Genomic DNA, 219,376 nt, shown 5'->3' with positions numbered 1-219,376 from the left:
TCCGAGGACGACTGGAACCGGGCCCAGGACGCCGCGACGGGAGCGATCGAAGCGGCCTACGGCGAGTACGTCGAGACGCTCGAGGGGCTGGGGGCAAACCCGAAACCGGTCTGTTGAGATCACCGGTTAGACGGTCACGTTCTCCTCTCATCCAATATATAGGCCACTACAGCGAAGAATAGTCAAAAACTCGAGAGGCGTTCCCGTCCTGCACTTTTAGGCTTGCCTAACTCGAGAGCTCACGACGGAGTATATAAATGGAGGGATACAGTTAAGGGGCCGTCGGACGATGTGGATGTTAGCAATGGCCATTGATCCGCAGTTCCACGAGAATCGAGAGAAAGTCGGCGAGGAGAACGGCGTCGCCGTCTGGGGGCCAGTCGACGAACCCGAGGAACTCGGGATCCACGGTACCCACGTCGCCGTCGACTACGACATCTGCATCGCGGACGGGGCCTGCCTCGAGGACTGTCCCGTCGACGTCTTCACCTGGGTCGACACGCCGGGTCACCCCGAGAGCGATCAAAAGGCCGAACCGACGAAGGAGGCCCAGTGCATCGACTGCATGCTCTGTGTCGACGTCTGTCCGGTAGATGCAATCGACGTAGACGCGGGTCGCACGGCTTGAGAAGGGGCGCGAACGGTTTTTCACTCCGCCCGGTCGACGTTGACCCGTTCTTTCAGCGTCTCGAGCCCGTCTGCCTCGGCGAGCTCCTGCAACCGCTCCCGGAAGTGCTCCTCACAGAGGCCGACTCTGAGCCCGTCGGACTCGGCGGCGAAAGCGGCTTCCTGGTCGCAGTAGTGGCAGTTCATACGGCGTAGTATGGCACCAGTTGCATTGAACCCTCCGTTCTCGTCCGACGGGACCACTCCGAAGTCCACCGACACGACGACGCGCCCAACCCAAATGCGTAAGATGACACCCCTGATACAGGTCGGTAATGCAGGGTGCCCTCCGTGCTGGTCTCGTGATTCTCCCGGTCGTCCTCCTCGCTGGCTGCAGCGCGTTCGGCTCGAGTGTCGAAGAACCCGACCGGGAGCCATACGGTGTCGACGAACCGGTGGATCCGGAGGCTTCAGAACCGGACGAACTGCTTCCGGGATTGACGGCGGAGGGCGTGGCGGATCCACACGGACTGGCCGCGAGCCACGAGAAAACGCTATCCGAACGCAGTTTCAGGATCAACCAGACCGGCAGGTGGTACCACCCAAACGGTTCGGTCGTTCGAGAGTATCGGTTAAACGCGACTGCCGACGCTGACGGGTCGATGCTCGGCCACGAGTACGTCGACCCTCTCCACGAGGATTCCGTGATCAGACAGGATCTCTGGCGGGAGAACGAAACCTACGTCCGTGCCCAACTGATGAACGGATCGGTCGCATACGACCGGTCTGCTACCGTTCCGTGGCGACTGAGAGGATCGGGAACGATTCGATCGGGTCTCGAGTCGATGGAGAACGTCTCGGTTTCCCGCGCAACTATCGAGGACGACACGTACTACGTCCTCGAGTCGACGGATCCGGACGAGCGCACTTACGACACGGAGAACGTCTCGATGCGGATGGTCGTCCACGAAGCGGGCTACGTGCGGGACTACCGCCTCGAGTACGAGGTCGAGCGCGAGGAGACGCTCACCGTCGTCACCGACCTGTCGACCGGTCGCGTCGGTGATCCGGACGTGAGCGTCGCTGCTCCGGAGTGGGTGGACGACGCGAGAGAGGCGACTCGAGACGAGTTAGACGAACCGTCCGAAAACGAGACCGGGCGGTAAGTGACCAGCGGCTCAGACGCTCTCGACGGGTGTCGGTAACTCCAGGGCCTCGTACTCCGCCTGCGACAACCCGGCGATGCCCAGTTCCGTCTCGTGGGCGTCCGTCCCCCCGGTCGCGAGCAGGTCGTAGCGCTCGATGGTTCGCTCGACCGGCTCGAGGTCGACCTCGCGACCGTAGGGGTAGGTCAGCTCGACGGCGTCGAGGTCGGCCGCCAGCGCGAGTGCGGATTCGGGATCGGGGTATCGCAGGGGATGAGCCAGCGAGACGATCGAACAGGCCTCGATGAGGATCTCGCGTCCCTCCGAGAACGACGTGACGTCCCGCGGTACGTAACACGGCCCGTCGTTCCCGATGAGGTGGTCGAACGCCCCCCTGTAGTCGTAACCCGAATCGGGGTGGCTTGCGATGGCTCGAGCAACGTGTGGTCGGCCGAAGCCGGTGTCCACCTCGAGACCGAGGTCGATCCTCAGTCGCTCCTCGACCTTTTTGACGATCTTCCGCCCGCGTTCGCGCCGATCTCGCTGAATGCGTTCGGTTTCGGCGACCAGGGCGTCGGTTCGCTCGACGCCGTAGCCGAGCAGGTCGACGCGCTGGCCGCCCTCGGTTTCGACGCGGAGTTCGATTCCCTGGACGAGCGTGACGCCGTCGCGGTCGACGACCGGCTGGTCGAACGGCTGGAGGCGGTCGTGGTCGGTGATGGCGACGACAGCGACGTCGGCGCGGTGAGCGGCCGCGGGGACGTCGGCGAGCTCGAGGCTGCCGTCCGAGCGCGTCGTGTGAACGTGAAGGTCGGCGTAGGGCATAGTGGGTGCTGACGGGCCGACGTTAAAGCGGTTGTCAGTTCCTCTGGGACGGGTCGAGCGCTCGTCTCGAGGGCCACCGACGAGCACGTCGATTGGATACCTTTACTATATCTTCTATACCAATGGCTAATTCCTCCCTCGAGCAAGAGATGGGCCGATCAACGGCTACACTCTAGGGTCATTAATGAATCAAAGGAATACGACCCTCCTGGGGGATGTTTATGGACAATGTTTATAATTATTGTTCAGGTTGGTCTGGGTGTAATGTTCCGTAACCGAACCGGCGAGTTCATCGACGCCCACGAATACCCCGCGACGACGGAGGAACTGATCGAAGCCTACGGCGACCGGGATCTCGAACTCCCGAACGGGTCCGAGCAACTCGGCGACGTACTCGGCCGCCTCGAGGGCGAGACGTTCGAGTCCGCCGACGACGCCCAGTTGGCGGTCTACTCCGCGGTGAGCGACAAGGCGGTCGGTCGCGTGGGTTACTCCGACCGGGATCCGACGCCGCTCGGCAGTCCGTACGCGCCCGTGCCGATGTCGTTCTAGTCGCCGTTCGAACCCGTCGTTTTTTGCGGATTAGAAGATCGATCGTTACCGAGAATCAGCCTCGCTCGAGAACCAGACTCGTTCGAACATCAGTCCGTACTCGTACAGAGTCAATCGACGAACGAAATCGCGTCCTCGAGGTCGAGCGGTACCGACCCCTTTTGATACCCTTCGACGCGCCCGTCGGGGCGAGCGCGGTAGACCACCGCGGGCCGATGGCGAACGTCCGGCTGTTCGCCCCGGACGGCCGCCCAGGCGTCGTCGGGGAAACTCGAGCAGTCCACGAAGAGCGTCGCGCCGCCACCGTGATTTGCTAGCTGGCCGCTGGTCTTCGTTTCCGCGGTGTCCCTGACGGCAGCGACGGGGCCCGCGGCGGCGCGGTTGGCTGGGGGCTGGGGACGGGTGACCTCGACCAGCACGTTCGTGCCGGTCGCGGTGTCCTCGGCTCGATAGTCGAGCGAGTGGCCCGTCGTCACTTCAATCTCTGGCGTAATCTCGTAGCCGGCGTCGACGAGAATCTTCGCCGCGATGAACTCCGCCATCGCCGCGCTCATGCGAACCTGGTCGACGTGTGGGCTCGTGCCGAGTTTGCCCGCCATCACGTCGCGGTAGGGGTCGAGCGCGCCGGTCTCGAGGATTTCTTCGATGAAGCGTGTCGCTTCTCGCCGGCCTGCGTCCGGGAAGCCTGCGGCGTGTTCGCGGAAGAACGCTCGCGTCGACTTGCGGCCGTCTTTGGACATGAAGACCGGGAGGAAGAACCACGAGAGGTAGGGGTAGTCGGCCAGCCAGGGTTCGCGCTCGTGGAGCGTCGCGAGGAGTTCCCGCTGGGCCCACCGGGCGACCTGGTAGGGGACGTCTTCCCAGGCGAACTTGTCCGTTCGCCACAGCGAGGACGGGGTCTCGGTGTTGCCCATCCAGTAGGCGTCGTCGTCCGAGCGAGCGAAGAGGGCGACGTCGCCGTTGGCCATCTCGAATCGGTGGGTGTTCCACGAACCGCCGATCGCGTACCACGGACCGGCGTCTCGAGCCCCGATATTACCGTTCAGCGGGTTGAAAATCTCCTGTCTGACGCGCTGGTCGGACCAGCGCTGGGGCGAGTATCGAAAGCGAAGCGGCCGTGCCACGAGCGATCCTACGGACCGAACCGGCATACGTCTTCCTTTCTTTCGAAGTGGTGCTGTGAACGACCGTTACATTCATATGGCGATCGTTCCTACAATGAGTGTACTTGCCATGTCAATGGGTGCCTATGACGAAGACGAACACGAGCGACGCGAACGCCAGGTGTCCCGGGTTGACACCGACTTCGACGACGAACGAACGATCCACGAGGGAACGATCGAGTACGACTCCGGCGACTCCGCCGACGCGCTACTCGATAAGTTCCGCGAGATAAAGTCGAACTGAGGGCTGCGGCCCATTTTCGACGTTACCGCCCCTCGAGAGCCGTCTGTAGCGACCGCTACTCCTCGCTCGAGTCGGGCCAGCCCGGCGTCTCGGGAGCGCCGCGAGCGACTTCGACGGCCTCGCCCTGGGACGGGTCGGCCGACGTTTCCGACGCGCGCCGTTCCCACTCGCGGATAGCCGCTCCCGCCCAGGAGTCGGCCTCCAGAACCCGCTCGTACGCTTGGTCGTAATGGTTGTCGGAAATTGCGAGCGTCCCGGGCGCGGAGGCGGCAGCGACGGCGACGAAGGCCGCCCGATCCTCGGTCGTGAGGTCGTCCGACACGAGGCGCTCGAGGCGCCCCTCGAGGGCGTCGGGATCGGGGTGGACGAACAGCTTCTGGCCGATCGCCTGGGGGCCGAGGAGCAGGCCGTCGGTGGCTTCGACGTCGACGGTGACGCCCTCCTCGTCCCGGCTCGTCCGTTCGTCGTCGCTCGATTCCTCGAACCGTATTCGCTCGCCGCCGATCGCCTCTTCGACGCGTTCGCACTCGGTCTGCTGCTCGAGAGCGACGTTGTGAGCGGGGTACTCCGCGCACTCGCTCGGGTACAGGTCGTCGCCGTGGATGCGACACTGGAGGGTTTCGGGGTCGAGAAACGTACAGGTCGGGAGCCAGTCGGCGTCCTCGCGACCGAAGGGAGCGACCGGCTTCGGGGGCTTCCTGAGTCCGACGAAGAAGGCCGGGCGGCCGGCGATGGCGGCGACGTCGTAGCCATCGATCGAGACGGACTCGTCGACCGCGTCGGCCTCCCACAGTCGGGGGATTAGTACGTCCCCGAACTCGGCCTCGAGGAACGCCCGGACCTCGTCGCGGGTGAGCGGCACGAGGTTGTAGACGTCGTCGATCGCGTTTCGACGGCGAATCGGGGTGCCATCTGTCCGCGTTTCCGTTCCCGCCTCCGTCTCCGTTTCCTCCGCAGTCCCCTCGTCTGGAACGACGCCCAGGCCACGTCGCTCGTGCTCGATGGCGTCTCGCTGATCGGACTCGAGCAACGGTCGCCAGTCGATGCAACAGCCAGCACAGCCCTGGCAGTACACCTGCATGTCGTGTGGTTGGCGGCCCAGGACTATCAATCGCCCACCGAAAAATTGGAAAACTGAAGAACCGGAAATCGGAAAACGGAAACCCGCTACTGGGGCTGCGACCCCGGATAGTCGTGGCCCACGACGAGCGCGAGCACGTTGAACGCGACGAGCGCGAAGAAGATGCCGAGTCGGGTCGTCGAGTTGAGGCCAGTGAGAAACACTGGCAGGTAGACGAACGGCAGGAGTGTGCCGACCCAGAACCCGACGGTCGTCACGGTCTCTCCGAGGTACATGGTCACGGTGTCTCCTGTGTAGTGGGGAGTGCGGTCACTGTCGCGTCGGTGGCTCGACGGGCGCGGGGTCCGTCGAACGAACCAGCGCGAGCAGGCGGTACGGTACGGCTCGAGTGAGGGGGATTCATGGCTGAGGCGGGAGCGACAGTTCGAAGTGTTAACGACGAGCCCTATTGTTATCGACCGGTTAACGGCCGTCCTCCGTGGATTTCTCTCAGCAACCGGGCGTTTCGATTCCGTTCGTCGACCGATACCGACGCTCACGAGAACTGATCTGTACGGGTGGCTTACTCGAACGAGGACCACGTACTCGAGCGTAGGGATTGCCTTCTCCGGGGGATCGGCGGGGTTTCGTTTGAGCCGGTTTAGTTCGATCCGGTTCGATTTGAACGACTTCAGAACGACTTCAGAACGGACCCCGATCCGGCTCGGGTCGCTCCCCGAGGGTCAACTCGACGGTTCGCTCCTCGCCGTCGCGCATCACCGCAATCGAGACCGTATCGCCGGGGTCGGTCTCGAGGGCGAGGTACGTCGAGAGCGCGTGATTGTCCGGGATCGGTTCGCCGTCGATCTCCCGGATTACGTCGCCGCCAACCGGAATCCCGTTCTCGATCTCGCTCGGTTCCAGGACGTCGTCTGCGGGCCCGCCGTCCGGCGTCTCGACCACCAGGACCCCCTGGGCGCGCTCGAGGTCGTTGGCCTCGGCGAGCGTGGGATCGACCGGGACGAGACGAATCCCCATGTGAGAGTGGCGGAACTCGCCCTGATCGACGAGCGCTGGGACCACGCGACGCGAGAGCGCCGCGGAGATGGCGAAGCCGATGTTGTCGCCCTGGGTGGCGTGGACGACGCCGACGACTGCGCCGTTCATGTCTACGAGCGGGCCACCGCTGTTGCCGGGGTTGACTGCCGCGTCGGTCTGGACGACATTTGGGTAGGAGAAGTCGTGCCAGCCGGGGGAGACGGCCCGGTTGACGCCGCTGACGATCCCCTGGGACATCGAGCCGTCGAGGCGAACCGGGTTGCCGATGGCGAGCACCTCCTGGCCGACGACGGGCCGCTCCTCGGCGAACGAGAGCGGCGTCGTCGACTCGGGAACCTCCTCGAGTTCGACGACAGCCAGGTCGCTGTAGAAGTCGGTGCCGATCACCTCACCGCTCGCCCAGCGGCCGTCGGCGTACTGGACGTCGACGTCGACGTCCGTGCTGCTGAAGACGACGTGGTCGTTGGTCACGAGGTAGCCGTCGCCGTACAGGAACCCCGATCCCTCACCTTGCGTCGGGATCTGGCTCCCGTCCTGACCGTTCTCCGCCACGCGGACGAGCGTCACGGCATCGCCCGTGGCCTCGTACACCTCGGTGTACGCCGAGCCGTCGGCCCGGTCTTCCTGGTCGACGTCGATCGTCGTGTTGTCCTGGTCGAACGGCACCGCGCTCGAGGACGAGCCGGGTTCGGCACAGCCCGCGACGGCGGCGAACGCGCCGGTGGCGGCCATCGAGAGGACGCGGCGACGGCTCGGTCGTGGGTCGGTCATACAGGAGAGACGGGCCAGAGGCGTGTAAAAGTCATCGCCTATCAGTGAACTGGCTTTCCGCAGGTTGTCGGATTTTGCTCTCTCCATTCGCGGCCCACGGCTTCGCCGCGACTCGAGTGCGGACGGGAAGGGAAAGCGTGTTACCCCCGGCCTCCCCATACCGGGACATGACGCTCACGGAAGACGCCCGGGCGCTCCTCGCGTCGGGACCGGTCTGTGACGCCTGCCTGGGCAGGCCCGTCGCCGACCGGAGTTTCGGGCTGGCCAACGCCGAACGGGGGCGGGCGCTGCGGACGACGGTCGCACTGGCCGACGACGAAGATTTCGAGCCAGTCGATCCGCTCGACTGCTGGGTCTGTGAGGGGTACTGCGGGACGTTCGACGCCGTCGCCGACACCGTCGTCGCAGCCCTCGAGGGAATCGACTTCGACACCTACCAGGTGGGGACGCGCGTCCCGCCGCTGGTCGAGGAGAACGACCGCTTGCTCCGCGAGGACGCCGGCTTCGACCTCGACGCTGGCGAACCGCTGAAACGGGAGTTCAACCGCGAGGTCGGCCGCCGGGTCGGCGCTCGGACCGGCGCCGCGTTCGAGGTCGAGCGTCCCGACGTGCTGGCGGTGATCGATCTCGAGGCGTTCGATCCGTTCGAGGTGCTCGAGGCCGTGAAGGAGAGCGAGAGCGAGGCTGTGAACGAGAGTGAAAGCGCGAGCGAGGGCGACGCGAGCGTACCCGTGACGAGCCACACCGTCGACCTGCAGGTCAACCCCGCGTTCGTCTACGGCCGCTACCGCAAACTCGAGCGCGACATCCCCCAGACGGAGTGGCCCTGCCGGGAGTGCGGCGGCGACGGCGTCCAGCTGGGCGACGAGGGCGAGGAGCCCTGCGAGTACTGCGGCGGCTCGGGCTACCTCTACGACGAGAGCGTCGAGCAGTTCGTCCGTCCCCACGTCGTCAAGGCGATGGACGGCGAGTCCGGCACCTTCCACGGCGCCGGCCGGGAGGATGTCGACGCGCTGATGCTCGGGACGGGCCGGCCGTTCGTCCTCGAGGTGAAACGCCCGCGAATTCGGTCGCCCGACCCGGCGGCCCTCGAAGCGGTGATCAACGAGGCCGCCGACGGGTCGGTGGAGGTCGAGGGACTGCGACTCGCCACCTACGAGATGGTCGAGCGCGTCAAGGAACACGACGCGAGCAAGCGCTACCGGGCGCAGGTCGCGTTTGAGGACCCCGTCGATCAGGCGACGTTCGACGCGGCCCTCGAGGCGCTCGACGGGGCGACACTCGAGCAGTACACGCCCGAACGGGTCGACCACCGGCGGGCGAGCCTCACCCGCGAGCGAACCGTCCACGCCATCGAGGGCGACCTGATCGAGCCGACCAGCGCCGAGGTGTCGGTCCACGGGGAGGGCGGCCTCTACATCAAGGAACTCATCAGCGGCGACAACGGCCGGACGGAACCGAGCCTGGCGGGGCTGCTCGAGGTGGGCGCCGAGGTGACGGCCCTGGACGTGATCGCCGTCGAGGGCGAGGACGAACCGTTCGAGCGCGACGAATACTTCCGCGAGCCGTCGTCGGCCTGAGGTCGTTCGCTTTCGTCGTGAGGTCGATCTCCCGCGTCGATTCGACGGACGAACGCGATCAGTGACGGGGGTCGGGAGAACTGTTCGAGGCAACCAGACGACGGTAAAAATGCGACGGAGGGACACAGTTATCTGGCCGCTCTGGTAACGGTCTGGCATATGAGCGATGCCACCGTGACGCCGTCGACTGCGCGGGTGAGTCGATGCGCGTCGTAGCCAAGTTCGGCGGGACGAGCCTCGGCAGCGGCGACCGGATCAACCGCGCGGCCGACTCCATCGCCGCCGCCGTCGCCGACGGCCACGAGATCGCCGTCGTCGCCAGCGCCATGGGCTCGACCACCGACGACCTGCTCGAGGAGATCACCTTCGAGGCCGACGACGCCGACCGCGCCCAGATCGTCAGCATGGGCGAGCGAACCTCCGTCCGGATGCTCAAGGCGGCCCTCTCCGCCCGCGGGGTCGACGCCGCCTTCTACGAACCCGGGAGCGAGGGCTGGCCCGTCATCACCGACGAGTTCGGCGAGGTCGACGTCGAGGAGACCAGGCGCCGCGCAGCCGCCCTCTCGGCGGAACTCGGGGACACCGTGCCGGTCATCACGGGCTTCCTCGCGGAGGGGCCAGACGGTTCCGTGACGACCCTCGGCCGCGGCGGGTCGGACACGACCGCAGTCATGCTCGGCAACTACATGGACGCCGACGAGGTCGTCATCGTGACCGACGTCGAGGGCGTCATGACCGGCGACCCGCGGGTCGTCGAGGGCGCCCGCAACGTCGGCGAAATATCCGTCGACGAACTTCGTAACCTCTCGTTCCGCGGCGCGGAGGTCGTCGCCCCCTCTGCACTTTCGTACAAGCACGGGCAACTCGGCGTCCGCGTCGTCCATTACCAGCACGGCGACCTGCTGGCGGGCGGGACCAACATCGAGGGCCAGTTCCAGAGCCTCGTGGACATGCGCGAGGAACCCCTGGCCTGTCTCACGGTCGCCGGTCGCGCTATTCGGAACAAACCGGGCGTCTTCCAGTCGCTGTCGGCCGCCCTCGGGGAGAGCGACATCAACATCGACGCCGTCGCCAGCGGCCTCGACTCGGTGACCTTCTACGTCGACGAAGAAGCCTCCGAGCGCGCCGAGAACATCCTCCACCGCGAGGTCATCGCCCGGAACGAACTCTCGAGCGTCACCGTGGACGCCCCGCTCGCCGTCGTCCGCGTCACCGGCGGCGAACTCCCGAACCAGCCGGGGGTCATCCAGGGCATCGTCGGCCCGCTTGCGGACGCCCGCATCAACGTCCACGACCTCATCACGTCGGCGACCAGCGTCGCCATCTTCGTCGACTGGGACGACCGGGAGGAGACGCTCGAGATTACGCAGGATCTGTTCTGACGGCGTCACCGAACCGGTAGCGATCGATATCGACGCCGACCGAACCCGGCCGTGTCGGAGGTGCGTTACGCGGGGTTGGGCGTGCCATAGGCGAGACGCGTTTGGTGGAGCGACGGTGACCGTCCGGACTGACCGACAGTTCGATCGATCGCCGATACGATTTACAATCTGCACTGCTGTGCTAACAATCAGCATGGCCAGCGAACGTGACGCCTCGACGATTCGGCGCCGGACGCTGCTCGCGTCCGCCGCCTCGATGGGAGGTTCGTCCGTGACCGGAACGGCGACAGCGAAGCGGTCTGAACGGTCGAGTCGACGCTGCCCCGAGGCGACGATCGGAACGGACGCGGCCCCGTGCGACGGTGCGAGCACGGACGGGTGTGCGGACGACCATCCGACAACGGTCGAACTCAGGGAGCGAGCGAGGGCGGCGATGGAACGCCGGTACGCCACCGTCGGCGATCTGATCGATCGAGGATTCGTTCCGTACTTCGATGCCGCGCGCCTCGAGTCCGAGAACGGGTGGTCACACTGGCTGCACCCGGCCCACATCGGCGACGACACTGTCCTGGACCCCGACCGACCCGAGGCGGTCCTCGTCGACAACGAGTTCTGGCGACCCATCGGCGTCATGTTTATCGCCACCGTCGACGGCGACCCGGTCGAGCGGCCGCCCGCGCTCTACGCGCGAGAGGACGCGGAGAGCGAGGGAACCGACGACTTGCCCGCCGCGGAGCGTCGGTGTTCGCCCTGGCACTATCACCGTGGCCTGCCCGGCCGTTTCGCGTGGAAGTACTACCGTCAGGTGTACGAACACGACTACCGAGAGGGGGAGCTCTCGCTTCCGTGTCGGACGCCGTGCGTGCTGCACGTCTGGACCGTTCCACACCCCGACGGCACCCACGCTCACGGCGCGCCGCCCCCGGCCGAACGCGGCGGCCCGCCGGCCAACGACCCCGGGTTCGAGACCGACGCCGATCCGGACGAGACGCGCCTCGACTGGGACGTCCTGCCGGACGACGTGGTCCCGAACCTGAAGCCTGGAGACCTCCTGGAGTCGTGGTGATTCCCGTGACGCTCTAACGGTCGGCCGTTCGGCCTTGCCAATGTTCTTCGTCTCTGCCGGCGTTCGAGAGTCCGGGCTCCGACCACCCCATCAATCGCCGGTGCCTCGAGCGCCGGGGTCGATTCTCGTAATCTGCTCCGGGGTTCCGCACCGGTAGGACACCTGGTACACGTCCGGCATCGCCATTTCCCGCCAGAAGTCGAAGTCGTATCGGTCGTCGTAGGCGCGCAAGATCAGCGCCAGGAGGTTGCCGTGGGTGCCGACGATCACGTGATCGCCGGGCCACCGCTCGAGCGTTCGCTCGACGGCCTCGAGGCCGCGCACCTGCGCCCCGTCGTTCGACTCGCCGCCCGGCCAGGCGAACGTGGGTTCCGACCAGACCCTTTCGATTGCTACCTCGAAGTCCTCGACGTGGCTCCTCGCCAGCGCCCGCTCCCGAAACCCGTCGTCCGTGACGACGCTCGTTCCGACAGCTTCGGCTATCGGCTGGACGGTCTCGACCGCCCGCGCGTAGGGGCTCGAGACGACGGCGTCGACGGTACGGTCGTCACGAGCGAGCACGTCGGCGACCTGAGCGGCATCCCGTCGTCCGCGCCCGGAGAGTCCTCGTTCGGCCTCCCGGTTCGGCACGTAGGGGGAGTGGGCGTGGCGGACGAAGGTGAGCGTCGTCGCGTCGGTTGTCGGAGAAGCAGTCATGAGAAACGGCCGTCAGCGGCGCGCCTCGAGTTCCGCCTCGAGTTCCGAAAGTTCCATATCCTTCATCGAGAGCAGGACGAGCAGGTGGTAGACGATGTCGGCGGCCTCGTGGGCGATCTCCTCGCGGTCGTCGTCTTTGGCCGCCAGTACGAGTTCCGTCGACTCCTCGCCGAGTTTCTCGAGAACAGCGTTTTCCCCTTTCTCGTGGGTGAACAGCGACGCCGTGTACGAATCTTCCGGGAGCGTTTCTTTGCGATCCTCGATCACCGCGAACAGGGCCTCGAGCGTGTCGTCCATCTACAGGTCACCGGTCTCGTCGAGGGATTGTAACTGTTCGAACTTCTCGCTGTCGTCTCGTCCGGCCTCGAAGACGCCTTCGGTGACCTCGATCGGGACGTTCGTCCGGGCTGCCAGCGCCAGCGAGTCGCTCGGCCTGGCGTCGACGACGACCGTCTCCCGTGGCGTCTGGACGTGCAGGTCCGCGATGTAGGTGCCGCCCTGCCCGTCGTCGCGCTCGAAGAGTTCGCTCACGACGATGCGGTCGACCCGGCCGCCCAGTTCCTCCATCACGTCGAGCAACAGGTCGTGGGTCAGTGGCCGACCGATGTCCTCAGCCTCGAGGCCGCGGACGATGCTGGTCGCTTCCTCGAAGCCGATGAATATCGGGACCACGTCCGTCTCCCCCTCGACCCCCAGGACGACGACCGGGACCGGTCCTTGCGGGGTCCCCGCGACGCGAACCGCGTCGATCGATGCCTTCATGCGTGTTCTCACGACGGCGGGTGAGAAAAAGAGTAGGTACGCGCTGGCTTCGCCGATTTCGGATGGCCGACGAAGCGATACAGCGGCCGGCGACCGCGTTCGAACGCGGTTCGCGTTTTCGGTTCCCGAGTGTGAGGGAGATCAGGAGATGAGCGGCGCGAGCGGGCTCTTCGACCCATCCACACCCGGAGCCTCGAGACGCTCGGATGGGCCGACGACCTCGACACACCACCCGTTCGTCGAATCGCTCGCGGTCGCGGACACGGGGAGCCACGCCTGCTGACAGCGGAACCACTCGACGACGACGGGCAAGAGCGGAAGCCGACCGCCGTTGGGCGACAGCGCGTACTCGCCGAGGTTGATCACGGCCCGTCTCGAGGTACGAGTCGTCGTCTCGGCGGCTCCCGTTCCCACGCACTCGACCGTCTCGAGGATGCCGACGGCTCGCAGTCGCGAGAGTGATTTGTCGATGGACCGTTCCACTCGAACGTCGCTCGGGTCGTCGCTCGCGTTCAGCCGAGCCGCCGTCGCCGAGAGGAACGTCACCTGCTCGGCCGGCGACAGCTGAGTAGCGAGTTCGATCGCCGTACTCTCGAGCAAGCAGAGACAGAGCCTGTCGGGACTCGTGAGGCGTTCGGCGAGCGAGAGGTAGGCGTCCATGACCGCGGATTCGAGGGCGTCGTAGCCGTGGGTCGACATCGTTTCGAACGCGGCACCGACGACGCGATGACAGAACTCGACGAGATTGCGTCTCTCGTCGGTTCGTCGTTCGTCATCCGATTTCGAACGAGCGTTCGCAGCGAAGTCGTCGGTTGCACGGGTGTTCGAGTCCCGTTTCCCGACCACGTTCCAGTCGCCTGGCGGGTGTTCCTGACGAACGATCACGTCGTAGTAGAGCAACTGTGGGTCGTACCGACGGAGCGTTTCGCGATACTGCTCGGTGGCCCTGGCAGCCAGGCGGGCGGTCGCTCGGCTCTCGAACCGGAGGTCGGCGACCGGTACCGGACGGTCGCCGTACCGGGCGCAGACGAGCGAATACTCGCCGCCCTCGCTGGCGAGCCCCTCGAGGTGGGTTCGGATGGTCTGGAGCGTCGTTCCGACCATCGCTCTCGTTACCGCTGCAGGATCGCTGGCCGTTCGGCGTGGATAAACGGCTCGGAACCGTCCGCGGCGAACGCGATGCCACCCGACTCCGGCTCGAGGACGGTCCACGCCGGCAACCGTGGGGACGTCGTAGTCGGCCGGGTCGCCGAACCGGGCCGCCAGGACCCACGTCCGGGCCAGCATGCGGGGGCGGTCGTCGGTCGACGGGCCGGATCTCGTTTCCGCTCGCGATCGATCCGACCGGCGCTGTCGGTTCCGGGGACGTGAGTCGTCGCTGCTCATGCGTCGTTGCCCTCCGTAACGATGGAACTCACCCGCTGTCGATCGAACAACTGCTCGTCCGCGTCGAAGTCTGGATAGCTGTCGCCGTCTTCGTATCCTGGCCACTCGCCGAACTGCTCCGGATAGAGCTGTTTGGCCGTCATCTCGAGCTGAAACAGGTTCATGAGCGGTCCCTGGAACCGCGTCCCCTGCGTGAACACTCGTCCCTCCTGGACCGCGGAGAGATGGCCGCCGATGGAGTGATCTTCGAGATTTGCGCGCAACGCCTCGAGGTCCACCGACGATGTCATCCCCCAGAGCATGAGGAGGACGTCGGGGTCGGCCTCGAGCAGCGTCTCGAAGTCCACCGAGGCGAACTCGCCGGTAGTCTCGAGGTCCTCGAACGCGTCGGTCGAACCGAGCGGTCGCGTGTGTGCGTTGTAGTAACCAGCGGCGTTCAACCGGAGGACGGAGACGGCGCTGAGGTCGGTCGGGAGCTGGAGGTAGCCGACGGTCGGGCGATCAGCTTTTGCCGGGCGATTGCGCTCGATTCTGGCGACGAGGTCCGCGTGGACCGACGCCAGTGCCTCGTACCGGGCTCGTTCCCGGTAGACGGCAGCGACCTGTTCGAACAGTTCCCAGAGCGTGTAGTACTCGTAGTCGGCGGCCCACGCCTCGGGCGCCGTCTGGTGGAGGTTACTGTACTGGTTGCCGAACCACGGCGCGACGGTGTCGGCGATTCGATCGATGGCGTCGCGGTCCCAGCCGTCCTGGGTCGACAGCCAGGCGGGGTCGACGAGGTGGAGGTCGCTGTCGAGTTCGTACAGTCGCTCCTCGTTCGCCCCGTACTGGCCCTCGAGGTCCGCCCACGAGACCGACACGCCCTCGAGGTCCGCGGTGAAGTACTGCATGATCGAGTCGAACTCCTCGGCCCACCACAGCGAGTTGATGCTGTCGCCGTGCCCGACCGCGACCGCCATGTCGGCGTACCAGGGGAAGACGGTGAAGACGGTTTCCGGAACCGCGTCGAACGTCACTTCGCCCACTGGTGCCAGCGTGGCGGTGTGAGGTCCGTCTTCGGACCGAGTGTCTTCGCCGTCCGACTCGTTTTCGGCGTTCGGTTCGGTCGACGAGGGAGAATCCCCGTCTCCGTTCTCCTCTCCGGCCAGACAGCCGGACAACACGCTACCGCCGAGGGCGGTTCCACTGTACACGATCGCCTCTCGCCGCGTTAGCCCTCGGCGAGTCGCCGTTTCTCTCGAGATACGAGTTAGGCTCGCCTAAACCACTATAACCCCCTCGATCTTTAGGCCACCCTAAAAGATGTGGTGTTCGTATGACTCTTCCCCGACGGAGACAGCTACCTCGAGCGGACCGTCTCGTCGCCGACGCGGTAGCGGTCTGAACACGCGAGCGGCCGTTCGACAGCAGACACACTGCTCGTTCGGGTTCGAACGCGCACGCGTTGTCTCGGCTCACTCGAAAAACGCCAGTTCGTGGATTCGGTTGTCCTGCGTCAACTCCGGGTGAAACGACGTGCCGACGACCGATCCCTGCTGAACCGCGACCGGGCGCCCCTCCCACTCGGCGAGGACCGTCGCGTCGCCGACCCGGTCGATCACCGGCGCGCGGATGAAGACGCCGGGAAACGGTTCCTCGAGCCCGGCGACCTCGAGCGGAGCCTCGAAGCTGTCTTTCTGTCGGCCGAAGGCGTTGCGCTCGACGTGGACGTCGAGGAGATTCAGCGTCTCGACACGGTCGTCCTGGGCGTCGGCCGCGGCGACGATCAGGCCCGCACAGGTCGCGAGCAACGGCTTCCCGGCATCGACGTGGTCGACGATTTCCTCGGCGATTCCCTCGCGGTGGACCAGCCGCGAGATGGTCGTCGACTCGCCGCCGGGCATCGCCAGCAGGTCGCACTCGGGTACCACGCCGGCGGTTCGAATCTCGTGGACGATGACCCCCTCGCCTCGAGCCTCGCAGGCGCGTTCGATAGCCGTCGCGTGTTCGCTGACGTTCCCCTGCACCCCGACGACGCCCGCAATCAGTGACATAGCTTGCCGTAGTGGGGGTAGGGAGAAAAATGACGCGTCACGAATGCGAGACGGCGACTCAGGCCTCGAACGGACGAGCGCCGGAGCACATAGTGGTGACTCACCGGGGTCTCTTTACGCGGTGGCTCGAGGCGTTCGACGGCGCCAAATTCGTGAAAGGCGCCACAGGCACCGAAAAGTGACCTACGCGACGAACGTCAACAGCTGTACGAGCACGCCGAGCAGGACGCCGAAGGCGATGACCGTCTTCGGATCGATGCGGATCCCGCGGTCGTCCTCGGAGTCGAAGTAGCGAACGAGTCCGGCGCTGGACATCAGCCCGCCGGTGTTCTGTCCTTTATCCATACTCAATCATACGTCAGCCCCACACTAAGTCTTTCGACCCCGACCGACCCTTCGAAGCGCTTTTGATTGCAGCGACGAAATCCACGCTATCATGCTCGAGCGCGAGCGACTCATCGAAATTGGCATCGCGATCCCGATGGTGGCCATCATGATCGGCGCGATGATGGTCGTCGGCGAGAACCACAAGACGAACGGGACGCTTACCCCCGAGGGCGGACAGCTGCTCGTGGGGACGATCATCGGTTTCGTCGTGCTCATGCTGGCAGTCGGCATCGCGCTCGCGTACGTAACGAACGATTCTACCGACGCGTCGGCCTGAACTCAAATCGATTCGTCCCCGCTCACACCGCCTACGCTTCGCGCTCGCTTCTTCGCACTCGCCTTTTCGTGTTCGTTCCGTCGAGACACGATCTCCGAGAACCCGCAACGCCAGAAGTCAGTCGTCAGTCGCCCTCGGCCGACTGCCCGCTCTCGGCGCGCCAGTCCTCGAGCTCGTCCTCGTCGGCGTCGTCGATGCGGTGTTCGTAGTAGGCCATCGGGTGTGGAATCCGCTCGCAGAGGTCGTCCTTGTTCACACAGTCGCCGTACGACTGCATGGTGGCACACGACGGCGGCGAGTACTCCGTTGGGGAGCTATCGCCTCGGATGTGGTCGGTCTGGTAGCGCGTCATCTCCTCGCCGAAACTCGAGTTGACGCGGTAGAGGTCGACGATCTGGTCGGTGGTCATCCCGATGCTCGTCAGGAAGGCGGTGATCGCGAACCGCGAGTGGTGGGGCAGGTGCTCGCCCTTCTGGACGTCGTCGAGCAGCGCCTTCATACACGGCGGGAACAGGTCCGGGACGACGGTGTCGATCTCCCGGGTGAGGTCCATCTCGGCCAGCACCTCGCGGATTTCGGCGGCCTCGTCCTCGAGGGCAGCCGCGATCGATTCGGGCACGTCGAAGGGGAGCCCCTCCTCGACGCGGGTCCGGACGGCCTCGCGAACGAGCGTCAGGAGTTCAGCTTCGGTGATCGGCACCTCGCCGTCGGCGAGCGCCCGGTTGACCAGGCGCCACTCGTCCGCCCAGAGGTCGTCCGCGAGCGGGAGGTAGGCGCCGACGTCGATCCGATATGCCGGGGGGCCGTCGCCGACCGACCGCACCGACGGCCCGAGGTCGAACTCCGCGAGCAGCATCTCGAGGTCGACCCCGGTCGACTCGACGCTCTTGAGTTCGGTCGTATCGGTGAAGTCGGCCGTGAACCGATCGAACGCCGTCTCGGCCTCCGCGCGGGCGTACTTTCGAATCAGGACGTTCTCGGCGACCAGAGACACGAGGACGCGTGCAACCGGGTAGGAGAGCAGTTCGACGCGGGCGTCGCGACTCGGCTCGCCCGTTCCGCCGTCCTCGAGGGCGGCGACGACGCGCTCGCGGGCGCGCTCGACGACCGCCTGACCCTGCTCGACGACCGTCGCCAGGTCGACCGCCTCGGTGGCGACGGCCTCGCGGGCGGCCTCAAGGAAGGGGTAGCGAGCGTGGAGCCGTTTCATCAATCCATACATTCCGCCGGGGGTGGTTAAACACACGGTTTACCAGTTCGGCCCTTTATCTCGTCGGGCCGGTTCCAGAACGCGATCGACCTGGGTCCGAGTCGGCAGTGGTGTCCGTTCAAGAGGCCGGACCTCGTATCTCGAGGCATGCCACGGGTCACGCGAGACGGAGTGTCGATTCACTACGATCGAGAGCGAGGGGACGGACGAGGCGAGGGGGTGCCCGTCGTCTTCCTGCAGGGACTGGGCCTCGGGCGCTGGCAGTGGCGCTGGCAGCGCGAGGCGCTCGCCAGTGCCGGCGAGTACGACCTGATCGCCCCCGACACGCGGGGAACGGATCGCTCCGACGCCGGACTCCCCCCGCTCGTCGGTCGACTCCCGCGGCGCCTCCGGTCGCCGCTCCTGCAATCTCGCCTGAGCTACTCCGTGGGCGGACTCGCCGCCGACCTCGAGGCCGTACTCGAGGACGCTGGGGTTCGAGACGCCCACCTCGTCGGCCTCGACCTCGGCGGGATGGTCGCCCAGCGCTACGCGCTCGAGTACTCGCGTGCGGCCTCGCTCACCCTAATCGGGACGAGCCACGGCGGGGTCGACGCGATGGCGATGGACGAGGACGTCCTGTCGGAACTCCTCGCGAGCGCCGATTCGCCGCGCGAGACCGCTCGCGAGCGACTGCGTCCGCTCTTCGCCGAACGCTTCACCAACCGCAACCCCCACCTGCTGGATCGGCTGATCGAATGGCAACTCGCCCAGGCGCCGTCGAACCCGGCGCTCGAGTCCCAGCTAGGAGCGATGACCGGGTTCGACGTGAGCGACCGCCTCAAGGGCCTTCGCCTGCCGACGCTCGTGATCCACGGGAGCGGGGATCGGATCGTCCCGGTCGAGAACGGTCGTCTGTTCGAGGCGAAACTCCCGAACGTTCAGTTCCTCGAGCTCGAAGGTGGTTCACACGGTTGTTTCCTCGAGCAGGCCGACCGGGTGAACGACGTGCTCGAGTCGTTCCTTGCGGAAGTGTCAGCGACCACGACGGCGACAGTCTGACATGACTACGAAGCGCCCGAGCTCGTGCACCGACAGCCGGAGCGTTTTTGCGCCGCCGGCGTGACCAGCAGTCGTGGAATCCGACTCTCGACCCTGGCAGGCGGATCGCGAGGCGATCTTCGAACGCGACAATCACGCGTGCCGATACTGCGACAGCGACTCCGGTCCCGATACCGACTCGTCGTCCTGCCGCGTCGCGGCGGTCGGCGACGTCGCCCTCGAGGGCACGGTTCACGAGAGCGCGCTCGTCACCGTCTGTGACGACTGCTTTCGGACGCTGCACCGCTCCCAGGACGCCGTCTTCGACGAGCGAACGCGCCTCTTCGAGACGATTCGCGACGTGACGAGACGACAGAGCGACGTCATCTCGACCGTCGCCTCGTTCGCCTCCCTCGCGACGCAGTTGCCGGCGGCGATTGAGGACGGCGAGAACGACCGCGCGACCTACGTGATCGCTCGCCAGGACGCCTGCCTCGCGCTCGCGATGGTCGACGCGACCCTCGACCCGCTCGAGCGGGCGCCGGCCGAGTCCGATCTCGAGGCGCTCGCGGCGGGGACGGCCGACGGAACGAGCGACGCGGTGCCGAACGACGGTGACGAGGCGGGCGACGACCCGCCAGCCGAAACGCTCTCGACGGCACTCGAGTCGTTCTGCACCGCAGCGCGGAGCCTCCAGCGTGACCTCCGCAAGGTGGTCGAACTCTCCGACGGCATTGCGGTCGGACTCGGGTGCTGTTACGGCTGCTTCACGGGGCTCGAGGGCGCGGACGACCCTGCCGTTCTCGATCCCGATTCGTCCCGCCAGTGTCCGACCTGCGGCCTCGAGTCGCCCGCGCTCGAGGGCTGGCGCGATGGGGACGGCGACCTCGCGTTCGACGCGCTCTACGGGGCGATCAACGACTCGCTCCAGGCGAGTTCGAAGACGACGACGGCGCTCACGGCGCGGACGCAAGTCGTCGCCGAGTGCCTCTTCGAAACGTGAACGCGAGTGCGATCAGTACGGCGCGCGCTGCTCGCGGATCACGCCGACGAGTTCGCTCTGTTCGTCTGCCAGCAGTTCGCTCAGGTCGTCGAGCGTGATGATTCCCACGAGTAAGCCGTCGTCGTCGACGACCGGCAACCGCCGGACGTTGCGTTCGTTCATTCGTTCGGTCGCGTCGTAGAATCCCGCGTCGACGCCGATCGTGTGAACCGTCCCGGACATGACGTCCTGGACGGTCGTCGATTCGGGGTCGTCGCCGTCGACCAGGACCGCGAGCGCGAGGTCGCGGTCGGTCACGATACCGACCGGTTCGTCCCCCTCGGTGACGACCACGCTGCCGACCATCTCCTCGTCCATCATGGCCGCAACGTCTCGAATGGAACTGTCCGGCGACGCGGTGACGACGTCGCTCCGGGCGAGCGTCTCGAGTGACATGTGTCGTGCTACGGGGTCGAGATATGTAGTATCGCCACCAGTGATTGCAGGCGTAGCGGCCGGTTCGTTCGGCCGACGGGTGCCAGTCGGTCGCATACCTCACGCGAGTGTGACGTTCATTTGCGGACATAACTGGGTATACTCATAATGCTCCAGCACAGTCTGTGCCTTATGAACGGAGATTGCGACGTAGTGATCGCCGGGGCTGGGCCTGCTGGTGCGCAGTGTGCGCGGGATCTGGCCACCCGCGGGTACGACGTCGTCGTCCTCGAGACGGAGGCGGAAGACGAGTTCCCGAAACAGAGCAACAAGTCGACGGCCGGCACGTTCCCGTCGATGATGGCCTCGTTCGGGATCCCCGACGACGTCGTCCAGCAGTTCACCGAATCCGTGGTGCTCGAGTCGCCGAACGACTACTACGTACAGGATCAGCCGGGCGCGGTGCTGGACTTCGGGAAGTTCAAGCGGTTCCTGGTCGAGGACGGCCGCGAGAATGGTGCGGAGTACCGCTTCGACTCGAGAGCGACGGCACCGATTACGGAGGGCGGCGAACCCGTCGGCGTCACCTACAGCGGGTCCGAGGAACTCTACGCCGACATCGTGATCGACGCGACGGGGCCCGCGGCGCCGCTGGCGAAGAAACTCGGTGTGAGCGACCTCAAGCGGGAGAACCACGCCATCGGGATCGAGTTCGAACTCGAGGGAATCGAGGTCGACCATCCTGGCTACGCCGACCTGACCGACGCGATGATGTTGCGCCTCGACCACGACATCGCCCCCGGAGGCTACTCCTGGATCTTTCACACCGGCGCGGACACCGCGAAGGTGGGCGTCTGTTACATCCAGAACGAGAGCCACCACCAGCACGGCCGGGACAACTTCAACATCGACGACTACCTCCAGCACTGGATCGACACCGACCCCCGCTTCGCGAACGCCGAGCGAATCGAGGGCCGTCAGCACCGCGGATCGGCCCACATCCAGCCGCCGGGCCAGATCCACACCGACCGGTTCATGGCCATCGGCGACACCGTCCCGACCGTCGACCCACTCTGGGGCGAGGGGATTCACACCTGCATGAAGTCCGGTCGGGCGGCCGCCGTCGCCGCCGACAGCTGTCTCAAACACGGCCAGATCGAGCCCACCGCCGACAACCTCGCGGTCTACGACACGCTCTGGCACCGCGATGTCGCCCCGAACGTGGACACGCGGCTCCTGATGACGCACCTGCTCTACCTCGCCTCGAACGACCGCTACGACGACCTCATGGCGGACCTGAACCGCTTCGACACCGATACGCTGGCCCAGGCCAACAAAGGGAGCCGACTCGCGCTCGCGAAACTGCTCGGCGTTCGGGATCTGCCGCTGATCGCCCGCGTGCTTCGGGCTCGGCGGGACTGGTACAACTAGGTATCGGGAGGCAATCGGTTTAGATGCCTCGAGCGCCAACGACCGACATGGATCCGCTGGCGCTCGCCGCGCTCGCTCTCGCCTCGCTGGCGTTCTTCGCCGGCCTCGCCGCGTACGTCTACCGCGACGCCCGCGAGGTGGGGATGTCCAACCCGCGGAAGTGGGCCGTGATCGTGTTCGCGGTGCCGGTCTACGGCGCGATCGTCTACCTGCTCGCTCGGAGCGAACTGGACTACGACCCCGAGACGGATCCCTACCGTGGCGGCGCCGTCAACGTCCATCCCTCGCGGGCCGACGAAGTGCCCTGGACGGTTCGGTCGGGGAACGACGAAGGCGCGGGTGAGGGCGGAGACGACGGCGACGAACCCGCAAACGAGTGGAACGACCCCGTTCCGCTCGAGGACCTCGAGGACCCCGGGACTGACGACGGCGACCGCGAGTGAGCGCCGAACGTCCCCGGGACACTCGGCCGGCACGGACTGACGGGACCACCGATGTCAGGTCGAGTGACGAGCACGGCGTCTCCAGTAACTGGTGAGCCACGCCAGCTAGCCCACCCACCTCGACACAACTCATTACTATATTTTCTATACCATTTTCACATCCCCGGTCGCACCAAATGCGAAACCGTGAGAGTGAACCACCCCCCGGTGCAACCTCGAGCAGTGACCTCCTCGAGTCAGCGCGTCCTCGCCGCCGCTCGCGCCGCGGGGCAGATTGCGGCGGTTCGCCACCGCGTCGAACTCCGGCGCCGTCGTCGCCACCCGCAACTGGCGGCCGCGGTCGTCCTGGGTGCGACGTTCGCGACGCTGTTGCTCGTCGGCACCGTTCCGGTCCCCGTCTACGAGTCCGTCTGGCCCGAACCCGGCGCCTACCATTACGGCACCCTCGTCGGCACCGAGAGCGACCGCGTTCTGGAGCGCACGCGCGAACTCGCGGCCACGGGACTCGTTCTGACGGCGGGCCTGGGCGCGCTCGGCGCGACGACGAGCGACGGCTGGGAGACCCCACCGACCGAGGCCGTCACCGCGGTCCCGCTCCCGTCGGCGATCACCGGTGTCCTCGGGGCGGCCCTGCTTGAGCACGGCTGGTTCGTCGCGCCGGCAACCCTGGGAGCCGTCCTGGCGTTCACGGTTGGGACGGGGTCGCCCGCGACGTTCGTCGGCGCAGTCGTCGGCGGCGGCGCCATCCTCCTGACCGGCCTGCTGGCCGGAACCGCCGTTGGCGTCGCCATCCGGGCCGCCATCCGTCGATCCCCACGACTCTACAGCGCCCGCTACGCCGTGAGCGTCCTCCTCCTGTTCGTCACGTTCGTCGGGCTCGCCGTCAGCCGTCGGACCGCCGGCCTGCTCGGCTCGACGCCGCTGGGGTGGTACGGCGACCTCGCGCTCGCGACCACGCCCGGCCTCGAGGCGGGGGCCATCCAGGCCGGGGCTGCACTGCTCGTCGCCACCTGCGTGATCCCCCTCGCCCTAGGAACGACCCTCGTCTCCGGCCGCTCGCTGTGGTTCGCCGAGACCGTCCTCGACGACGGCACCGTCTCCGACTCGCGTCCCGGCCGGCGAACGCGGTTCGTGGGGCGGGTGCTCGAGGCGCGATTCGGCCGGGCGACGGCGGGAGCGACGGCGGTGGTGTGGCGTCGGATGCGCCGGTCGCCACGGGCGATGCTCTACGTCGTCCTGCCGCTGGCGTTCGTGGGTCCGGTGACGGCCGACGTATCGACGACGGCGCCCGCCCTACTCGCGCCGCTCGTCGTCCTGTACGCCGCCTCGGCCGTCGGCCTCGGGACGACGCTCAACCCCCTCGGGAACGAACGGGTCGCCCTGGCGCTCGTGCGGACCACGCCGGGCGGGCCGGACGCCATCCTCCGCGGGCACGCCCTCGCCGCGCTCGTTCCGGGCACGCCAGTCGTCGCTACCGCTGCACTCCTCGTCGGTGCCGCTGCCGGCTATCCGCCCCTGACGAGCGTCGGATTCGCGGCCGCCTCGACGCTGGTGACCATCGGCGGGACGGGCCTCTCGCTCGCCGTCGGCGCCTACCTCCCGAACCTCGAGGGACCGACGCCTGCCTCCCTGTCGCCGCCCGAACTGTACGCCATGCTCGCGTACCTCGCCGCGATGGTCGTCGTCGCGAGCCCACTCTTCGTCGGGTTCGGGACGGGGGTCGCCGACTCGCTCGCGGGAGTCGCGGCGACGGTGGGCCTCTGTGGCGTCTTCGGCGGCGTCGCGGGGCTCGGCGGCTATCGATACGCGAGACGGCGGCTCGAGGCGTTCGAACCTGGCGTCGACCAGTGAAACGACGAAAACGACGAGAACAGCGGGAACGGTGAGAGCGGCGAAAACGGCGGAAACGGTAGAACAGCTGAACCCGTCAGTCGTCGCTCGAGACCGCCTCGCCTGCGCCGACGGCTTCTGCCGGGACGGTGCCGTCGTCGTTCCAGCCGCGCTCGGCGTAGTACGCCGAGAGGGCGTCGTCGAATCCCGGAAGTTCGTAGGGCAGTCGGTCGTCCGCCCGGTCCATGCCGCGCCGGTTGTTGAAGTGGCGCTCCATCGCGACGACCTCGCCGCCGACGGCGAGCAGGTCGTCGTAGTCCGCGTCGAGGAGCGTCTCGAGGCGGTCGGCGTCGACGAAGTCTCGGGAGAACTTACACAGGACCGCGCTGTCCTTGATGACGTTCAGGTTCTCCTTCTCGACGACCTTCGGGGGTTTCCCCTCGAGCCCCTCCTTGTCGATGGCCTGGTCCTGGTCGACCAACGGGTACTCTAGCGAGTAGAACTCGGCGTACATGTGATCGGCGCCGCGGTTGGAGGTGGCGAAGGACAGCCCCTGACCGTTGAGCGTGCGGCCGTCGTGGGCGGGGAACTCGAGGCCCTTGACTGACCAGTTGTCGACGCCCAGTTCATCGTGGATGCGGTCGACGCCCTCGGCGAGCGTGTCGCCAATTCCCTCCCGATGGGCGATCTTCTCGACGGTTTCGTGGATCAACTCGGCGTCGCCGAATGCGTCCTCGCTCGCGAGGTACGCCGAGACGACGTCGCCCGCGGAGATGGTGTCCATCCCGAGTTCGTCGCACAGTTTGTTCGACTGCATCACGTCGACGATGTCGTCGACGCCGGCGTTCGAGCCGAACGCCATCACCGTCTCGTACTCCGGGCCCTCGGTCTCGAGGCCGGATTCCTCGTCCCTGGTTGGGAGTTTGCAGGCGAACGCACACGCCGAGCAGGTCCCCTTCTTGTACTTCTTCTCTTCGACGCGGTCGCCGCTGATGCCCTCGGCGCCCTCGAAGCTCAGTTCCGAAAAGTACCGCGTCGGCAGGGCCTCGACCGTGCTGGCGAACTCTGTCATCGAGGAGGTGCCCTGCCGTTTCATGATGTGGTCGGACTGGGCAGCCTCCCGGTGGACGTCCATCTGGAGGGGTGGAATCTCGACGTCGTGCGTCGAGTCCCCGTCGAAGGTGATCGCTTTGACGTTCTTCGACCCGAGCACGGCTCCGAGACCGCCGCGGCCGAACGCGCGCTCGCGGGAGGTCATGATCGAGGCGAATCGAACCTGGTTCTCGCCCGCGGGGCCGATGGTGACGGTGTGTTCGGCCGCGAGGCCGTGTTCGTCCTCGATGTAGTCACAGATTTCGCTCGTCTCTGCCCCCTCGAGCGCCGACGCGTCCTCGAATTCGACGCTATCGTCCGTAACGTGTACGATCACGAGGTCGTCGCTCTCGCCTGCGACCTCGACGGCGCCGTAGCCCGTCGCCGTGAAGTTCCGCGAGAGGAAACCCCCGGCGTTCGAGGAGAGCAGGCCGTCGGTCAGCGGCGAGAGCCCGGTCGCCGACATTCGCCCGGTGAAGCTCATCGTCGAGTGCTGGAGCGGTCCCGTCGCGAAGAAGAGGCGGTTCTCGTGACCGAACGGGTCCGCGTCGAACGGAATCCGGTCGTGAGCGAGTTTCGTTCCGACTGCGCGACCGCCGACGTAGCGCTCGAGTACGTCGTCGATCGATTCGGTCTCCCACGAACGGTCCTCGAGGTCGATCGTGAGCAGCGGTCCTCTGGCGTGGTTCATACCTCACTGTGTCACGCGGCCGTGCAAAACGGTACCGGTTGTCGAGTTCGGTCGTGGAGGCTACGACGAGCGGTCGTAGGTATCCCGTGGCTCGCCACAGATTGCGTCCATCCGAGCGGCGATGCGTTCCCCGGTTTCGGTGAGGAGGGCCGTCTTCGTCTCCGGGTCGTAGTCGATCGCGTCCGCGTCGGCGAGCTTGGGAATGTGTACGTGGTGGAGCGAGATCGTGATCGACCGGAGGTGGTCGTGCTGGGCGTCCGCGTGGTCGGAGATCGAGTGCAACCGACCGCTCGATTCGCGAACCGAGATTTCCTCGGCCAGTTCCCCGAGGGTCGCCGGGCCGGTCGTTTCCTCGAGGTATCGTACCACCACGCGGCGCCGCTGGTCGGCCAGAAGGTCGAACGTCGAGGTAACTTCGCCGGCCTGCTCGAATAGCGCTGGTGATGGGATGTTCGTCGTCATGTGCTGATCGTACGCTGGGGTTGGGTGGTGACGGGAATAATCTCGGTTCCTACGTGTTTTGACCGGATTTTCCGTACCGTTCGGACCACGTGAACGTTCCTCGAGCACCCAATGATCGACGACTCCCGGACCCGTCGGCCAGAAACCGGAGGCTGTTCGTGAACGACGAGTCGCGCTATGCACGCCAGTTGCAGCTCGGAGGGAATCTGTTTGCTTCCCGTTGTGCGTTCGGACGCGCGAGTGCTCTACCTCTCGACCGCCCGACCGCTCGAACGATCAGTCCAGGCGCTCGATTCGAACCGTCCCGGTGCCACTGACAGTGACGTCGAAACCGTTGCTGACGAAGTGAAATGACTGTCGACTCGACCGGGAGCCGACGCGTTCGAGCAATGCTGGATCGACGTCGTGGTAAAGTGGTCGCAGATCGGTCGACGGACAGCCTCGAATCGTCGCCATGGCCTCGGCGATCGACACCGTCGTTTCGCGATTGTCGTCGAGTCGAAATTCATACGTGTCCGTGGAGGGGTCCCGTGCCACGATATCGAGATTAGGGTCCATACTGGTCATTGGTGGATTCCTGTGAGTAGTCCGTTCGAAGGGACCGACGTCCCATCGTTCGAGAGGGACACCAGCGAGTTGTATATACTCGATGGAATAATTCGGTGACGAATCGGCTGAATTGCACGAATGAGAGACGTCCGAACGTTCGACGGCTTTGCATCAGCCGAACGGATTGTATCGATCGAACAGTATATGCTGGTGCGGCAATCTCGAGCAACGAACCCGAGCAACGATCACGAGCGACCTTGAGACGATGTCGAACCGTCGAGGACGGCGTCTCGAGACGGCAGCAGTCACGATTCCAGCGTCTCGCGTGACGGAATCGACGTTCCCGTCACTCCATTCGAAACGCGTCCGTGTCCGCCGCGTACTCCGCGTAGAGCGATTCGGCCCACGTTCGCGCCCCGGCATCGGTCGTTTCGACGAACGCGCGGGCGATACCCGACTCGTCGTGGGCCGCAAGGCCCACCCGCTCGTCGAAGAGAAAGAGTTCGAAAGGAACGTTTTCGGCGACGTAGACCTCGAACCGGCCGGTTTCGAACGCCTCCATTGCCTCCTCGACGTGTTGTTCGAGGATGATCTCGATGACCTGCTGGTCGAAGATCACTTCGATTTCCATACCATCCAGGATCTCCCGTCGGGCCACGTCGACGTAGAGCGGCGAGATGATGCTCGAGAACATCCGGAGGGAGTCCGTCGCCTCGATGAGCTCGGTGATGCGCTTGATGCCGACGTGTGCCTGCCGGTGGCCCGAACAGGTCACGGTCGCGTCGGTGAAGTGCTCGATCGGGAGCTCCGGCGCCGAGTCGTCGATCGTGTTCAAGAACGGCTCGATCCGTCTCGCGGCCTCGAGGTTCGTTCGAAACGTGCGGAGTTCGTCGGCGACGACGTCGCCGAGGCCGGTGCTCTCGAAGCGGTCGGCCGGTTTCTCGACCAGTCCGTGCGCCTCGAGCGCATCGGCCGCCCGGTGGACGGTCGACCGGGCCATCTCGAGTTGGTCGGCCAGTTCGCGGGCCGTCCGCGGTCGGTCGGCCAACAGTTCCAGTAGTTCGGACCGGGTCATCACTTCCTGGACGAAGTCTCGATCCCAGCGGGGTTCCTGATCGGTTCGTTCTCGGTCAGTCACGTCCGATCACCATCAGAGTGGGACGTTCGTGGGGTCGGCTGCCCCCGGTCGTGGCGAGTCGGTGTCCGTCTGTCCGGCGACGCGGTGACGACGTCGCTCTCCGGGCGGTCATTCTCGCATTCGCATTTGCGTTCGCTTCCGTTTTCACACGCGCCTTCATTTTCGCCCCCGGCTTTCCAGATGGCACGCGAGCACCGTCTCGAGCCCCTCGAGAAGCGCTCCGATATCGACGGTCTCGATGTCGGCGGCGTCCCCCTCGACGTGCTCGTAGTGCTCCGACCACCGCTCGAGTAATCGATCTTCGATATTCGCCTCGTGGATCCGCGCGACGATCTCGTCACGATTGGCGGTCGCGGGATTGGCCCGCAATCGCTCGAGTTGCTCGCGTGAAACGACGCCTCGTTCCACGGCGGAGACGACGACGCCGGAACTGCAGTCTCCCTCCTCGAGTTCGCGCTCCCACGTGGTGACCCAGTTGCCGATGCGGGTCATCTGCTGGGCGCGTCTGAGTACCTCCCGCAGCTGTCCGAGTTCGGAACGGTCGAACGCCGGCGAGTATAGCAGGTCGATGGCGGCGTAGGTGAACAGCATCATGTTGTGACTGTCGTAAATGGCGGTTTCCTCGAGGGACGCCAGCTCGAGGTGGTGGTTCAGCAGGTAGGTGTACTCGATGGCGGTGGTGGTCCGGTCGAGGTCGAACTGGAGGAGGTCACAAAATTCCGGGTACTGGGGTGCCGACTCGAGCCTGTCAGCGACGTGCTCCCAGACCTCGTGGGCGAGTGCGACGGCCGCCGCGTCGACCTCCGGACGCGTCTCGTCGGCCACCCGGTGGTCGAACGGCGCTTTCGCGGCTTCCCGAAACGTGTGTACGTCCTCGTCGCGTTCCGCGAGATCGTCGAGGATGGTGACGTACAGCGACGCCAGCAGCTTACTCTCTCGGACCTGCTGGCTGTCGTCGGGGCGGACACACGAGAGGGTAATCTCCGGAAAGAGGTAGTAGAGCCACTTCCAGAGGAAACGGTCCCGTTCGTCGACGGTTTCCTCGTAGGTCTCGAGGAGGGTCGAAACGGACGCGGGAAGGGCCGTTCGCTCGATCCGCTCGAGGTGGGTCGTGCCGGTGAGATTTGTGTTCCGTGTGGTCATTATATAGGGAGTCGGTACGACGAAGGACGTTTTTCGGCCCGAGGTGTCACCGAGGGTGCGACTCGTTGGTGTCGTCTACAGAGCGGCGGGTGTGCTATGGGCCATAGTAGCGTGTGACAACCTCATAAATATAACCATGTGTTATTTTGTATGCCCAGGTGACACGACTCACTCGAGCGCGTTCGGCGGGTCCGGCAGGCGTCGCTGTTCGTCTGGATCGTGGTGGACGATAACGTCCGCGTCGGCGACGCGGGCACGATCCTTGATCGCGGCGATCGAGTCGACCGACGCCTCGAGCGACCACGCGAACGAGGCGGCCAGTTCCTGCTCGTAGCCCGTGCGACTGTTCGCCGCGTCGGCCGCGAGGATCGTCGTCCCCGAGGCGAGGTCCACCTCGAGGGACTGGTGACCCGGCGTGTGCCCTGGTGTCGGGAAGGCAACGGCCGATCCGTCGCCGAAGATGTCGTACTCGTCCGTGATCGCGACGACGTCGGCATCGAGTTCCCGGAGGTGGCGGAAGTCGCCCTCGAGGTAGAACAGTCGCTGGGGGCCGTCGGGCCAGAACGCGTAGCGCAGTTCCTCCTTCCGGACGACGACGGTCGCCTCGGGGAACGAATCGAGGTTGCCGGCGTGGTCGGTGTGGAGGTGTGAGAGAACGACCGTGTCTACGTCCCCTGGCTCGTAACCCAGGTCCGCGAGGTGCTCGACCGGGGGCTTCCCCGCCGAGAGATCGATTGTCTCGGCGAACTCGGCCATGTGCGGCGCCCCTCGCGGGCCGTACTCGAGCGGCGCCGTCGCCATCTCGTGACTGACGCCCGTATCGAACAGGGCGAGTCCGTCGGAGTGCTCGAGCAGGTAGCACGGACACCAGCCGACGTAGGGTTCGCCGGGGTCCTGGAGCTGGGTCGCGGCGCTGTTGTCGAAGGTCCACGTCGCCGTGTTCAGCCGGTAGAGTCGCTCGACTGGCATACGTGTCCCTTCGACTCGAGGACGATGAATCTGTGGCACTCGCCCGAACCGGTCTGCGTTCGCGCCAAGGTCCGAACGCCGCGACACCGTCGCTCGTTATCTGGCGAGCCGGGTGCGTCGGGCGACGCGACGTCAAACAATCCCACTCATTGACACCAAAAGACCGATATATTGCGACGGGTAGCGATGCGTATAAAGAGACGCGGATACCTCGCCGGAATCGCGGATTCTCCGCCTCGAGCGCCGGTTGTACGACGATGCTCGAGGCCGATCGTAGCGACGAGTCCGAGCGCGACGAGTCCCTCCAATCGATTCTGAACTGGGTTCCGAACGCGGTCGCGTCCGACGACTACGAGCTGGTCGTCACGGCCGACGCCCCCGCGGCTCTCGTCGACGACGAGGGATACTCGCTCCAGGACGCCGTCGGCGAGACGATTTCGGTCCTCGAGGCGTCCCAGGTCGACGCTCGCGTATTGATCGACCCCTATCGTATTCTCGTCGGCTCGTTCGACGCCGCGACCGTAACGGACGGGCTGAACGCCACCACCGAAGGGTCCGTCGGGGCGTTCGACCGTATCGTCGACGATCACGGCACGGAACACGCGGTGCGCGACGGCGAGGCGATCGTCCGAACGATCGGGTCGTCGGTCGACGGTCTCACCCTCGAGTCCATCGTCGACGCGCGCGAGGGGTCCGACAGCCTCGTCGAGAAGAACTCGGTCTTCAAACGACTGTCCAACAAGGTTTCGACGGACACGTACGTCGAAATTTCGCTCACGCCGTCGAACGACGAGTGGCGCGGCTTCGGCATCGGTTACGAGATCGCGCCGGAGCAGTCGACGGCGACCGTCGCGATAGTGCTCACGACCGAAGGACGAGGGCTCGACGACGAACGGATTCGTGGCTTCCTCGAGTTTCTCTTCGGCCCGACCGACGTCACCCTGGACGACCTCGAGCGAAACGCTGACCTCGTGACGGCTCGCGCGCCGATTCCGACGGACGAGATCTGATCACCGACTGACGACGTGGGCGTCGCCCGGCCTGAACCCGACTCGAACCTCGCCCGAGAGCGGCTCGCGCGTTCGCAACACGACGTCCCGGCCCTGCCACTCCAGGTTGACGCGCGTCGTCTCTCCGAGGAACTCCGAACTCTCGACGGTGCCTGCGATCACGTTGGCCGGCGCCTCGAGCGTGAGGTGTTCGGGTCGAACACAGAAGGTCAGCGACTCGCCTCGGTTCGGTACGTTGTTCCGGCCAGTCACGACGTCGAACTCGGTTCCGGCGACGTCGACTCGAGTCCGCGCCTCGCCCCTGTAGCCGTCGACGTCGACGCCGACGACCTCGCCTTCGAAGACGTTGTTGTCCCCGACGAACTCAGCGACGAAGCGCGTCTCGGGCCGGTGGTAGATCGTTCGCGGCGGGGCAATCTGCTCGGGCGCCCCCGCACGCATCACGGCCACGCGGTCGGAGATGGCGAGGGCCTCCTCCTGGTCGTGGGTGACGTACACCGTCGTAATCGCTAGCTCCCGCTGGATCGCCTTCACCTGGACGCGGAGGCGCTCGCGGAGTTGCGCGTCGAGAGCGCTCATCGGCTCGTCGAGCAGGAGGACGTCCGGGCCGGGCGCCAGCGCGCGGGCGATGGACACGCGCTGTTGCTGGCCGCCGGAAAGTTCGTTGGGGTCGCGGTCGGCCATCCCCTCGAGGTCGACCAGCTCGAGTAACTCCTGAACCCGTTCCTCGCGCGAGACGTCCCCTGGCGGCTCGGCGAAGTTGAGCCCGTAGGCGACGTTCTCGCCGACGGTCATGTGCGGGAACAACGCGTAGTTCTGGAAGACGACGCCGACGTCGCGATCCTCGGGCGGGACGTCGGTCACGTCCTCGCCGCGGAATCGGACGGTCCCCGCACTCGGCGCTTCGAACCCGGCGACGAGCCGGAGCGTGGTGGTCTTCCCACAGCCCGAGGGGCCGACGAGGGTGAAGAACTCGCCCTCGCGGACGCGGACCGAGACGTCGTCGACGGCCGTCGTTTCGCCGTACGTTTTCGAGACGCCGTCGAGCTCGAGCGCGACGGGAGCGTCCGGGTCGACCGCGTCGGCCTGGTGGTCGGCCACCTGCGCTCGTTCGAGTCCGTTGCGCTCAGAGGCCAACGCGATCACCCCCGAGGCGGTCGATGACGACGAAACTGAACGCGGTGACGACGAGCAAGACGACACCCATGGCGGTCGCCGGTCCGAGGCGGCGCCCGATGAATCGTTCGATCGCAATCGGCATCGTGTACTGGTCGGTACCCGTCGCGAGGATCACCGTCGCGGAGAACTCCCCCATCGAGATGGCCACCGCGAACGCCGCGCCCGCGACTACGCCGGGCCAAACCAGGGGCAACTCGACGTCGAGCAGCGCCCTGGTTCGAGAGGCTCCAAGCGCGCGAGCGGACTCGAGCAAGCTGGGGTCGATCGACTCGAGTCCCGGCGCGACGGTGCGGACGACGAACGGGTAACAGGCGACGGCGTGGGCGGCGACGATGGCCACCGCGCCCGTGACGGTGATTCGATAGTGCCAGACCTCGAACCCGAAAACGGGACCGCGGAGCAGGCCGATGCCGACGACGATGCCGGAGACGGCGAGCGGGGCCATGGCGACCACGTCGACGAGTTTTCGCCCGCGGTACCGGCGCGTCGTCAGCACCGAGACGACGACCCCCATCGGGAGGGACACGGCGAGTGCCGCGGCGGCGAACAGCAGGGAATTACGGATGGCGGGCCAGGGTCGCACCTGGAACGCCGCCGCGGACGCCTGGCGCTCGAGGAGGAAGCCGTAGTGAGCCAGGGTGAACTCGCCGCCGGGGGTGGAGACGCTCCGGACGAGCAGGCTCGCGATGGGGGCGACGAAGACGAACAGGGCGATCACGCCGTAGACGGCCAGGCCGACCCGCGGGAGGAGTTCGCGCGCGGAGAACGCTGGCGGCGCGAGTGACTTACGAGGAAGCGGTCGGATTGCGCTCGAGCGAACCGTGTGTTTCGCCTCGTAGCGGAGGTAGCCGTAGAGTACGCCGAGCGAGATCACCAGTTCTACGATCGCCAGCGCGGCGGCTTCGGCGTAATCGAGGTCCTGGACGAGCTGGTAGACGAACACCTCGACGGTCGACAGCCGGATCCCGCCGAGTGCGAGGACGATGGGAAAGGTGCCGAACGTGAAGACGAACGTCAGGGCCGCGCCCATCAGCGCCGCGGGGTACAGCTGCGGGGCGACCACGTCCCGGAAGGCCCGGAACGGCCCGGCCCCGAGGCTGCGAGCGGTCTCGAAGGCGCTCGCGTCGACGGACTCCCAGGCTGCCGTCGTCATCCGCGCGATCAGGGGCGCGTTGTAGAAGGCGTGAGCGATCAGGATCGCCTCGAGGCTGCCCACGAGCGATACCGGCCCCAGCCCGATGGGCTCGAGGACGGCGTTGAGCGTACCGCTCTGGCCGAACGTGGCGTAGAAACCGATGGCTACCATGATCGAGGGCATGACGAACGGCAGAATCGTCAGCGAGCGTAGCGTCCGCCGTCCGCGAAACTCGTAGCGTGCGAGCAGGTAGGCCATCGGCAGGCCGAGCGCGAGCGAGAGGAGCGTCGAGAGGAGCGCCTGGTAGGCGGTGAAGCCGACGATGCCCAGTCGACGGTCGCTCGAGAGCAGGTCCCGGAGGACCTCGAGCGGGGGTTCGCCGGCGAGGAACCGCGCGAAATCGCCGAAGTAGAACGGATCGGTCACCAAATCGGCGAAGATGGTGAGCGTGAGGATGCCCTCGACGACGACCGACTCGACGAACACCGTCGCTACAGGGTAGTAAAACATCGCGAGCAGCAACCCAACCGTGACGACGGCTCCGGCGGCGAGCGCCCGGCGCTCGAGGCGGTCGCGGACGGTCCGGTGGCGGGTGGGGGATCGACTCGACACGCCGTCGGCGGAGGGGGCCCCCAGCATCGCCGCGCTCGCGTCACCGCCGTCGGGACTCGCACGGTCGGCATCGGTCGTCACGTTGGTACCTCCGTCGGCCGTGGCCGCGTTCGGACTCGAACCCGGGGTCGAGCGCGCCGCCGGACGCTGAACCGTCCAGAACGGAACCGACGTCGGCGACCGTCACCACTAACTCCCGCTCGCGCCAACGCCCGACTATGACCGTCTTTGCACTGCTCCGCGTCTCGCCCATCACCGAAGACGACATCACGCCCGACGTGGCCGCCGCCATCGACGCCCTCGAGGAATTCGACGTCACCTACGAGACGACGCCGATGGCGACGACACTCGAGGCCGACGACGTCCACGAACTGTTCGCGGCGTGTGCGGCGGCCCACGAGGCCGTCGACCGCGCGCACGTCCAGACGCTCGTCCAGGTCGACGACAAGCGCGAGGTCGAGATGACCGCGAGCGACAAGGTCGACGCCGTCGAGGGCGAACTCGGGCGCGACGCCAGGAGCCAGCGCGAGGAGTGAGGTCGTCGGTGGTGGCGACGCCACGCTCGAGCTGCGCGGCGAGGGAACGCGATACGGCGGAACAGGAGCGAACATCTCGATTTTCGTGTCGTGCTCAGCGACCGCCGGCGGCCATGCGACTCCAGTCGTCGAGCCACCCAGAAAGGTTGCCACTGAGTTCCTCGTAGTCGTAGAAGACTGGCTCTTCGGGCTCTCTGGCGTACTCTTCGAACACCTCCGGAAGTTCCGTCTTCTCGTTGGTCGGCCCGGTGACGTTGCGCTCGGCGACGACCGCCTGGACCTCCGGGTCGAGGACGAAGTCCATGAACTTGTGGGCCAGGTCGTCGTTCGTCCCACTCGAGAAGCGGACGACGCCGGAGTAGTTAGCGTAGGACTGTCCATTGAGCAGCGCGACCCGGTGTTTCTCCAGGTCGTTGCCGAAGCGCTTCGCGTAGACGCGATCGTTCGCGTAGGAGACGATGACCGGGAGTTCGTCGTTCTCGAACTGGGTGTAGACGTCGCTCCATGAGTCGAGCACGCGGGCGCCGTTGTCGAGCAGGTCCGACCAGTAATCGAGGTAGTCGTACTCGCCGCCCTCGCCGAACTCGTTGAGCGTCCACAGCAAGAATAGAAGTCCCGTCGTGTCCTGCGGAGTCGGGATGCCGATCTGTCCCTCGTAGGCCGGATCGAGCAGGTCCTCGAACGTCTCCGGTGCCGGGACGTTACGACCGTCGTAGACGATTGCACAGAGAGCCCGGTAGGTCGGGATCACGCGTCCCTGGGGGTCGAACTCGTGTTGCTCGCCGATGTCGTCCGCGTTCTCGAGTTTCGAGCGGTCGGTTTCGGTGAAGAGGCCGCCGTCGGTGTTCTCGTCGACGCGGACGAGGTCGTGGGGGCTCGCTCCGTAGTAGAGTTCGGGTTCGATCTCGGCGCCCTCGTTGTAGCGTTCGACGTAGTGGGTGAGCTCGCGCTGGGGCGTGTGCCACTCGAGGGTGGCGTCGTAGCGCTGCTCGAACTCTTCTTTGATCCAGACGCCGGGGCTGTCGCTCGGCGCGTCGACGAACGACGTGTAGGTGGCGACGTGGAGCGTGTTGTCGCCACCGTTGCCGTTGGTATCGCTGTCGTTTGCGTCGCCGTTGCCGTTGGTGCCGTCCCCGTTTCCATTTCCGTCCCCGTTCCCATCCGACGTATTCTGGATGCACCCAGCTACGCCGGCGACCGCGCCGCCAGCCGTACTCGTCAGAAACGCTCGTCGTCTCATTATCCTGTGGTTGAACCGGGTGGTATGTAAGTAGCGTGGTCTCCGAACGACGTGACACGGCGTACCGGCGTCGTCTGAAGTACTGCCGCCCTGCGAACGTTCGGCTATCAGAGTAGTCGTTCGTACAGCGGCACGACGAGTGTCCAGAACAGGACGAAGAAGCCGCCAGCGGCGATCACGACGAGCCACAACCGATCGCCGGTGACGGTCCCGGTCGGCGGCCCGCTCGCGACGGCTGCGACGGTCGTGAGCAACAGGAGGAAACAGGTCAGAAAGCTCCCGAGCTCGATCGCTGTGGCGACCGGATGGGCTCGAAACCGTGCACCGATACCGGCGATCCCGCGCATGGCTCGAGGCTCGCGGTCGAATGAAATAAGATTCCCGGCCTTCGGTCGCAGGCTGGCACGGCCAGCGGTACGCTGCACTCGAGTCCGATTCGCCGCAACGGCTTCAGACCCGTTCGTCGATCGCGGCCGCGATCTCGTCGAGTTCGTCGTCCTCGAGGTCCGGCGTCTCGCCCGCGACGGCGTGAATCGGGCCGCCCCCGTCGCCGTCGAACCGCGGGACGATGTGGCAGTGAACGTGGGGCACCTCCTGGCCGGCGGCCTCGCCGTTGTTGAACGCCACGGTCGTCGCATCGGCGTCGACGGCGTCTTCGACCACCGGCACGAGGCGGTGGATCGTCGCGTACAGATCCGCGGCGACGTCATCGGGGACGTCGTTCAGCCGCTCGTACTCGTCTCTCGGGATCACGAGGGTGTGCCCCGGTGCGAGCGGATTGGCGTCGAGGAAGGCAAACGTGGTTTCGTCTTCGTACACGACCCGCGCGGGGATGTCGCCCGCGACGATCTGGCTGAATATCGTCGACATACGAGACGATGCGACGGCCTGGTCAAAGAACGTTGCCACCGCCGGCGATGGCGGGGTCGGCTCGAGCGACGACCCTCGCTCCGCTCGAGTCGCGGCGGTGCGTTTCGGGCAGTGGTTTCGCGCTCGGGCAGCGGCTTCACCACGACGCTCAGCCGTCGACCAGCGCATCGAGTTGCGTCCGCAGGTCCGCGCGGTACTCCTCGGGGTCGTATCCCAGTCGGCCGAGCCAGACGTCCTGGTAGGAAGGGTGCAGGATCGGCAACAGCCACGCTTCCAGGCGATCACACCACCTGGGCTCGAGTACCGTCTCCAGAAAGCCGTCGAGCGAGTCCTCCTCGAACGCCAGCACCGTCGTCGTCGCGTGCTTGCCCGTCGCGAGGATCACGGTGGGGTCGACTCGCTCGAGTTCGGTCAGCAGGTGCCCCCGGCAGGCCGACCGTTCCTCGGCGGTCGGTTCGCGATTCGTCGTCGGGTCGTCGGGGTCCGCGGGAAAGCACTTCACCGCGTTCGTGTAGAAGGCGTCGTCGCCGTAGCCCACCGCCTCGAGCAGTTCGCGAATGCGTCGGCCGGAGTGTCGCGAGGTGTAGGCCATGCCGGTCCAGTTGCCGCCGCGCCAGCGCTCGGCCTCCGGGTTGCCCCGGCCGGGAGCCTCGCCGACGACGAGCACCGAGGCCTCGAGCGGGCCGGTCCCCCAGGAGATACACTCGCGGTGGTCGACGAGGTGAGGGCAGCGCGCGCAGTCGGCCTCGAGGACGTGTCGTTCGGTCGGGAACGCGGGATCGGCGTCGGTCGGCGGCGTCGTGTCGGACACGTTCCGGTGGAGGGGTCGGTCGGGTTTAGGTGGCGCGTTTTTCGCTCGAGTTAAGCGGGCCAATCGAGACGACCGAGGCGTTCGAAGTGAGCGAGGTCCTCGAGCCGGCCGACGTAATCGAGACCGACGGCTGACTGACGTCTTCGCCTCGTTCTGGTGTAGCAGGGGGCCAGAAGCGAGAACGTCAGCCACCTATAACGAAAAACGCTCGCGCAGCCGCTCGAGCAGGGAGTCCTCCTCATCGAGGTCGTTCTCGTCGGGAACGACGCGCTCGTCCGGTTTGATGACCGTCCGACTCGTCTGGTTGTCGATCACGATGAGCCCGTCGTCCTTGAGCGTCGCGAGCGCCTCCTCGAGGTCGTCGATGCTGACGGCGACCTCGGCTCGAAGTTCGAAGACCGTCATCCCGTTCTCGGTGCGGTCGACGAGCGCGTCGAGCACGGCGACCTCCGTCGTTGACCGGTCCCGGAACTCCCGTTTCGCTCTCATCCGATCTGCCCTTCGTGACGCTGGGATTTGACGTTTGCCGTTGTCCCACTCGACGGCGGTTCTTGCAGTACGTTTTTTATGGCCTGGGTTGGAACGGTCTGACAATGGCCCTTCGATGTTCGCTGCTCGGGCACGACTTCGGCGAGACCGAGGTCGACCGCGAGCGCGAAGAACGGGGAAGCGAGGTCGTCGTCACCGTGACCGAGTACCAGCGGTGTCAGCGCTGTGGCGAGAAGACCGTCACCAGCGAGAACACCGAGGTGACCGCACTCGGTCCCGACGTCGCACGTTCCCCAGGCGAATCTACATCCGACCAGCCCCCGTCTCCCGGAACCGACGATGCAGCCGGCGCCGGTCTCGAGGACGGTGAATCGACCGAGGAAGTGGCAACGAGCGCGGGGGATCTCAGCGATACGGCCGAAGTCGAAGTTGAAGCCGAAGTCGAAGCCGGAACTGCAGACGAGACGACGGACGAGGACGGGGACGGAGACGCAAACGAAGACGACGGCCTCGAGATCCCCACCGACGAAAACGGCGACCCGATCACCGACGACGCCGAAATTCTAACCGAACCCGACACCGACGACGGCGACCGGGAACACGGCGAGTGGCCCGAGTCGGACGACGTCGGCCCACCGGTCGGTTCGGAGGCCGAACCGACCGCCTGGCCCGAGGAGGAAGGCGCCGACGGGGACGGGAACGACTCGTCAGTCGAGTCGAACGGTATCGAGACGACGTTCGTCGAGGAGGACGTGGGTGCGAGCGCGAACGCAGGCGCGAACACAAGCGAAACCGAGACCGAGAACGATGCCACTCGGGACGAACCGATCACCGACGACGCGGTGTTCGTCGACGCCGACCCGGAACCGTCGCCCCAGCAGTCGGAGTCCTACACCGGCATCGCCAGCGCACAGACCGCGCCCGACCCGAGCAAAGCCACGACACAGGGTGGCGCCAACACCGAGTTCTTCTGTCCGCAGTGTTCGTTCATCGCCCCCGGCGACCGCGGCTCCCTTCGCGCGGGCGACATCTGCCCCGAGTGTCGCAAGGGCTACCTCGGCGAGCGTAAGCGGTAAGCCGATTCCTTCGTCTCGTCCTTGATTTTGACATCGACTTCCCGGATTTCGGTCTCGACCTTGGTGCTCGAGTCGGTTCCATGAATGGAGTCCGCTCCGTGGCTCAAGCGCGTCCCAGCCCTCGAGAACCGAACACAACCTCTCTCGGCGATCCTCGAGCCTCAAGTCTTGACCCCCGAGCCCCGAGCCAGACGACCTAATCACGACCGCCCGCCGCCTGTGACGGACTCCCACCTCACAGCCGCTGGCGACGATGAAAAGAGGTAAACACTACCCCGTACATGGCTCTGCCATGAAGGAGTACAAGATGCGCCGCGGTGAACATCTCGAGGACCGAATCCCCGACATGAAAGCCACCGTCGAAGACTACTTCGGCTCGATCACGACCACCGAGGAGTTCAAGGGAAGCGACCTCTTCGTCGTCGAAGAACCCGACAATCCCGTCTTCGAGCGCATCACAGTCGGCACCGTCCAGTACTCCGGCAAAAAGGACAAACTCGCCGTCGACTTCGTCGAGCGTGACCCCACCGAACTCGGCCCCGACGAACTCGAGGCCGCCGGCGAGGCCGTCTCCGCGAAGAACGACTTCCTGCTCGAGGCCACCGGCCGCGACGCCAAGTCCCGACGCGAGTCGCTCAAGCGAGCCGTCGAGGACGATCCGGACCACGATTTCTAACCACCTTTTGCGCTGCGTTCTGGCTCACCGACGGTAGCTTTGCTACCGTACGGTTCGCCGTCACTCGGCAAAAGCTGGACCAAAAACACTCCTCCTTCCCCTGCGGGTCAGTCGTCGGTCCGCTCGCTCGGCGACGCCTCGCTCACGGTGCAATTACTGGGCCGCCACGGCGACTGACCGCCTGCCCTTCCCCGGCTCGCGACCACGGAACGGTGGTCTGGTAACGGGTCGTTGGCTCGTAGATCACTCGAGTCCGATCCATCCCGATTCACCGATCCTCGCGCCGTTTGTGGACCTCGAGCAGCCCGATTCCGTCGTCGCTCTCACGCACGTCGATCACGTCGCCGACGCGAACCTCGTCGAAGTCCTCGCTCACGATCGAGACCGAGCGACAGCCGCTCGCGGCGTCGGGGTCCTCGAGCGGCGCCGAATCGCAGACTCGAGCGCGGAGCCGAATCTCGGGGTACGTCGACTCGAGATCCTGGCGAAGGTCGCCCTCGAACGCCAGCGGCTCGTCGTCGGAAACAGTCCCCTCGAGGTCATCGTGAACGGTTTCGTAGGTCGGCCCTTCGGGGCCGTCGCGTCTGGTGAGGAGCGTGACCGTTCGACGCTCGCCCGTCTCGAGGTCGACCTCGACGCCCTCGATCGTCTTCTCCAGGACGACGACGCGTTCGGCGAGCCCGAGACGATAGAAACAGCCGGCGAGGGCGACGGTGGGGACGCAAGCGAGGAACGCGCGGCGGTTCACACCCGACTCTCGAGGGCGAATCGAGGTGTACTTTTCCCTCTCGTTGCGCTCACCGAGTCGAAATCACTATCCGCTCGCGGTCGAACCTGCGAGCGATGGACCTCCAGACGTTCCTCGCCGCGACCCTCAGCGCCCACGTGGGACTCACGATTTTCGTTACGATTCACGCGAAGTTCACGGACAGAGAGCTCGGGAAGTGGCCCTTCGTGACCCTCGCGCTCGGCCTCGCGGGGGTCGCCGGCTACTTCTTTTACGACGAGTCGCCCGAGGCCCGGATTTAGCGCTCCTCGACCGCACTCAGGCCAGGAACACGTGGCGCGGCCGCTCGGTCAAGATATCGCGGCCCCACTCGACGGTCTCGGCGAACGCATCGCTGCGGAAGAACGCCATCGCGTCCTCGCGGGCGTCCCAGCGGCTAGCGATGAACATGTCGTTCTCGTCCTCGAGATTCGCCAGTAGAGTAGTCTTCCGGTGACCGTCCATGTCCGCGAGGGCGTCGCCGACTTCCTCGAAGGTCCCGACGAAGTCCCCGCGGTGATCAGGCTCGACGGCGTAGAACATCCCCATCGTCCCCCAGGAGTCGCCCTCGTCGCCCGCCTGTCGGACGATTTCGGGGAGGTCCCCGAGGAAGCCGGCAGCCGTGTTCGCGGCGCGTTCGGTCTCCCAGAGGCTGACGACGGCGGCCTCATTCTCGTCGCCGCCGTCGCCTTCGGCGTCGTAGACGGCCGTCTTGACGTGACTGTCGTAGTGATCGAAGTTCGCCCGGAGGCCCTGAACTTCCTCGAAGAGGTCGTCGACGTCGGCGGCCGAGTAGAGCACCACTGCGTGGACGTCCTCGCCGTGGGGTTTCCCGGCGTAGACGCCGAGGTCCTCGAGTTCGTCACGGACGTTGCTGTCGTCTCCGTCGTCGCTCCCGTGTGCGTGATCGTGGCCGCTCGAGTCGCCGTGGTGGCCGCTCGATTTATCGTCGCCACCGTGGCCGTGGTGACCGCGGCTCGAGCCGTGGTCGTGTCCATGTCCGTGACTGTGCCCGTCTCCCTCGTCCACTTCCTGCGACACTCGCTCGCCTGACAGGAGCGCCCTCAGGTTCTCGGGGGCGAAACGTCGCCCGAAGCGGAACCGGCCGAACTCCCCGAAGCGCGAACTCGAGGGGTCGAACCGCATCTCGTAGAGCAGTCCCTTGATGTCGGCCGGGTCGTCCGCGAACAGCGTCACGCCCCACTCGTGATCGTCGAGGCCGACGCTCCCGGAGATGATCTGGGTGACGCGACCGGCGTACTTCCGACCGATGTCGCCGTGGCCGGACATGTACTCCGCGCGCTCGTCGAACGACAGGTCGTACCAGTTCCACTCGGCGTCGCGGCGCTTGTCCATCGGGTAAAACGAGACGTACTCGGCGTCGGGAATCTCGGGCTCGAGGCGGGACTCGATGTAGCGGGCGATGCCGGAGTCTGCCTCCCCGTCCTCCTCGAAGTACTCCTCGGACATGTAGCCCGAGACCTCCGTGACGGAGAGATAGGAGTCGGTGTGCTCGGTGAACTCGGCCAGAGCCGTCCCCTCGAACCGTCGCTCGAGGGCGTCGAGGTCGGCGATCGTCGGCCGGAGGTGAAGTACCATGAAGTCGGCCTCGTGGCCGATTACGGAGAAGACGGCCGAGCCGCCCTCCTCGGCGTCGACGTCGGTCAGGGACGTCGCACTCGAGAGGTAGTCGATGCCCTCCTCGAGTGCGCGTGCGCGTCGGCGTTCCGGGGCGTTTCGCCAGGCGTCCCAGTCGACCGACCGGAAGTCGTGCAGCACGTACCAGCCTTCCTCGGTCTGTGGCGGTCTGCGTCGGTCCATACGTGGGGCTTCGAGTGCAGCGGTGAATAACGAACGGTTTCCGATTCGTTGGGCCGTCTTTGCTATATCCGTTGTACCATAATACTATACGTTCTATAGCAATATCGGCGGACGAATCGGCGCAGAGACGGCGACTCGAGGCGGTCCGGAACTCGACGACTCGAACGAACTACTGCAACTCGATCGAACGCACGAACGACAGCGCGCGGATGTCGGTGATGACCTCGCCCGGCAGGTCCTCGTCGGTGACGAGGTGGAGGCGGGGTTCGTCGGTGAACTCCGGGTCCTCGCTGATCGTCTGGCGTATCGAGATGCCGTGGTCGGCCAAAATCCCCGTCACCGAGGCGACGATGCCTTCCTGTTCGGCGTCGGCGACCTCGACGGAGAGCACCGTCAGGTCGAGGACGGGTGCCAGATCCATCAGGCTCGGCACCTGCGAGATGTTCTGGAAGATCCGTCGCAACTCGGGGTCCTCCAGGATGACGTCCGTCGTCGAGTCGACGACGCGCCGGTCGACGTCGATTTCGCGAGCGATACCCGTGTTGGGGATCTCGATTCCGCCCGAGACGACCCGGCCCTCGTCGTTGACCGAGAAGCCCCGCTCCAGGAGGAGGCGGATGACCGCCTGCTGGCTCGGCGATCCCTCGAATTTCTCCATGATCTCGTCGAACATGCGTTTTCGCTGGCGGACAGTACGTGCGCCGTCGTATAATGGTAGGTGATCGGTCAGCGGTACCGTCCTCGTGCAACGGTAGCGTCCCCTCGAGCCCCGACAGCCACTCGATATCAGACATACGCCCAAAATTCCTACAGTGTACCAGACAAAAATTATTTATTCACCATCTTATGTGTGAGATCGAATGGATGCAAACAGGCGAACACTCCTGAAAGCGGCCGGCCTCTCGGTCGGCGGCGCGGCATCGCTCGCGGCGACCAGACGTCGGCACTCGCGGCCGAGGAGCCGGGCGATCGCTGGGTCGCGGCCGACTCGAGCAACTACTCGTGGGCGGACCGCGGCGTGAACGACATCAACTGGATCGTCGTGCACACGACGGTCGGGTCGTACTCGGGCGCGATCAGCTGGTTCCAGAACCCGGACGCGAACGTCTCTGCCCACTACGTGATCCGCAACTCGGACGGGCACACGACGAAGATGGTCGACGAGTCGAACGTCGCCTGGCACGCCAGCGGCTTCAACTCGAGCGCGATCGGCATCGAACACGAGTGGACCGAATCACAGGGGTACATTTCGGACACGATGTACCAGCAGTCGGCGGCCCTCATCGACTACCTGGCGGACACCTACGACATCCCGAGAAACTACTACACGTCGATGTCGGCGCCGTGTAACGCCAGCGGTGGCATCATCGAACACCGCCACGCGCCGACCAATAGCTACTGCTCGAGTTCGAACGCGACGGCCTGTCCAGGACCCGACTGGTCGGGGTCGCGACTGATGGACTTCGTGGGCGACGGCGGCGGCGGTGGTGACGGAAAATTCGAGATGGACCAGACCGTCTACACCACGGCCAACCTCAACGCTCGCGAACAGCCCGGCACCGACTCGACCATCGTCGCGACGATGCCCGAGGGGTCCGCCGGCCGGATCATGAATGGGCCCGAATCCGCCGACGGCTACACCTGGTGGGGGCTGCACTTCGAGGCGGACAACATCTGGGGCTGGTGTGCCGAGCCGTGGCTCGAGGTCTGATTCACGGCCACGTCCTCCCACGGCACTCGCGGCAATTACCTGCAGACGGCCCGACGCGGCTCGAGTGTCAATCTGGAAGCCGCCTCAGTTGTTAATCGCGGCCCCAAGTGCCCCAGCGACGGCGCTCTCGAGCGCCATCACGAGGGCGAGCACGACGGCGGCAAGGAATATTCCCGCGCCGGCCACGCTCGAGATGGCGGCCCCGGCGGGGCCGAGCGCGACGCCCGCGACGGCGACGAAGAGCCCCAGGATCACGCCGGCGATGATGCCCCCGAGCGATCCGGCGAGCAATCCGTGCCAGAACCCGGAACCGAGACCACCACCGGCGAGGTAGCCGGCGACGAACCCGCCGATCAGGCCGGCGGTTAGCTGGCCGAGGCCGGGGGCGACGACGCCGAAGACACTCAGGACGACGATCGTGAGGAATCCGATGCCAGCCGCATGCCAGTCGGTCATACCGGGAGTGAGGGGCTCGAGGCGCATATATCGTCCGCCGGAACCGACTGTTGATCCGCGAATTCGAGACCAACGGTGACAGCGGCGGGGGCGAACCGCTCGAGATTGCGTCGCTTCGAGCCCGGGAGCGACCCGTCGCGTATCGAACGACCTTTTACGCTCCCTGCCGCTAGTATGCGTATGATTTTCGAAGACCTTCCGACCACGCCCACGTCGGAAGAGCTGATCGACAAGGCGTTCTCCCGGGCTTCACGGGCCGGTCGGGCCCAGAAGGGGCTCGACGCCCAGCAGTCGATGCTCCAGACGGCGGCGAACATCCTCTCGGACAACCTCGAGAACGTCGTCACCTCCTGGCCGGACTTCGAGTACGACGTCCACCCGTTCTACGAGGAGCTGGCCGACGCTATCGTTGACGTCGACCGCCTTCGCCAGAGCCTCTCGGAGGTGATGTGGGCCAGCCGAAAGACCCGCGAGATCCACCAGGAGTACCAGCCGAAGCTGCGCAAGACGGACGTCGACACGGCCAGGAAGTACCGCAAGCAAGCGTTCGCCCGCCTGGCGGACATCGTCGAGCAGGTCGACGACGAACTGCGCTACATCAACGACTCGCGCAACGACCTGCGGGACCTGCCCGAGATCAACCCCGAGGAGCCAACCATCGTCGTCGCCGGCTACCCCAACGTCGGCAAGTCCTCGTTCGTCAACGCCGTCACCAACGCTCGCGGCGAGACCGCCGCCTACCCGTTCACGACGCGGGGGATCGGCCTGGGTCACTTCACCAGCGATCACATCCGCCATCAGATCGTCGACACGCCGGGGCTGCTCGACCGGCCGCCACAGGAGCGAAACGAGATCGAGTCCCAGGCCGTCAGCGCCCTCGAGCACCTCGGCGACTGCGTCCTCGTCTTCGTCGACGCCAGCGAAGAGTGTGGCTACCCGCTCGCGGACCAACTCGAGTTGCGCGACGCCATCGCCGACCAGTTCGCGGACCTGCCGGTGTTCACGGTCTGTAACAAGGCCGACCGCTCACGCGACGTCGAGGCCGACTTCTACATGAGTGTCGAGACCGGCGAGAACGTCGACGCGGTGCTCGAGGCCGCCGTCGACGCTATCGGATACGAACCGAAGTTGCCGTCTCGAGATCGCTGACTGGCTTTCCCTTCCCGCGTTCGCTCGTGTGCCTCGAGTGACGCCGGTTGTTGATGCGACACAGGTTGCTGGATCGACGCCGGTTGTTGATGCGACACAGGTTGCTGGATCGACGCCGGTTGTTGATGCGACACGGGTTGCTGAAGCGACGTCGTCTCATCTTCGTCGAGTCCCGTCTCGTCGCCGTCGGCCGCCTCTTCGTCACTGTCGTTTTGCGGACCGATGGAGATGAGGTCGACGTATCGGACGTCGACCGCGACGGGGTCGTCGGTCTGTGCCGAGATGCGTTCCTCGAGGTCGGTCGCGATCTCGAGCGGGGCGTCCTGGGGCGGGCCGCCGATGGTGACGATCACCCGTTCGGGCCCGCGGAAGGGGAAGTCGTCGGTGAGTTCGATCTCGAGGGCGATGAGTTCGTAGGCCGCGTACTGCTCTTGCTCGAGCAGTTCCTCGGTTTCGGTGCGGGCGTCGTCCTCGAAGGTGGCCGTTGTGAAGTTCGAGTAGGTGATCCCACCCAGAAACGTCGAGAAGATAAGGACGACGACGATCAGGCCAACGACCTGTTTGCGAACGCGGCGCTCGGCGAGGCCTCGATCGAAGAGCCGTTCGGGTCGGTAGCCAGCGTACCAGAGGGTGAGGAGTCCGGCGAGGTTCACCGAGAGGACGTTCACGAGGACGAGGACGGTCGAGCCGACGGCGGCCATCGGTTCGCCCCAGGCGATGGCGATGCCGGCCGCGGCCGCCGGCGGGATGAGGGCGGCGGCGATCATGACCCCGACGAGGGCCACGGAGATGCCCGTCGTGATGCTCACCACGCCGGCGACGCCGGCCCCGAGCGCGACGGCCAGCGAGAGCAGGTCCGGGGTGAGGCGCTCTTCGATTTCGCCGACGCCGCTGATGGCGAGTCCCGGAGGCACGATGTTCCCCAGCCTGACGAGCCAGGCGAAGACCGCCGCCGCGACGATCGCCAGGGTGACTCCGAGAAGCTGGTACTTGACGCTCTTGGTGAGCAGTTCCTCGTCGTTGATCACGGAGCCGACGCTCGCACCCAGGGCGGGCCCGATCAGCGGCGCGATCACCATCGAGCCGACGACGACGGCCGCCGAGTCGAGGAGGAGCCCCGCCGTGGCAACGATGGTGCTGACGACCGTCATCACGACGAATACGTCGAGCGGCGGCGTCAGTTCGGCGGCCTCGGTCCGTAGCTCCTGTCTCGAGATGCGCTCGGACTCGACGTCCCCGGCGTCGTTCTCGTCCTGGAGCGCGTCGAACTCCTCGGAAATGACCGTCTCGGCGTCCACGACGACCGTGTAGGCGTCCTCGCCGATGCCACGGGCGCGTAGCGTATCGAGCGTCGATTCGACCATCCCCGTCGGCAGCGGAATGTAGACGAGCGCCTCGTGGCCGCGGCCGCTGGTTTCGTCCGTGATGACGTAGGGGAGGTCGTCCTCGTCGAGGGCCTTGCGGACGGCCTCGAGTTTTCCCTCCGGAACCGATAGCTGGACGAGTCGCACAGGTGACGCTCAACGGCCGGTCGAATAACCGCTTTGCAAGCGGGTGGCGGTCAATAGCGCTGCAGGCGGCGAAGGCCGTCACCTCTCGGACTCGATCCGGACGACCAACGTCTGCGTATCCCAGCCCGCGTCGACGGTCACCAGCACCGATTCGGAGACGTCGGTCTCGTTGGCCAGCGGGCTAAAGTCGAGTACGGTGGCGTTCTCGCCATTCGAGTCCGTCGTCCCCGTGGTGCGTTCGAACGTGACGTTTTCGTTCGCGGAGTCGTTCAGCGAGTAGGTCACGTCGACGCCTTCCTCGAGGGGATCGGTTCCCATCGTCAGCGTCAGGGTCTCCTCGCTGGTGTTGACGACGCACTCGTCGGCCGAACACGTCGCTGGCGGCTGGCTGTCGAGCCAGAAGACGACGCGGTGGGCGAACTCGAGCGTTTCCCGCGCCTCGTCGAGGGAGACGGCGACGCGGTGATCGCCACGCTCGAGCGGACGGTCGATCGTCACTTCGAGGACCGTCCCCTCGCGCCAGCGGTCGCCGTCGACGACCCTGGTTTCCGGTGCGGTGACGTACTCGCCGTCGAGGACGACCTCGAGGTCGTCGGGCTCGAGGGTCTTCCCGCCGACGTTCTTGACGTAGATCGTGGTCGTTCCGTTCCCGTCGTAAGTCGCGCCCGATTCGGGATCGTTGACGATCGTCAGTTCGGTCTCCAGGACGGCGCGCTCGCGTTCGCTCTCGTCTTCGAGGGCGTCCGCGTAGAGCCCGGATTCGGTGACGAGCACGCCGACGGCGAGGGTGGCGACGCTCACGACCGCGATGAAGAGGACGAGGTGGACGAGGGCGGTGCGAGCCATGATCTCGGGACCGTGCCGGGGCTGGTCGTCCGCGGCGTTCGCTCGAGAAGCCGAGCGCGACGGGGTTAATCCTACCGGCCGGTCTCGGGCCTCATTTTTGTCGATCTGACGACCACGGAAGCGCCCGGCCGCCACCCCCGGCGGCGGCACGGACGACCCCCACTCGCGGCACGCACGACCCCGACGCGGTTCCTCACCTTTTTTGAGCGAACGCGCCGTCTCTCGAGACGTATGTACAAACACGTCGCGTTGCTGGTCCGGAAGGACGACCTCAGCCACGAGGAGTTCGTCGACTACTGGCAGAACGAGCATACCCCGATCGCCCGCGACATCGAGGGCGTCGTCCGCTACCAGACCGTTCTCCCCACCGAACCCGAACACGCCGAGTTCGACGGCCTCGCCGAACTCTACTTCGAGACGCTCGAGGACCTCCACGACGCGCTGGGCAGTTCCGGCTCCCGGGACTACGACCCGACGAAGGAGGTCGCCGTCGAGGCCCGCGCGGACGTGGACAACTTCCTCGACCTCGAGGGTCGCCCCCGCTTCATCGGCGAGGAGATCGTTCAGAAGGACGAGACCGACGGCGACACGACGGGGCTGTACAAGCACTCGGCGTTCCTCGTCCGCCAGGAAGGGATGAGCCACGAGGAGTTCGTCGACCACTGGCAGAACGAGCATACCCCGATCGCCCGCGACATCGAGGGCGTCGTCCGCTACGCGACCGTTCTCCCCGCCGACCCCGAGAACGCGGAGTTCGACGGCATCGCGGAACTCTATTTCGAGGAACTCGAGGCACTCTACGACGCCCTCGGGAGCGAGGATTCGCGCGACTACGATCCCGACCGCGGAAAGGCGAAGGAGGCCCGCGAGGACGTGGACAACTTCCTCGCCATCGAGGAACGCCCGCGATTCATCGGCCAGGAGACGCTGCAGGTCGACCGGACGGACGGAGACTGACGGATGACCAATTCCGACCCGGAGTCTGGCGGGGGCTCCGAATCCGAGTACGAATCGCAGGTCCGCGAGGCCTTCCCCGAACTCGAGGCCATCGCGGACGACACCCTCCGTGAGCAGGTCGTCGAGGCCTGGACTCTGGCGCTCGAGCGCGGGGGCTGGCAGGATATCCACGACGTCCCCTACGCCTGGAACATCCACGAGGTCGACAACGTCGAGCACGTCCGCGGGACGACGAAAGTCGCCCTCGAGTCCGCCGAAATCCAGCGCGAGTTCCACGGCGCCGACCCCGACGAGGACGTCCTGGTCGCGGCCTGTCTGCTCCACGACGTGGGCAAGTGTTACGAGTACGTCGACTTCGTCGACGACGACCTGGTCGACCCCGATCCGACCTACTGCAGCGAGGAGATTCCCCACTCGATTTCGGGGTACGCGCTGGCTCACGAGGTCGGCTGTCCGCTCGCAGTCCAGCGGGCGATCCCCCACTTCCTCGGGGAGGTGCCGACCCGGACGCTCGAGGCGGAACTGGTCAAGAGCGCCAACTCGGCGAGTTCGAACGCGATCACCCAGGCGACGATGGGGATCACGCTGAAGGAGTGGGTGGCGGAGTACTCCCAGACGACGGAGTAGGCGCTCGGGTGGTCTCCACCGTTTACCAGTGCAGCCACGGCTGAACTCGCTGCCGGACGAACTCGCGGTCGAACGAGTGCCCGCTGCGGAACGAACGCTTGCTGGCGAACGAACGCCTGCTGCCGCAACCGATGCGTACTCGTGGCTGGCCCGCCGAGGGTCGGAAAATGGCTCGAGTCGGGGCGGTGCTGTCGCGATCCTCGCTGGCGGGGCTCGCCCGCTACGACGCACTCGTCCTGACCGCCCTGATCTGGTTTCTCGCGAAGTTCCTCCGGTACGCCTTCCCGCCTCTGTTCGACGCCTTCCAGGCGAGCTACGGGGTCTCGAACGCCGTCCTCGGCACCGCGTTCACCGGCTTCATGCTCGTCTACGCCGCCATGCAGTTCCCCTCGGGCGTGCTCGCCGACCGAATCGGCGCTGTGACGGTGATCGTCGGCGGCGTCGTCCTCGCTTCTGCCGGGGCGCTCGTCCTGGTCGTCGACTCCCCCTTCGTCGTGCTCGTGGGCGCGATGCTCGTCATGGGGGCCGGAACCGGCGCGCACAAGACCGTCGCCGTCCGCCTGCTGTCGCGGGCCTACCCGGAGCGGACGGGTCGCGCGCTGGGCTTTCTCGACACGCTCGGCACCTACGCGGGCGTCGTGGCCCCGACCGCGGTCGTCCTCGCCGCGGGGCTGTCCCTCGCGGTCCCCGGCTGGCGACTCCTCTTTCTCGTCGCCGGCGCGGTCGGACTCGTCCTGGGGGCGCTCTTTCTCGTTCGGGTGCCGAAGCGGTTGCCGGGGGCTGCTCGAGGCGTCGACTCGAGTTCCGGCGATTTTCGAACGGACGCCTCGAGTTCACCGTCTGACCCCGGCCTCCGCCGATACGCGAGCCTGTTTCGCGACCGTCGATTCACCGCGTTCGTCCTCGCGACGATCTGTTTCTCGTTCACCTACAACGGCCTCGTCGCGTTCGCCCCGCTGTACCTGACGAACGAGGCCGGCCTTGAGTCGGCTACGGCGAACCTCCTCTACGGCGCCCTGTTCGCCGTCAGCGTCGTTCAGCTCGCGAGCGGCGAACTCAGCGACCGGGTCGGCACGCTGCCGGTAATCGTCGCCGCGCTGGCGCTGGCCACGGCTGCCACGGTCGCGTTCGTTGCGCTCACGGGAACCGGATCCGCGCTCGCGCTGGGTATTGCGCTCGTCGGGATCGGCCTGGGATCCCACGGCTTTCGGCCCGTCCGCGGGGCCTACCTCGTACAGACGATTCCCGACTCGATCGCCGGCGGCAGCCTCGGCGTCGTCCGAACGTTGCTAATGGGCGCGGGTGCGGTCGCCCCTGCCGTCGTCGGCGTCCTCTCTGAAACCGCTGGTTTCCGACCGGCGTTCTGGCTCCTCGCGGGGACCGTCGCCGTCGCGACGCTCGTCTGCGCTGGTCTGCTCGCGACCGAGTGACGAGTGCTCGAACGACTGAGTGACCAAGTGAGCGACCGAAATGACCGAGTAGCCTTTTCAGTTCGGTCGGTGTAACGAACCTGATGACCGACTCGCCGCCGAACGTCCTGTTCGTCCTCACCGACCAGGAACGGTACGACTGCACGGCACCCGACGGCCCGACGGGCGAGACGCCGTCGTTCGCCCGCCTCTCGAGCGACGGCGTCCGGTTCTCTCACGCCGTGACGCCGATCAGCATCTGCACGAGCGCCCGCTCGTCCCTGCTGACGGGGTTGTTTCCCCACGCCCACGGCATGCTCAACAACTCCCACGAGGCGGACGCGATCCAGGCGAACCTCCCGCCCGGGTTGCCGACGTTCTCGGAGCTGCTCGCCCAGAGCGGCTACGACCTGACCTACACCGGCAAGTGGCACGTCGGACGCGACCAGACGCCCGAGGACTTCGGCTTCGAGTACCTGGGCGGCAGCGACGTCCATCACGACGACATCGACGAGGCGTTCCGCGAGTACCGTGAGCGCCGCGGCACCCCCGTCGAGGAGACCGACCTCGAGGATGAGACTTACACCGCAGGCGGGTCCGAGTCTGGGACGCTCGTCGCAGCGAAAACGCCAATCGAGGTCGAGGACACGCGGGCGTACTTCCTCGCCGAGCGAACGATCGAGGCGCTCGAGGCACACGCCGACGGTCGCTCTTCCGACAGCGAATCCCCATTCTTCCACCGCGCCGACTTCTACGGCCCCCACCACCCCTACGTCGTCCCCGAACCCTACGCCTCGATGTACGACCCCGAGGCCCTCGAGCCTTGGGACACCTACGCCGAGACCTACGCGGGCAAACCGGCGGTCCACGAGCAATTCCTGCACTACCGGGGCGTCGAGGACTTCGACTGGGACACCTGGGCCGAGGCCGTCGCGAAGTACTTCGGCTTCGTGACGCTCATCGACCACCAGGCCGGACGGATCCTCGAGGCGCTCGAGGACCTCGGCTTCGACGAGGAGACGGTAGTGGTCCACGCCTCCGACCACGGCGACTTCACGGGATCGCACCGCCAGTTCAACAAGGGGCCGCTGATGTACGACGAGACCTACCGCATCCCGCTGCAGGTTCGCTGGCCGGGCGTCACCGACCCCGGGACGACCCGCGACGAACCGGTTCACCTCCACGACCTGGCGGCGACGTTCCTCGAGATCGGCGGTGTGGCGGTTCCGGAATCGTTCCACTCCCGGAGCCTCGTCCCGTTACTCGCTGGCGAGAACCCGGCGTGGCCCGACTCGACGTTCTCGCAGTACCACGGCGAGGAGTTCGGCCTCTACACCCAGCGGATGGTCCGCACGCGCGAGCACAAGTTCGTCTACAACGGCCCGGATCGGAACGAACTGTACGACCTCGAGGCCGACCCCGCCGAACTCCAGAACCTCGTGGACCATCCCGCCTACGCCGACGTTCGCGACGAGATGGCCGATCGACTCGTGGACTGGATGGAGCGAACCGAGGATCCGAACCGCAAGTGGGTGCCGGATACGTTTCGCCGGTAACGGCGCTCGCGACGGATAGCAGTCGGCGCAACCGTCGGCGATACCTGCGGTCTCAGAGTGGCACAATCGCGAGCGCTACGGAGCCGAGGACGGCCGCGTACAGCGGAATCGTCAGGTTGTCGTCGACGACGAACTCGCGAACGCGGATGGTGATCCCGTCGGCGATCGTTGCCCCGAGGGCAGCGGCGACGGCGACCAGTGGCGTCTCAAGGAAGAACGGCAGGGCCAGTAGAGTGCTGACGACGAACATCGTGACGAGCGTCTTGCGGTCCTTGAATCGCGTGAGGGTGTCCGCGGAGACGTAGCCCGCGATTGGGTCGCCGATGGCGAGCATCAACATCGCCGGCAGGGCGATGTCCTCGGGGAAGAGGAGGACGACGATCGTCATGCTCACCATGTAGTAGCCGTAGCCCGCAAACTGATTTTGCTCGTACTCGCGGGTGAGTTTGTCGTAGAGCCACCACTCGAGGCCCACGTGCAGGCGCAGGAGCTCGAGGACGACGGCACCGAGTGCGAGAACCACCATCAGGACCTGAAACCGGGGCCACGTTAGCCCAAGCTCGAGGGCGCCCGCGAGAAGATAGAGCGCGACGAGTCCCGACCCGCTGGCGTGGACGAGCCGTCGCTTGAGTTCATCGGCCATCCCGTGGGTGCTCACCGGCCGGCGTATTTAGTACGTCGATTACGACACGTTCTCACCGCTGGGAGTCACGAAGGATCAGCGGCCCGATGGCGAGCGTTCGCTTTGCCACCGTCGTGATGCGGAGGATGTACGCCAGCAAGAGGAAGAACGGGACGAGGGTGAACGTGAACGCGCCGGCGACGAGCCAGAGCAGGTTCTGCACGCCCAGGGTCGTCCCAACGACCGTCGTCGCGTCGACGTACGTCACCATCATGCCGCTGACGAGCAACGCCGGCACGCTCGCGTAGAAGATCAGCCGCGAGAGGTTGATCAGGTCCCACTGGAAGTACAGCGTCTTGACGTGCTCGCGAGCGGGGCCGAACATCGCGAGCGACTGGCGAAGATCCTGGAGGGCGGTTCGCTGCTCCTCGTCGAGCACGTCGGCGTACTCGTCCTCGAGGCGCTGCGTCTGAAAGACCTTCCAGCCGTAGTTGAAGTCGAGGGCGGCGTGGACGACGTCGAACGTGCCGAATCGGGCACCATCGAGCTTGTCGGTGACCGTGTCGGCGTTTCCCAGGACGCTCGAGGTGAATTCGTCGAATTCCTCGGCAGCGGCCTCGTTCGACAACCCCTCGGTGGCATCCTCGAGCGCGAGCGCGCGAGTGCGGGCAGCATTGACGAGCACCCGAAGGAACGCCGACGGATCGGCCGGGGCCGGTTCGTCGACCAGTTCGCTGACGTAGCCGCGGAAATCCATCGCCATGCTCATGCGTTGTTGTTGATCGCCGAGCGGACCGTTCTCCTGGGAGAGGATGAGTTGTCCGATCGTCACGACCAGCGTCGCGATGGTGATGTCCGCCGTGATCATCGTCGCGAACACCCAGGCGATGACGTTTCGATTTCGCAGGAGCGTGGACAGCCCCGGTTCGAAAACGGTCCCGAGCGAGAACAGGACGAAAAACGACACTGTCAGGACTGCCGTGACGACGAGACGATTGGCGCCGACGAGCAGCCAGAGTTTGAGCCGACTTTCGTCGGCGCGTTCGCGCATCGTGTCGGCGGTGCTGACCTGGTCGTCAGTCATCGTCGTCACCGGAGCGCCGTCGTTTGAAGACAAGGTACTTCGTGCCGCCCTCGGCGTAATCGATCGTATCGACGAACTCCCACCCCTTGCTACCGAACTCGTTGAGCATGTCTTTCGGATCGGCGGCTTCGCGCATGGTCGCCTCTCGAGGCGGCCTGACCGTCTCGTACTCCCACGTCGCGTCCGAATCCGTCGCCATGCCACCAATATCCACGAATTCGGACAAAACGGTTGGCCTTGCGCCCGGTATCTTCCGGCTTTCGCCGACTGCTGTGAGCCGGATTCCGACGACTGTTGTGAGTTCCGTTCGCCTCAAACGGCTTCCAGCACGGCGTCCAGTCCGTCCCATTCGCGCTCGAGCAGGCCGTAGCGCTCGACGTCGACGTAGTCGCCGTGGGCGAACTGTGCCTCGCGGGCGGTCCCCTCGTGGACGAATCCGAGGCGCTCACACAGACGCCGAGAGGCGCCGTTCGGTGCCATCGCAGTCGCCGACACGCGGTGCAGACGAAGTTCCCGGAAGCCGTACTCGAGGAGGTGGGCGCTGGCCTCGAGGGCATAACCGTTCCCCCAGGCTTTCGGGTGGAACCAGACGCCGAAGTTGGCGTAGCCGTCGCGCTCGATCAGCGGCGAGAGCGCGACGGAGCCGACGGGGTCGCCCGCGAACTCGCCGGTCGTCGGCACGGCGAGTAGCGTCGGATCGGCGTCGACGTCGCGGTCCCACAGTTCTTCGCGGTAGCGCTCCTCGCTGTAGGGCGTTCTGAAGGCGCTGATGTACCGGCGTACCTTCGGGTGGTTCACCCCCTCCTGGAGGAAGGTAACGTCCGATTCTTTGGGCGGTCGTAACTCGATCCGATCGGTGCTGATGAACGTCGGTGGTGACATCTGTGTGGATCGATCGCTGCGGTGGCGGTTGGCTCACGAGACGAGGTCACTGGGTGGGTACAGTCGACGGGCGTCGAGCGGGTCGAAAACGGCCTCAACGGGGGAAAACGGTCATCGGTCAGCTCTACCGTTGGACTCGAGGGATCGCGAGTTAAGTGCTGTGGTGAACGGAGACGGAGCGCCAGCCCTGGTCGAGCCTACGCGAGATCCTCGAATTCGACGTCGCCGGCCCGCAGCGCCGACAGCGCCTCCGGAAGGTCGTCGATGGCCAGTCGCGTCTGGGTCGTCGAGTCCCGTTCTCGAACCGTCACGGTGTCGTCCTCCAGACTCTCGTAGTCCACCGTGACGCAGAACGGGGTACCGACCTCATCCTGGCGGCGGTAGCGCCGGCCGATGTTACCCGAGTCGTCGTAGGTGACCGAGAGGCCCTCGGCGCGCAGGGCCGCGGCGATCTCGTCGGCCGTCGCCTCGAGGTCGTCGTCGCTCTGCAGCGGGAAGACGCCGACGAAGGTCGGGGCGATTTCGGGCTCGAGGGCGAGGTAAGTCCGGTCCTCGCCGTCGACCTCGTCCTCGGCGTAGGCGTGGTGGAGCACGGTGTAGAGCAGCCGGTCGACGCCGAAGGAGGGCTCGATGACGTGTGGGGTGACGTGCTCGCCCGCGATGGTTTCGTCCTCGACGGCGAAGCCCGTCTTCTCGACGGGAATTTCGTGACTCTTGCCCTCGAGGTCGACCTCCACGACGTCGCCGGAGAAGGCCTCGCGGTCGCGTTCGGCCAGCGACTCCAGGGCGTCGGCGACTGCGCCGGCGTCGCCGCCGAATTCCGGACCCAGGTAGCTCATGTCGGGGTCGACGCTCGCGCGTTCGACGGTCTGGGGTTCGTCGTACTGTCGGAAGACGGTGAAGCGCTCGCCCGAGCCCTCGGCGTGCTTCGAGAGGTCGTAGTCGCCCCGGTCGGAGAAACCGGCGAGTTCGATCCAGTTGCCGTCGATGAGGCCCTCGGCGTCCCAGCAGTCGCTCGCGTAGTGCGATCGCTCACCGGCGAGGTGCTGGCGGAACCGGAAGCGATCCATGTCGACGCCGACGGCAGCGTACCACTCGCGGGCGACGCCCAGGTAGTAGGCGATCCACGGGCTGGCGATGATCCCCTCCTCGGCGGCTTCGCCGATGGTCGTCTCGAGGATCTCGCCGTCCTCGTTCTGTTGTTCGGTCGCCGGGTACAGCCGGACGGGCACGTCTTCGACCGGCGAGAGGTCCGGGTCGTCACCCTCGGGATCGACGAATAACTCGAGTTCGGCCTGGGTGAACTCCCGGGTGCGGATGATCGAGCGCCGGGGGCTGATCTCGTTGCGGTAGGCGCGGCCGATCTGGGTGACGCCGAAGGGAAGCGTGTTGCGCGCGTACTCCTTGAGTCGCGGGAACTCGACGAAGATGCCCTGTGCGGTCTCGGGGCGGAGATAGCCCGGCTGGGAGTCGCCGGGACCGATGTTCGTCGCGAACATGAGGTTGAAGTCGTCGATGGCCTGGCCGGCCAGGCCGGCGCCACAGGACGGGCAGACGAGTTCGTACTCGGCGACGATCTCCTCGACTTCAGGGATCGGGAGGCTCTCGGCGTCCTCGTACTCGGTGTTGTCCTCGACGACGTGGTCGGCGCGGTGACTCTCGCCGCACTCGGGGCACTCGACTAGCATGTCGTCGAAGGTGTCGAGGTGGCCCGAGGACTCGAAGACGGGTTCGGGCATGATCGTCGGCGCGTCGATCTCCATGTTGCCCTCCTCGACGGCGAATCGACCCCGCCAGGCGTCCTCGAGATTGCCCTTCAGCGCGGCACCCTGCGGACCGAACGTGTAGAATCCGCCGACGCCGCCGTAGACGTCTGAAGACTGGAAGAAGTAGCCGCGGCGCTTGGCGAGTTCGGTCAGTTTCTGGCTCGTAGCCTCGTCGCTCATACTCGTCTCGAGCCCCGCCGGACAAAAGTCACTTTCGAGGCTGCGTCACGGGTTCACAGTCGATTCCTCGGCGGAGCGACTCGAACAACTCGCGCAACTCGAGGAACGAACGTGTGGTTGGTTGCCTGTAGCTCGCCGAACCAGAGGCTGTCGACGGGGGCTCAGTCGTACAGCGACCGCACGAGGTCGATGTCCCGGACGATACCGACGAGGTCGTCGCCGGTGACCATCGGAATCTGCTCGATGTCGTTGCTGATCATCAGCTGGGCGGCCCCCTCGACGGATTTCGACCGCGAGACGGTCACCACGTCCTCGGTCATGAACTCGCTGACCGGACTGGTCGGCAATTCGATGTCGCGGGTGGGAAGCGACCGACTGCCGACGCCCTTGATTCCCTCCCAGGAGTAGTCGGCATCCTGGTCTGGGAAGTTGTTGCCCGTCTCCTCCTCGCCCTCGACGATTCGAGCCACGTCGATGACGTCGACCTCGGTGATGACGCCGCTCATCCGCCCGTCGTCGTCGAGGACGACCGCGTACGGGGCGTTCGCGTAGTGGAGTTCGCGCTCCGCGACGGGGAGCGGAACGTCCTCGTAGGTCGTGTTCACGCTCCGGGCGGCGTAGTCGCCGACTTCGGCGTCGGTCTCGGCCGCCCCCCTTGCGATCGCGTGGACGACGTCGGTAACCGTGACGATCCCCTCGAACTCGCCATCCACGACGGGAACGCGCCGCGCACCTTCCTCGACCATCACCTTCGCGACCGCCTCGAGGCTCGTGTCCGCCGTCGTCGTCGGCACGTCCTCCATCAGCATGACGAGCTGGTCCTCGTCGGGCTGTTCGATCAGCGTCTCTCGAGAGACGAGTCCGCGGTACTCGGCCGTGCCGTCGTCCGACTGGACGACCGGTACGGAGGAAAACGCCCGCTCCTGAAAGTACTCGAGCACGTCGGTTCGGGTTCCCGGTAGCGAGACGGAGACCACGTCGTCGCGGACCGTCATCGCGTCGGCTACGTTCATACCACCTGGGTACGGCCAAAATCGGTATAAAGGCAGTGCTTCTCTCCCTCCTCTCGTGACGGGCGTTCGGATTCGACCCTCGTCGACCACATCCGACGAGTTTATATTCGCGTGCAAGTGAACTACTCGCATGGTGGCGAATAACATCCATGGTGCAGCCGTGTCGGACGACACGGTTCTCGGTTCGATCGACTCCGACGGACGCCGCGACGAGTACGTGATCGCGGACATCTCCGTCGACGATGCGTGGCTCTCGATGCGAGCGGACGACGCGCCGACGCTCTCGACCTGGCGATAGCCTCGGCGTCTGCGTCCTCCTCGATTCGACGATTCAACCGTTCGACCCTTCGCCAGCGCTATCGACGCGCAGCGATGTCGTCCGCGTGCGCCTCGAGCAACCGCCCAAACGCCGTCGCTTCGCGTGTCTCCTGCGAGTCTCGGTCGGCGTCGTCCCGAAGGCGTTCCTTGAGTACCCGGAGGGTACCGGCCGGATGTGTCGCGATCGACGCTGCGACTGCCTGCGGATCGGACTCGATTCGCGACAGCAGTCCCATCCGGAGGGCCTCCTTGGCCTCGAGCACCCGCCCCGTACACGCGACGTCGAGCGCGTTCCCCTCGCCGACGATCCGCGGCAGGCGAACCGTCCCACCCCAGGCGCCGAACAGACCAAACGTGACCCCTGGCTCGCCGAGCGTCGCCCCCGGCGTCCCCACGCGGACGTCGCAGGCCAGCGCCAGCTCGAGTCCCCCGCCCCTGGCCGACCCGTCGATCCCGGCGACGGTGACGGCCTCCGCGGTCTCGAGTTCGCGCGCGACCCGCTGGCCCAATTGGGCGAACGCCTCGGCCCCCTCGCGATCCAGGTCGGCGACGGTGTCCAGGTCGGCGCCAGCACAGAAGGCCGGCCCCGCTCCCTCGAGGTAGATCACTGGTTCTTGCGCGGTGCGCACGACTTCCTCGAGGGCCTCGAGACCGTCGACCGTGAGTGCGTTTCGCGCGGCCGGGCGGTTCAATCGAATCGTCCGAACCGATCCGTTCGATCGACTGTCGATCATGCCACTCGTCGGTGGCACCTTTCCAAAGGTCTTTGCCTGCTCCGCCGTAACCATGCGATGATGGATCGGGTCGATACCTGCCGAGGAGCCGCTCGCGACGCGCTCGCGGACGTCGAACCGGCAGCGCTGCACGACTTTCTCACCGACACCCTCGAGACGGCCTCGATGACACCCGGCGTGTTGACGCTCGCGTCCGCGTCCGTCCTCGAGCGCGCGGCGTCGCGACCGGCGGACGACCGGGACTCGAGCGGTGGGAAGCACGAGCGAAGCGACGGCAACGCCGAAACGAACGGCGAAACCGCGAGCAGGGAGAGTCCGGGAGCACCCGAGACCGAGGACCGATCGGCCGCCAAATTGGTATACGGCGAATCCGGCAACTCCCTCGAGGGAATCGCCCACCACGCCGCCGGCGTCCAGCTCATCTACGAGGGCCTGCGGCTGACCCGGGCGCTCGCCCACGACGAACCCTGGGCCGAAACCACGGGCGACACCCGCGCCGACCTCGAAATCCTCGCCGCCGACATTCTCGTCGCCCGGGGCTTCTACCTCCTCGCTCGCACCGATGCCGCCGACACCGCCGTCCGAACCGTCCGCCGCTTCGGTCGCGACCAGACTACCCGCGCGGACGCCGACGAGACGGACGCGGCCGCCCTGGACGCCAACCTCGAACAGGACGTTCTCGAACTCGCGGTCCGGACGGGTGCGACGGCTGCCGACGCCGACCCGACGCCCGAACTGCTCGCGGTTGCCACCGACGTCGCCGACGTCGCCGACGCCACCGCTACCACCGACACCGGTCTCGCGTTCCCGCCGGCTGCAGAGTGCCTCCCGGACCTCGAGGCGCTCGAGGTCGGTTTCGATAGTGAAGGTGCAAGCGAGGACACGGATGAAGACGCAAGCGAAGACAATCGCGAACACGGACGCGACCTCGAGCGACCGCCGGTCGAAACGGAGATTCCGACCGACCGTGTGACGTCCACTGGAGACCACTGAGCGATTCGTTTGCGTCCTCTGTCACCCCGACACACACTCAGGGGGGAATCGAAACCCATAAAGACGACTCCGGTCAACCAACGCATGCCTGCCTGGGTAGCTTAGCGGTAAAGCGCGTCCTTGGTAAGGACGAGAGCCCGGGTTCAAATCCCGGCCTAGGCTTGATACGATTCTTGAGTGCTGTCCGAGAGTTCATCTATGGCGTCGCCCTTCGGGCATTTATCAGACCCACAAGAGGACTATTTCACGATTGAAACGGTTGCTCGACGTGAAAGTTACGGTTAGTAGGCCGATAGCAATACGGAATTTCGTGGTGGCTGGTGTATGCCGACATTCGACAGACGAAGCGTTATCGTATCCGGATCGGCCCTGTTGACGACTGGCGTCTTCGCGACGGTGGGTTCGGGAAGCGCGGAGAACGACACGGAGAACTCGAGCGACGCGGGTACTGACGGCGAAACGGAAATTGTCACCGAATCGACATTCAACGCCGAACCGTCCGACGGCTGGTACTCGTTTTACGCGAATAGCGGCAGTACGCGTGCAGTCTCCGCCGCGAACGAACCGAGCGCACTCGAGGGGGTCGCCTGGAGTTACGGAAACGTAGAGGCGAACGACGGGATTGCCATCAGCGACGGGCGTGTGTACCGCCACGATGGCAACGATCGGATTCACGCCCTCGATGCCGAAACGGGCTCGCTGCAGTGGGTGAGTCCCGACATCGGAGCCGACGACGGTCCGAACCTCGCACCGGTCGTCGTCGGGGACTGGGTCTTCGTCGGCGGCGAGGCGCTGACTGCCCTCGACGCCGACACCGGGGCCGTTCGATGGCGGCAGTGGTTCGGCGAGGGCGAAGAGGCGCCGTCGGTCTACCAGCCGGAGTTCGCCAACGGACTGCTCTACGTCTGTGGTGACGACGACGAGCGACTGTACGCGGTCAACCCGGACGACGGATCGATCGCGTGGGAACGCCATTCGATCGACGAGATCGACGAAGGCGATTCCCTTCTCGGCCGGTTCGACACGTTCCATGCGTACTCGCTGGCCGTTACGGACGACGCGGTCTACGCGACGGTCGGCATCGACGGAGACACGGCTCACGTCGTCGCGCTCGATCCGGAGACCGGCGACACGCTGTGGGTATCCGAGACCGGCTGGATGTGGCAGATGCGCCCCGTGGCGACCGATCAGTACGTCCTGATTCACGACGGAAACAGCAGAGAAGTGTTGCTCCTGGACCCGGAAACGGGCGAGACTGTGGGCTCGGTTTCGTCCCGCAGGAGCACCTTCGCCGCCGACGACGTCCTCGCGTTCGCAACGATCGGCGAGGATCAGACGCTCCGTATGACGAACCTCGACACCGGATCCGACGGCTCGAGCGAGCGCTGGTCCGTCGACGAAATGCGCCTGTACAGCGACCCGGTCGTCGTGGGGGAAACGGTCATCGCGATCACGGCCGACTGGAACGGCAACGAGTTCCTCAAGGGTTACCGCGTCGAAGACGGTAGCGAAGCGTGGTGTCTCCACCTCGAGGACGTGCCGCAGTTCGAAGACGATCACCGCGTCCTCCGTGATCACCTCGCAGTGAGCGACGGAACGGTCTATCTTGGCGGGGAGGACGGACTGTTCGCGGTTCGCTGAATTCGTCGGCGGAGTCGCTTTCACGACCCAGCCGTCTCTCGACACCAGTCGATTCTCGGCGGTGCAAATTGGTTGCGTGTACCGTCGCTCGTACCTGCCCGGGGCTTGAGTCTCGAGTCTCGGCCTTGTCTGTTGGCTCTCGAGTCTCGAGACTCGAAACGAGTAGCGGAATCGTCTGCCGTCCCCGTCGACCAGGCGCTGCGTTCGTGGTGACTCAGAGACCGTCTCGAGAGCGCGCGCGAGCGCGTTCGAGGGCAGTTTGGGCCGATTCGAGGGGGTCCGACGCCCGCCGGAACTTCATTCGACATATACTTTCTGGTGGGTGGTGCGCGTAAAGACGGTCTATCGGGCCGCTCGAGCCCGAATTCGCCGCTCACAAACAGAACCTTTATAGTAGGGAAACGGGAACGGGTATTCTGTATGGCAGACCTTATCGTCAAAGCCGCCGTAAAGGAAGCACTCGATGACAAGAACGTCGCTTCGGATTTCTACGAAGCACTCGACGAGGAAGTGTCCGAGCTGCTCGAGGACGCTGCCCGACGTGCCGAAGACAACGACCGGAAGACGGTCCAGCCCCGCGACCTGTAAGGAACGCCACTGACTATCATTTTATCGAGCGCTACCCGGTGAGCGACGGCTCCAGCTAGTCTGTGCTGGTTTCTATCGAGGAGTGACGCGACTAGTTCGAACCTACTCACGCATCGGACGCTCATCCAGCTCGGGGTGAGATGTGAGGTTAGCGGACGGCGTCCGAGAGCGGCCAGCGGCCGTCGGTCAGGGACTCGAGTCGGGACCGCCCGTCGTCCGTGAGTCGGTAGCGGACGCTCGAGGCATCGTCGTCAGCCTCACCTCTTTCGCCGTCGGCGGCTACGGCGCCGCGTTCACGCAGGTGTTCGAGGTGGGCGTACGCCTCGCCGGGCCCGTGGAGGATGTGGATGTCCGCGAGGTCGCCGAAGAGCCGGGCGCTGATCGTCCAGGCAGCTGCGGAGCCGGCGTCGGCCAGCGCGTCCGCGACCCGGTAGGCACGCTCTTCGTGGTGAGCCAGGATGTAGCGAGCGCGTGCTGCGGGGTCGTCGATCGGTTCGCGGTGGCCCGGCCAGGCGCGTGAGTAGTCGGCCTCGATCAGCGTCTCGAGTGTCTCCACGTACGCCGAGAGTGCTCCCTCGAGGCGGACGTCGGCGCCGCCGACGTTCGGGGTGTATTCGGGGAGGAGGGCGTCGCCGGTGTAGACCTCCTCGGGTGCGTCGGCGGGTACGAAACAGCTCAGGCCGGCCGTGTGTCCGGGTGCGTGACGAACCTCGAGCGCCAGGTCGCCGAACGAGAGGTGGTCGCCGTCCTCGAACGCCATCACGTCGACGGACTCGCCGTAAATTCCCATCTCCTCGCCGGCGTCGAGAAACGCGAGGAGTTCCTCGCGCGCGTCGCTCGACATACCCCAGTCGGCGAACAGCCGTCGCTGACGTGCCTCGAGTTCGTCCCAGGCGTCCTCGTCGTGGGCGATCAGCGGTGCGTCGGCGGCGTGAGCGTGGACGGTCGCCCCGCTCTCGGCCTGGATCTCGCCGGCGAGGCCGGTGTGGTCGGCGTGGTAATGGGTGAGGACTATTGCGTCGAGATCCGCGAACTCGACCTCCAGTTCGCGAAGGCCCGCCTCGAGTTCGGCCCGGGTGTCCGGGACGGCGACGCCCGTATCGAGCAGGACGGTCGCCTCGCCGTCGAACAGATACGCGTTGTTGGCTCCCTCGAAGACGGTGTTCCCGAGGGAAATCCGGTGAAACGTCATCAGCTGAGGTTTGGACTCGAGGGGCTACCCTGTTTTGATCTGTCGCGGGCAGCTGGGTCGTTGCACTGGCAAGCCCAATCGGTTTTCTCGACGGAGGCGACCCCCACGATATGGCAACACGCATCGCCGACGGACGGCAGTTATTGGTCGCCCTCGAGGGGGAACCCTGTCCGTCCTGTCGGGCCGGATCGCTCGTTCGAACGGAGTACAAGGGCAACAGCGCGGTCTGTTGTGAGGAGTGTGGGACGCCGCGGGTCCAGCTCTGGTAATCGCGACGCACTACTGTTTCAGGAGGTTAATCGACCGGATCGATGGGACGAACCGGACACGAGGTCTCGGTTCGGCTCATCACTGCAGGCTCGACTCACCCTAGCGCCACAGCCGACCGACGAGCGGCGCCCGTTCGCGGGCGAGTGTCGTGACCAGCGAGACGGCCTCGTCGGCCGTGGATTCGTCGACCCCACCGCCGTAGCGAGCCTGCTCGTAGGCGTCCAGCACGCGTCTCGCGCGCGGGTCAGTCAGGCCGACCCGCTCGAGCGAATCGACGTACTGGCGTGGTGATTCCCCGCGTTTGCGGGGTCGGAAGCGACGCTCAAGGACGAGCTCGAGGCGCTCGTAGGCCCGGACGGTGTCCTCGGTCGGGTCGCCGCGGAAGCCGTGCCAGTAGCGGCTGACTTCGCGACTTACGAGGGAGCCGACACCGGCTCGATGGCCCCCGGCGGCGAGACCGACCAGGAGTGCGACGCCGACGAGGAGGTCGCCGGGTGCGAGCGGGATCAGATCCTCCTCGTCCTCGTCGCTCGAATCGACGCCGCCGGTCCCGCCCGTGCCGTCTCCAGACGGGTTGCCAGGCTGGAGCGGATTCTCGGGGCCGCCCGGTCCGCCGGGGGTCTCGTTCGTGTCGTTGGTGTCGTTCGTCTCGTTCCCCGACGGGCCGTCGTCGGTGTCGTTCCGATCGAGTAGGTCGTCGATGTCGCCGTCGAGGTCGGGCACCGACTCGTTCTCTTCCGGGCCGTCGACGGGAACGTCCTCGCTCCCATTCGTGTCGACGCCCGATTCGTTGTCCTCGCGGGCCTCCTCGAGTCGCTCCTGGTGGGTCGCGTCCCGGGACGAGGAGGGCGTCGGCTCGAAGACGACCCAGCCCTGGTCGGGGAAGTAGACCTCGACCCAGGCGTGGGCGTCGAGCCCGCGGACGACGTACTCGTTGTCGTCGACCTGCTGGCCCGTGGTGTAGCCCGTGGCGTATCTGGCGGGGATGCCCTCCGAGCGCAGCATCTGGGTCATCGTCGTCGCGAAGTAGACGCAGTAGCCTTCGTCCATCTCGAGCAGGAATTCCTCGGCGGCGTTGCCCCCGGGGCGGTCGACCTCGAGGGTGTAGTCATAGCCGTCCTGGAAGTACTGCTCGATGGTAGCGGCCTTCTCGTAGGGCGTCTCCGCGTCGGATTCGGCGAGGATCTCGTCGGTTCGCGCGTCGAACTCGTCCGAGCGACTCTCGGGCATCTGGAGGTAGTACTCCGTGACCGGGTCGGGATACTCCGTCCCGGCCTCGTTGAGGACGGTGGGATCGGCCTCGAGGACTGCGCTCTCGACGTTGTACGTGTCGCCGGCGATGAGCGGTCCGTCGGGCATCGGCTGGCCGTGGTCGGACACGCGCGTGTGTGCCGTCACGTCGCCGTCGAGTGCGGTCGGATTGGTGGCGACCGGCATCACCTCGAGCTGACGCTCGATGGTAATCGTGTGCCTGGCCGTCTCGTACTCCCCGTCCGGTTCGGGGAGGCCGACGTCGTCGTAGGTGGCGTCCGGACCGCTCCTGATCCACGAATCGCCCGTGTAGCGGTCGTACACCCCCGTTCGCCAGTAGGTGGGCTCCTCGGTCACGACGGTGAAGTGGACTTCCGGCGAGAGGTCGACGCTGCCGGTGATCGTCGACCGATCGGGGTCGCCGTCGACGGCGCCGTCGAGCGTGCCCGGCTCGCTCTCGAGCAAGAACGTAGGGCTGGCGGCGCCCCCTGGGACGAAGGTGATGGTCATCGAGAGGAAGACGATGATCGCGAACATGATCGCCAGGACGTCGGCCTGAGCGATCGAGCCCTCGTGTCGGTCGAGTTCGCCGAACCCGACCGCGGCGATGCCGCCGACGACGCCCACGAGGGTCACGCCGATGCCAGCGTCCGTCGTCAATACGAGAAACAGGAGGGCTACGCCGCCGGGAACGACGCTCAGGACGTACCGCTCGCGCATCGCGAGGTACCACGTGAGAAAGACCGGCGCGGGCGCAAAGCCCAGCGTCCAGATGCCCGCTTCGAGCATCTGAATCAGCGGCATTCCGGTCGCGAGCGTGATCGTGTCCGAGAGGAACTTGCCGGCCTGACCGACTGCGGCTCCCGGCGCGTACCCGGCGGCCTCGAGGTAGTACAGGAAGCCAATCGCCGTCGCGCCCAGACCGATTGCGAGGGCCGTCCGCGGTCGGATCGCGTGGGCGAGAATCGTCGCCGCGAGTACCATTGTGAGCACGAGGAGGTACAGCGACTCCGTGCCGCCGACGGTTCGCGTGATCTCGCTCAGCGTGAAGACGATGGCCGCGAGGAGCACGAGCACGCCCGCCAGCGCGAGGGTCCGAAAGAGCGTCGTCGTCGATCCCTCGAGCGAGGTGGCGATCGAGTTCGGAACGGTTCGCGTGCTCATGCCGACACCCCCGTGCCTGGCTCCTCGAGGTCGTCACCGGGGACACCGGACTCACCGGAGGCGCCGACCCCGCCAGCCCCGTCGGCGCTCGAGCCACCGGACCCGTCGGCGGCTATCGCCGTCGATTCGGTCGAGGACTCGTCGACGGCGCCGCCGCGACGCCCGCGAAGCCGGTCGAACGGAATTTCGTGCCCGTCGACGAGCACCAGGACGCCCGACGCGTCCGCCTGGATCAGGACGTCCGCCTCCCGGCGAGTGCGGTCGTCGAGTTCGCCGGGACCGACCACGGCCAGCTGTCGCAGCACCTCGAGGTGATGACGTTCGCCCGCGTCGGCCTCGAGGGTGCCCTCGACGGTCGAGACGCCGACGGCGACGTCCTCCCTGAGCAGGTACGTCGCCACACTGGCGACGGCGGCGGCGAGGTCGTCGTCACGTCCGGGAATGCACTCGCCGACGAGGTCGACCGAGCCGACGCGGCCGTCCGCGACGAACTCCTTGACGACGAGTTCGTCGTCGGCTCGTTTGGCGGCGGACTTCCAGTGAATGTCGCGAAGGGAATCGCCGCGGGTGTACTCGCGGAGGTGGTCGAACTCCTCGCGGTCGTAGGCGCCAATAGCGTCGTGAAGTAACTGTAAGTCGTGTTTCGCGCCACCCCGGAGGTCGTGGACCCGGGGATAGACCAGCACCTCGTCGGTCCGGTCGTACTCGAACCGTTGCTCGACGAGCCCGAAGACGTCGCTGACGACGACCGTGACCGGGCCGATTTCGTGGGCGCCACGGCCCTCGAGGTCGATCTCGTAGGTGAGCGAGTCGCCGTCGACGAGGGTCGTGTCCCTGACGTTGCCGTCGTCGACCGCGGACACGCCGTCGGGGAGGTCGTCGCGGACGGTAGCCGATAGCGGCGACTCGACGTCGACGGTGAGTTCGACTGTCCGTCGCTCGCCTGGATACCCCTCCGCGGTCGGAACTCGGCGGATCCGTGGGCGGTCGACCCGCGCGGCCGTGATCACGCCGGCGACGAGGACGAACGCCAGCGGCGCGACGACTGCGTTGAGCGCTCGCGAGCCGAAGCTGGCGGCCATCCAGAGACAGAAGCCGACGACGGCGACGGTCCCCCAGCCGCGTCGCGTGAGTCTCATGGCACGCGGACGTGTTCGAGGGCGTCCTCGACGACGGTCGCACCATCGGTCTCGCGGCCGTTCGCCTTCGTCTTGATCCGGTGGGCGAAGACGTACGGCGCCTCGTGCTGGATGTCGTCCGGGATGACGTACTCCCGTTCGTCGAGCACGGCCCTCGCTTGGGCGGCCCGCAGGAGGGCGATAGTTCCGCGTGGACTCGCGCCGATGTGGGCGTGCTCGCGGGTGTAGCCAGCGAGTTCGCTCGCGTACTCGCGGACAGGCGGTTCGACGGCGACGTTGGCCACCGTCTCGCGCGCGCGGACGATCGACTCGAGGTCGGTGACCGGCTCGAGCCCCTCGATGGGGTGGTGACCGACCGTGCGACCGAGCATCTCGGCTTCCTCGTCGGTGTTCGGGTAGCCGAGCGAGAGTTTCTTCATGAAGCGATCGACCTCCGCGAACGGGAGTTCGTAGGTCCGGTTGGGCTCGATGGCGTTCTGGGTGGCGATGACGACGAACGGGTTCGGCAGCGGGCGGGTGTCGCCGTCGACGGTCACCTGGCGTTCCTCCATGGCCTCGAGCAGGGCCGACTGGGTCTTCGGCGGGGCGCGGTTGATCTCGTCGCCGAGGACCACGTTCGCGAAGACGGGGCCGTGCTGGAACTCGAACTCGCGGGTCTTCTGGTTGAAGACGTTGACGCCGGTGATGTCAGAGGGGAGGAGGTCGGGCGTGAACTGGACCCGTCGGAAGCTACAGTCGATCGATCGAGCGATCGAACGGGCGAGCATCGTCTTGCCGACGCCGGGGACGTCGTCGAGGAGCACGTGACCGCGAGAGAGGATGGTGGTGATGACGTGGTCGACTTCCTCGTCGTGGCCGACAATCACGCGCGTCACGTTCTCCCGAACCGTCTCGACGAGGTTCGCGACGGCTGAAACGGGGAGTGGATCGATAGTTCCGAGCTGATTCGTCGTCTCCGGCTGGGATGAAGGATTGGCGTCGGTCATGGTGGCTGCGTGTCTGGAGGCCAGCGTAGCGGGCATACCCTGGATACACGGTCGATAGTGCTCCTTGTGCAATTGATCGACATATGTTTTGTGTCTTTCAGGTATGCTGGGTCCGTCGACGGACGGTCGACGACGCGCCGAGACGAACCCGGGTGTCTGGATGGTAGTGATAGACTCTCGGATTGCCAGCGGGAAATAGTTGTACCTGCTCGTGTTCGACCCGCGACGCTGTCGGCACTCACAGCGTAACGATCAGAAAACGATACCTCCGTCTGGCTCGACTGACTCAGAGTCGCTCGAGATTCGTCGCGCGCGGGCCTTTGTCGGCCTGCTCGATGTCGAACTCGACTTCCTGCCCCTCCTCGAGGTCAGGACCGCCAACGTCTTCCATGTGGAAGAACACGTCGTCGTCCGCGTCGTCAGTTTCGATGAATCCGTATCCGCCAGTGTCGTTGAAGAATGCGACCGTACCTTTCGCCATTGCGTTCGTACTAAGTGAGGACGGAAGCATAAAGCTTCTGGAGGTGACACCCGGCCGGTTCGTCACCGCTCATCGCGTGAAGCTGACCTCGAGCAGGGCTGTAGGGCCACAATCGGCGTCCAGTCACCACTCCTTACACGACGGACACACCAGGTCGTCCCCATCTCGCCAGACCCGGTCGACGCTCGAGTCACAGCGAGTGCAGGTGTAAGTCCCCCAGGCGTACGTCGAGAGGCCGGCGTCGGGATCGCTCGGCGGCGGATCGGATTCGTCCGCGTCACCCGCGTGTTGGCTGCTCGAGGCAGTCGTTTCGTCCGACGAGACGGCGGCGGCTGTTTCCTCGGTACTTGCTTCCTCGGTATCAGCTTCCGCGGTGTCCGCCGCCGACGCGGACGACCCCTCGCCCTGGCCGTAGTCGGTGAGTCGGCTGTCCTCGGTCACGCGTACCGATACGAACGCCCGGGGTTTATACTGTTTGTCCTGGCCGAATCGCCGTTCCCAGACCATCGTTTCGATGGTCGTGACCCGAACGCCGACGAGTGCTGCTCTGGGGGCCGGGTCCGAGCCCGAGTTCGAGCCCGAGTCAGAGTCCTGACCAGAGCCGGAATAGACGACGCACCTCGAGCGGCGCCGGTCGGTCAGGTCCGGACGACCATCGACCAGATCGATATCACCAAGTACCATCGTTGCCAATCGTCGCACATGGTTTCCGCTCCGTTCCTCGACCCGATCGTCAGCAACCTGGTCGAAATGATCAACCTGTTCTCGAACGTCGCCACCGGCGAGGGGCTCGCTCCCCTCCTGTTCTTGGTCGGGGCGATCCTGGTCGCCTTCAGCATGGGCGTCTTCGGCGTGCTCACCCTCGGCGGACTGGGCAGTCTCTTCTCGCTCGAGTAGGGCGTTTTCTCGCCCGATCTCCGGTCGATCCGTCTTATACCTGCGCCTGCTCGAGCGCCCGCGCTGCCTGCTCGACCGCCACCTCGAGGTCCGGCCCCAGCGGCGACCCGACGACGACCCCGTCGACGAACTCGAGGATCGCCTCGAACCGGTCGGCGACCGTCTCCGGCGTGCCGGCGACGGCGAACGCGTCGATCATTTCGGGGGTGACGGCCTCGAACGCCGCCGAGAGGCTGCCGGCCTCGAGGTGCCGACCGACGGTCTCCACCGCCGCCTCGTCGAGCCCGTGGCGCTCGATCACGGGCGGGGCGGCCCCGCCGGCGATGAACGCGACCGGCGGACGGGCGGCCTCCCGCGCTGCGGCCTCCTCGTCGGCGACGCTCACGCTCGAGAAGGCAAGCGCCTCGAACGGGCCGCGGTCGTCGGGACGGTCCGCGAGGCCGATCTCGAGCTGGTCGGCGGCCCATTCGAGGTCGCGCGGATGGGAGGCGTTGACGAGCACGCCGTCGGCGTGTTTCGCGCTCATGCGGAGCATGTGGGGGCCCTGCGCACCGACGTAGACCGGGATCTCCGTCGGCTCGAGATTGAGTGAGGCGTCCTGGGCGGTGAACGTCCCGTCGTGGGTGACGGTCTCGCCGGCCCAGAGGTCTCGTGCCACCGAGAACGCCTCAAGGACGCGTCGGAGGGGGCGATCGTGCTCGAAGCCGAGGTTCGACAGTGCCGAGCGGTCCCCGGCACCAATGCCGTAGACACCACGACCCTCAGAAATCTCGTCGACCGTCGCCATCCGGGCCGCGAGCGTCACCGGGTGGTCCTGGAACGGGTTGACGACGCCGGGACCGAGGGCGATCGAGTCGGTTCGCTCGGCCATCCGCGAGAGCGTCACGAACGGGTCACGGTTGAAGTAGTGGCTGCTCGAGAACGCAACGTCGAAGCCCTCGGTTTCGGCGAGGGCCGCGAGGTCGGCGATCCGGTCCGGCGGGTGTTCGGGGGTGAGTTCGATTCCCCAGGTGGGACTCGAGTCACTCGAACCGTTCGATCCACTCGAGTCGCTCGAGGTGGGGTTCTCGGCCGCCATCACTCCTCGTACCTCCACTCGCGGAGCGCCTGCCGAACGAAGTCCCCCTCGAGGTCGCGAAAGAGAGCGTCGCTTCCCTCGTGGTTTCCGAAGTTCCAGTCGCGGACGACGACGGCGGGCGTGCCGCCCGCGCCCTCGCCGGTCACCAGGTTCGCGGCCGAGGCGAGTTCGTCGACGACCGACTGGACGGTGACGCCCAGTTCGCGGCCGTCGCGGTCGCGTTCGCCCCGCCAGTCGCGACTCGCGGGCATGCCGTCCCAGCCCAGGGCGACCCCGCGCTGGCCGTGGCGAAACGGCCGGCCACAGGTGTCGGTGACGATCACGGCGACGTCCTCGATCCCGCGCTCGAGCAACCCGTTTCGAATTTGCTCGGCGCTCGCCGCCGGGCGCTTCGGCAACAGGAGCAGGTCGTGACCGGGGACGTTCGAGCGATCGATCCCCGCGTTCACGCAGACGTGGCCGAAGCGGGTCTCGGTCAGCAGGAAGGGCGCCTCCATCACGAGTTCCGTGCTCTCCTCGAGGACCGCCTGGGCGAACCGGGGATCTTTCTCCTCGCCGGCGATTCCCTCCAGCCGTGTCGCGATCTCTCGGGCGCGCGGGCCCGCCGGGAAGTCGTCGAGGTCCGCCGCCCGACCCTCGGCCTTCGAGACGACCGTGCTCGCCACCGTCAGCACGTCGCCGGCCTCGACGTCGGTCCGCTCGGCGACGAGTCCTGCCAGGTCGTCTCCCGGGCGGATCTCGGGGAGGTCCGGCACCGCATTGAGTTCCATACTCGAGGGTGGGTCAGGAGGGTGAAAAACGCACCGTCACCGGAGACCGCGGCCGGTGCCAGACCGGTTGCCGAGTCGGGAGAGGATACCGCCGATGTCGGAAGGTGCACGCCTCGCGATTAAGGTGACGTCCGTGGTAGGCCACACTCGTGACCACGATGGCTGTGGCTGACCACCTCCGACGCCTGCGTTCGATCGCCGGGACCGAGGGCCGCTCGAGCGAGGCGGACGACCGTCCACGCGAACACCACGTCGCCGACGCGGTCGCTCGAGGCGTCCAGGCCGGCTTCGTCGCGACGCTGATCATGACCGCCTTCCGCCTGCCGATCCTGCGCTCGCTGCCGCCGTCGGCGAACTTCTGGGCGCAGTACGTGACCGGCGACGACCCGAGCGACCACCCCGTAGCCGGTCTCGTCTTGCACTTCGTCTACGGGGTCCAGGCGGGCGCGCTCTTCGGTGGGCTGTTCGCCCTGTTCGACGCCGACCGTGCCATCGAACCCGAACAGCGCGGCCTCGTCTGGGGTGCGGTGTACGGGATGGCGCTGTCGGCGTTCGGCTCGCAGGTGATGCTCAAGGAGATCCTCGACATTCGCCTCGAGTCCGACGAACTCGCGCTATTTCACGCCGGCCACCTGGTGTACGGCCTCTCGCTGGGTGCCTGGGTCGGCTCGCGAACCGAGGGCGTCGAGGACCCCGAGGAGTACGAGTACGGCGACGGCAACTGAGGGGTCGGGTGACGGACGCAGATATCGGTCTCCGAAAACGCTACCCCGCGAGCGCGCCTCGTTTTTCGCATGACCGATTCGACGAACGGCGACGAACCGAGCCAGGTCGTCACCGCCTTCCTCCGCAACGCCGGCGAGGTCCTGCTGGCGCGTCGGAGCGACGCCGTCGGCACCTACACAGGGACCTGGGGCGCCGTCTCCGGCTTTGCAGAGGGCGACCCCAACGCGCAGGCTCGCCGCGAAATCGCCGAGGAGACCGGCCTCGAGGACGCCTGCACGCTCGTTCGGTCGGGTCGGCCGCTCGAGGTGACCGACGCCGAGATCGGCCGGGAGTGGGTGGTTCACCCCTACCTGTTCGACTGCGACGCCCGCGAGGTCGAGTTGAGCGAGGAACACGACGTCCACGAGTGGGCACACCCGACGGCGATCCTCACGGGCGAGTACGAGACGGTTCCCGGCCTCTGGGCAGCCTACGAGCGAGTGGCACCGACTGTGCGCTCGATCGCCGCTGACGCCGACCACGGCGCCGCGTGGCTCTCGATCCGGGGACTCGAGGTCCTGCGGGACCGGGCGGGACTGCTCGTCGCCGAGCGCGCGGACGGGAAACAGTCGCTCGAGGGGAGCGAACTCGACGACGGACTGGCGCTCGAGAACGAGGGACAGACGCCCGCTCACGACGACGAGTGGGACGAACTCGCGACCCTCGCCGAACGCCTGCTCGAGGCCCGACCGTCGATGGCCGTCCTCCGGAACCGGGTCGATCGGGCGATGGGGACGGCGCTCGATGCCGGTCGAGAAGGCGACGACGGCGGCGAGGCAAGCGAGGACGAAACCCCGGCCCCGGACGCCGCCGCAGTCCTCGAGGCGACGACGGCCGTCCTCGAGCGCGCCGCGACCGCCGACGACGAGGCTGCGGCCCGGGCGAGCGACCGTCTCGAGGAAACCGTGATGACGCTCTCGCGATCGGGAACCGTGCTCGAGGCGATTCGAGCGAGCGACGCGCACCGCGTCTACGTCGCCGAATCCCGCCCCGGTCTCGAGGGCGTCGGCGTCGCCGAGTCGCTGGCCGACGAGCGCCCCGTGACGCTCCACACCGACGCCGCGGCGGCGTCGCTCCTCTCGCGCGAGTCGGTCGACCAGGTGGTCGTCGGCGCCGACACGATTCGTCCCGATGGCGTCGTCGTCAACAAGACCGGCACCCGTGGGGTGGCGCTCGCGGCCGTCCACGAGGAAATCCCCGTGACGATCGTCGCCGCGAGCGACAAGGTCTCGACTCGGGAGGAAATCGCGCTCGAGTCCGGCTCGAGGAACGCGGTCTACTGCGGCGACGCGCCGTTCGACGTCACGAACCCGACCTTCGACGTGACGCCCGCCGAGTGCGTGACCGAGGTCGTCACCGAACGCGGCGTCCTCGAGCCCGACGACGTCACGGCCCTCGTCGAGGAGGCACGCGAATTCGCGGCCTGGCGGGAGAAACGATAGACCGAAACCCGTTCGAGTCGTACCGACGAGCGGGCGGCGGTGACGAGGAGTTACCCCCACCGAGCCCCGTGTGACGAGGGATTCAATACCGAGCCGCCCACTCCTACTCGCCGCAGGAACGTTGAACTACCAGTCGTCCGTACCGCCAGTCATGGCTGATTTCGATGCCGCACCCGATATCGACCTCGAGCACCTCGGCGTTCACCGGTCCGTTTCGACCGTGTTCCCGCCCGAGGAACTGATCGAAACGCTCGAGGACCTCCCCGTGACGGTATCGCTCGTCGAGGACGAGGACCACAACGACACTGACTGCGAAGCCATCGTCACCTTCGAGCACCGGGAATGGTTCGCCGACCTCGAGTGGGTTCACTCGGTCCAGGCGGGCGTCGACCGCTTCCCGATGGACGTCTTCGAACGCGAGGGCGTGGTTCTCACCAACAGCACCGGCATCCACGATCGAACGGTCGGCGAGACGGTGGCCGGCTACCTGCTGGCGTTCTCCCGACGACTCCACCGTCACGTGGCCAATCAGCAGCGCCGGGAGTGGACCCAGCCCGACTGGGACGAGGCGTTCACCCTTCCCGGAACGACGGCCTGCGTCGTCGGCACCGGCACTCTCGGCCAGGGTGTCGCCGAAGTCGCTGGCTCCCTGGGCGTCTCGGTGCGCGGCGTCCGTCGCACCCCCGAAGACGTCCCCGGATTCGACGACATCTACACGACCGACGCCCTGCTTGAGGCCGTTTCCGGCGTCGACTTCGTGGTCTCGACGCTCCCGTTGACCGACGAGACGCGCGGCCTGCTCGACGCCGCCGTCTTCGAAGCGATGGACGAGGACGCCTACGTCGTCAACGTCGGCCGCGGCCCGGTCGTGGACGAGGCGGCCCTGATCGACGCACTCGAGGCGAACAAAGTGGCGGGAGCGGCCCTCGACGTGTTCGAGACCGAACCGCTCTCGTCCGACTCGCCCCTCTGGGCGATGGACGAGGTGATCGTCACGCCCCACAGTGCGGCGTTCACCGTCGATTACTACCGGGACATCGCCGGCCTGGTCCGGGAGAACGTCCGTCGACTCGAGGCGGGCGAGGCGTTCACGAACCGGGTGGTGTGAGGAGGTCGACGGTGACGGGGTGTCGACGGTGTCGGTATCGACGACGACGGCGTCACCGACGACGATGACAGTCGATTCTGCCTGATCGACAGGCACAGTGGTACCCGTCCCGTACCGATCGGTATGGTCGAAATCCGCCCCGCTCGAGCGACCGACGGCGAGGCCCTCGTGTCGGTCCACGTCGCCGCCGTCCGCGAACTCGGGGCCGCCGCCTACGAGTCAGCGCAGGTCGACGCCTGGGCGGCCAACAAGTCGCCCGACGGCTACCCCGTCGACGTGGATACCGCACACTTCGTCGTCGCCACGCGAAACGGCGCGGTCGTCGGCTTCGGCCACCTCGAGTTCGGCGTGGACGAGGTCCAGGCCGTCTACGTCCACCCCGACTACGCGCGAACGGGGGTCGGACGAGCGCTCCTCGACCACCTCGAGAAAACAGCGCAAGCAGCCGGACTCGAGCGTCTGACGCTGTTAGCGTCGAAAAACGCGGTCGGCTTCTACGAACGCCACGGCTGGCGGGGACTCGAGTGGGTCGACCACGAGTCGACCGGCGCGGTTGTCCTCGAGTGTTTGCGGATGGAAAAGCCGGTCGGTCAGTCGTTCAGTATCGAGTGACGGGAGGCCATCTACCCTGATCAAATATAAAGACTTATTTACAAATTGATGTTTCGTTTCGATATGCCACGAAAGGTATCCCGCCGAACGGTTGGTATCGGTCTCGCGACCGCAGTCGCCCTCCCACTCGCTGGCTGCACGAGCGATGACGGCCAGGACGGAAACGGCGACGACAACAATAGCAGCGACGACACCAACACAAGCGACGGCAACGGTGTCGACGGCAACAACAGCAACGACACCGACTCCGACGGAAGTGGAAACGAATCGGACGACAATTCGAACGACGAGACCGACGGCGCCGAGGAGTACGTACTGTCCATCACGATCGAAAACGAGAACGGCCAGACGGTCTCCGAGGGTATAATCGTGACCATCGAGCCGGCAGACGACTCGTTTGGCAAACAACAACTCTACGATTCCGACATTTCCGAAGGGGTAGCCGAAGCGACCCTCGAAGCAGGCGAGTACGTCGTCACCGTGGAAGCAGACGAGTACAGCGAAAACGACTTCGAGTCCCAGGAACAGGAACTGACGCTCGAAGAGGACACCGAACTCGAGTTCACCGTCGATGCGATCGGTGACGACGAGCGCGACGACTCGTCGTCAGAAGAATCGGAATAGGTCGTCCCGTTTTTGCGCGTGCAGGTGCGTGCGAACTGACTCCTCGAGTGCGTCGATCTGCCCGCGCTTGGCCGTGATTGGAGCGATCGTGTCCTGCCATTGTTTCCACGGTGGGAGTAGCCCCAGTCGGTCACACAGCTCGTCGAGTCGCTCGTCCCGGTCGTCGACCTTGTCCATCTTGTTGACGGCGACCACCGTCGGCACGTCGAGTTCCCGGAGGAAGTGAAACATCTCGACGTCGTAGGGGATCTCGTCCTCGCCGGTGTGGCGGTCGATAATGTCGACGACGCTCTTGCCGTCGACGACGAGGATGCCGACGAGGATCGAGTCGGCGTGGGCCTCGAGGTACCGGACGATGTCCGTCTTGATCTGGTCCTGGCGATCCGCTTCGACGCCGCTCATGAAGCCGAACCCGGGGAGGTCCGTGATGACGAAGTCCTCGGCCGTCCAGTCGTAGTGGTTGGGCGTCCGGGTGACGCCGGGCTTGCCGCCGGTGTCGAATTTGTGACCCGTAAGCTCCCGCATCAGCGTCGACTTGCCGACGTTCGAACGGCCGACCAGGACGACCTCGGCGTCGCGGTCGGGTCGCGTCTCGAAGGGATTCATGTACTCGCCATCGGGCGGGGCGGGTATAAACGCGACGAGAGCGGGTGAGCGTGACTGGTTCGCCGCCGGCGCTACGCGGACCAGCGCTCGAGGCAGTCGTCGCTACAGAAGTACCGGTGGACTACCGTTCCGTCTTCGACGGCGGTGAGTACCCGCTGGTCCGGTGTGTCGGCGAGGGACTCCCCACACATCCGACAGTCTCGCCCGTCGGTCGTTCCGCCGTCAGTTCGACACGTGCGCATGGCTATCTCGTCCCAGGGGCGTGTCACACTTGAACGAACCTGTTGCGGCGGTATCGGCCACCGTCGGCGCCAACGCGCGACTGAATGGGCGCGATTCGAGATTCAGGACTCACGACGCCGCCCGATTGCCGCGATCACCAGCGACATTATCGCGAACCCGGCTACTCCTGCGCCGAAGCCCGGCTGAGCGTCGTCGTTCGCGCCGGCAGTCTCGTCGTCCTCGGGGTCGTCTTCAAGGACGGGGCCGTCGCTCGAGCGGTCGTCTGTCCCAGTCCCGTCGTCGTCCGTTTCGTTGTTGTCGGCACCGTCACCGTCTCCCTTCGTCTCCTCACCATCGGCATCGGATCCATTCCCGTCATTCTCGTCCGAATCCGAACTCGAGTCGTCCGTTCCGTTTTCGGACCCCCCATTGCCGTCATCGTTTTCACCGGCCTCGCCATCATCGTCACCACCCGTCTCGTCGACGAGTTGCAAGACGACCGTCACCTGCCCGTGCGAGGAATCGGGCGTGAACGTCCAGCCGCCGCCGGCTTCCTCGTACGAGACTGCGTCCGCGACGGGGTCGACGTTCGAGTCCCAGCCGGTACCGGCGGGTTCCTGCTGGATGTAGCCGACGACCTCGACGCGGTCGGCGTGCTCGCCCTCGACGATGGCCTCGCCGTACTCGACGCTGTCACCTTCCTCGGAGAGGCCGTGGATCTCGATGCAGTGGCTGTCCAGGTAGCCGTCGCCCTGTGGCAGATCGGAGACGCCGAACTGGTCGGCATCCAGCGGGCGCTCGTAGTGGTCGTTAAGTGGATACTGGGTGACGAACGGGTCGGCGTGGGAGTGCCACGCGACGGACTCGCCCATCGGGAGCGTGACGGTCGTGTTCGGGACCGTTTCGCCCATGATCGGGTCGCCTGCCTCGTTGACCAGCGTCGTACAGACTTTCGAGGAGCCGTCCCCGAGATACGGGGTTCGGTACTCGTCGCGCGGATTGACGTAACTGATCCAGCTCCCGTCGGCGGCGGCCGCCTCGAACCAGGGGTCCCCGCGTTCGGGAACCGGTTCTTCGGCGGCCGGTTCGCTGACGTTCTCCGGACCTGGGTCGACCGGGCCAGTGGCAGGTGTGAGCGGCCCAGCGCCGACGAGGGCGCCGACGGTGAGGCCGGCGAGCAAGAGGGTGAGGCCGGCGAGCGATACGACTTTCCAGCGATCGGGTAACGTGTGCGACATGAGCGTGATTCTGACTCGTCGCCGCTCGAGAGCCCCGCGAGCGCGAGCAAGCGGGCCTCGAGGCGACGAACGTGGATCTGCCCACGACAGTCACCGTTTTGGGTATATCACGCGTACCTGACCGTACGGACTCGATACGCGACGGTACGTGGCGGTTACCGGTCGCTCGAGTTCCTTCAGTGGCTACGTAACTGCGTAACTGCGTCACTGCGCGACTGCGGACGCGTCGCTCGCCGGTCAAAAATGGTGAAAATGTGAAATCCGGGCGTCGGAACGAAAAGCCGTGTTACAGGCGGGTGACGTTCGTCGCGCGGGGACCCTTGGGGGCCTGTTCGATGTCGAATTCGATGTCTGTGCCTTCTTCGAGGTCCGGACCGCCGACGTCTTCCATGTGGAAGAAGACGTCATCGTCCGCGTCGTCCGTCGAAATGAAACCGTAGCCGCCTGTGTCGTTGAAGAAATCAACGTTGCCTTTCGCCATTGCTTTTGAACACAACGCCGATAGACGGATAAGACTTGCGTGGGCCCCGTTCACTCGGGCCTCGATGTAAAAAAACTCGATGCCATCGGAATCTCCATTCGTTGTGCCCGATTCGGAACGTGCCACGTTCAGAGGCTCAAATACAAACGTTCTGTCGTCGCACGTAGAAATAATCGCTCTGTCGGGCAAACCCCCTCCATCGATATTCTCTGAATCACACTCGAGGAAGCGTTTCGCTACGACTTTATCCGCGTACTCGTGAGAAGTGGGTATGACTCAGTCACAGCCTCGGGCCGGGCCGACGGTCGTCCAGGTCTCGCTCATCGCCGTGTTCGTCACGGCGCTGGTTACGGCCCAGGTGACGGCAGCGAAGGTGCTCGCGTTCGAACTGCCAGTAGCGCTCCCGATAGCGGGCAACGAACTCTTCCTTCCGGGGGCCGCGCTCGCGTACGCACTCACCTTTCTGGCGAGCGATTGCTACTCGGAACTGTACGGACGGAGGGCCGCCCAGGTCGTGATCAACGTCGCGTTCGCGATGAACTTCCTCCTGCTGGCACTCGTCTGGTCGACCATCGCCGCCCCCGCCGCACCGACGAGCATCGACCCGGCGACCTTCGAATCGGTTCTCGGGGCATCGACGAACATCGTCGCCGGGAGCCTGCTCGCGTACCTCGTCAGCCAGAACTGGGACGTCTGGGTGTTTCACGAGATCCGCGAGTACACCGACGGGGATGCCCTCTGGCTACGCAACATCGCCTCGACGGCGAGCAGCCAGGCCATTGACACCGTGATTTTCGTCTCGATCGCGTTCGCGCTCGCACCGATGGTTCTCGGCGTCGGTCCCGTCCTCGAGCCCGGGGACCTCGCCGCCCTGATCGTCGGCCAGTACCTCCTCAAATTGCTGATCGCTCTCCTCGACACCCCCGTCGTCTACGCCGTCGTCGGGTTCGTTCGTTCGAGAGACTCGAATTCGCCGTCGACTCCCGTCTGAACGGCGTACTCGAGGCCGATCTCGAGCCTGCGATGAATTCGATAACACTATCCTTTCTATAGCAACGGCGGACGGCTGGTGGTGTCGATACGGACCGCCGGCACTCGAGTCGAACCACTGGACGTTTAGTGCCGACTCGAGTCAGGTGAGGTATGGACGAACGCGTACGCGAACACGCATCAGTGCTGGTCGACTGGAGTGCTCGGATCGAGGCGGGCGACGACGTGGTGCTCTCGGTCGGGCCAGAGGCACACGACCTCGCGGTCGCCGTCGCTGCGGAACTCGGCGAGCGCGGGGCGAACCTGCTCACGACCTACGGTTCCGGGGAGGTGAGTCGAGCGTACCTCCAGGCGCACGACGGCGACTTCGACGAGGACCCGGAGTACGAACGCCGCCTCTACGAGGCAGCCGACGTCGTGCTCTCGATCGGGGGCGGACGAAACACGGCGGCGATGGCCGACGTGCCGAGCGAGACCCGCCAGACCTACCGCACGGCGCGCTCGGGGGTCCGCGAGGCGCGCTACGACACCCGCTGGGTCTCGACCGTCCACCCGACGCGCTCGCTCGCCCAGCAGGCCAGGATGGCTTACGAGGAGTACCAGGACTTCGCCTACGACGCCATCCTCCGGGACTGGGAGGCCCTGGCCGAGGAGATGGCGAAGATGAAGGACGTCCTGGACGCCGGATCGGAGGTCCGACTGGTCAAGGAGGGAACCGACCTCACCATGTCGATCGAGGACCGGACGGCGGTCAACAGCGCTGCATCCGTCGCCTACGACTCGCACAACCTCCCGAGCGGCGAGGTGTTCACAGCGCCCTACGACACGGAGGGAACCGTCACGTTCGACGTCCCGATGACGATCGACGGCGAGGCCGTCAGAGACGTCCGCCTCGAGTTCGAAGCCGGCGAGGTGGTCGACCACGAGGCTGCCCAGGGCGAGGACGTCCTGACGGACATCCTCGAGACCGACGAGGGTGCCCGACGCCTGGGCGAACTCGGCATCGGCATGAATCGCGGTATCGACCGCTTTACCGACAGCATCCTCTTCGACGAGAAGATGGGCGACACCGTTCACCTGGCGGTCGGTCGGGCCTACGACGCCTGCCTGCCGGAGGGCCAGATGGGCAACGAGTCGGCCGTCCACACCGACATGATTACAGATATGAGCGAGGAGTCTCGGCTCGAGGTGGACGGGGAAGTTGTGCAGCGAAACGGGACGTTCAGGTGGGAGCGCGAGTTCGAGGCCTGAGCAGGTACTTTTTGATCCAGCTTTTGCGAACGAGTCGCGAAGCGAGAGTGAGACGGTGGGTGCGAGCGAGACGCTCGAGGACGACCGGTAGATGCACGGTTGGGCGGTCCCTACCATCCGTAAACGACCCCATACTCTTGTGATGCGTCCTCGTCGGTTTCCTCACCGCTCGATCGGCGGCGGTGGCCGTCGGCGTGCTCGAGGCGGCTCGATCCGAGGCGACCGACGGCCAGAACAGCCGATCAGTCGATACGGACGGTGGGCTGCTCGTCCCCGCATCGTTGACCTGTCCGCCCCGCCGGAGGCGGCACGTATCCGGCTTTTTATGCGCTCGACCCGATACTTACGGCTATGCGCGACGCGCTCCGGGCCGGCATCGCCATCTACAACGACGGCTACTACCACGCCGCCCACGACGCCTGGGAGGCCCACTGGCTCGACCTCGAGGCGGGCACCGACCACGAGCGCCTGCTCCACGGACTGATCCAGTTCACCGCAGCGATCTACCACGCGCGGAACCGCAACTGGGCGGGGGCGACGGGGCTGGCCGCGAGTGCCCACGAGTACCTCGAGGACCTTCCGGCGGACTACCGCGGGGTCGATGTGGCTGCCGTCCGTCGCTCCCTACGAACCCTCGCGAGCGATCCGGAGGTGATCGAGCGCCGCCGCCCCCCGACCCTCGAATACGCCGGTGCGGCGCTTGAACTGGCGGATCTCGACCTCGAGGCGACGTTCCTGGCAGCGGGCGTCCTGGCCGAGGAGTTCGGCTACGACGAAGCGATCCTCGAGGACGGAGTCGCGTTCGCCCGGGCGGACCTCGAGGCCGAACGGGCGACCAGTCGCTTCCTGGCGCTGGTCCAGGACTTCGTCCGCGAGCCGGCCGACCGCGCGCTGGTGTACGATCGGCTCTCGGCTCACGTCGAGCGCCGCCGAACGAAGCGGCGGGACGTCGAGGGATTGTTCGATTCTGACCCGTGACCGACCAGACGGGCGCGTAGCGTGGACTGATGAACCACCGACGTATTTTTTATCCCACCAGTCGACGTGACGAACATGTCTGCAGGCCTCTCTCGAACGATCGACCGGCTGCGCCAGCCCGAGTACACGGGCGAGAATCGATGCACGCCGTGTACCGCCGTCAACGTCGTCATCGCAGGCGTCCTCGCGGTCGCCGTCGGTGTGGTCGTCCCGCTCGCGGGCATCGCGGTGTTCGCCGTGTCCGCGTTCGCGATCTACGTTCGCGGCTACCTCGTTCCCGGGACGCCCGCGCTGACGAAACGGTACTTCCCCGACTGGCTCCTGGCGAAGTTCGACAAGGCGCCGCCTGGGTACGGGCTCGAGACTGATTCCGACTCCGACCCCGACACGACGGCGGGCCATGGACCCGACCCGATCCACGAACGCGAAACGCGCCTCACCCCGGAGGAGACGCTGCTCGAGGCGAACGTCGTCGAACCCTGCGTCGACGAGGACGACCTGTGTCTCCGCGAGGACGTCCGACGCGAGTGGCACGAGCGCATGGACGTGGTCCAGGACGGCGACCGACCCCAGCAACTCGGTCCCCTGCTCGAGGCCGACCCCGGGGCCATCGAGATCAGCGGCGAGCGCCCGGAGGATCCGGTGGTCGTCCGCGTCGACGGCTACGTCGCCGCCCGCTGGGAGTCCGACGCCGCCCTCGTCGCCGACCTCGCCGGGCTCGAGGTGCTCGCCGAGCGCGTGCCGGGGTGGGAGACCCTGCCCGCCGACCAGCGGAGCCAGCTCGCGAGCGGACTGCGCGCCTTTATCGAGACCTGCCCGGCCTGCAGCGGGGCCATCTCGATCGATGCCGAGACCGTCGAGTCGTGCTGTCGCTCCTACGAGGTCTACGCCATCACCTGCGACGACTGCGAGGCGCGGCTGCTCGAGGTCGACGCCTGATTTCGGGCCCGCTCGAAATCTACCCCATCCCCGTCCCAGATTGCGGCGAACCTGCAACCGACCGAAGGAGTGTTTTGTCTCCAGCGCCTGTCTTCGCGTAATGAGCCACCAGCACCAGCGCGAAGGCGCCGACCCCCTCGACGTCGCCTCTCTCCGCGAGGACTACCCCATCCTCGAGCGCGAGTTCGACGGGAGCCGGCTCGTCTACCTCGACAATGCAGCGACGACGCAGACCCCGGACCAGGTCGTCGACGCCATGAGCGACTACTACCGCGAATCGAACGCGAACGTCCACCGGGGCATCCACCACCTCAGTCAGGAGGCCTCTATTCTCTACGAGGAGGCCCACGACCGGGTTGCCGAGTTCATTGGGGGGGAGGGTCGCGAGGAGATCATCTTCACGAAGAACACGACCGAGAGCGAGAACCTGCTCGCCTACGCCTGGGGATTGACCGAACTCAGCCCCGGCGACGAGGTCGTCCTCACGGAGATGGAACACCACGCCTCGCTGGTCACCTGGCAGCAGATTGCCAGGCGCACCGGTGCCGACGTGAAGTACATTCAGATTACGGACGACGGCTGCCTCGACATGGACCACGCTCGCGACCTCGTCACCGACGACACCGCCATCGTCTCGGCGGTCCACGTCTCGAACACGCTCGGTACCGTCAACCCCGTCTCGGAACTGGCCGACCTCGCCCACGACCACGGTGCCTACGCCTTCATCGACGGGGCGCAGGCCGTCCCCACCCGCCCGGTGGACGTCCAGGCCATCGACGCCGACTTCTACGCCTTCTCGGGACACAAGATGGCCGGCCCCACTGGCATCGGTGTCCTCTACGGGAAAAAACACCTGCTCGAGGACCTCGAGCCCTACCTCTACGGCGGCGGCATGATCGAGAAGGTCACCTTCGAGGACTCGACCTGGGCCGACCTCCCCTGGAAGTTCGAACCCGGCACCCCGCCCATCGCCGAAGCCGTCGGCCTCGAGGCGGCGATCGACTACCTCGAGGACATCGGGATGGACCGCGTCCGCGCTCACGAGGAGGAACTGGCGGGCTATGCCTACGACCGGCTGAGCGAGTTCGACGATATCGAGGTGTACGGCCCCGAACCCGGCCCCGACCGCGGTGGCCTGGTGAGTTTCAACCTCGAGTCCGTCCACGCCCACGACCTGGCCTCGATCATGAACGATCACGCGGTCGCCATCCGCGCGGGCGACCACTGCACCCAGCCGCTGCACGACAAACTCGGCGTCGCCGCCTCCGCGCGAGCGTCGTTCTACGTCTACAACACGCACGAGGAGGTCGACGCGCTTGTCGAAGCGATCGGCGGCGCGCGCGAGTTGTTCGCCTGATTTTTCGGCTCGAACGCTCTCTCACGCGAGCGGCGCCGTTCGTCACCCTCAGACGAGCGAGTGCGGGTGCCCCGTCGCCTGGGAACGAGTGCCAAACCGAGAAACAATGCAACGATTCGGCTTTTCCCTCGAGCGACGGTAGGTCGGGTGCCGCAGTGAGTACGATGATAGAGACGACTCGCGACCGACCGGTCGGCAGTCGGATCGTTTCAACCCTCGAGACCGCCACTAATGGCGGTTCGAGAGCCTCAAGGTTCGATCTCACGCTTGGGATTATCCCGCTGGCTTACGCGTCCGCGCTCGCGGCGACGATTCCGACCGCGCTGTCGGTTCTCCAGTCGCTGGCGGCAGCCTCGACCGTCGGCATTCTCGCCATCGCGGACGCGTGTTGTGTACGCCCGCCCAAGATCGACGAGCGAGTTGGCAACCACGACCACGACCGCTCGTCCGAAACCCCACCGGCCCGCGAGCCGTTTCCAGGCCGTTCGCTCCCGAGCGCCCCGGAACCCTTTTCCACGCCACCGACCTACGTGTCGGCAAATGGGACTCGGCTCCGATATGTACCGGCAGCAGATCCTCGATCACTACAAGAGCCCCCGCAACTACGGGGAACTCGAGGATCCCACGTTCACCCACGTCGGCGAGAATCCGATGTGCGGCGACGAGATCCGCATGGACGTCGTCCTCGCCGACGACGGCGAGACGATCGAGCGGGTCGCCTTCTCCGGCGACGGCTGTGCGATCAGCCAGGCGTCGGCGAGTATGCTCTCGACGGAGCTGCCGGGCACCACGATCGACGAACTACTCGAGATGGACCGCGACGACATCGTCGACATGCTCGGCGTCGAAATCTCGCCGATGCGGATCAAGTGCGCGGTGTTAGCCGAAAAGGTCGCCCAGGACGGTGCCGAGATCTACCGCGGCGAACTCGAGGCCGAGAAGACGACGACCGAGGACGACTGACGGACTGACACCGACGCTCGTTTTTGCTACCGCCACGCGTCGATAGCGAGAGTGCCACCACCTCGCTCGAGCACAGATAGCGGGCGCTCGTGGTGCTCGAGGAACGGGCCGGGAGGTAAAGAGCGGCGTGAGTCGTCTACGACTAGCCTACTCGGGCTTCAGTCCGCCGTCCTGAACGCGCATGACGGCTTCGCCGTCAGCGAGGTTCGGCGCGTCGACCAGCTTGACGATCCGCTTGTCGCCCTTGGACTTGCGGAGGTACATTCGGAAGGTGGACTTGTGGCCGAGAATGTTGCCACCGATGGGTTTGGTCGGGTCGCCGAAGAACGCGTCGGGGTTGGAGGTGACCTGGTTCGTGACAATGACGGCAGCGTTGTAGAGGTTGCCGACCTTGTCAATGTCGTGGAGGTGTTTGTTGAGCTTCTGCTGGCGGTTCGCGAGGTTACCACGGCCGACGTACTCCGCGCGGAAGTGGGCGGTCAGCGAGTCGACACAGAGCAGGCGAACGGGGAACTCCGAGTCCTCGTGCTCGCCGGCGATCTCTTTGGCCTTCTCGGCCAGCAGCATCTGGTGGTTGGAGTTGAACGCCTTCGCGACGTGGATCTTCTCGAGCATGTCCGCGACGAGTTCGTCGAGCGCATCCTCGTCACCCGCGGATCCTTCAATCTCGCGGTCCTCGAGGGCGGCGTCGATGGCCTCTTCGGGGAGTCCGCGGACCATGTCGTCGATTCGCTCGGGGCGGAAGGTGTCCTCGGAGTCGATGAAGATGACGCTCCCGCGGAGACCGCCGACTTCCTTGGGGAGCTGGACGTTGACGGCCATCTGGTGGGTGACCTGGGACTTGCCGGCACCGAACTCGCCGTACACCTCGGTGATCGACTGGGTTTCGATGCCGCCGCCGAGGAGGTCGTCGACCTCGTCGATGTTCCAGGTGAGTTTGCCGATCTGGTTTCGTCGCTCGAGGACGGTCGAGCCGGTTTCGAAGCCGCCGATGTCCGCGGCATCGCGGGCCGCGCGGACGATGTCGCCCGCGGTGGACTCGCCGACGTCGGCGGTGTTCGATAGTTCGGAGGGGGAGGCGACGGCCAGACTCTGGTAGGAGTCGTAGCCGGCTTCGGTGAGTTTGTCCGCGGTTGCCGGTCCAACGCCGGGGAGCGTCTCGAGGTCTACGTCTGCCATACCCGGTCGTTGTGCCGGATGGGGTATAAACCCTCGTTAACAGTAGAGTGGAAGTGAAAGTGGTGGACGAGAGCGGGCCCCAGTTGGGGCCGAAGCGAGGGTTTGTATACGATGGCGCGCGCCGACGGGTGTGAGCGAAAGAGGAGATTTCGACGAACGTTCACTGATCGGCGTCCCACGCGAGACAGCGAAGTCGACCCACCTCGTCCCCGATGAACAGGCGGACGCTCGAGGGTTCGTTGTCGAACGAGTCCACCTCAAACGCGGGCGCGGGCGTGCTCGCGATTCCCGCCTCGAGCGGAAGGTGCCAGCGAAAGTCCGGACCGTCGGTGTCTACGCCGTAGAGGCCGCCCGACTGGTCGCCGACCAGGACGGTGTCGCCGACCACGATCGGATCGGTGGCAGGCGTGTCGTCGAGCGGGAGGCCGGGCTTCGAGAACAGGAGTCCGCGGAGTTTGCGATTGCCGAACGTCGTGTCGGTCACGTGGAGGGTGTCGTCGTCGGCGGCGACGAAGAGCGTGTCCGCGCCCTCGAGGACAGTCGGCGCCAAGGTGAACGCCCCGTCGATTTTGTAGGTGAACCAGGTCTGGCCCGTCTCCGCGTCGAGCGCGAGGACCGTCCCACTCTCGTCGGCGACGTAGGCGCGGTCGTCCGCGAGCGTCGGGCCGCCGACGACGACTCCGTCGGCCGGAACGCGCCAGACATCCTCGCCCGAGTCGAGGTCCATCGCGGAGACCGACTCGTCCTGGACTGCGACGTACACCCGCTCGTCGTCGACGGCGATGGCGCCGACTGGCGGAGCCTCGAGGTCGTTCGTCCAGATCGCTTCGCCCGTCTCTGCGTGGATCGCGGTGATACCCTCGGCGTCTCCCACCAGCAGCAGGTTGCCCGCGAGCGTCGGCGGCGTCGTGTAGAGCTCCGTCGCCTCGCGCGTCCAGACAGGGTCGCCCGTCTCGGCCTCGAGTGCGACCAGCGCGTCTTCGAGACAGCAGTAGACGTAGCCGTCGACGGCGGGGGTCAGGTGCGTCGACGCGTCCGTTTCGTACACCCAGCGCCGCCGGCCCTGGAAGTCGAGCGCGGTGACGGTTCCCTCCGTCGTGGCGACGTAGACGCCGTCTCGATCGACGACTGGCGGACAGGCGACGGGCCCTCGGAGGTCGGCCGTCCATCGCTCGACGGGCTTTCGATGGAGTCCCTCGAGGCTCGCGTCCACCTCGAGTCGAGCCGTCTTGCGCTCGTCGCCGCGGTACTGGTTCCACTCGGTCACTGCTCGATGCATGTGAGGCGGGGACGATAAGACCGACGGAACGCTCGAGGTCCACGCTGGCGTCTCGAGTCTCGACCGTCCTAGAGACTGTCCGAACGACCGCTCCCGCGCGAAGCGTTATCCCGCTCCTCGTGGTTCGCCAGCACGATGGCTCGCCTCCACGCCGGCCAACTGCTGGCTCGCCTCGAGCGCCCACGAACCCCGGAGCCGACAACGCTCGCGGTGGGTTCGGACGTGCACCTGGCGACCGACGCCACGGGCACGTGGAAGGTCTTTCACCGGACCGAGCGCCACCTCCGGGCTGCCGTCCGGTGCGTCAACGAGCGCGACGTCGACGGCGTCCTCCTCGCGGGCGACCTGACGCGAAACGGGACGCAGACGGAGTTCGATCGCTTCGACGAACTCGCGACGTTCGACCCGCCGACGGTCGCGATTCCGGGCAACCACGACGAACCGACGACCTTCGACGAACGCGAGTCGCTACCGATCGAGGCTTTCGAGGCGCGCTACACGCCCGATGGCCTCCCGTTCCGGGTTCGCGTGGGCGACCTCGAGGTGATCGGTCTCGACAGCCACGCCGCCGAACCCGACTCGCCCGCCGAGACCTGGGACGGACGCGTCGACGCCGAGACGCTGATGTGGCTCGACGAGACGCTCGAGACGACGCCCGCCGACGCGACGCTCGTCGCCATCCACCACAACCTCCCCGCGACCGGCGAACTCTACGAGCGCTGGCGCGACGAGTTACCCGTCGAGGGGCGTGTCCCCGGTTTCTCGAACCCCGAACCGCTGCTCGAGGTGCTCGCCGACCACGACGTCGGACTGGTCGTCACCGGTCACCTCCACTTTCCGGCGATCGAATCGAGCGGTGGCGTTCGGGAACTCACCGTTCCGGCCGTCTCCTCGTTTCCCCATGCCCTACTCGTCCTCGAGGTCGACGAACGGGGCACGACCGTCCGCCAGGTGCCCCTGACCGACAGCGACGGGATGGTCGAGTCGATCGCGCACGGCTACGAGAAGGATCGGGTCCTGCTCTCGGCGGCCCAGCACGCGGCGTACCCGCTGCTCGAGGAGTGGTGAGGCGAGAACGCAGCGACGTGGTACGTCCCGGCTAGCTACGGACACGAACCCAGACGGGACCGTCCGGGCGAGACGTCAGTGCTGGCGTCGGTGACCACTCGGTTTCCGGCGTCGCCTCGAGCGAGACCGTCCGCAGGATCGTCGCCAGCGCGAGTCGTAACTCGAGGAGGGCGAATCGGCGGCCGATACAGGCGCGCGGCCCGCCGCCGAACGGAAAGTACGCGAAGTCGGGGTACGCGTCGGGGTCGAGCCACCGATCCGGACGGAACGAACGGGGCGCGTCGAACAGGCGTTCGTCCCGGTGAATTCCCCACTGAGGCAGGCAGATCCTCGTTCCCGCCGGAATCTCGTAGCCGGCGACCTCGTCGTCAGCGATCGCCTGCCGGAAGAGGAGGTACGTCGGCGGGTAGAGCCGAAGCGTCTCCCGGATCACCCGGTCCGTGCGAGGCAACGCGGTGCCGGCGTCGACGGTCTCCGGTTCGCGCACTTCCTCGAGCACGCGCGCCTGCTCGTCCGGGTGGGTCGCCAGCAACGCCATCGCGCACGTGAGCGCGATAGCGGTCGTCTCGTGCCCGGCGAGCAGCATGGTGAGGAGGTGGTCGCGGACCTGTTCGTCCGACATCGCACCATCGTCGGCCGCCGCGAGTAGCGTCGCACAGAGGTCGTCTCCGGAACCCGGCGACGCCCGTCGACGGTCGAGCAGATCCGCGATGACGCCGTCCAGGTCGTCGACGGCTCGTCGGTAGCGACGGTTCGCCGGCGTCGGCACCCAGAGCGGGACCTCGAGGGTCACGCTCAAGGGTTCGAACCGGCCCGTGATGGCGTCAGCGGCGCGGGAAATCGTCCGCATCTCCTCGACGCCATCGACGCCGAAGACGACCGACCCGACGATCGACAGGGTGAGCCCTCGCGCCCACTCGTACGCGTCGACGCGCTGGCCGTCAGACCAGCGCTGGACGAACCCGTCCGTTCGCTCGAGCATGACCTCGCCGTACGCCCGCAGTCGACCGGGGTAGAACGCTGGCTGGACCTGCTTGCGCCCGCGCTCCCAGGTTTCACCTCGCGCGGTCAGGAGGCCGGCGCCCAGGAGCGGGCCGAGCAGATTCCGTTCGCGGGGGTCCTTCTCGTAGCGGTCGCGCTCGGTGACGAGGACCCGTTCGACTAGCGAGGGCTCTGCGTAGCAGACGAACGAGAGCCCCGGCACGGAGACACGGAAGACCGGGCCGTGGTCGGCCACGGCGTCCTCGACGAACCCGAACGGATCCCGACCGATCGACAGCGCGTTTCCAAGCAGCGGGAGGCCGACGGGTTCGGGTATCGACTCGTTCATACTCGAGCGTGACGCCGCTCGAGGCGTATCCCTGGTGCCGGTTTGACACGGTAGTTTATATGTGATTAGCGAGCACTTTCCCTCATGCACTACGCTCGCGTTCGTATCGCTGCGTCGGGTCCGGAGACGCCCGTGACGGCCCTTGCGGCCCACGAGGACGTCGACGCGGTTCACCTGCTCGCGGGCGGCGTCGCCGACACCGACGCGCCGACGTACTCGCTCTCGATCGACGGGAACGCGGCAGCCGTCCGCAGCGTCCTCGAGGCCGAGTCCGACGTTCTGGAGTGGGATGTCGCCAGCGCCGAAGCGGGATCGGTGTTCGCCTACGTCAGGTTTCGTGCGCCGGCGGCAGTCGGCGCGCTTCGAGAGGGACTCACCCGCGAGAGCCTCGTCGTCCTGCTGCCGGCGACGTTCCGGGCGGACGGAAGCGTCGAGATGACGGTCGTCGGCACCCAGACGGACCTCTCGACGACGCTCACCGACCTTCCGGACCCGCTCGAGGCGACGATTCTCGAGGTCGGCCCGTACCGCGCCGATCGGCTCGTGGGCGGCCGGGCGTTGACCGCTCGTCAGCGTGAGGTTCTGGCCGCCGCGTTCGAGCACGGCTACTACGACGTGCCGCGAACGGCGAGCCACGAAGACCTCGCGGCCGTCCTCGAGTGTGCGCCGAGTACCGTCGGCGAACACCTGCGAAAGGCCGAGCGACGCCTCGTCGAGAGCGCGCTCGAGTGATCGGATTCGAACGCGTGGGCCTCCGTCGAATCGGTGTCAGTTCGTCGCCAGCAGTATCGATCGGTGGACCCCGACCAGCACCGCTACTGCGAGCACGATGAATGCCCCCTCCAGGACCGTCGAGAGTAGCCCCAGCGAGACGATCAACGTGGTCGCGCACGCGGGCGGGTGACGGGTATCCGTCGCGAGCATCCCGCCCGCGGTGGCCGTCGTCGCGAGCACGCCGCTGGTTGCCAGGCGCAGTCCCTCGAGCGAGCCGGGTTCGTACGCGACGGTCATGGCGGAGTCGCCGGCGACGACGTGGTAGGCGAGCAGTCCGGCGACGACGCCGATGAGGTGGCCGCCGACGACGCGCCGCGGACGGGTCGCCTCGCTGCGTTCGAAGAGCGCGAGGACGAACGCCGAGGGGCCCAGGCTCGGAAAGAGGAGGGGGAGTCCGGAGAGCCACGCGAGCGTGCCGGTCACGGCGAGTAACAGGCCGGTGTGAAGCGTCGTCCCCACGCGGTCGTCCATCACCCGTCATTTTGATTGCGGATAAAAAGGAACGCCGGTTTCGCCCTCCGGTCGAGAACGACGCTGCTATAAAATCTATAGCATTCACTGCGTACTCGAAATCCGACCGTATCGGAACGACGCGCAGGGTGGACGACGAGTCCGGTCCCGGTCTCGAGTCAGACGATCGTCACTGGAACCTCGACACGCCGGGCGACGCCTTCGGCGACGCTCCCCAGCAACATCCGCGAGACGCCGGAACGGCCCTCGCTCCCGACGACGACGCCGTCGACATCGTTCGAGCGCACGTACTCGAGAATGGCGTCGACGGGGGTCCCCTCGAGCACCTCGAGCGCGACGTCACCCGCGTGGCCCTCGGCGAGTCGGCGGACGTCCGCGAAGAACGCGGGTTCGTCCTGGTCGCGGGCCGCCTCCGCGGTCGGCCCGCCGCCGTAGCCCGCCTCGAGGTCGTCGACGACGTGGACCACTGTGACTTTCGACTCCGGAAACGCTGAGAGCGCGTAGTTGAGAGCCGTTCTGGCCGGCTCGGAGTCGTCCATAGCGACGAGGAGGTGTCGACTCACGTCTGAACGGTCGAGCGCCGCGGTCAAAAATCCTCGCGGATCTTCGTGTCGTCGGGGCGGTCGCCGTGCTCGAGGGCTATCCGTCTGCCAGTACTACCGTCTGCGAACGCTATCCATCTGCAATCGAATTCATCTGCGAACGCTCCTTATCTACGAGCTCTACCCGTCCGCGACCGCTACCCATCTGCGAGCGCCGCCTCGAGTTCCTCGCGCGCGTCTCGAATCCCCTCGAGTTCCGCGTCGATGTCCCGACGCTGGAGGCGCTCGCGTTCCGTCGCCGAGAGCTGGTCGAGTGCGTTCGCGGCGGTCTGCAGTCGGTCGTAGTCGTCGTCGTACGTCCGTTCCCGAACCGCGAGCAAGCCCTCGACGAGCTCCTGTCCGCCGATGCGTTCGACCAGCGGTCGCCGGTCGCGGATCGCGTACCGCAGGGTCGTCGCGTCCGCGGGCGGCCACGACAGCGTTAGCGGCGTCGCGTCGATTCGTTCGAGGTACGTCTGTCGGGTGGCGATTCGTCGTTTGAGTTCGTCGGGGTCATCGACGTAGTGATCCAGTTTCGACCGGGAGTACTCGGCGTACTCAAGGAGTTCCGGGATCGAGTACGTGCCCGCGTCGTTGTCCTCGACGTACTCGCGCAGCTCTGGCGGCGGCGTTTCGAAGTCGACGAACGGCCGGAGCCGACTGCGCTCGAGCAGGTCGAACACCGTCCGTGCAGACCGGTCGTACAGAAACGACTCGAAGGCCTCCCGAATCGACTCGTTGTAGGCCTCGATGGGGTCTCGAAGGCGGTCCACCGGGGCCTCGAGGTCGGCGTCGGCGAGCGAGCGCAGTCGCTGGAGATCGCTGATCTCGTCCTCAAGCGCGTCGAGCTGGTCGGTCGCCGCCTTTCGTGCGAGTGTCACCTCTTCCTCGGCGGCGGCCTCCTCCTGGAGCAGGTCGACGAAGCGTTCGGCCGGCCCGAGCGCCGATTCCGCGCTCTCGAAGTCCGACTCGTGCAGTCGACGCTTGTCGACGGCCTCGAATGACGCCTCGAACGCCTCGCGGTGGGGGAGGTCCGCGGGCAAGTCCTCGACGAGCGTCGAGTACTCGCCCTCGAGATTGATGTAGTGTTTGAACGTCTCCCGCCCCGTGCCGGTCGCCAGGTCCACGTACCGGTCGAGGAGGCTCGCGGCCGATCGGTAGGCGTCGGCCCCCGTCTCGACGGTCTCGCGGCCGCCGGCCTCGTCGATCGCCGTCTTCGCGGCCTCGAGACGCTCGCTGGCGCGCTCGAGTCGCTCCCTCGCCGCGTCGGCGTCGGCTCTCGGGTCCGATCCGTCGCCCGTCGTCAGATCGTGAGCGGTATCTGGCATCGTTCGTCAGTCGTCCTCGCTGGTGTCCTCGTTGCCGATTTCGTTGCCGTCCTCACTGTCGTAAACCGCGTTCGGATCGAACACTCGCTCGCCGACATTGTCGCCCTCGATCGTCCGGTAGAAACACGACCGGTGGCCGGTGTGACAGGCACCGCCGGTCTGATCGACGAGGTACAGGAGGGCGTCGGCGTCGCAGTCGACGCGCACCTCCTCGACGGACTGGGTGTGGCCGCTTGTCGCCCCCTTCTCCCAGAGTTCTTCGCGGCTCCGCGAGTAGTAGTGGGCCGTGCTGGTCTCGAGGGTCGCCTCGAGCGCTGCCGGCGAGACGTACGCGAGCATCAGCACCGCCCCGGAGTCGGCGTCCTGGGCGACGGCCGGCACGAGGCCGTCGTCGCCGAAGTCAACTTCGATCCGCCCCTCGAGGCCAGTCTCGTCGGCCCCGCCAGTCCTGCCGCTCCCGCCTCTGGCCGGAGTCGGTTCGGTCATACTCGCTTCGATGACCGTTGGGGCTATGGGTCTTTTGCTGACTGTTGGAGCTATGGGTCGTTTGCTAACTCGCGGTGGTCATCGGCAGACCTCGGCCACGACCCGCGCGACCGTCCCGTCCGCATCAATGAGACGAACCCGCACGACAGCACCCTCAGCGAGCGCCGGCGAGTTCGTCGCAGCGAGGCGAATCGTCGCACGCTCGCCGACGGTCCAGGTCGGACCGGTCGCGGCGTTGAACGGGCCCGAGGGAAAGCCACGAAACCCCGTCGCCCCGACGAACGGCACCGGTGGCTGGTGGGCGAGCGGTTCGCCGTCGATGGTCACCTCGAGCGTCAGGTCGCGAGCGTCGAGTGCGTCGCCACCTGCGTGCTCGAAGACGAGTTCGTTCCGGTCGGCGTCGACCTCGAACTCGATGGCTGCAGTGGCGCTCGAGTCGGACTCGAGCGAGAGCGACCCCATCGCCGTCGCGACGGTTGCTGCCAGCAAGACCGTGATCGCGACGAGCAAGATCGTTCCGACGAGCGGGCTGACGGCTCGATCGCGGCCGCTCTCCAGGTCGGCCGGAGAAGCCGATCGAGCGTCCGGTACGGATCGAGGCGTGGACACGGGCCATCCTGGCCGCGCTATTGAATATAAATGGTTGCACGACTGTTCCACGAGAGATCGGTACGGCGAGGCAGCGAGTTATGTGGCACCGCTCGCGCCGATTTCCGGTGGTACTGGCCTGCTGTAGGATGGATTTCTCGAGGTAGAAGATCGACGACGAACTATCGCGACGGGATTCTCGAGGTACTGGATGGACAGAAGGCTGTGGCGACGAGGTATCAGGTGGCCGGCGCGATCGTCACCGTCTCGTCTGCCGTCTCTACTTCGATTTCGTAGTCGCCTGCCGGCGTCGCCAGCCAGAGGTATCCGTTGCTCCCCGTCTGTCCGACGGCGACGCCATCGAGACGAACGGTCGCCTCGACCGGTTCGCCGGTCTCGAGGTCGGTCACGCGGACTTCCGCGGGACCGTCTCCGGGAGTTCGGTTCAGGGTGATCGCGACGGTGTCTCGCTCCCAGGTGTTCTGGTGTTCGATCGGGAGTCGCGAGACGACGAGCGACTGGTGTTCGCGGGCGACGGCTTCGGTCGCCCCGTCGATGTAGCTGTACAGTTCGCCGTGGTTGTGGGAGATCTCGGTCAGGTAGAGGTTCGGACTGGCCGTCGAAGAGAAATGGTACGAGTTCGCGTTGCCCTGCGCCCACGGATACCGTTCGGCCGCGTGGCTCTCGGCCGCGGAGAACGAGCCGAACTGGGAGTCGCCGTCTCGGTCACGGAGATCGAAGCGAGCCACCTCCTGGAAGTACCGATCGCCCGAAATCAGGGAGAGTCGGTACCCAACGTCGCTCGTTTCGATGGTCACTGTTGGCGATCGGTCTGCCGCCGAGGCGGCGGCGATTTCGGCGCGCGCCTGGCTCTGGTGAGTCGCGATGGTTCCCGCCATGGGTCGAACGCTATTGCGACTGTATCCGGGGACCCGATTGGCGTACTCGAGGAGGTCACGATACTGCTGTTCCAGTTCGTTCGCCTCGTTGTAGTTGCGCAACAGTACCTGCGTGAACTCCTGTTCGGTGATGGTACCGTTCGCGTACGCCTGGACGGCCCGCTGCTCGCGCTCGTCGAGGGCCTGCACGCGGGCTTCCATCCTGTCGCGCGATGCGTCGATCAGGTCGGCGCGTTCGTTCGGATCGGTCGTCTCGTCGAACGCTTGCTCGAACGCGAAGTGGCCGGCGTCCGCGCGAACCTCGTCGTCGGCCGACGCGATCGCCGTCCCGAAATCCTGTGTCGGCGAGGTATACGTGCGCTTACTCTCCTCGGGAACGGTGAGTCGATTCGCCGTGTTCTCGAGTTCGAGGAAGGGGCCGTTCGAGTCGTGCGGGGTCGTCAGGACCGTCGATTGCGTCTCGGTGCCGGTCGACGACCCGGGGGCGGGAGCGGCAGCGACCAGCGTTACCGCCGGTAGGGCACAGACCAGTAACAACGCCAGGAGGGCGGGGGACGCCTTGGTCATTAGCCACTGCTATAGAACCCCTGGTACAAAAACCCGCCCGTCTCCTGACTGGTATGCCATTGCGACAGGTGAAACCACGTTACGAAACGCCTCGAGAGCGTCGGAGACAGTTTAGAAGCGGAAATAACGTTTTATTGGGGATGGAAAGGGTTTTTTGCCCTGGGAGATACCCGTTGAGACGTATGCGGTTTCCCCGCGCGAGTGTCGTTGCCCTCACGGTCCTCCTCGTGGCCGCCGTCAGTGTTGGCGTCGTGGCCGCGACCGCGCCTGCCGATCACTCGGCTCACGAGCAGCCGACGCTCGAGCAGTCACCACTCGCCGTCCAGGACGACGATAGCGACGACGATGGCGATGGCGGTCAGCTCCAGCCGGCTGACCCGCAGCAGGTAATCAAGATCAACGTCACGGACAGCGGCGACGCCCGGTGGACGATCGAGAGTCGCTTCCTCCTCGAGGACGCCGAGGACGAGGAGGCGTTCCAGTCGTACGCCGCCTCGGTCGCCAACGGCGAGCGCGACGGCGGGTACGACGCGTCGGCGTACGAGCAGTACGTGGAGGCGGCCTCGGAGGCGACCGGCCGCGAGATGGCACTCGTCGACGCCGGGTACGACGAGCCGCGAATCGAGGACGTCAATCGAACCGGCCCGATGGGCGAGCAGTCGACCGACCGCATCGGGGTCGTCGCCTACTCGTTCACGTGGGAGTCGTTCGCGACGACCGGGGAGAGTCGGATCACCGTGGGTGACGCGTTCGAGTCGCCGGACGGGGACGGCTCCTGGTTCCCGGCGCTGAACGACGACCAGCAACTCGTCGTGGATATCCCGTCCAACTACGGGTTCCATTCGCTTCCCAGCGATTTCTCGAGACGGTCCGATGGCGCACTCGTCTGGGACGGTCCGGTGGAGTTCGCCGATGAGGATGGCAGCGACAAACGAGAATTCGAGTTGCTCCGGGGAGAATCGTCGAGCGACGACACCGACGAACCCGGCGATCCCGGCGGCGAGACGCCGCCTTCAGAACCGCTCGAGGAAGGCTGGGGCGCGGAGACCGTCCTCCTCGGTGGTGCTGCCCTCGCGTTGCTCACCGTCGCCGTCGTCGGCGGCTACCTCGTGACTCAGCGCTCGAGTTCGTCCTCGGTACCTGCCTGGCTCCCGGCCCCCGTTCGCGCCCGACTCAAGGACGATGAACCAGAGGTGCGAGATCCGACGACCCCGCCCGTCGCCGCCCCACCGGACGACCTCGTCGAGGAACCCGACGACGAAGGCGGGATCGATCCCGACCTGCTCAGCGACGAAGAGCGGGTGCTCCGACTCCTGCGAGGCAACGGCGGTCGGATGAAACAGGCCTCGATCGTCAAGGAGACCGGTTGGTCGAACGCCAAGGTCTCCCAGTTGCTCTCGAAGATGGACGACGACGACGAGATCGAGAAACTCCGCATCGGTCGGGAGAACCTCATCACGCTACCCGAGATCGATCCGACCGAACTCGATTGACGCTCGCGACCTTCTCGACGCTCACATCCTTTCGACGCTCGCTCCCTGCGGATCGTCTCGAGTTTTCGACTACCGCTTCCTGCTTCCCGCTTCCTGCGTCGAGCGCATCAGAGAACTCGTACTCAGTCGTACTGACACGACTCGAGGCGGTGTGCTCACGATTTAAGGTCCTCCCGCTACACTGTCTGGCTAGTAATCGAGTATGTCTCAAGAGACGGTATACGCCATCGCGAGTGGAAAAGGCGGTGTCGGGAAGACGACGACGACGGTGAATCTCGGGACAGCCCTCGCCCAGGCTGGCAAACGCGTCGCCATCGTCGACGTCGACCTCGGCATGGCGAACCTGGCCGGGTTCGTGAGCCTGAGCCCCGAGTCAACGACGCTCCACGACGTGCTGGCATCCAACGCGTCGATCGAAGACGCCACGTACAACCTCGCCGATAACATCGTCGCGATCCCGAGCGGGACGGGGCTCGACGACTACGCTGAAACGAGCCCCGAGGGGCTTCGGGAGGTCGTCGAGACGCTTCGCGACCAGTTCGAGTACGTCCTGCTCGACGTCGGCGCCGGCGTGAGCCACGAGACTGTCCTTCCGCTGGGCCTCGCCGACGCCGTCTTTCTCGTCTCCACCCCGGAACCGGCCTCGGTTCACGACGTCAAAAAGACCATCGAGTTGACCGAACGGGCGGGCGGTTCGACGGCCGGGCTGATCGTAACCCGGACCCGGCCGATGGGCGACGTCTCCTACGAAGAGATTGCCGACCGACTCGACCTGGCACTCCTCGGCACGATTCCGGACGATCCGCTCGTTCGCGAGAGCGTATACGCGGGAACGCCCCTCGTTGTGCACGATCCAGATAGCCCGGCTGCGGTCGCCTATCGTCGGCTCGCCGCGGATCTCGCCGGTATCGAACCGCCCAGCGTCCCGGAGGACGCGTCGAACGAGGACGCCGAATCCGACGAGTCGACGACTCCCGATCCATCCTCACAGCCCGCCTCGTCCTCGTCATCCTCGTCGTCCCGGCCGTCGGATGAGGACGTCGAATCGAGCCAGGCGGCATCCCACGACGACGTTTCGAGCGCGATCACCGAGGCAGAGTCGGACTCGAGCTAGCGAGAGTCGCCGGGGCCGTTGTCGCCGGAACCGTTCTTCAGGGCGACCTCACGCGTCCGTCCAGTCGAGATAGCCCAGCACGCCGCGGGCGTTCATCGCGGTTTCGGCGCGCGTCTTTCGCTCGCCCCAGACCTCGACGAATCGCTCGTCGGCCCCCTCGGCAAGCGCGTCGACCACAGCCTCGTCGTCCTCGAGTTCCGCTCGCGTTCGTTCCACCCGGCCGACCCACGACTCGAGGACGTCGCCGTAGGCCTCGAGTGCGGCCCCCAGGTCGTCGACCTCGCGTGGGCCGAAGTGGGTGTAGAGGAGGACCGACGGATCGATCTTGCGGATCGTCTCGAGGTCGTCCAGGCAGCCCTCGAGATCGAACTGTGCGGGCGGGGAGGTCTCGCGAATCGTCTCGAGTGAGGGGACCCAAATGCCGGCGGCGTCGCCGGTGAAGACGGCGTCCATCTTGGGGACCTTGAAGATGGCCTGGTGGGGCGCGTGGCCAGGCGCGTCGTGGGCGATCAGCGAGTAGTTCCCGAGGTCGATGACGTCGCCGTCTTCGAACGCGACGACGCGCTCTTCGGGGACGGGATTGGGGTCGACGTAGAACTCCCACTGGTCGCCGACGGCGGCTTTCGTCCCGGCGACGAGGCGTTCGGGATCGATCAGGTGGGGGGCGCCGACGTGGTGGGCGTAGACATCGGCGTTCGGGCAGGCCTCGGCGAGGAAGCCGGCGCCGCCGGCGTGGTCCAGGTGGATGTGGGTAACGACGATGGCCTCGAGGTCCGATCGATCGATTCCGATGGTGTCGAGCGCCTCGAGGATGCGCTCGTGGTTGGTCCCGATGCCCGTCTCGACGACGGCGGGACGGTCGGCGTCGAGGACGTACGCCGCGCCGTACTCGCTCGTGTCATACATGCCGGTGTCGACGAAGTAGAGGTCGGCGCAGTCGTCGGCGTCGACCTCGCGGACGGCTCCGATGTCCGTGTCCGTATTCGTGTCTGCGTCCGTGTCCATACGGAGACGGCGAGGTCGCGGGCGATAAAACCTGTCCTCGAGGCGGTTCCTGAAACAGCCCTCAGGCGGACTACTATAGTGACTCGACGAGAAGGGCCACCGATGGAACGCGGTACCGGTATCGACGAACCCGCACCGAACACGGCACTGCTGATCGGTGCCCCGGAGTGGATCGAGGCGGTGCGCGCGGCTCTCGAGGCGACGGTCTCGGAACTCGAGCCTGTGGCGGTTTCGACGGCCGATTCGGACGCTCCGCTCGCGACCTGGGACGGCGACGACCCGGCGGTCGTCCTCGTCGACGCGACGACGTCGCCGGACGACGGGTGCTCGCTCGTCGAACGCGTGCGGTCGCGCTGGCCGTCCCGTCCGGTAGTGACCGTACCGGTCGACGGCGACGAACGCCTCGCCAGCCGGCACCTCGCGGCGGGTGCGAGCGGGTACGTGCCGTTCGACGATCGGGAGTCGCTCCTCGAGGAGGCGCTCAAAACGGTCCTCGAGGACCGAGACGAATCCGGGAGGCGGCGGTCGGCGTCCGACGCTCGCCGGCGGGCTCGCCAGTTCGACGCCGTCGCCGACGTCTCGACGAGCGGCGACCACGGTGACGCGCCGGACGTCGGACCGTACCTCTGGGTGCTCGAGGCCGACGGCACGATCGCCGAGGCCAATCCGGCAGTCCGCGAAGGCTTCGAGACGGGAGCCGATCCGGTCGGCCGCTCGTTCGTGGATCGTCGCTACTGGGCGCTCGAGGCCGTCAGCCCGCTCGAGTCGGGGCTCAAGGCCGCCCGATCGGGCGCGTACGCAGAGCGAGAGGTGACGCTCTCGCGTCCGAATACCGAGAAACGAACGCTTCCGGACGACGAAGGACGAACGCTCGCGCTCTCGTTTCACCCGATCGAGTCGGGCGACCAGGGGGTGGTTGTCCTCGGCCGCGACGTCACCGAACGCGTCGAAACGATCCGCGAACTCCGGCGCTCGGAGGAACTCCACCGGGTGACGCTCGCGCACATGACCGACACGGTGTTGCTCACCGACGAGGAGGGGCGCTTCACGTACGTCTGCCCAAACGTCCACTTCATCTTCGGCTACACCGCCGCGGAGATCCACGAACTGGGAACCATCGACGCCCTGCTGGGCGAGTTCTACGACGAAGAGGCACTCGCCGAGCGGGGCGTCCTCACGAACGTCGAGTGTACGGCGACTGACCGGGACGGCGACGAGCACGCGCTGCTCGTGAACGTCCGCGAGGTCTCGATCCAGGACGGCCGCCGGCTGTTTAGCTGTCGCGACGTCACCACGCGAAAGCAGCGCGAACGCGCGCTCACGTCGCTCCACGAGACGGCCCGCGCCCTCCTGTACGCCGAGTCGGAGGCCGAGATCGCCCAGCGCGTCGTCGACGACGTCGAGGCCGTCCTCTCGCTCCCGTCGGCGGCGGTCTATCGCTTCGATACGGCGGCAAACGCGCTCGAGGCGGCGGCCCGTGCCGGTATCGGCGACCGCAACCGGCTCGAGTCGATCCCGCTGGGAGCCGACGACGCGGTCGCGAACGCGTTCGTCGAGGACGATACGCACGTCTTCGAGGGACTCGACCCGTCTGATTCGCCCGTCGACGGGCTTCGAAGCGGCGTCATCGTTCCGCTCGCCGACCACGGCGTCTTCCTGGCCGGGACCGCCGACCTCGTTACGCTCGACGACGTCACGATCGAGGTTGCTGATCTGCTGGCGGCGACCGCCGAGGCCGCCCTCGACCGGGTCGAACGAGATTCGCGACTCAGGGCGCGAGATCGGGAACTCAAGCGACAGAACCAGCGCCTGAGCGCGCTCGATCGCATCAACGAGATCATCCGCGAAATCGGACGGGACCTCGTTCGGGCCGACACCCGCGACGACATCGAGGACGCCGTCTGCGGTCGCCTCACCGACGCCGACCGATTCGCGTTCGCCTGGATCGGGTCGCTCGACCCGCGAACCGACGAGATCACGCCTCGTGCCTGGGCCGGCGACGGTCAGGGCTATCTCGACGCGCTCGAGACCCTCGCGGCCGATTCGATGGAGTCGGAGCCAACCTCGCGCACGCTCGAGACCCGGTCGCCGACGGTCGTCGAGAACGTCGCGAACGACCTGCGGGCGGGGGAGTGGCGCTCGCCGGCGCTGACCCGCGGGTTTCAATCCGTCGCCAGCGTCCCGCTCGCGTACGACGAGTTCAGCTACGGAGCGCTGACGGTCTACGCCGACCGACCCGACGCCTTCGACGAGACCGCGCGCGAAGTGCTCCGGGAACTCGGCGAGACCATCGCCTCGGCGATCGGTTCGGTCGAACGAACCCACGCCCTGCTGGGCGGCCGTGTGGCGGAACTCACCTACGAGGCCGACGTCGAGAACACGGGGACGGCGATCGATCGCCTCGCGCGAACCCTCGAGTGCCGGCTCGACCTCGAGGGCGGTATCCAGCGCCTGGAATCGGGCGTGTTGACGTTCGTCACTGTCTCTGGCTGCTCGCCCGAGGCGGTCGTCGACCAGGCTTCGTCCCTGACCGGTGTCGAGGACGCACACGTCGTCAGCGCGAGTGCGAGTGCGAGCGCGGACGGTGGCCTCGTTCGGCTCACGCTCTCCGAGCTGGCGCTCGCGACCCGGCTGGCGGAACACGGCGGCGTCGTCCGCCGACTCACCGCCGATCCCGACGGCACGACGCTCTCCGTGGACGTGCCAAGTCCGGTCGAAACCGCGTCGATCGACGACCTCGTCCGATCGACCTACCCCGACGCCTCGCTCGCGACGCGCCGGGAACGGACCGGACCCCCGACGACTGGCGCCCGCCTCGAATCCGCGGTTCTGGAGTCGCTCACCGACCGCCAACTCGAGGTGGTTCGGACGGCCTACCACGCCGGGTTCTTCGCGACACCGCGAGCTCAGACCGGTTCGGCCATCGCTGACTCGCTGGACATCTCTCCGACGGCCTTCTCGAACCACGTCAGGGCGGTCGAGCGAACACTCTTTTCGATCCTGTTCGAGGACTCGTACGCGACGGGGGTTCAATAGTAAACCTGCTGTGTCGAAGGGGGGTTTAGAAATGAACCACCACGCCCATCGGCGTCGGGCAAATATTGCACTACGTGGCCACCGACCGTCGCGTGGCCGGCTACCCATGAAGGATGCTCCATACGATCCAGCGGCCGAATCGACCTACGAGTGCCTCGAGTGCGGGGACACGGTCACCGCGACGACAAACCCCGGAACCTGTCCCGCGTGCGGGGTCGCCTATCGGAACACGGCGATGCCGATCGAGTAACGAGCCGGTGACGAACCGTAGCGGTACGTGTCGGCCGGTCCCCGAGTGACCCGCCCGAGTGACACACCGAACCTCCTCTCGATCAGTTCCTCTCGAGAGGCGAGTTCGATACCCGCCCCCGTCGAGCCCCTTACAGGTCCCCTTCGTTTATAGCCCGCACTTTGTCCGCTTCAACCTTCTTCTCGCGTTCTTTCTGCCGATTCGAACGCGTCGGGGGGCTGTCCGGTGCATACTCGTCGTCATCGTCTGAACCGGAACCCCGATACATCGCCAGTCCGACCGTGAGCGCGGCGATACCGAACAGCACGACCGCTTCGTAGGGATAGGGCGGCCCCCCGACGAGAAGGACGATCAGGCCGAGGCACGCACTTCCCGTCGCGACTTTCCCGTAGACGTTGAGTTGCCGCAATCCAGCTAGTACCATAGCTTTCGTTACACGTCTCTCGTCAAAAAGATTCCTTCGAGCTGTCAGTATCGGTCCACCGCCTCGCCCGAGCGACGGCCGACAGCCTCGAGGCGGGACCAGCGCGCCATCCTCGCAGGACCCTCAGTCGGCGAAGACGACTCGTTTCACGTCGTCGACCCCGGCTCGTCGAACGACCGCCCGGACGGGGTCGCGGACGCCGTCGAGATTCGGCGAATCGCCGTCGAGCACCAGCACGCGGGCAACGTTTCCAGCCTCGAGCGAGCCGTACTCCAAATCCATCAGGGCGGCCCCGTTGATCGTCGCCATCCGCAGGATTTCGCGAGCGGGGAGGTCGGAGCACTTCGCGAGGAACTCCATCTCCCGGAACATCGACGGCGAGTTGAGCATCACGTTGTCGGTGCCCAGCGCGAGCGTCGTTCGCTCGAGCAACTCCTCGACGGGCGGGAGGCCGACCCCGGTGACGAGGTTCGAGCGCGGACAGACCACGACGGGAATTTCTTCCCTCGCGATCCGCTCGAGGTGGTCGTCCTCGGGGTGGACGACGTGGACCAGAAACTCCGGCTCGAGGTCCATCGCCGGGTGGAGGTCGCTGGGGTCGGCCTCGCCCGCGTGGATGGCGAAGGGCTTGCCAGCTTCGCGGGTCGCCTCGCGCTCGCGGTCGAAGGTGTCGTCGTTGGCCCCGCTGGCCCCGAACCCGTCGCCCGCCTCCATCGCCTCGAGCGATTCGCGAGCGAACGCGTAGGCGTCGATCGCCTGACTTGAGGCGGCCTCGCGAAGTACCTCCACGCCCGCGACGCCGCCCTCGCGGAAGTCGAAACAGACCGCCGTGCCGCCGCGTTCCATGTACTCGAGCGAGGTTCGGACGGCCGAGACGAGTTCCTCGCGACTGGCGTCTCGAAGCAGGCGATGCTTGAGGCCGTCCGGCGGCGCGACCAGTTCCTCGAGGGAAAGCCCGCCGCCGGCTTCCTTCGCGATGGAGTCGCCGACGTGGGTGTGGGCGTTGATAAACGCCGGGAGCACGACGTCGTCGCTCTCGACCGTTTCCTCCTCGATGGCCTCGATTCGGCCGTCGTCGCCGACGACCAGCCGTCCCTCGACTGGCTCGAGGTCCGTTCCCCGAAGAATCGTTCCGGTGAGTTTCATGCCCGTCGGTTCGGTTCGGGCGCCTTCAACGGTTCCGTTTCGCCGCGTCTCGGGTTCGGCGGGCGATTTGCTGGATATCGGTTCGGTTCGTGTTCGTCGCTGTTCGAGTCCGGCCCCGATTTCGACTCGAGACGCTCACTGGCGTGCTCGAGGGGACCTCAGTCCACGAACTGATCCAGCGTCGCGTACAGTCCGTCACGCACCTCGGTGACGAGCGGGCCGTCGATGTCGAGGCCCAGCACGTCGACGGCGGCCCGGCCGACGGGTTCGCGGACGTCGTCGGAAGAGTAAACGCCGAGTCGCCACTGGGAGTACTGGGCGGCCCGGAGCGCGTCCACGAGCGGGGACTGTCGACCCAGCTGGCGGACGTCGCCGTTGACCAGCACGCGCGTCGTGGACTCCTTCATCGACGGACGAGCGGGGACGTCGATGATGACCGTCTCGGGATCGACGTTCGCCAGGTCGGCGATCTCGCGCTCGAACTCTCGAATCGCCTCGTGGTCGGCCTCGATGATCCCGCCCGGCACGTCGTCGATCTCGGCCCAGACGGCTCGCTTGTACAGGTCGCGGTGATCGAGGCGCCGGGAGAATTCTCCGGTGGCGTCGCTCGAGCGCAACGAGACGATCAGGTCGTGGTCATCCATCCGCTGGAGGGTGTGGGCGTCCGTTTCCTCGGCCTCGAGCAACTGTTCGCCCGCGCGTCGGAGCATCGCCTTGCTGATGCGAGCGACGCTGTGGCTGTAGACGGTCGGATTCATCAGCGCGCGAGCGACTAGGAGGCTCTCGGCGGTCTGGACGTTCCCCTCTGCGAGGACGAGTTCGCCGTCGGCGAAGCGAAGCTCGCGAACCAGTCGGCCGTGATCGATCGTCCCGTAGGGAACGCCCGTGTGATGGGCGTCGCGCACGAGGTAGTCCATCCGGTCGACGTCTAGTTCCCCGGAGACGATCTGCCCGAAGCGACCGTTGCCGGCGACCAGGTCCGCGACGGCGTCGGGCTCGAGGTCGTGCTCACGGAGGACGTCGCCAATCTCGCCCACGGCCAGCAGGTCGTGGACATCGTCGTGGTATCGGCCCGTCTTCCGGTGGGTCAGCTCCTCGAGGTTGTGGCTGAACGGGCCGTGGCCGACGTCGTGGAGAATGGCGGCGGCCTGGACGCGATCGGCCTCGATGCCGCCGATACCGAGGTGCTCGAGGGCCTCGCAGGCGAGGTGGTAGACGCCGAGGCTGTGCTCGAAGCGGGTGTGGTTCGCGGAGGGGTAGACGAGCGAGACAGTGCCGAGTTGGGCAATGTTCCGGAGACGCTGGACGGCGGGCGTGTCGAGGAGGTCCCGCGCCACGCCGTCGACCACGATGTGGTCGTGGACGCTGTCCTTGATGGTTTTCATGCCATCGCATTCGGCGCTCTCGTACAAAAATGGACGTATGCGCGGTTCGCGCGAGTCTCCCGGTTTTCTCCCGTGGCCACCGAAACGATGAATACCGCTTGAAGCGACGCCGGTCACGACGTCCGTCGCCGCCCGAAATCGCCGCCATCGTACTGGTGCCAGTCCTCGCCGTGACGATTCTGGCGTCGCTCGTGTACTTCGTCGCCGCGAAAAACGGCCTCGAGAATCCCGCGAAGTGGTTCGCAGTCGTCCTGGTTTCGGCCAGATTCGGCGTCGTCTTCTCCCTGCTCGAGCGGGCGGAGTCGGCAACCGACGAAGACTTTTGGGGACCACATAGGCTCCCGGGCGGCCCGGAGAACGGGGAATCGGCGTCGGAACGCGAGGGGTGAACCGCCAGGGGGCGATTACTGCTCGGCCTCGAGCGCGTACTCGAGGAACTTCGGCACCAGCACGGCGTCGAGGACGGCGAGTCCCAGCGCGAGGTAGCGAACGAGGCCCTCGAGGTAGACGATGGCGACGAAGGCGATGATCGCTGCCCCGGAGAGGCCGAGCGCGTAGCGGACCATTGGATTCTCGAACGGGTTCGCCTGCTGCGTATAGGAGGTGCTCATACGAGAGAATCCAGGATGGCCCGGCAAAAGTATACTGGTTCTAACCAGTCGAACGCGAATAAAAATCGAAAGACTCGAGACGATGCACGAACGTGGATATGGAAACCCCTTTACTGTCCGACTTTCACCACCTAGGTGAATGAGCGAAGCCGATTCGGACCACGAACTGATCGTCGCCGAGCTGGGCCGAGAGCCCACCCCAGCTGAGGCGGCGCTGTTCGAGAACCTCTGGAGCGAACACTGCGCCTACCGATCCTCGAGACCACTGCTGTCAGCGTTCGAGAGCGAGGGCGAACAGGTCGTCGTGGGGCCGGGCGACGACGCGGCGGTCGTCGCGCTGCCCTCAATCGGCGGCACGAGCGAGGACGGAAGCGAGGATGGCGAAACCGAGGGAGACGAGGACGTTTACATCACCCTCGGCATCGAGAGTCACAACCACCCCTCCTACGTCGACCCCTTCGACGGCGCCGCCACGGGCGTCGGCGGCATCGTCCGGGACACCCTCTCGATGGGCGCCTACCCAATCGCGCTCACCGACAGCCTCTACTTCGGCCCCTTCGAGAACGAACACTCCCGGTACCTCCTCGAGGGCGTCGTCGAGGGAATCAGCCACTACGGGAACTGCATCGGCGTCCCCACCGTCGGGGGCAGCGTCGACTTCCACCCCGACTACGAGGGGAACCCACTGGTGAACGTCGCCTGCGTCGGCCTCCTCACCGAGGACCGCCTCGTGACGGCTGTTGCCCAGGAACCCGGCAACAAACTCGTGCTGGTGGGCAACGCCACCGGCCGGGACGGCCTCGGCGGCGCGAGCTTCGCGAGCGAGGACCTGGCCGAGGACGCCGAAACGGAGGACCGCCCCGCGGTCCAGGTCGGCGACCCCTACGCCGAGAAACTGCTGATCGAGGCCAACGAGGTCATGATCGACGAAGGGCTGATCGAGTCGGCCCGCGACCTCGGCGCCGCCGGCCTCGGTGGCGCCTCGAGTGAACTCGTCGCCAAAGGCAGTCTCGGCGCCGAAATCGACCTCGAACGGGTCCACCAGCGCGAGCCGAACATGACGCCACTCGAGATCCTGCTCGCCGAGTCCCAGGAGCGGATGTGCTACGAGGTCGCCCCCGAGAACGTCGAGCGCGTTCGCGAGATTGCCGAGCGCTTCGATCTGGGCTGTTCAGTCATCGGCGAGGTCACCAACGGCAACTACGTCTGCACCCATCAGGGGGAGACCGTCGTCGACGTTGACGCCGAGTTCCTCGGGGACGGGTCGCCGATGAACGACCTGCCGTGGGAGGAACCGACCGACCCCGAGACCGACCTCCCTGACACTGACCTCGAGGACGCCTTCGATGCCGTCGTCGGCTCGCCCAACACCGCCTCCAAGCGGTGGGTCTACCGGCAGTACGACCACGAAGTGGGGGTCCGGACGAGCGTTCCGCCGGGTGACGACGCGGCGATCGTCGCCGTTCGAGAGACGGATACCGGAATCGACGGGGGAACCGGAACCGGTCTCGCCATCTCCGCAGGGGCCGCCCCGAACTGGACCGTCGCGAACCCGAGAGACGGCGCACGCGCAGTCGCCCTCGAGAACGCCACCAACCTCGCCGTCAAGGGCACGACGCCGCTCGCGGCCGTGGACTGCCTCAACGGCGGCAACCCCGAGAAGGCCGACGTCTACGGCGGCTTCAAGGCCATCGTCGACGGCCTCGCGGAGATGTGTGCCGAGCTCTCGGTGCCGGTCGTCGGCGGCAACGTCTCCCTGTACAACGACTCGGTGAGCGGCCCCATCCCGCCGACGCCGACGCTCGCGATGGTCGGCACGAAGGCGGGCTACGACGCGCCGGGCCTCGAGGCGCGCTCCGAGGAGTCGTCGCTTCTCCTGGTCGGCGACGACGCCCTCGAGCGCGATTCCTTCGCCCTCGGCGGCTCCGAACTCCTGGCCCAGTTCGAGGGCACCGATCGGTTCCCCGATCTCCCTGAAGCGCCCATCGATCGGCTCGAGACGCTCGCCACCGTCGCGAACGCCGAGTCGACGCTTGCCACCCACGACGTGAGCCACGGCGGTCTCGCGGTGACGCTCGCGGAGATGGTGACCGCGGACGTCGGCCTCGAGGTGGCGCTGCCGACCGACGACCTCGCGGCGGGACTGTTTCACGAACTCCCCGGACGGGGAGTGATCCAGACGACCGATCCCGACGCCGTGGTCGAGGCGTTCGACGGCGTCGCACCCGTCGTCGAACTTGGCTCGCCGACCGCAGATGGGACGCTGTCGATTACGGTCGCGACGGAGGGCGGAGACGAGACGACCGTCCTCGATCGAACGGCGGCCGACATCGCCGCTCTCCGTACCGTACTCGAGACGGAACTCGAGTAGCGACCCCATCGGGTTCAGCTACGTTCGAACCGTTCATTCAGTTCAGCGGTGTTTTCCAGGTCCAACCGCCCGATATATTCATATGGCTCCGTGAGAAGTCTGTCAATCGTCAGCCGATACTGGAGACTATCCCGATGCCAACCGAACCCCACGTCCTGATCGTTGAAGACGAACCCAACCTGGCGACGCTCTACGGCGCCTGGCTCGAGGACGAGGTGTCCGTCGAGACCGCCTACGACGGCACGGACGCCCTCGACGCCATCGACGAGACGGTCGATATCGTGCTCCTCGACCGCCGAATGCCGGGTCTCCCGGGCGACACCGTCCTCGAGACCATCCGGCAACGCGACCTCGACTGTCGCGTAGCCATGGTGACGGCGGTCGAACCGGACTTCGACATCATCGGACTGGGATTTGACGACTACCTCGTCAAGCCGGTCTCGAAGACCGAGCTCACCTCGCTGATCGACCAGTTGCTGTTGCGCTCGAGCTACGACGACCAGCTCCAGAAATTCTTCGCACTCGCGTCGAAGAAGGCGCTCCTGGACGGGCAGAAAACCGTCGCTGAGCGACGGACCAGCCAGGAGTACGCCGTTCTCGAGGATCGCCTGGCGGTGTTGCGGGCGACCGTCGACGATACCATGATGGAACTGCTCGAACGGGACGTCTATCGCCGCCTCTGTGAAGATATCTCCAGAACGCCGATCGCGACCGAGTAGTAGAAAAAACCGGGCGAGTGCGTCCCGATAGGTTGTCGCAACAGTTATTTTACAGCGTCGTCTCCGTCTGAACTGAATGACGGAGACTGGTGGCTCGAGCGAGCCGACCGGCCGCGTCTCGATACTGCCGTTCGAACTGCAGACGGACGGCTACTGCGTCGAATCCGATCGAGTCTCGTCGGTGCTGGGCGTCGATGACACCGGCGTCGTCGACGACGCTGAGGACCCCTGGAACGCGGGCGAAATCGCCGTCGGTGGCGAGCGGATCCGGGTCGTCGACCTCGCACGAGTGTTCGCTGCGCCAACGGCGTCGCTCGATCGCTCGAGCGATCCGATGCTCCTCGTATTCGGCGTCACCGACGACGCCGGCGCCTACTACGGGTGGCTGGTCGACGACGTCGGCATCACTCGGCGGGTCGACGGGGACCGCCTCGAGCCAAACCCGCGGGGCGGCGCGTTCGTCGCCGGTCACCTTTTACTCGAGGAGGAGACATATCGCTGGCTCGACGAACGAGCGATTCACGACTAGTTGGGTCCGTCGTCACTTGCTTCAGTTCAGTCACGGAGTCGTTGGCTCCGGTTCAGTCACAGAGTCGCTGGGTCCAGTTCCGCCCCGAAATCGTTGACTCCAGTCAGCCCCGGAGTCGCCGTGCGACTCGTCGAATCGTCTCGAACTCTCCCTCGTCGTAGGCGATGAATCGTACGTCCTCGAGCGTGGTCGGTTCGTAAGCCTGAATCTCTCGGGCGATGATCTCGGCGCCCTCGGCGAGGTCGAAGCCGGCGACGCCACAGCCGAGTGCCGGGATCACGAGCGACTGACAGTCCAGGTCGTCGGCGCGCTCGAGGCTGTTCCGGGTGGCGTCACGGATGCTCTCTGCGGTGGCCTTCCCGTCGCCGTCGTGGGGCATCGCCGCCGCGTGGACGACGTACTCGGCCTCGAGGTCGTAGGCGTCCGTGACGGCGACTTCGCCGAGGTCGATCGGCCCCTTCGCTATCGCCTTCTCGTTGATTTCGGGACCGGCCCCGCGGCGAAGCGCGCCGGCGACGCCCGATCCCATCCGGAGGCTCGTTCCGGCGGCGTTGACGAGGGCGTTGGCGGACTGTGCTGCGATGTCGCCCTTGATGACGTCGAACTCCATGCTCGAGGATACGGTCGTCCTCGTCAAAAATCGTGGGCCGATGCCGGTCCGCTGGCCGTACGGAGGCCGGCCCCCTCGAGTCTCGAGATCGGAGAGTCGAGACTCGAAACCCGCTCTCGAATCGAGCAGTCAGTAGTCGATGCGCGTAATCTCTTCGACCGGCCACTGGCTCAGGATCTCGACGCCATTCTCGCGGACGACGACCATCTCCTCGACGCGCACGCCCTGGTTCTCCGCGGGCTCCTGGGTCTCGACGGCCATCGTCATCCCCTCCTCGATCTCGATCGGGTGCTCGGGGGAGAGGCCGCGCCAGATCAGCGGCACCTCGTAGAGCTGGAGGCCCAGTCCGTGGCCCCAGTGGTTAGTCGTCATCTGCCAGTGTTCGTCGGCGTCGTAGAAGTCGGCGTGCTCGCCTTCCATGTCCGGGAAGCCCTGGCAGATCTCGTCGGTCGTCGCGCCGGGTTCGATGCGCTCGAGGACGTCGTAGAGGTTGTCGCGGGCGATCTCGTAGGCGTCTTTTTGGGCCTGGGTTGGCTCGCCCATGCTGAAGGTGCGGTAGTAACACGAGCGGTAGCCCAGGTAACCGATATTGTAGAAGTCGGCGTAGACGAGGTCGCCGGGCCGGATCATCCGATCGGTGGTGTTCGCCTGGTGTTTCGGCCAGGTGTTCGGTCCAGAGGTGACGTAGCCGCCGCCGACGAACGCCCCCTGCTTCCAGAGCTCCTCCGCGGCGGCGCCCCAGAGGTCGGTCTCGCTGGCTCCGGGGCGGGCGGTCTCGGTGATTCGCTGGAACCCGGCCTCGCAGATGGCCGCGACCTGGCGCAGACACTCGATCTCGTCGCGGGTCTTGACCTTGCGAGCATCTTCCATCACCTTTGGCACGGTCCCGGTGTCGACCTCGATCCCACGGTCCTCGAAGGCGCTCACCAGGCCGGCGTTCCCGACGTCGATGCCCAGCACCTCGTCGTCCACGCCGTACTCCTCGAGGGCCGTCGCCACGGTGTCGGCCATTTTCGCCTTGAGGAAGTCACGCGCGGAGTCGCGGCCGGAGGCGCGGGGGACGTTGCCGAGTCCGGGGCAGGCGTAGCGGATGTCCTGGAGCCACGGGCAGTTGAACCGCTGGTTGCTCGCGTGGTCGGCGGTGTCCCAGTGAATTACGTCGCCCTCCTCGGTGAGGACCGTGTAGTGGTCGGCCCCGCTGCCGCCGGTCATCGCCAGGCCGGTGACGTAGCGGATGTTCGGGTCCGAGACGAGGAGCATGGCGCCCAGTTCGGTCTCCTGGAGGCGCTCGAGGGCGCGCTCCTTTCGCTCGCGGCGCATCCGTTTGACGTCGATGCGCTCCTCCCAGTCGACGGCCTGGGTCCCGCGCGTTCCCTCCATGAAGTCCCGCTGGTACATACTCATAGGTCACGAACGATCCCTAAGAAACCTATCGACACGCGGACGGCGGGGAATACTATATTTTCTATAGTGTATCGATGCGTTCGGAAATCGTCCTCGCCGTCCTCGCCGTCCTCACTGCCCTCGCCGTCCTCGCCGTCCTCACTGCCCTCGCCGTCCTCGCCGTCCTCACTGCCCTCGCCGTCCTCGCCTCCCTCGAGGGACGATGGTCAAGACTCGCAGTTACGGGGCGCAAGTTCGGAGGCGAGCTCGGTCAGGATTCGACGTGGTCCTTCCACTCACCGATCCCCGAGGGATCGAGGTGGACGTGAGCGTCCCCGACGTCGTCCTGTTCGCGCAAGGCCGTCACGAGCGCCGTCTCGAGGTCGTGGGCGTCTCGCAGGGGCATCTCGCCGTCGACCTCCACGTGGACCTCGACCTCGAGGACTGTCCCGTCGTAGTAGACGGTGAGGTCGTGGATCCCCTGCACGCCCGGATGGTTCCGGAGCGTTCGGGAGATGGCCTCGCGCTTCTCGCTCGAGGGGGCGGCGCCGACGAGGTAGTCGACGTTCTCGCGGGCGATGGCAACGCCCTGGGAGACGACGATCAGGCTCACGAGGCCGCCCGCGACGGCGTCGAGTTCCGGAACGCCGAAGACGACGCCAGTGACGCCGATCACCGCCGCGAGGGAGGTGTAGATGTCGTTCAGGCAGTCGACCGCGAGGGCTTCGAGCGCGGTCGACCCGATTTCGTGGTTGATCGCCTGCGTGTATCGGTAGACGAGGTACATGTCGACGATCGCGAACGCCAGCGCGCCGAGCAGGAGGGGACTGAAGGTGACGTCGGTGCTATAGAGGATACCCTGGACGGATTCGTTGAGCAGGGAGAGGCCCAGCAGGGCGATGACCGCGCCGACGAACAGCGCCGTCAGGGGTTCGATCCGGTCGTGGCCGTGGGGGTGGGTGTCGTCGGGCTCGTCGTAACTGCTCGTCCCCCAGACGAGGACGACGACGCTGGCGACGAGGTCGGCCAGGGAGTGGGCGGCGTCGGCAAGCAGCGAAAAACTGCCGAATGCGAGCCCGGCCGCCCCCTCGACGGCGATTTTGACGGTGTTGCCGAGGACGTTCACCCAGGCCGCTCGCCTGAAGTCGCGCCGGTGTCGGTGTGCGCCCTCGCTCATACCCGGTTTAGAGTGAGTCTATCCTTCAACGTTGTCACTCGAGTCGAGTGACGCGACATTCTCGTCGTTCGAGCGCGCCAGAGACGTCGGCCCCTTCGACACGCTCATAGGACCCGCGTTCAAACCACGACGTAGTTGGGTGATGGGGCCCGCCTGATCCAACTGCCGACTGTCCTCGACGACGATCGGCTGACGGTCCCTGGATCAGCCAGCATGTCCGACACCGCACTCACTCGCCTCGAGACGCTCGCCCTGATCGCCATCGGCGGCTTCGCCGGGTCGAACCTCCGATTCTTCGCGTTCGGCGCTCTTCCCGATGACATCGCTCTCCTCGCCGTCAACGTCGTCGGGAGCGCCGTCCTCGGCTTTCTCGTCTACGAGGCCCAGTACCGGGGGCGGATCGACCCGGCCACCCGGATCTTTCTGACGACGGGCTTTCTCTCGTCGCTGACGACGTACAGCGGCTTCGCGTTGCAAGCGGGGACCGCCGATGGGCCGCTGCTATTCGGCACCATCGTCGTCGGCAACTACGCGCTCGGTTTCGCCGGCGTCCTCGTCGGACGGTCGCTGGCTCGAGCAGCGGGCGGTGATCGCTCGTGAACGCCGACCTCCCCCTCGCGTTCGCGAACGCGCTGGCTCGACTCGCGGACGGCGTCGAGCCGGCCCACCTCATCGGCGTCGGTGGTGCCGTTGGCGCGCTCGCTCGTCACTGGGTGTTCCAGCGCCTCTCCTGGGACTCGTTCCCGGTCGCGACCCTCGCGGTCAACGTGCTGGGAAGTTTCCTGCTGGGCGTGGTCGCGTTCGCCAATCCCGGACCCGCGACCGCCCAGTTCGTCGGGACGGGAATCTGCGGCGCGTTCACGACGTTTTCGACGTTCTCAGTCGAAACTGTCCAGTTGCTCGAGCGCGGGGATCGTCGCCCGGCAGCCATCGCGGCCGGGTCGAACCTGCTGGCGTCGCTGGGTTCGATCTGGCTGGCGTGGTGGCTGGTTTCGCTCTGAGCCTGGATCGACGGTCGTCGGGCGTACGCTGTCGAGTGTTACCACGGATTGTGCGGAGGAAAACGCCTATCAGACTCGTCTCAGTAACGAACGTACATGTTCACGTGGGCCGCCACTCCCGTCGACCGACAGCGACGCCGAACTGCGCATCCGGTGTGTCCCAACGCACCGGCGGACGGTTCCGTCGACGGGAGACGCGTCGGTCCACGCCGCCATCGCTGCTCGCACGTCCGGGGTGAGGTCTATGGAGGTCGCTGAACGACGAACGCCAAAAGTGGATCCACGTGGGGCGTTCGACACCGAGAGGAGCGAGGAGCAACGAGAGGCGTTCGAGGGCGAGGCGTGTTCGTCCGGTACTACACGCGACGCTCGAGCAACGCCGCGCGGTCGCCCGGAGGTCACCCCATGAGCGCTCGCGAGGAGTTCGTGTCGATCTATCGGGAGACGCTCCCGGTCCTGCTGATCGCGCTCGGCGGCGGGCTCGCGTCCGGCGTCATCCTCGAGAACCTCCTCGCGAGCGTCGAACGGTTCCCCGGGCTGCTCGTGATGGTTCCGGTCTTCCTCGCCACGCGCGGGAACGTCTACGGCGCGCTCGGGGGGCGACTCGCCAGCGGGCTCCACCAGGGGCTGATCGAGCCGCGCTTCTCCTGGGACGAACGCCTGGTCAACGCGGTCGTGGCCTCCTTCGTCAACGGCATCGGCATCTCGGTCGTCATCGCCGTGCTCACCCGACTCGCACTCGCGGTGCTGGGCTGGGAATCCGCGGCGCTCTGGGAGTTTCTCGCCATCATGCTCGTCTCGGGCGTGCTCACCTCGACCGTGTTGATCTTCGGCCTGCTCCTGGTGCTCTTCGGCGGGTACAAGGCGGGCTACGACCCCGACAACCTGGTCGGCCCGATCGTGACGACGCTGGGTGACATCTTCGGCATGCTCTTTCTCGTCTTCGCCGTCACGCTCGTCGGGGTGATCGCCTGATGTCGATGCCCTCCACGGGCGACTCGCTAGGCTCCTGGAGCGCCCGATCGATCGTCGTCACGATGTTCCCCCTGTTGATCGTGCTCTCGATCATCGTCCTCGCAGCCGGGATCACCCTGGATCGAGCCGAAGCGCTCCTCGAGCAGTATCGCGTGCTGGCGATCATGGTTCCCACCATGGTCGGACTCGGGGGCAACCTCGGTGCGATCTTGAGTTCGCGACTCTCGAGTCGCCTCCACCTGGGGGTCGCGACGTTCGACGTGCGGGATACCGGCCTTTGGGCCAACGTCGCCGCCATCCTCGCGCTAGCGGTGACGGTCTTCACGGTGCTCGCGATCGGCTCGTACCTGCTCGGTCTCGTGCTCGGTTTCGGCGTCGCGCTTTCGACGCTGCTGTTCATCGCCCTAGTCAGCGGACTCTCGATCGCCGTCATCGCCGTCGTCTGCAGTTTCGGCGCGACGTACGCCTCCTATCGACTCGGGATCGACCCCGACGACCTGACGATTCCGATCGTGACGAACGTCGTCGACGTCTTCGGCATGCTCATCTTCGTCGGGGTCTCGTGGGTCGTGCTCGGGTTCTGATTTCGTCGAATCCGACGCGACTTTGTACGCCCGGCCGAAAGATCGAGACGTGTCATCGTCACCGGACCAGCCGGACCGCCCGCCGACGGCGGCCCTGCTCGAGGCCCTCGACGTCAAGCGGAACGCCGTCATTTCGCTGCTCGTCGGCGTCGCGTTTACCGTCGCGGTCTTCGCCTTCTTCGTCGTCGTCCCCGGCTCGAACCAGCAGTCGGGGTATCTGATCGCGCTCGCGTTCGTCCTCGCGACGACCAGCGCCGGAACCGTCTGGATCGCGTTGACGGTGTATGCCGCCATCGGCCTCTCGCGGGAGCTGTCGGCGAGCGAATAGCCCTGGTTCGAGTTGATTGTCGGCAGAGCGAGAGCCGACCCGAGGCCGACCGTTCGAGATTCTGATCCGATGGATACCGATGCAGGCGCCGGGACGAGTGCCATGGTGCCAACGGGCAAACGGCAATACTTTTCCAATCCCGCACGAAAGTTCCTGCTATGGCTGACGATCTGAAGAAAGGGCTCGAGGGTGTGTTGGTCGCCGAATCCCAGCTCAGCTCGATCGACGGTGACGCCGGTCGACTGATCTACCGTGGGTACTCGATCGAGGACCTCGCGGAGGGGGCCAGCTACGAGGAGGTACTCTACTTGCTCTGGCACGGCCAGCTCCCCGACGCGGGCGAACTCGAGTCGTTCACCGACGCGATGGTTGCCGAGCGGGCCGTCGACGACGCCATCCTCGAGGCCGTTCGCAGCCTGGCCGAGGCCGACGAGACGCCGATGGCCGCGCTCCGGACCGCGACATCGATGCTCTCGGCGATGGAATCCGAGAGCGACGTCGATGCCGAGGACGCCGAGGCCTCGCTGCGAAAGGGACGGCGGATCACCGCCAAGATCCCGACCGTCCTGGCCGCCTTCGAGCGCTTCCGCCAGGGCGAGGAGCCGGTCGCCCCCGATCCCGACCTCGGGCACGCGGCGAACTTCCTATACATGTTCACGGGCGAGGAACCCGACGACGTCGCCGCCGAGACGTTCGACCAGGCGCTCATCCTCCACGCCGACCACGGCCTGAACGCCTCGACGTTCACCGCGATGGTCATCGGTTCGACGATGGCCGACGTCTACAGTTCGCTGACCGGCGGCATCGGGGCGCTCTCGGGGCCGCTTCACGGCGGGGCCAACCAGGACGTCATGGAGGTCCTCTTCGAGATCGAAGAGAGTCACCTCGATCCGCGCGACTGGGTCGAGCAAGCGACCGACGAGGGCCGTCGCATTCCCGGCTTTGGCCACCGCGTCTACAACGTCAAGGATCCCCGCGCGAAGATCCTCCAGCGACGAAGCGAGGAACTCGCCGAAACCGGCGACGACACCTGGTACGAGATCACCACGACCATCGAGGACTACCTCACAGAGGAGAAAGGGCTCGTCGAGAAGGGCATCGCCCCCAACGTCGACTTCTACTCCGGCTCGGTCTACTACCAGCTTGGGATCCCGATCGACACGTACACGCCCATCTTCGCGATGAGCCGTGCTGGCGGGTGGATCGCCCACGTGCTCGAGTACCAGCGCGATAATCGACTCATCCGCCCACGTGCGCGCTACACGGGTCCCGAGGATCAGACGTTCGTGCCGCTCGAGGAGCGGTAGACGGTTCGATCCGTTTTCGTTCTGACTTCCCTGTCACTCGAGTTGCGTCGCCTGATACCCCGACACGGATTCGACGGCGAGGTAGACCAGGGCCGTGAGCGCGAGCACCGCGAGGCCGACCTGTCGGACGGTGACGGGGCCGAGTGCGGCGTCGCCAGCGACCCACAGGAGCGCGCCGACCAGGAGGAAGACGGCGACGACGGCGACGTACCGCCAGCGGGATGCGGTCGGGACCATGCCATCGTCGCCGCGAGCGGCCAGGTAGAGGTGCGCGCCGCCGAAGATGATGCCGTAGCTCACGAGGAAGGCGACGAGGTATTCGGGACCGTCGGTAGCGAAGTCGAACCTCGAGACGACGGCGAAGATGGCGATCGCGAGGGCGATGGCGACCAGGTGGACGCGCGTGTCGCGGGAGACCATACGATCGTATTGTATTTCAAATTATTTGATGTTTTCGAGGGCATGGGCTCGAGAGTAGTTCGGAGGGGTCGGCGTACTCGAGTGTGCGGTGCCCCCTCTCCCGAAGTCGGGATTATCCGTCATTCGAGGCGTTGTCGTCTGTGTCTTTGGTTCCATCGTCGGTACTCTCGCCGTCGCCACTACCTTCGGCGTCTGTGCCATCCGTTTGGCCACCTCCTGTGTCGCTCGTCTCGTTTGTCTCGTCGGTTGCGTCGCCGTTTTCACTACCTTCGCCATCGGTCTCGCCATCGCCGTCTGTGTTCGCTCCGTCGGCTGTCTCACCACCATCGTCAGTTTCCGCGCCGTCGTCACTACTGGGCTCCTCGCCGTCACCGTACGTCCTCGCCGCCTGCGTCGCCACCCGAACCGGCTCCTGCCCTCCGAACGCCGACAGGTCGACCGTCCACTCGAGGCGCTCGTCCCCGCTCCGGGGCGTCCACCGGGTGGTGAACGACCCGCCGCCGGCTGCGAGTTCGTTCGGGGGCTGGCTACTCGCAGTCCCCGCAGTGAACGAACTCCCGACGATTATCGATACCTCGTTCTCGTTCGTATAGCCGAAGGTCACGTCGTAGCCGTCCCCCGCAGGTGAGACGGACGCGACCTTGAGCCCCGGCGGAATTGGGGCGATCGACCCGCTGCAATCGTGGGGGTTCGAGTGGGTCGTCTCGGGGCCGATCGCGCTCGGGCCGCCGATCCCAGTGATCGCCGTCCCCAGGACGCCGTAGTCCTCGACGGTGACGGTGGCGCTCGAGTCGTCGCCGGAGACGCCGCGGTCGTCGCCGATTTCGAAGATGACGGTGCCGGAGAAGGGGGCGGGGACGTGCTCGCCGATAGTGACGAAGTCTTCGCCAGCGGTCGTTCCGATCCCGTGGTCGGTGTTGAAGGCGGTGTGAGCCATGATCGTGTCGCCAGCTGCGAAACTCCCGGTAACCTCGACGCGCGAGCAGTCGACGAAGGTGACCTCGAGGTCCTCGTCCGCTCCGTCTTCGCCCTCGCCGTCCCCGTCGTCCCCGTCTTCGTTATCTTCGCTGCCGCCGTCGTCGCCCTCTCCACCACCGCCGTCGACCCCACGAACCGAGACGGTCCGTTCGTCTCGTTCCTCACCCGCGACGACGGTGATCGGGAACTCGACGTCCTGACGGACGGGGTAGGTCTCGTAGCCCAGCGCGAGCGTCTCCGTCTCTCCGCCGTCGACGGTCACCGACGCCGAATCGACCACTTCGCCGCCAACGACCAGCGAGACGTCCTCGGTCGCGCGCTCGCCGCTCCGGTTCTCGAGTTCGACCGTCGCCTCGAGGCGCTCGCCTCCGGTGACGGGGTCGTTCACTTCGCGAATTCGCGGGACGAGCGCGGGGAGTCCATCGGCGTACACTCGCACGAGACGGCGGTCGCAGGCCCCGTCGGTCTCCACCGACACGAGAAATTCCACGTTTCGGCGGACGGGATAGGTCTCGTACCCTAACTGGAGAGTCTCGGTCGCGCCGGGTTCGAGAGATACTCTCTCGCTCGCGACTCGGTCGCCGGCAGCCAGGTGGATGTCTCGCGTGATGGATTCGGTTCCCACGTTCTCGACCTCCGCGAGCACCGAGAGCACCTCGCCCGCCGCGACCGGCGCGTTGGTCTCGAGAATCCGGATCTCGAGGTCGGCCACGCCGTCGGCGTACACCGAGACGGTTCGGTGGTCGCTGTCGTCGCCGGTCGTCACCCAGACGGGAAACTCGACGTCCTGGCGGACGGGGTAGGTGTCGTAGCCGAGCGTCAGCGAGTCCGTCCCACCGCTATCGACCGTCACCGAGCGAGCGTCGACCACCTCTCCGCCGACGATCATCGAGACCTCTCGCGTCGCCGCCTCCGTGCCGACGTTCTCGAGGTCGAGGACGAACTCGAGGGGGTCGCCGGCGCCGACCGGGTCGTTCGACTTCCGAATCGAGACGTGCAGGTGGCCGCCGTCGGGTTCGACCGGCGTCCACGGCTGGGCCGTCGTCACGGTGCCGTCGCTCGAGCGAACCCAGACGATCACCGGACAGCCGTGACAGAGCGAGGCCCCGTCAACAGCGAGCGTCGCGGTGTCCGAGGACCCCGAGACTGAGGAAATCTCCAGGATGCGGTCGGCGTGGCCGAGCCACCAGACGACCTCCTCGAGGCGTCCCTCCGCGTCGCTCACGTCGACGGCGAGTTCGACCGTCTCCTCGTTACTGACGGTGAGTCGGCCGGGTGCCGGGCGAACCTCCTCGACGACCGGGCCGCCGTGCCCGCCCTCGGCGACCTCGACGGTCCACTCGGCGGTCGCGTTCGCCCCTTCCTGGACGACGCTCGCTCGAACGGTGTACGTGCCGGGCTCGTCGAAGGTGTACTGCCAGTAGTCACGACCCGTCCAGCCGAAGTACTCCGCTTGCCACGGTCCCATCGACCAGCCGGCGTAGTCGTCGTCGACGTACCAGTGCGTGACCCCGCCGTAGCTCTCCGCGTCGTCGGGTTCAGTCTCGAACTGGACCGTCGATCCAGGTGCGACCGTGACCTGCGAGCCGGGTCGCACGCGGTCGGTCGGCAGGTCGTCGATGCCGGTCACGGTGACGAGTCGCTCGTCGCTCCCATCTTGCGTCTCCACGCGGACGGGGAACTCGACGTCCTGACGGACGGGATAGGTCAGGTGGCTGAACTCGAGGTCGCGGGTCTCGCCGCCCTCGATCTGGAAAATCCACCGTCCACCCACCGGATCACCGCCCACGAGAAACTCGGCCGTGACCTCGAGTTCCGACGCGGTCGTGTTCGTTACCTCCGCCGTGACATTCAGGTACTCGCCGGCCTCGACGGGGTCGTTCGTCTCGAGGATCCGCACCGACAGGTCCGTGGCCGTCGCGAGCCCCCTGTCAGTGACCGAGACGAGCACCCCGACGCCGGTTCCGAGTCCCACCAGATAGCCTCTTCGGCGCATGCGAGTGGCTACGCGGGCGAAAGGCAATATATCCTCCCGGATAAATTGGAAATTAACCACGCGACGGTGAGTTTCACGGTCGGTGACATTGATTCGATGGCCCTCCCATGGCCGGGAACGCGAGTACGTCCTCACTACGCGGACTGTCACCCTCGAGTGACGGTCGTAGGGCGAGACTGCGCTCCGACTGTCACCGCAACTGACGTAGTAGTTTATCCGTTCGCCGTCCGCCGACTCCGACTATGCCACTCTCACGACGACGAACGCTCGCCGCTCTCGGCATCGCCGGCGGGACGGCCACGACCAGCGGGATCGTCTTCGGACGCGGGGAACACGACGATGACGAACGGGAACGGGACCCGGGCGACCAGGAGGCGAACGGCCCGAGCGAGCGAGAGGCGCCACTGACGGCCGTTCGCGTCGCCCACCTGTCCCCTGACGCGCCGGGCGTCGACATCCTCGTCGACGGCGAACGCGTCGTCTCGGGCCTCGAGTACGACACCCTTACGCCGTACCTCGAGCTCGAACCGGGCACCGCCACCATCACCGTCACGGCCGCCGACGACGCCGACACCGTCGTCTTCGAGCGCGAGTACTGGTTCGGACAGGCGTTCTACACCGTCGCCGCCATCGGCGAACTCGAGACCGGGACCATCCGCCCGCACGTCCTGATCGACGACGGTTCCGTCCTGTTCCGGGCCGTTCACGGCTCGCCCGACGCGCCGGCCGTCGACCTCTACGCCAACGACGGCGACAATCCGATCGTAGCGGACCTCGCCTACGGCGAGACCTCCAACTACGTCGCGGTCCCGGCCGCTGAGTACGCCCTCGACGTGCGGCCGGCCGGCAATCCTGGGACGACCGTCGCCTCGGTCGACCTCGACCTCGAGCGCGGCGGCGCCTACACCGGGTACGCGGTCGGCGCCCTCGAACCGGACGACGGTGACGCCGAGTTCACCATTCGAGCGACCCTCGACGGCCCGATGGCTGCGCCGAGTGGTCGCTAATCGTCGCTCGAAACCGTCGTCGCGCGGTTCACTCTTCGGCTGGAGCCCTGCTTCGCCCCCTCGATACCCACTGACGGACTCGAACGAACCAACGTCGTGGAAATGTTTTTACGCTTATCTGACGAGTGAGAAACGAGATGACTCGTCCGCCCGCCACCCTGCACCGAACGAGCGAGATCGCGCTCGCGGTCTTCGTCCTCCTCGTCGACCTCGTCCTGCTCGCTGACCGTTCGCTGCCGTGGCCGACGTGGCCGAAACTGGGTTCCGCTCCAATCGATCCCGAACTCGTGCTGCCGGGCGTGCTGGCGATCCTCGTCATTGTCGGCGTAATTAGGGAGGGACTGGAACTCCGCGTCGGTCAGTTGCTGGCGCTCGGTCTCGGGGCGCTGACGCTGTGGTGGGCGTCGCTCAGCCTCTACACGCTCTACGCCGGAACCGGCGGCGGCGTCTTCTTCGGCGGCCTGTTCACCCTCGCCAGTGCCACCCCGCTGGCCGTCGTCGTCCTCACTCGAGCGGGTATCCGCCGAGACCTCCACCGGCGTCTGGTCGCGTCCGTTCGGCGGGCGGGGATCTGACCGATCCGTCTCAATCCCCGCCGTCGGCCATTGCCTCGAGCGCTTCGTCGAGCGTCCCGGCCTGGGCCTCCCACAGCGTCGCGTACCGGCCGTCGGCCGCGAGCAGTTCCTCGTGGTCGCCGCGTTCGACGACCCGTCCGCCCTCGAGGACGAGGATCACGTCAGCCTCGCGAATCGTCGAGAGACGGTGGGCAATGGCGAGGGTCGTCCGCCCCTCCGTCAGGCGGTCGATCGACTGCTGGATCAGGAGTTCGGTCTTCGTGTCGACGGCGCTCGTCGCCTCGTCCAGGATCAGGATCTCGGGGTCCTGCAGGACCGTCCGCGCGATGGCGATCCGCTGGCGCTGCCCGCCCGAGAGTTTGACGCCGCGTTCGCCGACCCGTGTCTCGTAGCCGTCGGGGAGGTCCTCGATGAACTCGTGGGCCTGGGCGGCCTTCGCGGCCTCGCGAACCGCCTCGTCGGAGGCGTCGAAGTGGCCGTATCGGATGTTGTCCGCGATGGTGCCGTCGAAGAGGAACGTCTCCTGGCTGACGTAGCCGATGGACTCCCGGAGGTCCGCGAGGTGAACGTCGCGAACGTCGTGGCCGTCGACCCGTATCTCGCCGTCGTCGACGTCGTAGAGTCGCAGGAGGAGTTTGAGCACAGTCGACTTTCCGGCGCCGGTCGGTCCGACCAGGGCGACGGTGTCTCCCGGCTCCGCCGTGAACGAGACGTCCTCAACGACGATTTCTGCGTCGGCCTCGCCGTCACCGTCGCCGCCGTTACCGGCCTCGAGACCCCCGTCGCCGGACGCCTCGCTCCCACCGATGGCCCGCTGCTCGCCGGTCGCGTAACTGAACGTCACGTCGTCGTACTCGACGCGGCCCGCGACGTCCTCGAGCGGCTCGGGGTCGACGGGGTCGGAGACGTAGACCGGGATGTCTCGCAGGCCGAACACGCGCTCGCTCGAGGCCTTCGCGTTCTCGTACTGGTCGACGATGTTCGAGACTTCCGCGAGCGGGGCGACGATCCGCTGGGTCAGAAAGAGGAAGATGACGAAGTCACCAACCGAGAGCGTTCCCGTGAACGGGCCCGGCGCCGCGCCGTTGGTGAGCCAGAGGCCGCCGACGAGGAAGGTCGCAGCGAAGGCGAGGCCGGCGAGCAGTTCCATCCCTGGTCGATAGACGTACGAGAGCTTGAGGACGGCCATCGTGTCGTCGAACAGTCGCTTCGAGGCCTTCCGGACCCGCGAGACCTCGTACTCCTCGCTGGCAGTCGTCTTCGTCAGATCCATCCCCGAGAGGCTGTTCTCGAGGCGGGTGTTGAGCCACCCGACCGAGGACCGCTGGCGGACGTACCGGGGCTCGATGACGCGCATGAACCACAGCGTGAAGGCGAACATCACCGGAACCGCGACGAGGGTGACGGCCGCCAGTTGCCAGTTCAGGTAGAAGAGGACGCCCGCGATGCCCCCGACCATCACGAGCAGTCGGGCCGAGTTCATCAGCGCGTTGTCCAGGAACCGCTCTAAGTTCTGGGTGTCGTTGTTGAGGACGGCCATGACCTCCCCGGTCTGCTTGTCGTCGAAGAAGGTCATGTCGAGGTTCTGCATCTTCCGGAAGCAATCGACCCGGACGGCGTGCATGACGCTGTGGGCGAAGAGGTTCGCCGACACCCCGTAGATCCAGGTAAAGAGGGCGACGGCGACGAACGCGCCTGCGATGGCCGCAATCGAGAACCAGAATTGCTCGAGGCTCTCCGTCGGGAGCCACGCGTTGGGGACGACGGGGAGGCTGTAGTCCCCTTCGCCGACGAAGACGGCGTCGATGGCCGCCCCAAGCACCAGTGGCGGTACCAGGCTGGCCATTCGGGCCAGGAAATTAGCGACCATGCCGATGCTGAACCAGCTCAGCCGACCGGGCCCGTACTCGCGAAAGAGCCGCCAGAGCGGTCGGTCGACGTGCTCCCGATAGGCATCGAACGGGGTTTCGTCCTCGGTACTCACTGCTGGTGGGCTACTGTTTCGAATCGTAAATGTGTACGGATTCGGATCGTCTCGTTCCCCGCTCGAGGGCAACATTCGACCCTCTCAGACGGTTGTCTCGACGAACTCCATTGGAGGGGGCGTCTTCTCGAGGGTACCGGGGACACGAAAAGTCGGACAATCGGCTCGAACAATTTGTGTACGCCACCAGCCATGCCGTCCAGGGACCGATCCGAATGCTTCTCGTCAATCGACGCTAGCGCTCCTCGGTCACGGTAACGCCGTCAAAAAACGAAACGATCGGTGATCGATCGGCGGTGAGCGAGTGGGGACGATTTCGACCGACGTCTACATCATGCCGCCCATGCCGCCCATGCCGCCGCCCATGCCGCCGGCACCGGGGGCACCTCCCTCGTCGTCGCCCTTGTCCGTCGACAGGTCGCCGGCGGAGATGATGTCGTCGATCTTGAGCACGAGGTTCGCGGCCTCCGTGGCGGAGGTCACGGCCTGCTCTTTGGCGTGGGCCGGTTCGACGACGCCAGCCTCGAACGTGTCCTCGACGTCGCCGCTGAAGACGTTCAGGCCGGCGCGGATCTCGCCGTCCTCGTGGGCCGCGCGGAGGTCGACCAGCGTGTCGATGCTGTCCAGGCCAGCGTTCTCGGCGAGCACGCGGGGGACGAGTTCGAGCGAGTCGGCGAATGCCTCGACGGCCAGCTGCTCGCGGCCGGAGACGGAGTCGGCGTAGTCGCGCAGGCGTGAGGCGAGTTCGACTTCGATCGCGCCACCGCCCGCGAGGACGCGGCCGTCGGAGACGGTCTGGGCGACCACGTCGAGGGCGTCGTTGACGCCGCGCTCGAGTTCGTCGACGACGTGCTCGGTGGAGCCGCGAAGCAGGAGGGTGACGCCGTGGGCGTCGTCGCCCTCAACGTAGAACAGGTCGTCCTCGTCGTCGCGGGTGACGTCACCGAAGCCGAGGTCGTCCTCTGACGCGCTCTCGAGGTCGGAGACGACCGAGGCGCCGACGACCTCCGTCAGGAACTCGAGGTCGCTCTTCTTCGCGCGGCGGACGGCCAGGATGCCCTCCTTCGCGAGGTAGTGCTGGGCGAGGTCGTCGATGCCCTTCTGGCAGAAGACGACGTCCGCACCGAGGTCGACGATGTGCTGGACCTTGTCCTTGAGCTGTTTCTCCTCGCGGTCGAGGAACTTCTGGAGCTGGTCGGGGTCGGTGACGGAGACTTCGGTGTCGACGTCGGTCTCTTCGACCTCGATGGGGTCGTTCAGCAGGAGGATGTTCGCGTCCGTCGCCTCGGTGGGCATGTTGTCGTGGACGGGATCCTTGTTGACGATGCCGCCCTCGAGCAATTCGGACTGGTCGACGGCGCGACCGGTCTGAGTCTCGATGTTGAGGAACTCGAGGTCGACGACGCTGTCACCCTCGTCGGTCTCGACGGTGACGCCGGAGACGGCGTCGACGATGAGCTGGGCGAGGTGTTCCTTGTTGACCTCGGCGCCCTTGCCGGTCATCGAGGTCTCGGCGGTCTTCTTGAGCAGGTCCTCGTCGGTGGTGTCGATCTCGGTCGCGATGTCGTCGATCTCCTCGCGGGCCTGCTCGGCGGCCATGTGGAAGCCCTTGATGATGGCCGTCGGGTGGATCTCCTGCTCGAGGAGGTCCTCGGCGTTCTTGAGGAGCTCGCCGGCGATCGCGACGGCGGTAGTCGTGCCGTCACCCGCCTCGTCCTCCTGGGTCTCGGCGACCTCGACGATCATCTCGGCCGTCGGGTTGTCGATGTCCATCTCCTGGAGGATGGTGACCCCGTCGTTGGTGATCGTCACCGATCCCATCGAGTCGACGAGCATCTTGTCCATCCCTTTCGGGCCGAGTGTGGAGCGTACGGCCTCCGCGACCGCTCGAGCGGCCTGGATGTTGTAATCCTGCGCGTCGCGGTCTTTGACGCGCTGGGAGTCCTCGCTCATCACAATCATCGGCTGTCCCTGTTGCATTCGCTGACTCATAGTCGCTCGAATCATTGTTTGCCCTTCTATATAAAAATACCGTTTAACGCGTACTCGAGTTGCGTCCCCTTCGGCCGATCGAAATCACCAAAACCGCCGGAAGGAACGACCCGAGTACGCAGACCTTGCTACTCTATGACGCAGACGATCGTGGCGATTGGAGGTCCAACCCTCCGTCTTTTATATAAGTGCACCGGACGGTCGTCGGGCGAGAAGATGTCGTTCCCCCGCTTGAATCGGCAGCGATTACTGTCGCTCCCATCAACGGCACCCATGGAACGCGCTATGCGCCACTCGCTCGTGACGGGCGGGGCCGGTTTCGTCGGTTCTCACCTGACCGAGTCCCTGCTCGAGGCCGGCGAGACGGTGACGGTCGTCGACGACTGCTCGAACGGCGACCGCGAACACGTCTCGCCCGAGGCCGAGTTCGTCGAGGCCGACCTGACCGACCCCGACTCGCTCGAGGGCCTGCTCGAGGACATCGACCGCGTGTATCACCTCGCGGCCTCGAAACGCGTCGACACCGACCGTCCGTACGGCCAGTTCGACGACAACACGCGGATGACCCGGACGGTCCTCGAAGCGATGGCCGACGCCGACGTCACCGAGATCGTCTACACCTCGTCGTCGACGGTCTACGGCGAAGCGCCCCGGCCGACCCCCGAGGACTACGCGCCGCTCGAGCCGATCAGCGCCTACGGGGCGAGCAAACTCGCCGACGAAGGCCTGCTCTCGGCGCGCGCTCACAGCCACGGGCTCACCGTCTGGAACGTCCGCTTCGCGAACGTCGTCGGTCCGCGCCTGCGGGGGGCCGTGATCCCCGACTTCATCGAGAAGCTTCGGGACGACCCCGAGACGCTCACCATCCTCGGCGACGGCCGCCAGGAGAAGTCCTATCTGCACGTCGAGGACTGCCTGGCCGCGATCGATCACGTCGTCGCCCACGCTGACGCAGTGGACGCGGACACGGCCACCTCGAGCGACGCTGGGGCGATGCACACCTTCAACCTCGGCACCCGGACAACCACCTCCGTCGACCGCATCGCGGCCATCGTCGCCGACGAACTCGGTGTCGACCCGACATTCGAGTACACCGGCGGCGACCGGGGCTGGACCGGCGACGTGCCGAAGATGCGCCTCTCGATCGAGAAACTGTCCGCGCTCGGGTTCAAACCCAGGCGCTCGAGCGACGAGGCCGTCCGCGCGGCCACGCGAGAGCTACTGGCCGAGTTTGAGTAACCGCTGCTGGCTGAACTCGAGTATTCATCTTCTGGTCGAACCCGAGTACCCCTCTGCAGGCTAAACACCCGCAAGAACGAATATCGATAGCGCCTCGGCAAGTTTTAGGTGAGCTTAAATATCTGGGTCCTGCACGAGTTCGTATGAACGGGCGGGACCGACTCGAGGACGATTCGACGACACGCTCTCGCCGGACGGCGTCGGCCGACGGGAGACGGGGGCGCTCGCTCGAGGCCGGCCTCCGGCGATTCGGACCGTTCGTCGTCGCGATCGGCATCGTTCTCGGCCTACTCGTCGCGTTTCGATCGATCGAACTCGAGACGGTCCTCGCGGAGGTCGCCCGCGCCGATCGCCAACTGCTGGCGGGGGCCGTCGCGGTCTACCTCCTCTCGTGGCCGCTTCGCGGGCGACGCTACGGCGACGTGCTGGGAACGATGTACTACCGCGTTGGAACCGCGCCGCTGACCGCCGCAATCTTCGTGAGTCAACTGGCGAATCTCGTGCTCCCTGCGCGGGCTGGCGATGGCGCACGTGCATACATTATCAAGAACCGGTGGGGCGTTCCCTACCCCACCGGCGGCGCGTCGCTGGTCGTCGAACGCCTCTTCGATCTGGCGACGATCACCGCCCTTGCACTCGGGGCGACCGCCTGGCTCGCGCTCAGCGGGACCGCGTCCCCGCTCGAGGTGTTCACCACCGGCGGCGCTCGACGTGCCGTGCTGGCCGCGTGCGCCGTCAGCACCGCCACCGTCGGCGTCGGGGTCGTGCTGGCGGCCTCCACTCGCTACGGCTCCCCCGCCGGTCTCGGCGCACGACTGCGTTCGCACACCTGGGGGGATCGACTCGAGGCCGGATTCCGGTTCGTCGGCCACCTCCAGGCGATCACCCGACGGCCCCGCTCCCTCGCGGCCGTCGCGACGACGAGCCTGGCGATCTGGTCGCTCGACGTGGTGACCGCCGTACTCGTGCTCGCGGCGTTCGGAACCGGTCTCGACGTGCTCCCCTTGCTGGCCGTCGGGACGCTCGCAGTGAGCGTCGGCAACCTGGCGAAGGTGTTACCGCTCTCACAGGGTGGCGTCGGGCTGTACGAGGCCGCATTCACGGCCCTCGTCGTGTCGATCACCCCAATCGGTGCCAGTACGGCGCTGGCTGCGGCACTCGTCGACCACGCGCTGAAAAACGGCCTCACCCTCGTCGGTGGCGGTCTGAGCGCCGGGGCCCTCGGGCTGACGGTTTCGGGACTCGCCGACGAGCGCCCGGAGTGAACCGGTACTGTTTTAGGCTAGCCTAAAAAACGAACGCTCAATGAGTCAGCACGCGATCCAGGACATCTGCGTCGTCGTCCCGACGATCCGCGAGTACGAGTGCGTGCGTTCCTACCTCCAAAACGCGCGCGATCACGACTTCGACCTCGAGCGCCTGCACGTCGTGCTCGTTACCGAGGACTTCTGTGACACCGACTCCATGACGGCGATGCTCGAGGAGGGGGGCGTCTCGGGCGAGGTATTCGACGGCACCCGTCGCGACGAGTGGTACGAAGCGAACGGAATCGCCGAGTACGGCCACCTCGTGCCGGCGGCCAGCCACGCCGAGACGAGTTTCGGACTGCTCTACCTATGGGCCCACGACCGCTTCGAGTACGGCGTCTTCATCGACGACGACACGATCCCGCACCCGGACGTGGACTTCTTCGGCACCCATCTGGCGAACCTCGCCTTCGAGGGCGAGATCGAGACCGTTCGCTCCGACGAGCAGTGGGTCAACGTCCTCTACCAGAACGCTGAGGAGCACGGCCTCTACCCACGGGGGTACCCCTACGCCGCGATGGACGAGACCGTCGAGACTGGGACGGCGACCCTCGAGACCGGCGACGTGGTCGCCTCCCAGGGGCTGTGGACCAACGTCCCCGACCTCGACGCCGTCCGGATCCTGATGGACGGCGACCTCGAGGGACAGGCACAGACGCGGACGACGCGCGAGGACTTCGCGGGAGACTTCGTCGCCGAACCGGGGCAGTACCTGACGGTCTGTTCGATGAACCTCGCGTTCCGCCGGGAGGTCGTCCCCGCGTTCTACCAGTTGCCGATGGACGACAACGAGTGGAACGTCGGGCGCTTCGACGACATCTGGAGCGGCGTCTTCCTCAAGCGCGCCTGCGACGTCCTCGAAACACAGATCTACAACGGGAACCCGCTGTGTGAACACAACAAGGCGCCGCGAAGCACGTTCGACGATCTGAACAACGAAGTGCCGGGCCTCGAGCTCAACGAACACCTCTGGGCGATCGTCGACGACGTCGGCGGCGACCGCGAGAGCTACGCCGGTGTGTTCGAGGCGATGGGCCGGGCGCTCGCCGAGGGCGACTGGGACGAGTATACCAACGGCGCGTTCTTCAATCACGTGGGCGAGTACATGCTCGAGTGGCTCGCGTGCCTCGAGCGTCTCGAGGGATCGACTGCGGCGACCCGTGTCGAAGCCGTCCGCCACTGACGTCCGACAAACATCGACGCTTATAAATATATTTAGGTGAACCTAAAAACATGCCCCGACGATCAGATTCACCTTCTCGGCGCACCTTTCTGGCTGGTTCGGCCGCGCTCGGTACCGTGAGCGTCGCTGGCTGTCTCGGCCTGATCGGAAGCGATGACGACGACGCACCGAACACGTTTGGACAGATCGGCTCCGGGCGAGCCGGACGCCCCGAACCGGGCGGGACTCGCGTCGAGGACCTTCCGGACCTCGAGGGCGAACTGACCGTCTACTCCGGGCGCGGCGAGTTCCTCGTCGGCACGCTGCTCGGCGACCTCGAGGACTACTACGAGGACTTCACGGTCGATCCGCGGTACGGCAACTCCTCGGAACTGGTCAACCAAATCGCCGAAGAAGGCTCGGGAACCCCCGCCGACGTGTTCTACACCGTCGACGCGGCGGCCCTCGGTGCGCTCGCCGAGGAGGGACGAACGCAGGCGCTGTCCGAGGAGGCCACCTCAATGGTTGACGAAGAGTTTCGAACCGACCAGTGGGTCGGCACCTCGGGCCGGGCCCGGACCGTCCCCTTCAACACCGACTCGCTCTCGAACGAGGACATGCTCGACAGCATCCAGGCTTACGCGACCGACTTCGACGGCGACCTGGGCTGGGCTCCCTCTTACGGCTCCTGCCAGGGCTTCGTGACCGCCATGCGACTGCTCGAGGGCGAGGAGACGACCCGCGAGTGGCTCGAGGGCATCGTCGATTCGGGAATCGCGGAGTACAGCGACGAGTTCGCGGTCTGCCAGGCCGTCGCCGACGGCGAAATCGACGCCGGGTTCACGAACCACTACTACATCCAGCGCGTGCTGGACGGCTCGCCGGACGCCCCAATCGCCACGTCGTTCACCGAGGGTGACGCGGGCGCCGTCTTCGACGTCGCCGGTGCGGCCGTCACAGACGCGGCCGACGACGCCGACCTCGCCCAGAACTTCGTCCGTCACCTGCTCTCGGCGCAGGCCCAGGAGTACTTCGCCACGGAGACCTACGAGTACCCGTTGATCCCGGACGTCGAACCGGTCGGCGACCTGCCGCCCATCGACGAACTCGACGTGCCGAACGTCGACCTCTCGCAGCTCTCGGACCTCGAGCCGACGATCGACCTCATGCGCGAGGTCGGCATCAACACCTGACGAGGGCGATGGTCGATCCCCGCCGGCACCGATTCCGAAGCCACCTCCCCTCGCGTCGCTCCGTTCGTTCCGTTCTCCGGGCCGCCACCCGCCCGCGCGAGCGCCGCTACGCGCTCCTCGTGAGCGTCCTCGCCGGCCTCGTCGTCTTCACCCTCGCGAGCGAGTTGTTCCCGTACCACTCGAGCAACGACGACGAGGCGGTCTACCTGCTGCAGGCCGCGATGTTGCTCGAGGGCCAGTTCCAGATTCACGCGGGCGCCCTCGCCGAGGCCGTCAGACCGTGGTTCTTCGTCCTCGAGGATGGCCGGCTGTATCCGAAGTACGCGCCCGTCCCCGCCGGAATGTTCGCCGTTTCGATGGCCCTGTTCGGCGAGCCCCGGGTCACGCTGGCGATCGTGGCGGCGCTCAACGCCTACCTGATCTACGTCCTCGGCTCGACGGTCGCCGACCGACGAGTCGGCCTCGTCTCGTCCGTCCTCTTCGCGGCCTCACCGATGGCGCTCCTCTCTTCGTCCGTCTTCCTCCCTTACGCCCCGACGACGCTGTGGAATCTCCTCTTCGCCGTCTGCTACCTCCGGGGCGTCCGCTCCAGCGACTCGAGGATGGCCGCCGTCGCCGGGGTCGCCGTCGGCATCGCGTTCTTCGCCCGGCCGTACACCGCCGTCCTGTTCGCCCTGCCGTTCGTCGTCCACGCCGGCTGGCAGACGGTAACCACTCTCCGACGGGGCCGCCCGCTGGCCGACCCCGTCCGCCGAAATCTGCTCACAGGGACGATCGGCCTCGCGTTCGTCGCCCTCGCGCTCGCGTACAACGCTCGACTGACCGGTTCGCCCCTCGAGTTTCCGTTCCAGGCGTTCGCGCCGCTAGACGGACCCGGGTTCGGCTATCGTGAGATCGTGGGCCACGGCCTCGAGTACACGCCCGCGCTGGCGCTCGAGGCCAACGGCTACGTCCTGTGGTACTCCGCCACCCGTTGGGTCGTCGCCGGGCCGATTGGCACCCTGGCGGCGGTCGCGGGACTCGCACTGGCGGGTCGGCAGTGGCTTGAGGGGCGCCGGACCGGATCGCGATCCCAGGGTTGCCTGGTCGCCGTCTCTCCGCTGCCCGCCGCACTTCTCGCGGGCGTCGTCGTCACCGTCGTCCTGGGCAACGTCGCCTTCTGGGGCAATTTTAACATCTTGGCGACGATGGACGACCCGACGAACGGCCTCGTCAGTCGGTTCGGCCCCTTCTATCACTTCGACCTGCTCGCTCCGTTCGCCATCTTCGCCGCCATCGCGATGGTGTCCGGGTGGCGTCTCGCTCGGCATCGCGTCCCCGAACTCCTCGAGCGAATCGACGCGCCGGTTTCGTCTCGCAGGGTCCTCATTTCCCTCGCCCTGGTGGCGACGCTCGTCCTCGCGACGACCACCGTCGCGCTCGTCTCGGGACCGATCGATCGCAACGCCGACTACACCCGGAGTGCCGAGGCGGCCTACGAACCGTTCGACGATCGCGACCTCGAGAACGCCCTCGTCTTCCAGCCCGCGCCCTACGGCCAGTGGACCAACCATCCCTTCCAGGCGCTCAGGAACGACCCCGACCTCGAGGGCGACGTCGTCTACGTCCTGGAGGGCGACCCCGAGAGAGAGTTCACCGCTTTGGACGCCTATCCCGACCGCCATCCCTACCGGTACACCTACCGCGGCGCGTGGGGTGCGAGCCCCGACCAGATCGAGGCCGTTTTCCAGCCACTCGAGGTCCGCCGGGGTTCGACGATGGACGGCGAGACGACAGTCGGCGTCCCTGACCGGGTCAGCCGCGCCGTCGTCACCCTCGAGGGGGCGAACGGCTCCGTCGAGTACCACCTGGAGGACCCGACCGACGAGATCAGCGTCGCCTGGACGTTGGCGGCCGCGAGCGACGACGCCGGTACTGCTACCCTGTCGGCGCCGTCGGCGGCGACTCGCACGCCGACCGAAGAGGGGATCGAACTCGCGGCCAGCGACCGGGTCGTCCTCTCGGTCACGCTCGTCCAGCCCGACGGCGGTACGTACACCTACCGCCAGGAGACCACGGTTCGGGTCGAAGACGGCGCGCTCGAGGTCGTCTGGCCGCCCGAAACGCGAGGCTGTCGGCTCGTCACCGACTGCGGTCGGGAGGGGACGTTGCTCGAGGACGCTGACCTGCCCGAGTGGGAACGCCTCGAGGCGGAACTCGAAGTGACTGCGGATTAACGACGAACGTTCTTCACAAGCAGCGTGCTGGTGAGAGCGCTGTCACTGGGACGATAACGGACAACGGTGATGTGTTAAAACTTCCCGTACCCGAGCGCCTCCAGATGTTCCTCGACGGTCCCATCGTCTTCCGTGGGATTCGCCGCTGGACTCGCAATATCGTCAGTCGCGACTGATTCGTAGTCGGTCGCAGTCGTCGTCGCCCACGGAACTCGTTTCACGTGTGGGTGCGGAAGGCCGGTTGGGTGCCCCTGGATTCCCCACTCGCCGAATGCCTCGCCGTGATCGGCCGATAGTACGACTGTCTCCGCATCGAGGTTCTCGAGGAGCACTCCGACCGAATCGAGCGCGTGGCGAAGGTTGTTGAGATACATTCGCCACACCACTTCGTTCGGCACTGAACCTTGCTTGAGCGCTCCCCACGCACTCTGCTCGATGTCTGTCAACTCTCTCCCACCGTCCATTACTGCATCGGCAATGTAGGGCGTGTGTGGCTGCGCGTAGTGGACGACGAGTCGGTCGGCATCGGCTTCTCGTCCGGCCAGGATGGCTCGGTTCGTCGTCGCTTCTGGGGGAACCGTATCCAGCCGTTCGTCTCGACAGTCGCGCCACACCGGATCGTATCGGAGGAAGTCGTGTTCCGTGACCGGCTCTGCACCCGGCCAGCAGAACGGGACGGCAATCCCCGGGAGGTATCGGCCGTTCATGAAGACATCCCGGTCGAAGCCATTGGCCGTCACGAGTGCGGTTTCCTGGACGTCCTCGAGACGGTCTTCGTTGAACGTCTTGACCAGCCACTCCCGGGAACCACTTCCCACGGACAGTATCGACTCGATGCTCCTCGCGTCCAGAAAGTCGTATTCGGGAGCGAGGTACCGAAGTGCATCTACTCTGCACGCATCCAGAATGATGAGTGCGTCCCACTCGAGGTCGTACACGTTCGTCCCTATGGGACGTCGAGACGTCGCCGTGAACCATGGCCCAAGATACAGACAGTAAGCCGCCTCCAGGACCGCTCGCTTCTTGTCCGACTTCCAGTTTCGCTTCGCTCGGTCGATCCAGGAGTGGACGCTAAGTTCCCTCATGCGGTGCGCCCGTCTCCGTTGCCCGCCCAGTGATCGTCGCCGATCGTCTTTCCGGCGTATTCCTGGTGTGCGACCAATTGGTCTCGTTCATCCTGGTTCGGCCCCCTGTGTGCTTGCTGGCTTCGGACGTTTGAACGCGTGACCCGTGTCCCTGTACGGCGGTGTGCGCTGGTAGAAAAGCGTCGTATCATCGCCATGTGATGTCGGTGTCGATTCTCGAGGTGCCCCGACCGGTTTCGATGATCGATCCATGGGTGTCTCGTCATGGCGTACGGAATTATCGGTTGTAGAGGGAACTCCATACCATACGTTACCCTGAAGTATACCCCTTTATTTACCAATACTCTAAACGCAAGACTGCGGACACCCTTATAAACGTCTGGGAATTTGGCGACTATTCCCTGCTGAGCATAGTCTCTACTAGCCGCATCGACCAAGCGAAGTCTTTCAGCAGGCGAGAATTGCACGGTGGCAACTATTGAGAGAAACGAAATCGTCCGTATCTTGAATTCGAGTCGAATAAACATACGTCAGCAGACGATTCGAATCGAACGAGAGACCCAGCGGACGAGTTTCCGCTCTCCTCGGCGTTCAGTGGTCGGTACTGTGTTGAATCGCGTTTCGCTGGGATGCTCCCGTGCGGTCAACGGTGGCGATACGGTACTCTGCACTGTTTCGCTGGTTGAAAATGACAGAACGAGACCGTCTCTCGAGGGGCCGGATTATCGAAACCCGCTCGCAGTTGATCGCTAGGCCCCTCGCGGCGCTCTCCTCCGAACGAAACACACGGGGTTGGAGCATAGACGTAGTCGCCGTATCAATACCTTCGCCCGCGACCGTTCCAGTGGCAGCGCTCACCAGCACGCTGTTTCTGAAGAGCGACGACGAATAGTGTCGAAATGTAGTACTCCGATGTAGTCGATGCCCGTCTATCGATCGTGCTGTCGCGGCTCGTGTGGCAACTCTCGCATGCGCTCCTCGAAGGCGACCTTGCCGATGGATCGCGCGATCTCGTAGCCGCCCTGGATGGGATCCAGTTTGGTCTCGCCCGCGCGCTCGGCGTAGGCGATGGGGTGTTCGACTACGTCGTAGCCGCGCATCAGCGGACGGATCAGGAGTTCGGCCGAGAGGCCGGTGTTCTCGGACCACTCGACGTCCTCGATGACCTCGCGACGGTAGGCACGCATGCCGGTGGTGGTGTCGTGGACGCGCGTACCCATCAGGACGCTGGCGAGGGCCGCGAAGGCGTGATTGCCGAGTCGGTTGAGCGCCGGCATCGCCTCGGCGCCGTGGTAGAGGCGGTCACCGCTGACAACGTCGTGACCGCGGTTGATCAACTCGAGGAACTCCGGTAACTGATCCATCGGGTAGGTGTCGTCGCAGTCGGTGGTGACGATCACCGGGCGCTCGGGCGCCGTGATGGCGGCGTGGACGGCGACGCCGTAACCCTGAGGCTCCTGTTCGATCACCGTCGCGCCGTGTTCGCGCGCGATGTCAGGCGTTCGATCCGACGAACCGTCGACGCAGACGACCTCGGCGCGACCGTCGGTCACGTGCTCGATGTCAGCGAGGACGGTTCCGATGGCCGCCTCCTCGTTGTACGTACCCATCACGACCGCGAGGTCGTCGAAGGTGTACTCGTCGGCGCTGCTCCCGTCGGTGGCCTCTCGCGTCGGGCCGTTGCTGGAGTCCGTAACGGCGCCAGGACCGACCGATTTCGCGCGTCGATTCGAGGTCTCGGCGTCGGCCTCGAGTTCGTCGCCGTCTGCAGGCGTTTCTACGCTCATTACCGGTACTTTCTCCGACCAGCACTTAAGTTTTAGGTTTGCCTAAAACACCGCCGACCGAGCACTAGAGGGCGTCCTCGATCGCTTCGGCCGCACGCAGAGCTAGCGCGGCGATAGTCAACGTCGGATTCATCGCACCGCCGGTGGGAAAGACTGAACTCGAGACGAGCCAGCAATTGTCCAGGTCGTGCGTTCGGAGGTCGGAATCGACGACGCTTGCGGATGGATCATCACCCATTCGGGTCGTCCCCATGTGGTGGTAGGCAGGTCCGGTGTTCTCCGGTCCGACCTGCCAGGTGATCTCGGCGCCCAGTTCCTCGAGGATCGATCGCTGGATCTCGTTGACCCGCTCGATGGTTCGCAGCGCTCGCTCGCCGACGTTCCAGTGGACGTCCGGGATCGGCACGCCGTTGGCGTCCGTTCGCTCGGGGTCGAGACCGACGTAACTGTCCTCGCGGGGGAGTTGTTCGACGAGCGCGCCGACGCCAACGTGGGCGCCGTACTCTGCCCGGAGGTGCTCGAGGAGGGCGTCGCCCCAGTCGTCGCCGGTGAGCGCCAGTTCCACTGGGGAGGGACCGGCGTAGTTGAAGAACTCGAGTTTGAACGGCGCAATCTCCTCGTCGGCCTCGTCGTAGAACTGGTGGCACTCGCTGGTGAGGAAGCCGACGTGGTTCTGTCGGGTCGGCTCCTCGAGGACGCCGCCCATCCCGGCGAAGAGGTGATCCATGAAGTATCGCCCGACGAGGCCGCTCGAGTTCGCGAGGCCGTCAGGGTAGTGGTCGGATTCCGACACCAGCAACAATCGTGGCGTCTCGACGCCTCCGCAGGCGACGACGAAGGCGTCGGCCGCCTGGCGGTACGTGTCGCCGTCCGGGGTCGCGTAGATCGCCGCCCTGACCGCGTCGGGGCCGTGCTCGAGGCGCGTGACCGGAACCCGGTCGAGCACCGTCGCCCCAGCGGCCTCTGCGCTCTCGACGTGGACGGTGGCGTCGTACTTCGCGCCGGAGGGGCAGACGGGCTGGCAGGTGCCGTAGCCGACGCAGCCGCCGCGACCGTCGTAGGCTTCGGAGTTCCGGGCGTTCGGGACCGGGTGCATCGCGATCTCGAGAGCGTCGCAGGCCTGGGCGAACAGGCTATCGCTGTAGGAGGGCGGAAACGCCGGCATCGGGTGGGGTTCCTCCCGGGGCGGCCCGAAGGGATTGTCGGCGCCCGAGACCCCAATTTCTCGCTCGGCGTCGGCGTAGTACGGCCGGAAGTTGGCGTAGTCGATCGGCCAGTCGACGCCGACCCCGCGGACGCTCGCCGAATTGAAGTCGTCCTCGTGGAGGCGCATGACCATCCCCTGCCAGTGGAGCGTCGAACCGCCGACGCCCCTGACGCGGGCGTGATTCAGGGGATAGAACCACTCTCCGGAAGCAGCGTGGGCGTCGCGTTCGGGGTCGCCGTCCCAGACGTCAGGCCGGTCGTAGGCGGGCCGGATCGCACGTTCCTGCCTGGCTAACCGATCGGCCGGATCGAATCGAGGCCCAGCCTCGAGGATCACCACCTCGTGACCCGCCTCCGCGAGTCGCGTCGCGACGATACTGCCGGCGGGCCCGGATCCGATCACGCACACGTTCGCCCCCGCTACCGGGGTTCGATCCTCGGATTCGACCGACTCGTTCGTCGCCTCCGCGGGTGGTCGGCTCCAGCTCACGGCTCGGACCTCCGTTTGGAGAAACTCACGAGTCGGGCCCCCGCTGATAGGTGTCGATTCCGCCCGGGTGGCCCTGCGGGTTCTCGAGACCGGCCAGTTCGCCGCCGGTCGGCGACGTGTACAGCGCGAGCAGGAGCTCGTTGACGACGTAGTACCGAACTCGCTCGGCGGTCGTGCCCTCCGGCGCTTCCGAGGCGGCGTCCGCCCCGAGTTCGCGGAGGAACCGGTCCCGGTCCGCGACCGACAGTGCGACGAATCGAGCGTCGTGCCACGACTCGGACAACTCCTCGAGTTTCGCGACGGTTTCGTCCATCGCCGCCGCGTGGTCGGGGTCGGCCAGTCGCCCCTCCAGGAAGGTCTCGACGAACGGCTCGACGCCGTCGATTCCCGAGGGGTAGACGACCTCGGCGGCGGCGATCAGCGTCGCTCGGATGCGCTCTTCGTCGACGGACGTCGTGTCCTTCGCCGCCCTCGAGCGGCCGTACCGGAGGGTCGCGGCGGCTCCCCCGCCGACGCCGAGCGCCGCGAGGGCAGCCACGGCGTCCCGTCGCGTCAGGTCCATCACCGCGAGTTAGGCACACCTAAAACTTATACTCGTTGAAACCGGAGTGGCCGTCAAACGACACCGGCAAATACGCCGGGACTCGAGAGTCGCGTACCTGCAGATGTCACGACCGTCGTTCGTCCGCCGAATCACAGCCAACGACGAGCTCCCGCTGGGGTTGACGGCCCTCGTCGCGGCCATCGCGGCGACCCTGCTCTTTCCGCTCTCGTGGCTCCTGGTCGAAGCCACCAGGATCGACGGCGGTCGCGCCTGGAGTCTACTCGTGCGACCCAAGACGGTCGAAATCGTCGGCAACAGCCTCCTGTTGATGGTCGGCGTCACCGTCTGCTCGGTTCTCGTCGGCGTCCCGCTGGCGTGGCTCACCGTCCAGACCGACCTCCCGCTTCGGCGCTTCTGGGCCGTCGCCGTCGCCCTGCCGCTGGTCGTCCCCAGCTACATCGGCGCCTTCGCGTTCGTGTCCGCCTTCGGCCCCCGCGGCGAGTTCCAATCGATCCTCGAGCCCCTCGGAATCGATCGATTACCCGAAATCTACGGCCTCTGGGGATCGATCCTCGTCATCACGCTCTACACGTACCCCTACGTCTACCTCACCACCCGCGCGGCGTTGCTCTCGTTCGACACGCGACTGCTGGACGCCGCCCGGACGCTCAACCACGATACCTGGGGCGCCTTCCGCCGGGTGACGCTCCCCCAGATCCGACCCGCCGTAATCGCGGGCGCACTGCTCGCCGCGCTGTACGCCGTCTCGGATTTCGGGACGCCCGCGATCATGCAACTGCCCGTCTTTACGAGACAGATTTACGTCGAATTCCAGCAGTGGAACCGGGAGTACGCGGCCTTCCTCTCGCTCCAGTTGCTCGCCATCGTCCTCGTCGTCCTCGCCCTCGAATGGAAGGTCCGCTCGAACCGCACCGTCCGCGGCGACGGCGGCGACGGCGGGTCCAGGACCGTCGTCGAACTCGGCCGCTGGCGCTGGCCGGCGACGCTCCTGCCCGTCGGCGTCACGGCCCTCTCCCTGCTCGTTCCGCTGTGGATCCTGGGGCTGTGGCTCGTGACCGCCGACCCCTACGCTCGTCCCGAACTGGCCTTCGAGTTCGAGTACGCGTACAACTCGCTTCTCGTCTCGGGGGCCGCCGCGCTCGTCGCCGTCGCGGCCGCGATCCCGGTCGCCTACCTGGCGGCCAGGTCCAACGCCACGTTCGTCTCGGTGCTCGAGCGGGCGACGTACGTCGGTTTCGCCGTTCCCGGCGTCGTCCTCGGCCTCGCGCTCGTATCCGTTGGGACGGACTACGAGGCGCTCGACCTGCCGTACGCCCCGGCACTGTACCAGACGCTCCCACTCCTGATCTTCGCCTACGTGATCCGGTTTCTCCCGCAGGCGGTCGGCTCGATTCGGTCGACGACCCTGCAGGTCGATCCGACCCTCGTCGAGGCCGCTCGGACGCTCGGCGACACGCCCCTGAAGTCGTTCCGCCGGGTGACGCTCCCGCTCATCGCCCCGGGGATCACCGCGGGGGCCGCGCTCGTCTTCCTGACGACGATGAAGGAACTGCCCGCGACCCTCTTCTTGCGTCCGACCGGCTTCGACACCCTCGTGACCGTGATCTGGCGGGCCCAGGAGGCCGCCTACTTCCAGTACGCCGCCATCCCCGCGCTCATGCTGATCGTCGTCTCGGGCCTCTCGATGGTCGTGCTCCTCACGCAGGGGGGTCGCGAGGGGCTCTGAGCCGCTGGGCACGAGTATCGGGTAGTCGTTCGGGCCTGGTGAACTGGATCTAGCTGGCGACCGGCTCCAGCTGGTGAGCCGGATCAAGCCGACGACCCAGGTTTAGCCGGTAAATCGAATCAGACGCCCTCGAGCGGCTCCACCAGCGACGGTTCGTCCACCGTCGGACTATTGACCGCCGTCGACACTGGATAGGTCCGCATCTCCTCGGCGGGGTAAGGCTCGAGCAACTCCCGCGGGTCGTCGGCAGTTAGCCACTCGCGTTCGCGATCCGGCTCGAGGATCACCGCCATGCGGCCGTGCAGGTCGGCGACGAGGTCGTTTGGACGAGTCGTGAGCACGGTGAACGTCTCGACGGGTCCCGACTCGCGTGTGGCGGCACTTTCGTTCTCACTCTCGCTCGAGCCACCGCCGTAGGCCTCGAGTCCTGTCTGGGTGGTCTCCGGGTCGGGCTCCCAGCGCTCCCACAGGCCGGCCATCGCGAACGGGCGGTCGTCCGCGAGCGCGACCCGGTAGGGTTGCTTGCCCCCGTTTCCAGTTTCGGTCCACTCGTAGAAGCCGTCGGCGGGGACCAGACACCGACCTCGAGAGACGGGTTCCCGATTTCCTGCGTTCGATTCATTCCGTTTAGACGGTTCATTCACGTCGCCTGAACGGTCGACTGAGCCACTTTGCATCTCGTACGCTGGGTGAAAACTCGGTTTCTCGGCCACCGTTTCCGCCCTGGCATTGATTAGCCCGTTCGATCTGCTCGAACCGCTCGAGCCGCCCGAGACCTGCACGTCCTCGCGCCAGCCCGGACGTAGCCCCCACTCGAGGTGCTGGAACGTGGCGGGTTCGTCGTTCGTGACCACCGGCAGGCGCTGTCCCGGCGCGGCGTTGTACCGCGGTGCAAACGTTTCGTCGGACGGGAACCTGGCGTCGAACCGGTCCTCGAGGTCGCCCTGCTCGAGAAAGAGGGTGTAGCGGCCACACATACGTCCCTGGAGGGGTGCCAGGAACAAACCGGTATCGCCCCTCAGGACGGTCAACTATAGTTTTGAACGAAATCCCGATCGTTCCCCGTGGTATGCGGCTGCTAAGGACTGATTAAGAACTGGCTGCAATGGGATGGGCCGGATTAACACGTTCGTACTCATGACCCTCGGTCTCTTCGACACGAGTATGTCCGCCGAGCACACGGACGCCTACGAAGCGTCGTTCACCGACGACGGATGGTTCGAGATTCGCGAGTACGACCAGCCCGAGCGCTGGATCACGACAGACTCGCCGGTCGAGTGCGAGCGGTGATCGCCGGCGCCTCCTCGAGATCGTCGTTCGGTTCCCGGACGTGGGTTCGACTCGAGTCCATACCGGGCGACTCGAGTCCGACCCATCTCGCGGAGAGCCGTCGCTCGAGGGAGTAACAGCGTGAGAGAAAACCGGCGGCCTGCCTAGGCCTCGAGATCCGTGGTCGCCAGCAGCACCTGCAATGCGTCAGCCGGCGATATGCCGTCGTCGAGCTGCCCGGCGTACCAGGTCAGGAGGTCGGCGAACACCTCGCGAACGTCGTGAGACGTCGCGCGGTGGTGTGCGATTTCGCCGTCGGTCTTCAAGGTGATCTCGACCCCGTGGGGTTCGGACGCGGTCGCGAGCCACTCGTCGGGCTCGTTTGCGTCCGAACCGTTGGAACCGGTTCCGAACTCGAGCCCTCCATCGGACTCGAGACCTATACCGGCACGCTGGCGTGTGCGTTCACCAGCCGTCTCGGTCTCGAGGCCGCGTTCGCCGTCCGGTGACGGTAACGAGGGGGACTCGAGGTCGGAACTCAAATTTGACTCCGACCGCACGACGTACCGATTCTCACCCAACTGCTTGACGGTCTCGTTGTCGGGCGTGACCTCGAGGTCGTCGGGGGTGAGGATTGCGTCGTCGTGTGTCGGGTTAGAGGTCATATGTGCGTGAATTTAGACCTGGACGACTTCCTTGTCCCCGAAGGTCGATGGGACGCTGATCCCGTAGGTGAACTGCACACCGGACTGATCGACCAGTTTGATCGTCGCGCTGTCACCGCCCTCGAGTCCTTTCCCGGTGAGTTCACTCGCAGTGTCAGTAGCTGCTGATCACGACGATCTTCATCAACGCCGCGCTCTCCGCCATCATGATTCGACTCATCGACCGGGGGCACATCCTCAGCGGGCTCGTCCACTTCGTGTTCATGTCCTGGCTGGGTGCCATCGTCGCCGCGATCACGACCTACGTCGTCAACGTGGTCGTCGCCGTCTGAAGGGCTCGATTTCGCTCTCGGGTTGGCGACTACAGGTCGGTACCCGCGCCCGGTATCATCAAGAGAGCCGATGCTCCCGGGCCCTCTATCTCGACGGAGAACAGCGGTCGCTGGCGATTGGTGCGTGCTGCGCCGAAGAGGGCCGACCACCCCGCTGGCGGCCGACCCCTGCCCGGGATCGCCCCCGGGCTACAGTATCAGCGACGCCACGGCCAGTACCAGGAAGATCAGGACCAGCCACTTGGCGATGGTCATGCTCAGGCCTGCTACACCACCTGCCCCGAGGGCGGCGGCGATCAGTGCTATCACGAAGAACAGCAGTGCCAGTTCGAGCATACCATCTATGGGAATCACGGATTTCTGCAAACCAATGCGGCCTGCAGGTGCCACCAACTCACTAGGGGGGAGATAGTACGTGTCCAGTGACCGTCACGACCGATGACGAGAACTGTTCTCGTTGTCGAGTCGCAGATTGCTCGCATCTCGTGTAGCGGACCGCCCGCGGCTCGAGTTAGAAAACGGCACCTGGCGTGGCCAGCGAACGCCGATCACTCGAGCGGTTCCGGCGCGGGTGGGGCTCGGCGCTTGTGCGCGCTGGCCTCGTACAACCCGCGGACCATCTCGACCGTTTTGGGGTCGACCTCGAGCCGCCGAGCCGTCGCCGCGACCGAGAGCGGCCCGTCGACGTGGCTCACGAGGATCGCGTCGAGGGTGTCGTAGTCGATACCGAGTTCGTCCTCGTCGGTCTGGTCGGCCCAGAGCTCGGCCGTCGGCGTCTTCGTCACCAGCTCCTCCGGAGCGCCTAGGGCACGGGCGAGCTGGCGAACCTGCTGTTTGTACAGGTTCCCGATCGGGTGACAGTCGACCGCGCCGTCGCCGTACTTCGTGAAGTAGCCCACGGCGGCCTCGCTGCGGTTGCCGGTCCCCAGCACCAGTCGTCCGTCGTGGTTCGCCACCAGATAGTTGAACACCGCCCGGACGCGAGCGCGGGCGTTGCCGACTGCCAGGTGGTCGCCCTCGGCCTCGGGGTAGGCCGCGAGCAGCGCCTCGACGACGGGTTCGACCTCGATCACGTCGTAACTCATCTCGAGGTCCCGCGCTACCCGCTCGGCGTCGCTCATGTTGTCATCGCTGCTGACGCGAGCAGGGAGGACGAGGCCGTGAACGCGTTCGGCGCCGAGGGCCTCGACGGCGAGGTAGGCGACGGTCGTACTGTCGATCCCGCCAGAGAGTCCGAGGACGACGCCGTCGACGCCCGCAGCCTCGACCTGGTCGCGCACGAACTGCACCACGTGGTCGCGTCGCGCCTCGAGTTCCGCCTCCGAGAATCGAAGATCGATCATCGCGCGTGTGTTTGCTCGAGAGCGACTAATAGGCTCGCCTCGAGCGGGAAAAGTGGACGAGCGTCCGGTTTAGAGGGGGTCGTGAGCGCTGCGTTCATCGTCTGTTCGTTCCCGGGCTCGTTCGGCGATCCCGAGTCTATACTTTTACCATTGCATCTGCTATACAACGTGCAATGTGGGGTTCCGATTCACGGAACTCGAGCGGTTGGGACTGCGTGCGTGGTCTCGAGAGATACGGGGGTACCGGGTACCAGAACGCGCGGTCCGGGAATTGAACTCGAGGACGAGACCTCACTCCGTTCGGTCTCGCGTAGTTCAATTTCGTCGTGCGATAGCTGTCGCTCGCGAACTTGCTCGCGAAAGCAATGCGCGGTCCGGGAATTGAACCCGGGCTATTAGCTTGGGAAGCTAATGTCCTACCACTGGACCAACCGCGCTCGCCCACTCCTACCACCTCCTCGTTTAAGTGCATTCCTTTCTGCGTCACCGACTCGAGAGCGTGCGCTTTTCATACTCGAGGCTCGGACTCATGGATATGCGAACCAAGGGGACGGTCACACTGGCGACGCGAGGCTCCACCCTCGCCCGGCGTCAGGCGGACCTCGTAGGCGAGGCCCTCGAGAACCGCCGCTACGACGTCGCGTTCGAGACCGTCGAAACCACGGGCGACCAGCTACGAGACGAGTTGATCCACCGACTGGGGAAAACCGGCGCATTCGTCCGCGAACTCGACGAGCACGTCCTGGAAGGGAGCGCCGACGGCGCGGTCCACTCGATGAAGGACATGCCGACCGAACAGCCCGGCGACCTCGTCACCGCAGCGGTGCCGGAACGCGCCCGACCTGGCGACGTGCTGGTGACCCCCGACGGAACGAGCCTCGAGGACCTCCCGGAGGGGGCAGTCGTCGGCACCTCGAGTCTCCGACGACGGGCCCAGTTGCTGGCTGAGCGCCCGGATCTCGAGGTCGAGCCGATCCGCGGCAACGTCGACACCCGCCTCGAGAAGGTGCTGGCGCCCGCGCTCCAGGCCGAGCGCGAGGAGCGACGCGAGGCGGACAGCGAACGGAAGGGGAACGCGGGTAGCGACGGCGGAGGGTACAAGCCGTCGTACGACGATGGTGACGCTGACGACGAGAACGGTGACGAGGCCGACGAAATCACCACCGTCGACGACTGGCACGCGACCCTGAGCGACCTCGAGCAACGCGCCCTCGAGCGCGACGTCGACGTCGCGTACGACGCGCTCGTCCTCGCCGAGGCCGGCCTCGAGCGCAGCGGACTGAACGAGTACGTCGAGTACCAGCGACTCTCCCCCCAGACGTTCGTCCCCGCACCCGGTCAGGGTGCGCTCGCGGTGACGGCCGTCGACGGCGAGACCGCCCGCGAACTCAACGAGGTTCTCGCCCATCCCCGGACCCGCGTCGAGACGACCGTCGAGCGGTCGATCCTCGCGGAACTCGGCGGCGGCTGCATCGCCCCGGTGGGCATCTACGCCGTCCTCCAGGGGGAGTACGTCCACGCGAACGTGCAGGTGTTTGACGAGGACGGCCAGAAGTCGGTGACCGGCAGCCGCGACCTGCCGGTCGAACGCCACGCGGCGGCCGCCCGACAGTTCGCCCGCGACCTGGCCGAACGGGGCGCTGCCGAGTTGATCGAGGCTGCTCGAGAGACGGAAGACGAAGAGGCCGAAGTGGGCGCAGCGGACGTCCAGACCGAAGAGGGCCGCGATGACTGAGGTCGAGGCCGAAGCCGACGTCGGCACCGTCTACCTCATCGGCAGCGGACCGGGCGACCCCGACCTGCTCACCGTGAAAGCGAAACGGCTGCTCGAGACCTGCGACGTCGTCCTCCACGACAAGTTGCCGGGCCCCGAGATCCTCGAGTCGCTTCCCGACGACGCCGAGGACGTCGGCAAGCGCGCCGGCGGCGAACGCACGTCCCAGGCGGAGATCAACGAACGGCTGGTCGCGCTGGCCCGTGAGGGCACGGACGTCGCCCGCCTCAAGGGTGGCGACCCGTTCGTCTTCGGGCGAGGTGGCGAAGAAGCCGAGTACCTCGCCGAGCACGGAATTCCGTTCGAGGTCGTCCCCGCGGTCACGTCGGCGGTCGCCGCCCCCGCCGTGGCCGGCATCCCGGTCACCCACCGCGACCACGCCTCCTCGGTGTCGTTCGTCACCGGCCACGAGGACCCCACGAAGCCCGAGTCGGCCGTCGACTGGGAGGCCCTGGCCGCCACGGGCGGGACCATCGTCGTCCTGATGGGCGTCGGTCGCCTCTCCGACTACACCGCGGCCCTGATCGAGGCCGGGCTGGCTCCCGAGACGCCCGTCGCCCTCGTCGAGCGCGGCACCTGGCCCGGTCAGCGGGTCGCGACGGGAACCCTCGAGACCATCGTCGACGTTCGCGACGAGGCCGGCATCGAACCGCCCGCCGTGACGGTTATCGGCGACGTGGCGGGAACGCGCAAACGGGTGCTCGAGTTCCTGGCGAACGAGCGAGGCGGCGATCGGATCGAGAACGGGGGGACCTGAACCGTGCGCGACCTCACCGTCGCCGTCTTCCGCCCCGACGATGATCGCCTCGAAGACGCCGTCGAGTTGCTCGAGTCCCTCGGTGCGACGCCCGTTCCCGATCCGATGCTGGCCGTCGAGCCTACCGGCACGAGTCCACGCGAAGATGCGGATTACGCGATCCTGACGAGCAAGACAGGAGCCGAACTCGTCGCTGGTGCCTACCCCGACGCTGACGCCAGCGTGGACGTGGGCGGGCGGACGGGTCGCTGGAACCCCGGCGAGGCTACCCTCTGCGCGGTCGGTCCGAAGACCGCCGACGCCCTCCGCGAACAGGGGTACGACCCCGAAATTGTCCCCGCGGAGTACACCTCGAGCGGCCTCGTGGCCGCCCTCGAGGACCGCGTCGACGGCGCTCGCGTCGAGGTCGCCCGGAGCGACCACGGGAGTTCGGTCCTGCTCGAGGGGCTCGAGGCCGCCGGGGCTTACGTCCACGAGACCGTCCTCTACCGACTCGTCCGGCCCCACGAGAGCGGCGACTCCGCGGAACTCGCCGCCGCGGGGGACCTCGACGTGGCCTGTTTCACCTCCTCGCTGACGGTCACCAACTGGCTCGAGGCCGCAGCTGAGCGGGGCGTCCGGGACGCGGCGCTCGAGGGACTCTCGAACGCCACGGTCGGCGTCATCGGCGAGCCGACCCGCGAGACCGCAACTGCGGCAGGAATCGACGTCGACCTGGTCGCGAGCGAGGCGACGTTCGAGGCGCTGGCGACTGAGACGGTCGAGCTGGCGGCGCCGACGTATTACGAGTGATCAGTCGTCGCCGCCGTGGCCGACCGCAGCCGCCTCCGTCCCCGTTTTCGTCACCCGGTACCACTCGCCGTTCCAGCTGATCGCGTACTCGAGGACGGCCTTGAGCGTCAGGACGCCGAAGGCGGGGACGACGAAGACGACGAAACAGGCGCTCCAGTGGAGTCCGTCGATGCGTCCGTCCTGGACGTCCCTGAGTGCGACGCCGCCGATCAGTGCCAGGAGGCAGGCCACGGGCACGAGCAGGGCTGACTCGGTGTTGAGCGCGAGCAAGAGGACGATTTTGCCGGCCAGCAAGAGGACGGCGAGGGTGCCCAGCAGCGCGGACGACAGGCGACCTATCGAGACCAGGCCGCGCCGATCGACCCCCTCCTCGAGAGCCTCGCGGAGCGTCCGGTGGAGCACCTCGACCTGGCCGACGCGCCAGCGCTTCCGTTGGCCCCACAGGTCCCCGAGGGTGTGGGGCGCCTCCATCGTGTTCGTCCACTGGCGCGCCTGGGTGACCGAACAGCCCACCCGGTAGCAGTCGTGGGCGAACGCCAGGTCCTCGGTGAGCACGTCGTCGAACCCGCCGACGCGCTCGAGGGCCTCGCGAGTGAAGACGGTCGAGGAACTTCGGCAGTTCGCGAAGCCGAACAGTTCGACGAGCTTGTAGCTCGAGTGAAAGAGGACGCGCTCGCAGTAGGCCAGCGTCTCGACGGGACCGGTCGCTCGCGGGACGCGACGGCCCTGGAAGACGTCTGCATCGCTGTCGCCGTCACCGCCACCGTCGCCCACCAGTTCGGCCATTGCCCGCGGAAGAAACGCCGGGTCGATCCACTCGTCGGCGTCGAAGACGGCGAAGTGGTCGGCGTCGCTCTCGGCGACCGCCCAGTTGATCGCGCCGGCCTTCGAACCTGGACGGCCGTTGACGCGACACCGAACGCGGTCGTGGCGGGCGGCCAGCCGGCGGGCCACCGACCTGGTGGGCTCGTCGTTCGGCTCGACGACGACCGTCACGGTCAGGTTCTCGTACTCGCTCTCGACCAGACTCTCGACGCTGATCGGAAGCGTCTCCGCGTCGCCGTAGACGGGCACGATGGCCTCGAGTGGCGGCCCGTCGGTGATTCGCGGGTCGTCGTCGCGCGAGGACCATACTTCACGAACTAGCAGCGTGCCCGTCACGAGGAGAAACGCCGTGAAGAGGGCGACGGCGGGCAAGGCCTCGAGGTAGACGACCTGGACGGTCACCAGCAGTAACTCGACGGTGACCGTCTGGATGTCCGCCCCCTGGTAGAGGCCGGCGAGGACGAGCGATCCGGTCCCGACTCCCGTCCCGAACCGTTCGATCACTCGGGAAATCGGGGAACCCATACGGGGCAACGTTCCAACCGACCCGCCTTCAATATTATGAACGAGCGTTCACACTGCACGCAACCCCTGCTCGAGGCTGAAGGTTTTTGTCAGTTTGCTCGGTAGGTCGAGTCATGACGGAGCGACGGGCAACGCGCCGGCGAGCGATTCTCGCGAGCGGCGGTGCGGTGGTGTTCTCGGGGTGTGCGTCGGTTCTCGACCGTTCGGACGGGGATGGGGCGCGGCGGGCGAACGAGGCCAGGTCGCATGGCGAGACGAAGGCGGGCCAGGAGCGAACCCGGATCGGCTTCGTCGGCGACGTCATGCTGGCACGAGGCGTCGAGGCCGAACACGCCGACGGCGACCCGTCCGACCCCTGGGAACCCGTCCTCCCGTACCTCGAGTCGCTCGACGGCCTGGTCGGGAACCTCGAGTGCTGTCTCTCGACCCGCGGCGAGCGGTTTCCCGACCGGGAGTTCTACTTTCGGGCGGACCCCTCGTGGGCGGCGCCGGCGCTCTCGAGGGCCGGATTCGACGCGCTCTCGCTCGCGAACAACCACCTGCTCGATTACGGTCCGACGGCGCTGCTCGACACGCTCGAGGCGCTGGACGAGGAGGGGATCGCCCACGCCGGCGCGGGTGAGGCGCCCGAAGACGTCTACGCGCCGACGCGCGTCTCGGTCGACGGTGCTGACCTCGCCGTCGTCTCCATCGCCGACCACTTCCAGTCCTACGGTGTCACCGACGATCGACCGGGAACGGCCTACCTCGAGTGCGATCCGACGGAGGCCCGGACCCGAATTCGGCTGCGGGAGGCGCTCTCGCAGGCGAGGGCGTTCGATCCCGACCCAGACCTCGTCGTCGCCTCGGTTCACTGGGGGCCGAACTGGGTCGAGTACCCCGAAACGAGGTATCGGAAGTTCGCTCGCTACCTGATCGATTCGGGCGCCGACGTCGTCCACGGCCACAGCGCCCACGTCTTCCAGGGCGTCGAGACCTACAACGGCGGCGTCGTCCTCCACGACACGGGCGACTTCGTCGACGACTACGTGATCAAGGAGGAACTGCGAAACGACCGCAGCTACTGCTTCGAACTCGTCCTCGAGGCGGGCGCGCTCGAGGCGGTCCGACTGGTTCCCATCGAGATCGACGACTGTCGGGTCCACCACGCGAGCGACGACGCGGCCGACTGGTCGCGAGACACCATGCGCGAACGTTCCGACCCGTTCGACACCGACTTCGAGCGCGACGACGACGCGCTGGTGGTCACGCTCGAGCAGTAGTGACGGCCTCGAGCGTACCGGGGTCGCGGTCGCCGATGCGGAGTTCGATCACCATCCGACTGTGATCTCCCGTCCGAGATCACCCGATCGCGGTCCCCCATTCGCGAACATCCCTACTGCAGTATCCCTACTGCATTATTTCTGCCGCGATTCCCTCGTCCACGACTACCGCTTCCACGATCAGACCGATCCCAACGGCAGCGTCCCCAGAAGGAGACTCAGGAGTCGCGTGATCGACGGACGGTACCCACCTTCAGCGTCTCGACCCGTCTCAGCGCCGCCACCAGCACCTGTCGCCAGGGCGGCTCCTCCCGGTGCTCGAGTTCACGCCGAAGTTCCTCGTTCTCACGTTCGAGTCGGTCGACGTCCGACGCGAGCCGATCGACGCGGGTCTCGAGGTCGCTCCGGCGTGACCGCTGGGCGCGCAGGGTCGATCGAAGGTGATCGCGCTCACGCGCGAGTCGGTTTCGTTGCTGTTCGAGTTGCTCGAATTCCCGCTCGCGGGTGACCTGTCGGGAGGATGCTCGATCGAGGTCGTCTTCGTCCTCGGGGGTGAGCCGCCCCGCCGTCGTCGCGTTGACGACCGCGCCGACGAGCAACACCAGGCCACCGAAGTACAGCCAGGTCAAAAGCAGGAGGATGGCACCGATCGCCCCAGCGGAGTCGGTGCTGCCCGAGAGGGCGACGTACACCTGGAACAGCGCCTGGAGCGCCGCCCAGCCGACGGCGGCGACGACGACCCCCGGGAGAATCTCGCGGACGCCGACGTCGACGTCGGGGAAGAAGTAGTACATTGGGAGGAAGGCGAGCGTGAACCCGACGACGAGCATGAGTGGGTTCGCGATCCCGAGCAGCGGACTGTCGGGGAGGTACGCGAAGACCGCCGTTGCGACCGCGGCGGCGAGCAGCGCGAGCCCGATCGCGGCGAAGACGACGAACGCGTCACGAAGTTGCTCGAAAAAACTGTTCTCCGCGGCCGACTCGTAGATCTCCGAGAACGCGGTGTCGAGGCCGCGGAAGATCTTCAGCGACCCCCACACCAGCGTCACGAGGCCGATGATCGACGCGCCCGCGCTCTCTACGGAGCCGGCGATCGCCTCCTCGAGCAACATCTGGCCACTCTCCGGGAGGACGCCTTCGGTCGTCGCGGCGACCTGTTCGGCGAGCTGTTCGTCACCGGCGATCGAGACGAGGAAGAACACGAGAACGAGCAGCGGGATCAGCGAAATGAACGCCTGGTAGGCGATGCTCGCCGCCATGAACGTCACGTTCTTCTGCTGGATGCCCGCGACGACGTCCTTTCCCGTCGATATCCTTCGGTGAACGTCGAGAGCCATATCTATAGCCGGACGCACCACGGCACCGTCGATAACGGGTTTGCTTGCACGCGTTCTGCGCTCGAGCCGACGGCTGTCCCGGTGTGAGGGTTACGGGCAGTCAGGAACGATTCGAACGGCGTAGAGCGCTGTCGAGGGCGGAGAGCTGTCGAGGGCCGGACGACGGTCACCGAACCGTCGCCGACGACTCGAGCAGCCAGCCGAAACGTTTCGTCCAGAACTCCTCGCCTGGCGGCTTTTTCGTCCGTCCGTAGGTCTTCCGGTCGCGAATCTGGCGCTCCAGGACGTCTCGCGCCTCGTTGATTGCGTGTTTCGCACCGTACCCTTCTCCCGAGGCGACGTACAGTCCTCGATCCGTGTGCAGACGGATGCGAGCGAGTAGGAGCGGGCGTCCGCGGCGCGTCTCGTCGTGTTCGTGGATGTGGACCTTCGCGTCGAGGACGTTCATCCCGTGATCCCTGCCGTCGAACTTTTCGACCATCGACACGATCTCGTCGTAGCTGACGTCCTCGAGCAGGTCGGTCCCGTAGACCTGTACGGCCCGGTTACCGCCAGCCTCCCACGTGAGCGACTCGAGGACGTCGGTCTTCGTCACGATCCCGTCCGGTGACCCGTCTCCGGTGACGACCAGCGAGGAGCCGCCGATCGCGAACATCTCGCCGACGGCCGTCTCGAGCGTCTCACCGGCTCGAATCGTTCGCACGGGCGAGGTCATGACGTCGCGGACCGGCAGGTCCAGGACCCTGGCGAGTTCTCCTTCCCGGGCGCCGAAGCCGCCGCGGCGCGAGCGACCGGTGCTGTCGGAAATCTCCCCGCCGAAGGGATCCGTTCCGCCCGCGTCGCCGCCCTTGCTCTGGACCTCAGCCCGAACCGTGAGCTCGGTCACGTCGTAGAGGCTGCAGATCCCGACTGCCGTCCCGTCCTCGACGACCGGGAGGTGCGTGATGTGGTTCTCGCGAAAGACGTGGAGCGCGTCGCCGAGGCTCGAGGCTGTATCGAGCGAGATGAGGTCGGGGGAGTACGCCTCCGCGACCGTCGCCGCGTCGAGAAACGACGTGACCGCTTCGATGATCTCGTCGGCGGTGACGACGCCGACCAGCGTCCGCCCCTCGAACACGGGGAGCAGTTGCGAGTCGCTGTCGATCATGAGCTGTGCCACCTTGCGGACGTCCTCCTCGGGTGCGAGTCGCGGGACGTGCCAGACCAGCGACCCGAGTTTCTCGTTCGGCTGGCGGTGGGACGTGGCGAGTTGTCTCCTGGTGACGACGCCCTCGAATTCCTCGTCGCGAACCACGACGCCCTTGATGCTGGAATCGGCGAACGTGCCGACGAGCTTCGAAACGGGCGTTTCCGGGGTGAATTCGACGTAGTCTTCTGAAACGATGTCGGCGATATCCATAGTTGTGTAACGTCTCGGTTGATCGGTCTGCTGTACTACCTGGCCGCTACCGTCGGTAGTGGATGCGACGTCTCCAACGGTCGTCATTGGAAGGGATCATTCCCGATTTTTCGGAACGGACGATGTCGCCTGTCGAGTCCCGCGTCGTGGCTGCCTCGAGCGCCTCGAATACCTCGAGCAATGAACGGTGAACTACCCGACGTACACCGAAATCGCCAGGGACAACAGGATTGCGTGCCAGACGACCGCCGTCGTCGCGACCCTCGGATCCGCGGGAGGCACCGGCGGATTCCGAAACATGGCGTCGTACAGGAACACTGTCGCGGCGAGCCCGCCGAGAAAGAGGCCAACGTCGAGCGCGAGTGGGGTCACGACGCCGAGTACTACGCCGGCCACGACGCTCGCACCGATTGCCACGATTATCCTGTCGTAGTACTCGAGCACGGTCGCTCACCCTATCGAATAGGTCGCCTTCGATCGGGGAAAATTGGTCGCCAGTTCCCGTCGACCGGGAATCGCTGCGGGCGACCGGCCCGGGCGCCGCTCGACGGTTACCGCGAGATTGTCGCGTGCTGGCCCTCGACGACCCGGTCGACCTCCTCGCGACTGACGAGCGCGACGTCGCCCGGAATCGTGCGCTTGAGCGCGCCGGTGGCGGCACCGTACTCGAGGGCCGTTCCGAGATTCTGTCCCTCGAGTCGGCTGGCGAGAAAACCGCCGACGAACGCGTCGCCTGTGCCAACCGGGGCGACGGTCTCCGTCTCGAATGCCGACCGTTTGACCAGGTCGTCGTTCCGGTAGGCCAGCGCGCCGTCCGCACCGAGGGTGATCACGACCGTCTCGAAGCCCCACCGATTGGCGAGCCTCGCGGCGATTTCGTCGACGTCGCCGGATTCGCCCAGCACGGTCCGTGCGTCTCGAACCGGTGTCACGAGGAGGTCGATCGCGGGGAAGTACTGCTCGAGCGTGCCACGCGCCTCGTCGGGCGACCACAGCCGGCTCCGATAGTTGACGTCGAACGCGGTCTGGACGCCGGCCTCCCGGGCAATCTCGAGCAGGTCGGTCACGGTTCCCTCGAGCATCGTCGACAGTGCAGGCGTGATTCCGGACGTGAGAAAGACCGTTGCGTCGCGAATCTTCTCGGTGGGGAGTTCGTCGGCCGTCGCGGTCGTCACCGCGGCGTCTGCGCGATCGTAGACGACAGTCGTCCCGCGCGGTTCGCCGGCGATCTCGAGGTAGTACGTCCCCTGTCGACCCGAGTCGGACCAGACGACGTCGACGTCCAGCCCGTACCGATGCAGGTCGGCGACGACTCGCTGTCCGAGCGGCGAGTCCGGCAGTTTCGAGATCCAGGCGGCGTCGGCGCCGAGCCGCGTAGCCGCGACCGCGACGTTGCTCTCGGCTCTGTCGGGATGAACGTCGAGCGACGGCGCGGACTCGAGTCGGTGATGTGGTGGCGGAGCGAGCCTGAGCATCGTCTCGCCGAACGTGACGAGTTTCGTCATGGGACCGTCGTCACCGACTGCTGGCATAATAGGGTGGCACCGCTGACGCGATCCTCACGGCCGCCGAACGCTACTCGGCCGGCGCATCAGAATCCTGGTCGACGTCCGTCGCGTCCGCTCCGCTCACCGGCGCTCGAGGTCCGCCCGGGTCGTCCTCGATGACCGCCTCGCGCCACGTGCCGAGCCGGAACCAGGCCACGGCGACGACGAACGTGGCGCCCATGCCGACGGAGAACGCCCACCAGATACCGTCGACGCCCCACTCGAGTCCCGAGACCGTGATGCCGGTACCGGGGACCGTCACCGTCCAGGCGAACGCGAGCACGAGTGCAACGGGGACGCGAAAGATCCAGCGCGAGAGCATCGAGAGCGCCATCGCCTCGCGCGTGTTCCCGGCGCCACGGAACGCGCCCTGGATGACCATCACGCCGGCGAAAACCGCCCAGAAGGGGGCGTTGATACGGATGAAGACGATCCCCTCGGCGATCACGTCGGGATCATTGACGAAGACGGCCATCGCCTGGGCGGGGAACGCGAAGACGACGGCGGCGATCGCGAAGATGAATCCGATCGTCCCCGCCGTAGCCGTCTTCGCCACCGTCGCCGCCCGGTCGGGCGTCCGCGCGCCGAGGTTCTGGCCGACACCGGTCGCGGTCGCGTCACCGACGGCGCCCGCGACGGACCACGTCACGGACATGAGCCGGACGACGATCCCGTAGGCGGCGGTCGGCGTCGCGCCGAAGCGGGCGACGAACGCGGCCATCGCGACCGACGCGAAGCTTCGCGCCCAGCCGTCGAACGTGGCCGGGTAGCCGACGTCGATCAACCGGTACTGGATCGACAGGTTCGGGGTGAGGTCTCGAAGCCGGAGTCGAACGCCGTAGCGACCGTCGAGGAGGATGACGATTCCGGCGATCCCGGCGACGGCCCGCGAGAGGAAGGTCGCGATGGCCGCCCCCCGCGTCCCCCATTCGGGGAACGGCCCCCAGCCGAGGATGAGAAACGGATCCAGGACGACGTTCAGCCCGGCCGATATCAGGACCAGCCACATCGCCGTCTTCGTGTCGCCGGCGCCCTGCAGGGACGACCGGAACGCAAAGAACAGGAACGTCAGCGGCAGGGCGAGGAAGATCACCTCGATGTACGCCAGCGCCTCGACGAACACCTGGTCGCGCGCGCCGATGAGCTGGAGTAACGGTCGCCGGAACGTCAGGCCGACCGTCGCCAGGAGGCCGGAGACGACCAACGCGAGGAGGATGGTCTGGCCGACGACCCGGTCGGCCGCGCGCTGGTCGCCGGCTCCGACGTGCTGGGAGACGAGGGCGATGGTCGCCGCCGTCAACCCCATCGCCGTCGAGACGAACATCCACGAGAGCGGGAACATGAGCGAGACGGCCGCGACCGCCTCCGAACTGACGCGGCCGACCCAGAACATGTCCGCGAGGTTGTAGACGGTCTGCAGGAGGTTGCCGAGGACCAGCGGCCAGGCCAGTTGCGCGAGTTTCGGCGGAATCGACCCGGTCGTCATGTCGATTCCTTTTCGTGCCTCGACATCGACATCGCCGGATCGGGAACCGGGCCCGGCCTCGAGCGAGTCCGTTTCGCCGCCGCTCGTCGACGAGTCGGACTCGAGCACGTCGTCGCTATCGTCGGCCCCCGGAGACACCACGTCGGTGATTCTCCTCGGGGCACCATCAAAAGCGCTCCCGTCTCGTTCGGCGTTGCCGACTCTTGGGCGCGGTTGGGATACAATTCTTCCTTACTGGATCAGCTAAGACACGACCGGGTCTGGTAAACCGGGATTACTAACGTGTCTCGATGGCCGTAGTGGACGTCCAGCGCGGATCCATCGCCGACGGGCGGATTTGCAAATTCGAAATATTGCTTTGGCTGCAGCGAAGACTTCGTTATCGGTTTAGACAATCTTATTAGGCGAAAGTAGCAATTACCAGGTGATGACGAGGTCCAATCAAGACTGGTGGCCGAACCAGTTGAACCTGAAGATTCTCGACCAGAACGCCCGCGACGTCGGTCCAATGGGTGAGGAGTTCGACTACGCCGAGGCGTTCCAGGAACTCGACCTCGAGGCCGTGAAGGCGGACCTCGAGGACGTGATGACGACGTCAGAGGACTGGTGGCCGGCCGACTACGGCCACTACGGTCCGCTCTTCATCCGGATGGCCTGGCACAGCGCCGGCACGTACCGCACCAGCGACGGTCGCGGCGGCGCCTCGGGTGGCACGCAACGGTTCGCCCCACTCAACAGCTGGCCCGACAACGCGAACCTCGACAAGGCCCGCCGACTGCTCTGGCCGGTCAAGCAGAAGTACGGCGAGAAGCTCTCGTGGGCCGACCTGATAGTCCTGGCCGGGAACGTCGCCCTCGAGTCGATGGGATTCGGGACGTTCGGCTTCGCCGGCGGGCGCGAGGACGCCTACGAACCCGACGAGGCCGTCGACTGGGGGCCCGAGACCGAGTGGGAAGCATCCGAGCGCTTCAGCGGCGACGACGAACTCGAGCACCCCCTCGCCGCCACCGTGATGGGGCTCATCTACGTGAATCCGGAGGGACCGGACGGCGAGCCTGATCCGGAGCGGTCGGCGGAACGGATTCGAGAGTCGTTCGGCCGAATGGCGATGAACGACGAGGAGACGGCCGCGCTCATCGCCGGCGGCCACACCTTCGGGAAGGTCCACGGCGCCGACGACCCCAACGAACACGTCGGTCCCGAGCCCGAGGCGGCTCCCATCGACCAGCAGGGGCTGGGCTGGGAGAGCAGCCACGGTTCCGGGAAAGGTGCCGACACGATTACTAGCGGAATCGAGGGCCCGTGGAACGCCACGCCGACCCAGTGGGACATGGGCTACATCGACAACCTGCTCGAGTACACGTGGTGGCCCGAGAAGGGCCCCGGCGGCGCCTGGCAGTGGACCACGCAGAACGGCGAACTCGACGGCGCCGCACCCGGTGCCGAGGACCCGTCTGAGAAGGAGGACGTGATGATGCTGACGACGGACGTCGCCTTGAAGCGCGACCCCGACTACCGGAAGATCCTCGAGCGCTTCCAGGAGAATCCCGACGAGTTCCAGGACGCCTTTGCGAAGGCGTGGTACAAGCTGATCCACCGCGACATGGGCCCGCCGGTGCGGTTCCTCGGCCCGGAGATTCCCGACGAGGAGATGCTGTGGCAGGATCCCGTCCCCGACGTGGACCACGACCTGATTGGCGAGACGGCGGTCGACGACCTCAAGGAGACGATCCTCGCGTCGGACCTCTCGGTTTCCCAGCTGGCCAAGACCGCCTGGGCAGCGGCGTCGACCTACCGCGACAGCGACAAGCGCGGTGGTGTCAACGGCGCTCGCATCCGCCTCGAGCCGCAGCGGAACTGGGAGGCCAACGAGCCCGAGGAACTGGAGACGGTGCTCTCGACGCTCGAGGAGATCCGCGAGGAGTTCAACGGCTCGCGATCCGACGACGTGCGCGTCTCGCTGGCCGACCTGATCGTGCTGGGCGGCAACGCGGCCGTCGAGCAGGCCGCGGCCAAAGCCGGCTACGACGTGGACGTGCCGTTCGAACCGGGCCGTACCGACGCCACGCAGGAACAAACCGACGTCGAGTCCTTCGAGGCGCTCGAGCCGGAGGCCGACGGGTTCCGCAACTACCTCGGCGACGGCCACGACCGGTCGGCGGAGGAGTTGCTGGTCGACAAGGCCGACCTCCTGGACCTGACGCCGCCCGAGATGACGGTGTTGGTCGGCGGCATGCGCGCGCTGGGCGCGAACTACAAGAATTCCGATCTCGGCGTCTTCACCGACCAGCCGGAGACGTTGACCAACGACTTCTTCGACACCGTCCTCTCCATGGACTACGAGTGGGAAGCCGTCTCGGACGCGGACTCCCAGGACGTCCTGGAGTGGGAAGCGCCCTCGGAGGGCCACGACATCTACGAGTTGCGCGACCGCGAAACGGGCGACGTCGAGTGGGCGGGGACCCGTGTAGACCTGATCTTCGGTTCGAACTCCCGGCTTCGAGCCATCGCGGACGTCTACGGGTCCGACGACGCCGAGGAGAAGTTCGTGCACGACTTCGTCGATACCTGGGGCAAAGTGATGCATCTCGATCGCTTCGACCTCGAGTAATCACAGCTGCGGGTTCGGGTCGGTAGTCGTATAGGCCGTCTCGACGACACACGGCGCCCTTGCCGGCGTGAACAGTGCGGGACGACCTTGCTGAACTCCTCAGTATTTGAGAAGATCTGTCCGTCGAATAGCGGTAAGCAGCGCGTGGTTTGTACGGACTTCTGCGGAGTTCATCAGCGGTTGAGGCAGATACCCCGACCCTTGAGGTCGGGGTTGTTGACCGAAGCCGGAGATTCGACTGGTAGATGACGTAGCACTTCTATCACGGTCCGAGGGCCGCGATATCGGCTCCCACCGTCGCCAGTGCGTCGGCGGGGTTCGGGTCGCTGTCGGCCAGGTGCGAATGGAGGAATTCACAGAGGGATGAGCGCTTCTATGATCGTATGGGCCAGAACACTCGATGGTCATAACCACGACAGCTGTCCGGAAGATGTGTGTGGAGGTGGTCTATAGACGAATCTAGGAAGTAATCATGGAGTAGGGCGATTATCGCTCGAGATGGCGTCCAGGATGGACCTAGGCGTGAGCAGGACAAAGAGAGTGGCCCGAAAAGAGGGGGAAATTACGCTCTCAAAAGTTCATAATCGGTTTCAGTCTTGCGTTTTCCGGGTTGGCGGTAACTAGGAAGAGAAATGCTACGAAGAGAGCCTCACCCCAATCTCACAAAATCGGATTCGCTGGTTTAGAGCCTTCTATACAGGGATCTCACTCACCCACTCGAGTCGAGCGTAGGTCCGTCCAGGACCCGATTCAAAAGCTCATAATCGGTTCCCTGCTATCGGTTTAGGGGTACCAGACGACGCTCGAAATTCCGAACAGGTTGAGACACTTTTCGAGAAGGGAAACATACCATAGAGCTCGTCTCGAACCGGTTATGCACGTTTGACGCCTCGAGACGTGCATCTACGCAGCGAGTACCGATTACGAAACTGATCTCGCTCGCCCATCAGTCTCGGAAATCATCGAGACACACGCGAAAGTATCCTAATCCCCTCGAGAAGCCTCCTACTCGACGATTGGGACACAACTCATGCTCTCGAGGAAGATCCTCATCGTGCAACCGTTCCTAGACTATCTTCATAATCGGCCCTCGAAACAGAGACCATACCTACTCTTCCGGACAGAGAACCCGATTATGAGGTATCTGAAACGCGATTAGTACGTTTTGTTGTAATCCTCAGTAGATAACAAGAGTTGTCTGCTGCATACAGAGAATGAGTTCAGCAGACGGGTAACGATAGGGTACAGCGTTAACGGTAGGATTCGTGGCCAACAATAATAGGCTGTGACCTTGTTAATGTACCCCATGATCAAATGTGCTCGATGCGGCCGTAATGTGGATGATCTTCAAAACATCTCGCCAGATGTTATCACGAAAGAACTAATCGACTCAATCGATTACGGCGAAGAAGATTTTGCCGGGGAGGGTGATCTGAAAGTTTGCACCAAGTGTATGGATGAACTGACAGGGGACTGAAAACGAAACTGGTGTCATTACTGACGGTTTCAGCACGATATGGATTACAAGGTTCGCGCTGTGTAATATAGAGGGTGGATAGAACATGGCGACTGTGTTTATTTCCCTCCCTCAGGATGGGATTATCCGCCACTGAAATATCGGTCAGAAAGGTTCCGCTGTTTCAGGAGTCATGGCTTCTAGCTCCTCTGCACTTTCAAGTAGAGACTTTCTCGCCTCAGAGGCGGTAAGTACTACATCTCCACTTCTGCTATCGTACTCGATTATTCCGTAATCTTCCAGCCGTGGTAGGTGGTTATGCACTAATCTGATTTTTGCGTTTTCGAGCGCCCTGTTGGTTTCTACGCGAGTCTCCGAGTGGTCGGCTAGTCGTCTAGCGAGATCAGAAATTGTGGTAATTCCATCGTTTTTGAAAAGTTCGTTGAGGATGTGGCGCCGATCAACATTAGCCAGGATCTCGTGGACATCCTGCGTATTCATGTTGATTCGTTGATGGTGTTCTGTATCTAAAAGTCGAGACCCTACTCTATTAGGAATCGTTACAAAAGTCACCAATATGGGTGAATGTTAGTTACCTGTCACAGTACTTTGTCTGGACTGAATAACCAGCACCTCTAAATAGAAATCTGCAGTCTGTGTCCCAATCGCGCTCTGTATTCAGCACAGTCGCTAAATCCTATCACTATTCGAGAAATTCAACGATACTTGGGGCACAGAAATTCTTCGAGCAGTCAGGCTTTTCCGACTGTGCCAAAGTTTTCGGGTCGAATGATTCGAGAGTCCCTCGAGACGGGTCACCTTTCGTCGCAATTCGCGTACTCCTCGCCGACGTCACCTTTGCCCACCCCAGGCGCTATCGCCGCTCCTCGAGAGAGAACGCCATAGCTAAGGCGGCGGCGACGCTACCCGGTGTCGGTATGTTGATCGCGGGAACGGTCGTCATCGACGCCGAGACGGTAATCCAGGACGGAGCCGTCGTCGTCGAGGGCGACCGAATCGTCTCCGTCGGCCCTCGAACTGAGTGTCTCGAACTGTACCCCGACCACGAGCGCCACGCCTGTGACATCGTGGCTCCGGGGACCGTCGGTGCGCACGTCCACTCCGTCCAGAGCCTCGGCCGCGGCATCGCGGACGACACGGAACTGCTGGAGTGGCTCTTCGAGTACGTGCTCCCCATGGAAGCCGAACTGGACCCGGAGGCGATGCGCGTCGCCGCCGAACTCGGCTACCTCGAACTGATCGAGAGCGGGACGACGACCTGCATCGATCACCTCTCGGTCCGTCACGCCGAGGAGGCCTTCGAGGCCGCACGCGACATGGGCATCCGAGCGCGTCTCGGCAAGGTCATGATGGATACCGAGTCCCCGTCCGGCCTGCTCGAGGACACTGACGAGGCGCTGGCCGAGAGCGAACGCCTCATCAGGCGCTACCACGGTGTCGACGACGGTCGAATCCAGTACGCGGTCACCCCCCGATTCGCCGTCAGCTGCACCGAGGAGTGCCTGCGGGGGGCGAGGCGACTGGCCGACAGCTACGACGGCGTTCGCATCCACACCCACGCGAGCGAGAACCGGGGCGAAATCGCCGCGGTCGAGGAGCGGACCGGATTGCGAAACGTCCACTGGCTGGACGAGGTCGGCCTCACCGGCGAGGACGTTGTCCTGGCCCACTGCGTCTGGACCGACGACTCCGAACGCGAGGTGCTGGCCGAGACGGGGACCAACGTCACCTACTGCCCGTCGTCGAACATGAAGCTGGCGAGCGGCATCGCGCCCATCGTCGACTACCTCGAGCGCGGGATCAACGTCGCGCTGGGCAACGACGGGCCGCCGTGTAACAACACGCTCGATCCGTTCACCGAGATGCGACAGGCGTCCCTGCTCCAGAAGGTCGAGGCCCTCGAGCCACGGGCACTCCCCGCGGAGACGGTCTTCGAGATGGCGACAGTGAACGGCGCGACGGCCGCGGGGTTCGACCGCGTCGGCAAACTTCGCGAGGGGTGGAAAGCAGACATAATCGGCCTGCGGACGGATCTGACGCGGGCAACGCCGATTCACGACGTGCTCTCGCACCTCGTGTTCGCCGCCCACGGCGACGACGTGACGTTCACGATGGTCGACGGGGAGGTCCGGTTGCGAGACGGGGAGGCGGTCGGTATCGACGCCGAACGGCTTCGTGCCCGCGCGGCCGAAATCGCGTCGGGACTCGAGGCGGCGCCGTAGCGGGCCGGACGTCGATCACTCCCTAGAACTGCGTCCGCTCCGCTCGCGCTCGGTGACGAGGCGTCCGACAGCATCCGGACCCACCGTCACGTGTCGGTGCGAGCACGGACTCGAACTCTGTCGCGCTTACAATCCGAGCGTTTCGAGCACAGTTGCGCCGAGTCCGGCCGTCTCCACGAACTTGTAGCCGAGGTAGATTCCCACGATGCCCAGTAGCCCGGGGAGTTCGGGCGGGGCCGGAATCGGCACGTCGACCAGCGCGAAGAACGCTCCGGTCAGGAATCCCGTCAGCAGCCCCAGCGCGATGAGCTTGACTGTCATACCGAACACCGGGTCGGCGGTACCAAAAAGGGCTCTGAGTCCGTTCCGGAAAGTTTCGTCAATTGTCGACACGAGGTTTTAATATCGTCGAACACTCGAGCCTGTAGTATGCAAACCGACGTTCGACAGCAGCCCCTGGTGGCGGTCCCACCGGATATCGAATCGGCACAGGCGAAACTCATCTACCTCTCGCTCGCCGTCTGGGAGGGAACGTCCGTCGACGACCTCTGTACAGAACTCGACGTCGAGAAAGGCGCCGCGCTCTCGATCCTCGGAACGCTCAGGGAGCGCGGCCACGTCGAACGCCTCGACGGTCGATATCGCGTCTGCTGAAGGTTCCTGTTCTCGGAGCAATTAAACGCCGTCGTATCACCTCGACGACCGCCGATACTGGACGGGGAGGCCACCAACTCGTCAGTCGAAAACAGGGCTCCCGTGTACCCGGCTAGGTACAGGACAACAAGTCTCGAGGACCGACCGATCGGCCCCGTCAGCGGTGACGAGCGTTCGAGGCCTCGAGCAACTCCCGCGAAACGACACCCTGGACGATCAGTACGTTTCCGGGCTATCCCGCCTCGCAGCGGGCCGTCTCACAGTTCGATACGTTCGACCAGCTGTTCGCGGTTCTCGTTCGTGTTGACGGCGACGATTCGAATATCGTCCTCGAGGCCCGATCCCTTGAGCTTGGCCTTCAGCAGGTTGTCGACCTGGTAGACGCCGGCGGCGTTGGTCATCGCGATCTCGACCATCACGGGGCTGGATTCGCCCTCGTGAAGCGAGACGCGGCTGATCGCCTGACTCGAGAGCGTGTTGATCCCGCGGCCACCCTGTTCGTACGGGATCCGCGAGCGCCCGCGTTCCATGTCGAGCGCGTCCGAAACCCGGATGACGCCAGCCTCGGTCGTCAGGGGCTTTTCGGCCGTGTGGTGACAGAGAATCGCGTGCAGGACCTCGCCCTTCACGCGGACGCGGTCGGCAACGTCGTAGAACTCCGGCAGGATCCGATCGAGAATGTCGGCGGCCAGCGGGATCGAGTAGTAAGCGTGCTGATCGCGGTGGACGATGTGACCGACGTCGTGGAGCGTGGCTGCCAGCGCGATGATCACCGCTTCGTCGGCCTCCTCGAGGCCCTGCTGTCTGGCCCCGTTGAAGTCGACGTCGCCCGCTTTCAGCAGGTCGTAGAGACAGAGCGCCCGGTGGCGAACGATCTCGATGTGTTTCGTCCCGTGGTCGTTGTACCGCTTGCGATCGACTGCGTTGACGTTCTGGGCCTCGAGGTAGGTCTGGATCTCCTCGTCGGACTCGACGAACTCGAGTACCGCGTGCAGTTTCTCGTCGGGAAAGTGGTGGTCTGCGTCGGGCTCGTAGACGCGGCCGGCGGAGGGGCTCTCGACGCGTTCGCTGTCGCTCATAGCCTAGCCGTCGTCGGGCAAGCAAAAAAGCCCTCCGCCAGCGGCGTGTACGGGTCGACTCGTGGTCGTCGCTGACTCACGGACGTCCCGGCGGCGGTGCATCATGTCGCTCCCACAGAGGTGGTCTCGATGGTGAGAATCGTTCGGCCTGACCGACGGTCGTCGCTGGAGCCGAGGTGACGGAATTAACCGGTCATACCAACTACGGGCGAGTCAATGGTGGAGATGTCCCATCTGTGCTCGCTGAACTGGGCGTACAGCGCCTCTCGACCCCTTCTGTGGCTTCCTGTGGCTTCACTTGCCGGTCCAAAAAGGTTATAATTGCCAGCGGGTAATCTGCGGACAGAGATGGTAGCCGAAATCGCACCGCTTGTCATCCCCGGCGTCCCCGGGGGTCCAGAACTCCTGATCATCCTCTTCATCGCCATTTTGCTCTTTGGGGCGAACAAGATCCCCAAACTGGCACGGTCGACCGGAGAGGCCATGGGGGAGTTCAAGAAGGGTCAGGAAAAGGTCGAGAAAGAACTCGAGGAGATGCGCGAGACGGGGAACTACGACGACGAGGAAGAGGAGTTCGTTGACACGGAGCCCGTCACGGCTGAAGACGAGGAGACGGAAACCGAAACCCAGACGGAAACGGAAGCCAACTAACATTTTTCTCGGGGCGAGTGGCCTAGCGGAGAGGGCAGGAGGTTCCTAACCTTCTGATCGCGGGTTCGAATCCCGTCTCGCCCGTTTTCCTGCGAGCGTCAGCGAGCAGTGAAAACGGCACAGCAGGATTCGAATCAAACTGAGGTTCTGCGAACGGAGTGAGCAGGTTCTCAGGCGTGGTTTGAATCCCGTCTCGCTCCGTTGATTACTCGTGGCCTGTCGAACGTCGCAAACCCGGGAGTGTGCTCAAACCGAGTTCGCCAGATTTTGTGAGTACCTCGAGTTATACCCTGAAGATCCCAATTCCCCGCTTCGTCACCCCTCGAGACGGCCCAACCCACCGCTTACCCGCCGGCTGCCCTGTCCGTCTTGACCCTGCGGCCTATACGTCGCTGTCCGTGGTCGAAGTCTCCATGCGGTACCTCGAAATCGCTATTCCGAAGGGCCGTCGCCAGGCAGTACTCGACATCCTCGAGGACGAGGGAATCGACTACGTCGTCGGCGACGAAACGAGCGGGCGAGGGTACGCGGCCGTCGTCCGGTTTCCGCTCCCGACGCGAGCCGTCGAACCGCTCCTCGACCGATTGAATCGGGCCGGCATAGACGACGAGGCGCGCGTCGTCGTGATCAACGCCGAGACCGTCATCTCACGGAGTTTCGACGCCCTGCTGGACCAGTACAGCCACGGCGGCACGAAAGGAGAGCGAACGTCGAGACAGGTGCTCCGGACCAGGGCCGACGAACTCACGCCGTCGTTTTCCATCTACGTGGTGATGTTGCTCATCAGTGCCGTCGTCGCGACCGCCGGCCTCCTGGCGGACTCGCCGGCGGTCGTCGTCGGATCGATGGTCATCGCACCGCTGATCGGTCCCGCGCTGGCCGCGAACGTCGGTATCGTCACCGGCGACGACAAACTTACGTCGACGGGATTTCGCTACCAGGTCGTCGGCGTCGCGATCGTCGTCGCCGCGTCGATCGGCCTCGCGACGCTCGCTCGGGTCGCCGGTCTCGAGCCCGCGGGCGTCGACATCGTCGTCGTCGCCGAACTGCAAGAGCGGGTGTCCCCGAACCTGCTCTCGCTCGCCGTCGCGCTGGGGGCCGGCGTCGCCGGCATTCTGAGCCTCACGCGGGGCTTTTCGGAGGCCATCGTCGGCGTGATGATCGCCGCCGCACTCATCCCACCGGCGGCCGCGGTCGGGATCACGGTCGCCTGGGGAATGTACGGTGCGGCACTCGGTGCCGCCGTGCTCGTGACCGTCAACGTGCTCTCGATCAATCTCGCCGCGCTGACCACACTGTGGATCGCCGGCTACCGTCCGCAGGGGCTGTTCGAGGTGTCGCCGACCCGACGGCCAACCTACGCGTACGCGGTGGTTTTCGGGGTCGCGTTGCTCGTGCTGGCCGCGCCCCTCGTGAGTATTACCCTGCTCGACTTTCACACGACGGAATTGCGGTCGAGCGCGACCGACGAGGTCGACGCCGCGCTCGAGGAACCGCAATTCGACGGTCTCGAGGTCGATTCGGTCGAGGTAACGCTCGACGACGACTACCCCGTTCGGTCGGTCGACCAGGTGGTTGTCACCGTCTCCGGAGACGATCCCGGCCAGATTCCGGCGTTGTCCGAGCGAATACACGAGGGGGTCGCAGCGCACACGGACGAACCGGTCGTCGTCGAGGTCCAGTTCGTCGTTTCCGAACAGCGGGGTGGGACGTCCGGCGATCGGATCGACGCATTCTCGAGGAGCGTCGAACAGGGCTCGATACCCGACTCATCACTCTAACGGACGGGTAGCCGGGACGGCTTCGGCTGATTCCGGCCGCTCACACGCTAACGCTTTTAACCGCGGGTTCGGTACGCCTCTGGTATGACTGCCGACACGTCCTCGAGAAGACCCGCCGACACGCCCGCTACCGACGGTTCGAGCACCCTGATTAACGCATTGATTGGGGCGGCAGCCGGAATCATCCTGACGTTCATTCCGCTCTCGACGCTCCTCGGTGGCGCGGTTGCGGGGTATCTCGAGGACGGCGAGCCGACGGACGGGATGAAAGTGGGGGCCATCGCGGGGCTCATAATGCTGATCCCGTTCGTGTTTATGGGTCTGTTTTTCGTTCTGTTCTTCCTCGGATTAGGCGCTAGAGGCGCGCCTGTCGCGTTCGGTCTGATGGGGTTTTTCGTACTCACGCTCGGTGCGCTGTACACTGTCGGCCTGAGCGCAGTCGGTGGCTACCTCGGCGTCTACCTCAAGGACGAGTTGTAGTCTGCTGACGCACGTCCGATCACGTGCTCCTCACGTGGCGATTTTCTCGTTTCAGCGGATCGTGCGAAAACGTCAGGAGCCCGGCCGTTGGGAGTTGCCAGTTTCGGGCACTGGAGGCGGGCATCCCGGTGCCCGATCACGACTCCCCGCTTCGGGCATCGAGGGCGAGAACGACGAGCGCGACGGCGAAAACCAGTACGCTGGCTCCTATCACCGTCACGCCACGGGGCTCGAGCGATCGGTCGGCGGCCGGAACGAACAGCTGCAGGTCGAAAAGCACGACCAGGAGCGCCCCGAGCACGTCGAAGACCAAGTCGAACGCCGTGTCGCGCCAGCCGTAGTGGACGAGGACGGGTTCGACGTCGTACCGGATCCCCACTCGACGTGCGAGAATCTCGAGCAGTTCCCACAATATCCCGATGACGAACGTGACGCCGATGGTCAGGAGCCCGATTTGCCACAATCCGAGAGTGGTAGTCAGTACCAGGAACCCGGCGTAGACCAGCGCTGCGACGAGCGCCGCGGACACCAGGTGAGTGAGGTGATCCCACCACCAGACCGAATCGTACGGACCCAGCATCCCGACGGCGTGTAAGAATCCCGCAACAGCGATCCAGAGGGGCAAGTCCGTACCGAACGCGATCGATGTGCCGAAGCCGGATTCTGCGATGTACTCGACGGCTGCCGGAAGCAGCGTGACGGCGAACGACACGAGCGCGTTCGTGGCAGCGGCGGCGTCTCGGCGACGAAGCGCCTCCAGTAAGATGACGAGAATTCCGACCTGGAACGAAGCGAGTGCAACTGTCATCCATCCAGTCATCACGAACGCCTTGCTGATGACTGACGCCGAGTTGATATGATTCTTTGGTCGTTATACGCGGAGTAGGCGTAATACCACGCCGTTCACGGCGTGGATACGCGCCGTTACTGGGGAATCCCTCCACACACTTCAACAGACTCGAGGTTTTAACGTGGACATTCAAGTGGGCAGGCCGCATACTGGTGAAACAGGAATCAGGCTGGGAACGGAGCGATTCCCGCTTAGTCCGACGATGGCGGCCTGCCCGCCCCAAGCAACCAAGCAATAATCGGAACCAGTCACTGACCGGCGTATCCTCACAGGGTACGACTGGAGTTGACTGCTGTACGCAGACGCAACGTAACTCTGAGTCCGTCGACGCTGGCCCAACCCTCGCCGGGCAAAAACAACCACGAGGGTCGAACGCAGTGGAGGATAGGAGTACCGGGGGCTTGGCACTCCCCGCAGTCCCACCCGCCACAGTCCGTGAACCCCACAGGGGTTCTTACCGTGTCGGGGTTCGGTGGAACTGCAAACCTGAAATCTCCAACGCTCAGGATTCCTCCGCGTTCACGCGGAGGAGGATGTCAATACTATACCTTCTATAGCGAAACCGTCGATTGCGTGCTCGAGTCTATCGAGACTGCGTCGAACCGCGTTCGGCGCTGGCTTCCAGATAACGGGCTGGTACGTACGCCAGGACGCGACTCGAGGCGTTCGGGACCACGAGGTCGCCGACCAGTCGACTGGCGACTGCGGGCAGGATCCGTCGAACGACCGCGTACGCGACCGCGATAGCCAGGAACGCGATCACGAGCCACTCGAGTGCGCCCTCGAGGGCGACCACGAGCGGCACGGCGAGGGCGACTGACAGTGCCAGGTCCTCCGGCGCCCCGTCGTAGCGCACCCAGCGCCGTGGGGTGATCCACCGACGGTTGTGGTGGTCGTAGACGGCCCGGTTCGATGTCGCCTCCCAGGGGCGAAGCTCCAGCCCGCCGCCGAAGACGTCGCCGACGCTGTGGAGGGCGGCGCCGACCAGGAACCACGCGGCGGCGACCGCGAGGAGGGTTGGCTGCAAGAGGGCGATTGGGACGACGAGCGTGGCGACTCCCGAGTAGTACACTGGGTAGTGCAGTGTCTTCCGGTGACCGGCGTACAGGTCCAAATCGGGAACGATCCCGCCGAGAAATCCGGCGAGCAGGGCCACAGGGCCGAATTCGGGGAACGCGAGTGCGTACGGGAGGGCAATCACCATTCCCGCGAACGCGTGGGTCGGCAACATCATTTTGTCGTTTATGAGGGGACACGACAGTATGAATCCGTCGACCGCCTCGAGTTCGTATCCACGTTCGTGTCAGTGTCCGCGTTCGTGTCTGCGTCTACGTCACGTTCGTCTTTGGGTCGCTCTTCCCGGCACCACCGTTCGCTGCCTTCGCGGACCTCGGTCGCCGACCTCTCCGGTAAAGTCGAACGATCCACACTGAAGAACGAAGAATCGGTACTCGAACTCGAGTCGGCGAGCGCCTCCGGATTGCTACAGTCCCTCGTAGGGGCCTGCCTTCGCAGTCGTCAACCGATCCATCTGCTCCTCGGAGAGGTCGACCGTCGCGGCCGCGAGATTCTCCTCGAGTTGCTCGACCGTCCGGGCGCCGACGATGGGTGCGCTGACCCCCTCTCGGTGGGAAAGCCACGCCAGCGCGACCTGGGCCGGCGACGCGTCGACCTCCTCGGCGACCGCGTCGAGTTCGTCGTGCAGGTCGAAGTTCTTCTCGGTGAGGTAATTCTCCCTGAACCGGCTCGACTCGGCGGACTTCGAGTCCTCCGGGACGTCCTCCTCTCGGGAGTACTTCCCGGTCAAAAAGCCCTGTCCGAGCGGGCTCCACGGACAGACCGCGAGATCGCGCTGGCGAGCGAACTCTAGGTAGTCGCCCTCAATCTCCCGGTCGACGAGGTTGTATCGCGGCTGGAGGACGGTGAAGGGCTCCCAGCCCTGTGCGTCGGCGATAGCGTTCGCACGAGCGACTTTCCAGGCGTTCGGCCGCATGGTCGACGCGCCGAGGTAGTGGACCTTCCCGTCCTCGACGAGGCCGTTCAGCGTCTTCATCAGCTCGCGGGTCGAGGTCGCGTCGTCCCAGCGGTGGATGTAGAGGACGTCGACGTAGTCGGTGTCGAGGCGATCCAGGAGAGCGTCGATGCGATTCCGGACGGTCTTCCGGTTCGTCCCCTTGCTGTTCGGGTCGCCGTCGCGGATTTGCCAGTAAATCTTCGAGGCGATAGTGTAGCGCTCGCGGTCGCGGTCGGCGAGCCAGTCGCCGATCCAGCGCTCGCTGTCGCCGCCGCCGTAGACGTCGGCCGTGTCGATGTACCGACCGCCGGCCTCGGCGTAGGCGTCGAGCAATTCGTGGGCGCGTTCTTCGGTAATCTCGAGGTTCCCCTCCTCCGTCGTACGGCCGAAGCGCCAGGTCCCGAACTGGAGTTCGCTGGTCTGGATGCCGGTTCGACCGAGCGAAACGAACTCGAGGTCGACGTCGTCGAACGAGTCAGTCATGCACCGGTCGTTCGCGGTCAGGAGAAAAAAGCCCTGAGGAAGCGGCGATCACCTCGCCCACACGCTTTTGACGGTCACCACCGTCTACGCGCCCATGATCGACGAACTCGCGATCGGCGAGTCGACCGTCCGGGACGCCTGCGGAGACGTCGTGCTTCCGCGGATGGGCGTCATCGAACAGCGGTGGGAGACCGACCCCATCCCGCCCGGAGACGTCGCGGCCGAGGCAGCCGAGGCGGTGGCCGCCCTCGAGTTCGCGGACGTCCCCGCGGGCGGCGAGGTAGCCGTCGGCGTCGGCAGCCGCGGCATCGACAACCTCCCCGAGATCGTTCGCGGCGTCGTCGGCGCACTCAGTGACCGTGGGTACGAGCCCTTCGTCGTTCCCGCGATGGGGAGCCACGGCGGGGCGACCGCTTCCGGCCAGCGCGATAAACTCGAGACTCTCGGTGTCACCGAAGCGTCGATCGGCTGTGCGATCCGGGCGACCATGGACGTCGTGCAGGTCGGCGAGACGCCGGATCGCGGAGTGCCAGTGTACGCCGACGCGTACGCGGTCGAGGCGGACGCCATCGTGCCGATAAACCGGATCAAGCCCCACACCGGCTTCAGCGGCGACGTCGAGAGCGGCCTCTCGAAGATGCTCGTCATCGGGATGGGGAAACAGCGCGGCGCGAAACTCGCCCACGACTGGGCGGTCGAGTGGAGCCTCAGCAACATGATTCCCGAGATCGCCGACCAGTTGCTCCGGACGTTGCCGGTCGCTGGCGGCGTTGCAATCGTCGAGGACCAGCACGACGACACCAGCCTCGTCGAGGGCGTCCCACCGGAGGGGTTTCTGACTCGAGAGGCCGACCTCCTCGACCTCGCTCGCGAGCGCATGCCGACGCTGCCGTTCGACGACCTGGACGTTCTCGTCGTCGATCGGATCGGCAAGGACGTCAGCGGGCAGGGGATGGACCCAAACGTCACGGGTCGGCGCCACTTCACGATCAACGAACCTGAACCGGACTCGCCCGAGATCAAGCGCGTCTTCGCTCGCGGCCTCACCGCGAAGACGAAGGGGAACGCGATGGGGATGGGCCAGGCGGATGTCGCCCATCGCGACGTGCTCGCCGAACTCGACTGGTCGAAATCCCTCATCAACGCCATCACCGCGAGCACGGTGCGCGGGGTCCGCCTCCCGCCAGTGGTCGAGACCGACCGCGCGGGACTCCTCGCCGCCCTCGGTACCATCGGCCCCGTTTCAGGTGAAGACGCTCGCGTCCTCAGAGTGACGGACACGATGCGTCTGAAGCGGTGTTACGCCTCGAGTCCGCTCGTGGAAGCCGCGCGGGAACGCGAGGACCTTCGCGTCGTCTCGGAACCGACAGCGCTCGAGTTCGACGACGGGCAGTTCGTCGCTCCGTCCCCAGAATAACGATCGTCGGCGCGACTAGCGAGGCGCGGCATCCGACCGTGTAGCCCTCGAGTCTTACTGTACAGCCTTCACGCCCGACTGTTACAGCCTTCACGTCAAACCGTACAGCCCTCGAGAATCGTCAGTTCCTACCGGAGTTTCCAGAGCAACGACCGAAGTTTGTACCCTAGCGACCCCTTCTGGTAGCCGTTCCACCCACTCATACCGCCTGCGAGCGTCGCCGCGTCGTATCCTTCCTCGGTGAGTACGTCGGTCGCGCGCTTGGCGACGACGCCCATCTTGCACACGACGACCACTTCCCCGTCGGACGGGATCTCCTCGAGCCGATCCTGGAGTGCGGACTCGTCACCTCGGCGTAACTCGTCGTAGACCGGCACGTTGTGGCTGTGCTCGATCGCCTGTGACTCGAAGTCCGGCCTCGGACGGATGTCGAGTAAAAACGGCCCCTCCCCCGACTCGAGTCGGTCGTCCAGTTCGTCCGGACGGATCGTACTCATTAACATGATATTGGGTCCACATCACAAAACCGTGGCGATTCGTCCTCACGTGAATCGCGTTCATCGGGGCCTCCGACCGATGTCCGCGTTTCGGGCCGTAGTAGGTTTGTGTCTCTCGGCCACAACGGATCGAAGCACGTTCACAGTCAATTTCCGCTTCGCGTGGTTTCATAGGCGACGAGTGCGAGAAATCTCCTATCTTTGAACAGCGAGAGAATCCCGCCGTTCACGGCGGGCGTGAATCGCGTCACTTGACTACGCAACCCACCGTCTACAGCAGTCTGAATGCCAAACAGAAGTTATTAGCACCAAGAAAACGTTCAAAGAGTTGTGCGAACTGAAATCGATATGGAGCGAGGGAGCGACCTCCACGAGCGGGTGAAAGAGTACGCCCGCGACAATGGCATCCGACATCCTCGCGCCTACGCCGAACTAATCGAGAAAGGATTAGACGCCAGTGACGACGATAACTAAGACGCTTCAAGCGACGTTTGCCCCACCGACCGCGCACGAGCAGTCGAAACTCAACGACCTGCTCGAAACCTACCGTGACGGTCTGCAAGAAGCGTTCGACGCTGGGGCGAGTACTATGTCGGCAGTGAGTGACATCGTGACGCCCTACGACCTGCCGTATCAGGCCAAAGCCGCCCTCTGCAACTACGTCCCGAAACTCCACAAGACGTACAACGCGAAAGAATTGGACGACGAACACCCGATACGCCTCACGAATCAAGCTGCGACGTTCGACCACTCCGAAGAACGTCACTACGAGTTCACGTGGTGGATTCCCCGTCCCGGTCGGGGAACGAACTTTTGGATTCCGCTCCGCATCAACCCTGAACAGGAAGACCTCTGGCACGCCCTCGTATCAGAGGACGCGAAGGCGGGCGAGATACGGCTTCAGAAGCACCGGAAGAACTGGGTACTGCATGTCACCGTCGAGTACCTGGTCGAAGAACCAGCAACGGACGGTGACACCACGCACATCGGCTTAGACATCGGAGAGACTGCCCTCATCACGGGCTGTGCCCTCAAGGACGGTTCTCCGACTGACCCGTTCGTGTGTAGCGGAAGCAGAGCGAAGCATCTCCGTAAAGAGATGCACACGACCCTGAAACGACTCCAAGAGCGTGACGTATCCGAGTGGCGGATTGAAGACCACTTCTCGCACTACCAGAACGCACTCACCGACTTCGTGGAGAAGGCGTCTCGGCAGGCCGTTGAGTACGCCAAACAGTTCGAGAACCCGGTGTTGGTGATGGAGGACTTGACGTACATCCGTGAGCGTCTCGACTACGGGAAGTACATGAACCGTCGGCTTCACTCGTGGGCGTTCGCCCGACTCCAAGGTCGCATCGAGGACAAGGCGACGGAAGCAGGCATCCCGGTCGAGTACGTGAACCCGGCGTACACGTCGCAGACGTGCCACTCGTGCCACCGTATCGGGCGGCGGAACTCCCAGGCTGAGTTCCGGTGTCCGAACAACGACTGTCACGTTTCGACGTTTCAGGCCGACATAAACGCTTCCGCGAATATTGCACGACGGATTGACCCGTGGGGAGAGAGCGTCCCGCTTGACAAGGCGGAGCGCGATGACTCGCCTCGGGATGGGCGCGGTTGTGACACCGCCACGACTCACCGTGAGCAGAGCGTACCAGCACAGATGACGCTCACGGCCTGCGAAGAGTCGAAACCCTCTGCCAGCGTTCACGAGACTAAGAGTCTCGTGCAGCCCGCCAGAACCGAAGGTTCTGGAGACGACGACTAATTGGTATTCCCCATGCGTGGGAAGCCTCGCCGTCAACGGCGAGGAGGATGTCACGGGGTACGACGCAACCTCGTACGAGGATGTCGAACCGCGCGCGCCGGGTATGTCCTTCCTTCGGGACGCCCTCGACTGCGAGACCCACGGGCTAACCGTCATCGAAGCCGACGAGGGCTGGGACGGACTAGAACACGACCACGAAGACGATGGCCAGGAGGGAGTGTACCTGTTGCTCGAGGGCGAGGCGACCATCCAGCTTGACGGCGACCAGGTCGACCTCGCGCCCGGTGACGCCGTGCGGGTCGACCCGGAGACGACGCGCGAACTACGGTTTACGGCGGACGACTCGCTGATGGTCGTCACGGGCGCGCCTTGACATCCACCCACGACTGAAGGTCGTGGAATTCCTCTCGTGGGAGTCTCAGTCGTCTGAGTCCCCGAGAGCGAGATTCCCGCTCGACGCGGTACTCTGGTTTGTGTACGCCTCGTTGGCCGTTGTCTCCGCGAGGGAGGGCGGGCTATGGTGTTCCCGCCAACTGTGTTTGTTCCACTTGAGGTACACGGGCCGTGCCATCGACCCGGCTGTGTTGTTCTGCCGTCTCAGGAACGACTCCGATGCAACGAGATCAGCGTGCCCCTCGAACCCACACGGACACGTCAGCGTATCCTCGTGACGAACGGTCTCGTCACGCTCGCCACACTGGGGGCACTCTTGACTCGTCCACGCCTCGGACCTCTCGTCGACCGCGATTCCATACTCTTCACAGACGCATTCGAGACGGTTGATGAACCGCCGGTACGCCCAGAAGGTGTGTATCTTCTCGTTCACCCATGCCGACCAGTGCCTGGAAAGGATGCCCGTGAGGTCGCCAACGTACAGCGTGGATACACCTTCGGAGTATAGACGCTCCACGAGGTCTCGGACGAGTGCATCTTGCGCGTGGTTGCGTCGGTTCGTACGCTTGCAATACAGGCGGTCGATGCGCTTGCTCGACGTGCGCTGGTCTTCGAGGAGTGCTTGCAGGTCTGCGATTCGCTCAGTGGTCTCGCGGAATCGCTCGAACTCATCGCGGCCGCTGAACAGGTATTGTGAGCCAGTTGTGGTTGTGCAGGCGACGAGGGTGTTCGCGCCAACGTCCAGAGCGGCTTCTTCCGAAGCCAGTGGTGAATCCAGTCGAGAAGTGTCGATGGTGACTGGTTGGAAAGCCCTGAACGTGTCTGCGAGTTCGTCGTACACGATCTCTAACCGACCCGGCTCGCCGCTCCACTTCGAATTGCCTGAAATCTCGAGGCGAAGGCGTTGATTTCGGTTCAATCCCAGTTTGTCCTTGAGGTCGGAGCCAATCGGCACTTCGAGGCGTGATCGTTCTCCGAACTCGAGGGTGTACTGGTCGTTGCGGACGTAGGTGCGAAGTACACGCCCGTCTTCCTCGTTTCCCCAGTACCCCGGTGGCGACGGTTTCTCGCTGAGTTTACCCGCGTGGTACTTCTCATTGAGTGAGAAGAAGGATCGCCACGATTCGGAGTTCCTCCGAATGATTTGTTGAGCGACCGAACTGCTGAGGACGCCTTTGTATTTACCTTCGAGTGTGCCGGTATCGGCGTCCCAGATGCTCTCACCGTCTGAGAGGAAGGCCTGGCGGCGAGCGTAGTTAGTCTCGTTCCAGAGACTGGCTGAAGCGTCCAACCAGCGAACGAACGCCTCACGCTCTCGCGTAGAGTTTGGGCGAACGCTGAACTGGTTGGCTCGCTTCATCGTCATTCGCTACGAGGCAAGTGATTGTAAACCTATGTATTCGCGTTGGAGACTCGGGCTTGCTATCGAATGTGGAGTGTTCACGAGTTGTCGTATTCATCTCACGACTGAAGTTGTGGGCTTTCTCCTCGACCCTCTGTAAGCGGACGCGACGGTCGCTGTTTTTGCACAATCCGGTGAAATCACGAGGGGGATCGAGTTTTGACGCCCTTCGAGCGCTACGACCGGTGGTTTCGGGCGGCTACGAGTCTACCCGATCGACCGAGATCAAATAGCTCGGTACGTACGCGGACGCCGAGACTGCCGGGTCCGTCCCAGCCGTCGGTCCCGCTCGAGCGTCCTGCTGGTCGCCTCCATCCGAAGACCCGATCACCTCGACGGTCGTCGACGTCCGGTCGTTGGCCGTGCGAACTCCGATCTCGAGGTCGCGGACGTCACCCGGGCCGGTCTCGACGGTGACGACGAGCGTCGCCGTTTCGTCGGGAGAGAGCGAGACTAAATCGGTAGCGGCGTCGAAGCCGTCGATGTCGAACACTACTTCGGCTTCACCGGGAGCCTCACCGACATTCGTCACCTCCGCGGCGACCTCGATGAACTCGCCCGCCTCGACGGTTTCGGGTGCGTCGAGGGCCGTCACCTCGAACGCCGGTTCGCCGGCCTCCTCGACGGTGACGGTCACCGAATCGCTTCCCTCCTCGGGCGTGGCCACGTCTGGGTCGTCGACGCGAACTGTCACCTCGAGTTCGCCGACGGCGTCCGTCGGCGGGTCGACGGCCACCGTGAGCGTCGTCGTCTCGCCGGGTGAAAGCGTGACGAACTCTCCGACGACCGCCTCCTGCGCACCGACGTCGATCACCACGGGCGCCTCGCCGGGACCGGCGCCGCGGTTCTCCACCTCGATGGATAGTTCGATCGGCTGGTCGGACTCGACGGTTTCAGGCGCGTCGACGATAGAGACGGCGAACTCGGCCGAGAGGAGGAGTTCGGCCTCGTCGGCGACGGGGTCGCCGTCCGCGTCGAGGTACGGGCCGTCGTGGACGCCGATTTCGTCGACGCTCTCGAACGTAAACTGGCCGTCGCCGGTCAGATCGCGGTGGACGATCGCGACGAGCGTTCGGTCCTCGTCGATCGATTCCGCGAGGTCGACGGTGACGTTCTCGTGCTCGCCGGGTTCGAGGTACTCGGAGACGCCGAGGACGGTCTCGTTCTCGACCGGCGCTTCCGCCTCGTAGAGGGCGACGAAGCCGCCTTCCGAGAGGGAAACGGCGTCGACGGTCGCGCTCGTCCCGTCGGTCTCCTGGTCGCCGAACGCGACGTCGGCGGTCGGGCGCTCGCCGAAGCCGAGTTCCTGACAGTCCTCGACGGTTGCCGGATGCGGATTCTCGACCACGTTCTCGTCGTCGGCTTCGGAGAGGGACGCGAACTCGACGTAGTGGGTGAACTCGATGAAGGGGTACAGATCAGCCGTCGAGAGGACGGTCCCGTCTTCGATCGGGCCGTCGACCGTTTCCGCGAGCACTTCCTCCTCGAGTTCCGTCTCGTTACCCGCCAGAGGGCCCTCCAGGTACGAGACGCTTAGCGAGAGGCGATCGATTTCGGCCGCGTCCCGGACCTCGAGCGCGGTACAATTGAGGAACATCACCGGAGCCTCGACGGCGTACTCGATCGTCTGAACCGCCAGTTCCGAATCGTCGTCGTTGGCCCTGACGGCGATTTCGACGTCGCTGGTCTCCTCGAGGGGTGGATCAAGTTCGAGCGTCAGGTTCTCGACGACCTCGTCCGCGTCGAACGATTCGCTTTGCACCGCCTCATCGTCGTAACGAGCCTCGACGACGAAGTCGACAGTCGCGGTGGCGTTTTCGACGGTGAGGGTCCTCCCGTCGCCGGTCTGGTCCGTCACCTCGAGATCGGCTGTCGGCTCGACCGGTTCCGCATCGACAGCGTACTCGATCGCTTCGACGACCAGGTCCTCGTCGTCTTCGATCGCGACGACGGCAATCTCAACCTCTGCATCCGCCTCGATGGGCGGATCGAGTTCGAGGGTCAGGTTCTCGACCACCTCGTCGGCGTCGATAGCGTCGGTTCTCACCACCTCGCCATCGTAGCGCACTTCGACCGCGAACTCCTCGTCCGCGCTCGCCCGGTCGACGGACAGCGTCTCGCCGTCGCCGGTCTGGTCCGAAACGTTCAGGTTCGCCGTCGCCTCCGCCGGTTCGTCCGCTGGTTCGTCGGCACCGGCAGCGTCGACGTCGTACGCGACCTCCGCCGACTCGAGTCCCTCACCGTCCTCGACGGCACGGATCGTCACCTCGAGGTCGGTAGCCTCCTCGAGCGGCGGGTCCAGGTCGAGCGTCAGATTGCCAGCGGTCTCGTTCGCCCCGAATCCTTCGCTCTGGACGACCCGATCGCCGTCACTCGCTTCGACGTAGAATTCGACGTTCGCCGTCGCGCGTTCGACGGTCACCGTTTCTCCGTTTCCGGTCTGATCGGCGACCTCGAGGTCGGCGGACCGTTCCTCGGCGACCGTCGCCTCGAGCGATGCCATCACCAGTTCGCCGCCCTGCCGGACGTACGGCGGATCTGCCCCGCCGTCGGTGTCGATGCGATCGAATTCCTGGTCGTCGTCGCCGTCGCGATACGGGACGACGAAGAGCGAGTGCTCGCCGGCCTCGAGCGCGTCGACTTCGTACTCGGCCCCTGGAACGTCCTCGAACAGGGTAACGGTCACCGATTCGTGTTCGCCGGGCTCGAGGTACTCGGAGACGCCGATCACGCTGTCGGTGCGTTCGCCTTCTAGCCACCTCCCGTCGTGGACGGCGACGAACCCGCCCTCCGAGAGCGTCACGTCGTCGACTGTGACCGTCTCTCCGTCGATCGTCTGACCGACGGTGCTCACCGTCGCCTCCCCCTCCGCAGGCTCTTCCTCGGCGGTTCTATCGACTGCACTCGCCTTCGCGCGCTCGCGGATGTCGACCTCGCGGCCGAGATCATCATCGACCGTCTGCTGGGTCGTGTCCGCAGCGGTGCGTTCGCTGATCCGCTGAACTTGCTCGACGGTGACTCGCTGGTCCTGAACCGCCTCCGAGACCGACTGGCACGTTACTTCGGCCACCTTCTGTATCTGGAGGATCGTCACGCGCTGTTCCTGGGCGACCGACAGGACGCCCTTCGCCGCGCCGCGGGCGATGGTCTGTACCTGCTGTACGCGCACCGTCTGCGTCTGTTCGACGGCGCCCTTTCCGGCGCCCATCGACGCGGCCTGGATCTGCGTAACGGTGACGGCCTGGTACTGGATCGCGGATTCGACGGCACCCATCGCGGCGCCGCGAGCGGCGTACTGGACCTGCGTCACGTGTATCTCCTGTTTCTGGACGATCGTTCCCTTCGCCGCGCCGATCGCCGCTGCCTGGATCTGTTCGATCGTCGCCTCCTGACTCTGGTAGATTGCGCCCGTCGCGGCGCCAGTCGCCGCCGCCTGGATCTGCGTGATCTCTACCCTCTGGATTTGCGTAACCGATAGCACGCCCTTCGCGGCACCACGTGCGGCGACCTGCGTCTGCTCGACGGTGACCCGTTGCTTCTGGACGAGCGCCCCCTTCGCGGCGCCCATCGCAGCCGTCTGGGCCTGTTTGATCGTCACGTGCTGTCGCTGCTCGACCCGGACGCGCTGTTCCTGGTGCCCGTCGACGACCCCCGCTGCCGCCCCTGCTGCCGCGTGTTGAATTTGCTCGACGGTTATCTCCTGGCGCTGGACGACGTGCTGTCGAGAGGGGTGCTTCTGCTTCTTCACGGCCTCGAGCGCCCCGTGGGCCGCACCCTGGGCCGCCTCCTGGATCACGCCGACGTGACCGACTCCCTTCTCGCCGGCCTCACGGGCGGCGCCTGCAGCGGCGCCGCGGGCCGCGTATTGGATCTGCTCGACCGTCACCACCTGGTGCTGGTCGAGCGCACCGTGGGCGCCACCCCACGCCGCGTTCTGCATCTGCGTGACGTTGGCCGACTGGTGCTGGCTCAGTGCACCGTCCGCGCTGCCGGTCACGGCCGACTGTAACTGCGTAACGTTGACCGCCTGGTGCTGAAGCAACGCGCCGTGAACCGCCCCCGTTGCGGCGCGCTGAATCTGTTCGACGGTCGCCTCCTGATGTTGTTCGACGGCATCGACGGCGGCGGACGTCGCGGCCTCTCGCTGCTCCTGGGTGACGTTTACGCCCTGTGCCTGGGCGAGTTCGATCCCTCGGTCGGCACCCTCTTCGGCCGCCTCTCGCTTCGACTGGGCAATTACCCCGTTCTGTCGTGCGCTCGAGTGCGTCTCGTCGAACTCGACGAGCTCGACACCGTTCTCCGAGACGTTGCTTACCCCGCCGATAACTTCGCCACCAGCGGAGGATTCGGGTCGCGTCTCGCCGTCTCCCGGACCGGCGAACGGAGCGCCCCCGAGCGTCAATCCGGAAGCGCCGACGATCAGTCCGGCCACGACCGTGCCGACGAGAAGCGCCGTCAGGAGTCGCTTCATCGCTCGAAGCGACCCCCGTGCCGTGAATCGAACGCTGCCTCGTTAGACGGTGAAGCGAGATTTGTGGGGCTTTCATGTGATGCCGTGCACCAGGCGTGGAGGTTCGGAATCATCTCCCTATCCAGACCGCTGTGCGATAAAAACGGGGTCCATCGTTCCCCGACGGCTCGAGCCGGTAACCGTGCGTTCCGTTACACCAGCGCCTCGAGTAGTCGACTGCGACCGCTTCAGCTCGCACGGTGGGACCGAAAAAAGGTGGGTGAAATTCTTCGACCTCCGCCACGAACTCTGAAACTTCTCCTCGAGTAATGCCCAGTTGCGAACGACGGAAACCACTCGCTGGGCTATCACCTGGTCGCTGATGCCCAAGAAAAACTCCCCACGGCAGCCCGTACTCTCGGCTCACGAAATTGCTCGCGGAGAGAACATGGGCCAACTCGGATTTGAACCGAGAGCCTCCACCTTATCAGAGTGGCGCTCAACCTGATTGAGCTATTGGCCCGCGTCGCATCTGTGAATTGCGCGGAGGGACGTTTAAACGTTTCTTTCTCTGGGGGCCGTGAGAACCGCTAGCGAGCGGAGGGGTCGTCGTGATCACCCCGGCCATCTCCCTCGTCGTCGAACCCTACGTGGCGACCGCTCGAGCCAGTATCGACCGAGTAGTCGTCCTCGTCGAGGTCGACTGTCGTGGCGTCGTCGCTTCGAGTTTCGGTTCCGGTCCCAACTCCCGTGTCCGCCCCAGAGCCACTGGACCACGAGATGCCAGTCGCCCCCTCTCCGGGGAACCCGCCCGTCCAGGCGACGCCGCTGGCGAATCCGTCGCTTTTCGTGTCGAGGTAGGGGACGATGACGAACCGCTTGAGCGCGGCGCGAATCGGCACCCGCGTGAGCGGAATCACGAACAGGAAGCCGATGAGGTCGGTCACCAGCCCAGGGGTGAGCAAGAACGCGCCGGCGGCGATCAGCAGGGCGCCGTCGAGGAGCTGGTTGGTCGGCGGCTTGCCCTCCGCGAGCGACCGCTGGGTCTTCCGAAGGGTTCTGCGGCCTTCGGCGCGCACGAGCAACATGCCGACCAGGCCGGTGAGGACGACGAGGGCGACCATCCCGATCCAGCCGATGTACGTCGTCTGGCTCACGACGACGGCGAGCAACACGGCGTCGAGAAACGGAATGAGCAACAGCGCGAGGATCCACCGAAGCATTACTCGAGATAGCCGCTCGAGGGTGAAAACCCTTTACTCTCGATCGGTGCGGTCCACCGCTCGTTCGGTTGCTGGCCCATCAGCCGTCGATGGAAGGCTACAAGTATATAACACGAACATGTTCGACGATATTCCCGCCGACTGGTAATGACCGAGCAACTGACCCATTACCCGGACATACGCTCTGATAGCGACGAACAATGACTTCACACACTAGCAGTCGACGGACGTTCTTGCAGGTATCGGGCGGAACACTGGCGCTGGCTCTCGTGGCCGGTTGCGTCGAGGAAGACGAGCCCAGTAGCGACAACAGCGGGAACGGAAATGGCAACGGCAACGGCAATGGCAACGGAAACAGTAGTGCCGACTACGACTTCGACGGCTACCTCGACGACGCCAACAACTACGACGGCGTCGAGGACCACACCGGCGAGTCCGAGGTCACCGTCGACGTCGGTGCTGGCTCGGACGGCTTCGCGTACGGGCCTGCGGCCATCGTCGTCGACTCGGGCACGACCGTCGTCTGGGAGTGGACCGGCGCCGGCAGCCCACACGACGTCATCGCCGAGGACGGAAGCTTCGAGAGCGAGATGCTGAGCGACGAGGGGGAAACCTTCGAACACACCTTCGAGGAGACCGGTACCTTCACCTACCACTGCTCGCCCCACGTCAGCATGGGCATGAAAGGCGCCGTCGTCGTCGAGTAACCCCTCGTTTTCATCCGCGCCCTCCTCTTTGCCTGTCGCCGACGGTCGACGTGCGTTACCGACTCCCGGAGAGCATCGCCTTCAGGTGCTCGAGGCTGGCGACCGACGTCGGTCGGTCCATGTGGACGCCGATCTCGCCGGCCGTCGCCGCCAGGCCGAGGCGCTGAACTGGTTCGGGGAGCGAGTACGCCCGCCGGAGCCAGTGGCCGAGTCCGATCTCTCGCTCGAGGTCGTCCCGCCAGGCGTGTTCGTAGGCGGCGAGGCTCGCCGGGCGGTCGGGATCGATCCGGTCGGCAGCGTGATCTGCGCAGGTCATTCCATAGAGGATGCCGCCGCCGGTAAAGGGCTTGGTCTGGGCCGCCGCGTCGCCGACGAGAAAGCCGCGACGACTCGTGACTCGATCCGGCGGACCGATGGGAATTAACCCCGAGCACCGGTGTGAGACCTCGACGTCAAAGCCGTCGATCAGGTCCTCGAAGTGGCGGTTGACGTGGGCACCCGGTGGCGCGGCCAGGCCGTACTCGACGCCGGCGTCGGCGCGCGGAATGCGCCAGGCGAAGAATTTCGGCGCCGTAAGGTGGACGTCGACGAAGTCGCCGGGGTCGTCCTCCGCGGAGAAGGCGAGCACGCCGTGGAGCAACTCGTCGGGTTCGGGAAGCGAGAGCGCCTCTCGGACTCGCGAGCGAGGACCGTCACAGCCGGCGACCATCTTCGCCTCGACGGTGTCGGTGCCGTCGGGGCCTTTGACCGTCACCTCGACTGACTCCTCGCGCTCGTCGACGGCCGTCACGGTGTGCCCGTCTCGAACGTCGGCCCCGGCCTTGCGAGCGAGGTTGGCGAGGTGGCGGTCGAGGCCGACCCGATCGATCACGTTCGAGACGACCTCGCGCTTGTAGAACTGGTAGCTGTCGCGTCCGGCACCGTCGACTTCGTGGGGGCCCCCGACGTGAAATCGGGCGCCGTACACCTCGTTCTGGAGGAGTTCCTCGCGTGCGTCGTCGCCGGTGAACGACCAGACGTCGGTGCTGACGTGTCCGGAACACGCGAGTGGCTCGCCGATCCGACCCTGCTCGAAGGCGACGACGTCGTATCCCGATTCGGCGGCGCGCCGGGCAAAGCGCGCGCCCGCCGGGCCGACGCCGACGATGGCGAAGTCGTACATACCCGGGACGTACTCAGCCGACGGTAAATAGCTTCACGAAGCGCGGTAGCACGGGTTCCGGGAACCCTGCCATCCGCGGCGTAGAAACAGTGATATCCTCCTCCCGCGAGCTATCGGGTACATGGACGTTCACGAACGATTCAACGAAACGTACCCGTTCGGCGAGCACCTCGGGCTCGAGGTCACCCGCGTCGAGGAGGGGTACGTGGAAGGGAAGATCGAACTCGAGGCTCACCACTCGCTCTCGGAGTCGACGCTGCTCGCCCACGGAGCCGTCCCCTTTGGACTGGCTGATTCCCTGTCGGCGGCCGCCCTCGCGTCGGTGGAAGGCGCCCCCGGTCCGACGCTGGACGTGCGAATCGACTACCTTCGACCGGCGACCGGGGACATCTACGGCTCTGCCGAAGTGGTACGATACGGTGCCGAAACTGGCGTCGTCGAGGCCGAAATCGTCGATGCGGACGATCGAACGCTCGCGACGACTCGAGGCGTGTACAAGACGAATATGGTCGACGGAAACAATCCGTTCGTCGACTCCTGAGTCGGCGATCCAACGGAACCCCGACTATCCTTCGAGCAACGCCAGTGCTCGGTCGACGTCGCCGTCGAATCGCTCGAGCAGGCCTCGCGCGCTCGCTCGCGTCTCCGCGTCGACGGTGACGTGAACCATCCCCACGTCGGGCTGGCCGTAGACGATGCTCGCGCCCTCGGGCGCCGCAAGCAGGGCCGGGAGGACGGCCAGATCCTCCTCGCCGTCGACCACGATGGTCACCGATTCCGGTCGCTCGAGGCCCTCGACTAACGCCTCGAGCAGGGGTCGGGTCAGCACGGCGGGCGGGTTCGCGACCTCGAGGGTGGTGTGGTCGCCCTCGGGGCGTTCGTCGTTGACGACGCGTTCGACCTCCGCGTCGACGGTCTCCCGCTTGGTGTAGCCGTCGATCAGGGCGACGTCCGGCGCGCGTCCAGCCTCTAGGAGGTGGTAGGTCACGACGTCGCCGACGGCGATCAATGGTCCGTCGACGGCCTCGAGCAAGATTCCGGGATCGGTTTCGACCGGCCCCATCGGGTCTTTGAGTTCGTGGCGAAGCGAGTTGGGAAGCGAGAGCAGGGGCTGGTTGTCATTGCCATCGCCATCGTCGTCGGAATCGACGTCTCCGTCCACGTTCGCGTCGTCTCGAGTCACGGTTGTCGAGTCACGCTCCTGGCCCGCTCACGATCACGTTCACACTCACGAAATCGACTATCGAACCTTGAGGGCGTACGAGCCCGGTTCGGTGACCTGCATCTCCGTCGCAATCTCGCTCTGTTCGGGGTGGGCGATGACGACGTAGCCGGCCCAGTCCTCGGTGAGCGAGGAGGAGGCACAGGACTTGCAGGTGGTGGCGTCAGCCGGATTGACGAGGTGGCACTCGCGACAGACGAGGCGGTTCGACGCCACGATTATTCACCCGCCGTGACTTCTTCGCGCTGCTCGAACTCCTCGGTCAGCCAGCCGTGTTTGCCCAGGCCGGGCTGTTTGGCCGTGAGACCGATCTTCGAGTCGCGCGGGTTGCGTTCGTCGATGCTCTTCGTCACGATGCGCGCCCGGACGGCGTCGTCGACGCCGATGGCCCGGTCGGACTCGCTCGAGGCGAGGCGCTGGTTCTCCCGATCGAACGCGAGGTACTCGTCGGAGATCTGGGAGACGTGGAGCAGTCCGTCCACGGGGCCGATGCCGACGAAGGCGCCGAACTCGACGACCTCGACGATGGTCCCGTCGACGACCTCCTGCATCTGCGGGTCGAAGGTGACCGCGTCGAACTCCGCCTCGTAGTAGACGCCGGGTCGGTTGGGCAGGACCGTCCCCTCGCCGATGTCGTGGACCTCGGTGATGGAGACGACGCTGCCGACTTCCTCGTCCATGCGTCCCTCGAGTTTGTCCTGGAGCAGTTGCTTCACGAGCCCCGGCGAGACGTCGCCGAGGGCTTCCGGGGGCACTTCTACTGTATCCTTTAGTTTGACCCGTTTGTACATCTATGGTTGAGTGGTTGCTAACTTGTTTCTCCCGCGTAATGCAATTACCGGTATCCCTGCCTCGAGGACCCGGTCGCGAAGCGCGAGGTCGTTCGTGACGACGTAGTCGGCGACGCCCTCGCGGGCGAGTTCGACCAATGCGTCGTCGGCGTACGATTCCTCGGTGTCGACCACGAGACAGCGCTCGGTCGCGAGGTCGTGGCCGACCGTCGCCGCGGTGCCCTCCTCACCGCCTCGCTCGGACAGCCGCCGGAGTTCCTCGAGGACCGGCTGGGGCGTCGTCGGTTCGTACGATCCGACGACCCGGTCGAGTTCGTCGAACAGTCGCACGTCGAGTTCGACCGGCATCATGAGCGCGCTCGTGTCGAGGACTACCGTCGTGGTCATCTCTCCGGACTATTCCTGGAGCGTGCCGAGGCCGATCAGGCGCCAGCGAGCGCCAATTCGGCGATTGATGGCGATCTTGGCACCGGGTTCGGCACAGACGGGCCGCTGGAGGTTGACCTCGCACTCGCCCTCGCGAGCGCTGGTGACGGCGCCGACGGTCGTCGAGGTGCCGACGGTCATCATCAGCGGTTCGCCCGTGCTGATTGGGTCGATAGTCTCGCTTCCCTCGGCGCCCACGACGCGCTCGAGCAGGTCGACGCTCATGGTGAACTGCTCCCAGGTCGGCGGGAGCGACCCCGGCGGACCGGCGATGCGGCCCGCGAGGGCGTCGCCCTTCGTCAGCGACGGATCCAGTCCGGTGCCGACGCCGAGTAGGCCGCCCGGTGTGGCCGTGTCGACCGACTGGCCCGCCGCCTGTAGCGAGCGGACCGTCGTTTCGATCGGGACGTACTCGGACTGGCCGCCCTCTTCGACCTGTCGGCCAGGACGGACCTCGAGTTCGTCGCCGACGTCGAGCTGTCCAGCGACGAGGCTGCCGCCGAGGACGCCGCCGGTGATGTTCTCGTAGGTCGTCCCGGGTTTGTTGATGTCGAAGCTCCGGGCGACGTGCATCCGGGGGTCGACGTCGGGGTCGCGCTCGGGCGTCGGAATCTCCTCCTCGATGGCGCCGATGAGGTAGTCGATGTTGACCTCCTGGCCAGCGGAGATGGGGACGATGGGTGCGTCCTCTGCGACCGTTCCCGCGACGAAATCCTTGATCTGCTGGTAGTTGTCGCGGGCGGTTTCGGCGTCGACCAGGTCGACCTTGTTCTGGGCGATGACGATATTCTCGATGCCGATGATGTCCAGCGCCATCAGGTGCTCCTCGGTCTGGGGCTGTGGCACGGGCTCGGAAGCCGAGACGACGAGCACGGCACCGTCCATCAGCGAGGCTCCCGACAGCATCGTCGCCATCAGGGTCTCGTGCCCCGGGGCGTCGACGAACGACACGGTCCGGACGGGCTCGCTCTCCGAGCCGTCCGGACACTCCTCTTCGACGGTGAAACACTCGGGTTCGTCGACCCCGGGACAGCGACGGAACGTCGCGTCCGCGTAGCCCAGCCTGATGGAGATGCCGCGTTTCATCTCCTCTGAGTGCTGGTCGGTCCACGAGCCGCTCAGGGCCTGCACCAGCGTCGTCTTGCCGTGGTCAACGTGGCCGACGAGTCCGATGTTCACCTCCGGTTGTCCATTTCCTGCCATAAGACGGTAAGTAATTCTACTAGGGCTTCCGCCCTGCGATTGATAAACCTACTGTTCTGCAGGTGCGTGCGCCAGTCCCTGCCAGCCTCGTCCCCTCGAGCGATGGCTATTGCGCGGGCGGGATTTCGACACCGCTCGAGTGATTTGCGTTCGGGTCGACTGCTCGAGGGAGGCGCAATCGGGAGCGACGGGTGGGGGCGAGAGTGGCGGGCGCGACAGACGCGATGGGCATAGCGGGAGGACGGGCACGGCGGCGAGAGTTTTCCGATCTCTTACAAAAAACAGATTCAGCGAACGCTTTAGTCGTTCGTGGTCGATTATCCGATATGAGCAAACCCGACGTCTCGAGCGACTCCACGATCCTCGAGTGTACGGACTGTCTCGGACCGGCGGAGGCGTTCGCCCTCATCGGCAACGAGACGCGCCTCTCGATCCTCGAGGCGCTGTGGGCCGCCGACGAGCGCCCGGTGGCGTTTTCGGACCTCCGCCGGGCCGTCGACATGCGCGACTCGGCGCAGTTCAACTACCACCTCCAGAAGCTCTCGGGTCAGTTCGTGGTCCAGCGAGAAGGAGGCTACGACTTCAAACACGCCGGCGAGAAGGTCGTCAGATCCGTGATCGCGGGGACGTTCAACGAACACCCCGACCTCGAGCCGTTTCCCGTCCAGGGCGGTTGTGTCACCTGCGGCGGCCCGCTCCAGGGCGTCTACGAGGACGAGCGACTGGCCATCGAGTGCGCCGACTGCGGCCAGCGCCACGGCGAGTACTCGTTCCCACCGGGTGGCCTCGCCGACCGAACCCACGAGGAGGTCGCCGAGGCGTTCGACAACCGGGTGCGCCACCTCCACTGTTTGGCCGCCGACGGCGTCTGCCCGGAGTGCAGCGGTCGGATGGAAACTCACGTCGTCGAGGAGGGCGCGTGCTGTCTCGGCGTCGACGTTCGCGTCGACCACGAGTGCGTCCAGTGCGGGCACACCCTCTGTTCGGCCGCCGGCCTCCGCCTACTCGATCACTCTGCGGTCGTGACCTTCCACCGCGAACGCGGGATCAGGCTCGACGAGCGCCCTTACTGGACGCTCCCGTGGTGTGTCAGCGACGAGTTCACCCGCGTCGTGGCTCGCGACCCGTACCGACTCGAGGTCCGGATGCCTGCCGGCGAGGACGTGATGACCGTCCGACTGGACGACGACCTGGACGTGCTCGAGACGAGCGTCGACTCGCGGTCCTGCTGAAAGAGAGATTGCCGCTTTCTCGCAACCGAACGACTACCCGCCTACTCCCGCTCGCCCGCACCCAGCGCGCTCTCGCCCACTTTCTCGTGGCCCTCGATGACTTCCTGGCCGTCCATGTACGGCCGGAGCGCCTCCGGGACGGTGACGGTGCCGTCCTCGTTCTGGTAGTACTCGAGGATCGCCACCACGACCCGGGGCAGCGCCAGCCCCGAAGCGTTGAGCGTGTGGAGATATTCGGCCGACTCGTGACGCTCGGGCCGGTAGCGCAGGCCAGCCCGGCGGGCCTGGAAGTCCTCGAAGTTCGACGCGCTCGAGACCTCGAGCCAGCGTCCGCCTTCCTCGGGGCCGTCGTCCATGTCGTCGCCGGGCGCCCAGACCTCGATGTCGTAGGTCTTCGCGCTCGCGAACGTCAGGTCGCCGGTACAGAGTTCGAGGATGCGGTAGGGGAGTCCCAGTCGCTCGAGCACGGCCGCGGCCTCGCCTACGAGGTCCTCGAGGCGGTCGTAACTCGTCTCGGGTTCGACGAAGTTGACCAACTCGACCTTGTTGAACTGGTGAACGCGAACGATGCCGCGGGTCTCGGTGCCGTGTTCGCCGGCTTCCCGCCGGAAGTTGGGGGTGACCGCCTGGTGTTTCAGCGGCAGGTCGTCCTTCAGGAGAATCTCGTCGGCGTACATGTTGGTAACGGGGACCTCCGCGGTGGGACAGAGCCAGAGGTCCTCGTCGTCGTACGCGTCCTCGTTGCTCCCGCCGAGTCGGTAGGCGTCGTCGACGAACTTTGGGAACTGGCCCGTCCCGCGCATCGACGCACTATTGACCGGGACCGGCGGCAGGAGGTCGACGTACCCTTGCTCGCGGTGGATCTCGAGCATGAACTGGATCAGCGCGTGCTCGAGGCGGGCACCGTCGCCCTTGAGGAAGTAAAAGCCGGCGCCGGTGGTCTTGGCTGCCCGGGCTTCGTCGATGACGTCCAGGTCCTCGCCCAGGTCGTAGTGGGGCGTCACATCCGCGGGCAGGTCGCGCATGTCGTCGAAGCCCCACCGGCGGCGCTCGACATTCTCGTCCTCGTCCGCGCCGACTGGAACGCTCTCGTCGGGAATCTGGGGCAACTCGAGCATACGCTCCTCGAGGTCGGTCTCGAGTTCGGTCGCCCGGTTCTCGACCTCCTCGATCTCGGCTTTGAGCGACTGCGAGCGCTCGATGGCCTCCTCGGCCGCCTCGTCCTCGCCGGCCTGTTTCAGTTCGCCGATCTTCGAGCTCACCTCGTTTCGCTGGTGGCGAAGGTCGTCGCCGCGGGCTTTCAGGTCGCGCCACTCCTCGTCGGCTTCCAGGATCGCCTCGAGGTCGACGTCGGTCCCCCGGTTCTCGAGGGCCGTGCGGACCGCCTCGGGGTCCTCGCGCAGGATCGTCCGGTCGAGCATTGGGCGTCGATTCCCGCCCCCCGGCAAAAACCGTGTCGGATGTGTGTGACGGTGAGACAGTCGATTCCCCATCTCCTGTCTACGCGCGGGCCGACTCGAGCTTTCGGCCGTTTCGAGTTTCAGTCGTCTCGAGCTTTGGCCGCCTCGAATTGCCCGCGGAGGACAGTCTATCTCGAATCTGAGGCTCTCCGGCCGACATCGCCCGGACACTGTCCGTCGTTCGAAAGATCTGATCGGTACCGCTGTCGTTCGAAAGAACTGACGGTCGCGACGTCACTCGAGGGCCGTTCCCCGCGAGTCTTGGGTTAGCGATCAGCTCACCGGACCAGGCCGGCCAGCCACAGGAGGACACCGGCCCCGACCATTATCATGCCCGTCGCCGAGGTGATGGGTTCCGGGAAGAGAACGAGGACGATCCCGGCGGCGACGAACAGCGTGCCGAGACCGTACTTCGCCCTCGCCCGACTCAACCAGCTGCCCGACTCGTCGTCGACTGTCTCCGAATCCGCACTCGACCGGCCGAACCAGCTTCCTCGCTCGTCCTGCCCTGGCCGCATGGAGTTCCACCGTCGCCAGCCGGACCGACCGCTCGATTCATCCGGTGGCTCCTCCGCCGACCGCCGCCGTACTCGATCGAGCCAGGTTCTCGATTCGTCTTCGGCACGGACTGACGTTTGTCTTCCTCGCATGTACGACACTCACGCGTCCTGACTGAATAGCGAACCGCTTTCAAGTGCCAGCCAGTCAACTACCCCACCCTACGCGCCTTCGGCGCGTTGAGGGTGGGGCTTGTCCGTGGACTCGGCGTCAAACCCTTCCGGGTGGGCGGTGAATCCGCCGCTCGGCGTCACAGTCCCAGACTTCAGGGCAAGCTGACTGTTGCCCGCCCGCCGAGACGACTGTTGGCCCCGACGGACATACCGCATCCCGATGTTCTTCGCTGCGTTGTAGTCCGCATTCGCTTCCGACTCGCACTTCACACATCGGAAGTCGTTGCGAGTCGGGCGATTCTCGTCAGCTGTGAATCCACATTCGGCGCACCGCTTCGATGTGTACGCCGACCCGACTTGCTTCACTGAGATACCTTCCACTTCGGCCTTATACTCCACCTGTTCGTACAGTGTTCGGAACGCCCACTTGTGACCCCACGACGCTCCCGTGCGGTCGCGGATATGGGTTAAGTCCTCGAACGCTATCACGTCACACTCGTATCGGAGTGCTTCATCCACGATCGCGTTCGACGCCCGGTGGAGCACGTCACGAATGTATCGAAGTTCCCGGCCACTCGACTGTTCGAGTGTCCGGTGGGCGCTTCGCGTCCCGGTCTGTTGGAGGCTGGCGCGTACCTTTTCGAACTCGCGGAGGTTGTGTGTTAACTCCCGCCCGCTGACGAAGTGTGCGGTGCTCGTGACGGCGAGATTTTCGATACCGAGGTCAATCCCGAGGACCGTTCCGTCCTCGACGGTGTTCCGCTCGGTGTCGTTCTTGGGCCGGCGGAAGCCGATATGCAAGAAGTAGTCGCCGTCACGGGCGGTGAGCGTACTTTCCGTGACGCTCCACGTGTTCGAGTCGAGGTACTGCCGTTGGTAGCCATCGTCGGCGTCGGGCAGAGCAAGTTCACACCGGACACGACTCTCCGTTGTGGAGAGAGAGACTGTACCGTCATCGAACAGCGTCATGGTCCGAGTGTCGTACTTCACCGTGGGTGCAGTGAACGTGGGCTTGCTGACTATCTTGCCTTTGGACCGGCGCTCGATACAGCCGGTGATGGCTTGTGCAGCTTGGTGAGTGGCGAGAATTGCGTGCTGACTCCCGAGGTCGGTGTGTTCGCGCACGTCGTCGTAGGCCAGGGGCTGTACGTCGCTTTTTGTGTTACACTTGCCCCACGCCATGTCCGTGGCAAGTTGGCAACCACGCTTCCACTCGGAGATAGTTTCCTCAAGCAACTCGCGCTGCTCACTGTCTACCGAGAGGCGGGTGATTGCCGTCCGACGCACGTAGTCGTCCGCCATGTATTCAATGTAGCTAAGTGCCTATTTATAGGCTAGTGCTTGTGCCCTATACGAACGCGCACCTCCCCTCCCTACTCACTCGTGGTTCGAAAATCGAAAATTTTCGTCATCACGAAAGACCCACGGTCTTTCGAACGACTTCGCTCGTTCCTTGAGGACGGGGACTCCGCGCTACCGCATCAGTTGAAAGTCACCCCGGTAGATAGGACCCGAACGAGCGGCAGTTGCGTTCAGGCCGCTCCGCTCCGTTCGTCGCGGGTCGTCGCAATCAAACGGTCGGACGCTCGAGCCATCGAACGCGTCCCGGTCGATGCGCGACCTCCGGGACAGCGGGCGGGAAACGCTTTTTTCCACGCGGTGGGTGTGTTCGGACATGGACCCGCTCGCGGACGAGGCGCCGTCGACGCCCATCGAGTACGAGCCGATCAGCGTCAAGGACGTGTTGGTCGAGATGAAAGACACGGCCGAACTGCTGATCGACCTCGCTTACTCCGCCGTGCTCCACCGGAACGAGGACCTCGCACGCGAGGTTCTTCGCCTCGAGTCGCGCATGGACCGCCTCGAGATGCGCGGGCGGATGAGCCTCATGATGGCAGCCCGGAACCCGGACGACGCCGAACAGCTCGCGCCGGTGCTGGGTATCGTCGTCGCGGCCGACCAGATCAGCGACGCCGCCGGCGACATCGCGAAGGTCGTCCTCGAGGACATCGGCCTCCCGGAAGCGATGCGTGCGGCGCTCCCCGAGGCCGTCGAGACGCTCGTCCGTGAGGTCGTCGCCGACGACTCGGCCTACGCCGGGCGAACTCTCGAGGACATCAACCTCGAGTCCGAGACGGGCGTCCGGATCATCGCTCTCCGACGTGGCGACGAGTGGATCCTCAACCCCGGTCCCCAGACGGCGGTCGAAGCCGCGGACGTGGCGTTCATGCGCGGGCCCGACGCCGGAATCGAGGAGGTCTGTGAGACCATGACTGGCTCGCCCCACGAACCCCCGGTCGCCGCGACGCCCGACCTGGCGGACCTCGAGCGGGCCGTCGACGCCATTGTCCACATGAAGAACCTCTCTGAACTGGCCGTCGACCTGGCCTACAGCAGCGTCCTCTTCGACAGCGACGGGCTGGCCGAGGAGGTCCAGAACCTCGAGGTAGAAGTCGACGCGCTCGAGTCACGCTTCGAAGCGTGGGCACTGCGGGCGGCCGCCGACGCCCCGGATCCGGTGCGACTGCGTGGGCTGATCCACTTGAGCAAGGCGACGGAGATCATCAGCGACGCCGCCGTCGACATCACCGAGGGCGTCTTTCGCGAGATCGACGTCCACCCGGTCGTGCAGATGGCCGTCGAGGAGAGCGACGAGATCATCACCCGCCTCGAGGTCGAGCCGGGGAGCCAGTTAGACGGGCAGTCGATCGTCGACGGAATGCCCGACACCGAGTCGACCATGTCGATCATCGCCATCCGCCGACCCGAGGACGGCTGGTTGCTCGTCGGGGACGCCGACGCGAGCCTCCAGGCGGGCGACGTGCTGATCGCGAAGGGGACCAGGACGTCGGCGTCGGCGTTCGAGGACCTGGCTCGAGCCTGAATCTGAGTCCCGAACCGATACCTACCTGCCGTCCGTCCACTCCTCGGCCAGCAACCCGTACCGAAGGAGGTCCACGTACTCGCCCTCGACGAACGCCTCCCGACGAAACTCGCCTTCCTTCTGGAACCCCGCCTTCTCGAGCACGCGCGCCGAGGCCCCGTTCGTCGCGTAGACGCTCGCGTACACCTTGTTGAGCCGCCGCTCGGTGAACGCGTACCCGCAGAGAGCCTCGACCGCGTCGGTGGCGTGGCCGTTGCCCCACTCGGCCGGCGCGACCATGTAAGCGATTTCGGCACAACCCCAGACGTCGTTCGGGGGCTCGAGGGTGACGATGCCGACGGCCTCGCCGTCGACGCAGATCAATAGTTTGACGGCGTCGTCCTCGCCGATCGATTCGATCCACTCTTGCTCCTGGTGGCCGGCAATGGGACGGTGGGCGAACAGGCTCGTCCGGACGACCGGGTCGTTGATCAGTTCCTGCAAGAATTCGGCGTCTTCTAGTTCGACGGTTCGCAGTTCGACGCGCTCTCCCTCGAGAAATACGGCTCCGGGCATACGCTTTACTCACGGACTAGGTACTTCAACGTCGCCGTCGTGTGATGTAACCTCACACACCCCGGACGGCCGGGATCACGCCGCCTCCAGTCGGCGAGAACGCGTCCGACTCACATCGACTCCGGCGCCTCGACCCCGAGCACGGCCAGCGCGTTCGCGATCGTATGCCTCGAGGCGGTGACTACGGCCAGGCGCGCCTCGCGCACGTCGGGATCGACGTCGTCGGCGAGCACCGGGCACTCGCGGTAGAACGCGTTGAACGCCTCCGCGAACTCGCGGGTGAAAGTCGCCACCTGGTGGGGCTCGAGGTCGTCGGCGGCTTCCTCGATGACGGCTGGGAAGCGGGCGATGGTCTCGAGGAGGTCGTGTTCGGCGTCCGTGGTGAGCAAGTCGTCGTCCACGTCAGTTTCGATGGTACCGTCGACGCCGACACCTGCCTCGTCCAGGATCCCACAACAGCGCGCGTGGACGTACTGCACGTAGGGGGCCGACTGTGCCTCGAAGTCGAGCGCCTGGTCCCACTCGAAGGTGATCCCCTTCGTCGGCTGTTTGGAGACGATGTCATAGCGGACCGCGCCGATGCCGACCTGGTGGGCGATCCGCTCGACGTCCGCTTCCTCGAGGTCGTCGTCGCGGATACGGTCGTCGAGGCGACTCTCGACCTCTTCGCGAGCACGATTGATGGCCTCGTCGAGCAAATCGTCGAGCATGACCCCCGTCCCGCGGCGGGTCGACATGCCCTCGCCGCCAGGGAGATTGACCCATGAGAAGTGGATCGAGTCCAGCGCGTCGGTGTCGTTCCCGAGCAGTTCCAGGGCCGCCTCGAGCTGATTCGCCTGGAGCTTGTGATCCTCGCCGAGAACGGTCACGGCGCGGTCGTAGTTGTCGAACTTCCACTCGTGGTGGGCGAGGTCCCGCGTCGTGTACAGCGAGGTGCCGTCCGAGCGCAGGAAGACGAGTTTCTTCTCGATATCCCACTCCTCGAGGTTGAGTTGCCAGGCCCCCTCCTCGAGGACGGCGTACTCGGTGTCCTGGAGGCGGTCGGCGATTTCCTGCGTGCTTCCGTCGCGCATGAACCGGGTCTCCTTGACGAACTCGTCGAACTCAGCGGGGAGGCGGGCCAGACACTCGCGCATGCCGCCCAGAACCTGATCGACGACTGTCTGGACGCGCTCGTAGGTCTCCTCGTCGCCTTCTTCGAGCCCCTGCAGGATCCCCTGAATCTCGGCTTCGGCCGCCTCGACGGCGTCCTCGTCAGCCGCTTCGAGGTAGGCGTTGCCCTTCTGGTAGTAGCGCACGAGGTCGTACTCGACGCGGTCGCGCTCGGGTTCGGTCTCGAGGTCGCTCTCGTCGAAGGTCTCGTAGGCCCAGGTGAAGACGGCCATCTGGCGGCCGGCGTCGTTGACGTAGTAGTGGCGTTCGACGTCATATCCCGCGGTGTCGAGGACGTTCGCGACGGCGTCGCCGACGATTGGATTGCGAGCGCGGCCGACGTGGACTGGACCGGTCGGGTTGGCACTCGTGTGTTCGACGATGACCGAGGTGTCGCGGTCGGGCAAGTGGCCGTAGGCCTCGTCGGTGCCCGCCGCGAGGGTATCGGCGAAGTAGGCGTCGCTCGGCAGGAAGTTGAGGTACGGCCCCTGGGTGTCGATCCGACCGACGTACTCGAGGTCGTCGACGTCGATTTCCTCGGCTAGCTGGGCCGCGACCTGCGGCGGGGCCGCCCCCATCTCGCCGGCCAGTCGGAAGGCGACGCTCGAGGCTAGGACGGCCGGGACGTCTTCCGGCGGCTCTTCGATGCCGAGGTCGTCGGTCGGGAGGTCGAGCGTAGAGAGCGCCCGCTCGAGGGCGGCCTCGACCTCCGTACGGAGTGAACGGAACATACCACCCCGTTTTCGGGGCGCGAGTAAAGGGGTGTCGGGTTTCTCTGACCGCTGACGGAGCCAGGTGCCACTCGCCGCTGACGAGCTACGCGTCCGCTAGAATGTCCTCGATCAGATCGACGTACGCCTTGTTCCCGACGTACAGCGGCGTCCGCTGGTGGAGTTCGGTCGGTTCGACGGCGAGCAGGGAGCCGTGTCCGTCGCTCGAGCGGCCCCCTGCTCGCTCGAGGATGTAGCCGATGGGGTTGCCCTCAAACTGGACGCGCAGTTTCCCCTCGGGACTCGACTCGAGGGTTGGGTACGCGAAGAGGCCGCCGTAGGTCAGCACCTGGTTGATGTCGCCGATCATCGCGCCGCCGTATCGGAGTTTGAGTTCGCTCTCGAGACGGCTCACGTAGGCTTCGATCGCGGGCGGCCAGTCGGGGACGCGCCCGCCGACGCCGTAGACGACCGGGTCGTCGGGGAGGGTCACGTTGGCCTGGACGACCGTCGCCTCGCCACCGCCCAGTTCGTACTCCGAGACGCCGTCCTCGGTGGCGACGACCATCGTGGTGATCGGTCCGTAGAGGACGTAACACGCCCCCAGGAGGGCCTCGCCTGGCGCCGGGAGTGGCTCGTCGTAGATCCCGACGATGGTCCCCATCGTGTTGTTCGACTTCAGGTTCGAGGAGCCGTCGAGTGGGTCGAGGGCGACGGCGACGCCGTCGTCTACGTCGACGTCGTCACCACAGTCGAGAACCTCCTCGCGCTCCTCGCTCGCGTACTGGGCGACGCCCTCGAGTCGCGAGAGGCGATCGTAGAGGAGGTCGTCGGCCCACACGTCGGCCTCGAGCTGGGTCTCGCCACTGGGGTTCTCCTCGGCGGCGCTGCTCCGGCGGCCGATGAGGCCCTGGCGGATCTCGGTCGCCGATCGGGCGACTGTCCGAATAATCGAATCGACCGGCTCGACCGCGCCGTTGAGCGCCGTCGCCATCGTCACGCCTCGAGGGCGGCGTCGGCCGTCTCTTCCTCGTAGATGACCTTCTCGAGGGCGTCGAGTAGCCGTTCGGGGTTCTCGCGCTGCCAGACGTTCCGGCCCACGGCGAGACCGTTGCCGCCGGCGGCGATCACGGCCTCGACTGTCGAGAGGAAGTCGAGGTCGTCGGTCTTCGAGCCGCCACTCATGACGACCTTCATGTCGCCGGCACACTGGACGGCGTGTTCCATGGCGTCGGCACTGCCGGGGTACTTGACCTTCGCGATGTCGGCGCCCAGTTCGAGAGCCAGTCGGGTCGCGTAGGAGATCGTCCCCGGTTTCGTGTCGTTTTTCAGCCCCTGGCCGCGCGGGTACGACCACATGACGACGGGGAGGTCGTACTCGCGGGCGGCCTCGTGGATTTCGCGGAATTCCTCGGCCATCTCGACTTCGTTGTTCGACCCGCCGTAGAGGGTGAACCCGACCGCGTCGGCCCCGATCTCGGCAGCGTACTCCACCGAACAGTTGAGCGAGGAGTCCGGTTCGCCCATCCAGAGGTTCGACGTGCCGTTGAGTTTCACCAGGAGGTTGACGTCGTCCTCGTAGCTCGGGTAGTAGCCCTCGGCGATTCCCTTCTGGACGGCGATGCACGTCACCGCGTCGTGGGTCGCCGTCTCGAACACGGTCGCGGGGTCGAGCTTCTCGGGCACCTCCTCGAAGTCGACCGGCCCGTGCTCGAGGCCGTGGTCCATCGCGAGAATGCAGGCGTTTCCGTCGCGAACGATCGGTGAGTCGTCGATGGGTCGCATCTGCCTGCAACTCCACCATCGACCCATATATCGTTGGCGGTCCTCTCAGCTGAAAAATACTTTCTCGAGTAGTAAATCGGGTCGAGATTGGATTCGAACGCATGAATAGCGCCCGCTCCAAAATTATCCTCTGGTTCACATATTTAACATCTGTCTATTTAGTGGGGTCGGTCGATATCGATCGTTCTCGACCCCGTGGAACCACGCTCGGGCTATTTGCACCTCGAGAGCGTACCATTAGCATGGGCATTCGAACGACCACCACCCGACTCCCGACCAGCCAACTCCTCTTCGGGGCGGTCGTGATCCTTGTCGGCCTGTTGCTCCTGCTCGAGACGACCGGTCTGGTTTCGACCGACCGCATCCTGTCGCTCGCACCGATGGTCGTCGTCGCCGTGGGCGTCTGGGCGCTTGTCCGGAGTCGCTTCCGAAACGTCGTCGGTCCGCTGGTCCTGATCGGCATCGCCAGTGCGTGGCAGTTGGTCGCGCTCGGGTACGCGGCCGTCGACCAGGTCGTCGTCTTCTGGCCGCTGCTCGTCATCGCGTTCGGTCTCTCGGTCGTGTTGGGCCAGTACCGCTCGCGCGTTCGAGCCACCGACGACGCCTTTACCTCGGCGTTCGCCGCGTTCGGCGGCGTCGAGAAGCGCAACACGTCGACGGCGTTTACGGGGGCAGACCTGACGGCGCTGTTCGGCGGCACCGAACTCGACCTTCGGGACGCCAGACCCGCCGAGCGCCCGGCGCGGGTCAATGCGGTCGCCATGTTCGGGGGCGTCGAGATCATCGTCCCCCGCGACTGGAACGTAGAACTGGACGTCCTGCCCGTGCTCGGCGGGGCTTCCGACGACCGTCCCCGTCGAGAGAGACAGCACGAAGAAGTCGACCTCGTCGTTACCGGCTTCGCCGCCTTTGGCGCGGTTTCCGTAGCGGATTGATTACTTTCGGTGTTTCCGTCCTACGGTCTCCGTTGCCTCCTCGAGCCCGAACTCCCCTAGTCGACCAACTCGCGGGCGTTGTGACGCCACGTTCGAACGTGGAGGACGCTCAATTCGAGGACCTTCGCGACTTCGGTCGCGTGAACCGTCGCCAGCCGTTCCGCGGAGTTGATCCCCGCTTCGGCTAGCCTCGCGGCGTTTTCGGGACTGACGCCGGTTACCGCCGTCACCGGCGTGGGTCGGGGCCAGGGACGGTCGTCCGCGTCCTCGGCCCCGGCTTCGGCCCCGCTCGAGGAGACGGGTTCGAACGCCTGCCAGCCCTCGTCGGCGCTCGCGGCGACCCAGGCGCGTTCGGCCTCTCCCAGCCCGCGAACCTCGCTCGAGCGACGATCCAGGTCGCCATCGGTCTCGAACGACCACGGCAGGGAGAACTGTCGGCGGAGCGCGTCGGCGACGCCTTCGTCGAGGCCGGCGTCGAGCAGCATCCGATAGGAGCAACTCTGTCTCGAGACGATTGCCGGTTCGATACCCGCATCCTCGAGGGCCTCGCGGTGGCCCGGCTCGAGGAGCCGTGCAGCGCCGTCTCTCGTTTCGGCCACGTTTTCCTTGCTCACGCGATTCACCGGAACTATCGATACCTCACACGCCCGGAACTTGAACCTTCCCCTCGAGAAAATCGCCAGCAGTCGCGACGTCTGACGCCGCGGCCGTCGGCTGTTTTTGTCCCCGAACTCGGCAAGTGGAGGGGGACTCGACTGCCCTCTCGTCCCGACGTATCGCTACACTTACCAGCGAATCGCAAGTATTGCACGCCATGGTACGCCAGGACATCGAGCGAATCGGCGTCGTCGGCGCGGGGACGATGGGGAGCGGCATCGCCCAGGTCGCCGCCACAACCGGCTACGACGTGGTCATGCGAGACATCGAATCCGAATACGTCGAGGGCGGATTTGACGCGATTGCCGACAGCCTCGAGCGCCTCGACGGGAAGGACGCCCTCCCCGACGATCCCGAAACGATCCGGGAGCGCATCGCCGGGACGACCGACCTCGCGGACCTCGCCGACTGCGACCTGGTCGTCGAGGCCGCCGTCGAAAATATGGATATCAAGCGGGACATCTTCCGTGATCTCGAGACCCACTGCGACGCGGACGTGATGCTCGCGACCAACACGAGCACGCTCTCGATCACCTCGATCGCGGCGCCGCTCGAGCACCCCGAGCGCGTCGTCGGTCTGCACTTCATGAACCCCGTCCCGATCATGGAGGGGGTCGAAATCGTCGTCGGCGAGAAGACGACCGCCGCCGTCACCGACCTGGCTCACGAGGTCGCCGAAGCCCTCGGGAAGACGACCTGGGAATCGGACGACAAGCCCGGCTTCGTCACGAACCGTATCCTGATGCCCTGGCTCAACGAGGGCATCAGGATCTACGACGAGGGCGTCGCGACCAAGGAAGACATCGACGCGGGGATGGAACTCGGGACGAACGTCCCGATGGGGCCGCTGAAACTGGCCGACCACATCGGCCTCGACGTCTGCCTGCACGCCTCCGAGACGATGTACGAGGAACTCGGGGATCGGTACAAGCCTGCGTACCTCCTCAAGCGCAAGGTCGAGGCAGGCGACCTCGGCAAAAAGACCGGACGGGGCTTCTACGAGTACGACTAGCACTCGCACACCTCTTGGCGAGTCAACAGGTATATCAGTAGCGCCGCTGAAGTGTTGGATAGCGATGCCCTCCACTCCAACGTACTCCCGCCGGACAGTCCTCGGCCTCGGACTCGGCGGGCTCGGCACGACCCTGACCGCCGCCGTCGCCTGGGGCCAGCGGTCCGATCCCGGTACTTTTCGGATCGCCTCCCTCCACGTCGCGAACGACTCGAGCGAGCGCGCCACGGTCGAGATTGCCGTCGGCACCGACCTCGAGACCGCCCGCGAGACCACTCGCTGGCTCGACCCTGCAGGCCACGAGAGCGGCCACGACCGCCAGGCCGTCCGGGGCCCGTGGGACGAGACCGCCCGCCCCTACGGCATTCGTTCGCGCCTCGGCGAGGAGTCGATTCGCCTCTCGAGCGAGGAAATCGCCAACCAGCTCGAGGACGGCTGGGGCGTCACGGAGGCCCACGTGACGATCACCGTAACCCCCGACCGTCGGCTCGAGGCGAACGTCTTCGCGCTCGAGTAACGTTTGCTCAGGAGTGTCCGCTCTGTATCGTCTGTTCTGTATTTCCTTACCCGGACTTCCTCCGGGCCTCGAGGCTGCTCGGTCCGAAGTCCTGTAATTGCCGACGAGTTATAGATACTCGAGTCGTTCGTGCCGACCTATTCCAGCACTATAGGACCAATAGCAATAAGATATAATTCCTGTAATAAAATTCAGGCTGTTGAGTATCTCCCCTCTTCCGAAACTCCCGTACCTACAACTAGCAGACACGAACCCGCTACGGGCGAACACGAACCCACACCGGTAGACACGGGCCCGCTACCGCCGGACGTGAACCCGTTACTGGTGGAGTGGCTTCTCGGACATCTCGCTTCGCAACTCCTCGAGTGCCGACCTTGAGAGGTCCTGTTCGAACTGTTGCATCACAGCGAAGACTTCTGCGCGCGAAATCTTGACGTTCCCCTCCCGAATGACGTCCTCGGGCCGTTCGCGGAGTTCGCGCAGGGTGCCCACGGCCAGGAGGTACGGAATCGCCCAGGCCGACAGCGTGTTGCCGTGGCGTTCGGGCAGCACCTCGAGGTAGCGCTGGGCACCGTCGAGGTATCCCTCCGCTCGCCCGGTCACCCGGCGGATGACGTTCGTGACGCCGCCGTGGTGGGCTTCGTCGGTGACGCGTTCGACGGCGACGTCCTCTTCTGCGAGCCACTCGGCCGGCAGGTAGACGTTGTTTTCCTCGTGGTAGTCGGTCTCGACGTCCTTCGCGATGTTGACCAACTGCAAGAGCAGGGCGAACGACCGGGCGTTGTCGCGGAGCACCTCTGCGCGCTCGGGCGAGGTGCCGCGGGCGACGAGCCCCGTGATGAGCGTCCCGACGGTTCCGGCGGCGTACCAGCAGTACTCCTCGAGTTCCTCGAGGGTCTGGAGGCGGAGGCCGCCCTGGTCGGCGTACCGGCTGGTGAACATCGCCATCCCGTCGACGAGTTCGCGGACGGGTTCGCGCATGATCTCGCGAGGTTCGTCCTCGAGGGATTCGAAGGACCTGACGACTCGCGGGGTGTGAGCGACGACGTCCCAGTCGCTGGATCGCTCCTCCGGGATCCAGGGCTCGACAGCCTCGCGGAAGTCTTCCGCCGTCGTGTCGGCGTCCGGATCGAGTACCCGGTCGAACTCCTCGAGCAGGGTGGTCTGCTCGGCCGGTGGGATGTGACCGGCGTCCTCGATCGTGTCGGCTATTCGACACAGGAGGTACCCCAGGCAGATGTGACGCGCCATCGGCTCCTCGAGTCGGTCGATGGTGATCGAGAAGGTGCGCGAAACGCCGTGGACGGCGTCGTAGCACCACTCGATGTCGGATTCGGTGGCGGGAGGGGAGTAGCCCGTAGTCATCTAGACCCCCTATTGGTCGTCGTTCCGGAAAAGCACCCCGGTCGCGGACGATCCTGGGAATACAGGAACCGAACCGGCCGGTTCAGTCTCGACGGGGCCGACACACCGGGTCTCGAAGGGTGGTCGAATACACGCGAATCAACGGGACGAGCGTACAACAACAATAAAGCGGGGGCCTCTCGATGGATCGATCATGGACTTCAGCCTCTCGCCGGAGCAGGCACAGATTCGGGACATGGTCGCGGAGTTCGTCGACGAGGAGATCGTTCCCGTCGCGAGCGAGATCGACCACGAGGACGAGTTCCCACAGGATCTCGTCGACCAGATGGCCGACCTGGGCCTGATGGGGATGCCGTTCCCCGAGGAATACGGCGGTGCCGGCCTCGACTACCACTCCTACGCGATCGGGATCGAGGAGATTTCCCGAGGCTCGGGCGGACTGGGGACCGTCGTCGCCGCACACATCTCGCTGGCGGGGAACATGCTCTACGAGTTCGGCGACGAGTCCCAGAAGGAGACGTACCTGACGCCGCTCGCCGAGGGGAAAGATGTCGGCGCGTTCGCCCTTTCGGAGGCCGGAGCCGGCAGCGACGTCCCCTCGATGACGACGACGGCCGAACGCGACGGAGACGAGTACGTCGTCAACGGCGGCAAGCTCTGGATCTCGAACGGCTCGGTCGCCGATACCGTCACCCTCTTCGCGAAGACCGATCCCGACGCCGGCAACCGCGGCATCTCCTCATTCGTCGTTCGCCCCGAGGAGGACGACGGCTTCTACGTCGAGGGTACGGAGGAGAAACTCGGTGACAAGGGCTGTCCCACCGCCGAACTCCGGTTCGACGACCTCCGGATCCCCGCCGACCGCCGACTCGGCGAGGAGGGCGACGGCTTCGTCCAGGCGCTCAAGACGCTCAACGGCGGCCGCATCACCATCGCGGCCCGCGGCGTCGGCATCGCCCGTGCCGCCTTCGAGGAGGCCCGGTCGTACGCCGGCGAGCGCGAGCAGTTCGGCCAGCCCATCGGCGAGTTCCAGGCGATCAAGCACAAACTTGCGGACATGGACACGAAGATACAGGCCGCGAAACTGCTGATGCACAAGGCCGCCGACAACAAGATCCGTGGCGAGGACTACATCACCGAGGCCGCCCAGGCGAAGCTCTACGCCAGCGAGGTCTCCCGCGAGGTCGCCAACGAAGGCATCCAGATTCACGGCGGCTACGGCTACACCAAAGACTTCCCCGCCGAGCGCTTCTACCGCGACGCCAAACTCAACGAGATTTACGAGGGCACGAGCGAGATTCTGCGAAATACGATCGGGGATCGGCTGCTCGAGTAGGCCATCGCGCTCGAGGCCGCGAGTGGCGCCGTCACTCCGACGACTTACTCTCGCTCTCGCCCTCGGCCTCGAGACACTCACACACCCAGGACCCGTGTTCGCGAACGCGAGCCTCGCCGGCGCCGGTCAGGCGATAGACGTCGTGGAGCCCCTCGACGTCCTTCTCGACGAATCCCGCGTCGACGAGCGCCGACAGGGAGCCGTAGAACGCCTTCGGCTCGAGGCGCTCGTCGTAGTGGGACTCGAGAGCCGACTTGAGTTCCTGGCCGCGTGCCGCCTCCATCGCTGCGAGGAGAAAACAGATGTCGCGTCGCCGCCCGCTCTGAAGCCATCTCGCCATACCGGACGTGGTGTGGACGAGGCTACAGTCGTTACGGTTCGTGCTCGAGCGTGGTGACCTGGCTTGATGAGTTGATGTAAAATATCTGTCATAGTCCCGGGCGGATTCGAACCGCCGTCAATGGCTGTCTCCCGCAATAGGTGGGTTCCGATTGCGTCCAAAGGCCATTATGATTGGCCACTACACCACGGGACTGTACGCGTCTCCACGGCCAGCCGTTAGCTTGACAGTGGGTATCCAGTCGTAGTCGGTCGAAAAGTAATAGTGTTACCTTTTTCCGTCAGGTGAAATGGCAATCGACCCCTCCTCTGCCAGTCGATGACAGCGACGAAAGAGCGAAACGACGTTGTCCAGCGTGTGGGCGTCTTCGGGGTCGTCGAACGTTCGGACGGGTATGACGTGATGGACGTCGGGATTTCGTCCGATTTCCTGACGTCCACGGCCACACGACTGACACCGATACTCGTCCCGCTCGAGCACCCGTCGGCGTATTTCCACCACGCTCGCCCGTACGATATCGGGCCACCGGCCCACTGGTGGTGGTTCTCGCCGACGACCGTCTCCGAGAGCCAGTCTCCGTAACACGTCCGATTACAGAACACGCCACGCTCGTTCGCTTCGGCTCGAGACGGATAGACCTCGAGACCGCTCTCGCAGTACGCACACGTGGTCGACACCCGTTCACCGGGCATCGACGGATTGTCTGGGAACAGGCCGTCGGCGACGCACGACGGACAGTACACGCCCTCCTTTTTCGAAGGATAGTACTCGAAGTCACAACGCGCGCACGAGGCCTCCTCCATGGCGTCCTTCCAGTTGCCGTTGTTCGAACCGCCGTTCGGATTGCAGTCGTCACAGTACGCACGTCTCGACTTTGGATCATAGAACTCGAGCCCACACTCCTTACATATCCGGTTCGGCAGTGGTTCTCCGTGGACTTTCGTGTGGTGTTGACGGGTTCCCTTCTCGGTCCGGAGGGATTTTCCGCAGGTGGGACAATGCACGCCGGGTGTGGCCGCCCGATTCTATATAAACTCCCGTGCCGTCCGCGACCGATGTCGACGCGCCGTCACACCGACACGCCGTCACTCCGCGAGCGACCCCGCCTCGAGGTAGGCACAGCAGTCCTCCTCGGCGTCGAAACAGTCCGGGCACTCCTCCCGGCGGTCGATAATCGTGTCCAATCGGTCCGCGACGGTCTCGTCGATGACGCTCTCGAGGGCGCGGGCCTCCTCGCGGAACTCCTCGACCTCCAGGACGTTCGTGAGAAATCGCTCGATGATACAGTACGTCTGGAGGGCGTTGTGTGCGCGCTCGAGTCCTTCGTCGGTGAGCGTCGCTCCCTTGTACTTCTCGTGTTCGACGAGTTCTCGCTCCTCGAGTTTCCCAATCATCTCGTTGACGCTCGCCGGGCTGACCTCGAGTAACTCCGCGAGGGTGCCGGTGGAGGCCGGGCCGTCTTCGAGACGCTGTGCCAGGTAGACCGCCTTCAGGTATTGATCTGCCGTATTCATCGATTGCCACCTCGCGTCCGCATCGTGTGCGACGTACGCGACGTCTGCGATGTGCGCGATCCGCGCGATGTGTGAAATGTGCGCGTCCCGTTCGGCTCTCCGCTCATGCTCGTCGCTCCATAATATCCGTTACCGCTTCGACGCCCTCGGTTTCCTCCGCGCGGATCGCCTCGAGGGTGTCGAGGACGCGCTCGCGGTCGACGCTGAAGTCCGTCTCGGAGGCCTCGATCGCCGCGATGAGGTCGTCGTAGAACTTGTAGGCCGTTTCCTCGTTACACAGCTGGTCGTAGAGGACGCCGTCGGTGTCCTCGGGTGGCCCGTATCGGGCGTCGACCAGCGTGTTGATCTCCTCGTAGGAGACCGTCTCGGCCTCGAGTTCGTCGACGAGCGCCTCGAGGCGCTGGCGGTGCTCGGCTGACTCTTCGGCCGCCTCGGCGAGTAATTCCCGTACCTCCTCGTCGATTGCCTCGCGTTCGGCCTCGGGCAACGACTCGAGGTGGTGGGCGGCACGCGACTCGACGACCTCTTCCAGGACGATCCCGATCTGTAGCAGTCGGGTGAGCTGGTGGTCGCTCGAGACCCGCTGTCCCAGGCTCATATCCCCGATTCGGGGCGGATCATACTTAGTCTCCCGCTTTTTCGTTTTTCCGCGTTCCACATGTGCCACTCGCCCCTCGGTCTCGTGTCAGCGAAGGAACTATCCCGTCGTCGCCCCTCGAGGACGGTATGAGCGAGCGTTCCGACGAGGTATCGGTAGACGACGACGAGGCGCAGTCGTCCGGCCAGCGAGAGCCGACCGAAAGGGGCGGGTCCGGCGCCGACACCGACGACCTGCTGGCCGAAACTGAACGGCTCCTGGAAGGCGGCTCCGGCGCGAGCACCGACGCCGGCGTGAGCGCCGACGCCGAAACGCGGTCGACGCCACCGAGCGAATCGACGACGGACTCGAGTTGGAAGCGAAAGTGGAACCCGCTCTCGCGCCCACGGTTCGGCGGCTCGATCCGCGACCGTCTCTCGCCGTCGCGGTACCTCTCCCCGAGAAGTCTCCTCGCCACCGTCCTCACACTCGGATTCGGCATGGTGGCTGGGGGGATCGTCTTGCCGTTTTCCGGCATCGGCCGCCTGCTCGGCCTGTTCGCGATGGCGTTCGTGATCGGCGTCGCGGCATCGAGGCGTCGCTACCTCGAGGTCGGGTTCAGCGGTGCCGGCATCGGCGCGCTTGCTGTCCTCCTCGATTTCGCCCTCTTTCTGCCGACGGATTCGGGTCGGTACTTGCTCGCCATCGGTGCGGGCGCTGGCCTCCTCGCGAGCGTGATCGGCTACTACTTCGGTCGCGATCTTCGGGCGGGACTGGCTCGCGACATTGAGTGATCGGATCGCTAGATCGAGAGGAGTGACGCTGCGCTCGAGGTGTTCGATTCGCTGCACTCGGAAGGATCAACTCGCTGGTCTCGAGAGGACTGACGGGCCGAAGACGGCAGAAACCAGGTTCGACGGCTAGCGTGCCGTCGGCGTCACGTCGTCGCTCACGGCCTGTTTCACCTGTAAGGCGGCGCTCGCAGCCAGCCCTCGGGCGACCTCGTCGCGGTCGTCGGCACTGATGAGGTCCTCGGGCGTGTTCTCCAGGTCGGGCGTGAATCCGGCGCTGACCGGGTGACCGATGGGTGGCTGGACGGCCACGAGCGCCTGTGGGCCGGAGACACCGTCGGCGACGTCCGCGTCGACGACGTACTCGTCGGGGAGGAAATCCCGCGTCCTGGCGGCGATCTGACTGACCGTCCGCTGGAGCGTTCGCTTTTGCTCGAGTGACAGTTCGGGAACGTCCGCCGCGGCCCGCTGTCCGGCCTGTGTAACTCCCGGCAACCCACCGTACGGCGTATTTCCGTTCATGAGAACTCGCTACTTCCGATTGGGGATGGCGCCTAAAAAACGTTCCCTTCGTGACAACTGGTATCACGACCGGTTACGGGGAGGATCAGGGCCGTCTCGAGCCGTCGAGCGGGGTTGCTACTTGCCCCAGAACGGATCTCGCTTGCGGTGTTTCTCGAGGTACATGTTTAGCGCCTCGAGTTCGTCGGCGGGAATCTCGCTGGCGAGTTCTTGCTCGAGGATCTTGGCGTGTTTCTCGGGGACTTCCGTCCACAGGAGGTCGCCTTCCTTGACTTGCCGACCGATGGTCGGTCCGTCGATGGCCACCGAGACGCGCTCGCCCGCGCGGGCCTCGTCGACGTCCTCGCCCTGCTCTTGAATGCCCTTGACCTGTCCAACGCGCGTCGGCTCGTTGTCCTCCCACTTCGCGACGAAGGAGTTGTTCTGGAGCGTCCCCGAGTAAATCTCGACGCCGACGACGGCGGGGTCGTTCTGGCGGAAGACGTGGTCCTCGAGCACGCGGAACCGGGATGGGCGGGTGATGTTGTCGAGGATAGTGTCCTGCTGGGCGCGCTCGATCTCCTCGACGTGTTCGGTGTAGCCCTCGACGAGCTGGTAGATCACGTCGTCGGTGAACAGTTTGACGTCGTCGATTTCAGCCCGGCGCTTGGCGTCGGCGAGGACGTCGACGCTGAAACCGAGGACGGCGCGCTGTTTCGCGTCGTCCGCGGTCGAGGCGACCGAGATGTCCCGCGGCGCGACGTCGCCGACTTCGGCCCGGACGATCGGAATCTCGGCCTCACCGAGAGCGTCGGCCATCGCCTCGAGGCTCCCCAGGGTGTCGGCTTTGACGACGACGCCCTCCTCCTCGGTGTCGACGGCGATGTCCGCGAGCTCGGACTCGACTTCGGCGATGACGTCCTCGAGGGGGCGGTCCCGGACGACTCGAACGGGAGCGCCGGCCATCGCGTCCTCGAGGTCGGGGGCGGCGACTTTGATCCCGGCGGCTGCGCCGACCTCTTCGACGTTGTCGAAGCGGCTCTCGGTCCGAATCTCGGCGAGCGGCCGGGGCTGGAGCAGGGCGCGGACCTCGGTGACGATGGGATCGTTCAGGCCGCCGACGACGATGGTGTCGTCGCTCCGAATGGTCCCGTCGTAGAGGACGGTGTCGATCGTCGTGCCGAACCCTTTCTCTTCTTTGACTTCCAGCACCGTGCCGACGCCGGGGCCGGCGACGTCGATCTCCATCTCCTCTTTCATGTAGCGCTGGGAGAGCCCCATCATGACGGCGAGTAAGTCGGGGACGCCCTCGCCGGTGAGCGCGGAGACGGGGACGACGCCGACGTTACGCTGGAAGTTCTGGACGCGCCAGTACAGATCCGCCGAGAAGTCCTGGTCGGAGAGGTTCCCGATGATCGTATAGAGACTCTCGTCTAAGCGCTGGCGGGTCCGATCGGACTGAGACTCGTAGGTCTGGGTGATCGGGGCGTCCTCGTGGACGTTCCAGCCGGGGACGGTGTCGATCTTGTTCGCGGCGACGATGAACGGCGTCTGGGAGCGCTTGAGGATGTCCAGCGCCTCGAGCGTCTGGGGCTGGAAGCCGTCGTTGACGTCGACGACCAGGATGGCGATGTCCGCGAGCGCGCCCCCGCGGGATCGAAGCGTCGTGAACGAGTGGTGGCCGGGCGTGTCGATGAAGAGGAGGCCAGGGAGGTCGAAGTCGTCCGGATCGACGAGTTCGCCGGCGATCGAGGAGACGACCTCGAGCGGGACGGCGGTCGCGCCGATGTGCTGGGTAATCGCCCCTGCTTCGCCCTCGATGACCGCGGAGCCGCGGATCTTGTCGAGGAGACTGGTCTTGCCGTGGTCGACGTGTCCTAGGACCGCGACGATCGGGGTCCTGAGGGCCGCTGGATCGTGTGTATCCGAGTCAGTGTCCGACATAGTGAACCACCCGAGAAGGTCTTATCCGTATCGTCCGTTGCCCGGTAGTTAAACCCATCGTCACCGGCTTCTCCGTACGTCAGTTGCTCAGGAGGACGAGATGGCCGTCTTCGAACCGTAGTAGCTCTCGAGTTCTCGGGTTCTCGACCCCTCCACGACTGAGCCCTCGAGGGCACGCGTACGTAACCTGCACAGCCTCGGCCGCAATCCTTCGTCTCCTGGCTACGAGCCGCCGTTCCTCGGCCACGAGCCCCGTCTGCTCGAGGGGCGACGTCCGTCTGACGGCTCCCATGTCTTTAATAGTCACTAGTCAGTACGAGGGGGTATGAGCGAGATACTCGCCGAGAATCTCTCGGGGAAGTCCGTCATGGGCTCTGACGGGACTGAACTTGGACTGCTCTACAACATCACGATGGACATCAACTCGGGCAAACTCCACGACCTTGTGGTCGACCCTGACGAGCAACTACCCTCCCGCTCGGTCGACTTCGACCGAAACGACGCCGGCCGCTTTCTCATCCCCGTCAGCCGCGTGAAGGCGGTTAAAGACTACATCGTCGTCCAACGCTAACGGTATGTACATTCTCGACTCGTCGGCCTTTATTCACGACTTTCACACCACCGAACAGACAGCCACGATTCCGCTCGTCCGCGAAGAACTCGAGGGCGAGAGCGTCTACCGCTACGACGCCATGGAGGGGTCGGGCATGCACGTTCACATTCCCAACGGCGACACCACCGAGAAGGTTCGCCGGGCCGCGAAGGAGTCGGGCGACCTCGAGGTCCTCTCCGACACCGACGTTCGCCTGGTCGCCGCCGCGTTCGAACTCGACGCCGTGCTCGTGACCGACGACTACGCGATGCAAAACGTCGCCGAGCGCCTGACCGTCACCGTCGAACCCATCGCGCGCGAGGGCATCGAGGAGGAGCGCGAGTGGACCTTCCAGTGCCAGGGCTGTGGACGGGAGTACGACGAACAGAAGGACCGCTGCCCGATCTGTGGCGCCGAACTCGCCCGAAAGAATCCGGGCTCGAGGTAACGTCCGGTTCGAGCTGGTCTTTCTCGCGTGCATTCGAGCGCATCCGAGCGCGTACGGTGCACTATCGGTACTCTTCGGTGGTCGTTCGACGCGTCGTCAGCCAGTCTTGTCTCGCTCGTCAGCGGTGGGACGGCCGATACAGACCGGTTCACGAATCTCCAGCGCCGTCTCGAACTCGGCCTCACGGTCGCGGCGGCGCCCGATTCGTCGAAACTGTTCGGCGTGTGCGCGCGAGACGGCGTCCCACTCGCGCTCCTCGAGTGCGAGCGTCGACCCGATTCGCTCCCAGAACCCGGTTTCGAACAGCAACACGATCCGGTCGTCGTCCTCGTAGGGACACTCTGCCGATCGACGATGTCGTTCGATGTCGGCCACGAGGTAGTGCTGAACCCGATCCACGAGGTCCGGAAGCTGTGACGGCGCCACGCTCGCCTTCGCCGCCGCGAGCAACAGAATCTGGCCTTCGATCGGCTCGCCGGCGTCCGTCATCGTTGATCTCACCCCCCGGCCCGCATCGCCTTCTGGGCGAACGCCCGGACGAGTTCCTCGAGCGTCTCCTCCTCGCCGTCGAAGACGACGGTCACCTCGGTCAGCGTCAACGTCGGTCCGACGCCGACCGTCTCGGCGTCGAACTGGGCTCGCCAGCCGTCTCCCTCGACGACGTCGTCTGCCACTCGCTCGCCGCCCAGGTTCTCGAGGTAGCGGACGGCGAGTCGCTCGGAGATCCCCCGGAAGGAGCGTTCGACGCGCGCGGTCATTGGATCAGTTTCGTGGAGAGTGCCCATAAACGTGCGTTCGGCGGCAGGGTGTTCGCCCGATCTCGACTTACCCTTTCGAGCGAATCAGCCGCCCGCGACGGGTGGAAACACCGAGACCCGGTCGCCCTCCTCGAGGTCGGTGTCGACGCCCGCCATGTGGACGACGTCCCGGCCGTTTTTCAACACGCTCAGTTGCGGCCGAATCGCGCCGTCCTGGAGCAGTTCTCCCTCGAGGCCCGCGTACTCTTTCTCGAGTCCCGCGAGTACGTCGCCGACGGTCGCGCCGTCCTCGACCGTCCTCGAGAGATCCTTCTGGCCGACGGCTTCGCGAAACGTGGCGAAAAATCGAAGATCGAGTTCCATGCGCTCGAATTGACGCGACGAGACTTAAGTGCCCGCAGTCGGGTCTGTTGATAACCGGACTCGAGCAGAACGCTCGCCGCTTTCCGTGACTGCCGCTGAGACCGTTTTTGGGATCGTTCCTGAAGGCCGTCCCTGAGGCCACTTCTCGAGACCACTCAGACGAGCCCATCGTATATCTCCGACAGCTGCTCGATGGAGTGGTCGACAGAGAGCATCGCCCGTCGTCTGCGACAGAGGTCGGCCAGGCGATCGTGTTCGTCGAGACAGCGCGTAATCGCCCACTGGAGGTCCCCGATCGACCCGCGTCGGTAGCGGTAGCCGGTTTCGCCCTGGATCACCGAATCGGTCAGGGCCCCCTCGTCGACGGCGACGACGGGCGTCCCGCAGGCGGTCGCCTCGAGGGCCACGAGCCCCTGCGTTTCGACCGGGCTCGGGAAGATGAACACGTCGAGGGCGGCGTAAAACGCCGGTAACTCCTCGCGCTCGAGGAAGCCGAGGAACCTGACGTCGGCATCCATCTCGGCCGCACGCTCCTCGAGGGCTTCGCGAGCGGGTCCGTCGCCGCCGAGGACGAGCGTCATCCGCGTTCCGTCCACGGCGTCGATCGCCTCCTCGAGGTTCTTCTCCTCGCCGTGGCGCCCGGTGTAGCCGAGCAGTGGCCGGTCGTCGGGGAGGTCGTATCGATTGCGAAACGAAGTCGGATCGACCGGTCGGAAGAAGTCGGTGTCGATGCCGTTCGAGACCACCGTCACGTCGACGTCGGCCTCGACGGTCTCGAGCAGGTGATCGCGGGCGAAGGAGGTCGGCGCGGTGACGTGGTCGACGCGCTCGAAGAACGTGCGTTCGTAGAGCCGGCAGGTCCGCTTGACGCCGTCGAGGACGTTGCCGGAGACGTGCTGGCTGGCCCGGTCGTCCAGGAGGGTGTGGTAGGAGGCGACGACGGGCACGTCGCGCTTGCGGGCGAAGCGAATTCCGGCGAAGCCGATGGTAAACGGTGTGTGGACGTGGACGACCTCCGGCGTCTCGAGGCCGTCCGGAATCGAGGGGAGCCCGAGGCGGTACTGCGGGTACAGCGGCGCGCGAACGCTTCGAATCGGGTACTCGCTGGGGCCAGCCTCGTAGCCGTCCATCTCCGGGTAGACGATGGGCATCGCCGTCCGTTGCTGGCGCCAGCGCTCGCGCCAGAGCTGGATCGTGTAGGTGACGCCGTTGACCGTGGGGAGGTAGAGATCCGTGAAGGCGGCGACCGTCTCCGTCCGGGTCATAGGTCGTGGTTCGAACGCCGGGGTCGAATAGGTTGCGTTGTCGATACGTTCTCGGTTCGTCTCGAGACCCACAACGGACGCCTCGAGGCACGGTACGGACGAAAGGTCTCGAGACGCATATCGAGACCTCTCGAGGCGCGGACCGCCCCGCTGGCCTGATCTAGTCCACGACGAACTCGATCCCGTGACCTCGCAACAGCGACCGCATTCGCTTGACGCCGCTCGTCGTATCCCAGCCGTCACCGACGTAGTGCTTGTACGGGTGGCGAAGCCAGGAGTATTCCCGGTGGGCGAAGACCTCGATGGCGTCTCGTCCGTCCTGGAACAGCGTCACGTGTAGCTGCCAGTCGGCCAGCGGCGATCGTCGTCGCACCCAGCTTCCAGCCGAAAAGCGGCCGTCCTCGTGGACCTTCAGCGAGGCGATCGGTTCGGGTGAAAACGCCATCGCCTCGAGGTCCGGGCGAAACGCTCGCAGGTCGCGTTCGATCGTCCCGACGTACTCCGTCGGGTGCTGGGTGCACGTGGCGAACCCGCCCAGCGGCTCTTTGATTCGGTGCAGTGTCGGGAGCACGCGCCGGCGAAGCCGCGTCGTTGCGTCCAGGTCCGCGCCGTCCTCGTCCCTCACGTTCACGCCCCTCTCTACCGTAGATGCGAAGAAAATCGTTGCGTCTGCATTCGCAACCGACCGTTTCGAACGGAAGAGAGTACGATCGGCTGTCAGAACTACAGATCTCGGAGGCGAATCCCGTCCTGGACCAGCCGGGAGTTTCGCTCACGGTCGAGGTACGTTGCCAGGTCGTCGTGTTCGTACAGTTGCGCGATGACGTCCGCGTAGAGCGTTCGCCACGCGATGGCGTAAATCGGTGACTGCCCCCATGCCCGCAGTTCGGGGACGAACGCGTCGTAGGTCTCGAGGCGGTCCTCGAAGTGTTCGATCGCGTCGAGGACGTGGCCGGCAGCTTCCGCGTCGTCGTCAGCGTCTTCGATGATGCGATTCAATCGACTCTCCCAACCGGCGACCGCCTGTTGCATGTCCATCGCCGCATCGCCGCTCTCGTCGGGCAGTCGCTCGAGCACCGGTTCCGGGACGCCGAGTGAGATCTCGTCCATACCGGAGAGTGTCGGCCGGTGGTAAAGAAACCACGGTGGATACGTTCCAATTTAATCAGCGATTGGACGACAGGTTCCGGTTTCTATCCTGTTCGCCCACGGCTTACACGCTCTCCTCGAATCTACATGGTGAAGTCGCCGATACTCCTTCCCAAGTAGCCGTTAATTGCAATCTAAAATTACAAAATATATGTGTTGGGTGTAATAGTGCCTCGTACTTGTATATCTAAGAAAGACACTCACGGCGAACGTGAACAGGAATCACTGACGATCAGCAGGCGGAACGTCGTTCGTGGAGCAGCGACGACCGGGTTAGCGCTCGCCGGTCTCGGGTCGGCCTCGACGGTGTCGGCTGCCGGGGAACGAGCGTGCTTTCAGTACTTCCACGAAACGTGGCCGACCATCACCGACAACCTTTGGAAGGTCGCCGACCGGGGGTACGACGGTATCTGGATCCAGGCGCCCCAGGAGAGCGAACTGACCTGGGCGGACCAGGATGGACGCAACGACCCACCGCTCGGCTACCAACCCGTCGACTTCCGTTCCTTCGATAGCGAGTTCGGTACCGAAGCCGACTTGCAACGGCTCATCGACACCGCCCACGACAACGGTCTCGAGGTGTACGTCGACTGCGTGATGAACCACATGGCCGTTCGCGAACACTCCTGCCCAACGTGTGGGTTGGAGGTCGACCGCGACCAGAACGCCAGTTGGAATATCCTACAGGATGGCGTTGAATTGGTGAACTCGGATGAGGCCGAGGCGGATACGGAGTCGTTTGGGTGTTTCGAAGCGGAGAATCTAGGCAATGGACTGGCCGAAGTAACGCCTGCGGAGACTGCGACCGCTGCGCTTGCGAACGGTGGTTCCTTTGAACCGCTTGTAGTAAGTGCAAGTCGTGTCGTCGAGTCAGGAAGTCCCAGTCGAGAGACGGGAAGCCCCTCCCTCAAGGAGCGAGCCACGGCGGTCGTGGCGAGCGAGTAGGGTGGGGTAGTTCACGAGCGGAACAACAACCTGCTCGTCGGGTTGAACAACAACACGAACGACTGGAAGGGCCAGTGGGTGTACACGACCTGGCGCAACGAGACGCTCAACGACTACAGCGGGAACGCCGGTGACGTCGAGGTCAACGGCGACGGCTGGGTCGAAGTCTGGGTCCCTCCGGAGGGATGGGTGTTCTACGCGCGTACTGACTTCCCTCCGCAGTCGGCTATTTTTTCGGTCGCGCTCGAGTCCCGAGCTGTGTCCACGGCCTCCAATTTGATATACCACGATGAGGTTTATTAGGCGCTCACCGGCCTGCCCGATTCGTCGAAATCGAACGCGAAATCCACTCAGACACGCCTACGATCGGTAGCGGCACCTGCAGTTCGGCGATCTTCCTCCACTAGATCTCGAGTGTGCATCTACGGTTCGTCGAGTCGATGCCCCGTTTCGGCGCCGGCTCCCGACCCTGGATCGATTCGTTGACTCCCCACCTGGGGTCGAAAATGTGCCTTTGGCTGGTTGCGTTCCAGTTGATTAGCGGGCTCGAGAGGGGATCCGGACCGAGAACTTCTCGAGACCGTGACGCCGAATCGGTGTCGGTAGCGGCCCGACGGCGCGAACGGCGACCGAAGGCCGGAACCGTCTCCGGGAGAGGGTGTCCCGTCGTCGGCCAGTGATGTCATATTCGCACACCCCGGACGACGGTGTCTCTCGAGCGATATATGATGGCTGTCTGTCGATTCTCCGTATCTCGGATTCGGAGATGCTATTGCCCTCCCCCTCACGGCGACGAAACAGGGCCTCGAGCAAGGGCGAGTTTGCCTCGAGACCCAGGGGGTTGCGGTCGCGAAACCGGGTTCGACGTTCGCAGCTATGAGTATATGATTGTACATTCTCACGTTCGTGTACGCCGATCGAGGCACGCATACTCGCCAGTATCGCGTCAGCCTGCAATTGTGGGGTCCATCGACGCCGTCCGCGAACGTTCTTCACTACTATCGCTCGACGGTGATTACCTGTCCTCTCCTCAGCTTCTCGGGTATTCACCGCCGCGATATATCGTATTTCGGTATATAAATTTGTCCTGGTTGGCCCGGGAGGACGGGTCCCGTACTATCGGCCGAGCAAGTCCACCATAGTTTCGGCGTCGCGCTCGAGGGCTCGTTCCGGATCCGACGGATCGTCGTGTTCGTAGACGAGCCACTCCACGCCCACTTCCCGGGCGGCGTCGACGCAGGCCTCGAGCGGGACCGAGCCCGCCCCGAGGGCGCACGGCTCGTCGCCGTCGACGTCTTTCAGGTGAACCAGCGGAATCTGCTCGCCGTAGCGCTCGAGGAGGGACACGGGGTCACGGCCAGCGGCGTGAGCCCACCCCACGTCTAGCTCGAGCGTTACGGGAGTCTTCGCGAGGGCATCGGCGAGAACATCGAAGGCGTCGCGCTGGTCGTCCACGTCTGATTCGATCGCGAAGAACTCCTGCGTATGATTGTGATAGGAGCACGAATACCCCTCGTCGGCGAGTCGTTCGCCCAGCGTCGCGAGCCGTTGGGCCGTCTCCTCGACCACACGGCGAGACCGAAACGAATCGGCATCGAGCCACGGAACGACGATCCGCTCGCAACCGACCGTTTCGGAGGGACGGACGGCGGCTTCGAGGTCGGCCTCGAGATCCGCGACTGAAACGTGGGCGGCCATCGCTTCGAGCGCTGTCCGCTCGAGGACTTCACCGATGGCCGTGGGATCAGCGTCGCCGAGTCCCGCCAGCTCGACGCCCTCGAGCCCAGTTCGCGCCACGAGTTCGAGTTTCTCGGAAAGCGATCGATCGAGCCTTCGCAAGGAGTACAGCTGAACGGCGGTGTGCATACGTCGCGTACGGACGCCGGCGTCAAGAGTGCATGCGGAGCCACGACCGTTTATAGTCCTCGAGCGCACACTCGTCGTATCGTGATCGTCGATCCGCGCGTCCTCCAGGAGGACTTCGTCCCGAGCGAGGTGGTCCACCGCCACGACGAGGTCTCCCACCTCTCGGAGACGCTCGAGCCGATTCTCCGCGGGGATCGCCCGGAGACGACCTTTCTACTGGGTCCGACGGGCGTCGGCAAGACCTGCATCGCGCGGTACACGCTCGACCGGTTGCAGGAAAAGCGACCCGACGTGCAGGTCGCCTACGTCAACTGTTGGCAGGACCACACTCGATATCGCGTGCTGTACGCGATCCTCGACGCGCTCGGACTCGCCCTCGAGGTTCACCGCTCGACGCCGAAGGACGAACTGTTCGACCGTCTCACCGAGGCGAACGACCAGCCCGTCGTCGCCATCCTCGACGAGGTGGATCAGCTCGAGGAGACGACGGCCCTGTACGACCTCCACCGGCTCGGGCACGTCTCGCTGGTGTTGATCGCCAACCGCGAGGCCGAACTCTTTGCCGGGTTCGACGACCGCGTCCGTTCTCGCCTGCGCGCCGGGACGCGGGTGCAGTTCGATCGCTATTCGACCGAGGAACTGGTCGCAATCCTTCGAGAACGGGCGAAGCAGGGCCTCGAGCCGGGTACCGTCGAGGACGACCAGCTTCATCGGATCGCGCAGGCGGCGGGCGGTGACGCTCGCGTCGCCATCGGCATCCTGCGCTCGGCGGCTCGACTCGAGTCGCGCCGCGGCGGTGGGACGCTCTCCGATGAAGCGCTCGAGGAGGCGATTCCCGACACCAGGGAGGCGATTCGTCGGGAGACCATCGACGGCCTGATCGAACACCAGCGGGTGCTCTACGACGTCGTCGACGAGGCGGGCGAGATCGAACCGAGCGCGCTCTACGCCGAGTACGAGCGACGGGTGGACGACCCCAAGACCTCACGGACGCTCCGGAACTATCTGACGAAGATGGTTCACTACGACCTGATCGAGGCCGTCGGCAGCAAGCGGGGGCGGACGTATCGGGTGGTCGGCGATCGATCCGAGTTGGAGAGCGAATAGGTCGGAGAGTGAATGAATCGGGGATCAAATAGGCTGAGAAGTGAATAAGCCGGAGCGTGAGTAGCCTCGAGCCGTCAGGGGACGGCAGGAAACGGCAGACACGATGCGGTGGCCGTCAGTGCGTCGCCTCCGCCGACGCCAGACAGATCTCGAGGAAATTCCCGAACACTTCCTCGCCCTCTTCGGTGTGGGCCACCTCCGGGTGCCACTGGACGCCATAGAGGTCCCGGTCCGTGTCGCTCATGGCTTCGACGCCGCAGACGTCGCTCGAGGCCGTGCAGGTAAATCCTTCGGGCAGCGTTTTGACCTCGTCGGCGTGACTCGCCCAGACGCGCGTTTCGGGGGCCAGCGAGCCAACGAGCGGGTCATCCTCCTCGAGTACGTCGACGGTGACGTCGGCGTAGCCGCCGTAGTCGCCGCTCCCGACCTCGCCGCCGAGTTCGACGGCCATGAGTTGCATACCGAGACAGATGCCCAGGACGGGGCGGCCGTCCTCGAGGTATTTCGGACTTTGACCGATGCGGTCCATGTCCGGGCCGCCCGAGAGCACGATGCCGTCGGCCTCGACGTCTTCGGGCGGCGTCTCGTTGTCGACCAGCGTGCAGTCGACGCCGAGGTCGCGCAGCGCACGCTGTTCCAGGTGGGTGAACTGTCCGTGATTGTCCACCACGGCGATTGTCGTCATTGGAGCGAGGTAGCCACTCGAGTGATAAAAACGGTCCGAACGATGGCTGGCGTTCCCGGTACGTTTATGTCCGTGTCAGCGGAGAATCGGGTATGGCACTCGATCTCTCGGCGTACGAGCATCCGACGTGGCTCACGGCCCTCGGGACGGGCGCGGGCTATCTGGCGATACTCGGGCTGATGACCGTCGCGCTGTTCCTTGTTCCCTGGGCCCTCTTCGCGACGCTGTAGGCTCCCGTTCGCTTTCACTGCGGGTACTCACGGATTCAACTATCGATTAAACGCGAACGCGAGAAGAGTCTCGCTCGAGGCTCAGGCGAACGTCTTCGAGACCTCGGGGTCCTCGGTGGACTCTGCCTGGACTTTCTCCCAGGCGGCGTAGAAGTCCTCCATCCGGATCTCCGTGCGGTCGTCGCGGATGGCGAACATCCCGGCCTCGGTGCAGATGGCCTTGACGTCGGCCCCGGAGGCCTCGGGCGTCTCGGCGGCCAGCTGGACGAAGTCGACGTCGTCGGCGACGTTCATGTTCCGAGTGTGGATCTGGAAGATCAGCTCCCGTCCCTCCTCGGTCGGCTTCGGGACCTCGATGAGGCGGTCGAACCGACCGGGGCGGAGGATCGCACGGTCGAGCATGTCGAAGCGGTTCGTGGCCGCGATGATGCGAATGTCACCGCGCTCCTCGAAGCCGTCCATCTCGCTCAGCAGTTGCATCATCGTCCGCTGGACCTCGGCGTCGCCGGAGGTCTTCGACTCGGTACGCTTGGCGGCGATGGCGTCGATCTCGTCGATGAAGATGACCGCAGGCTCGTGCTCGCGAGCGACGTCGAAGAGGTCCCGGACCAGCTTCGCGCCCTCGCCGATGAACTTGTGGACAAGTTCGGAGCCGGCCATCTTGATGAAGGTCGCGTCGGTCTGGTTGGCGACCGCTTTGGCGAGCATCGTCTTCCCTGTACCCGGCGGCCCGTAGAGCAGGACGCCGCTCGGCGGATCGATGCCGACCTCGTCGAACATCTCGGGGCTCTTCAGGGGCATCTCGACGGTCTCGCGGACCTCCTGCATCTGCTCGTCGAGGCCGCCGATGTCCTCGTAGCTCACGTTGGGACTCTCGGTGACTTCCATCACGCGGGCCCGGACGTCGGTCTCGTTCGAGAGGGACTTGACGATCGACAGCGAGTTGTTGACGGCGACGCGGGCGTCGGGTTCGAGGTCGCCGCGCATCTCCTCGGTGACCTCGGTCAGCGCCTCCTGGTTGTTGCCGTGTTGCTTGATGATGACGCCCTCGTCGGTCATCTCCTGGACGGTGGCGACGAACAGCGGCGACTGCTTGAGCTTCTTGTTCTCGTGGGTCAGACGCTCGAGTTTCTGCTGGTACTTGTTGTTCTCGGCGTTCGCGTCGAGGAGCTTGTCCCGCATCTCCTCGTTCTGGGACTCGAGGAGTTCCAGGCGCTCCTCGAGGGCGCGTATTTTCTCCTGTTGAGACGCCTCGTCCTCGTCGTACGGGACTTCGACGTCGTCCACAGTATCGGTCATTACGCACTGGTAGGGCATTCCATCATAAGAGACTTCGGGTAGATACACCCCCTCTGTTAAATAACCATGAGG

The 219,376-nt window shown here is 65.6% G+C and carries 225 protein-coding genes, 5 tRNA genes and 5 pseudogenes (1 of these 235 cut by a window edge); 101 read left to right on the top strand and 134 right to left on the bottom strand.

Features of this window, described 5'->3' with window-relative positions:
• A protein-coding gene (locus NGM29_RS01155) for a rubrerythrin family protein (RefSeq protein ID WP_254158438.1) crosses the window boundary here: on the top strand, window positions 1–117 show its end. It extends 522 nt beyond the left edge of the window; 117 of the gene's 639 nt are visible here — the last part of the coding sequence; the start codon falls outside the window, past its left edge; its stop codon occupies window positions 115–117.
• A 187-nt stretch (window positions 118–304) separates the two neighbouring features.
• Complete coding sequence (locus NGM29_RS01150) at window positions 305–628, top strand: 4Fe-4S dicluster domain-containing protein (RefSeq protein ID WP_254158437.1); 324 nt, start codon at window positions 305–307, stop codon at window positions 626–628.
• 20 nt (window positions 629–648) lie between these two features.
• On the opposite strand, the gene NGM29_RS01145 is transcribed toward NGM29_RS01150, so the two are convergent.
• Entirely contained in the window at window positions 649–813 is a 165-nt protein-coding gene (locus NGM29_RS01145) for a DUF6757 family protein (RefSeq protein ID WP_253430648.1), read from the bottom strand.
• A 128-nt stretch (window positions 814–941) separates the two neighbouring features.
• Here NGM29_RS01145 and NGM29_RS01140 point away from each other — a divergent pair, with 128 nt between their 5' ends.
• Window positions 942–1,772, top strand: coding sequence for a hypothetical protein (locus NGM29_RS01140; RefSeq protein WP_254158436.1), 831 nt, complete (start codon window positions 942–944; stop codon window positions 1,770–1,772).
• A 12-nt stretch (window positions 1,773–1,784) separates the two neighbouring features.
• On the opposite strand, the gene NGM29_RS01135 is transcribed toward NGM29_RS01140, so the two are convergent.
• Window positions 1,785–2,576, bottom strand: a complete 792-nt coding sequence (locus tag NGM29_RS01135) for a PHP domain-containing protein (protein WP_254158435.1) — start codon at window positions 2,574–2,576, stop codon at window positions 1,785–1,787.
• Window positions 2,577–2,840: 264 nt separating this feature from the next.
• Here NGM29_RS01135 and NGM29_RS01130 point away from each other — a divergent pair, with 264 nt between their 5' ends.
• A complete protein-coding gene (locus NGM29_RS01130; protein ID WP_254158434.1) occupies window positions 2,841–3,128 on the top strand; it encodes a DUF5789 family protein in 288 nt (95 codons plus the stop codon).
• A 110-nt stretch (window positions 3,129–3,238) separates the two neighbouring features.
• On the opposite strand, the gene NGM29_RS01125 is transcribed toward NGM29_RS01130, so the two are convergent.
• The gene (locus NGM29_RS01125) at window positions 3,239–4,252 is read right to left on the bottom strand and encodes a DUF5784 family protein (protein ID WP_254158433.1); all 1,014 of its coding nucleotides are present in this window, start codon (window positions 4,250–4,252) and stop codon (window positions 3,239–3,241) included.
• Between the two features lie 109 nt (window positions 4,253–4,361).
• Between NGM29_RS01125 and NGM29_RS01120 the strand changes: the two genes are divergently transcribed.
• Entirely contained in the window at window positions 4,362–4,535 is a 174-nt protein-coding gene (locus NGM29_RS01120) for a DUF5786 family protein (RefSeq protein WP_253438040.1), read from the top strand.
• A 55-nt stretch (window positions 4,536–4,590) separates the two neighbouring features.
• On the opposite strand, the gene NGM29_RS01115 is transcribed toward NGM29_RS01120, so the two are convergent.
• The 3 genes from NGM29_RS01115 to NGM29_RS01105 form a co-directional block, all read right to left on the bottom strand.
• Complete coding sequence (locus tag NGM29_RS01115) at window positions 4,591–5,616, bottom strand: YkgJ family cysteine cluster protein (protein ID WP_254158432.1); 1,026 nt, start codon at window positions 5,614–5,616, stop codon at window positions 4,591–4,593.
• A gap of 86 nt (window positions 5,617–5,702) precedes the next feature.
• Window positions 5,703–6,155 (bottom strand): DUF8028 family protein, encoded by a 453-nt coding sequence (locus NGM29_RS21580; protein WP_484549575.1) that lies wholly within the window; start codon window positions 6,153–6,155, stop codon window positions 5,703–5,705.
• A 142-nt stretch (window positions 6,156–6,297) separates the two neighbouring features.
• Window positions 6,298–7,425 carry a S1C family serine protease gene (locus NGM29_RS01105; protein ID WP_254158430.1) on the bottom strand — a complete coding sequence of 376 codons (1,128 nt, stop codon included), beginning with the start codon at window positions 7,423–7,425 and terminating at the stop codon, window positions 6,298–6,300.
• A gap of 167 nt (window positions 7,426–7,592) precedes the next feature.
• Here NGM29_RS01105 and NGM29_RS01100 point away from each other — a divergent pair, with 167 nt between their 5' ends.
• The 3 genes from NGM29_RS01100 (at window position 7,593) to NGM29_RS01090 (ending at window position 11,453) form a co-directional block, all read left to right on the top strand.
• Complete coding sequence (locus NGM29_RS01100) at window positions 7,593–9,005, top strand: tRNA pseudouridine(54/55) synthase Pus10 (RefSeq protein WP_254158429.1); 1,413 nt, start codon at window positions 7,593–7,595, stop codon at window positions 9,003–9,005.
• Between the two features lie 203 nt (window positions 9,006–9,208).
• Window positions 9,209–10,387: an aspartate kinase gene (locus NGM29_RS01095; RefSeq protein WP_254158428.1), complete on the top strand. Its 1,179-nt coding sequence runs from the start codon at window positions 9,209–9,211 to the stop codon at window positions 10,385–10,387.
• Between the two features lie 193 nt (window positions 10,388–10,580).
• The gene (locus NGM29_RS01090) at window positions 10,581–11,453 is read left to right on the top strand and encodes a hypothetical protein (RefSeq protein WP_254158427.1); all 873 of its coding nucleotides are present in this window, start codon (window positions 10,581–10,583) and stop codon (window positions 11,451–11,453) included.
• A gap of 90 nt (window positions 11,454–11,543) precedes the next feature.
• On the opposite strand, the gene NGM29_RS01085 is transcribed toward NGM29_RS01090, so the two are convergent.
• The 7 genes from NGM29_RS01085 to NGM29_RS01055 form a co-directional block, all read right to left on the bottom strand.
• Window positions 11,544–12,149, bottom strand: a complete 606-nt coding sequence (locus NGM29_RS01085) for a histidine phosphatase family protein (protein WP_254158426.1) — start codon at window positions 12,147–12,149, stop codon at window positions 11,544–11,546.
• Between the two features lie 12 nt (window positions 12,150–12,161).
• Window positions 12,162–12,446 carry a phosphoribosyl-ATP diphosphatase gene (hisE, locus tag NGM29_RS01080; protein WP_254158425.1) on the bottom strand — a complete coding sequence of 95 codons (285 nt, stop codon included), beginning with the start codon at window positions 12,444–12,446 and terminating at the stop codon, window positions 12,162–12,164.
• Window positions 12,447–12,911, bottom strand: coding sequence for a bifunctional nuclease family protein (locus tag NGM29_RS01075; protein WP_254158424.1), 465 nt, complete (start codon window positions 12,909–12,911; stop codon window positions 12,447–12,449).
• A 141-nt stretch (window positions 12,912–13,052) separates the two neighbouring features.
• Window positions 13,053–14,297 carry a DUF7551 domain-containing protein gene (locus NGM29_RS01070; RefSeq protein WP_254158423.1) on the bottom strand — a complete coding sequence of 415 codons (1,245 nt, stop codon included), beginning with the start codon at window positions 14,295–14,297 and terminating at the stop codon, window positions 13,053–13,055.
• On the bottom strand, window positions 14,294–15,490 hold the full coding sequence (locus tag NGM29_RS01065) for an ABC transporter substrate-binding protein (RefSeq protein WP_254158422.1): 1,197 nt from the start codon (window positions 15,488–15,490) through the stop codon (window positions 14,294–14,296). Before NGM29_RS01065 ends, NGM29_RS01070 begins: the two co-directional genes overlap by 4 nt.
• Window positions 15,491–15,751: 261 nt before the next feature.
• Complete coding sequence (gene pdxT, locus NGM29_RS01060; RefSeq protein WP_254158421.1) at window positions 15,752–16,330, bottom strand: pyridoxal 5'-phosphate synthase glutaminase subunit PdxT; 579 nt, start codon at window positions 16,328–16,330, stop codon at window positions 15,752–15,754.
• Window positions 16,331–16,513: 183 nt separating this feature from the next.
• The gene (locus NGM29_RS01055) at window positions 16,514–16,675 is read right to left on the bottom strand and encodes a preprotein translocase subunit Sec61beta (RefSeq protein WP_254158420.1); all 162 of its coding nucleotides are present in this window, start codon (window positions 16,673–16,675) and stop codon (window positions 16,514–16,516) included.
• Between the two features lie 91 nt (window positions 16,676–16,766).
• Here NGM29_RS01055 and NGM29_RS01050 point away from each other — a divergent pair, with 91 nt between their 5' ends.
• A complete protein-coding gene (locus tag NGM29_RS01050) occupies window positions 16,767–16,994 on the top strand; it encodes a DUF7472 family protein (RefSeq protein ID WP_254158419.1) in 228 nt (75 codons plus the stop codon).
• 124 nt (window positions 16,995–17,118) lie between these two features.
• On the opposite strand, the gene priL is transcribed toward NGM29_RS01050, so the two are convergent.
• Window positions 17,119–18,204: a DNA primase regulatory subunit PriL gene (priL, locus tag NGM29_RS01045; protein WP_254158418.1), complete on the bottom strand. Its 1,086-nt coding sequence runs from the start codon at window positions 18,202–18,204 to the stop codon at window positions 17,119–17,121.
• A gap of 147 nt (window positions 18,205–18,351) precedes the next feature.
• Between priL and NGM29_RS01040 the strand changes: the two genes are divergently transcribed.
• On the top strand, window positions 18,352–19,245 hold the full coding sequence (locus tag NGM29_RS01040; protein WP_254158417.1) for an alpha/beta fold hydrolase: 894 nt from the start codon (window positions 18,352–18,354) through the stop codon (window positions 19,243–19,245).
• Between the two features lie 73 nt (window positions 19,246–19,318).
• Window positions 19,319–20,227 (top strand): HNH endonuclease, encoded by a 909-nt coding sequence (locus tag NGM29_RS01035; RefSeq protein WP_254158416.1) that lies wholly within the window; start codon window positions 19,319–19,321, stop codon window positions 20,225–20,227.
• Window positions 20,228–20,239: 12 nt separating this feature from the next.
• Here the strand turns inward: NGM29_RS01035 and NGM29_RS01030 are convergent, their stop codons facing one another.
• On the bottom strand, window positions 20,240–20,662 hold the full coding sequence (locus NGM29_RS01030; RefSeq protein WP_254158415.1) for a CBS domain-containing protein: 423 nt from the start codon (window positions 20,660–20,662) through the stop codon (window positions 20,240–20,242).
• 171 nt (window positions 20,663–20,833) lie between these two features.
• Between NGM29_RS01030 and NGM29_RS01025 the strand changes: the two genes are divergently transcribed.
• The 3 genes from NGM29_RS01025 (at window position 20,834) to NGM29_RS01015 (ending at window position 24,366) form a co-directional block, all read left to right on the top strand.
• Entirely contained in the window at window positions 20,834–22,072 is a 1,239-nt protein-coding gene (locus tag NGM29_RS01025; RefSeq protein ID WP_254158414.1) for a digeranylgeranylglycerophospholipid reductase, read from the top strand.
• A gap of 23 nt (window positions 22,073–22,095) precedes the next feature.
• Window positions 22,096–22,515 carry a PLD nuclease N-terminal domain-containing protein gene (locus NGM29_RS01020; RefSeq protein WP_254158413.1) on the top strand — a complete coding sequence of 140 codons (420 nt, stop codon included), beginning with the start codon at window positions 22,096–22,098 and terminating at the stop codon, window positions 22,513–22,515.
• Window positions 22,516–22,737: 222 nt separating this feature from the next.
• Entirely contained in the window at window positions 22,738–24,366 is a 1,629-nt protein-coding gene (locus NGM29_RS01015) for a hypothetical protein (protein ID WP_254158412.1), read from the top strand.
• Window positions 24,367–24,442: 76 nt separating this feature from the next.
• On the opposite strand, the gene NGM29_RS01010 is transcribed toward NGM29_RS01015, so the two are convergent.
• The 6 genes from NGM29_RS01010 to NGM29_RS00985 form a co-directional block, all read right to left on the bottom strand.
• A complete protein-coding gene (locus tag NGM29_RS01010; protein WP_254158411.1) occupies window positions 24,443–26,128 on the bottom strand; it encodes an aldehyde ferredoxin oxidoreductase family protein in 1,686 nt (561 codons plus the stop codon).
• 60 nt (window positions 26,129–26,188) lie between these two features.
• The gene (locus tag NGM29_RS01005) at window positions 26,189–26,590 is read right to left on the bottom strand and encodes a DUF7344 domain-containing protein (protein ID WP_254158410.1); all 402 of its coding nucleotides are present in this window, start codon (window positions 26,588–26,590) and stop codon (window positions 26,189–26,191) included.
• Between the two features lie 276 nt (window positions 26,591–26,866).
• On the bottom strand, window positions 26,867–27,148 hold the full coding sequence (locus NGM29_RS01000) for a HalOD1 output domain-containing protein (protein WP_254158409.1): 282 nt from the start codon (window positions 27,146–27,148) through the stop codon (window positions 26,867–26,869).
• 337 nt (window positions 27,149–27,485) lie between these two features.
• Window positions 27,486–28,277: a helix-turn-helix transcriptional regulator gene (locus tag NGM29_RS00995; RefSeq protein WP_254158408.1), complete on the bottom strand. Its 792-nt coding sequence runs from the start codon at window positions 28,275–28,277 to the stop codon at window positions 27,486–27,488.
• Window positions 28,278–28,433: 156 nt separating this feature from the next.
• Entirely contained in the window at window positions 28,434–29,420 is a 987-nt protein-coding gene (locus NGM29_RS00990) for a hypothetical protein (RefSeq protein WP_254158407.1), read from the bottom strand.
• A 168-nt stretch (window positions 29,421–29,588) separates the two neighbouring features.
• A complete protein-coding gene (locus NGM29_RS00985; protein ID WP_254158406.1) occupies window positions 29,589–30,389 on the bottom strand; it encodes an N-acyl homoserine lactonase family protein in 801 nt (266 codons plus the stop codon).
• 257 nt (window positions 30,390–30,646) lie between these two features.
• Between NGM29_RS00985 and NGM29_RS00980 the strand changes: the two genes are divergently transcribed.
• Window positions 30,647–31,399, top strand: a complete 753-nt coding sequence (locus tag NGM29_RS00980) for a hypothetical protein (RefSeq protein WP_254158405.1) — start codon at window positions 30,647–30,649, stop codon at window positions 31,397–31,399.
• Here the strand turns inward: NGM29_RS00980 and NGM29_RS00975 are convergent, their stop codons facing one another.
• A complete protein-coding gene (locus NGM29_RS00975) occupies window positions 31,400–32,536 on the bottom strand; it encodes an ABC transporter ATP-binding protein (protein ID WP_254158404.1) in 1,137 nt (378 codons plus the stop codon).
• Complete coding sequence (locus tag NGM29_RS00970; RefSeq protein WP_254160663.1) at window positions 32,526–34,352, bottom strand: ABC transporter permease; 1,827 nt, start codon at window positions 34,350–34,352, stop codon at window positions 32,526–32,528. The genes NGM29_RS00975 and NGM29_RS00970 overlap by 11 nt, the downstream gene beginning before the upstream one ends.
• Before the next feature lie 191 nt (window positions 34,353–34,543).
• Here NGM29_RS00970 and NGM29_RS00965 point away from each other — a divergent pair, with 191 nt between their 5' ends.
• Window positions 34,544–34,861, top strand: a complete 318-nt coding sequence (locus NGM29_RS00965; RefSeq protein WP_254158403.1) for a thiamine-binding protein — start codon at window positions 34,544–34,546, stop codon at window positions 34,859–34,861.
• A gap of 94 nt (window positions 34,862–34,955) precedes the next feature.
• Here the strand turns inward: NGM29_RS00965 and NGM29_RS00960 are convergent, their stop codons facing one another.
• From NGM29_RS00960 to NGM29_RS00940, 5 genes are all read right to left on the bottom strand, one after another.
• Window positions 34,956–36,101, bottom strand: a complete 1,146-nt coding sequence (locus NGM29_RS00960; protein ID WP_254158402.1) for a thiamine ABC transporter substrate-binding protein — start codon at window positions 36,099–36,101, stop codon at window positions 34,956–34,958.
• Window positions 36,102–36,208: 107 nt separating this feature from the next.
• Window positions 36,209–36,448: a hypothetical protein gene (locus tag NGM29_RS00955; protein ID WP_254158401.1), complete on the bottom strand. Its 240-nt coding sequence runs from the start codon at window positions 36,446–36,448 to the stop codon at window positions 36,209–36,211.
• 103 nt (window positions 36,449–36,551) lie between these two features.
• Complete coding sequence (locus NGM29_RS00950; RefSeq protein WP_254158400.1) at window positions 36,552–36,971, bottom strand: HIT family protein; 420 nt, start codon at window positions 36,969–36,971, stop codon at window positions 36,552–36,554.
• A gap of 148 nt (window positions 36,972–37,119) precedes the next feature.
• Entirely contained in the window at window positions 37,120–37,782 is a 663-nt protein-coding gene (locus tag NGM29_RS00945; RefSeq protein WP_254158399.1) for a uracil-DNA glycosylase, read from the bottom strand.
• A 192-nt stretch (window positions 37,783–37,974) separates the two neighbouring features.
• Window positions 37,975–38,271, bottom strand: coding sequence for a DUF6432 family protein (locus NGM29_RS00940; RefSeq protein WP_254158398.1), 297 nt, complete (start codon window positions 38,269–38,271; stop codon window positions 37,975–37,977).
• Between the two features lie 104 nt (window positions 38,272–38,375).
• Here NGM29_RS00940 and NGM29_RS00935 point away from each other — a divergent pair, with 104 nt between their 5' ends.
• Both NGM29_RS00935 and NGM29_RS00930 read left to right on the top strand, forming a co-directional pair.
• Entirely contained in the window at window positions 38,376–39,347 is a 972-nt protein-coding gene (locus NGM29_RS00935) for a DUF7093 family protein (protein ID WP_254158397.1), read from the top strand.
• Between the two features lie 292 nt (window positions 39,348–39,639).
• Window positions 39,640–40,023, top strand: a complete 384-nt coding sequence (locus NGM29_RS00930) for a DUF5611 family protein (RefSeq protein ID WP_254158396.1) — start codon at window positions 39,640–39,642, stop codon at window positions 40,021–40,023.
• A 268-nt stretch (window positions 40,024–40,291) separates the two neighbouring features.
• On the opposite strand, the gene NGM29_RS00925 is transcribed toward NGM29_RS00930, so the two are convergent.
• Window positions 40,292–40,771, bottom strand: coding sequence for a hypothetical protein (locus NGM29_RS00925; protein ID WP_254158395.1), 480 nt, complete (start codon window positions 40,769–40,771; stop codon window positions 40,292–40,294).
• 95 nt (window positions 40,772–40,866) lie between these two features.
• Between NGM29_RS00925 and NGM29_RS00920 the strand changes: the two genes are divergently transcribed.
• Complete coding sequence (locus NGM29_RS00920; protein WP_254158394.1) at window positions 40,867–41,052, top strand: hypothetical protein; 186 nt, start codon at window positions 40,867–40,869, stop codon at window positions 41,050–41,052.
• 16 nt (window positions 41,053–41,068) lie between these two features.
• On the opposite strand, the gene NGM29_RS00915 is transcribed toward NGM29_RS00920, so the two are convergent.
• Together NGM29_RS00915 and trpY are read right to left on the bottom strand one after the other, a co-directional pair.
• Complete coding sequence (locus NGM29_RS00915; RefSeq protein ID WP_254158393.1) at window positions 41,069–42,610, bottom strand: heme-binding protein; 1,542 nt, start codon at window positions 42,608–42,610, stop codon at window positions 41,069–41,071.
• Between the two features lie 169 nt (window positions 42,611–42,779).
• Window positions 42,780–43,283, bottom strand: a complete 504-nt coding sequence (gene trpY, locus NGM29_RS00910; RefSeq protein ID WP_254158392.1) for a TrpY family transcription regulator — start codon at window positions 43,281–43,283, stop codon at window positions 42,780–42,782.
• A 177-nt stretch (window positions 43,284–43,460) separates the two neighbouring features.
• Here trpY and NGM29_RS00905 point away from each other — a divergent pair, with 177 nt between their 5' ends.
• Window positions 43,461–44,321, top strand: a complete 861-nt coding sequence (locus NGM29_RS00905; protein WP_254158391.1) for an N-acetylmuramoyl-L-alanine amidase — start codon at window positions 43,461–43,463, stop codon at window positions 44,319–44,321.
• Between the two features lie 84 nt (window positions 44,322–44,405).
• Here NGM29_RS00905 and NGM29_RS00900 read toward each other — a convergent pair whose 3' ends face one another.
• Complete coding sequence (locus NGM29_RS00900) at window positions 44,406–44,777, bottom strand: DUF5518 domain-containing protein (protein WP_254158390.1); 372 nt, start codon at window positions 44,775–44,777, stop codon at window positions 44,406–44,408.
• 180 nt (window positions 44,778–44,957) lie between these two features.
• Between NGM29_RS00900 and NGM29_RS00895 the strand changes: the two genes are divergently transcribed.
• Window positions 44,958–45,926 (top strand): NOG1 family protein, encoded by a 969-nt coding sequence (locus tag NGM29_RS00895; RefSeq protein WP_254158389.1) that lies wholly within the window; start codon window positions 44,958–44,960, stop codon window positions 45,924–45,926.
• A 227-nt stretch (window positions 45,927–46,153) separates the two neighbouring features.
• Here NGM29_RS00895 and NGM29_RS00890 read toward each other — a convergent pair.
• Window positions 46,154–47,437, bottom strand: a pseudogene (locus tag NGM29_RS00890) (TIGR00341 family protein); the annotation flags it as partial.
• A 78-nt stretch (window positions 47,438–47,515) separates the two neighbouring features.
• Complete coding sequence (gene arlG, locus NGM29_RS00885) at window positions 47,516–48,283, bottom strand: archaellum stator protein ArlG (protein WP_254158388.1); 768 nt, start codon at window positions 48,281–48,283, stop codon at window positions 47,516–47,518.
• A 231-nt stretch (window positions 48,284–48,514) separates the two neighbouring features.
• Here arlG and NGM29_RS00880 point away from each other — a divergent pair, with 231 nt between their 5' ends.
• From NGM29_RS00880 to NGM29_RS00865, 4 genes are all read left to right on the top strand, one after another.
• Window positions 48,515–49,240: an EthD domain-containing protein gene (locus NGM29_RS00880; RefSeq protein WP_254158387.1), complete on the top strand. Its 726-nt coding sequence runs from the start codon at window positions 48,515–48,517 to the stop codon at window positions 49,238–49,240.
• Window positions 49,241–49,243: 3 nt separating this feature from the next.
• On the top strand, window positions 49,244–49,867 hold the full coding sequence (locus NGM29_RS00875) for an HD domain-containing protein (RefSeq protein WP_254158386.1): 624 nt from the start codon (window positions 49,244–49,246) through the stop codon (window positions 49,865–49,867).
• 167 nt (window positions 49,868–50,034) lie between these two features.
• Entirely contained in the window at window positions 50,035–51,297 is a 1,263-nt protein-coding gene (locus NGM29_RS00870) for an MFS transporter (RefSeq protein ID WP_254158385.1), read from the top strand.
• Window positions 51,298–51,380: 83 nt separating this feature from the next.
• Window positions 51,381–52,832 (top strand): sulfatase family protein, encoded by a 1,452-nt coding sequence (locus NGM29_RS00865; protein WP_254158384.1) that lies wholly within the window; start codon window positions 51,381–51,383, stop codon window positions 52,830–52,832.
• A gap of 52 nt (window positions 52,833–52,884) precedes the next feature.
• Here the strand turns inward: NGM29_RS00865 and NGM29_RS00860 are convergent, their stop codons facing one another.
• The 6 genes from NGM29_RS00860 to NGM29_RS00835 form a co-directional block, all read right to left on the bottom strand.
• Complete coding sequence (locus tag NGM29_RS00860) at window positions 52,885–53,475, bottom strand: diacylglycerol/polyprenol kinase family protein (protein ID WP_254160661.1); 591 nt, start codon at window positions 53,473–53,475, stop codon at window positions 52,885–52,887.
• A gap of 52 nt (window positions 53,476–53,527) precedes the next feature.
• Window positions 53,528–54,538, bottom strand: a complete 1,011-nt coding sequence (locus tag NGM29_RS00855) for a DUF7972 family membrane protein (RefSeq protein ID WP_254158383.1) — start codon at window positions 54,536–54,538, stop codon at window positions 53,528–53,530.
• On the bottom strand, window positions 54,531–54,737 hold the full coding sequence (sp36, locus tag NGM29_RS00850; protein ID WP_254158382.1) for a Sp36 family protein: 207 nt from the start codon (window positions 54,735–54,737) through the stop codon (window positions 54,531–54,533). The genes NGM29_RS00855 and sp36 overlap by 8 nt, the downstream gene beginning before the upstream one ends.
• 113 nt (window positions 54,738–54,850) lie before the next feature.
• Complete coding sequence (locus NGM29_RS00845; RefSeq protein WP_254158381.1) at window positions 54,851–55,420, bottom strand: GNAT family N-acetyltransferase; 570 nt, start codon at window positions 55,418–55,420, stop codon at window positions 54,851–54,853.
• 197 nt (window positions 55,421–55,617) lie between these two features.
• Window positions 55,618–57,366 (bottom strand): glycine--tRNA ligase, encoded by a 1,749-nt coding sequence (glyS, locus tag NGM29_RS00840; RefSeq protein ID WP_254158380.1) that lies wholly within the window; start codon window positions 57,364–57,366, stop codon window positions 55,618–55,620.
• 161 nt (window positions 57,367–57,527) lie between these two features.
• A complete protein-coding gene (locus tag NGM29_RS00835; RefSeq protein WP_254158379.1) occupies window positions 57,528–58,379 on the bottom strand; it encodes a CBS domain-containing protein in 852 nt (283 codons plus the stop codon).
• A 130-nt stretch (window positions 58,380–58,509) separates the two neighbouring features.
• Between NGM29_RS00835 and NGM29_RS00830 the strand changes: the two genes are divergently transcribed.
• Entirely contained in the window at window positions 58,510–58,677 is a 168-nt protein-coding gene (locus NGM29_RS00830) for a DUF7556 family protein (RefSeq protein ID WP_254158378.1), read from the top strand.
• Between the two features lie 58 nt (window positions 58,678–58,735).
• On the opposite strand, the gene NGM29_RS00825 is transcribed toward NGM29_RS00830, so the two are convergent.
• Complete coding sequence (locus NGM29_RS00825; protein WP_254158377.1) at window positions 58,736–59,431, bottom strand: enoyl-CoA hydratase/isomerase family protein; 696 nt, start codon at window positions 59,429–59,431, stop codon at window positions 58,736–58,738.
• A 60-nt stretch (window positions 59,432–59,491) separates the two neighbouring features.
• On the opposite strand from NGM29_RS00825, the gene NGM29_RS00820 reads away from it, so the two are divergent.
• The 4 genes from NGM29_RS00820 to NGM29_RS00805 all read left to right on the top strand — a co-directional run bounded on the left by NGM29_RS00820 (window position 59,492) and on the right by NGM29_RS00805 (window position 62,653).
• The gene (locus tag NGM29_RS00820) at window positions 59,492–60,424 is read left to right on the top strand and encodes a DUF7114 family protein (RefSeq protein WP_254158376.1); all 933 of its coding nucleotides are present in this window, start codon (window positions 59,492–59,494) and stop codon (window positions 60,422–60,424) included.
• A 90-nt stretch (window positions 60,425–60,514) separates the two neighbouring features.
• Window positions 60,515–60,586 (top strand) — tRNA-Thr (locus NGM29_RS00815).
• Window positions 60,587–60,748: 162 nt separating this feature from the next.
• A complete protein-coding gene (locus NGM29_RS00810; RefSeq protein ID WP_254158375.1) occupies window positions 60,749–62,065 on the top strand; it encodes an outer membrane protein assembly factor BamB in 1,317 nt (438 codons plus the stop codon).
• Between the two features lie 420 nt (window positions 62,066–62,485).
• Window positions 62,486–62,653: a DUF1931 family protein gene (locus tag NGM29_RS00805; protein ID WP_253430449.1), complete on the top strand. Its 168-nt coding sequence runs from the start codon at window positions 62,486–62,488 to the stop codon at window positions 62,651–62,653.
• A gap of 148 nt (window positions 62,654–62,801) precedes the next feature.
• On the opposite strand, the gene NGM29_RS00800 is transcribed toward NGM29_RS00805, so the two are convergent.
• Complete coding sequence (locus NGM29_RS00800) at window positions 62,802–63,845, bottom strand: MBL fold metallo-hydrolase (RefSeq protein ID WP_254158374.1); 1,044 nt, start codon at window positions 63,843–63,845, stop codon at window positions 62,802–62,804.
• A gap of 110 nt (window positions 63,846–63,955) precedes the next feature.
• Here NGM29_RS00800 and NGM29_RS00795 point away from each other — a divergent pair, with 110 nt between their 5' ends.
• Window positions 63,956–64,114 (top strand): HVO_A0556 family zinc finger protein, encoded by a 159-nt coding sequence (locus NGM29_RS00795; protein WP_254158373.1) that lies wholly within the window; start codon window positions 63,956–63,958, stop codon window positions 64,112–64,114.
• 100 nt (window positions 64,115–64,214) lie between these two features.
• Here NGM29_RS00795 and NGM29_RS00790 read toward each other — a convergent pair whose 3' ends face one another.
• From NGM29_RS00790 to NGM29_RS00770, 5 genes are all read right to left on the bottom strand, one after another.
• A complete protein-coding gene (locus tag NGM29_RS00790; RefSeq protein ID WP_254158372.1) occupies window positions 64,215–66,530 on the bottom strand; it encodes a transglutaminase TgpA family protein in 2,316 nt (771 codons plus the stop codon).
• A complete protein-coding gene (locus NGM29_RS00785) occupies window positions 66,527–67,669 on the bottom strand; it encodes a DUF58 domain-containing protein (RefSeq protein WP_254158371.1) in 1,143 nt (380 codons plus the stop codon). Before NGM29_RS00785 ends, NGM29_RS00790 begins: the two co-directional genes overlap by 4 nt.
• Entirely contained in the window at window positions 67,666–68,655 is a 990-nt protein-coding gene (locus tag NGM29_RS00780; protein ID WP_254160659.1) for an AAA family ATPase, read from the bottom strand. Before NGM29_RS00780 ends, NGM29_RS00785 begins: the two co-directional genes overlap by 4 nt.
• A gap of 286 nt (window positions 68,656–68,941) precedes the next feature.
• Complete coding sequence (locus NGM29_RS00775) at window positions 68,942–69,136, bottom strand: cold-shock protein (protein WP_117362766.1); 195 nt, start codon at window positions 69,134–69,136, stop codon at window positions 68,942–68,944.
• 123 nt (window positions 69,137–69,259) lie between these two features.
• Window positions 69,260–69,820, bottom strand: coding sequence for a DUF7573 domain-containing protein (locus NGM29_RS00770; RefSeq protein ID WP_254158370.1), 561 nt, complete (start codon window positions 69,818–69,820; stop codon window positions 69,260–69,262).
• Window positions 69,821–69,838: 18 nt separating this feature from the next.
• Here NGM29_RS00770 and NGM29_RS00765 point away from each other — a divergent pair, with 18 nt between their 5' ends.
• The gene (locus NGM29_RS00765; protein WP_254158369.1) at window positions 69,839–70,033 is read left to right on the top strand and encodes a DUF8024 family protein; all 195 of its coding nucleotides are present in this window, start codon (window positions 69,839–69,841) and stop codon (window positions 70,031–70,033) included.
• 34 nt (window positions 70,034–70,067) lie between these two features.
• Here the strand turns inward: NGM29_RS00765 and NGM29_RS00760 are convergent, their stop codons facing one another.
• Both NGM29_RS00760 and NGM29_RS00755 read right to left on the bottom strand, forming a co-directional pair.
• The gene (locus NGM29_RS00760) at window positions 70,068–71,111 is read right to left on the bottom strand and encodes a 5,10-methylenetetrahydromethanopterin reductase (protein WP_254158368.1); all 1,044 of its coding nucleotides are present in this window, start codon (window positions 71,109–71,111) and stop codon (window positions 70,068–70,070) included.
• A complete protein-coding gene (locus NGM29_RS00755) occupies window positions 71,111–71,881 on the bottom strand; it encodes a coenzyme F420-0:L-glutamate ligase (protein ID WP_254158367.1) in 771 nt (256 codons plus the stop codon). The genes NGM29_RS00760 and NGM29_RS00755 overlap by 1 nt, the downstream gene beginning before the upstream one ends.
• Window positions 71,882–72,039: 158 nt before the next feature.
• Here NGM29_RS00755 and NGM29_RS00750 point away from each other — a divergent pair, with 158 nt between their 5' ends.
• The 5 genes from NGM29_RS00750 to NGM29_RS00730 all read left to right on the top strand — a co-directional run bounded on the left by NGM29_RS00750 (window position 72,040) and on the right by NGM29_RS00730 (window position 76,432).
• Window positions 72,040–72,606, top strand: a complete 567-nt coding sequence (locus tag NGM29_RS00750) for a DUF6789 family protein (protein ID WP_254158366.1) — start codon at window positions 72,040–72,042, stop codon at window positions 72,604–72,606.
• A gap of 69 nt (window positions 72,607–72,675) precedes the next feature.
• Entirely contained in the window at window positions 72,676–74,088 is a 1,413-nt protein-coding gene (locus NGM29_RS00745) for an eIF2B alpha/beta/delta subunit family protein (protein WP_254158365.1), read from the top strand.
• 151 nt (window positions 74,089–74,239) lie between these two features.
• The gene (gene ddh / locus NGM29_RS00740) at window positions 74,240–75,196 is read left to right on the top strand and encodes a D-2-hydroxyacid dehydrogenase (RefSeq protein ID WP_254158364.1); all 957 of its coding nucleotides are present in this window, start codon (window positions 74,240–74,242) and stop codon (window positions 75,194–75,196) included.
• A gap of 123 nt (window positions 75,197–75,319) precedes the next feature.
• Complete coding sequence (locus NGM29_RS00735; protein ID WP_254158363.1) at window positions 75,320–75,808, top strand: GNAT family N-acetyltransferase; 489 nt, start codon at window positions 75,320–75,322, stop codon at window positions 75,806–75,808.
• A 63-nt stretch (window positions 75,809–75,871) separates the two neighbouring features.
• Complete coding sequence (locus tag NGM29_RS00730; protein WP_254158362.1) at window positions 75,872–76,432, top strand: hypothetical protein; 561 nt, start codon at window positions 75,872–75,874, stop codon at window positions 76,430–76,432.
• Here the strand turns inward: NGM29_RS00730 and engB are convergent.
• From engB to NGM29_RS00710, 4 genes are all read right to left on the bottom strand, one after another.
• Entirely contained in the window at window positions 76,415–77,038 is a 624-nt protein-coding gene (engB, locus tag NGM29_RS00725) for a GTP-binding protein EngB (RefSeq protein WP_254158361.1), read from the bottom strand. The genes NGM29_RS00730 and engB overlap by 18 nt on opposite strands.
• Window positions 77,039–77,109: 71 nt before the next feature.
• Complete coding sequence (locus tag NGM29_RS00720; protein ID WP_254158360.1) at window positions 77,110–77,280, bottom strand: DUF7576 family protein; 171 nt, start codon at window positions 77,278–77,280, stop codon at window positions 77,110–77,112.
• Between the two features lie 102 nt (window positions 77,281–77,382).
• Entirely contained in the window at window positions 77,383–78,498 is a 1,116-nt protein-coding gene (locus NGM29_RS00715; RefSeq protein WP_254158359.1) for a PGF-CTERM sorting domain-containing protein, read from the bottom strand.
• A 286-nt stretch (window positions 78,499–78,784) separates the two neighbouring features.
• A complete protein-coding gene (locus tag NGM29_RS00710) occupies window positions 78,785–78,979 on the bottom strand; it encodes a cold-shock protein (RefSeq protein WP_006087767.1) in 195 nt (64 codons plus the stop codon).
• A gap of 271 nt (window positions 78,980–79,250) precedes the next feature.
• Between NGM29_RS00710 and NGM29_RS00705 the strand changes: the two genes are divergently transcribed.
• The 6 genes and pseudogenes from NGM29_RS00705 to NGM29_RS21575 all read left to right on the top strand — a co-directional run.
• A complete protein-coding gene (locus NGM29_RS00705; protein WP_254158358.1) occupies window positions 79,251–79,970 on the top strand; it encodes a queuosine precursor transporter in 720 nt (239 codons plus the stop codon).
• A gap of 152 nt (window positions 79,971–80,122) precedes the next feature.
• The gene (locus tag NGM29_RS00700) at window positions 80,123–81,220 is read left to right on the top strand and encodes an aminopeptidase (protein ID WP_254158357.1); all 1,098 of its coding nucleotides are present in this window, start codon (window positions 80,123–80,125) and stop codon (window positions 81,218–81,220) included.
• A 351-nt stretch (window positions 81,221–81,571) separates the two neighbouring features.
• Entirely contained in the window at window positions 81,572–82,198 is a 627-nt protein-coding gene (locus tag NGM29_RS00695) for a DUF309 domain-containing protein (RefSeq protein ID WP_254158356.1), read from the top strand.
• A 75-nt stretch (window positions 82,199–82,273) separates the two neighbouring features.
• Window positions 82,274–83,137 (top strand): DUF8054 domain-containing protein, encoded by an 864-nt coding sequence (locus tag NGM29_RS00690; RefSeq protein ID WP_254158355.1) that lies wholly within the window; start codon window positions 82,274–82,276, stop codon window positions 83,135–83,137.
• A 100-nt stretch (window positions 83,138–83,237) separates the two neighbouring features.
• Window positions 83,238–84,494, top strand: a complete 1,257-nt coding sequence (locus NGM29_RS00685; RefSeq protein WP_254158354.1) for an aminotransferase class V-fold PLP-dependent enzyme — start codon at window positions 83,238–83,240, stop codon at window positions 84,492–84,494.
• Window positions 84,495–84,658: 164 nt separating this feature from the next.
• A pseudogene (locus tag NGM29_RS21575) lies at window positions 84,659–84,838 on the top strand (hypothetical protein); the annotation flags it as partial.
• On the opposite strand, the gene NGM29_RS00680 reads toward NGM29_RS21575, so the two are convergent.
• Window positions 84,781–85,011, bottom strand: a complete 231-nt coding sequence (locus tag NGM29_RS00680; protein WP_254158353.1) for a hypothetical protein — start codon at window positions 85,009–85,011, stop codon at window positions 84,781–84,783. The pseudogene NGM29_RS21575 and the gene NGM29_RS00680 sit on opposite strands and share 58 nt — an antisense overlap.
• 23 nt (window positions 85,012–85,034) lie before the next feature.
• On the opposite strand from NGM29_RS00680, the gene NGM29_RS00675 reads away from it, so the two are divergent.
• Window positions 85,035–85,457 carry an iron-sulfur cluster assembly scaffold protein gene (locus NGM29_RS00675; RefSeq protein WP_254158352.1) on the top strand — a complete coding sequence of 141 codons (423 nt, stop codon included), beginning with the start codon at window positions 85,035–85,037 and terminating at the stop codon, window positions 85,455–85,457.
• A 147-nt stretch (window positions 85,458–85,604) separates the two neighbouring features.
• On the opposite strand, the gene radA is transcribed toward NGM29_RS00675, so the two are convergent.
• Both radA and NGM29_RS00665 read right to left on the bottom strand, forming a co-directional pair.
• The gene (gene radA / locus NGM29_RS00670) at window positions 85,605–86,636 is read right to left on the bottom strand and encodes a DNA repair and recombination protein RadA (protein ID WP_254158351.1); all 1,032 of its coding nucleotides are present in this window, start codon (window positions 86,634–86,636) and stop codon (window positions 85,605–85,607) included.
• 160 nt (window positions 86,637–86,796) lie between these two features.
• The gene (locus tag NGM29_RS00665; RefSeq protein ID WP_254158350.1) at window positions 86,797–87,903 is read right to left on the bottom strand and encodes an outer membrane protein assembly factor BamB family protein; all 1,107 of its coding nucleotides are present in this window, start codon (window positions 87,901–87,903) and stop codon (window positions 86,797–86,799) included.
• Window positions 87,904–88,050: 147 nt separating this feature from the next.
• Here NGM29_RS00665 and NGM29_RS00660 point away from each other — a divergent pair, with 147 nt between their 5' ends.
• The gene (locus NGM29_RS00660; protein WP_254158349.1) at window positions 88,051–88,983 is read left to right on the top strand and encodes a metallophosphoesterase family protein; all 933 of its coding nucleotides are present in this window, start codon (window positions 88,051–88,053) and stop codon (window positions 88,981–88,983) included.
• Window positions 88,984–89,014: 31 nt separating this feature from the next.
• On the opposite strand, the gene NGM29_RS00655 is transcribed toward NGM29_RS00660, so the two are convergent.
• Window positions 89,015–90,313, bottom strand: coding sequence for a cytochrome P450 (locus NGM29_RS00655; RefSeq protein ID WP_254158348.1), 1,299 nt, complete (start codon window positions 90,311–90,313; stop codon window positions 89,015–89,017).
• 84 nt (window positions 90,314–90,397) lie between these two features.
• Here NGM29_RS00655 and NGM29_RS00650 point away from each other — a divergent pair, with 84 nt between their 5' ends.
• A complete protein-coding gene (locus NGM29_RS00650; RefSeq protein ID WP_254158347.1) occupies window positions 90,398–91,045 on the top strand; it encodes a helix-turn-helix domain-containing protein in 648 nt (215 codons plus the stop codon).
• A gap of 36 nt (window positions 91,046–91,081) precedes the next feature.
• On the opposite strand, the gene NGM29_RS00645 is transcribed toward NGM29_RS00650, so the two are convergent.
• The 6 genes from NGM29_RS00645 to NGM29_RS00620 form a co-directional block, all read right to left on the bottom strand.
• Window positions 91,082–91,558, bottom strand: coding sequence for an HPP family protein (locus NGM29_RS00645; RefSeq protein WP_254158346.1), 477 nt, complete (start codon window positions 91,556–91,558; stop codon window positions 91,082–91,084).
• Between the two features lie 158 nt (window positions 91,559–91,716).
• A complete protein-coding gene (locus NGM29_RS00640; RefSeq protein ID WP_254158345.1) occupies window positions 91,717–92,121 on the bottom strand; it encodes a universal stress protein in 405 nt (134 codons plus the stop codon).
• A 176-nt stretch (window positions 92,122–92,297) separates the two neighbouring features.
• Window positions 92,298–93,467, bottom strand: coding sequence for a DUF7118 family protein (locus NGM29_RS00635; RefSeq protein WP_254158344.1), 1,170 nt, complete (start codon window positions 93,465–93,467; stop codon window positions 92,298–92,300).
• Between the two features lie 6 nt (window positions 93,468–93,473).
• Window positions 93,474–93,878 (bottom strand): phosphoribosyl-AMP cyclohydrolase, encoded by a 405-nt coding sequence (gene hisI, locus NGM29_RS00630; RefSeq protein WP_254160657.1) that lies wholly within the window; start codon window positions 93,876–93,878, stop codon window positions 93,474–93,476.
• Between the two features lie 153 nt (window positions 93,879–94,031).
• Window positions 94,032–94,562, bottom strand: a complete 531-nt coding sequence (locus NGM29_RS00625) for a type IV pilin domain-containing protein (RefSeq protein ID WP_254158343.1) — start codon at window positions 94,560–94,562, stop codon at window positions 94,032–94,034.
• Between the two features lie 218 nt (window positions 94,563–94,780).
• Complete coding sequence (locus tag NGM29_RS00620) at window positions 94,781–96,007, bottom strand: DUF7096 domain-containing protein (RefSeq protein WP_254158342.1); 1,227 nt, start codon at window positions 96,005–96,007, stop codon at window positions 94,781–94,783.
• A gap of 182 nt (window positions 96,008–96,189) precedes the next feature.
• Between NGM29_RS00620 and NGM29_RS00615 the strand changes: the two genes are divergently transcribed.
• Together NGM29_RS00615 and minD are read left to right on the top strand one after the other, a co-directional pair.
• Window positions 96,190–97,500, top strand: coding sequence for a helix-turn-helix transcriptional regulator (locus NGM29_RS00615; RefSeq protein WP_254158341.1), 1,311 nt, complete (start codon window positions 96,190–96,192; stop codon window positions 97,498–97,500).
• A gap of 202 nt (window positions 97,501–97,702) precedes the next feature.
• On the top strand, window positions 97,703–98,614 hold the full coding sequence (gene minD, locus NGM29_RS00610) for a MinD/ParA family ATP-binding protein (RefSeq protein ID WP_254158340.1): 912 nt from the start codon (window positions 97,703–97,705) through the stop codon (window positions 98,612–98,614).
• 48 nt (window positions 98,615–98,662) lie between these two features.
• On the opposite strand, the gene NGM29_RS00605 is transcribed toward minD, so the two are convergent.
• On the bottom strand, window positions 98,663–99,619 hold the full coding sequence (locus tag NGM29_RS00605) for an MBL fold metallo-hydrolase (protein ID WP_254158339.1): 957 nt from the start codon (window positions 99,617–99,619) through the stop codon (window positions 98,663–98,665).
• 102 nt (window positions 99,620–99,721) lie between these two features.
• On the opposite strand from NGM29_RS00605, the gene NGM29_RS00600 reads away from it, so the two are divergent.
• Entirely contained in the window at window positions 99,722–102,655 is a 2,934-nt protein-coding gene (locus tag NGM29_RS00600) for a bacterio-opsin activator domain-containing protein (protein WP_254158338.1), read from the top strand.
• Window positions 102,656–102,761: 106 nt separating this feature from the next.
• Window positions 102,762–102,905 (top strand): rubrerythrin-like domain-containing protein, encoded by a 144-nt coding sequence (locus NGM29_RS00595; protein ID WP_254158337.1) that lies wholly within the window; start codon window positions 102,762–102,764, stop codon window positions 102,903–102,905.
• A gap of 130 nt (window positions 102,906–103,035) precedes the next feature.
• On the opposite strand, the gene NGM29_RS00590 is transcribed toward NGM29_RS00595, so the two are convergent.
• The 3 genes from NGM29_RS00590 to NGM29_RS00580 all read right to left on the bottom strand — a co-directional run bounded on the left by NGM29_RS00590 (window position 103,036) and on the right by NGM29_RS00580 (window position 105,860).
• A complete protein-coding gene (locus NGM29_RS00590; protein ID WP_254158336.1) occupies window positions 103,036–103,329 on the bottom strand; it encodes a hypothetical protein in 294 nt (97 codons plus the stop codon).
• A 123-nt stretch (window positions 103,330–103,452) separates the two neighbouring features.
• Window positions 103,453–104,475 (bottom strand): amidohydrolase family protein, encoded by a 1,023-nt coding sequence (locus tag NGM29_RS00585; RefSeq protein WP_254158335.1) that lies wholly within the window; start codon window positions 104,473–104,475, stop codon window positions 103,453–103,455.
• Window positions 104,476–104,633: 158 nt separating this feature from the next.
• On the bottom strand, window positions 104,634–105,860 hold the full coding sequence (locus NGM29_RS00580; protein ID WP_254158334.1) for an HD domain-containing protein: 1,227 nt from the start codon (window positions 105,858–105,860) through the stop codon (window positions 104,634–104,636).
• A gap of 98 nt (window positions 105,861–105,958) precedes the next feature.
• On the opposite strand from NGM29_RS00580, the gene NGM29_RS00575 reads away from it, so the two are divergent.
• Complete coding sequence (locus NGM29_RS00575; protein WP_254158333.1) at window positions 105,959–106,249, top strand: hypothetical protein; 291 nt, start codon at window positions 105,959–105,961, stop codon at window positions 106,247–106,249.
• A gap of 15 nt (window positions 106,250–106,264) precedes the next feature.
• Here the strand turns inward: NGM29_RS00575 and NGM29_RS00570 are convergent, their stop codons facing one another.
• Window positions 106,265–106,471, bottom strand: a complete 207-nt coding sequence (locus tag NGM29_RS00570; RefSeq protein WP_254158332.1) for a hypothetical protein — start codon at window positions 106,469–106,471, stop codon at window positions 106,265–106,267.
• 139 nt (window positions 106,472–106,610) lie between these two features.
• Here NGM29_RS00570 and purL point away from each other — a divergent pair, with 139 nt between their 5' ends.
• The 3 genes from purL (at window position 106,611) to NGM29_RS00555 (ending at window position 110,090) form a co-directional block, all read left to right on the top strand.
• Window positions 106,611–108,842 carry a phosphoribosylformylglycinamidine synthase subunit PurL gene (gene purL / locus NGM29_RS00565; protein ID WP_254158331.1) on the top strand — a complete coding sequence of 744 codons (2,232 nt, stop codon included), beginning with the start codon at window positions 106,611–106,613 and terminating at the stop codon, window positions 108,840–108,842.
• A 134-nt stretch (window positions 108,843–108,976) separates the two neighbouring features.
• Window positions 108,977–109,561 (top strand): response regulator transcription factor, encoded by a 585-nt coding sequence (locus NGM29_RS00560; RefSeq protein ID WP_254158330.1) that lies wholly within the window; start codon window positions 108,977–108,979, stop codon window positions 109,559–109,561.
• Between the two features lie 76 nt (window positions 109,562–109,637).
• Entirely contained in the window at window positions 109,638–110,090 is a 453-nt protein-coding gene (locus NGM29_RS00555) for a chemotaxis protein CheW (protein ID WP_254158329.1), read from the top strand.
• Between the two features lie 103 nt (window positions 110,091–110,193).
• Here the strand turns inward: NGM29_RS00555 and NGM29_RS00550 are convergent, their stop codons facing one another.
• The gene (locus tag NGM29_RS00550) at window positions 110,194–110,700 is read right to left on the bottom strand and encodes a macro domain-containing protein (RefSeq protein WP_254158328.1); all 507 of its coding nucleotides are present in this window, start codon (window positions 110,698–110,700) and stop codon (window positions 110,194–110,196) included.
• A gap of 129 nt (window positions 110,701–110,829) precedes the next feature.
• Window positions 110,830–112,098, bottom strand: coding sequence for a M24 family metallopeptidase (locus tag NGM29_RS00545; RefSeq protein ID WP_425499190.1), 1,269 nt, complete (start codon window positions 112,096–112,098; stop codon window positions 110,830–110,832).
• 80 nt (window positions 112,099–112,178) lie between these two features.
• Between NGM29_RS00545 and NGM29_RS00540 the strand changes: the two genes are divergently transcribed.
• On the top strand, window positions 112,179–112,412 hold the full coding sequence (locus NGM29_RS00540) for a hypothetical protein (protein ID WP_254158326.1): 234 nt from the start codon (window positions 112,179–112,181) through the stop codon (window positions 112,410–112,412).
• Here the strand turns inward: NGM29_RS00540 and NGM29_RS00535 are convergent.
• Window positions 112,355–113,260 (bottom strand): cation diffusion facilitator family transporter, encoded by a 906-nt coding sequence (locus NGM29_RS00535; protein WP_254158325.1) that lies wholly within the window; start codon window positions 113,258–113,260, stop codon window positions 112,355–112,357. The two genes, NGM29_RS00540 and NGM29_RS00535, sit on opposite strands and share 58 nt — an antisense overlap.
• A gap of 213 nt (window positions 113,261–113,473) precedes the next feature.
• Between NGM29_RS00535 and NGM29_RS00530 the strand changes: the two genes are divergently transcribed.
• The 6 genes from NGM29_RS00530 (at window position 113,474) to citZ (ending at window position 117,455) form a co-directional block, all read left to right on the top strand.
• A complete protein-coding gene (locus NGM29_RS00530; RefSeq protein WP_254160656.1) occupies window positions 113,474–113,860 on the top strand; it encodes a fluoride efflux transporter FluC in 387 nt (128 codons plus the stop codon).
• Window positions 113,857–114,261 carry a fluoride efflux transporter CrcB gene (gene crcB / locus NGM29_RS00525; RefSeq protein WP_254158324.1) on the top strand — a complete coding sequence of 135 codons (405 nt, stop codon included), beginning with the start codon at window positions 113,857–113,859 and terminating at the stop codon, window positions 114,259–114,261. The genes NGM29_RS00530 and crcB overlap by 4 nt, the downstream gene beginning before the upstream one ends.
• A 405-nt stretch (window positions 114,262–114,666) precedes the next feature.
• On the top strand, window positions 114,667–115,236 hold the full coding sequence (locus tag NGM29_RS00520) for a magnesium transporter (protein WP_254158323.1): 570 nt from the start codon (window positions 114,667–114,669) through the stop codon (window positions 115,234–115,236).
• Window positions 115,237–115,241: 5 nt separating this feature from the next.
• On the top strand, window positions 115,242–115,820 hold the full coding sequence (locus NGM29_RS00515; protein ID WP_425499271.1) for a magnesium transporter: 579 nt from the start codon (window positions 115,242–115,244) through the stop codon (window positions 115,818–115,820).
• Between the two features lie 49 nt (window positions 115,821–115,869).
• Window positions 115,870–116,148: a DUF7536 family protein gene (locus NGM29_RS00510; protein WP_254158321.1), complete on the top strand. Its 279-nt coding sequence runs from the start codon at window positions 115,870–115,872 to the stop codon at window positions 116,146–116,148.
• A 158-nt stretch (window positions 116,149–116,306) separates the two neighbouring features.
• Window positions 116,307–117,455 (top strand): citrate synthase, encoded by a 1,149-nt coding sequence (gene citZ, locus NGM29_RS00505; RefSeq protein ID WP_254158320.1) that lies wholly within the window; start codon window positions 116,307–116,309, stop codon window positions 117,453–117,455.
• 33 nt (window positions 117,456–117,488) lie between these two features.
• Here the strand turns inward: citZ and NGM29_RS00500 are convergent, their stop codons facing one another.
• Window positions 117,489–117,875, bottom strand: a complete 387-nt coding sequence (locus tag NGM29_RS00500) for a hypothetical protein (RefSeq protein WP_254158319.1) — start codon at window positions 117,873–117,875, stop codon at window positions 117,489–117,491.
• A gap of 112 nt (window positions 117,876–117,987) precedes the next feature.
• The gene (locus NGM29_RS00495; protein ID WP_254158318.1) at window positions 117,988–120,849 is read right to left on the bottom strand and encodes a CARDB domain-containing protein; all 2,862 of its coding nucleotides are present in this window, start codon (window positions 120,847–120,849) and stop codon (window positions 117,988–117,990) included.
• A 242-nt stretch (window positions 120,850–121,091) separates the two neighbouring features.
• On the opposite strand from NGM29_RS00495, the gene NGM29_RS00490 reads away from it, so the two are divergent.
• Window positions 121,092–121,856, top strand: coding sequence for a DUF4397 domain-containing protein (locus NGM29_RS00490; RefSeq protein WP_254158317.1), 765 nt, complete (start codon window positions 121,092–121,094; stop codon window positions 121,854–121,856).
• A 137-nt stretch (window positions 121,857–121,993) separates the two neighbouring features.
• A complete protein-coding gene (locus NGM29_RS00485; RefSeq protein ID WP_254158316.1) occupies window positions 121,994–122,431 on the top strand; it encodes a hypothetical protein in 438 nt (145 codons plus the stop codon).
• A gap of 10 nt (window positions 122,432–122,441) precedes the next feature.
• On the opposite strand, the gene NGM29_RS00480 is transcribed toward NGM29_RS00485, so the two are convergent.
• On the bottom strand, window positions 122,442–124,415 hold the full coding sequence (locus NGM29_RS00480) for an ABC transporter ATP-binding protein (protein WP_254158315.1): 1,974 nt from the start codon (window positions 124,413–124,415) through the stop codon (window positions 122,442–122,444).
• A gap of 327 nt (window positions 124,416–124,742) precedes the next feature.
• Window positions 124,743–126,395, bottom strand: a complete 1,653-nt coding sequence (gene thsB / locus NGM29_RS00475) for a thermosome subunit beta (RefSeq protein ID WP_254160655.1) — start codon at window positions 126,393–126,395, stop codon at window positions 124,743–124,745.
• Window positions 126,396–126,680: 285 nt separating this feature from the next.
• Here thsB and NGM29_RS00470 point away from each other — a divergent pair, with 285 nt between their 5' ends.
• The 5 genes from NGM29_RS00470 (at window position 126,681) to NGM29_RS00450 (ending at window position 133,524) form a co-directional block, all read left to right on the top strand.
• Window positions 126,681–127,646 (top strand): NAD-dependent epimerase/dehydratase family protein, encoded by a 966-nt coding sequence (locus NGM29_RS00470; protein WP_254158314.1) that lies wholly within the window; start codon window positions 126,681–126,683, stop codon window positions 127,644–127,646.
• A gap of 143 nt (window positions 127,647–127,789) precedes the next feature.
• On the top strand, window positions 127,790–128,911 hold the full coding sequence (locus NGM29_RS00465) for a lysylphosphatidylglycerol synthase transmembrane domain-containing protein (RefSeq protein ID WP_254158313.1): 1,122 nt from the start codon (window positions 127,790–127,792) through the stop codon (window positions 128,909–128,911).
• A 40-nt stretch (window positions 128,912–128,951) separates the two neighbouring features.
• Window positions 128,952–130,136 carry an alpha-1 4-glucan-protein synthase gene (locus tag NGM29_RS00460; protein ID WP_254158312.1) on the top strand — a complete coding sequence of 395 codons (1,185 nt, stop codon included), beginning with the start codon at window positions 128,952–128,954 and terminating at the stop codon, window positions 130,134–130,136.
• Window positions 130,137–130,186: 50 nt separating this feature from the next.
• Window positions 130,187–131,308 carry a substrate-binding domain-containing protein gene (locus NGM29_RS00455; protein ID WP_254158311.1) on the top strand — a complete coding sequence of 374 codons (1,122 nt, stop codon included), beginning with the start codon at window positions 130,187–130,189 and terminating at the stop codon, window positions 131,306–131,308.
• A gap of 8 nt (window positions 131,309–131,316) precedes the next feature.
• Entirely contained in the window at window positions 131,317–133,524 is a 2,208-nt protein-coding gene (locus NGM29_RS00450; RefSeq protein WP_254158310.1) for an ArnT family glycosyltransferase, read from the top strand.
• A gap of 74 nt (window positions 133,525–133,598) precedes the next feature.
• Here the strand turns inward: NGM29_RS00450 and NGM29_RS00445 are convergent, their stop codons facing one another.
• From NGM29_RS00445 to NGM29_RS00430, 4 genes are all read right to left on the bottom strand, one after another.
• Window positions 133,599–134,609, bottom strand: a complete 1,011-nt coding sequence (locus tag NGM29_RS00445) for an alkaline phosphatase family protein (protein ID WP_254158309.1) — start codon at window positions 134,607–134,609, stop codon at window positions 133,599–133,601.
• 929 nt (window positions 134,610–135,538) lie between these two features.
• On the bottom strand, window positions 135,539–136,219 hold the full coding sequence (locus tag NGM29_RS00440; RefSeq protein ID WP_254160654.1) for a dolichyl-phosphate hexose transferase: 681 nt from the start codon (window positions 136,217–136,219) through the stop codon (window positions 135,539–135,541).
• 241 nt (window positions 136,220–136,460) lie between these two features.
• The gene (locus NGM29_RS00435) at window positions 136,461–138,092 is read right to left on the bottom strand and encodes a GMC family oxidoreductase (RefSeq protein ID WP_254158308.1); all 1,632 of its coding nucleotides are present in this window, start codon (window positions 138,090–138,092) and stop codon (window positions 136,461–136,463) included.
• Between the two features lie 25 nt (window positions 138,093–138,117).
• A complete protein-coding gene (locus tag NGM29_RS00430) occupies window positions 138,118–138,654 on the bottom strand; it encodes a gluconate 2-dehydrogenase subunit 3 family protein (RefSeq protein WP_254158307.1) in 537 nt (178 codons plus the stop codon).
• A gap of 103 nt (window positions 138,655–138,757) precedes the next feature.
• Here NGM29_RS00430 and NGM29_RS00425 point away from each other — a divergent pair, with 103 nt between their 5' ends.
• The gene (locus NGM29_RS00425) at window positions 138,758–140,383 is read left to right on the top strand and encodes an ABC transporter permease (RefSeq protein WP_254158306.1); all 1,626 of its coding nucleotides are present in this window, start codon (window positions 138,758–138,760) and stop codon (window positions 140,381–140,383) included.
• A gap of 119 nt (window positions 140,384–140,502) precedes the next feature.
• Here the strand turns inward: NGM29_RS00425 and NGM29_RS00420 are convergent, their stop codons facing one another.
• Complete coding sequence (locus tag NGM29_RS00420) at window positions 140,503–141,360, bottom strand: SOS response-associated peptidase (RefSeq protein ID WP_254158305.1); 858 nt, start codon at window positions 141,358–141,360, stop codon at window positions 140,503–140,505.
• Window positions 141,361–141,547: 187 nt separating this feature from the next.
• Here NGM29_RS00420 and NGM29_RS21105 point away from each other — a divergent pair, with 187 nt between their 5' ends.
• The gene (locus NGM29_RS21105; protein WP_256498842.1) at window positions 141,548–141,673 is read left to right on the top strand and encodes a hypothetical protein; all 126 of its coding nucleotides are present in this window, start codon (window positions 141,548–141,550) and stop codon (window positions 141,671–141,673) included.
• A gap of 143 nt (window positions 141,674–141,816) precedes the next feature.
• Here the strand turns inward: NGM29_RS21105 and NGM29_RS00415 are convergent, their stop codons facing one another.
• Window positions 141,817–142,317, bottom strand: a complete 501-nt coding sequence (locus NGM29_RS00415) for a DUF7500 family protein (RefSeq protein WP_254158304.1) — start codon at window positions 142,315–142,317, stop codon at window positions 141,817–141,819.
• Between the two features lie 12 nt (window positions 142,318–142,329).
• Window positions 142,330–142,449: pseudogene (locus NGM29_RS00410) on the bottom strand (archaellin/type IV pilin N-terminal domain-containing protein); the annotation flags it as partial.
• A gap of 74 nt (window positions 142,450–142,523) precedes the next feature.
• Here NGM29_RS00410 and NGM29_RS00405 point away from each other — a divergent pair.
• Complete coding sequence (locus tag NGM29_RS00405; protein WP_311136835.1) at window positions 142,524–142,649, top strand: hypothetical protein; 126 nt, start codon at window positions 142,524–142,526, stop codon at window positions 142,647–142,649.
• Window positions 142,650–142,838: 189 nt separating this feature from the next.
• On the opposite strand, the gene NGM29_RS00400 is transcribed toward NGM29_RS00405, so the two are convergent.
• The 3 genes from NGM29_RS00400 to NGM29_RS00390 all read right to left on the bottom strand — a co-directional run bounded on the left by NGM29_RS00400 (window position 142,839) and on the right by NGM29_RS00390 (window position 144,429).
• Window positions 142,839–142,985 (bottom strand): DUF1328 family protein, encoded by a 147-nt coding sequence (locus NGM29_RS00400; protein WP_254158303.1) that lies wholly within the window; start codon window positions 142,983–142,985, stop codon window positions 142,839–142,841.
• A gap of 212 nt (window positions 142,986–143,197) precedes the next feature.
• Entirely contained in the window at window positions 143,198–143,992 is a 795-nt protein-coding gene (locus NGM29_RS00395) for an NAD+ synthase (RefSeq protein ID WP_254158302.1), read from the bottom strand.
• Window positions 143,993–144,358: 366 nt separating this feature from the next.
• A tRNA-Gly gene (locus NGM29_RS00390) sits at window positions 144,359–144,429 on the bottom strand.
• Between the two features lie 98 nt (window positions 144,430–144,527).
• Between NGM29_RS00390 and hemC the strand changes: the two genes are divergently transcribed.
• Genes hemC through NGM29_RS00375 form a run of 3 tightly spaced genes read left to right on the top strand, consistent with a single transcriptional unit; the run spans window position 144,528 to window position 147,315 of the window.
• Window positions 144,528–145,727, top strand: a complete 1,200-nt coding sequence (gene hemC, locus NGM29_RS00385) for a hydroxymethylbilane synthase (protein WP_254160653.1) — start codon at window positions 144,528–144,530, stop codon at window positions 145,725–145,727.
• Complete coding sequence (cobA, locus tag NGM29_RS00380; protein WP_254158301.1) at window positions 145,720–146,523, top strand: uroporphyrinogen-III C-methyltransferase; 804 nt, start codon at window positions 145,720–145,722, stop codon at window positions 146,521–146,523. The genes hemC and cobA overlap by 8 nt, the downstream gene beginning before the upstream one ends.
• 3 nt (window positions 146,524–146,526) lie before the next feature.
• A complete protein-coding gene (locus NGM29_RS00375; protein ID WP_254158300.1) occupies window positions 146,527–147,315 on the top strand; it encodes a uroporphyrinogen-III synthase in 789 nt (262 codons plus the stop codon).
• Here the strand turns inward: NGM29_RS00375 and NGM29_RS00370 are convergent, their stop codons facing one another.
• Window positions 147,316–148,665 carry a glycosyltransferase family 2 protein gene (locus NGM29_RS00370; protein WP_254158299.1) on the bottom strand — a complete coding sequence of 450 codons (1,350 nt, stop codon included), beginning with the start codon at window positions 148,663–148,665 and terminating at the stop codon, window positions 147,316–147,318.
• Window positions 148,666–148,778: 113 nt separating this feature from the next.
• Here NGM29_RS00370 and NGM29_RS00365 point away from each other — a divergent pair, with 113 nt between their 5' ends.
• The gene (locus tag NGM29_RS00365; RefSeq protein ID WP_254158298.1) at window positions 148,779–149,927 is read left to right on the top strand and encodes a CapA family protein; all 1,149 of its coding nucleotides are present in this window, start codon (window positions 148,779–148,781) and stop codon (window positions 149,925–149,927) included.
• 218 nt (window positions 149,928–150,145) lie between these two features.
• On the opposite strand, the gene NGM29_RS00360 is transcribed toward NGM29_RS00365, so the two are convergent.
• The 5 genes from NGM29_RS00360 to NGM29_RS00340 all read right to left on the bottom strand — a co-directional run bounded on the left by NGM29_RS00360 (window position 150,146) and on the right by NGM29_RS00340 (window position 155,696).
• Window positions 150,146–151,264: a YihY/virulence factor BrkB family protein gene (locus NGM29_RS00360; protein WP_254158297.1), complete on the bottom strand. Its 1,119-nt coding sequence runs from the start codon at window positions 151,262–151,264 to the stop codon at window positions 150,146–150,148.
• Between the two features lie 166 nt (window positions 151,265–151,430).
• The gene (locus NGM29_RS00355) at window positions 151,431–152,663 is read right to left on the bottom strand and encodes a CBS domain-containing protein (RefSeq protein WP_254158296.1); all 1,233 of its coding nucleotides are present in this window, start codon (window positions 152,661–152,663) and stop codon (window positions 151,431–151,433) included.
• 192 nt (window positions 152,664–152,855) lie between these two features.
• Window positions 152,856–153,107 (bottom strand): DUF8015 family protein, encoded by a 252-nt coding sequence (locus NGM29_RS00350; RefSeq protein ID WP_254158295.1) that lies wholly within the window; start codon window positions 153,105–153,107, stop codon window positions 152,856–152,858.
• Between the two features lie 107 nt (window positions 153,108–153,214).
• Entirely contained in the window at window positions 153,215–154,168 is a 954-nt protein-coding gene (gene kdgK1, locus NGM29_RS00345; RefSeq protein ID WP_254158294.1) for a bifunctional 2-dehydro-3-deoxygluconokinase/2-dehydro-3-deoxygalactonokinase, read from the bottom strand.
• A 70-nt stretch (window positions 154,169–154,238) separates the two neighbouring features.
• Window positions 154,239–155,696: an MATE family efflux transporter gene (locus NGM29_RS00340; protein ID WP_254160652.1), complete on the bottom strand. Its 1,458-nt coding sequence runs from the start codon at window positions 155,694–155,696 to the stop codon at window positions 154,239–154,241.
• Window positions 155,697–156,123: 427 nt separating this feature from the next.
• On the opposite strand from NGM29_RS00340, the gene katG reads away from it, so the two are divergent.
• Entirely contained in the window at window positions 156,124–158,307 is a 2,184-nt protein-coding gene (gene katG, locus NGM29_RS00335) for a catalase/peroxidase HPI (protein WP_254158293.1), read from the top strand.
• A 262-nt stretch (window positions 158,308–158,569) separates the two neighbouring features.
• Here the strand turns inward: katG and NGM29_RS21390 are convergent.
• Both NGM29_RS21390 and NGM29_RS00330 read right to left on the bottom strand, forming a co-directional pair.
• Window positions 158,570–158,653: pseudogene (locus NGM29_RS21390) on the bottom strand (ribonuclease H); the annotation flags it as partial.
• A 1,275-nt stretch (window positions 158,654–159,928) separates the two neighbouring features.
• Complete coding sequence (locus NGM29_RS00330) at window positions 159,929–160,264, bottom strand: DUF7344 domain-containing protein (RefSeq protein ID WP_254158292.1); 336 nt, start codon at window positions 160,262–160,264, stop codon at window positions 159,929–159,931.
• 437 nt (window positions 160,265–160,701) lie between these two features.
• Between NGM29_RS00330 and NGM29_RS00325 the strand changes: the two genes are divergently transcribed.
• A complete protein-coding gene (locus NGM29_RS00325; protein ID WP_254158291.1) occupies window positions 160,702–162,006 on the top strand; it encodes a 5'-deoxyadenosine deaminase in 1,305 nt (434 codons plus the stop codon).
• A 126-nt stretch (window positions 162,007–162,132) separates the two neighbouring features.
• On the opposite strand, the gene NGM29_RS00320 is transcribed toward NGM29_RS00325, so the two are convergent.
• A complete protein-coding gene (locus NGM29_RS00320) occupies window positions 162,133–162,327 on the bottom strand; it encodes a XapX domain-containing protein (RefSeq protein WP_254158290.1) in 195 nt (64 codons plus the stop codon).
• Between the two features lie 108 nt (window positions 162,328–162,435).
• Between NGM29_RS00320 and NGM29_RS00315 the strand changes: the two genes are divergently transcribed.
• On the top strand, window positions 162,436–162,660 hold the full coding sequence (locus NGM29_RS00315) for a helix-turn-helix domain-containing protein (RefSeq protein WP_254158289.1): 225 nt from the start codon (window positions 162,436–162,438) through the stop codon (window positions 162,658–162,660).
• Window positions 162,661–162,917: 257 nt separating this feature from the next.
• On the opposite strand, the gene NGM29_RS00310 is transcribed toward NGM29_RS00315, so the two are convergent.
• Entirely contained in the window at window positions 162,918–163,739 is an 822-nt protein-coding gene (locus NGM29_RS00310) for an HD domain-containing protein (protein WP_254158288.1), read from the bottom strand.
• Between the two features lie 348 nt (window positions 163,740–164,087).
• On the opposite strand from NGM29_RS00310, the gene tatA reads away from it, so the two are divergent.
• The 4 genes from tatA to NGM29_RS00290 all read left to right on the top strand — a co-directional run bounded on the left by tatA (window position 164,088) and on the right by NGM29_RS00290 (window position 166,651).
• Window positions 164,088–164,390 carry a twin-arginine translocase TatA/TatE family subunit gene (gene tatA / locus NGM29_RS00305; protein WP_254158287.1) on the top strand — a complete coding sequence of 101 codons (303 nt, stop codon included), beginning with the start codon at window positions 164,088–164,090 and terminating at the stop codon, window positions 164,388–164,390.
• Between the two features lie 11 nt (window positions 164,391–164,401).
• Window positions 164,402–164,474 (top strand) — tRNA-Arg (locus NGM29_RS00300).
• Between the two features lie 329 nt (window positions 164,475–164,803).
• Entirely contained in the window at window positions 164,804–166,171 is a 1,368-nt protein-coding gene (locus NGM29_RS00295; RefSeq protein ID WP_254158286.1) for a TIGR00341 family protein, read from the top strand.
• An 84-nt stretch (window positions 166,172–166,255) separates the two neighbouring features.
• Window positions 166,256–166,651 carry a DUF5518 domain-containing protein gene (locus NGM29_RS00290; protein ID WP_254158285.1) on the top strand — a complete coding sequence of 132 codons (396 nt, stop codon included), beginning with the start codon at window positions 166,256–166,258 and terminating at the stop codon, window positions 166,649–166,651.
• A 136-nt stretch (window positions 166,652–166,787) separates the two neighbouring features.
• Here NGM29_RS00290 and NGM29_RS00285 read toward each other — a convergent pair whose 3' ends face one another.
• The 3 genes from NGM29_RS00285 to NGM29_RS00275 all read right to left on the bottom strand — a co-directional run bounded on the left by NGM29_RS00285 (window position 166,788) and on the right by NGM29_RS00275 (window position 169,998).
• Entirely contained in the window at window positions 166,788–167,459 is a 672-nt protein-coding gene (locus NGM29_RS00285) for a DUF2238 domain-containing protein (protein WP_254158284.1), read from the bottom strand.
• A gap of 625 nt (window positions 167,460–168,084) precedes the next feature.
• A complete protein-coding gene (locus NGM29_RS00280; RefSeq protein WP_254158283.1) occupies window positions 168,085–168,735 on the bottom strand; it encodes a metal-dependent hydrolase in 651 nt (216 codons plus the stop codon).
• Window positions 168,736–168,984: 249 nt separating this feature from the next.
• Window positions 168,985–169,998 carry an aldo/keto reductase gene (locus NGM29_RS00275; protein ID WP_254158282.1) on the bottom strand — a complete coding sequence of 338 codons (1,014 nt, stop codon included), beginning with the start codon at window positions 169,996–169,998 and terminating at the stop codon, window positions 168,985–168,987.
• A 94-nt stretch (window positions 169,999–170,092) separates the two neighbouring features.
• On the opposite strand from NGM29_RS00275, the gene NGM29_RS00270 reads away from it, so the two are divergent.
• Complete coding sequence (locus NGM29_RS00270; RefSeq protein WP_254158281.1) at window positions 170,093–171,415, top strand: nickel pincer cofactor-dependent isomerase, group 22; 1,323 nt, start codon at window positions 170,093–170,095, stop codon at window positions 171,413–171,415.
• 128 nt (window positions 171,416–171,543) lie between these two features.
• On the opposite strand, the gene NGM29_RS00265 is transcribed toward NGM29_RS00270, so the two are convergent.
• Window positions 171,544–171,912, bottom strand: a complete 369-nt coding sequence (locus NGM29_RS00265) for a rhodanese-like domain-containing protein (protein WP_254158280.1) — start codon at window positions 171,910–171,912, stop codon at window positions 171,544–171,546.
• Between the two features lie 348 nt (window positions 171,913–172,260).
• Here NGM29_RS00265 and NGM29_RS21100 point away from each other — a divergent pair, with 348 nt between their 5' ends.
• The 3 genes from NGM29_RS21100 to NGM29_RS00255 are packed head-to-tail and all read left to right on the top strand — an operon-like array spanning window position 172,261 to window position 174,053.
• Window positions 172,261–172,386: a hypothetical protein gene (locus NGM29_RS21100; protein WP_256548176.1), complete on the top strand. Its 126-nt coding sequence runs from the start codon at window positions 172,261–172,263 to the stop codon at window positions 172,384–172,386.
• Window positions 172,370–173,680: a transposase gene (locus tag NGM29_RS00260; RefSeq protein ID WP_254158279.1), complete on the top strand. Its 1,311-nt coding sequence runs from the start codon at window positions 172,370–172,372 to the stop codon at window positions 173,678–173,680. Before NGM29_RS21100 ends, NGM29_RS00260 begins: the two co-directional genes overlap by 17 nt.
• A gap of 16 nt (window positions 173,681–173,696) precedes the next feature.
• Complete coding sequence (locus NGM29_RS00255; RefSeq protein WP_254158278.1) at window positions 173,697–174,053, top strand: cupin domain-containing protein; 357 nt, start codon at window positions 173,697–173,699, stop codon at window positions 174,051–174,053.
• A 45-nt stretch (window positions 174,054–174,098) separates the two neighbouring features.
• Here NGM29_RS00255 and NGM29_RS00250 read toward each other — a convergent pair whose 3' ends face one another.
• The 4 genes from NGM29_RS00250 to NGM29_RS00235 all read right to left on the bottom strand — a co-directional run bounded on the left by NGM29_RS00250 (window position 174,099) and on the right by NGM29_RS00235 (window position 181,148).
• On the bottom strand, window positions 174,099–175,433 hold the full coding sequence (locus NGM29_RS00250; RefSeq protein ID WP_254158277.1) for an RNA-guided endonuclease InsQ/TnpB family protein: 1,335 nt from the start codon (window positions 175,431–175,433) through the stop codon (window positions 174,099–174,101).
• A 241-nt stretch (window positions 175,434–175,674) separates the two neighbouring features.
• Window positions 175,675–179,946, bottom strand: coding sequence for a DUF7282 domain-containing protein (locus NGM29_RS00245; RefSeq protein ID WP_254158276.1), 4,272 nt, complete (start codon window positions 179,944–179,946; stop codon window positions 175,675–175,677).
• Window positions 179,947–180,374: 428 nt separating this feature from the next.
• A tRNA-Ile gene (locus NGM29_RS00240) sits at window positions 180,375–180,448 on the bottom strand.
• Window positions 180,449–180,515: 67 nt separating this feature from the next.
• The gene (locus NGM29_RS00235) at window positions 180,516–181,148 is read right to left on the bottom strand and encodes an FxsA family protein (protein WP_254158275.1); all 633 of its coding nucleotides are present in this window, start codon (window positions 181,146–181,148) and stop codon (window positions 180,516–180,518) included.
• Window positions 181,149–181,348: 200 nt separating this feature from the next.
• Between NGM29_RS00235 and NGM29_RS00230 the strand changes: the two genes are divergently transcribed.
• The gene (locus NGM29_RS00230; RefSeq protein ID WP_254158274.1) at window positions 181,349–181,855 is read left to right on the top strand and encodes a halocyanin domain-containing protein; all 507 of its coding nucleotides are present in this window, start codon (window positions 181,349–181,351) and stop codon (window positions 181,853–181,855) included.
• 55 nt (window positions 181,856–181,910) lie between these two features.
• Here NGM29_RS00230 and NGM29_RS00225 read toward each other — a convergent pair whose 3' ends face one another.
• Window positions 181,911–183,017 carry a geranylgeranyl reductase family protein gene (locus tag NGM29_RS00225; protein WP_254158273.1) on the bottom strand — a complete coding sequence of 369 codons (1,107 nt, stop codon included), beginning with the start codon at window positions 183,015–183,017 and terminating at the stop codon, window positions 181,911–181,913.
• Between the two features lie 121 nt (window positions 183,018–183,138).
• On the opposite strand from NGM29_RS00225, the gene NGM29_RS00220 reads away from it, so the two are divergent.
• A complete protein-coding gene (locus tag NGM29_RS00220) occupies window positions 183,139–183,558 on the top strand; it encodes a PaaI family thioesterase (protein WP_254158272.1) in 420 nt (139 codons plus the stop codon).
• Between the two features lie 24 nt (window positions 183,559–183,582).
• Here NGM29_RS00220 and NGM29_RS00215 read toward each other — a convergent pair whose 3' ends face one another.
• From NGM29_RS00215 to NGM29_RS00195, 5 genes are read right to left on the bottom strand one after another with little or no spacing between them, the layout of a single operon-like run.
• Window positions 183,583–184,200 (bottom strand): GTP-dependent dephospho-CoA kinase family protein, encoded by a 618-nt coding sequence (locus NGM29_RS00215; protein ID WP_425499186.1) that lies wholly within the window; start codon window positions 184,198–184,200, stop codon window positions 183,583–183,585.
• Window positions 184,201–184,257: 57 nt separating this feature from the next.
• Window positions 184,258–184,455 (bottom strand): transcription elongation factor subunit Spt4, encoded by a 198-nt coding sequence (gene spt4 / locus NGM29_RS00210; RefSeq protein WP_254158271.1) that lies wholly within the window; start codon window positions 184,453–184,455, stop codon window positions 184,258–184,260.
• Between the two features lie 2 nt (window positions 184,456–184,457).
• The gene (locus NGM29_RS00205; protein WP_253430163.1) at window positions 184,458–185,030 is read right to left on the bottom strand and encodes a DNA-directed RNA polymerase; all 573 of its coding nucleotides are present in this window, start codon (window positions 185,028–185,030) and stop codon (window positions 184,458–184,460) included.
• Window positions 185,031–185,417 (bottom strand): type II toxin-antitoxin system VapC family toxin, encoded by a 387-nt coding sequence (locus NGM29_RS00200; protein WP_254158270.1) that lies wholly within the window; start codon window positions 185,415–185,417, stop codon window positions 185,031–185,033.
• Window positions 185,418–185,426: 9 nt separating this feature from the next.
• Window positions 185,427–186,659, bottom strand: coding sequence for a translation initiation factor IF-2 subunit gamma (locus NGM29_RS00195; protein ID WP_254158269.1), 1,233 nt, complete (start codon window positions 186,657–186,659; stop codon window positions 185,427–185,429).
• A 326-nt stretch (window positions 186,660–186,985) separates the two neighbouring features.
• On the opposite strand from NGM29_RS00195, the gene NGM29_RS00190 reads away from it, so the two are divergent.
• Window positions 186,986–187,891 carry a DUF7351 domain-containing protein gene (locus tag NGM29_RS00190; protein WP_254158268.1) on the top strand — a complete coding sequence of 302 codons (906 nt, stop codon included), beginning with the start codon at window positions 186,986–186,988 and terminating at the stop codon, window positions 187,889–187,891.
• Between the two features lie 41 nt (window positions 187,892–187,932).
• On the opposite strand, the gene serS is transcribed toward NGM29_RS00190, so the two are convergent.
• The 3 genes from serS to NGM29_RS00175 form a co-directional block, all read right to left on the bottom strand.
• Window positions 187,933–189,312 carry a serine--tRNA ligase gene (gene serS, locus NGM29_RS00185; RefSeq protein WP_254158267.1) on the bottom strand — a complete coding sequence of 460 codons (1,380 nt, stop codon included), beginning with the start codon at window positions 189,310–189,312 and terminating at the stop codon, window positions 187,933–187,935.
• A gap of 317 nt (window positions 189,313–189,629) precedes the next feature.
• Entirely contained in the window at window positions 189,630–189,869 is a 240-nt protein-coding gene (locus NGM29_RS00180; RefSeq protein ID WP_254158266.1) for a hypothetical protein, read from the bottom strand.
• A 201-nt stretch (window positions 189,870–190,070) separates the two neighbouring features.
• The gene (locus tag NGM29_RS00175) at window positions 190,071–191,324 is read right to left on the bottom strand and encodes an RNA-guided endonuclease InsQ/TnpB family protein (protein WP_254158265.1); all 1,254 of its coding nucleotides are present in this window, start codon (window positions 191,322–191,324) and stop codon (window positions 190,071–190,073) included.
• A gap of 373 nt (window positions 191,325–191,697) precedes the next feature.
• On the opposite strand from NGM29_RS00175, the gene NGM29_RS00170 reads away from it, so the two are divergent.
• Window positions 191,698–192,906 carry a potassium channel family protein gene (locus tag NGM29_RS00170; protein ID WP_254158264.1) on the top strand — a complete coding sequence of 403 codons (1,209 nt, stop codon included), beginning with the start codon at window positions 191,698–191,700 and terminating at the stop codon, window positions 192,904–192,906.
• Between the two features lie 21 nt (window positions 192,907–192,927).
• On the opposite strand, the gene NGM29_RS00165 is transcribed toward NGM29_RS00170, so the two are convergent.
• From NGM29_RS00165 to NGM29_RS00150, 4 genes are all read right to left on the bottom strand, one after another.
• Window positions 192,928–193,461, bottom strand: coding sequence for a GNAT family N-acetyltransferase (locus tag NGM29_RS00165; RefSeq protein ID WP_254158263.1), 534 nt, complete (start codon window positions 193,459–193,461; stop codon window positions 192,928–192,930).
• A gap of 110 nt (window positions 193,462–193,571) precedes the next feature.
• The gene (gene argS, locus NGM29_RS00160) at window positions 193,572–195,344 is read right to left on the bottom strand and encodes an arginine--tRNA ligase (protein WP_254158262.1); all 1,773 of its coding nucleotides are present in this window, start codon (window positions 195,342–195,344) and stop codon (window positions 193,572–193,574) included.
• An 85-nt stretch (window positions 195,345–195,429) separates the two neighbouring features.
• Window positions 195,430–196,317 (bottom strand): class 1 fructose-bisphosphatase, encoded by an 888-nt coding sequence (locus tag NGM29_RS00155; RefSeq protein ID WP_254158261.1) that lies wholly within the window; start codon window positions 196,315–196,317, stop codon window positions 195,430–195,432.
• Window positions 196,318–196,319: 2 nt separating this feature from the next.
• The gene (locus tag NGM29_RS00150) at window positions 196,320–197,108 is read right to left on the bottom strand and encodes a class I fructose-bisphosphate aldolase (protein WP_254158260.1); all 789 of its coding nucleotides are present in this window, start codon (window positions 197,106–197,108) and stop codon (window positions 196,320–196,322) included.
• 242 nt (window positions 197,109–197,350) lie between these two features.
• Between NGM29_RS00150 and NGM29_RS00145 the strand changes: the two genes are divergently transcribed.
• A complete protein-coding gene (locus NGM29_RS00145; protein ID WP_254158259.1) occupies window positions 197,351–198,043 on the top strand; it encodes a LiaF transmembrane domain-containing protein in 693 nt (230 codons plus the stop codon).
• Between the two features lie 56 nt (window positions 198,044–198,099).
• On the opposite strand, the gene NGM29_RS00140 is transcribed toward NGM29_RS00145, so the two are convergent.
• Window positions 198,100–198,657: a DUF7409 domain-containing protein gene (locus NGM29_RS00140; RefSeq protein ID WP_311136834.1), complete on the bottom strand. Its 558-nt coding sequence runs from the start codon at window positions 198,655–198,657 to the stop codon at window positions 198,100–198,102.
• Between the two features lie 200 nt (window positions 198,658–198,857).
• On the opposite strand from NGM29_RS00140, the gene NGM29_RS00135 reads away from it, so the two are divergent.
• Together NGM29_RS00135 and NGM29_RS00130 are read left to right on the top strand one after the other, a co-directional pair.
• Window positions 198,858–199,712, top strand: coding sequence for a 3-hydroxyacyl-CoA dehydrogenase family protein (locus NGM29_RS00135; RefSeq protein ID WP_254158258.1), 855 nt, complete (start codon window positions 198,858–198,860; stop codon window positions 199,710–199,712).
• Between the two features lie 64 nt (window positions 199,713–199,776).
• On the top strand, window positions 199,777–200,229 hold the full coding sequence (locus tag NGM29_RS00130; RefSeq protein ID WP_254158257.1) for a hypothetical protein: 453 nt from the start codon (window positions 199,777–199,779) through the stop codon (window positions 200,227–200,229).
• Window positions 200,230–200,547: 318 nt separating this feature from the next.
• Here the strand turns inward: NGM29_RS00130 and NGM29_RS00125 are convergent, their stop codons facing one another.
• Window positions 200,548–201,594: a phytoene/squalene synthase family protein gene (locus tag NGM29_RS00125; RefSeq protein WP_254158256.1), complete on the bottom strand. Its 1,047-nt coding sequence runs from the start codon at window positions 201,592–201,594 to the stop codon at window positions 200,548–200,550.
• A gap of 193 nt (window positions 201,595–201,787) precedes the next feature.
• On the opposite strand from NGM29_RS00125, the gene NGM29_RS00120 reads away from it, so the two are divergent.
• Window positions 201,788–202,930 carry an acyl-CoA dehydrogenase gene (locus NGM29_RS00120; RefSeq protein WP_254158255.1) on the top strand — a complete coding sequence of 381 codons (1,143 nt, stop codon included), beginning with the start codon at window positions 201,788–201,790 and terminating at the stop codon, window positions 202,928–202,930.
• 31 nt (window positions 202,931–202,961) lie between these two features.
• Here NGM29_RS00120 and NGM29_RS00115 read toward each other — a convergent pair whose 3' ends face one another.
• From NGM29_RS00115 to NGM29_RS00095, 5 genes and pseudogenes are all read right to left on the bottom strand, one after another.
• Window positions 202,962–203,270: a helix-turn-helix transcriptional regulator gene (locus tag NGM29_RS00115; protein ID WP_254158254.1), complete on the bottom strand. Its 309-nt coding sequence runs from the start codon at window positions 203,268–203,270 to the stop codon at window positions 202,962–202,964.
• A 91-nt stretch (window positions 203,271–203,361) separates the two neighbouring features.
• Window positions 203,362–203,465, bottom strand: a tRNA-Gln gene (locus tag NGM29_RS00110).
• A 72-nt stretch (window positions 203,466–203,537) separates the two neighbouring features.
• A pseudogene (locus tag NGM29_RS21385) lies at window positions 203,538–204,274 on the bottom strand (HNH endonuclease).
• An 81-nt stretch (window positions 204,275–204,355) separates the two neighbouring features.
• Complete coding sequence (locus NGM29_RS00100) at window positions 204,356–204,784, bottom strand: metal-dependent transcriptional regulator (protein WP_253430113.1); 429 nt, start codon at window positions 204,782–204,784, stop codon at window positions 204,356–204,358.
• A 103-nt stretch (window positions 204,785–204,887) separates the two neighbouring features.
• Window positions 204,888–205,382, bottom strand: coding sequence for a ferritin-like domain-containing protein (locus NGM29_RS00095; RefSeq protein ID WP_254158253.1), 495 nt, complete (start codon window positions 205,380–205,382; stop codon window positions 204,888–204,890).
• 128 nt (window positions 205,383–205,510) lie between these two features.
• Between NGM29_RS00095 and NGM29_RS00090 the strand changes: the two genes are divergently transcribed.
• Window positions 205,511–206,155 carry a 7TM-DISM domain-containing protein gene (locus NGM29_RS00090; RefSeq protein WP_254158252.1) on the top strand — a complete coding sequence of 215 codons (645 nt, stop codon included), beginning with the start codon at window positions 205,511–205,513 and terminating at the stop codon, window positions 206,153–206,155.
• A 126-nt stretch (window positions 206,156–206,281) separates the two neighbouring features.
• Here NGM29_RS00090 and NGM29_RS00085 read toward each other — a convergent pair whose 3' ends face one another.
• Both NGM29_RS00085 and infB read right to left on the bottom strand, forming a co-directional pair.
• A complete protein-coding gene (locus NGM29_RS00085; protein ID WP_254158251.1) occupies window positions 206,282–206,674 on the bottom strand; it encodes a DUF5811 family protein in 393 nt (130 codons plus the stop codon).
• A 117-nt stretch (window positions 206,675–206,791) separates the two neighbouring features.
• Window positions 206,792–208,597, bottom strand: a complete 1,806-nt coding sequence (gene infB, locus NGM29_RS00080; RefSeq protein ID WP_254158250.1) for a translation initiation factor IF-2 — start codon at window positions 208,595–208,597, stop codon at window positions 206,792–206,794.
• A gap of 325 nt (window positions 208,598–208,922) precedes the next feature.
• Between infB and NGM29_RS00075 the strand changes: the two genes are divergently transcribed.
• Together NGM29_RS00075 and NGM29_RS00070 are read left to right on the top strand one after the other, a co-directional pair.
• Entirely contained in the window at window positions 208,923–209,168 is a 246-nt protein-coding gene (locus NGM29_RS00075; RefSeq protein WP_254158249.1) for a PRC-barrel domain-containing protein, read from the top strand.
• A 4-nt stretch (window positions 209,169–209,172) separates the two neighbouring features.
• Window positions 209,173–209,637: an NOB1 family endonuclease gene (locus NGM29_RS00070; RefSeq protein WP_254158248.1), complete on the top strand. Its 465-nt coding sequence runs from the start codon at window positions 209,173–209,175 to the stop codon at window positions 209,635–209,637.
• Between the two features lie 96 nt (window positions 209,638–209,733).
• Here NGM29_RS00070 and NGM29_RS00065 read toward each other — a convergent pair whose 3' ends face one another.
• From NGM29_RS00065 to NGM29_RS00040, 6 genes are all read right to left on the bottom strand, one after another.
• Window positions 209,734–210,126, bottom strand: a complete 393-nt coding sequence (locus tag NGM29_RS00065) for a DUF8048 family protein (RefSeq protein WP_254158247.1) — start codon at window positions 210,124–210,126, stop codon at window positions 209,734–209,736.
• Window positions 210,127–210,134: 8 nt separating this feature from the next.
• Window positions 210,135–210,395, bottom strand: coding sequence for a MoaD-like domain-containing protein (locus NGM29_RS00060; RefSeq protein WP_254158246.1), 261 nt, complete (start codon window positions 210,393–210,395; stop codon window positions 210,135–210,137).
• A gap of 84 nt (window positions 210,396–210,479) precedes the next feature.
• Window positions 210,480–210,758, bottom strand: a complete 279-nt coding sequence (locus tag NGM29_RS00055) for a ubiquitin-like small modifier protein 1 (protein WP_254158245.1) — start codon at window positions 210,756–210,758, stop codon at window positions 210,480–210,482.
• Between the two features lie 155 nt (window positions 210,759–210,913).
• Entirely contained in the window at window positions 210,914–212,023 is a 1,110-nt protein-coding gene (locus NGM29_RS00050) for a glycosyltransferase (protein ID WP_254158244.1), read from the bottom strand.
• Between the two features lie 160 nt (window positions 212,024–212,183).
• Entirely contained in the window at window positions 212,184–212,654 is a 471-nt protein-coding gene (locus NGM29_RS00045) for a hypothetical protein (RefSeq protein WP_254158243.1), read from the bottom strand.
• Between the two features lie 92 nt (window positions 212,655–212,746).
• A complete protein-coding gene (locus NGM29_RS00040; protein ID WP_254158242.1) occupies window positions 212,747–213,133 on the bottom strand; it encodes a DUF7971 family protein in 387 nt (128 codons plus the stop codon).
• A gap of 207 nt (window positions 213,134–213,340) precedes the next feature.
• Between NGM29_RS00040 and NGM29_RS00035 the strand changes: the two genes are divergently transcribed.
• Complete coding sequence (locus NGM29_RS00035) at window positions 213,341–214,117, top strand: alpha-amylase family glycosyl hydrolase (RefSeq protein ID WP_254158241.1); 777 nt, start codon at window positions 213,341–213,343, stop codon at window positions 214,115–214,117.
• A 42-nt stretch (window positions 214,118–214,159) separates the two neighbouring features.
• On the top strand, window positions 214,160–214,420 hold the full coding sequence (locus tag NGM29_RS00030) for an alpha-amylase domain-containing protein (protein ID WP_256548175.1): 261 nt from the start codon (window positions 214,160–214,162) through the stop codon (window positions 214,418–214,420).
• Between the two features lie 813 nt (window positions 214,421–215,233).
• Here NGM29_RS00030 and NGM29_RS00025 read toward each other — a convergent pair.
• Window positions 215,234–215,983: a sugar phosphate isomerase/epimerase family protein gene (locus NGM29_RS00025; protein WP_254158239.1), complete on the bottom strand. Its 750-nt coding sequence runs from the start codon at window positions 215,981–215,983 to the stop codon at window positions 215,234–215,236.
• 81 nt (window positions 215,984–216,064) lie between these two features.
• On the opposite strand from NGM29_RS00025, the gene NGM29_RS00020 reads away from it, so the two are divergent.
• Entirely contained in the window at window positions 216,065–217,090 is a 1,026-nt protein-coding gene (locus NGM29_RS00020) for a Cdc6/Cdc18 family protein (protein WP_254158238.1), read from the top strand.
• 115 nt (window positions 217,091–217,205) lie between these two features.
• On the opposite strand, the gene NGM29_RS00015 is transcribed toward NGM29_RS00020, so the two are convergent.
• Complete coding sequence (locus tag NGM29_RS00015) at window positions 217,206–217,775, bottom strand: GMP synthase subunit A (RefSeq protein WP_254158237.1); 570 nt, start codon at window positions 217,773–217,775, stop codon at window positions 217,206–217,208.
• Between the two features lie 92 nt (window positions 217,776–217,867).
• Between NGM29_RS00015 and NGM29_RS00010 the strand changes: the two genes are divergently transcribed.
• On the top strand, window positions 217,868–218,005 hold the full coding sequence (locus NGM29_RS00010; RefSeq protein ID WP_253430069.1) for a hypothetical protein: 138 nt from the start codon (window positions 217,868–217,870) through the stop codon (window positions 218,003–218,005).
• Window positions 218,006–218,086: 81 nt separating this feature from the next.
• Here NGM29_RS00010 and pan1 read toward each other — a convergent pair whose 3' ends face one another.
• Complete coding sequence (gene pan1 / locus NGM29_RS00005) at window positions 218,087–219,304, bottom strand: proteasome-activating nucleotidase Pan1 (RefSeq protein ID WP_254158236.1); 1,218 nt, start codon at window positions 219,302–219,304, stop codon at window positions 218,087–218,089.
• Window positions 219,305–219,376 lie beyond the last annotated feature (72 nt).

Source organism: Natronosalvus rutilus, assembly GCF_024204665.1.
GTDB lineage: Archaea > Halobacteriota > Halobacteria > Halobacteriales > Natrialbaceae > Natronosalvus > Natronosalvus rutilus.
This window is presented reverse-complemented; position numbering and strand designations above follow the sequence as displayed.

What these genes read in the sequence shown, in the direction of transcription:
- NGM29_RS00920 (WP_254158394.1), top strand. Translation starts at nt 40,867, where the DNA reads ATGGACCTCCAGACGTTCCTCGCCGCGACCCTCAGCGCCCACGTGGGA.
- NGM29_RS00015 (WP_254158237.1), bottom strand. Translation starts at nt 217,775, where the DNA reads ATGACGACAATCGCCGTGGTGGACAATCACGGACAGTTCACCCACCTG.
- engB (WP_254158361.1), bottom strand. Translation starts at nt 77,038, where the DNA reads ATGAATCCCTTCGAGACGCGACCCGACCGCGACGCCGAGGTCGTCCTG.
- NGM29_RS00450 (WP_254158310.1), top strand. Translation starts at nt 131,317, where the DNA reads ATGGTCGATCCCCGCCGGCACCGATTCCGAAGCCACCTCCCCTCGCGT.
- NGM29_RS00115 (WP_254158254.1), bottom strand. Translation starts at nt 203,270, where the DNA reads ATGGCGAGATGGCTTCAGAGCGGGCGGCGACGCGACATCTGTTTTCTC.
- NGM29_RS00520 (WP_254158323.1), top strand. Translation starts at nt 114,667, where the DNA reads ATGAGCGCTCGCGAGGAGTTCGTGTCGATCTATCGGGAGACGCTCCCG.
- argS (WP_254158262.1), bottom strand. Translation starts at nt 195,344, where the DNA reads ATGTTCCGTTCACTCCGTACGGAGGTCGAGGCCGCCCTCGAGCGGGCG.
- NGM29_RS01090 (WP_254158427.1), top strand. Translation starts at nt 10,581, where the DNA reads ATGGCCAGCGAACGTGACGCCTCGACGATTCGGCGCCGGACGCTGCTC.
- NGM29_RS00315 (WP_254158289.1), top strand. Translation starts at nt 162,436, where the DNA reads ATGCAAACCGACGTTCGACAGCAGCCCCTGGTGGCGGTCCCACCGGAT.
- NGM29_RS00060 (WP_254158246.1), bottom strand. Translation starts at nt 210,395, where the DNA reads ATGACCGCGCGCGTCGAACGCTCCTTCCGGGGGATCTCCGAGCGACTC.
- NGM29_RS00765 (WP_254158369.1), top strand. Translation starts at nt 69,839, where the DNA reads ATGGTTTCCGCTCCGTTCCTCGACCCGATCGTCAGCAACCTGGTCGAA.
- NGM29_RS00395 (WP_254158302.1), bottom strand. Translation starts at nt 143,992, where the DNA reads ATGATCGATCTTCGATTCTCGGAGGCGGAACTCGAGGCGCGACGCGAC.
- NGM29_RS00290 (WP_254158285.1), top strand. Translation starts at nt 166,256, where the DNA reads ATGACTGCCGACACGTCCTCGAGAAGACCCGCCGACACGCCCGCTACC.
- NGM29_RS00230 (WP_254158274.1), top strand. Translation starts at nt 181,349, where the DNA reads ATGACTTCACACACTAGCAGTCGACGGACGTTCTTGCAGGTATCGGGC.
- NGM29_RS00135 (WP_254158258.1), top strand. Translation starts at nt 198,858, where the DNA reads ATGGTACGCCAGGACATCGAGCGAATCGGCGTCGTCGGCGCGGGGACG.
- NGM29_RS00400 (WP_254158303.1), bottom strand. Translation starts at nt 142,985, where the DNA reads ATGCTCGAACTGGCACTGCTGTTCTTCGTGATAGCACTGATCGCCGCC.
- NGM29_RS00675 (WP_254158352.1), top strand. Translation starts at nt 85,035, where the DNA reads ATGGGACTCGGCTCCGATATGTACCGGCAGCAGATCCTCGATCACTAC.
- NGM29_RS00710 (WP_006087767.1), bottom strand. Translation starts at nt 78,979, where the DNA reads ATGGCGAAAGGCAACGTTGATTTCTTCAACGACACAGGCGGCTACGGT.
- NGM29_RS00175 (WP_254158265.1), bottom strand. Translation starts at nt 191,324, where the DNA reads ATGGCGGACGACTACGTGCGTCGGACGGCAATCACCCGCCTCTCGGTA.
- NGM29_RS00100 (WP_253430113.1), bottom strand. Translation starts at nt 204,784, where the DNA reads ATGAATACGGCAGATCAATACCTGAAGGCGGTCTACCTGGCACAGCGT.
- NGM29_RS00855 (WP_254158383.1), bottom strand. Translation starts at nt 54,538, where the DNA reads ATGACTGACGACCAGGTCAGCACCGCCGACACGATGCGCGAACGCGCC.
- NGM29_RS00700 (WP_254158357.1), top strand. Translation starts at nt 80,123, where the DNA reads ATGGACGAACGCGTACGCGAACACGCATCAGTGCTGGTCGACTGGAGT.
- NGM29_RS00785 (WP_254158371.1), bottom strand. Translation starts at nt 67,669, where the DNA reads ATGAGACTCACGCGACGCGGCTGGGGGACCGTCGCCGTCGTCGGCTTC.
- NGM29_RS00780 (WP_254160659.1), bottom strand. Translation starts at nt 68,655, where the DNA reads ATGACCGACGCCAATCCTTCATCCCAGCCGGAGACGACGAATCAGCTC.
- cobA (WP_254158301.1), top strand. Translation starts at nt 145,720, where the DNA reads ATGACTGAGGTCGAGGCCGAAGCCGACGTCGGCACCGTCTACCTCATC.
- NGM29_RS00320 (WP_254158290.1), bottom strand. Translation starts at nt 162,327, where the DNA reads ATGACAGTCAAGCTCATCGCGCTGGGGCTGCTGACGGGATTCCTGACC.
- NGM29_RS00605 (WP_254158339.1), bottom strand. Translation starts at nt 99,619, where the DNA reads ATGGACACGGACGCAGACACGAATACGGACACGGACATCGGAGCCGTC.
- NGM29_RS00985 (WP_254158406.1), bottom strand. Translation starts at nt 30,389, where the DNA reads ATGCCAGTCGAGCGACTCTACCGGCTGAACACGGCGACGTGGACCTTC.
- NGM29_RS00800 (WP_254158374.1), bottom strand. Translation starts at nt 63,845, where the DNA reads ATGACGTTTCACCGGATTTCCCTCGGGAACACCGTCTTCGAGGGAGCC.
- NGM29_RS00470 (WP_254158314.1), top strand. Translation starts at nt 126,681, where the DNA reads ATGGAACGCGCTATGCGCCACTCGCTCGTGACGGGCGGGGCCGGTTTC.
- NGM29_RS00220 (WP_254158272.1), top strand. Translation starts at nt 183,139, where the DNA reads ATGGACGTTCACGAACGATTCAACGAAACGTACCCGTTCGGCGAGCAC.
- NGM29_RS00705 (WP_254158358.1), top strand. Translation starts at nt 79,251, where the DNA reads ATGACTCAGTCACAGCCTCGGGCCGGGCCGACGGTCGTCCAGGTCTCG.
- NGM29_RS00405 (WP_311136835.1), top strand. Translation starts at nt 142,524, where the DNA reads ATGATTCGACTCATCGACCGGGGGCACATCCTCAGCGGGCTCGTCCAC.
- NGM29_RS00150 (WP_254158260.1), bottom strand. Translation starts at nt 197,108, where the DNA reads ATGCGACCCATCGACGACTCACCGATCGTTCGCGACGGAAACGCCTGC.
- NGM29_RS00615 (WP_254158341.1), top strand. Translation starts at nt 96,190, where the DNA reads ATGCGGTTTCCCCGCGCGAGTGTCGTTGCCCTCACGGTCCTCCTCGTG.
- NGM29_RS00790 (WP_254158372.1), bottom strand. Translation starts at nt 66,530, where the DNA reads ATGAGCACGCGAACCGTTCCGAACTCGATCGCCACCTCGCTCGAGGGA.
- NGM29_RS00440 (WP_254160654.1), bottom strand. Translation starts at nt 136,219, where the DNA reads ATGGGTACGTACAACGAGGAGGCGGCCATCGGAACCGTCCTCGCTGAC.
- NGM29_RS00250 (WP_254158277.1), bottom strand. Translation starts at nt 175,433, where the DNA reads ATGAAGCGAGCCAACCAGTTCAGCGTTCGCCCAAACTCTACGCGAGAG.
- NGM29_RS00795 (WP_254158373.1), top strand. Translation starts at nt 63,956, where the DNA reads ATGGCAACACGCATCGCCGACGGACGGCAGTTATTGGTCGCCCTCGAG.
- kdgK1 (WP_254158294.1), bottom strand. Translation starts at nt 154,168, where the DNA reads ATGACGAAACTCGTCACGTTCGGCGAGACGATGCTCAGGCTCGCTCCG.
- NGM29_RS01105 (WP_254158430.1), bottom strand. Translation starts at nt 7,425, where the DNA reads ATGACCGACCCACGACCGAGCCGTCGCCGCGTCCTCTCGATGGCCGCC.
- NGM29_RS00690 (WP_254158355.1), top strand. Translation starts at nt 82,274, where the DNA reads ATGTCTGCAGGCCTCTCTCGAACGATCGACCGGCTGCGCCAGCCCGAG.
- citZ (WP_254158320.1), top strand. Translation starts at nt 116,307, where the DNA reads ATGGCTGACGATCTGAAGAAAGGGCTCGAGGGTGTGTTGGTCGCCGAA.
- NGM29_RS00235 (WP_254158275.1), bottom strand. Translation starts at nt 181,148, where the DNA reads ATGCTTCGGTGGATCCTCGCGCTGTTGCTCATTCCGTTTCTCGACGCC.
- NGM29_RS01100 (WP_254158429.1), top strand. Translation starts at nt 7,593, where the DNA reads ATGACGCTCACGGAAGACGCCCGGGCGCTCCTCGCGTCGGGACCGGTC.
- NGM29_RS01040 (WP_254158417.1), top strand. Translation starts at nt 18,352, where the DNA reads ATGCCACGGGTCACGCGAGACGGAGTGTCGATTCACTACGATCGAGAG.
- NGM29_RS00270 (WP_254158281.1), top strand. Translation starts at nt 170,093, where the DNA reads ATGATCGACGAACTCGCGATCGGCGAGTCGACCGTCCGGGACGCCTGC.
- NGM29_RS00720 (WP_254158360.1), bottom strand. Translation starts at nt 77,280, where the DNA reads ATGCGCACGTGTCGAACTGACGGCGGAACGACCGACGGGCGAGACTGT.
- NGM29_RS01150 (WP_254158437.1), top strand. Translation starts at nt 305, where the DNA reads ATGGCCATTGATCCGCAGTTCCACGAGAATCGAGAGAAAGTCGGCGAG.
- NGM29_RS00645 (WP_254158346.1), bottom strand. Translation starts at nt 91,558, where the DNA reads ATGGACGACCGCGTGGGGACGACGCTTCACACCGGCCTGTTACTCGCC.
- NGM29_RS00070 (WP_254158248.1), top strand. Translation starts at nt 209,173, where the DNA reads ATGTACATTCTCGACTCGTCGGCCTTTATTCACGACTTTCACACCACC.
- tatA (WP_254158287.1), top strand. Translation starts at nt 164,088, where the DNA reads ATGGTAGCCGAAATCGCACCGCTTGTCATCCCCGGCGTCCCCGGGGGT.
- NGM29_RS00820 (WP_254158376.1), top strand. Translation starts at nt 59,492, where the DNA reads ATGGATCGGGTCGATACCTGCCGAGGAGCCGCTCGCGACGCGCTCGCG.
- NGM29_RS00285 (WP_254158284.1), bottom strand. Translation starts at nt 167,459, where the DNA reads ATGACAGTTGCACTCGCTTCGTTCCAGGTCGGAATTCTCGTCATCTTA.
- NGM29_RS01085 (WP_254158426.1), bottom strand. Translation starts at nt 12,149, where the DNA reads ATGACTGCTTCTCCGACAACCGACGCGACGACGCTCACCTTCGTCCGC.
- NGM29_RS00180 (WP_254158266.1), bottom strand. Translation starts at nt 189,869, where the DNA reads ATGCGGCCAGGGCAGGACGAGCGAGGAAGCTGGTTCGGCCGGTCGAGT.
- NGM29_RS00460 (WP_254158312.1), top strand. Translation starts at nt 128,952, where the DNA reads ATGAGTCAGCACGCGATCCAGGACATCTGCGTCGTCGTCCCGACGATC.
- NGM29_RS00170 (WP_254158264.1), top strand. Translation starts at nt 191,698, where the DNA reads ATGGACCCGCTCGCGGACGAGGCGCCGTCGACGCCCATCGAGTACGAG.
- NGM29_RS00930 (WP_254158396.1), top strand. Translation starts at nt 39,640, where the DNA reads ATGAAGGAGTACAAGATGCGCCGCGGTGAACATCTCGAGGACCGAATC.
- NGM29_RS00420 (WP_254158305.1), bottom strand. Translation starts at nt 141,360, where the DNA reads ATGTGTGGCCGCTACACCCTCTTTCTCGAGCAGGGCGACCTCGAGGAC.
- NGM29_RS00365 (WP_254158298.1), top strand. Translation starts at nt 148,779, where the DNA reads ATGACGGAGCGACGGGCAACGCGCCGGCGAGCGATTCTCGCGAGCGGC.
- NGM29_RS00025 (WP_254158239.1), bottom strand. Translation starts at nt 215,983, where the DNA reads ATGCACACCGCCGTTCAGCTGTACTCCTTGCGAAGGCTCGATCGATCG.
- NGM29_RS00265 (WP_254158280.1), bottom strand. Translation starts at nt 171,912, where the DNA reads ATGAGTACGATCCGTCCGGACGAACTGGACGACCGACTCGAGTCGGGG.
- NGM29_RS00775 (WP_117362766.1), bottom strand. Translation starts at nt 69,136, where the DNA reads ATGGCGAAAGGTACGGTCGCATTCTTCAACGACACTGGCGGATACGGA.
- NGM29_RS00540 (WP_254158326.1), top strand. Translation starts at nt 112,179, where the DNA reads ATGCGTTCGGAAATCGTCCTCGCCGTCCTCGCCGTCCTCACTGCCCTC.
- NGM29_RS00485 (WP_254158316.1), top strand. Translation starts at nt 121,994, where the DNA reads ATGACTCGTCCGCCCGCCACCCTGCACCGAACGAGCGAGATCGCGCTC.
- NGM29_RS00745 (WP_254158365.1), top strand. Translation starts at nt 72,676, where the DNA reads ATGACCGATTCGACGAACGGCGACGAACCGAGCCAGGTCGTCACCGCC.
- NGM29_RS00500 (WP_254158319.1), bottom strand. Translation starts at nt 117,875, where the DNA reads ATGGTCTCCCGCGACACGCGCGTCCACCTGGTCGCCATCGCCCTCGCG.
- NGM29_RS00340 (WP_254160652.1), bottom strand. Translation starts at nt 155,696, where the DNA reads ATGACGACCGGGTCGATTCCGCCGAAACTCGCGCAACTGGCCTGGCCG.
- NGM29_RS00555 (WP_254158329.1), top strand. Translation starts at nt 109,638, where the DNA reads ATGACGGAGACTGGTGGCTCGAGCGAGCCGACCGGCCGCGTCTCGATA.
- purL (WP_254158331.1), top strand. Translation starts at nt 106,611, where the DNA reads ATGAGCGAAGCCGATTCGGACCACGAACTGATCGTCGCCGAGCTGGGC.
- NGM29_RS21100 (WP_256548176.1), top strand. Translation starts at nt 172,261, where the DNA reads ATGGAGCGAGGGAGCGACCTCCACGAGCGGGTGAAAGAGTACGCCCGC.
- NGM29_RS00730 (WP_254158362.1), top strand. Translation starts at nt 75,872, where the DNA reads ATGCCACGAAAGGTATCCCGCCGAACGGTTGGTATCGGTCTCGCGACC.
- NGM29_RS21105 (WP_256498842.1), top strand. Translation starts at nt 141,548, where the DNA reads ATGTCCGCCGAGCACACGGACGCCTACGAAGCGTCGTTCACCGACGAC.
- NGM29_RS00860 (WP_254160661.1), bottom strand. Translation starts at nt 53,475, where the DNA reads ATGGCCGATGAACTCAAGCGACGGCTCGTCCACGCCAGCGGGTCGGGA.
- NGM29_RS00955 (WP_254158401.1), bottom strand. Translation starts at nt 36,448, where the DNA reads ATGCGCGGGATCGCCGGTATCGGTGCACGGTTTCGAGCCCATCCGGTC.
- NGM29_RS01025 (WP_254158414.1), top strand. Translation starts at nt 20,834, where the DNA reads ATGAACGGAGATTGCGACGTAGTGATCGCCGGGGCTGGGCCTGCTGGT.
- NGM29_RS00875 (WP_254158386.1), top strand. Translation starts at nt 49,244, where the DNA reads ATGACCAATTCCGACCCGGAGTCTGGCGGGGGCTCCGAATCCGAGTAC.
- NGM29_RS00145 (WP_254158259.1), top strand. Translation starts at nt 197,351, where the DNA reads ATGGGCATTCGAACGACCACCACCCGACTCCCGACCAGCCAACTCCTC.
- NGM29_RS00355 (WP_254158296.1), bottom strand. Translation starts at nt 152,663, where the DNA reads ATGGATATCGCCGACATCGTTTCAGAAGACTACGTCGAATTCACCCCG.
- NGM29_RS01005 (WP_254158410.1), bottom strand. Translation starts at nt 26,590, where the DNA reads ATGACGACGAACATCCCATCACCAGCGCTATTCGAGCAGGCCGGCGAA.
- NGM29_RS00830 (WP_254158378.1), top strand. Translation starts at nt 58,510, where the DNA reads ATGGTGGCGAATAACATCCATGGTGCAGCCGTGTCGGACGACACGGTT.
- NGM29_RS00120 (WP_254158255.1), top strand. Translation starts at nt 201,788, where the DNA reads ATGGACTTCAGCCTCTCGCCGGAGCAGGCACAGATTCGGGACATGGTC.
- NGM29_RS00325 (WP_254158291.1), top strand. Translation starts at nt 160,702, where the DNA reads ATGTTGATCGCGGGAACGGTCGTCATCGACGCCGAGACGGTAATCCAG.
- NGM29_RS00085 (WP_254158251.1), bottom strand. Translation starts at nt 206,674, where the DNA reads ATGAACGGAAATACGCCGTACGGTGGGTTGCCGGGAGTTACACAGGCC.
- NGM29_RS00585 (WP_254158335.1), bottom strand. Translation starts at nt 104,475, where the DNA reads ATGAAACTCACCGGAACGATTCTTCGGGGAACGGACCTCGAGCCAGTC.
- NGM29_RS00620 (WP_254158342.1), bottom strand. Translation starts at nt 96,007, where the DNA reads ATGACCAAGGCGTCCCCCGCCCTCCTGGCGTTGTTACTGGTCTGTGCC.
- ddh (WP_254158364.1), top strand. Translation starts at nt 74,240, where the DNA reads ATGGCTGATTTCGATGCCGCACCCGATATCGACCTCGAGCACCTCGGC.
- serS (WP_254158267.1), bottom strand. Translation starts at nt 189,312, where the DNA reads ATGCTCGACCGGACGATCCTGCGCGAGGACCCCGAGGCGGTCCGCACG.
- NGM29_RS00515 (WP_425499271.1), top strand. Translation starts at nt 115,242, where the DNA reads ATGCCCTCCACGGGCGACTCGCTAGGCTCCTGGAGCGCCCGATCGATC.
- NGM29_RS01030 (WP_254158415.1), bottom strand. Translation starts at nt 20,662, where the DNA reads ATGTCACTCGAGACGCTCGCCCGGAGCGACGTCGTCACCGCGTCGCCG.
- NGM29_RS00880 (WP_254158387.1), top strand. Translation starts at nt 48,515, where the DNA reads ATGTACAAACACGTCGCGTTGCTGGTCCGGAAGGACGACCTCAGCCAC.
- NGM29_RS00895 (WP_254158389.1), top strand. Translation starts at nt 44,958, where the DNA reads ATGATTTTCGAAGACCTTCCGACCACGCCCACGTCGGAAGAGCTGATC.
- NGM29_RS01070 (WP_254158423.1), bottom strand. Translation starts at nt 14,297, where the DNA reads ATGAGCAGCGACGACTCACGTCCCCGGAACCGACAGCGCCGGTCGGAT.
- NGM29_RS00195 (WP_254158269.1), bottom strand. Translation starts at nt 186,659, where the DNA reads ATGGCAGGAAATGGACAACCGGAGGTGAACATCGGACTCGTCGGCCAC.
- NGM29_RS01010 (WP_254158411.1), bottom strand. Translation starts at nt 26,128, where the DNA reads ATGAACCACGCCAGAGGACCGCTGCTCACGATCGACCTCGAGGACCGT.
- NGM29_RS00330 (WP_254158292.1), bottom strand. Translation starts at nt 160,264, where the DNA reads ATGAATACGCAGGATGTCCACGAGATCCTGGCTAATGTTGATCGGCGC.
- NGM29_RS00655 (WP_254158348.1), bottom strand. Translation starts at nt 90,313, where the DNA reads ATGAACGAGTCGATACCCGAACCCGTCGGCCTCCCGCTGCTTGGAAAC.
- NGM29_RS00065 (WP_254158247.1), bottom strand. Translation starts at nt 210,126, where the DNA reads ATGACGGACGCCGGCGAGCCGATCGAAGGCCAGATTCTGTTGCTCGCG.
- NGM29_RS00950 (WP_254158400.1), bottom strand. Translation starts at nt 36,971, where the DNA reads ATGTCGACGATATTCAGCCAGATCGTCGCGGGCGACATCCCCGCGCGG.
- NGM29_RS00635 (WP_254158344.1), bottom strand. Translation starts at nt 93,467, where the DNA reads ATGCCAGATACCGCTCACGATCTGACGACGGGCGACGGATCGGACCCG.
- NGM29_RS00165 (WP_254158263.1), bottom strand. Translation starts at nt 193,461, where the DNA reads ATGCCCGGAGCCGTATTTCTCGAGGGAGAGCGCGTCGAACTGCGAACC.
- arlG (WP_254158388.1), bottom strand. Translation starts at nt 48,283, where the DNA reads ATGGCTCGCACCGCCCTCGTCCACCTCGTCCTCTTCATCGCGGTCGTG.
- NGM29_RS00275 (WP_254158282.1), bottom strand. Translation starts at nt 169,998, where the DNA reads ATGACTGACTCGTTCGACGACGTCGACCTCGAGTTCGTTTCGCTCGGT.
- radA (WP_254158351.1), bottom strand. Translation starts at nt 86,636, where the DNA reads ATGGCAGACGTAGACCTCGAGACGCTCCCCGGCGTTGGACCGGCAACC.
- NGM29_RS00075 (WP_254158249.1), top strand. Translation starts at nt 208,923, where the DNA reads ATGAGCGAGATACTCGCCGAGAATCTCTCGGGGAAGTCCGTCATGGGC.
- glyS (WP_254158380.1), bottom strand. Translation starts at nt 57,366, where the DNA reads ATGAGCGACGAGGCTACGAGCCAGAAACTGACCGAACTCGCCAAGCGC.
- priL (WP_254158418.1), bottom strand. Translation starts at nt 18,204, where the DNA reads ATGAAACGGCTCCACGCTCGCTACCCCTTCCTTGAGGCCGCCCGCGAG.
- NGM29_RS00755 (WP_254158367.1), bottom strand. Translation starts at nt 71,881, where the DNA reads ATGGAACTCAATGCGGTGCCGGACCTCCCCGAGATCCGCCCGGGAGAC.
- NGM29_RS00600 (WP_254158338.1), top strand. Translation starts at nt 99,722, where the DNA reads ATGGAACGCGGTACCGGTATCGACGAACCCGCACCGAACACGGCACTG.
- NGM29_RS00715 (WP_254158359.1), bottom strand. Translation starts at nt 78,498, where the DNA reads ATGTCGCACACGTTACCCGATCGCTGGAAAGTCGTATCGCTCGCCGGC.
- NGM29_RS01140 (WP_254158436.1), top strand. Translation starts at nt 942, where the DNA reads ATGCAGGGTGCCCTCCGTGCTGGTCTCGTGATTCTCCCGGTCGTCCTC.
- NGM29_RS00965 (WP_254158403.1), top strand. Translation starts at nt 34,544, where the DNA reads ATGACCGTCTTTGCACTGCTCCGCGTCTCGCCCATCACCGAAGACGAC.
- pdxT (WP_254158421.1), bottom strand. Translation starts at nt 16,330, where the DNA reads ATGTCACTGATTGCGGGCGTCGTCGGGGTGCAGGGGAACGTCAGCGAA.
- NGM29_RS00595 (WP_254158337.1), top strand. Translation starts at nt 102,762, where the DNA reads ATGAAGGATGCTCCATACGATCCAGCGGCCGAATCGACCTACGAGTGC.
- NGM29_RS00200 (WP_254158270.1), bottom strand. Translation starts at nt 185,417, where the DNA reads ATGACCACGACGGTAGTCCTCGACACGAGCGCGCTCATGATGCCGGTC.
- NGM29_RS00940 (WP_254158398.1), bottom strand. Translation starts at nt 38,271, where the DNA reads ATGAGAGCGAAACGGGAGTTCCGGGACCGGTCAACGACGGAGGTCGCC.
- NGM29_RS00980 (WP_254158405.1), top strand. Translation starts at nt 30,647, where the DNA reads ATGCTCGAGGCCGATCGTAGCGACGAGTCCGAGCGCGACGAGTCCCTC.
- NGM29_RS00990 (WP_254158407.1), bottom strand. Translation starts at nt 29,420, where the DNA reads ATGACCACACGGAACACAAATCTCACCGGCACGACCCACCTCGAGCGG.
- NGM29_RS01130 (WP_254158434.1), top strand. Translation starts at nt 2,841, where the DNA reads ATGTTCCGTAACCGAACCGGCGAGTTCATCGACGCCCACGAATACCCC.
- NGM29_RS00055 (WP_254158245.1), bottom strand. Translation starts at nt 210,758, where the DNA reads ATGGAACTCGATCTTCGATTTTTCGCCACGTTTCGCGAAGCCGTCGGC.
- pan1 (WP_254158236.1), bottom strand. Translation starts at nt 219,304, where the DNA reads ATGACCGATACTGTGGACGACGTCGAAGTCCCGTACGACGAGGACGAG.
- NGM29_RS00750 (WP_254158366.1), top strand. Translation starts at nt 72,040, where the DNA reads ATGGCTGTGGCTGACCACCTCCGACGCCTGCGTTCGATCGCCGGGACC.
- NGM29_RS01075 (WP_254158424.1), bottom strand. Translation starts at nt 12,911, where the DNA reads ATGAAGGCATCGATCGACGCGGTTCGCGTCGCGGGGACCCCGCAAGGA.
- NGM29_RS00225 (WP_254158273.1), bottom strand. Translation starts at nt 183,017, where the DNA reads ATGTACGACTTCGCCATCGTCGGCGTCGGCCCGGCGGGCGCGCGCTTT.
- NGM29_RS00280 (WP_254158283.1), bottom strand. Translation starts at nt 168,735, where the DNA reads ATGATGTTGCCGACCCACGCGTTCGCGGGAATGGTGATTGCCCTCCCG.
- NGM29_RS01020 (WP_254158413.1), top strand. Translation starts at nt 22,096, where the DNA reads ATGCCTCGAGCGCCAACGACCGACATGGATCCGCTGGCGCTCGCCGCG.
- NGM29_RS00960 (WP_254158402.1), bottom strand. Translation starts at nt 36,101, where the DNA reads ATGAGACGACGAGCGTTTCTGACGAGTACGGCTGGCGGCGCGGTCGCC.
- NGM29_RS00570 (WP_254158332.1), bottom strand. Translation starts at nt 106,471, where the DNA reads ATGAGCACCTCCTATACGCAGCAGGCGAACCCGTTCGAGAATCCAATG.
- NGM29_RS00445 (WP_254158309.1), bottom strand. Translation starts at nt 134,609, where the DNA reads ATGAGGGAACTTAGCGTCCACTCCTGGATCGACCGAGCGAAGCGAAAC.
- NGM29_RS00530 (WP_254160656.1), top strand. Translation starts at nt 113,474, where the DNA reads ATGTCCGACACCGCACTCACTCGCCTCGAGACGCTCGCCCTGATCGCC.
- NGM29_RS00155 (WP_254158261.1), bottom strand. Translation starts at nt 196,317, where the DNA reads ATGGCGACGGCGCTCAACGGCGCGGTCGAGCCGGTCGATTCGATTATT.
- NGM29_RS00935 (WP_254158397.1), top strand. Translation starts at nt 38,376, where the DNA reads ATGGCCCTTCGATGTTCGCTGCTCGGGCACGACTTCGGCGAGACCGAG.
- NGM29_RS00825 (WP_254158377.1), bottom strand. Translation starts at nt 59,431, where the DNA reads ATGATCGACAGTCGATCGAACGGATCGGTTCGGACGATTCGATTGAAC.
- NGM29_RS00695 (WP_254158356.1), top strand. Translation starts at nt 81,572, where the DNA reads ATGCGCGACGCGCTCCGGGCCGGCATCGCCATCTACAACGACGGCTAC.
- thsB (WP_254160655.1), bottom strand. Translation starts at nt 126,395, where the DNA reads ATGCAACAGGGACAGCCGATGATTGTGATGAGCGAGGACTCCCAGCGC.
- NGM29_RS00040 (WP_254158242.1), bottom strand. Translation starts at nt 213,133, where the DNA reads ATGGACGAGATCTCACTCGGCGTCCCGGAACCGGTGCTCGAGCGACTG.
- NGM29_RS00245 (WP_254158276.1), bottom strand. Translation starts at nt 179,946, where the DNA reads ATGAAGCGACTCCTGACGGCGCTTCTCGTCGGCACGGTCGTGGCCGGA.
- NGM29_RS01120 (WP_253438040.1), top strand. Translation starts at nt 4,362, where the DNA reads ATGTCAATGGGTGCCTATGACGAAGACGAACACGAGCGACGCGAACGC.
- NGM29_RS00545 (WP_425499190.1), bottom strand. Translation starts at nt 112,098, where the DNA reads ATGTACCAGCGGGACTTCATGGAGGGAACGCGCGGGACCCAGGCCGTC.
- NGM29_RS01145 (WP_253430648.1), bottom strand. Translation starts at nt 813, where the DNA reads ATGAACTGCCACTACTGCGACCAGGAAGCCGCTTTCGCCGCCGAGTCC.
- NGM29_RS00370 (WP_254158299.1), bottom strand. Translation starts at nt 148,665, where the DNA reads ATGGGTTCCCCGATTTCCCGAGTGATCGAACGGTTCGGGACGGGAGTC.
- NGM29_RS00915 (WP_254158393.1), bottom strand. Translation starts at nt 42,610, where the DNA reads ATGGACCGACGCAGACCGCCACAGACCGAGGAAGGCTGGTACGTGCTG.
- infB (WP_254158250.1), bottom strand. Translation starts at nt 208,597, where the DNA reads ATGTCGGACACTGACTCGGATACACACGATCCAGCGGCCCTCAGGACC.
- NGM29_RS00535 (WP_254158325.1), bottom strand. Translation starts at nt 113,260, where the DNA reads ATGAGCGAGGGCGCACACCGACACCGGCGCGACTTCAGGCGAGCGGCC.
- NGM29_RS00125 (WP_254158256.1), bottom strand. Translation starts at nt 201,594, where the DNA reads ATGACTACGGGCTACTCCCCTCCCGCCACCGAATCCGACATCGAGTGG.
- NGM29_RS00660 (WP_254158349.1), top strand. Translation starts at nt 88,051, where the DNA reads ATGGCTCGCCTCCACGCCGGCCAACTGCTGGCTCGCCTCGAGCGCCCA.
- NGM29_RS00735 (WP_254158363.1), top strand. Translation starts at nt 75,320, where the DNA reads ATGGTCGAAATCCGCCCCGCTCGAGCGACCGACGGCGAGGCCCTCGTG.
- NGM29_RS00760 (WP_254158368.1), bottom strand. Translation starts at nt 71,111, where the DNA reads ATGGCGGCCGAGAACCCCACCTCGAGCGACTCGAGTGGATCGAACGGT.
- NGM29_RS01095 (WP_254158428.1), top strand. Translation starts at nt 9,209, where the DNA reads ATGCGCGTCGTAGCCAAGTTCGGCGGGACGAGCCTCGGCAGCGGCGAC.
- NGM29_RS01000 (WP_254158409.1), bottom strand. Translation starts at nt 27,148, where the DNA reads ATGGACCCTAATCTCGATATCGTGGCACGGGACCCCTCCACGGACACG.
- NGM29_RS00560 (WP_254158330.1), top strand. Translation starts at nt 108,977, where the DNA reads ATGCCAACCGAACCCCACGTCCTGATCGTTGAAGACGAACCCAACCTG.
- NGM29_RS00465 (WP_254158313.1), top strand. Translation starts at nt 127,790, where the DNA reads ATGAACGGGCGGGACCGACTCGAGGACGATTCGACGACACGCTCTCGC.
- NGM29_RS00845 (WP_254158381.1), bottom strand. Translation starts at nt 55,420, where the DNA reads ATGTCACCACCGACGTTCATCAGCACCGATCGGATCGAGTTACGACCG.
- NGM29_RS00580 (WP_254158334.1), bottom strand. Translation starts at nt 105,860, where the DNA reads ATGAAAACCATCAAGGACAGCGTCCACGACCACATCGTGGTCGACGGC.
- NGM29_RS00650 (WP_254158347.1), top strand. Translation starts at nt 90,398, where the DNA reads ATGCACTACGCTCGCGTTCGTATCGCTGCGTCGGGTCCGGAGACGCCC.
- NGM29_RS00190 (WP_254158268.1), top strand. Translation starts at nt 186,986, where the DNA reads ATGAGCAAACCCGACGTCTCGAGCGACTCCACGATCCTCGAGTGTACG.
- NGM29_RS00425 (WP_254158306.1), top strand. Translation starts at nt 138,758, where the DNA reads ATGTCACGACCGTCGTTCGTCCGCCGAATCACAGCCAACGACGAGCTC.
- NGM29_RS00865 (WP_254158384.1), top strand. Translation starts at nt 51,381, where the DNA reads ATGACCGACTCGCCGCCGAACGTCCTGTTCGTCCTCACCGACCAGGAA.
- NGM29_RS01055 (WP_254158420.1), bottom strand. Translation starts at nt 16,675, where the DNA reads ATGGATAAAGGACAGAACACCGGCGGGCTGATGTCCAGCGCCGGACTC.
- NGM29_RS00455 (WP_254158311.1), top strand. Translation starts at nt 130,187, where the DNA reads ATGCCCCGACGATCAGATTCACCTTCTCGGCGCACCTTTCTGGCTGGT.
- NGM29_RS00130 (WP_254158257.1), top strand. Translation starts at nt 199,777, where the DNA reads ATGCCCTCCACTCCAACGTACTCCCGCCGGACAGTCCTCGGCCTCGGA.
- NGM29_RS01135 (WP_254158435.1), bottom strand. Translation starts at nt 2,576, where the DNA reads ATGCCCTACGCCGACCTTCACGTTCACACGACGCGCTCGGACGGCAGC.
- NGM29_RS00010 (WP_253430069.1), top strand. Translation starts at nt 217,868, where the DNA reads ATGGCACTCGATCTCTCGGCGTACGAGCATCCGACGTGGCTCACGGCC.
- NGM29_RS00295 (WP_254158286.1), top strand. Translation starts at nt 164,804, where the DNA reads ATGCGGTACCTCGAAATCGCTATTCCGAAGGGCCGTCGCCAGGCAGTA.
- NGM29_RS00490 (WP_254158317.1), top strand. Translation starts at nt 121,092, where the DNA reads ATGCCACTCTCACGACGACGAACGCTCGCCGCTCTCGGCATCGCCGGC.
- NGM29_RS00970 (WP_254160663.1), bottom strand. Translation starts at nt 34,352, where the DNA reads ATGCTGGGGGCCCCCTCCGCCGACGGCGTGTCGAGTCGATCCCCCACC.
- NGM29_RS01115 (WP_254158432.1), bottom strand. Translation starts at nt 5,616, where the DNA reads ATGCAGGTGTACTGCCAGGGCTGTGCTGGCTGTTGCATCGACTGGCGA.
- trpY (WP_254158392.1), bottom strand. Translation starts at nt 43,283, where the DNA reads ATGTTCGACGAGATCATGGAGAAATTCGAGGGATCGCCGAGCCAGCAG.
- NGM29_RS00430 (WP_254158307.1), bottom strand. Translation starts at nt 138,654, where the DNA reads ATGGACCTGACGCGACGGGACGCCGTGGCTGCCCTCGCGGCGCTCGGC.
- hemC (WP_254160653.1), top strand. Translation starts at nt 144,528, where the DNA reads ATGCGAACCAAGGGGACGGTCACACTGGCGACGCGAGGCTCCACCCTC.
- NGM29_RS00310 (WP_254158288.1), bottom strand. Translation starts at nt 163,739, where the DNA reads ATGAGCGACAGCGAACGCGTCGAGAGCCCCTCCGCCGGCCGCGTCTAC.
- NGM29_RS00590 (WP_254158336.1), bottom strand. Translation starts at nt 103,329, where the DNA reads ATGGTACTAGCTGGATTGCGGCAACTCAACGTCTACGGGAAAGTCGCG.
- NGM29_RS00550 (WP_254158328.1), bottom strand. Translation starts at nt 110,700, where the DNA reads ATGGAGTTCGACGTCATCAAGGGCGACATCGCAGCACAGTCCGCCAAC.
- minD (WP_254158340.1), top strand. Translation starts at nt 97,703, where the DNA reads ATGTCTCAAGAGACGGTATACGCCATCGCGAGTGGAAAAGGCGGTGTC.
- NGM29_RS00050 (WP_254158244.1), bottom strand. Translation starts at nt 212,023, where the DNA reads ATGACCCGGACGGAGACGGTCGCCGCCTTCACGGATCTCTACCTCCCC.
- NGM29_RS00870 (WP_254158385.1), top strand. Translation starts at nt 50,035, where the DNA reads ATGGCTCGAGTCGGGGCGGTGCTGTCGCGATCCTCGCTGGCGGGGCTC.
- NGM29_RS00770 (WP_254158370.1), bottom strand. Translation starts at nt 69,820, where the DNA reads ATGGTACTTGGTGATATCGATCTGGTCGATGGTCGTCCGGACCTGACC.
- hisE (WP_254158425.1), bottom strand. Translation starts at nt 12,446, where the DNA reads ATGGACGACACGCTCGAGGCCCTGTTCGCGGTGATCGAGGATCGCAAA.
- NGM29_RS00360 (WP_254158297.1), bottom strand. Translation starts at nt 151,264, where the DNA reads ATGGCTCTCGACGTTCACCGAAGGATATCGACGGGAAAGGACGTCGTC.
- NGM29_RS00415 (WP_254158304.1), bottom strand. Translation starts at nt 142,317, where the DNA reads ATGACCTCTAACCCGACACACGACGACGCAATCCTCACCCCCGACGAC.
- NGM29_RS00835 (WP_254158379.1), bottom strand. Translation starts at nt 58,379, where the DNA reads ATGAACGTAGCCGACGCGATGACGGTCCGCGACGACGTGGTCTCCGTC.
- NGM29_RS00900 (WP_254158390.1), bottom strand. Translation starts at nt 44,777, where the DNA reads ATGACCGACTGGCATGCGGCTGGCATCGGATTCCTCACGATCGTCGTC.
- NGM29_RS00495 (WP_254158318.1), bottom strand. Translation starts at nt 120,849, where the DNA reads ATGCGCCGAAGAGGCTATCTGGTGGGACTCGGAACCGGCGTCGGGGTG.
- katG (WP_254158293.1), top strand. Translation starts at nt 156,124, where the DNA reads ATGACGAGGTCCAATCAAGACTGGTGGCCGAACCAGTTGAACCTGAAG.
- NGM29_RS00095 (WP_254158253.1), bottom strand. Translation starts at nt 205,382, where the DNA reads ATGAGCCTGGGACAGCGGGTCTCGAGCGACCACCAGCTCACCCGACTG.
- NGM29_RS00805 (WP_253430449.1), top strand. Translation starts at nt 62,486, where the DNA reads ATGGCAGACCTTATCGTCAAAGCCGCCGTAAAGGAAGCACTCGATGAC.
- NGM29_RS00810 (WP_254158375.1), top strand. Translation starts at nt 60,749, where the DNA reads ATGCCGACATTCGACAGACGAAGCGTTATCGTATCCGGATCGGCCCTG.
- NGM29_RS00205 (WP_253430163.1), bottom strand. Translation starts at nt 185,030, where the DNA reads ATGTACAAACGGGTCAAACTAAAGGATACAGTAGAAGTGCCCCCGGAA.
- NGM29_RS00685 (WP_254158354.1), top strand. Translation starts at nt 83,238, where the DNA reads ATGAGCCACCAGCACCAGCGCGAAGGCGCCGACCCCCTCGACGTCGCC.
- NGM29_RS01050 (WP_254158419.1), top strand. Translation starts at nt 16,767, where the DNA reads ATGCTCGAGCGCGAGCGACTCATCGAAATTGGCATCGCGATCCCGATG.
- NGM29_RS00090 (WP_254158252.1), top strand. Translation starts at nt 205,511, where the DNA reads ATGAGCGAGCGTTCCGACGAGGTATCGGTAGACGACGACGAGGCGCAG.
- sp36 (WP_254158382.1), bottom strand. Translation starts at nt 54,737, where the DNA reads ATGGCGACGGATTCGGACGCGACGTGGGAGTACGAGACGGTCAGGCCG.